At 44.8% G+C, this 230,686-nt stretch carries 232 protein-coding genes, 3 tRNA genes, 1 other RNA gene, 1 pseudogene, 2 riboswitches and 1 other annotated feature (1 of these 240 cut by a window edge); of the genes and pseudogenes, 119 read left to right on the top strand and 118 right to left on the bottom strand.

Annotated features, from left to right (window positions below; all coding sequences use genetic code 11):
- Positions 1-452, bottom strand: the 5' portion of a protein-coding gene (locus ACFOGI_RS13120; protein ID WP_390273381.1) for a GbsR/MarR family transcriptional regulator. Its footprint begins 112 nt before the window's first position; 452 of the gene's 564 nt are visible here — the first part of the coding sequence; it begins with the start codon at positions 450-452; its stop codon lies beyond the left edge, outside the window.
- A 272-nt stretch (positions 453-724) separates the two neighbouring features.
- Here ACFOGI_RS13120 and ACFOGI_RS13115 point away from each other — a divergent pair, with 272 nt between their 5' ends.
- Entirely contained in the window at positions 725-2,323 is a 1,599-nt protein-coding gene (locus ACFOGI_RS13115) for a BCCT family transporter (RefSeq protein WP_390273379.1), read from the top strand.
- Positions 2,324-2,360: 37 nt separating this feature from the next.
- Here ACFOGI_RS13115 and ACFOGI_RS13110 read toward each other — a convergent pair whose 3' ends face one another.
- From ACFOGI_RS13110 to ACFOGI_RS13090, 5 genes are all read right to left on the bottom strand, one after another.
- A complete protein-coding gene (locus ACFOGI_RS13110) occupies positions 2,361-3,206 on the bottom strand; it encodes an MBL fold metallo-hydrolase (protein ID WP_390273375.1) in 846 nt (281 codons plus the stop codon).
- A gap of 107 nt (positions 3,207-3,313) precedes the next feature.
- The gene (locus tag ACFOGI_RS13105; protein WP_390273373.1) at positions 3,314-3,925 is read right to left on the bottom strand and encodes a DUF421 domain-containing protein; all 612 of its coding nucleotides are present in this window, start codon (positions 3,923-3,925) and stop codon (positions 3,314-3,316) included.
- Between the two features lie 148 nt (positions 3,926-4,073).
- The gene (locus tag ACFOGI_RS13100; protein ID WP_390273370.1) at positions 4,074-5,549 is read right to left on the bottom strand and encodes a Mur ligase family protein; all 1,476 of its coding nucleotides are present in this window, start codon (positions 5,547-5,549) and stop codon (positions 4,074-4,076) included.
- 261 nt (positions 5,550-5,810) lie between these two features.
- Positions 5,811-6,392: a hypothetical protein gene (locus ACFOGI_RS13095; protein WP_390273367.1), complete on the bottom strand. Its 582-nt coding sequence runs from the start codon at positions 6,390-6,392 to the stop codon at positions 5,811-5,813.
- A gap of 13 nt (positions 6,393-6,405) precedes the next feature.
- Positions 6,406-7,611, bottom strand: a complete 1,206-nt coding sequence (locus ACFOGI_RS13090; protein WP_390273364.1) for an Alp7A family actin-like protein — start codon at positions 7,609-7,611, stop codon at positions 6,406-6,408.
- Positions 7,612-7,971: 360 nt separating this feature from the next.
- On the opposite strand from ACFOGI_RS13090, the gene ACFOGI_RS13085 reads away from it, so the two are divergent.
- Positions 7,972-9,366: an alanine/glycine:cation symporter family protein gene (locus ACFOGI_RS13085; RefSeq protein WP_390273362.1), complete on the top strand. Its 1,395-nt coding sequence runs from the start codon at positions 7,972-7,974 to the stop codon at positions 9,364-9,366.
- A gap of 46 nt (positions 9,367-9,412) precedes the next feature.
- Here the strand turns inward: ACFOGI_RS13085 and ACFOGI_RS13080 are convergent, their stop codons facing one another.
- Positions 9,413-11,461: a catalase gene (locus ACFOGI_RS13080; RefSeq protein ID WP_390273359.1), complete on the bottom strand. Its 2,049-nt coding sequence runs from the start codon at positions 11,459-11,461 to the stop codon at positions 9,413-9,415.
- Positions 11,462-11,587: 126 nt separating this feature from the next.
- Positions 11,588-13,639 carry a catalase gene (locus tag ACFOGI_RS13075; RefSeq protein ID WP_390273357.1) on the bottom strand — a complete coding sequence of 684 codons (2,052 nt, stop codon included), beginning with the start codon at positions 13,637-13,639 and terminating at the stop codon, positions 11,588-11,590.
- 205 nt (positions 13,640-13,844) lie between these two features.
- Here ACFOGI_RS13075 and ACFOGI_RS13070 point away from each other — a divergent pair, with 205 nt between their 5' ends.
- Positions 13,845-15,149, top strand: coding sequence for a GGDEF domain-containing protein (locus ACFOGI_RS13070; protein ID WP_390273355.1), 1,305 nt, complete (start codon positions 13,845-13,847; stop codon positions 15,147-15,149).
- A 25-nt stretch (positions 15,150-15,174) separates the two neighbouring features.
- Positions 15,175-16,068, top strand: a complete 894-nt coding sequence (locus tag ACFOGI_RS13065) for an EamA family transporter (protein ID WP_390273352.1) — start codon at positions 15,175-15,177, stop codon at positions 16,066-16,068.
- Positions 16,069-16,117: 49 nt separating this feature from the next.
- Here ACFOGI_RS13065 and rlmN read toward each other — a convergent pair whose 3' ends face one another.
- On the bottom strand, positions 16,118-17,203 hold the full coding sequence (gene rlmN, locus ACFOGI_RS13060) for a 23S rRNA (adenine(2503)-C(2))-methyltransferase RlmN (RefSeq protein ID WP_390273350.1): 1,086 nt from the start codon (positions 17,201-17,203) through the stop codon (positions 16,118-16,120).
- A gap of 237 nt (positions 17,204-17,440) precedes the next feature.
- Between rlmN and ACFOGI_RS13055 the strand changes: the two genes are divergently transcribed.
- On the top strand, positions 17,441-18,457 hold the full coding sequence (locus ACFOGI_RS13055) for an LLM class flavin-dependent oxidoreductase (protein ID WP_390273347.1): 1,017 nt from the start codon (positions 17,441-17,443) through the stop codon (positions 18,455-18,457).
- A gap of 31 nt (positions 18,458-18,488) precedes the next feature.
- On the opposite strand, the gene ACFOGI_RS13050 is transcribed toward ACFOGI_RS13055, so the two are convergent.
- The gene (locus ACFOGI_RS13050) at positions 18,489-19,283 is read right to left on the bottom strand and encodes an ion transporter (protein WP_390273344.1); all 795 of its coding nucleotides are present in this window, start codon (positions 19,281-19,283) and stop codon (positions 18,489-18,491) included.
- A 158-nt stretch (positions 19,284-19,441) separates the two neighbouring features.
- On the opposite strand from ACFOGI_RS13050, the gene ACFOGI_RS13045 reads away from it, so the two are divergent.
- Positions 19,442-20,554 (top strand): M14 family metallopeptidase, encoded by a 1,113-nt coding sequence (locus tag ACFOGI_RS13045; RefSeq protein ID WP_390273342.1) that lies wholly within the window; start codon positions 19,442-19,444, stop codon positions 20,552-20,554.
- A gap of 120 nt (positions 20,555-20,674) precedes the next feature.
- Here ACFOGI_RS13045 and wrbA read toward each other — a convergent pair whose 3' ends face one another.
- A complete protein-coding gene (gene wrbA / locus ACFOGI_RS13040; RefSeq protein ID WP_390273340.1) occupies positions 20,675-21,286 on the bottom strand; it encodes an NAD(P)H:quinone oxidoreductase type IV in 612 nt (203 codons plus the stop codon).
- 260 nt (positions 21,287-21,546) lie between these two features.
- Here wrbA and ACFOGI_RS13035 point away from each other — a divergent pair, with 260 nt between their 5' ends.
- Positions 21,547-22,608, top strand: coding sequence for an NAD(P)/FAD-dependent oxidoreductase (locus ACFOGI_RS13035; RefSeq protein ID WP_390273337.1), 1,062 nt, complete (start codon positions 21,547-21,549; stop codon positions 22,606-22,608).
- A gap of 415 nt (positions 22,609-23,023) precedes the next feature.
- Here the strand turns inward: ACFOGI_RS13035 and argF are convergent, their stop codons facing one another.
- The 5 genes from argF to ACFOGI_RS13010 form a co-directional block, all read right to left on the bottom strand.
- Positions 23,024-23,986 (bottom strand): ornithine carbamoyltransferase, encoded by a 963-nt coding sequence (argF, locus tag ACFOGI_RS13030; RefSeq protein ID WP_390273334.1) that lies wholly within the window; start codon positions 23,984-23,986, stop codon positions 23,024-23,026.
- 18 nt (positions 23,987-24,004) lie between these two features.
- Positions 24,005-25,429: an argininosuccinate lyase gene (gene argH, locus ACFOGI_RS13025; RefSeq protein WP_390273331.1), complete on the bottom strand. Its 1,425-nt coding sequence runs from the start codon at positions 25,427-25,429 to the stop codon at positions 24,005-24,007.
- Complete coding sequence (locus ACFOGI_RS13020; RefSeq protein ID WP_390273328.1) at positions 25,426-26,685, bottom strand: argininosuccinate synthase; 1,260 nt, start codon at positions 26,683-26,685, stop codon at positions 25,426-25,428. Before ACFOGI_RS13020 ends, argH begins: the two co-directional genes overlap by 4 nt.
- Before the next feature lie 168 nt (positions 26,686-26,853).
- On the bottom strand, positions 26,854-27,003 hold the full coding sequence (locus ACFOGI_RS13015; protein WP_390273326.1) for a hypothetical protein: 150 nt from the start codon (positions 27,001-27,003) through the stop codon (positions 26,854-26,856).
- 62 nt (positions 27,004-27,065) lie between these two features.
- Positions 27,066-28,208, bottom strand: coding sequence for an MFS transporter (locus ACFOGI_RS13010; RefSeq protein WP_390273324.1), 1,143 nt, complete (start codon positions 28,206-28,208; stop codon positions 27,066-27,068).
- A gap of 198 nt (positions 28,209-28,406) precedes the next feature.
- Between ACFOGI_RS13010 and ACFOGI_RS13005 the strand changes: the two genes are divergently transcribed.
- The 4 genes from ACFOGI_RS13005 to pstB all read left to right on the top strand — a co-directional run bounded on the left by ACFOGI_RS13005 (position 28,407) and on the right by pstB (position 32,231).
- Positions 28,407-29,408: a PstS family phosphate ABC transporter substrate-binding protein gene (locus ACFOGI_RS13005; RefSeq protein ID WP_390273322.1), complete on the top strand. Its 1,002-nt coding sequence runs from the start codon at positions 28,407-28,409 to the stop codon at positions 29,406-29,408.
- Between the two features lie 144 nt (positions 29,409-29,552).
- A complete protein-coding gene (gene pstC / locus ACFOGI_RS13000) occupies positions 29,553-30,434 on the top strand; it encodes a phosphate ABC transporter permease subunit PstC (protein WP_390273500.1) in 882 nt (293 codons plus the stop codon).
- 1 nt (position 30,435) lies between these two features.
- Positions 30,436-31,320 (top strand): phosphate ABC transporter permease PstA, encoded by an 885-nt coding sequence (gene pstA / locus ACFOGI_RS12995; RefSeq protein WP_390273320.1) that lies wholly within the window; start codon positions 30,436-30,438, stop codon positions 31,318-31,320.
- Positions 31,321-31,391: 71 nt separating this feature from the next.
- Complete coding sequence (gene pstB / locus ACFOGI_RS12990) at positions 31,392-32,231, top strand: phosphate ABC transporter ATP-binding protein PstB (protein ID WP_390273317.1); 840 nt, start codon at positions 31,392-31,394, stop codon at positions 32,229-32,231.
- 166 nt (positions 32,232-32,397) lie between these two features.
- On the opposite strand, the gene ACFOGI_RS12985 is transcribed toward pstB, so the two are convergent.
- From ACFOGI_RS12985 to ACFOGI_RS12925, 13 genes are all read right to left on the bottom strand, one after another.
- Entirely contained in the window at positions 32,398-33,885 is a 1,488-nt protein-coding gene (locus tag ACFOGI_RS12985) for a sodium:solute symporter family protein (RefSeq protein ID WP_390273315.1), read from the bottom strand.
- Positions 33,873-34,118, bottom strand: coding sequence for a hypothetical protein (locus ACFOGI_RS12980; RefSeq protein ID WP_390273313.1), 246 nt, complete (start codon positions 34,116-34,118; stop codon positions 33,873-33,875). The genes ACFOGI_RS12985 and ACFOGI_RS12980 overlap by 13 nt, the downstream gene beginning before the upstream one ends.
- A 186-nt stretch (positions 34,119-34,304) precedes the next feature.
- Positions 34,305-34,511, bottom strand: a complete 207-nt coding sequence (locus ACFOGI_RS12975) for a DUF378 domain-containing protein (RefSeq protein WP_390273311.1) — start codon at positions 34,509-34,511, stop codon at positions 34,305-34,307.
- Positions 34,512-35,543: 1,032 nt separating this feature from the next.
- Entirely contained in the window at positions 35,544-36,815 is a 1,272-nt protein-coding gene (locus tag ACFOGI_RS12970; protein ID WP_390273308.1) for a cytosine deaminase, read from the bottom strand.
- Positions 36,805-38,082: a cytosine permease gene (gene codB / locus ACFOGI_RS12965; RefSeq protein WP_390273305.1), complete on the bottom strand. Its 1,278-nt coding sequence runs from the start codon at positions 38,080-38,082 to the stop codon at positions 36,805-36,807. Before codB ends, ACFOGI_RS12970 begins: the two co-directional genes overlap by 11 nt.
- Before the next feature lie 298 nt (positions 38,083-38,380).
- Positions 38,381-38,713 carry an MGMT family protein gene (locus ACFOGI_RS12960; RefSeq protein WP_390273303.1) on the bottom strand — a complete coding sequence of 111 codons (333 nt, stop codon included), beginning with the start codon at positions 38,711-38,713 and terminating at the stop codon, positions 38,381-38,383.
- Positions 38,714-38,879: 166 nt separating this feature from the next.
- Positions 38,880-39,386 carry a DUF3231 family protein gene (locus ACFOGI_RS12955; protein WP_390273300.1) on the bottom strand — a complete coding sequence of 169 codons (507 nt, stop codon included), beginning with the start codon at positions 39,384-39,386 and terminating at the stop codon, positions 38,880-38,882.
- A 108-nt stretch (positions 39,387-39,494) separates the two neighbouring features.
- Positions 39,495-40,094, bottom strand: a complete 600-nt coding sequence (locus ACFOGI_RS12950) for a response regulator (RefSeq protein ID WP_390273297.1) — start codon at positions 40,092-40,094, stop codon at positions 39,495-39,497.
- 13 nt (positions 40,095-40,107) lie between these two features.
- Positions 40,108-41,229 (bottom strand): sensor histidine kinase, encoded by a 1,122-nt coding sequence (locus ACFOGI_RS12945; RefSeq protein ID WP_390273294.1) that lies wholly within the window; start codon positions 41,227-41,229, stop codon positions 40,108-40,110.
- An 84-nt stretch (positions 41,230-41,313) separates the two neighbouring features.
- Positions 41,314-42,366: a fatty acid desaturase gene (locus ACFOGI_RS12940; RefSeq protein ID WP_390273292.1), complete on the bottom strand. Its 1,053-nt coding sequence runs from the start codon at positions 42,364-42,366 to the stop codon at positions 41,314-41,316.
- Between the two features lie 168 nt (positions 42,367-42,534).
- Entirely contained in the window at positions 42,535-44,469 is a 1,935-nt protein-coding gene (locus tag ACFOGI_RS12935) for an ATP-dependent DNA helicase (RefSeq protein WP_390273289.1), read from the bottom strand.
- A 182-nt stretch (positions 44,470-44,651) separates the two neighbouring features.
- Positions 44,652-46,169 carry an acetyl-CoA hydrolase/transferase family protein gene (locus tag ACFOGI_RS12930; protein ID WP_390273287.1) on the bottom strand — a complete coding sequence of 506 codons (1,518 nt, stop codon included), beginning with the start codon at positions 46,167-46,169 and terminating at the stop codon, positions 44,652-44,654.
- 130 nt (positions 46,170-46,299) lie between these two features.
- The gene (locus ACFOGI_RS12925) at positions 46,300-46,944 is read right to left on the bottom strand and encodes a LytTR family DNA-binding domain-containing protein (protein ID WP_390273284.1); all 645 of its coding nucleotides are present in this window, start codon (positions 46,942-46,944) and stop codon (positions 46,300-46,302) included.
- 176 nt (positions 46,945-47,120) lie between these two features.
- On the opposite strand from ACFOGI_RS12925, the gene ACFOGI_RS12920 reads away from it, so the two are divergent.
- Positions 47,121-48,659, top strand: coding sequence for a potassium/proton antiporter (locus ACFOGI_RS12920; protein WP_390273497.1), 1,539 nt, complete (start codon positions 47,121-47,123; stop codon positions 48,657-48,659).
- Between the two features lie 22 nt (positions 48,660-48,681).
- Positions 48,682-49,692, top strand: coding sequence for an LLM class flavin-dependent oxidoreductase (locus tag ACFOGI_RS12915; protein ID WP_390273281.1), 1,011 nt, complete (start codon positions 48,682-48,684; stop codon positions 49,690-49,692).
- 46 nt (positions 49,693-49,738) lie between these two features.
- On the opposite strand, the gene ACFOGI_RS12910 is transcribed toward ACFOGI_RS12915, so the two are convergent.
- Positions 49,739-50,587, bottom strand: coding sequence for a DUF1028 domain-containing protein (locus ACFOGI_RS12910; protein WP_390273278.1), 849 nt, complete (start codon positions 50,585-50,587; stop codon positions 49,739-49,741).
- Positions 50,588-50,720: 133 nt separating this feature from the next.
- Between ACFOGI_RS12910 and ACFOGI_RS12905 the strand changes: the two genes are divergently transcribed.
- Positions 50,721-51,515: an N-acetylmuramoyl-L-alanine amidase gene (locus tag ACFOGI_RS12905; RefSeq protein WP_390273275.1), complete on the top strand. Its 795-nt coding sequence runs from the start codon at positions 50,721-50,723 to the stop codon at positions 51,513-51,515.
- A gap of 55 nt (positions 51,516-51,570) precedes the next feature.
- Here ACFOGI_RS12905 and ACFOGI_RS12900 read toward each other — a convergent pair whose 3' ends face one another.
- From ACFOGI_RS12900 to ACFOGI_RS12865, 8 genes are all read right to left on the bottom strand, one after another.
- Entirely contained in the window at positions 51,571-52,260 is a 690-nt protein-coding gene (locus ACFOGI_RS12900) for an LrgB family protein (RefSeq protein ID WP_390273272.1), read from the bottom strand.
- A complete protein-coding gene (locus ACFOGI_RS12895) occupies positions 52,253-52,660 on the bottom strand; it encodes a CidA/LrgA family protein (RefSeq protein WP_390273270.1) in 408 nt (135 codons plus the stop codon). The genes ACFOGI_RS12900 and ACFOGI_RS12895 overlap by 8 nt, the downstream gene beginning before the upstream one ends.
- Positions 52,661-52,910: 250 nt before the next feature.
- Positions 52,911-54,020 (bottom strand): 5-methyltetrahydropteroyltriglutamate--homocysteine S-methyltransferase, encoded by a 1,110-nt coding sequence (locus ACFOGI_RS12890; RefSeq protein WP_390273267.1) that lies wholly within the window; start codon positions 54,018-54,020, stop codon positions 52,911-52,913.
- A gap of 81 nt (positions 54,021-54,101) precedes the next feature.
- Positions 54,102-54,205, bottom strand: a riboswitch (SAM riboswitch).
- A gap of 73 nt (positions 54,206-54,278) precedes the next feature.
- Positions 54,279-55,187, bottom strand: a complete 909-nt coding sequence (metA, locus tag ACFOGI_RS12885) for a homoserine O-acetyltransferase MetA (RefSeq protein ID WP_390273265.1) — start codon at positions 55,185-55,187, stop codon at positions 54,279-54,281.
- A 112-nt stretch (positions 55,188-55,299) separates the two neighbouring features.
- Positions 55,300-55,824 carry a D-glycero-alpha-D-manno-heptose-1,7-bisphosphate 7-phosphatase gene (locus tag ACFOGI_RS12880; RefSeq protein WP_390273262.1) on the bottom strand — a complete coding sequence of 175 codons (525 nt, stop codon included), beginning with the start codon at positions 55,822-55,824 and terminating at the stop codon, positions 55,300-55,302.
- Between the two features lie 65 nt (positions 55,825-55,889).
- Complete coding sequence (locus tag ACFOGI_RS12875; protein WP_390273260.1) at positions 55,890-56,312, bottom strand: pyridoxamine 5'-phosphate oxidase family protein; 423 nt, start codon at positions 56,310-56,312, stop codon at positions 55,890-55,892.
- A gap of 235 nt (positions 56,313-56,547) precedes the next feature.
- Positions 56,548-56,886, bottom strand: coding sequence for a hypothetical protein (locus ACFOGI_RS12870; protein ID WP_390273258.1), 339 nt, complete (start codon positions 56,884-56,886; stop codon positions 56,548-56,550).
- Between the two features lie 175 nt (positions 56,887-57,061).
- Complete coding sequence (locus tag ACFOGI_RS12865) at positions 57,062-57,622, bottom strand: O-acetyl-ADP-ribose deacetylase (protein ID WP_390273255.1); 561 nt, start codon at positions 57,620-57,622, stop codon at positions 57,062-57,064.
- 191 nt (positions 57,623-57,813) lie between these two features.
- Between ACFOGI_RS12865 and ACFOGI_RS12860 the strand changes: the two genes are divergently transcribed.
- Positions 57,814-58,257: an Hsp20/alpha crystallin family protein gene (locus ACFOGI_RS12860; RefSeq protein WP_390273252.1), complete on the top strand. Its 444-nt coding sequence runs from the start codon at positions 57,814-57,816 to the stop codon at positions 58,255-58,257.
- A 103-nt stretch (positions 58,258-58,360) separates the two neighbouring features.
- Here the strand turns inward: ACFOGI_RS12860 and ACFOGI_RS12855 are convergent, their stop codons facing one another.
- The 4 genes from ACFOGI_RS12855 to ACFOGI_RS12840 all read right to left on the bottom strand — a co-directional run bounded on the left by ACFOGI_RS12855 (position 58,361) and on the right by ACFOGI_RS12840 (position 61,779).
- Positions 58,361-58,849, bottom strand: a complete 489-nt coding sequence (locus ACFOGI_RS12855) for a DinB family protein (RefSeq protein WP_390273250.1) — start codon at positions 58,847-58,849, stop codon at positions 58,361-58,363.
- A 173-nt stretch (positions 58,850-59,022) separates the two neighbouring features.
- A complete protein-coding gene (locus ACFOGI_RS12850; protein WP_390273249.1) occupies positions 59,023-60,156 on the bottom strand; it encodes a bifunctional cystathionine gamma-lyase/homocysteine desulfhydrase in 1,134 nt (377 codons plus the stop codon).
- The gene (locus tag ACFOGI_RS12845) at positions 60,153-61,091 is read right to left on the bottom strand and encodes a PLP-dependent cysteine synthase family protein (protein ID WP_390273246.1); all 939 of its coding nucleotides are present in this window, start codon (positions 61,089-61,091) and stop codon (positions 60,153-60,155) included. Before ACFOGI_RS12845 ends, ACFOGI_RS12850 begins: the two co-directional genes overlap by 4 nt.
- Positions 61,092-61,143: 52 nt before the next feature.
- Positions 61,144-61,779: a class I SAM-dependent methyltransferase gene (locus tag ACFOGI_RS12840; RefSeq protein WP_390273243.1), complete on the bottom strand. Its 636-nt coding sequence runs from the start codon at positions 61,777-61,779 to the stop codon at positions 61,144-61,146.
- A 175-nt stretch (positions 61,780-61,954) separates the two neighbouring features.
- Between ACFOGI_RS12840 and trpB the strand changes: the two genes are divergently transcribed.
- Positions 61,955-63,124, top strand: coding sequence for a tryptophan synthase subunit beta (trpB, locus tag ACFOGI_RS12835; protein WP_390273240.1), 1,170 nt, complete (start codon positions 61,955-61,957; stop codon positions 63,122-63,124).
- 109 nt (positions 63,125-63,233) lie between these two features.
- Here trpB and ACFOGI_RS12830 read toward each other — a convergent pair whose 3' ends face one another.
- Together ACFOGI_RS12830 and cudC are read right to left on the bottom strand one after the other, a co-directional pair.
- Positions 63,234-64,124, bottom strand: a complete 891-nt coding sequence (locus ACFOGI_RS12830; RefSeq protein WP_390273236.1) for a glycine betaine ABC transporter substrate-binding protein — start codon at positions 64,122-64,124, stop codon at positions 63,234-63,236.
- Between the two features lie 54 nt (positions 64,125-64,178).
- Positions 64,179-64,700: a choline uptake/conversion transcriptional regulator CudC gene (gene cudC / locus ACFOGI_RS12825; protein WP_390273494.1), complete on the bottom strand. Its 522-nt coding sequence runs from the start codon at positions 64,698-64,700 to the stop codon at positions 64,179-64,181.
- Positions 64,701-64,986: 286 nt separating this feature from the next.
- Here cudC and betB point away from each other — a divergent pair, with 286 nt between their 5' ends.
- From betB to ACFOGI_RS12805, 4 genes are all read left to right on the top strand, one after another.
- Positions 64,987-66,456: a betaine-aldehyde dehydrogenase gene (gene betB / locus ACFOGI_RS12820; RefSeq protein WP_390273233.1), complete on the top strand. Its 1,470-nt coding sequence runs from the start codon at positions 64,987-64,989 to the stop codon at positions 66,454-66,456.
- Positions 66,457-66,601: 145 nt separating this feature from the next.
- Positions 66,602-67,621 carry a DUF3231 family protein gene (locus ACFOGI_RS12815; protein ID WP_390273231.1) on the top strand — a complete coding sequence of 340 codons (1,020 nt, stop codon included), beginning with the start codon at positions 66,602-66,604 and terminating at the stop codon, positions 67,619-67,621.
- Between the two features lie 155 nt (positions 67,622-67,776).
- Positions 67,777-67,923 carry a hypothetical protein gene (locus tag ACFOGI_RS12810; RefSeq protein ID WP_390273229.1) on the top strand — a complete coding sequence of 49 codons (147 nt, stop codon included), beginning with the start codon at positions 67,777-67,779 and terminating at the stop codon, positions 67,921-67,923.
- A 173-nt stretch (positions 67,924-68,096) separates the two neighbouring features.
- On the top strand, positions 68,097-68,852 hold the full coding sequence (locus ACFOGI_RS12805; protein WP_390273227.1) for a MerR family transcriptional regulator: 756 nt from the start codon (positions 68,097-68,099) through the stop codon (positions 68,850-68,852).
- 51 nt (positions 68,853-68,903) lie between these two features.
- Here ACFOGI_RS12805 and ACFOGI_RS12800 read toward each other — a convergent pair whose 3' ends face one another.
- The 6 genes from ACFOGI_RS12800 to ACFOGI_RS12775 all read right to left on the bottom strand — a co-directional run bounded on the left by ACFOGI_RS12800 (position 68,904) and on the right by ACFOGI_RS12775 (position 72,704).
- On the bottom strand, positions 68,904-69,548 hold the full coding sequence (locus ACFOGI_RS12800) for an endonuclease III domain-containing protein (protein ID WP_390273224.1): 645 nt from the start codon (positions 69,546-69,548) through the stop codon (positions 68,904-68,906).
- Positions 69,545-70,054, bottom strand: a complete 510-nt coding sequence (locus ACFOGI_RS12795; protein WP_390273221.1) for a methylated-DNA--[protein]-cysteine S-methyltransferase — start codon at positions 70,052-70,054, stop codon at positions 69,545-69,547. The genes ACFOGI_RS12800 and ACFOGI_RS12795 overlap by 4 nt, the downstream gene beginning before the upstream one ends.
- A 25-nt stretch (positions 70,055-70,079) precedes the next feature.
- Positions 70,080-70,592, bottom strand: coding sequence for a DUF421 domain-containing protein (locus ACFOGI_RS12790; protein WP_390273218.1), 513 nt, complete (start codon positions 70,590-70,592; stop codon positions 70,080-70,082).
- Positions 70,593-70,695: 103 nt separating this feature from the next.
- Positions 70,696-71,574 (bottom strand): Cof-type HAD-IIB family hydrolase, encoded by an 879-nt coding sequence (locus ACFOGI_RS12785; RefSeq protein ID WP_390273215.1) that lies wholly within the window; start codon positions 71,572-71,574, stop codon positions 70,696-70,698.
- Between the two features lie 33 nt (positions 71,575-71,607).
- Positions 71,608-72,153: an NADPH-dependent FMN reductase gene (locus ACFOGI_RS12780; RefSeq protein WP_390273213.1), complete on the bottom strand. Its 546-nt coding sequence runs from the start codon at positions 72,151-72,153 to the stop codon at positions 71,608-71,610.
- 170 nt (positions 72,154-72,323) lie between these two features.
- Positions 72,324-72,704 (bottom strand): OsmC family protein, encoded by a 381-nt coding sequence (locus ACFOGI_RS12775; RefSeq protein WP_390273210.1) that lies wholly within the window; start codon positions 72,702-72,704, stop codon positions 72,324-72,326.
- 242 nt (positions 72,705-72,946) lie between these two features.
- On the opposite strand from ACFOGI_RS12775, the gene ACFOGI_RS12770 reads away from it, so the two are divergent.
- Both ACFOGI_RS12770 and ACFOGI_RS12765 read left to right on the top strand, forming a co-directional pair.
- On the top strand, positions 72,947-73,159 hold the full coding sequence (locus ACFOGI_RS12770) for an H-type small acid-soluble spore protein (RefSeq protein ID WP_390273208.1): 213 nt from the start codon (positions 72,947-72,949) through the stop codon (positions 73,157-73,159).
- A 128-nt stretch (positions 73,160-73,287) separates the two neighbouring features.
- Entirely contained in the window at positions 73,288-73,905 is a 618-nt protein-coding gene (locus ACFOGI_RS12765; protein ID WP_390273205.1) for an NUDIX hydrolase, read from the top strand.
- A gap of 42 nt (positions 73,906-73,947) precedes the next feature.
- Here the strand turns inward: ACFOGI_RS12765 and ACFOGI_RS12760 are convergent, their stop codons facing one another.
- Entirely contained in the window at positions 73,948-75,207 is a 1,260-nt protein-coding gene (locus tag ACFOGI_RS12760) for a YeeE/YedE family protein (RefSeq protein ID WP_390273202.1), read from the bottom strand.
- A gap of 222 nt (positions 75,208-75,429) precedes the next feature.
- Here ACFOGI_RS12760 and ACFOGI_RS12755 point away from each other — a divergent pair, with 222 nt between their 5' ends.
- The gene (locus ACFOGI_RS12755) at positions 75,430-76,662 is read left to right on the top strand and encodes a dicarboxylate/amino acid:cation symporter (protein WP_390273200.1); all 1,233 of its coding nucleotides are present in this window, start codon (positions 75,430-75,432) and stop codon (positions 76,660-76,662) included.
- Between the two features lie 80 nt (positions 76,663-76,742).
- On the opposite strand, the gene ACFOGI_RS12750 is transcribed toward ACFOGI_RS12755, so the two are convergent.
- The 3 genes from ACFOGI_RS12750 to ACFOGI_RS12740 are packed head-to-tail and all read right to left on the bottom strand — an operon-like array spanning position 76,743 to position 78,150.
- Positions 76,743-77,027 carry a hypothetical protein gene (locus ACFOGI_RS12750; protein WP_390273197.1) on the bottom strand — a complete coding sequence of 95 codons (285 nt, stop codon included), beginning with the start codon at positions 77,025-77,027 and terminating at the stop codon, positions 76,743-76,745.
- A gap of 29 nt (positions 77,028-77,056) precedes the next feature.
- Positions 77,057-77,467 carry a Spx/MgsR family RNA polymerase-binding regulatory protein gene (locus ACFOGI_RS12745; protein WP_390273195.1) on the bottom strand — a complete coding sequence of 137 codons (411 nt, stop codon included), beginning with the start codon at positions 77,465-77,467 and terminating at the stop codon, positions 77,057-77,059.
- Between the two features lie 56 nt (positions 77,468-77,523).
- Positions 77,524-78,150 (bottom strand): TetR/AcrR family transcriptional regulator, encoded by a 627-nt coding sequence (locus ACFOGI_RS12740; protein ID WP_390273192.1) that lies wholly within the window; start codon positions 78,148-78,150, stop codon positions 77,524-77,526.
- A 177-nt stretch (positions 78,151-78,327) separates the two neighbouring features.
- On the opposite strand from ACFOGI_RS12740, the gene ACFOGI_RS12735 reads away from it, so the two are divergent.
- Entirely contained in the window at positions 78,328-79,032 is a 705-nt protein-coding gene (locus tag ACFOGI_RS12735; RefSeq protein ID WP_390273189.1) for an NAD-dependent protein deacylase, read from the top strand.
- 50 nt (positions 79,033-79,082) lie between these two features.
- Here ACFOGI_RS12735 and ACFOGI_RS12730 read toward each other — a convergent pair whose 3' ends face one another.
- Positions 79,083-79,682, bottom strand: coding sequence for a YpjP family protein (locus tag ACFOGI_RS12730; protein ID WP_390273187.1), 600 nt, complete (start codon positions 79,680-79,682; stop codon positions 79,083-79,085).
- Positions 79,683-79,906: 224 nt separating this feature from the next.
- Entirely contained in the window at positions 79,907-81,313 is a 1,407-nt protein-coding gene (locus ACFOGI_RS12725) for a SpoVR family protein (RefSeq protein ID WP_390273184.1), read from the bottom strand.
- Between the two features lie 122 nt (positions 81,314-81,435).
- Between ACFOGI_RS12725 and ACFOGI_RS12720 the strand changes: the two genes are divergently transcribed.
- Positions 81,436-81,783 (top strand): hypothetical protein, encoded by a 348-nt coding sequence (locus tag ACFOGI_RS12720; RefSeq protein WP_390273181.1) that lies wholly within the window; start codon positions 81,436-81,438, stop codon positions 81,781-81,783.
- A 45-nt stretch (positions 81,784-81,828) separates the two neighbouring features.
- On the opposite strand, the gene yhbH is transcribed toward ACFOGI_RS12720, so the two are convergent.
- The 3 genes from yhbH to ACFOGI_RS12705 all read right to left on the bottom strand — a co-directional run bounded on the left by yhbH (position 81,829) and on the right by ACFOGI_RS12705 (position 87,041).
- Positions 81,829-82,998: a sporulation protein YhbH gene (gene yhbH, locus ACFOGI_RS12715; protein WP_390273179.1), complete on the bottom strand. Its 1,170-nt coding sequence runs from the start codon at positions 82,996-82,998 to the stop codon at positions 81,829-81,831.
- Positions 82,999-83,238: 240 nt separating this feature from the next.
- Positions 83,239-85,134 carry a PrkA family serine protein kinase gene (locus ACFOGI_RS12710; protein WP_390273177.1) on the bottom strand — a complete coding sequence of 632 codons (1,896 nt, stop codon included), beginning with the start codon at positions 85,132-85,134 and terminating at the stop codon, positions 83,239-83,241.
- Positions 85,135-85,802: 668 nt separating this feature from the next.
- Complete coding sequence (locus tag ACFOGI_RS12705; protein WP_390273175.1) at positions 85,803-87,041, bottom strand: hemolysin family protein; 1,239 nt, start codon at positions 87,039-87,041, stop codon at positions 85,803-85,805.
- A 158-nt stretch (positions 87,042-87,199) separates the two neighbouring features.
- Between ACFOGI_RS12705 and ACFOGI_RS12700 the strand changes: the two genes are divergently transcribed.
- The 4 genes from ACFOGI_RS12700 to ACFOGI_RS12685 all read left to right on the top strand — a co-directional run bounded on the left by ACFOGI_RS12700 (position 87,200) and on the right by ACFOGI_RS12685 (position 92,248).
- On the top strand, positions 87,200-88,069 hold the full coding sequence (locus ACFOGI_RS12700) for an SDR family oxidoreductase (RefSeq protein WP_390273173.1): 870 nt from the start codon (positions 87,200-87,202) through the stop codon (positions 88,067-88,069).
- A gap of 227 nt (positions 88,070-88,296) precedes the next feature.
- Complete coding sequence (locus tag ACFOGI_RS12695) at positions 88,297-89,358, top strand: M42 family metallopeptidase (RefSeq protein WP_390273170.1); 1,062 nt, start codon at positions 88,297-88,299, stop codon at positions 89,356-89,358.
- Positions 89,359-89,389: 31 nt separating this feature from the next.
- Positions 89,390-90,985, top strand: coding sequence for a glutathione ABC transporter substrate-binding protein (locus tag ACFOGI_RS12690; RefSeq protein WP_390273167.1), 1,596 nt, complete (start codon positions 89,390-89,392; stop codon positions 90,983-90,985).
- A gap of 162 nt (positions 90,986-91,147) precedes the next feature.
- On the top strand, positions 91,148-92,248 hold the full coding sequence (locus ACFOGI_RS12685; protein WP_390273164.1) for a hypothetical protein: 1,101 nt from the start codon (positions 91,148-91,150) through the stop codon (positions 92,246-92,248).
- A gap of 92 nt (positions 92,249-92,340) precedes the next feature.
- On the opposite strand, the gene ACFOGI_RS12680 is transcribed toward ACFOGI_RS12685, so the two are convergent.
- The 4 genes from ACFOGI_RS12680 to serC all read right to left on the bottom strand — a co-directional run bounded on the left by ACFOGI_RS12680 (position 92,341) and on the right by serC (position 95,724).
- Complete coding sequence (locus ACFOGI_RS12680; RefSeq protein ID WP_390273161.1) at positions 92,341-93,102, bottom strand: SDR family oxidoreductase; 762 nt, start codon at positions 93,100-93,102, stop codon at positions 92,341-92,343.
- A gap of 33 nt (positions 93,103-93,135) precedes the next feature.
- Positions 93,136-93,780, bottom strand: a complete 645-nt coding sequence (gene folE / locus ACFOGI_RS12675; RefSeq protein ID WP_390273158.1) for a GTP cyclohydrolase I FolE — start codon at positions 93,778-93,780, stop codon at positions 93,136-93,138.
- A 422-nt stretch (positions 93,781-94,202) separates the two neighbouring features.
- Positions 94,203-94,487, bottom strand: a complete 285-nt coding sequence (locus ACFOGI_RS12670) for a hypothetical protein (protein ID WP_390273155.1) — start codon at positions 94,485-94,487, stop codon at positions 94,203-94,205.
- A gap of 154 nt (positions 94,488-94,641) precedes the next feature.
- Complete coding sequence (gene serC, locus ACFOGI_RS12665; protein ID WP_390273153.1) at positions 94,642-95,724, bottom strand: 3-phosphoserine/phosphohydroxythreonine transaminase; 1,083 nt, start codon at positions 95,722-95,724, stop codon at positions 94,642-94,644.
- Between the two features lie 62 nt (positions 95,725-95,786).
- Positions 95,787-95,868, bottom strand: a riboswitch (ZMP/ZTP riboswitch).
- A 132-nt stretch (positions 95,869-96,000) separates the two neighbouring features.
- Here serC and ACFOGI_RS12660 point away from each other — a divergent pair.
- The gene (locus ACFOGI_RS12660) at positions 96,001-96,723 is read left to right on the top strand and encodes a DUF421 domain-containing protein (RefSeq protein ID WP_390273149.1); all 723 of its coding nucleotides are present in this window, start codon (positions 96,001-96,003) and stop codon (positions 96,721-96,723) included.
- Between the two features lie 32 nt (positions 96,724-96,755).
- Here the strand turns inward: ACFOGI_RS12660 and ubiB are convergent, their stop codons facing one another.
- Positions 96,756-98,411, bottom strand: a complete 1,656-nt coding sequence (gene ubiB, locus ACFOGI_RS12655) for a 2-polyprenylphenol 6-hydroxylase (RefSeq protein WP_390273146.1) — start codon at positions 98,409-98,411, stop codon at positions 96,756-96,758.
- 281 nt (positions 98,412-98,692) lie between these two features.
- Between ubiB and ACFOGI_RS12650 the strand changes: the two genes are divergently transcribed.
- Entirely contained in the window at positions 98,693-99,649 is a 957-nt protein-coding gene (locus tag ACFOGI_RS12650) for an SMP-30/gluconolactonase/LRE family protein (protein WP_390273143.1), read from the top strand.
- 112 nt (positions 99,650-99,761) lie between these two features.
- Here ACFOGI_RS12650 and ACFOGI_RS12645 read toward each other — a convergent pair whose 3' ends face one another.
- From ACFOGI_RS12645 to ACFOGI_RS12635, 3 genes are read right to left on the bottom strand one after another with little or no spacing between them, the layout of a single operon-like run.
- Entirely contained in the window at positions 99,762-100,472 is a 711-nt protein-coding gene (locus ACFOGI_RS12645) for an exonuclease domain-containing protein (protein WP_390273140.1), read from the bottom strand.
- 8 nt (positions 100,473-100,480) lie between these two features.
- Positions 100,481-101,449: a DUF294 nucleotidyltransferase-like domain-containing protein gene (locus tag ACFOGI_RS12640; RefSeq protein ID WP_390273137.1), complete on the bottom strand. Its 969-nt coding sequence runs from the start codon at positions 101,447-101,449 to the stop codon at positions 100,481-100,483.
- A 28-nt stretch (positions 101,450-101,477) separates the two neighbouring features.
- Positions 101,478-102,746, bottom strand: coding sequence for an ammonium transporter (locus tag ACFOGI_RS12635; RefSeq protein WP_390273134.1), 1,269 nt, complete (start codon positions 102,744-102,746; stop codon positions 101,478-101,480).
- Between the two features lie 366 nt (positions 102,747-103,112).
- On the opposite strand from ACFOGI_RS12635, the gene ACFOGI_RS12630 reads away from it, so the two are divergent.
- A complete protein-coding gene (locus ACFOGI_RS12630; protein ID WP_390273131.1) occupies positions 103,113-104,003 on the top strand; it encodes a fructose bisphosphate aldolase in 891 nt (296 codons plus the stop codon).
- A 145-nt stretch (positions 104,004-104,148) separates the two neighbouring features.
- Here the strand turns inward: ACFOGI_RS12630 and ACFOGI_RS12625 are convergent, their stop codons facing one another.
- Positions 104,149-105,294 carry an alpha-hydroxy-acid oxidizing protein gene (locus ACFOGI_RS12625; protein WP_390273129.1) on the bottom strand — a complete coding sequence of 382 codons (1,146 nt, stop codon included), beginning with the start codon at positions 105,292-105,294 and terminating at the stop codon, positions 104,149-104,151.
- A 35-nt stretch (positions 105,295-105,329) separates the two neighbouring features.
- Positions 105,330-105,809, bottom strand: coding sequence for a 23S rRNA (pseudouridine(1915)-N(3))-methyltransferase RlmH (gene rlmH / locus ACFOGI_RS12620; RefSeq protein WP_390273126.1), 480 nt, complete (start codon positions 105,807-105,809; stop codon positions 105,330-105,332).
- Positions 105,810-105,965: 156 nt separating this feature from the next.
- Between rlmH and ACFOGI_RS12615 the strand changes: the two genes are divergently transcribed.
- Positions 105,966-106,121 (top strand): aspartyl-phosphate phosphatase Spo0E family protein, encoded by a 156-nt coding sequence (locus ACFOGI_RS12615; protein WP_390273123.1) that lies wholly within the window; start codon positions 105,966-105,968, stop codon positions 106,119-106,121.
- Positions 106,122-106,201: 80 nt separating this feature from the next.
- On the opposite strand, the gene dacB is transcribed toward ACFOGI_RS12615, so the two are convergent.
- Positions 106,202-107,719: a D-alanyl-D-alanine carboxypeptidase/D-alanyl-D-alanine endopeptidase gene (dacB, locus tag ACFOGI_RS12610; RefSeq protein WP_390273119.1), complete on the bottom strand. Its 1,518-nt coding sequence runs from the start codon at positions 107,717-107,719 to the stop codon at positions 106,202-106,204.
- Positions 107,720-107,915: 196 nt separating this feature from the next.
- On the opposite strand from dacB, the gene ACFOGI_RS12605 reads away from it, so the two are divergent.
- Positions 107,916-108,275: a Lin0512 family protein gene (locus ACFOGI_RS12605; RefSeq protein WP_390273116.1), complete on the top strand. Its 360-nt coding sequence runs from the start codon at positions 107,916-107,918 to the stop codon at positions 108,273-108,275.
- A 145-nt stretch (positions 108,276-108,420) separates the two neighbouring features.
- On the opposite strand, the gene ACFOGI_RS12600 is transcribed toward ACFOGI_RS12605, so the two are convergent.
- Together ACFOGI_RS12600 and ACFOGI_RS12595 are read right to left on the bottom strand one after the other, a co-directional pair.
- A complete protein-coding gene (locus tag ACFOGI_RS12600) occupies positions 108,421-109,587 on the bottom strand; it encodes a TraB/GumN family protein (protein ID WP_390273113.1) in 1,167 nt (388 codons plus the stop codon).
- Between the two features lie 118 nt (positions 109,588-109,705).
- Complete coding sequence (locus ACFOGI_RS12595) at positions 109,706-110,326, bottom strand: HD-GYP domain-containing protein (protein WP_390273110.1); 621 nt, start codon at positions 110,324-110,326, stop codon at positions 109,706-109,708.
- A 163-nt stretch (positions 110,327-110,489) separates the two neighbouring features.
- Here ACFOGI_RS12595 and ACFOGI_RS12590 point away from each other — a divergent pair, with 163 nt between their 5' ends.
- On the top strand, positions 110,490-111,293 hold the full coding sequence (locus ACFOGI_RS12590; RefSeq protein ID WP_390273106.1) for a DUF2935 domain-containing protein: 804 nt from the start codon (positions 110,490-110,492) through the stop codon (positions 111,291-111,293).
- Between the two features lie 90 nt (positions 111,294-111,383).
- Positions 111,384-111,938, top strand: coding sequence for a GNAT family N-acetyltransferase (locus ACFOGI_RS12585; protein ID WP_390273103.1), 555 nt, complete (start codon positions 111,384-111,386; stop codon positions 111,936-111,938).
- 6 nt (positions 111,939-111,944) lie between these two features.
- Here the strand turns inward: ACFOGI_RS12585 and ACFOGI_RS12580 are convergent, their stop codons facing one another.
- Both ACFOGI_RS12580 and ACFOGI_RS12575 read right to left on the bottom strand, forming a co-directional pair.
- Positions 111,945-112,283: a YqzG/YhdC family protein gene (locus ACFOGI_RS12580; protein WP_390273100.1), complete on the bottom strand. Its 339-nt coding sequence runs from the start codon at positions 112,281-112,283 to the stop codon at positions 111,945-111,947.
- Positions 112,284-112,423: 140 nt separating this feature from the next.
- On the bottom strand, positions 112,424-112,852 hold the full coding sequence (locus ACFOGI_RS12575; RefSeq protein ID WP_390273097.1) for a 4a-hydroxytetrahydrobiopterin dehydratase: 429 nt from the start codon (positions 112,850-112,852) through the stop codon (positions 112,424-112,426).
- Positions 112,853-112,990: 138 nt separating this feature from the next.
- Between ACFOGI_RS12575 and ACFOGI_RS12570 the strand changes: the two genes are divergently transcribed.
- Positions 112,991-113,374: a DoxX family protein gene (locus ACFOGI_RS12570; RefSeq protein WP_390273094.1), complete on the top strand. Its 384-nt coding sequence runs from the start codon at positions 112,991-112,993 to the stop codon at positions 113,372-113,374.
- Between the two features lie 268 nt (positions 113,375-113,642).
- On the opposite strand, the gene ACFOGI_RS12565 is transcribed toward ACFOGI_RS12570, so the two are convergent.
- The 7 genes from ACFOGI_RS12565 to ACFOGI_RS12535 all read right to left on the bottom strand — a co-directional run bounded on the left by ACFOGI_RS12565 (position 113,643) and on the right by ACFOGI_RS12535 (position 122,003).
- A complete protein-coding gene (locus ACFOGI_RS12565) occupies positions 113,643-114,860 on the bottom strand; it encodes a S1C family serine protease (RefSeq protein ID WP_390273090.1) in 1,218 nt (405 codons plus the stop codon).
- Between the two features lie 97 nt (positions 114,861-114,957).
- A complete protein-coding gene (locus ACFOGI_RS12560; protein ID WP_390273087.1) occupies positions 114,958-115,743 on the bottom strand; it encodes an MBL fold metallo-hydrolase in 786 nt (261 codons plus the stop codon).
- Positions 115,740-116,672 (bottom strand): two-component system regulatory protein YycI, encoded by a 933-nt coding sequence (locus tag ACFOGI_RS12555; RefSeq protein WP_390273084.1) that lies wholly within the window; start codon positions 116,670-116,672, stop codon positions 115,740-115,742. The genes ACFOGI_RS12560 and ACFOGI_RS12555 overlap by 4 nt, the downstream gene beginning before the upstream one ends.
- A gap of 1 nt (position 116,673) precedes the next feature.
- Positions 116,674-117,972 carry a YycH family regulatory protein gene (locus ACFOGI_RS12550; protein ID WP_390273081.1) on the bottom strand — a complete coding sequence of 433 codons (1,299 nt, stop codon included), beginning with the start codon at positions 117,970-117,972 and terminating at the stop codon, positions 116,674-116,676.
- A complete protein-coding gene (gene walK, locus ACFOGI_RS12545) occupies positions 117,972-119,798 on the bottom strand; it encodes a cell wall metabolism sensor histidine kinase WalK (RefSeq protein WP_390273078.1) in 1,827 nt (608 codons plus the stop codon). Before walK ends, ACFOGI_RS12550 begins: the two co-directional genes overlap by 1 nt.
- A 5-nt stretch (positions 119,799-119,803) precedes the next feature.
- Positions 119,804-120,505 carry a response regulator YycF gene (gene yycF / locus ACFOGI_RS12540; RefSeq protein ID WP_390273075.1) on the bottom strand — a complete coding sequence of 234 codons (702 nt, stop codon included), beginning with the start codon at positions 120,503-120,505 and terminating at the stop codon, positions 119,804-119,806.
- Between the two features lie 208 nt (positions 120,506-120,713).
- Positions 120,714-122,003, bottom strand: coding sequence for an adenylosuccinate synthase (locus tag ACFOGI_RS12535; RefSeq protein ID WP_390273072.1), 1,290 nt, complete (start codon positions 122,001-122,003; stop codon positions 120,714-120,716).
- 228 nt (positions 122,004-122,231) lie between these two features.
- On the opposite strand from ACFOGI_RS12535, the gene cdaS reads away from it, so the two are divergent.
- Positions 122,232-122,861 (top strand): sporulation-specific diadenylate cyclase CdaS, encoded by a 630-nt coding sequence (gene cdaS, locus ACFOGI_RS12530; protein ID WP_390273069.1) that lies wholly within the window; start codon positions 122,232-122,234, stop codon positions 122,859-122,861.
- Positions 122,862-122,930: 69 nt separating this feature from the next.
- Here cdaS and dnaB read toward each other — a convergent pair whose 3' ends face one another.
- The 4 genes from dnaB to ACFOGI_RS12510 all read right to left on the bottom strand — a co-directional run bounded on the left by dnaB (position 122,931) and on the right by ACFOGI_RS12510 (position 127,782).
- Entirely contained in the window at positions 122,931-124,304 is a 1,374-nt protein-coding gene (gene dnaB / locus ACFOGI_RS12525) for a replicative DNA helicase (RefSeq protein ID WP_390273064.1), read from the bottom strand.
- A gap of 71 nt (positions 124,305-124,375) precedes the next feature.
- Positions 124,376-124,822, bottom strand: coding sequence for a 50S ribosomal protein L9 (gene rplI, locus ACFOGI_RS12520; protein ID WP_390273060.1), 447 nt, complete (start codon positions 124,820-124,822; stop codon positions 124,376-124,378).
- Entirely contained in the window at positions 124,819-126,795 is a 1,977-nt protein-coding gene (locus ACFOGI_RS12515; RefSeq protein ID WP_390273057.1) for a DHH family phosphoesterase, read from the bottom strand. The genes rplI and ACFOGI_RS12515 overlap by 4 nt, the downstream gene beginning before the upstream one ends.
- 42 nt (positions 126,796-126,837) lie before the next feature.
- On the bottom strand, positions 126,838-127,782 hold the full coding sequence (locus tag ACFOGI_RS12510; RefSeq protein ID WP_390273054.1) for a YybS family protein: 945 nt from the start codon (positions 127,780-127,782) through the stop codon (positions 126,838-126,840).
- Between the two features lie 249 nt (positions 127,783-128,031).
- On the opposite strand from ACFOGI_RS12510, the gene ACFOGI_RS12505 reads away from it, so the two are divergent.
- Positions 128,032-128,520, top strand: a complete 489-nt coding sequence (locus tag ACFOGI_RS12505) for a DUF1189 family protein (protein WP_390273051.1) — start codon at positions 128,032-128,034, stop codon at positions 128,518-128,520.
- A gap of 59 nt (positions 128,521-128,579) precedes the next feature.
- Here the strand turns inward: ACFOGI_RS12505 and rpsR are convergent, their stop codons facing one another.
- From rpsR to ACFOGI_RS12470, 7 genes are all read right to left on the bottom strand, one after another.
- Positions 128,580-128,813 carry a 30S ribosomal protein S18 gene (gene rpsR, locus ACFOGI_RS12500; protein ID WP_390273048.1) on the bottom strand — a complete coding sequence of 78 codons (234 nt, stop codon included), beginning with the start codon at positions 128,811-128,813 and terminating at the stop codon, positions 128,580-128,582.
- A 64-nt stretch (positions 128,814-128,877) separates the two neighbouring features.
- Positions 128,878-129,363, bottom strand: a complete 486-nt coding sequence (gene ssb / locus ACFOGI_RS12495; protein WP_390273045.1) for a single-stranded DNA-binding protein — start codon at positions 129,361-129,363, stop codon at positions 128,878-128,880.
- 15 nt (positions 129,364-129,378) lie between these two features.
- Positions 129,379-129,666, bottom strand: a complete 288-nt coding sequence (gene rpsF, locus ACFOGI_RS12490) for a 30S ribosomal protein S6 (RefSeq protein WP_390273042.1) — start codon at positions 129,664-129,666, stop codon at positions 129,379-129,381.
- Positions 129,667-129,858: 192 nt separating this feature from the next.
- Positions 129,859-130,959, bottom strand: a complete 1,101-nt coding sequence (ychF, locus tag ACFOGI_RS12485) for a redox-regulated ATPase YchF (RefSeq protein ID WP_390273038.1) — start codon at positions 130,957-130,959, stop codon at positions 129,859-129,861.
- Positions 130,960-131,149: 190 nt separating this feature from the next.
- A complete protein-coding gene (locus tag ACFOGI_RS12480) occupies positions 131,150-131,350 on the bottom strand; it encodes a DUF951 domain-containing protein (RefSeq protein WP_390273034.1) in 201 nt (66 codons plus the stop codon).
- A gap of 36 nt (positions 131,351-131,386) precedes the next feature.
- Positions 131,387-132,283 carry a mechanosensitive ion channel family protein gene (locus ACFOGI_RS12475; protein ID WP_390273031.1) on the bottom strand — a complete coding sequence of 299 codons (897 nt, stop codon included), beginning with the start codon at positions 132,281-132,283 and terminating at the stop codon, positions 131,387-131,389.
- A gap of 20 nt (positions 132,284-132,303) precedes the next feature.
- On the bottom strand, positions 132,304-133,329 hold the full coding sequence (locus ACFOGI_RS12470; protein ID WP_390273028.1) for a YkvI family membrane protein: 1,026 nt from the start codon (positions 133,327-133,329) through the stop codon (positions 132,304-132,306).
- Positions 133,330-133,417: 88 nt separating this feature from the next.
- Between ACFOGI_RS12470 and yyaC the strand changes: the two genes are divergently transcribed.
- A complete protein-coding gene (gene yyaC / locus ACFOGI_RS12465; protein WP_390273025.1) occupies positions 133,418-134,044 on the top strand; it encodes a spore protease YyaC in 627 nt (208 codons plus the stop codon).
- A gap of 68 nt (positions 134,045-134,112) precedes the next feature.
- On the opposite strand, the gene ACFOGI_RS12460 is transcribed toward yyaC, so the two are convergent.
- From ACFOGI_RS12460 to rpmH, 15 genes are all read right to left on the bottom strand, one after another.
- The gene (locus tag ACFOGI_RS12460) at positions 134,113-134,391 is read right to left on the bottom strand and encodes a hypothetical protein (RefSeq protein ID WP_390273022.1); all 279 of its coding nucleotides are present in this window, start codon (positions 134,389-134,391) and stop codon (positions 134,113-134,115) included.
- 104 nt (positions 134,392-134,495) lie between these two features.
- Positions 134,496-134,654, bottom strand: a complete 159-nt coding sequence (locus ACFOGI_RS12455) for a hypothetical protein (RefSeq protein ID WP_390273019.1) — start codon at positions 134,652-134,654, stop codon at positions 134,496-134,498.
- 27 nt (positions 134,655-134,681) lie between these two features.
- Positions 134,682-135,386 (bottom strand): DUF554 domain-containing protein, encoded by a 705-nt coding sequence (locus ACFOGI_RS12450; RefSeq protein WP_390273016.1) that lies wholly within the window; start codon positions 135,384-135,386, stop codon positions 134,682-134,684.
- A gap of 160 nt (positions 135,387-135,546) precedes the next feature.
- Positions 135,547-136,383 carry a ParB/RepB/Spo0J family partition protein gene (locus ACFOGI_RS12445; protein WP_390273013.1) on the bottom strand — a complete coding sequence of 279 codons (837 nt, stop codon included), beginning with the start codon at positions 136,381-136,383 and terminating at the stop codon, positions 135,547-135,549.
- Entirely contained in the window at positions 136,364-137,137 is a 774-nt protein-coding gene (locus ACFOGI_RS12440) for a ParA family protein (protein ID WP_390273010.1), read from the bottom strand. Before ACFOGI_RS12440 ends, ACFOGI_RS12445 begins: the two co-directional genes overlap by 20 nt.
- A 254-nt stretch (positions 137,138-137,391) precedes the next feature.
- Positions 137,392-138,252 carry a nucleoid occlusion protein gene (noc, locus tag ACFOGI_RS12435; RefSeq protein WP_390273007.1) on the bottom strand — a complete coding sequence of 287 codons (861 nt, stop codon included), beginning with the start codon at positions 138,250-138,252 and terminating at the stop codon, positions 137,392-137,394.
- Positions 138,253-138,481: 229 nt separating this feature from the next.
- A complete protein-coding gene (rsmG, locus tag ACFOGI_RS12430) occupies positions 138,482-139,198 on the bottom strand; it encodes a 16S rRNA (guanine(527)-N(7))-methyltransferase RsmG (RefSeq protein WP_390273002.1) in 717 nt (238 codons plus the stop codon).
- Positions 139,199-139,276: 78 nt separating this feature from the next.
- The gene (gene mnmG / locus ACFOGI_RS12425) at positions 139,277-141,166 is read right to left on the bottom strand and encodes a tRNA uridine-5-carboxymethylaminomethyl(34) synthesis enzyme MnmG (protein WP_390272999.1); all 1,890 of its coding nucleotides are present in this window, start codon (positions 141,164-141,166) and stop codon (positions 139,277-139,279) included.
- 37 nt (positions 141,167-141,203) lie between these two features.
- Positions 141,204-142,580 (bottom strand): tRNA uridine-5-carboxymethylaminomethyl(34) synthesis GTPase MnmE, encoded by a 1,377-nt coding sequence (gene mnmE, locus ACFOGI_RS12420; protein ID WP_390272996.1) that lies wholly within the window; start codon positions 142,578-142,580, stop codon positions 141,204-141,206.
- A gap of 197 nt (positions 142,581-142,777) precedes the next feature.
- The gene (locus ACFOGI_RS12415; RefSeq protein WP_390272989.1) at positions 142,778-143,014 is read right to left on the bottom strand and encodes a YozQ family protein; all 237 of its coding nucleotides are present in this window, start codon (positions 143,012-143,014) and stop codon (positions 142,778-142,780) included.
- A gap of 61 nt (positions 143,015-143,075) precedes the next feature.
- The gene (locus ACFOGI_RS12410) at positions 143,076-143,333 is read right to left on the bottom strand and encodes a hypothetical protein (protein WP_390272986.1); all 258 of its coding nucleotides are present in this window, start codon (positions 143,331-143,333) and stop codon (positions 143,076-143,078) included.
- A gap of 104 nt (positions 143,334-143,437) precedes the next feature.
- Positions 143,438-144,049 carry an RNA-binding cell elongation regulator Jag/EloR gene (gene jag, locus ACFOGI_RS12405; protein WP_390272983.1) on the bottom strand — a complete coding sequence of 204 codons (612 nt, stop codon included), beginning with the start codon at positions 144,047-144,049 and terminating at the stop codon, positions 143,438-143,440.
- The gene (spoIIIJ, locus tag ACFOGI_RS12400) at positions 144,049-144,810 is read right to left on the bottom strand and encodes a YidC family membrane integrase SpoIIIJ (RefSeq protein WP_390273492.1); all 762 of its coding nucleotides are present in this window, start codon (positions 144,808-144,810) and stop codon (positions 144,049-144,051) included. Before spoIIIJ ends, jag begins: the two co-directional genes overlap by 1 nt.
- A gap of 185 nt (positions 144,811-144,995) precedes the next feature.
- Positions 144,996-145,352 carry a ribonuclease P protein component gene (gene rnpA, locus ACFOGI_RS12395; RefSeq protein WP_390272980.1) on the bottom strand — a complete coding sequence of 119 codons (357 nt, stop codon included), beginning with the start codon at positions 145,350-145,352 and terminating at the stop codon, positions 144,996-144,998.
- A gap of 117 nt (positions 145,353-145,469) precedes the next feature.
- Positions 145,470-145,604: a 50S ribosomal protein L34 gene (gene rpmH / locus ACFOGI_RS12390; RefSeq protein ID WP_205091424.1), complete on the bottom strand. Its 135-nt coding sequence runs from the start codon at positions 145,602-145,604 to the stop codon at positions 145,470-145,472.
- Between the two features lie 664 nt (positions 145,605-146,268).
- On the opposite strand from rpmH, the gene dnaA reads away from it, so the two are divergent.
- From dnaA to ACFOGI_RS12350, 8 genes are all read left to right on the top strand, one after another.
- Positions 146,269-147,615, top strand: coding sequence for a chromosomal replication initiator protein DnaA (gene dnaA / locus ACFOGI_RS12385; RefSeq protein WP_390272976.1), 1,347 nt, complete (start codon positions 146,269-146,271; stop codon positions 147,613-147,615).
- A gap of 197 nt (positions 147,616-147,812) precedes the next feature.
- A complete protein-coding gene (dnaN, locus tag ACFOGI_RS12380; protein WP_390272972.1) occupies positions 147,813-148,949 on the top strand; it encodes a DNA polymerase III subunit beta in 1,137 nt (378 codons plus the stop codon).
- Between the two features lie 252 nt (positions 148,950-149,201).
- Positions 149,202-149,423: a S4 domain-containing protein YaaA gene (gene yaaA, locus ACFOGI_RS12375; protein WP_390273489.1), complete on the top strand. Its 222-nt coding sequence runs from the start codon at positions 149,202-149,204 to the stop codon at positions 149,421-149,423.
- A 3-nt stretch (positions 149,424-149,426) separates the two neighbouring features.
- Positions 149,427-150,539, top strand: a complete 1,113-nt coding sequence (recF, locus tag ACFOGI_RS12370; RefSeq protein WP_390272968.1) for a DNA replication/repair protein RecF — start codon at positions 149,427-149,429, stop codon at positions 150,537-150,539.
- A 19-nt stretch (positions 150,540-150,558) separates the two neighbouring features.
- On the top strand, positions 150,559-150,858 hold the full coding sequence (remB, locus tag ACFOGI_RS12365) for an extracellular matrix regulator RemB (protein WP_390272965.1): 300 nt from the start codon (positions 150,559-150,561) through the stop codon (positions 150,856-150,858).
- Positions 150,859-150,915: 57 nt separating this feature from the next.
- Positions 150,916-152,835, top strand: a complete 1,920-nt coding sequence (gene gyrB, locus ACFOGI_RS12360; RefSeq protein ID WP_390272962.1) for a DNA topoisomerase (ATP-hydrolyzing) subunit B — start codon at positions 150,916-150,918, stop codon at positions 152,833-152,835.
- Between the two features lie 91 nt (positions 152,836-152,926).
- Entirely contained in the window at positions 152,927-155,434 is a 2,508-nt protein-coding gene (gene gyrA / locus ACFOGI_RS12355) for a DNA gyrase subunit A (RefSeq protein ID WP_390272959.1), read from the top strand.
- A gap of 340 nt (positions 155,435-155,774) precedes the next feature.
- Positions 155,775-156,989 (top strand): carboxylate--amine ligase, encoded by a 1,215-nt coding sequence (locus ACFOGI_RS12350; protein WP_390272957.1) that lies wholly within the window; start codon positions 155,775-155,777, stop codon positions 156,987-156,989.
- A 37-nt stretch (positions 156,990-157,026) separates the two neighbouring features.
- On the opposite strand, the gene ACFOGI_RS12345 is transcribed toward ACFOGI_RS12350, so the two are convergent.
- Positions 157,027-157,983, bottom strand: a complete 957-nt coding sequence (locus ACFOGI_RS12345) for a YaaC family protein (protein WP_390272954.1) — start codon at positions 157,981-157,983, stop codon at positions 157,027-157,029.
- Between the two features lie 159 nt (positions 157,984-158,142).
- On the opposite strand from ACFOGI_RS12345, the gene guaB reads away from it, so the two are divergent.
- From guaB to ACFOGI_RS12305, 8 genes are all read left to right on the top strand, one after another.
- The gene (gene guaB / locus ACFOGI_RS12340) at positions 158,143-159,615 is read left to right on the top strand and encodes an IMP dehydrogenase (protein WP_390272951.1); all 1,473 of its coding nucleotides are present in this window, start codon (positions 158,143-158,145) and stop codon (positions 159,613-159,615) included.
- A gap of 201 nt (positions 159,616-159,816) precedes the next feature.
- Positions 159,817-161,100 (top strand): serine hydrolase, encoded by a 1,284-nt coding sequence (locus ACFOGI_RS12335; RefSeq protein WP_390273486.1) that lies wholly within the window; start codon positions 159,817-159,819, stop codon positions 161,098-161,100.
- Positions 161,101-161,158: 58 nt separating this feature from the next.
- On the top strand, positions 161,159-162,043 hold the full coding sequence (pdxS, locus tag ACFOGI_RS12330; RefSeq protein ID WP_390272948.1) for a pyridoxal 5'-phosphate synthase lyase subunit PdxS: 885 nt from the start codon (positions 161,159-161,161) through the stop codon (positions 162,041-162,043).
- 15 nt (positions 162,044-162,058) lie between these two features.
- Positions 162,059-162,652 (top strand): pyridoxal 5'-phosphate synthase glutaminase subunit PdxT, encoded by a 594-nt coding sequence (gene pdxT / locus ACFOGI_RS12325; RefSeq protein WP_390272945.1) that lies wholly within the window; start codon positions 162,059-162,061, stop codon positions 162,650-162,652.
- Between the two features lie 33 nt (positions 162,653-162,685).
- Positions 162,686-162,908: a binding site (T-box leader), on the top strand.
- A gap of 64 nt (positions 162,909-162,972) precedes the next feature.
- A complete protein-coding gene (gene serS, locus ACFOGI_RS12320) occupies positions 162,973-164,250 on the top strand; it encodes a serine--tRNA ligase (protein WP_390272942.1) in 1,278 nt (425 codons plus the stop codon).
- Positions 164,251-164,344: 94 nt separating this feature from the next.
- Positions 164,345-164,437 (top strand) — tRNA-Ser (locus ACFOGI_RS12315).
- A 407-nt stretch (positions 164,438-164,844) separates the two neighbouring features.
- On the top strand, positions 164,845-165,663 hold the full coding sequence (gene proC / locus ACFOGI_RS12310; RefSeq protein WP_390272939.1) for a pyrroline-5-carboxylate reductase: 819 nt from the start codon (positions 164,845-164,847) through the stop codon (positions 165,661-165,663).
- Between the two features lie 11 nt (positions 165,664-165,674).
- Positions 165,675-165,971 (top strand): TIGR04104 family putative zinc finger protein, encoded by a 297-nt coding sequence (locus tag ACFOGI_RS12305; RefSeq protein WP_390272935.1) that lies wholly within the window; start codon positions 165,675-165,677, stop codon positions 165,969-165,971.
- Between the two features lie 58 nt (positions 165,972-166,029).
- Here ACFOGI_RS12305 and ACFOGI_RS12300 read toward each other — a convergent pair whose 3' ends face one another.
- Complete coding sequence (locus ACFOGI_RS12300) at positions 166,030-166,713, bottom strand: deoxynucleoside kinase (RefSeq protein ID WP_390272933.1); 684 nt, start codon at positions 166,711-166,713, stop codon at positions 166,030-166,032.
- 16 nt (positions 166,714-166,729) lie between these two features.
- A complete protein-coding gene (locus ACFOGI_RS12295) occupies positions 166,730-167,368 on the bottom strand; it encodes a deoxynucleoside kinase (RefSeq protein WP_390272930.1) in 639 nt (212 codons plus the stop codon).
- Positions 167,369-167,497: 129 nt separating this feature from the next.
- On the opposite strand from ACFOGI_RS12295, the gene ACFOGI_RS12290 reads away from it, so the two are divergent.
- The 5 genes from ACFOGI_RS12290 (at position 167,498) to ACFOGI_RS12270 (ending at position 171,928) form a co-directional block, all read left to right on the top strand.
- A tRNA-Arg gene (locus tag ACFOGI_RS12290) sits at positions 167,498-167,570 on the top strand.
- Positions 167,571-167,688: 118 nt separating this feature from the next.
- Complete coding sequence (locus ACFOGI_RS12285; protein ID WP_390272928.1) at positions 167,689-167,955, top strand: holin; 267 nt, start codon at positions 167,689-167,691, stop codon at positions 167,953-167,955.
- 231 nt (positions 167,956-168,186) lie between these two features.
- On the top strand, positions 168,187-169,410 hold the full coding sequence (locus ACFOGI_RS12280; protein ID WP_390272926.1) for a dicarboxylate/amino acid:cation symporter: 1,224 nt from the start codon (positions 168,187-168,189) through the stop codon (positions 169,408-169,410).
- Between the two features lie 191 nt (positions 169,411-169,601).
- Entirely contained in the window at positions 169,602-171,317 is a 1,716-nt protein-coding gene (gene acsA / locus ACFOGI_RS12275) for an acetate--CoA ligase (RefSeq protein WP_390272923.1), read from the top strand.
- Positions 171,318-171,406: 89 nt separating this feature from the next.
- Positions 171,407-171,928: a hypothetical protein gene (locus ACFOGI_RS12270; RefSeq protein ID WP_390272921.1), complete on the top strand. Its 522-nt coding sequence runs from the start codon at positions 171,407-171,409 to the stop codon at positions 171,926-171,928.
- Positions 171,929-172,053: 125 nt separating this feature from the next.
- Here ACFOGI_RS12270 and hmpA read toward each other — a convergent pair whose 3' ends face one another.
- On the bottom strand, positions 172,054-173,286 hold the full coding sequence (hmpA, locus tag ACFOGI_RS12265; protein ID WP_390272918.1) for an NO-inducible flavohemoprotein: 1,233 nt from the start codon (positions 173,284-173,286) through the stop codon (positions 172,054-172,056).
- 135 nt (positions 173,287-173,421) lie between these two features.
- On the opposite strand from hmpA, the gene ACFOGI_RS12260 reads away from it, so the two are divergent.
- Together ACFOGI_RS12260 and ACFOGI_RS12255 are read left to right on the top strand one after the other, a co-directional pair.
- Positions 173,422-173,859, top strand: a complete 438-nt coding sequence (locus ACFOGI_RS12260; protein ID WP_390272916.1) for an RrF2 family transcriptional regulator — start codon at positions 173,422-173,424, stop codon at positions 173,857-173,859.
- A gap of 68 nt (positions 173,860-173,927) precedes the next feature.
- On the top strand, positions 173,928-174,443 hold the full coding sequence (locus ACFOGI_RS12255; protein WP_390272914.1) for a type 1 glutamine amidotransferase domain-containing protein: 516 nt from the start codon (positions 173,928-173,930) through the stop codon (positions 174,441-174,443).
- Positions 174,444-174,502: 59 nt separating this feature from the next.
- On the opposite strand, the gene ACFOGI_RS12250 is transcribed toward ACFOGI_RS12255, so the two are convergent.
- Positions 174,503-175,789: a LysM peptidoglycan-binding domain-containing protein gene (locus ACFOGI_RS12250; RefSeq protein WP_390272911.1), complete on the bottom strand. Its 1,287-nt coding sequence runs from the start codon at positions 175,787-175,789 to the stop codon at positions 174,503-174,505.
- 54 nt (positions 175,790-175,843) lie between these two features.
- Positions 175,844-176,386 (bottom strand): isochorismatase family cysteine hydrolase, encoded by a 543-nt coding sequence (locus ACFOGI_RS12245; RefSeq protein ID WP_390272909.1) that lies wholly within the window; start codon positions 176,384-176,386, stop codon positions 175,844-175,846.
- An 87-nt stretch (positions 176,387-176,473) separates the two neighbouring features.
- On the opposite strand from ACFOGI_RS12245, the gene tadA reads away from it, so the two are divergent.
- The 17 genes and pseudogenes from tadA to rsmI all read left to right on the top strand — a co-directional run bounded on the left by tadA (position 176,474) and on the right by rsmI (position 188,040).
- Complete coding sequence (tadA, locus tag ACFOGI_RS12240; RefSeq protein WP_390272906.1) at positions 176,474-176,938, top strand: tRNA adenosine(34) deaminase TadA; 465 nt, start codon at positions 176,474-176,476, stop codon at positions 176,936-176,938.
- A 70-nt stretch (positions 176,939-177,008) separates the two neighbouring features.
- Positions 177,009-177,274, top strand: an RNA gene (gene ffs, locus ACFOGI_RS12235) — signal recognition particle sRNA large type.
- 209 nt (positions 177,275-177,483) lie between these two features.
- Positions 177,484-179,169, top strand: a complete 1,686-nt coding sequence (gene dnaX, locus ACFOGI_RS12230; RefSeq protein WP_390272904.1) for a DNA polymerase III subunit gamma/tau — start codon at positions 177,484-177,486, stop codon at positions 179,167-179,169.
- Positions 179,170-179,243: 74 nt separating this feature from the next.
- Complete coding sequence (locus tag ACFOGI_RS12225) at positions 179,244-179,558, top strand: YbaB/EbfC family nucleoid-associated protein (protein ID WP_390272901.1); 315 nt, start codon at positions 179,244-179,246, stop codon at positions 179,556-179,558.
- Between the two features lie 18 nt (positions 179,559-179,576).
- Positions 179,577-180,173, top strand: a complete 597-nt coding sequence (gene recR, locus ACFOGI_RS12220) for a recombination mediator RecR (protein ID WP_390272898.1) — start codon at positions 179,577-179,579, stop codon at positions 180,171-180,173.
- A gap of 16 nt (positions 180,174-180,189) precedes the next feature.
- Positions 180,190-180,402, top strand: coding sequence for a DUF2508 family protein (locus tag ACFOGI_RS12215; RefSeq protein ID WP_390272896.1), 213 nt, complete (start codon positions 180,190-180,192; stop codon positions 180,400-180,402).
- Between the two features lie 135 nt (positions 180,403-180,537).
- Positions 180,538-180,804: a pro-sigmaK processing inhibitor BofA family protein gene (locus ACFOGI_RS12210; protein WP_390272894.1), complete on the top strand. Its 267-nt coding sequence runs from the start codon at positions 180,538-180,540 to the stop codon at positions 180,802-180,804.
- A 312-nt stretch (positions 180,805-181,116) separates the two neighbouring features.
- Entirely contained in the window at positions 181,117-181,308 is a 192-nt protein-coding gene (locus ACFOGI_RS12205) for a sigma factor G inhibitor Gin (protein WP_390272891.1), read from the top strand.
- A gap of 73 nt (positions 181,309-181,381) precedes the next feature.
- On the top strand, positions 181,382-182,806 hold the full coding sequence (locus ACFOGI_RS12200; RefSeq protein WP_390272889.1) for an aminotransferase class I/II-fold pyridoxal phosphate-dependent enzyme: 1,425 nt from the start codon (positions 181,382-181,384) through the stop codon (positions 182,804-182,806).
- Positions 182,807-182,820: 14 nt separating this feature from the next.
- Positions 182,821-183,499, top strand: a pseudogene (gene tmk, locus ACFOGI_RS12195) (dTMP kinase).
- Complete coding sequence (locus ACFOGI_RS12190; RefSeq protein ID WP_390272886.1) at positions 183,468-183,797, top strand: cyclic-di-AMP receptor; 330 nt, start codon at positions 183,468-183,470, stop codon at positions 183,795-183,797. The pseudogene tmk and the gene ACFOGI_RS12190 overlap by 32 nt, the downstream one beginning before the upstream one ends.
- A 74-nt stretch (positions 183,798-183,871) precedes the next feature.
- Positions 183,872-184,861, top strand: coding sequence for a DNA polymerase III subunit delta' (gene holB, locus ACFOGI_RS12185; RefSeq protein ID WP_390272883.1), 990 nt, complete (start codon positions 183,872-183,874; stop codon positions 184,859-184,861).
- A 5-nt stretch (positions 184,862-184,866) separates the two neighbouring features.
- Positions 184,867-185,691 carry a PSP1 domain-containing protein gene (locus ACFOGI_RS12180; RefSeq protein WP_390272882.1) on the top strand — a complete coding sequence of 275 codons (825 nt, stop codon included), beginning with the start codon at positions 184,867-184,869 and terminating at the stop codon, positions 185,689-185,691.
- A 14-nt stretch (positions 185,692-185,705) separates the two neighbouring features.
- Complete coding sequence (gene yabA / locus ACFOGI_RS12175; protein ID WP_390272879.1) at positions 185,706-186,056, top strand: DNA replication initiation control protein YabA; 351 nt, start codon at positions 185,706-185,708, stop codon at positions 186,054-186,056.
- A gap of 110 nt (positions 186,057-186,166) precedes the next feature.
- Positions 186,167-186,904, top strand: a complete 738-nt coding sequence (locus ACFOGI_RS12170) for a tRNA1(Val) (adenine(37)-N6)-methyltransferase (protein WP_390273483.1) — start codon at positions 186,167-186,169, stop codon at positions 186,902-186,904.
- Positions 186,897-187,187, top strand: coding sequence for a GIY-YIG nuclease family protein (locus ACFOGI_RS12165; RefSeq protein WP_390272877.1), 291 nt, complete (start codon positions 186,897-186,899; stop codon positions 187,185-187,187). The genes ACFOGI_RS12170 and ACFOGI_RS12165 overlap by 8 nt, the downstream gene beginning before the upstream one ends.
- Complete coding sequence (gene rsmI / locus ACFOGI_RS12160) at positions 187,162-188,040, top strand: 16S rRNA (cytidine(1402)-2'-O)-methyltransferase (RefSeq protein WP_390272875.1); 879 nt, start codon at positions 187,162-187,164, stop codon at positions 188,038-188,040. Before ACFOGI_RS12165 ends, rsmI begins: the two co-directional genes overlap by 26 nt.
- A 72-nt stretch (positions 188,041-188,112) precedes the next feature.
- Here rsmI and ACFOGI_RS12155 read toward each other — a convergent pair whose 3' ends face one another.
- Positions 188,113-188,394 carry an AbrB/MazE/SpoVT family DNA-binding domain-containing protein gene (locus ACFOGI_RS12155; RefSeq protein WP_390273481.1) on the bottom strand — a complete coding sequence of 94 codons (282 nt, stop codon included), beginning with the start codon at positions 188,392-188,394 and terminating at the stop codon, positions 188,113-188,115.
- 290 nt (positions 188,395-188,684) lie between these two features.
- On the opposite strand from ACFOGI_RS12155, the gene metG reads away from it, so the two are divergent.
- The 25 genes from metG to ACFOGI_RS12030 all read left to right on the top strand — a co-directional run bounded on the left by metG (position 188,685) and on the right by ACFOGI_RS12030 (position 212,507).
- The gene (metG, locus tag ACFOGI_RS12150; RefSeq protein ID WP_390272874.1) at positions 188,685-190,646 is read left to right on the top strand and encodes a methionine--tRNA ligase; all 1,962 of its coding nucleotides are present in this window, start codon (positions 188,685-188,687) and stop codon (positions 190,644-190,646) included.
- 56 nt (positions 190,647-190,702) lie between these two features.
- A complete protein-coding gene (locus tag ACFOGI_RS12145) occupies positions 190,703-191,473 on the top strand; it encodes a TatD family hydrolase (protein WP_390272872.1) in 771 nt (256 codons plus the stop codon).
- Positions 191,474-191,721: 248 nt separating this feature from the next.
- A complete protein-coding gene (locus ACFOGI_RS12140) occupies positions 191,722-193,011 on the top strand; it encodes a ubiquitin-like domain-containing protein (RefSeq protein ID WP_390272869.1) in 1,290 nt (429 codons plus the stop codon).
- Between the two features lie 84 nt (positions 193,012-193,095).
- Complete coding sequence (rnmV, locus tag ACFOGI_RS12135; RefSeq protein ID WP_390273478.1) at positions 193,096-193,665, top strand: ribonuclease M5; 570 nt, start codon at positions 193,096-193,098, stop codon at positions 193,663-193,665.
- Positions 193,652-194,533 carry a 16S rRNA (adenine(1518)-N(6)/adenine(1519)-N(6))-dimethyltransferase RsmA gene (gene rsmA, locus ACFOGI_RS12130; protein WP_390272866.1) on the top strand — a complete coding sequence of 294 codons (882 nt, stop codon included), beginning with the start codon at positions 193,652-193,654 and terminating at the stop codon, positions 194,531-194,533. Before rnmV ends, rsmA begins: the two co-directional genes overlap by 14 nt.
- A gap of 107 nt (positions 194,534-194,640) precedes the next feature.
- Positions 194,641-195,510 carry a sporulation peptidase YabG gene (gene yabG, locus ACFOGI_RS12125; RefSeq protein ID WP_390272864.1) on the top strand — a complete coding sequence of 290 codons (870 nt, stop codon included), beginning with the start codon at positions 194,641-194,643 and terminating at the stop codon, positions 195,508-195,510.
- Between the two features lie 220 nt (positions 195,511-195,730).
- Positions 195,731-195,976, top strand: coding sequence for a biofilm formation stimulator Veg (gene veg / locus ACFOGI_RS12120; protein WP_390272861.1), 246 nt, complete (start codon positions 195,731-195,733; stop codon positions 195,974-195,976).
- A 178-nt stretch (positions 195,977-196,154) separates the two neighbouring features.
- Positions 196,155-196,337, top strand: a complete 183-nt coding sequence (locus tag ACFOGI_RS12115; RefSeq protein WP_390272859.1) for a small, acid-soluble spore protein, alpha/beta type — start codon at positions 196,155-196,157, stop codon at positions 196,335-196,337.
- Positions 196,338-196,446: 109 nt separating this feature from the next.
- Entirely contained in the window at positions 196,447-197,298 is an 852-nt protein-coding gene (gene ispE, locus ACFOGI_RS12110) for a 4-(cytidine 5'-diphospho)-2-C-methyl-D-erythritol kinase (protein ID WP_390272856.1), read from the top strand.
- 65 nt (positions 197,299-197,363) lie between these two features.
- Positions 197,364-198,185: a pur operon repressor gene (gene purR / locus ACFOGI_RS12105; protein WP_390272854.1), complete on the top strand. Its 822-nt coding sequence runs from the start codon at positions 197,364-197,366 to the stop codon at positions 198,183-198,185.
- Between the two features lie 176 nt (positions 198,186-198,361).
- Positions 198,362-198,649 (top strand): septation regulator SpoVG, encoded by a 288-nt coding sequence (gene spoVG / locus ACFOGI_RS12100; RefSeq protein ID WP_390272851.1) that lies wholly within the window; start codon positions 198,362-198,364, stop codon positions 198,647-198,649.
- Between the two features lie 196 nt (positions 198,650-198,845).
- The gene (gene glmU / locus ACFOGI_RS12095) at positions 198,846-200,225 is read left to right on the top strand and encodes a bifunctional UDP-N-acetylglucosamine diphosphorylase/glucosamine-1-phosphate N-acetyltransferase GlmU (RefSeq protein WP_390272849.1); all 1,380 of its coding nucleotides are present in this window, start codon (positions 198,846-198,848) and stop codon (positions 200,223-200,225) included.
- A 15-nt stretch (positions 200,226-200,240) separates the two neighbouring features.
- A complete protein-coding gene (locus ACFOGI_RS12090; RefSeq protein WP_390272847.1) occupies positions 200,241-201,194 on the top strand; it encodes a ribose-phosphate diphosphokinase in 954 nt (317 codons plus the stop codon).
- 124 nt (positions 201,195-201,318) lie between these two features.
- Complete coding sequence (locus tag ACFOGI_RS12085) at positions 201,319-201,972, top strand: 50S ribosomal protein L25/general stress protein Ctc (RefSeq protein ID WP_390272845.1); 654 nt, start codon at positions 201,319-201,321, stop codon at positions 201,970-201,972.
- Positions 201,973-202,138: 166 nt separating this feature from the next.
- Positions 202,139-202,699, top strand: coding sequence for an aminoacyl-tRNA hydrolase (pth, locus tag ACFOGI_RS12080; RefSeq protein ID WP_390272843.1), 561 nt, complete (start codon positions 202,139-202,141; stop codon positions 202,697-202,699).
- Between the two features lie 82 nt (positions 202,700-202,781).
- On the top strand, positions 202,782-203,012 hold the full coding sequence (locus ACFOGI_RS12075) for an anti-sigma-F factor Fin (RefSeq protein WP_390272841.1): 231 nt from the start codon (positions 202,782-202,784) through the stop codon (positions 203,010-203,012).
- A 75-nt stretch (positions 203,013-203,087) separates the two neighbouring features.
- On the top strand, positions 203,088-206,618 hold the full coding sequence (gene mfd, locus ACFOGI_RS12070; protein ID WP_390272838.1) for a transcription-repair coupling factor: 3,531 nt from the start codon (positions 203,088-203,090) through the stop codon (positions 206,616-206,618).
- A 130-nt stretch (positions 206,619-206,748) separates the two neighbouring features.
- Positions 206,749-207,285, top strand: coding sequence for a stage V sporulation protein T (gene spoVT / locus ACFOGI_RS12065; RefSeq protein ID WP_390272835.1), 537 nt, complete (start codon positions 206,749-206,751; stop codon positions 207,283-207,285).
- A gap of 75 nt (positions 207,286-207,360) precedes the next feature.
- The gene (locus ACFOGI_RS12060; RefSeq protein WP_390272830.1) at positions 207,361-208,998 is read left to right on the top strand and encodes a putative polysaccharide biosynthesis protein; all 1,638 of its coding nucleotides are present in this window, start codon (positions 207,361-207,363) and stop codon (positions 208,996-208,998) included.
- A complete protein-coding gene (locus tag ACFOGI_RS12055) occupies positions 208,985-210,436 on the top strand; it encodes a bifunctional methyltransferase/pyrophosphohydrolase YabN (protein WP_390272828.1) in 1,452 nt (483 codons plus the stop codon). Before ACFOGI_RS12060 ends, ACFOGI_RS12055 begins: the two co-directional genes overlap by 14 nt.
- Before the next feature lie 8 nt (positions 210,437-210,444).
- Positions 210,445-210,702 (top strand): RNA-binding S4 domain-containing protein, encoded by a 258-nt coding sequence (locus ACFOGI_RS12050; protein ID WP_390272825.1) that lies wholly within the window; start codon positions 210,445-210,447, stop codon positions 210,700-210,702.
- 55 nt (positions 210,703-210,757) lie between these two features.
- On the top strand, positions 210,758-211,060 hold the full coding sequence (yabP, locus tag ACFOGI_RS12045) for a sporulation protein YabP (protein WP_390272823.1): 303 nt from the start codon (positions 210,758-210,760) through the stop codon (positions 211,058-211,060).
- Positions 211,057-211,656: a spore cortex biosynthesis protein YabQ gene (yabQ, locus tag ACFOGI_RS12040; RefSeq protein WP_390272820.1), complete on the top strand. Its 600-nt coding sequence runs from the start codon at positions 211,057-211,059 to the stop codon at positions 211,654-211,656. Before yabP ends, yabQ begins: the two co-directional genes overlap by 4 nt.
- 5 nt (positions 211,657-211,661) lie before the next feature.
- On the top strand, positions 211,662-212,042 hold the full coding sequence (locus ACFOGI_RS12035; protein ID WP_390272818.1) for a septum formation initiator family protein: 381 nt from the start codon (positions 211,662-211,664) through the stop codon (positions 212,040-212,042).
- 78 nt (positions 212,043-212,120) lie between these two features.
- Positions 212,121-212,507, top strand: coding sequence for a S1 domain-containing RNA-binding protein (locus tag ACFOGI_RS12030; protein ID WP_390272816.1), 387 nt, complete (start codon positions 212,121-212,123; stop codon positions 212,505-212,507).
- A 203-nt stretch (positions 212,508-212,710) separates the two neighbouring features.
- On the opposite strand, the gene ACFOGI_RS12025 is transcribed toward ACFOGI_RS12030, so the two are convergent.
- The 3 genes from ACFOGI_RS12025 to ACFOGI_RS12015 form a co-directional block, all read right to left on the bottom strand.
- Positions 212,711-212,784: transfer RNA gene (locus tag ACFOGI_RS12025), tRNA-Met, on the bottom strand.
- Positions 212,785-212,874: 90 nt separating this feature from the next.
- Entirely contained in the window at positions 212,875-214,407 is a 1,533-nt protein-coding gene (locus tag ACFOGI_RS12020) for a DHA2 family efflux MFS transporter permease subunit (protein WP_390272814.1), read from the bottom strand.
- The gene (locus ACFOGI_RS12015) at positions 214,404-214,850 is read right to left on the bottom strand and encodes a MarR family winged helix-turn-helix transcriptional regulator (RefSeq protein ID WP_390272811.1); all 447 of its coding nucleotides are present in this window, start codon (positions 214,848-214,850) and stop codon (positions 214,404-214,406) included. The genes ACFOGI_RS12020 and ACFOGI_RS12015 overlap by 4 nt, the downstream gene beginning before the upstream one ends.
- 326 nt (positions 214,851-215,176) lie before the next feature.
- Here ACFOGI_RS12015 and spoIIE point away from each other — a divergent pair, with 326 nt between their 5' ends.
- From spoIIE to lysS, 14 genes are all read left to right on the top strand, one after another.
- Positions 215,177-217,630, top strand: a complete 2,454-nt coding sequence (gene spoIIE, locus ACFOGI_RS12010; RefSeq protein ID WP_390272809.1) for a stage II sporulation protein E — start codon at positions 215,177-215,179, stop codon at positions 217,628-217,630.
- A gap of 229 nt (positions 217,631-217,859) precedes the next feature.
- Positions 217,860-218,591: a VWA domain-containing protein gene (locus ACFOGI_RS12005; RefSeq protein WP_390272807.1), complete on the top strand. Its 732-nt coding sequence runs from the start codon at positions 217,860-217,862 to the stop codon at positions 218,589-218,591.
- On the top strand, positions 218,560-219,477 hold the full coding sequence (locus tag ACFOGI_RS12000; RefSeq protein WP_390272805.1) for a protein kinase domain-containing protein: 918 nt from the start codon (positions 218,560-218,562) through the stop codon (positions 219,475-219,477). The genes ACFOGI_RS12005 and ACFOGI_RS12000 overlap by 32 nt, the downstream gene beginning before the upstream one ends.
- Before the next feature lie 61 nt (positions 219,478-219,538).
- On the top strand, positions 219,539-220,927 hold the full coding sequence (tilS, locus tag ACFOGI_RS11995) for a tRNA lysidine(34) synthetase TilS (RefSeq protein WP_390272803.1): 1,389 nt from the start codon (positions 219,539-219,541) through the stop codon (positions 220,925-220,927).
- Positions 220,928-220,937: 10 nt separating this feature from the next.
- Positions 220,938-221,486 (top strand): hypoxanthine phosphoribosyltransferase, encoded by a 549-nt coding sequence (gene hpt / locus ACFOGI_RS11990; RefSeq protein WP_390272800.1) that lies wholly within the window; start codon positions 220,938-220,940, stop codon positions 221,484-221,486.
- 155 nt (positions 221,487-221,641) lie between these two features.
- Positions 221,642-223,657: an ATP-dependent zinc metalloprotease FtsH gene (gene ftsH, locus ACFOGI_RS11985; RefSeq protein WP_390272798.1), complete on the top strand. Its 2,016-nt coding sequence runs from the start codon at positions 221,642-221,644 to the stop codon at positions 223,655-223,657.
- 162 nt (positions 223,658-223,819) lie between these two features.
- Positions 223,820-224,587 carry a type III pantothenate kinase gene (locus ACFOGI_RS11980; protein ID WP_390272795.1) on the top strand — a complete coding sequence of 256 codons (768 nt, stop codon included), beginning with the start codon at positions 223,820-223,822 and terminating at the stop codon, positions 224,585-224,587.
- Between the two features lie 27 nt (positions 224,588-224,614).
- Positions 224,615-225,484 carry an Hsp33 family molecular chaperone HslO gene (gene hslO / locus ACFOGI_RS11975; protein WP_390272793.1) on the top strand — a complete coding sequence of 290 codons (870 nt, stop codon included), beginning with the start codon at positions 224,615-224,617 and terminating at the stop codon, positions 225,482-225,484.
- Positions 225,485-225,680: 196 nt separating this feature from the next.
- Positions 225,681-226,610: a cysteine synthase A gene (cysK, locus tag ACFOGI_RS11970; protein ID WP_390272791.1), complete on the top strand. Its 930-nt coding sequence runs from the start codon at positions 225,681-225,683 to the stop codon at positions 226,608-226,610.
- A gap of 154 nt (positions 226,611-226,764) precedes the next feature.
- Entirely contained in the window at positions 226,765-227,598 is an 834-nt protein-coding gene (folP, locus tag ACFOGI_RS11965; RefSeq protein ID WP_390272789.1) for a dihydropteroate synthase, read from the top strand.
- Positions 227,591-227,956 carry a dihydroneopterin aldolase gene (gene folB / locus ACFOGI_RS11960; RefSeq protein WP_390272786.1) on the top strand — a complete coding sequence of 122 codons (366 nt, stop codon included), beginning with the start codon at positions 227,591-227,593 and terminating at the stop codon, positions 227,954-227,956. Before folP ends, folB begins: the two co-directional genes overlap by 8 nt.
- On the top strand, positions 227,953-228,465 hold the full coding sequence (folK, locus tag ACFOGI_RS11955) for a 2-amino-4-hydroxy-6-hydroxymethyldihydropteridine diphosphokinase (RefSeq protein WP_390272784.1): 513 nt from the start codon (positions 227,953-227,955) through the stop codon (positions 228,463-228,465). The genes folB and folK overlap by 4 nt, the downstream gene beginning before the upstream one ends.
- On the top strand, positions 228,435-228,647 hold the full coding sequence (locus ACFOGI_RS11950; protein WP_390272782.1) for a helix-turn-helix domain-containing protein: 213 nt from the start codon (positions 228,435-228,437) through the stop codon (positions 228,645-228,647). Before folK ends, ACFOGI_RS11950 begins: the two co-directional genes overlap by 31 nt.
- Before the next feature lie 130 nt (positions 228,648-228,777).
- On the top strand, positions 228,778-230,265 hold the full coding sequence (gene lysS / locus ACFOGI_RS11945; RefSeq protein WP_390272779.1) for a lysine--tRNA ligase: 1,488 nt from the start codon (positions 228,778-228,780) through the stop codon (positions 230,263-230,265).
- 94 nt (positions 230,266-230,359) lie between these two features.
- Here the strand turns inward: lysS and ACFOGI_RS11940 are convergent.
- On the bottom strand, positions 230,360-230,686 hold a 327-nt coding region (locus ACFOGI_RS11940; RefSeq protein ID WP_390272776.1), incomplete at its 5' end, for a hypothetical protein.

Here is a 230,686-nt window from a genome sequence, read left to right as displayed (position 1 = left end):
GACATCCATTCATGCATCTCCTGAAGGATTTCATTCACAAGCTGCTCCTCTTCTTCTGGCAGGTTCTCCTTATTTTCTATAGCATCTATCTTTCCTTTTAAGCGTTGTTCAAATTGAGCATTTTTATTTATCGCCTTATTCCAAGTGGAAGTGAACAAGGAGACAAACGTCTGATAATAATCCTGTTCCACCTCGTAGAGATCTTTCCGCACTCCCTTGCGGAAAACCCGTTCCGCTATGTTCAAATCAATCATTTCACGGACCACTTGGCTCATCCGCGTTTTGCTCATACCCGTTTCTTCGGAAAGCTCATCTAGTGTCATAGGTCTTCTTTCCATATATATGATGCCCAACACTCTGCCCACTGTTGTGGAGACCCCGAAAGACTGCATATTATCAGTGATTTTTTCTATGAATTGCGTCTTCAGGTGCTCAGTTTTTCCGTTAGCCATATCTCTCACCCTTTTCTGTCACGACAAACTCTATCATGCTTCAAAAATAATTAAAAATACCAATGAACCGAGGAATTTTGAGCATACTAAAGAAAAAAGAAGGACGAACCCCATAAACTTTATAAACAAAAAAGTTTACAAAGTTTATGCCGGTTGTAGATGTAAGTTCCCTTTGATACCATTAGGCAGGCTTACTAGTGATACATGAAGACTGAACTTACTGTAATTCCAACCAATTATTCTTCATGAACACACAGAAAGGATTGGATAAAATGAATAATAAACTGATTGACTGGCCCACATTTATCGGGGCATTGGCTGTTCTATTCAGTGTCGTGCTTCCGTTAGTTTTCTTCCCGGAAGCTGGGGCAGAAGTGATCAACGCTGCCAACGAATTTATGACCGGAAATTTTGGAGTTTTATACCTTATGTTGGGTATGGGTGCGTTGATTTTCCTACTTTATGTGGCATTCAGCAAAAGCGGTCAGATAAAGCTTGGGAGTAAAGATGTAAAGAAGGAATTCGGTACATTCTCTTGGGCCGCCATGCTTTTCTCTGCAGGGATCGGTTCAAGTATCCTATATTGGGCAATGATCGAATGGGCATATTACTATCAGGGGCCGCCGTTTGGTGATCAACCGGGTTCCGAGCAAGCCATCCAATGGGCAGCCTCTTATGGCATGTACCACTGGGGGCCTGTTGCTTGGGCCATCTATACCTTGCCAGCACTGCCAATTGCATATTTTTACTATGTCCGGAAGAAGCCGGTATTGAAAATCAGTGAAGCTGTTCGGCCCGTATTAGGTAAATATGTCGATGGGCCGGTCGGGGTTATTGTGGACATCCTGTTCATATTTGGTTTACTCGGTGGTGCCGGGACCACGTTGGCACTTGGAACACCCATGATTGCAGAGGGTATCAATGATATTACCGGAATACCTGTGACGCTTGGATTGCAGGCTGCAATCATGTTGCTCTGTACCATTATTTTCGGCATTAGTGCCTATTCTGGTTTGCGGAGGGGGATTCGTGTATTAAGTGATATCAACCTGGTATTGACGATTTTCATCCTCCTTTTCATATTCATTTTCGGTCCAACGGTTTTCATCAGTGAAACAACCTTTTCAAGCTTCGGAGTGATTGGTGACAATTTCTTCTCCATGTCAACCTGGCTTGAACCGATGGCGCCACTCATCGGTGATGAAGCAACAGGGTTCCCGGAAGCATGGACTGTGTTCTATTGGGCATGGTGGGTGGTCTACGCCCCGTTTGTCGGCTTGTTCGTCGCCCGTATATCACGTGGCAGAACCATCAAGGAAATGATCCTTGGCACCATGATATATGGGACACTGGGCTGTGTGCTGTTCTTCGGAATTATGGGGAATTTCGGCCTCTACCTGCAGTTGAGCGGTGAATTCGACGTGATTTCGTTTATGAATGAAAATGGTGCACCGGCAGCAATCATAGCGATTCTTCATGAACTGCCGCTTTCTGTATTGATTGTACCGATCTTCACGATCCTGGCCATCCTGTTCCTGGCTACTACGTTTGATTCAGCTTCCTATATATTGGCCGCGGTTGCGCAAACTAGGGTGAAAGGGGGAGAACCATTAAGGTGGCATCGTATGTTCTGGGCCTTCACTCTGACGATCCTGCCACTTGCTCTGATGTTTATCGGAGGCCTTGAAACACTGCAGACCGCAAGTATTGTCGCAGGCTTTCCTGTCATGTTCATCATGGTTCTTCTTGCTTGGTCCTTCATCAAGGCTTCCAATGAAGATATTCGGGCACATAGAAACTATCAGCCCCCGACCATTTACTTGGAGCCTCGTGACATAGTGGCCCGTAAAAGAGAAAATAAAAACAGCTAATATGAAAGGATGTACGGATAAGCTCCGTACATCCTTTTTATTGACCATCTACATATTTTCCATGTTTGGGTACTGCTTTTTCTTTGAATGTCGTGGCTAGTTCGGTAAGCCCCTTCTCCAATTCTTCTCCTGTCATAGGAAGCCCATGGCCAGTTCCTGCATGGAGCGGTTGAAGATCAGCCAGCTTTTTCACGGATTTCTCTGCGTCCTCCCAGTTAGGAGTGAAATAAACTGGTGGACCATTAATTTCCTTATCCTGCTTAACGACTTCGAACATCTCATCCTGTTTTACGGTGGTGAAGGCATCCCCTGCAATCAACGTCCTGTCAGATTCCCGATAGAGTGAGACATGACCCGGCGTATGCCCTGGAGTATGAAGCCATTTCCAGTTCGGCATTTCGGGAATGCTGCCATCCTGCGGCAATTCCTTTACATACCCACTCAAATCGACGGGTTCATTTGGAAAGAAGCCAGATAGCTTTGCTACGGCGCCACCATCAACTGTCGGGTCAGGCTTATCATAGGAGGTTTCCCCTGTGAGGTAGGGAATCTCCAACGGATGGGCATAGACGTTCACCTTCCATTTCTCCGCCAAATCAGGCAAAGCACCGACATGGTCAAAATGCCCATGTGTCAAAACAATAGCTTCGGGAGTTGCTCCCTCACCGTATAAATCTTCTGCATGTTCAATGATTTTATCTGCAGACCTAGGCATGCCTGCATCTACTAAAACCCAACCCTTTCTCTGGTTTCGATTGCCGACAAAAAATACATTCACGATCTGATTGGTGTAACAATAGACATCTTCGCCGACCAAATGGGTTTTCCCGCTCTGTTTCGACGTGAGGGGCATTACCTTATCCCCATAAGGATTGTTTGTCATTTATTTCCCTCCATAATCGCTTTTGTTATTCTATTTACGTAATCCCCTAGGTTTAAACTGCACCTTCAGTTACTTTCTTACCGCAGTACCACGAAAACACCCCGCCCTTATTGCAAATGGTTGGGCGGAGTGTTGTTATGGCTCTTCCTTTTCACTTCAGCAAACAAGTCTTCCTGCTCATCTGGGGGCACGGGCTGCTGAGGGACATTGCTCTGGCCAAGCAGAAGATCGAGCCGCTGGTTAAGCTGTTGCAACTCCTTCTTGGTTGCAGGCTGTGCCTCTTCCTTCAGGATGAACCCCACCTGGCCATTAGGCTCCAATGTCGCCCACTGCACATCACTGATCCTAGTTACATTTTTTTGACGAAGGTTCATTTCCAGCTGATCAACAGTCAGCCTTACCTTCCGAAGGTTTTTCTGCTGAATTTGCCCATTTTCAATCAGTACTTTGGACTTCCCGGTAATCAAGCTTTCAAAAAAATCCCCCTTGATCTGAATGAACTCCAAAGCAATTAAGCTTAAAACTAATACCAGGCCCACCCCCAGTGTCAACCAGACACTTTCTCCCGCAATCGGTTGTATGAGCAAGGATCCGATACCGATCATGATCACCGTCTGCGCCAGGGTCATTTGGGAAATGGATTTTCTGCCGGCAAAACGCAAGAGAAAGGTTCCTCCTACAATTATGACAACAGCTTTCCAAATCAAATCAAATTCCATATACCTCCACCTCTGCTGTATAGTGGTCTCCAGCATAGTTTCCCAAAAAGTATCGGCTTTATTCCCCGGGAAATGGGACATCTCCATATAAAAAGGCCTGCCCTGTATGAGTTGGGCAGGCCAAATGGCATTGGCGCTGATTAAAGGGTTAAGAACCCAGCTTTTCTTGTACGATTCCGCACGCATCATCCATTCCCTGACAGCCTGCCAAAAGAATGACATCATCTTCTTCTGCCCGCGATATGGACTCATTGATGGAATCAGGCAGCTCATCATAAAGTCTTACATCGATGCCAGCTCTATCCATCACCTGGAGGAACGCGTCAACTTCCGCTTCCGTTACTTTATCTTTTTCCGTCGTGTTGGAGATACTTTTCGTAGCAATAATCTCAGTCAAGTTCAGCTTGGATGCCCACTCTGCAATAATCTCGGCGTTATCTCTATTGATTTCTGGTCCCCGTTGGCCTCGGATTGCGTACACGAGATGCAGGTTGGAGAACTTCATTTCAGTCAATGTCTCCAATGTCACTTGGATGTTGCCGGGGTTAGCAAAGTGGTCATCGACAATCTTAAAGCGATCCTCATGAATGAACTCAAATCTCCTTGGGACCCCTTTGAAGTCCTTCATGGCCTGTTGAATATTCGGAATGGAGACACCGCTCAGCAGACCGATGACAATGGCTACCATGGAATTATAAACCGAATGGAGTCCTGGCACGGAAAGTTCTATGTTAAACTCCCCTGGCTGATACTCTTTGCCGTTGGCTTGAAAACCTTTTTGGATGACAAAGGTAAAGCGGGCCCTACCTGTACTTAAATCAAGATCCTTGCAGTACGTATGGCCCTCTTTGTTATTGACTCCAAAACTGACAACATTAGCCTGTGTCTGGTCCGCAAGAGATGCTGAATACTCATCATCCAAGTTCAGAACAGCAAAGCTGTCTTTAGAGGCCTTTTTTATCAGACTGGACTTAGCCGCGAAATATTTTTCAAAGGACCCATGGGTATCTATATGTTCCTCACTGATATTATTCAATGTTACGATATCATAGTCCACCGCCTCCACACGTGACATTTCAAGCGCTGCAGAAGAAGCCTCCATCGTCACGTGGGATACATCATTGTCCACCATCTCCCGCAAGTAATACTGTAAATCGAGTGATTCGGGTGTGGTCAATTCTGATGGGATCGAATCTTCTCCATTCTTGATATGGACCGTTCCAATCAGCCCTGTCTTTAATCCTTCCTGCTCAAGAATCGCATTGGCCATATAGGAAGTGGTCGTTTTTCCATTGGTCGCTGTAATTCCGATCATATGCATCTTGCTGGAAGGATGGCCATAGAACGCTGCTCCCAGCTGGGCCAGAGCCTTCCTGGAGTTGGCTACCCGGAACTGCGGAATATCGATATGCTCTTGTACTTCTTCCACTACGGCCACTTCGGCTCCGCGTTCTGCCGCATCGGCTAGATACTGGTGTCCATCCGTTTTATACCCTTTTATACAGACAAAAAGATCTCCTTTGGAAACCTTTTGAGAATGGTAGGCAATCCCAGACACGTCAATGTCGTAGATGGTCGGGTTGTCCACTAAATCAATGGATTGAAATAAGTCCTGTACATTCATTTTGCTACCTCCTATTCCAGGCGCAGACTCTTATACCAACAGCGCACTGGTTTCCAGCTTTTTTATGTAACCTGAAGGGCTACTTGCACTCTTTCTATATACCTCTATTACCATCTTTATTAAACAGTCTTATCAAACTAAAATTATAGCATATCCAAGCGATTGTTTACCAACAGACATAAACCACCCCTACTCTCACCAAGAGTAGGGGTGGTTTATCGTGTATTTATCCTCACACTGCTCATCGGTACTATCGACCCTTTATTTATTCATGCTGGAGAAGAAGTCTGCCAACGGATCTTCCTCTTCTGTCTCCTTCTCTGTCTCTGTTGTAACTTCATGAATATCATCCAGGATGTCCATATCGATATTGTCCAATTTCTCTGCAGTAGCAGCCATTTCTTCCGTATCCTGAGGTTCCGGAGTTTCTGTCTGCTCTTCCCTGTGATTTTCTCCCATTGGAAAAGGATGTTCTTCCTGCAGGTAAAGCGCTTGATCGATATCCGTCGTATTGCTGTTGAGTGAAGCGAGCAGCGTGGTCGCTCGCATGGGATCGCTTAACAGCTGATAGAGGATGGTACCGATCAATGCTTCAGAGTGTTCGTGCTTCAACCAGCTTTTCTGCTCCTTTGTCAGCTGTTTTGGCAAAGGGACCGTTATCGTCTCTTTCTCTCTTGCATAGGTCTCATTCACACCCTTGAGTACAAATTGGGCAATTTGACTGGAAAAGTTCCTCCGTTCACTATCTTTCAATCTCTGTAGCTGCTTCAAAAGATAATCAGGTGTGTCAGACGGGACACGAAACGTAATCGTCTGTCCCCGTTCGATACTCTTCTTTGCCATCATCTCACCCTACTTACTTAGCCGATTTTTCTGCCGCTTTCTCAGCACCCTTATGCTCATTCTTATGTTCACTTTTACTCTCGTTTTTCGTCTTCTTCTGCACATAGTCCATAATCAGTTTATAGTATGCATTGGCCATCATCCAGATGCTTTCCTGCTCATCCTCAAAGAATTCGATATTAAAGCCGTCCATTTTATTATTTAATGCTTTAATGTAATCTTTCAGTACTGCAGAACCACCGCCCACAAAGTAGCAGATCTCCGACTGGGAATTCTTCTGCCACACATTACGCAGGAAGCGGTACTCTTTCTTCGCAAGTTCGAGTAGGATATGATCGGTTATATCATGTACATTCGTTCTGCTTCCCCTGACCATGATATGGTGGCGGTCATTCTTTCTCGTAATGATATCGACAACATCCCGGCGGCTGTCCAATTCCACACCATGTTTGGAGCGTATTTCTTCACGAATCTGTTCCAGCGACTCAGATACACCCAAATTGAACCCTTGTGCCTTATCATCATCCACGTTACGGTTGCGGATGACAGCAATATCTGTCGATAGCCCACCAATATCCTGGATGAGGATTTGCTTATCAATTAAATCTTTGTTGATCACTTTCAAATCATTATCCATGATCAGATTGACATAGGCAGCAAAGCCTTCCGGATAGACTTTCACTTCATCAAACTTGATATTTACTTTTTTGCCCTGATGTTTTGGTGTAACCAGGAACTCTACCTGATGGACAGAACCCAAAAGCTGTGAACGATACCCTACATCCTTACCTTCTTTTACTTCCCGGAGGGGCAGTCCTGTACCCAAGGAATAATTCACATCCAGAACATTCCCTTTCCCCGGCTGTGCTGTGCTATTGCCTACAGCATCCAATGCAATTGCTGTCAAGAGCATGACGAGAGTCTGATCTTCTTCCGACTTGCTGCTCCCTGGGTCCAACTCCTGTGAGTTTGTACTTTTAGTAGCCAGGTTACCTACACGATAAACAGCATTATTATCTTCCAGTGCAGGAGAGTGCAGGCGAACATGGATGTTTTCCATGACATCTTTATCGTCCAGTTCCTCAATCCCTATGACCGGGCGGTCCTCAAAATCTGGGGCAATGACATTCGGTATGTACAATTCATTCTCCATTTTACCAAAGTTTGCCTTCAACGCATCATTACCTACATCAACTGCAGCTATTCTTGAATTATTCATGAAATAAATTCCCCTTCCAAATTTAACTAGACTGTTAAGTAATAGAATACTAGTTTTGGAGGATTTTAGCAATCAGGACTTTCGTGTGTACAATTCTGTGCACTTGTAAACAACTTATGTTTACATGTTTACAAAATTGCAAACGACTGTCATATCAGCATGTACACGTTTTTGCATACATGAACACGTATGTAGAACACAAATGTTTTCTTTTTGTTTACATGTTTACATTTTATGTATACATCAAAATATCAGTCTCTCAGAACTCTCATCTCCCTCCTTTATTCCGGTAAACATGTGTAATAAAATTAAGAAAAGGGTAATAAAGGTACATACAATATTGAGGATGGGATGAGACAGATGGAATTATTTGAAGCTATTGTGGCTGGCATATCGGATTTCATGTGGACCTATGTGTTATCAGCCTTACTACTATTCACGGGAGTACTATATACATATCGATTGAAGTTCTTCCAATTGCGCCTTTTTCCGCATATCTTGAAAAAGACGATTGGCCAAGTATTCAAGAAGAACCGGCATACAGGGACAATCACTCCATTTCAGGCATTTACATCGGCACTGGCCTCTACAGCCGGAGCAACAAATATCGTCGGGGTGCCTATAGCAATTGCACTTGGAGGACCTGGGGCCTTATTCTGGATGTGGCTGGTCGCCTTAATTGGAATGGCGACAAAATACGGGGAAATTCTGCTGGGGTTAAAATATAGGCAGAAGAATGATAAAGGAATTTGGGTAGGTGGCCCACAGTATTACATAAAGAAAGCTTTAGGGTGGGACAAAGTTGCGACATTATTTGCGTTTTTCCTGATGATTGAATTGATCCCAAGTACAATGGTGCAATCCAATTCCATATCGACACAGTTAGAGGGAACGTTCGGATTCTCACAGAGTATGACAGGAATCATCCTTGCTGTGCTTATCGGTATCATGGTGTTTGGCGGCATTAAAAGAATCTCGAAGATAACCGATAAGCTGGTACCATTCATGGTCATTACCTATTTGTTGTTTGGATTCATCATAATAGGGGTGCATATCGACGAATTACCTCATGTCTTCGCATTGATTTTCACTCATGCTTTCACACCGATTTCTGCTGCCGGGGGATTTGCAGGTGCGGGAATTGCTCAAGCATTGCGTTGGGGAATGGCTAGAGGTCTTTATTCAAACGAGGCAGGGGTAGGTACTGCTCCCATTGCTCATGCTGCAGCGCAGACGGACCATCCGTCCAAACAAGCATTTTGGGGTGTTTTCAGTGTTTTTGTCGACACGATTATCATCTGTACTGTGTCGGGGCTTGTGGTCCTTGTAACAGGCGCATGGCAGGAAGTAGGGCCTGAACAGGCTTCTATCATGATCAGTGTCGCTTATGGAAGTGTATTCGGAGAAACATTCGGCAGTGCATTCATTGCCATCTTCCTCATATTCTTTGTCATTACTACCATCGGTATTCTAATATTCTATGGAGAGAAACAAGCGGAATACCTCTTTAATCCGAAAGCAGCACAAGGAATGCGGATCGTCTATCTGATAGCCATCTATATCGGTGCCATCGGTGGCCTCCAATTTGTATGGCAATTAGTGGATCTGATGCTTGCGATTGTCGTCATCCTGAATATCATACCGATGATTTTCCTGAGCAGAGAGGTAAAGAGCCTGACGGATGATTATATGTACCGCATTTATAATGGGAATGGAGGAGCCCCTAAGATCACGTTATTCAGTGATAAAGATTAAATAAGAAAGGTGCTGGAACATTTTCCAGCACCTTTCTCTTTGTCTATTAATCTACGTCTCTCCCCCAATACCTATGGGCAGCAACAGCATCTACAAACCGTGTTACAAAGCTGTCAGGTTCTTGCTCTGTAATTACTCCTTCTTGATTTTCCATCTCATTTTCTTTAACCAGCTGCTCCCCTTCATGTGTGGCCCCGATCGGCTTATAATGCTGATACATCTCTTGGAGATAGTAAGAAGCATTCTGTTGGAATTTCTTGTCCACACGAGCACCAGAAACAACGTACAAGGAATCAAACAACACAGGGTCAGCCGTATCGAAGCGCTCCGCTGCTTCCACTTCTGTACCGTCGTCAGCTTTAACCATTCCCTGTCGGCTGCTGATGACTACTGGATCTACACCGTTCTCTTCTAAACCTTGTAAAACCTTCTTAACTTCGGAACCGTTGAAACCTTCTCCTACCAGCACTGCTGTAGTGCGTGTTTCCGCTGTTTTGGTCGTATTTTCCTGACTGAGAGCCGGAGAAGCTTTAGCGACTTCCGATCCTCCTGTTTCCGGAGGTTTCACTCCGATATTTTCTGCCACTTCCTGGGCCATATCGAGATTCACATTAGCAAACATGTCCACTACTTGCTGCCGGACATCCTTGCTTTTACATTTCCCCAGTTCAAAGCTCATCGCTTCTTTGATATGTTCTTTTTCAGGCGCACTCATACTGTTATAGAACAATGCTGCTTGGGAAAAGTGGTCCTTGAAGCTGTCACTCCGTGCCTTCACTTTCCTGCCTTCCACTTTTTCCTGATAATGTTGATAGCCACCATTTTGGGGACTGACAGGTGATGGCGTATTTTTCCAAAACGAGTTGTTATGATAGCTTACCTGCCCTTTATTGATCGTCTGTCTCATATAGCCATCCCGTTGATTATTATGAAATGGGCATACTGGACGGTTGATCGGAATTTCGTGAAAGTTCGGCCCGCCTAGTCGAATCAATTGTGTGTCGGTATAGGAGAATAATCTACCTTGAAGCAACGGGTCATTGGTGAAATCAATACCAGGTACAACATGTCCTGGGTGGAAAGCTACCTGTTCCGTCTCGGCAAACACATTGTCGACATTCCGATTAAGAGTCATTTTACCGATGATTTGTACAGGCACCTCTTCTTCCGGCCATATTTTTGTCGGATCTAATATATCAAAATCAAACTGGTCTTCGTCTGCTTCATCGATGATTTGCACTCCGAATTCCCATTCTGGATAATTGCCCTTCTCAATGGCTTCATACAGGTCTCCACGATGGAAATCGGGATCCTTCCCATTAATTTTCTGTGCTTCATCCCAGACAACAGAGTGAACCCCCAGCTTTGGTTTCCAATGAAACTTCACAAAATGCCCTTTTCCTTGTTCATTCACAAAACGGAAGGTATGTACTCCGAAACCTTCCATCATTCTGAAACTGCGGGGGATGGCTCTATCTGACATATGCCACATGATCATATGGGCTGATTCCTGATTATTGGCCACAAAATCCCAAAAGGTGTCATGAGCGGAAGCTGCCTGCGGTATCTCGTTATGCGGCTCCGGCTTCACTGCATGAATAAGATCTGGAAATTTTATAGCATCCTGGATAAAGAATACGGGCATATTGTTTCCAACAAGGTCGAAGTTGCCTTCCTCCGTGTAAAACTTGGTTGCGAATCCACGAACGTCTCTTGCTAGCTCTCCGGACCCTTTAGATCCTGCCACCGTAGAAAACCGGACAAAGACAGGGGTTTTCGTACCAGGCTCCTGCAGGAATTTTGCAGCCGTATAATCTTTCATCGACTCATATAATTCAAACTCCCCATGCGCTGCATATCCTCGAGCATGGACGACTCTTTCCGGTATACGTTCATGGTCAAAATGGGTCATTTTTTCGCGGAAATGGAAATCCTCCATTAATGTCGGACCTCTTTCTCCGGCCTTTAGTGAAAATTCATCTTCAGATACTTTCAACCCTTGGTTGGTGGTCAGATCTTTATCCTTGTCCTCTGTACGGAACTGCTCCAGTTGTTCGTCCTTACTGTTGCCATCGACATTGCGTCTGTTTTTCATGGCCAACTGTCCCTCCTAGAGATTATTTAGTGGATAGCAATCCATTGAAGTTCTATTCCACCAATAAACAGTTCCTAAACAGGGAAAGCCACGAAAAAAGGAGCGCCATAACAGCACTCCTCTTGGTTAATCCATCATTTTTCTATTCCAGTGGCGGTGCATGGCAATTGCCTGAATGAACTGGTTTGCAAATGGACCAGAAGCCCCATTGACGACCCCTGGCTCACCATTGATCTTATTATCTTCCAGCCATTGGATCCCTTGTTCGGTTGCACCTATTGGTTTATAGTGTTTGAATGCCTCTTTGACAAAATACGTAGCGTCCTTATGGAAGGCAGGATTCTCCCCGCTACCTCCAACGATGTAAACAGCATCATATACAACAGGAGAAGTGGTTGTAAAGGTATGGTCCACCATTAATTCTGTACCATCTTCCCCCTTTACCATTCCCTGCCTGCTGCTGACAGTTTCATACTGCACCCCAGCAGCTTGGAGTTCATGGAGGTTGTTTTTGACTGCGGTGCCGGAATACCCTTGGTCAATCAAAACTGCAACTTTACGAGTGGCAGCGGTTTTGATTGTGTTTTCCTGGCTGAGTGCTGGGGATGACTTGGTCACATCGGAACCTGTCTTTGTTGGCGGGGTCGCCCCAATATTATTTGCAACAGCAGTTGCGAGCGAAATATCCACATTGGCAAACATCTCAACTACCTGCTGCCTGACATTCATGCTTTTTACTTTACCCACTTCAAAACTGAAGGCATCGATAATATGCTGTTTTTCTGTTGGGCTCATACTGTTCCAGAATAACTTGCTTTGGGAGAAATGATCCGCAAAGCTTGCACTTCTGGCACGTATTTTCCTGCCTTCCACTTTCTCCTCATAGTGGGTATACCCGCCTTCCGCTTCCGTTGCCGGCTTCGGATGGTTCCCCGATAGGGAGTTATTGTGGTAGGATACCTTCCCTTTATTGATTGTCTGGCGATGGAAGCCATCCCGTTGGTTGTTATGGAAAGGGCATACCGGCCGGTTGATTGGAATCTCGTGAAAGTTCGGCCCTCCTAGGCGGAGCAGTTGGGTATCGATGTAGGAGAACAAGCGCCCCTGCAGCAATGGATCATTGGTGAAATCTATCCCCGGCACAACATTCCCCGGGTGGAAGGCTACTTGCTCCGTTTCCGCAAAGAAGTAATCCGGATTCCGGTTCAGGACCAATTTGCCGATGATTTGTAGGGGAACATCCTCTTCCGGCCATATTTTTGTGGGGTCAAGAATATCAAAATCAAAAGCGAACTCGTCCTTTTCATCAATGATCTGCACACCCAGTTCATACTCGGGATAATTGCCCTGCTCGATTGCGTCAAATAAATCCTGACGGTTATAGTCCGGATTTTTCCCGGCAATCTTCTGAGCTTCATCCCAAACAAGGGAATGGACACCAAGTTTCGGCACCCAATGGAACTTCACAAAATGCCCTTTCCCCTTCTCATTGACGAAACGGAACGTATGAATGCCGAACCCCTGCATCATCCGATAACTCCGAGGTACTGCTCTATCAGACATCAGCCACATCACCTGGTGGGCTGATTCCTGATTGTTTGCAACAAAATCCCAGAATGTATCATGGGCTCCTGAGGCCTGGGGAATCTCATTATGGGGCTCAGGTTTAATCGCATGGACGATATCCGGAAACTTCACTGCATCCTGGATAAAAAATACCGGCATATTGTTAGCGACCAAGTCATAGTTGCCTTCTTCTGTATAAAATTTAGTCGCAAACCCGCGTACATCACGGACAGTATCTGCCGAGCCGCGGGATCCTACTACTGTAGAGAAACGGGTGAACACAGGCGTTTTCGTTCCCGGGGTTTGCAGGAATTTAGCTTTTGTATAGTCTTTCATCGATTCATACAGTTCAAAATAGCCATGTGCCGCACTGCCTCGTGCATGTACCACCCTTTCAGGTATCCGCTCATGGTCAAAATGGGTCATCTTCTCCCGGAAATGAAAGTCTTCCATTAAGGTGGGTCCTCTCTCACCCGCCTTGAGAGACAATTCATCGTTTGAAACTTTCAGCCCCTGATTGGTTGTCAATTTCTTATTGGAATCATCTACCTTGTATTGCTCCAACTGTTCCTGTTTACTCTTCTCTGTCACTTTATTCTCTTTCTCCTGCATACATGGGGACCCCTTTCCAATCCTTTTTATTCCTACTATCTCCTGGTATACAGCTTTCTATGTAAACAGAAACATAAAGCATTAGATTGTTCATTTCCGGGGAAATAGTAAAAGTTGAATCCCACAACTCTGTTTTATGGTAATATAGTAATGAACCTATCTGGTAAAAATTACCTAAATGAATGTATACAAGGAGATGGCTGGGGTGAGGGTATTGACTTTTTGTCTATTTGTTGGTTCCGCGATCATCGCTATACTATATGGGAAGATCAATGTCGAGCTGTCTATATTTTTACCTGCCCTCGCCCTTTTCCTGATTTTCTCTTACCTTAACTGGCGCCTGAATGCCAAAGAGAAAACGCTGAGAATTGACGGTGACCAGGGACTATCCTACGGGTTGGCTTTGGTATTGATTGTCGGTCCTGCAGGGGCCTTTCTCTTTGAGACAATCTACCGCTTCCTTTTAGTCACCCACCGGAAAATAGCATTTCCCGGAAAGAAGGCGAAGTTCCTACATGCTTTTTATACAATAGGGGCATACAGCCTGATATACTCCATGACATATTTCCTTTTCCACCTGGTATATCCCTTCCTAGAACCCCTTCCTTTCGATTTCTGGCTGCTACTCGCTATATTGGTCGTATTCACCGCCATTCTTTCCGATATCCTTTTATCACTCACCCGAATCACAGGACAAATTCACATCATGAAAGCAATAGCTGGATTTTTGCAACGGCGAAGCCCCCTGGAACTGGGAAGGACCATGTTTTCCAATGGATTGCTAACCGTCTTTTTCATGGAACAGCATTGGGAATTGGTGATCATTCTTTTTCTGCTGAATTATACGGTAACCCGTTCTTTCTTCTCCAACCCCCAGACTGTCCGACATAAAATCGAGCGGGATAAGTTCGAAGCAATGGCATACACCGACTTTTTGACACAAGTCCATAATCGCACCTACATGGACAAGGTAATGGGTGAATTGAATAAGATGGAAGAGCGTATGGCCGTGGTGGTAGCAGATATCGATGACTTCAAGCAGACCAATGACACCTTCAACCACCATGTCGGGGACCAAGTCATCCTCCATGCCGCCAATACATTTTCATCCTGCTTGACTAAAGATGATTATCTATTTCGGAGCGGCGGGGAGGAATTCACCTTCATATTCCGAGGAAAAAGCTATCACGAGTGCGTTTCCCAGATACAGGGCATCCAAACTGCCATGCAGCGGAATCCGGCAAAAGCCGATTATCATATGGAGGACCTATCCATCTACCTTACCTGTTCCTATGGCATGTTCTTTTTCGAAGCCAGTAAGCACTTGGACATAAAAGAAGCCTATATATACGCCGATGACTTGTTGCTGCATTCAAAAGATACGGGAAAGAATCGGTTGACCTCTGTGAATTCTTTGGTAGTCTCTGAGATGGATATGGAAAGCATCACCAAAAGGGATGAAATATTATCAGGAAACCTGCCAAATTCCAATGGAAATATGATAAGATAGCCTTGCATTAAAGGAGGCGATCCATTTGAATAAAAACAGAGGGGTACTTTTCGTTTTGGTCGGTGCTGCGAGTTTCGGCTTTACACCGGTATTTGTCAAGACCGCTTTTGCCAATGGCTACTCATTGGGACAGCTCAATATTGCCCAAATGGCTATTGCCTTTCTATTTTTATGGGGTATTGCGATCGTCCGCCGGTCCAGTTTCAAGGGAATAAACAGAGTCAGCATTGTTAGACTGCTGGTTACCGGTGCATTTGTCGGTCTGACCAGTGTCTTTTATTATGCTTCGATTCAATATCTTCCTGCATCATTGGCAATCATCCTGCTGTTTCAATTTGTTTGGATCGGGATGGTCTTTGAGTGGGTCTTCACGAATATAAAACCGACAATTCTTACTTTGGGCGCCATTGCTCTCATTCTTACAGGAGTATTCTTTGCTTCTGATTTCGTGGGCGGAACCATACAAGATGTCCCTGTTATCGGGGTTGTACTGGGGCTGCTTGCAGCATTCTCTTATGCAGGCTTCATCTTCTTCAGCGGCAAGGCCGCTACCACGGTCGACCCATGGGTCAGAAGTGCCACAATGGTGACAGGCTCACTTATACTGGTTACCATTCTTTTCATGGGGGACATACCTGATGTCCCTGCCGGTGGTCCGGAATTATGGCTCTTGGCTGCTGGTGTTGGACTGTTCGGGGCTGTATTGCCGCCACTGTTTTTCGCTATGGGAGCCCATCAAGTGCCAGACGGTCTTGCTAATATACTGAGTTCAGTGGAACTTCCGGTTGCTATCATCTCTGCCAGTTTGATCCTTTCCGAAGAGATCACAGTCCTGCAATGGGCGGGTATCCTCCTGATTATTGGCGCCATCGTTATGAATGAACTGGGCAGCATGAAGCTCAAGTACCGGATGAAGTAATTCCATCACAAAGAAAGGACAGTGCCCTATTACACTGTCCTTTCTCCTATTATACTGCTTTAGGCTTGTCCGCTTTCTTTTTCTTCTTGATCTGTTTACTGCGGAGCTGACCACATGCCGCATCGATATCTGCGCCATTTTCCCAGCGGACACCACAGTGGATTCCATAGCTTTTGAGTGTTTCAAAGAATGCCTGGATGGTTTCCGACTGGCTGCGCTGGTATTGGTCGTGCTCGTCGACCGTGTTATAAGGAATCAGGTTCACATACGCTAAATGCTTGTGGCTCTCCAGCAGTTTCGCCAGTTCCCTTGCTTCCTTCTCATGGTCATTGACATCCCGGAGCATGATATATTCATAGGTGATCCGCCTATTGGTCTTCTCCAGGTAATAGTCGACCGAATCCATCAGTTTCTCGATCGGGAAGGCCTTGTTGATCTTCATGATTTGTGAACGCAGCTCATTATTCGGGGCATGGATGGAAATAGCCAGATTGACCTGTGTACCTTCATCTGCAAACTCACGGATCTTATGGGCAAGTCCGCTAGTAGAAACCGTTATATGACGAGCACCGATGTTCAGTCCTCTATCATCGTTCACCACATAGATGAAGTCCATCAGGTTGTTGTAATTATCGAATGGTTCGCCAATTCCCATGACCACGATATGGCTGACCCGCTCTTCTTCCCCCTGTGCGTCCAGATGCTTCTGCACGTTCATGATTTGCTCTACAATCTCTCCACTGGAAAGATCGCGGCTTTTTCGCAACAGTCCGCTTGCGCAGAAAGAGCAGCCGATATTACACCCGACCTGTGTCGTCACACAGACACTCAGGCCATAGTTGAACCGCATCAGAACCGTCTCGATCAAATTGCCGTCTGCCAGACGGAATAGGAACTTAATCGTTCCATCCTTCGATTCCTGCTTGATTTCCTCGCCCAATGTATGCAGGACAAAGTTCTCTTCCAGCAGGGAGATGGTTTCCTTATTGACATTGTTCATTTCCGAGAACGCTGCGACCCGCTTTTTATAAAGCCAATTCCAGACCTGGTCAGCACGGAATTTCTTTTGGCCGTTTTCCATGAGCCAATCCTTGAGCTGATCATATGTCAGTCCGTAAATGGATGTTTTAGTCATCATATACCTTCTTTCAATGCTTTTAGTGCTACCTTACATATTACTTCATGTCAAGCTTCGTGGCAAATGGTTTTTAAAGGGATTTCGGATGTCCTAGTGCCACCGCTGCTTCTTGTCCAAAAGGAATGATTGGCCATGAATGGGGGAATTTAGTGATAGGTCAAGCTGAAATATGGACGATTATCTGGAAACCTCGTATCATTTCCCATAAGTACATCTTTAAAGGAGTGAGAAGCAGTGACTTCTGAACATATAAAAAAGTTTAACCAAATTCCTCTTTCCGTACTCGACTTGGCACCAATAAAAGAGGGAAGCAATCCAAGCGAGTCCTTCAAAGAAAGTGTCGCACTCGCGCAGCATGTAGAGAAACTGGGCTTCAACCGTTACTGGCTTGCCGAGCATCATAACATGCCGGGAATCGCCAGTTCCGCCACCTCTGTATTGATCGGCCATATCGCAGAGAACACGAACCGTATGCGCATCGGATCCGGTGGCATCATGCTTCCGAATCACGCAACACTGGTTATTGCCGAGCAGTTCGGTACCTTGGAATCACTCTATCCAGGCCGGATCGACCTCGGACTTGGGCGCGCTCCCGGGAGTGACCAGGCAACTGCCTATGCGCTTCGTCGCACATTGAATACAGGACCGGAAGATTTCCCGATGCAGGTGAATGAACTGCAGGACTACTTTGCTGATGAGCCTGTTTCCAGAGTGAAAGCAGTCCCTGGGCAAGGCCTTGATATTCCGATCTGGCTGCTTGGCTCTAGTGATTTCAGTGCAAGGCTCGCGGCACAGAAAGGGCTGTATTTCTCATTTGCCAGCCATTTTGCCCCGCAATATACGATTCCTGCGCTCCAATTGTACAGGAAGCATTTCCAGCCATCCGAAACATTGAAGAAACCGCATGCCATGGTGGGAGTAAACGTGATTGCAGCAGATACAGATGAAGAAGCAAGGTATCACGCTACCTCCCTCCAAATGAGTTTCTTGAACATCCGGAAAGGGAAATCAACCCAACTTCAGCCGCCGGTTGAAAATATGGATGAGGTATGGAGCCCAATGGAAAAAGCCGCCGTACAAGAGTCCTTGGACCCGAGGACCACGATTATCGGAAGCAAGGAAACCGTACGGGAAGGACTGCTCAATTTCCAGAAGGAGACAGAGGCCGACGAGATGATCGTCACATCGCAGATTTATGATATGGAAGCCCGTCTCCGTTCTTACGAAATCATCGGAGAGTTGATGGAATAGCTGAAAGGAGCACCGCATACCGCGGTGCTCCTTATGTGTTTCTATTATTTTTCTCAATGAATTCCTTCAGTTCCTTCAATTCCTCATGTACTTCTTCCAACTTGATGTCCGTTGGTGTGGGATGTTCTTCCCGAGCGGCTTCTTCTACATTATTGACAACGACACCGACGAACAGGTTGATAATCACAAAAGCGCCGATGATGATGAAAGTGACAAAATACCACCAGGATGATGGGGCCTGTGCTAGAATAGGCCGCATCACGCCACTGGCCCAAGACTCAAGGGTAATCACTTGGAACAGAGTCAGGAAGGAGTCATGCAGCGTACCGAAATATTCTGGTGCGATCGACTGAAACAGCATCGTTCCGATCACTGCATAGATATAGAAAAAGATCCCCATCAGCAACATGATCGTGCCCATCGAAGGTATCGTAAGCAACAGCGCATTCACCATGCGTCGAAGCGATGGGATAATCGAAACCGCCCGCAGGACACGGAGCACGCGGAGCACACGAAGAACCGTCACATAGTGCCCTCCAACAAAAAGATGGCCGCTTGCGACAATGACAAAATCAAATACATTCCAAGGCTCCCGGAAGAATGAACCAATTGTCCTGCTTCCGATAAGCCGAATCAATATTTCTATAGTGAATATCCATAGGAGAATACGGTCAGCTATGTAAATCAACGATCCATATCTTTCAGCAATATATGGATATGTTTCTAGTCCCACCAGCACACCATTTATTAGAATAAGTGTTACCACTGCCCGTAAGAAATACGGATGTTCCGAAAGTATTCCACATCTATCTCTCAAACTACTCATTACTCAACAGATCCTCCTCCACCCCTCTATTTTACTGGGTCTCCTGTTATTTGTCACCTTCCGTTCACCTCAACAGTCACCTATTTTCAGGACGGTTGTTTTATTTTACAGAGAAAGTGGAATGTTGATAGAAACAAGACGAGAAAGGAACTGATCCGATGGGAACCCATTATTTTTCTGACAGTTACGAAGAATCACGGGCAGTCTTCCGTGATTTTTTAGACAATGTACGAGCTAAATGGCCTCAGGCCCGTCTGACTTCCAAGATGATCGGCGAGGAAAATGATAATACCATTGATATGATTTCTGCTGAAGCGTTGGAGGAAAATGAGAAAGTCATCTTCCTTTCTTGTGGTGAACATGGCATCGAGGGTTATGCGGGGGCAGCGTCCATCCAGCTTTTTGTAGAAGAGTTCATGGACAAAATAGATCCTTCCGACACGGGTATCTGCCTGATCCATGCCATCAACCCATGGGGAATGCGGCACTTCCGCCGCGTTACCGAAAATAATATCGATCTTAACCGCAATTACATCTATAATCGTTCCTCCCTTCCAAAAGACATCAACAAGCATTATGAAAAAGCAGAAGAACTATTCAATCCCGCCGGCCGAATCAAGGATCTCAATTTAGAGAAGACAGAACTTTACAGACAACTGACAAAAGGAATTTTCAAGGAAGGTTATGGCGGACTACAGGAAGCAAAGAAAATGGGGCAGTATGAATTTAAGAAAGGTGTCTACTACGGTGGAGATGCAGCTGAAGAGAACACACTCTTCATGAAACAGATCCAACAGGACATGCTCGACAAATACCAGCGTGTCGTGCACATGGACTGGCATACCGCTCTCGGCCCTGCGAAGGAAATGACCATGGTACTGCCTGAAAAGGACGAACGGGACACCAACCAAGTAAAAGAACAGTATGATATGAAACATGTGGTACGGTCCTCCGGAGAAGATATAAAAGGTGATTCCCACCATTACTTCTATCAGATACAGGAGGATTTCCCGGATACCTATTTGTTCTCAGCGTTATTTGAGTTCGGTACCTTTGGAGAGGGGAAAAAGGCTGAACTGCGTGAGTTGATGACCATTGTGTTCGAAAACCAACTATACTGGGAAGGTGCTGTGAAAGAAGAAGACCGTCGTTATATCCTGGATGAAATGATCGCTATGTTCTATCCACAAGAGCAAGATTGGAAAGATTCAGTGATAAAAGAAGCTAGACATGGACTCCAGTCCATTCTGAACGCCGAAGGTTTCTTATGATTTCTCGGCAATGCAATGGAAAGAGCATACCATTTAAATGGTATGCTCTTTCGTTATTTTTAAGGGGCTTTCAGCCGTTCTGAAAGAAGCTGCCTTTCTTACAGAGACAGCTTCTCTCCCTTATTTTCCGGCTTTTACACTTACTGCCACATCAACGGTGCGACGTGCCTGATGTTTGACAGCATCTTCCACATCTTCCATCATCTGGCCATCTTCTCCTTGCGTCACACTGGTTCCATATGGGTTGCCGCCTGCACCGAATAGCGCCTCATTGGTATAACCTGGTGGGACGATGATGGCCCCCCAATGCATCATGGTAGTGTACAGGGATAATATGGTTGCTTCCTGCCCGCCATGGGGATTGGAGGCAGAGGACATCGCACTGACTACCTTATTGATGGTCTTTCCGGACCCCCACAAACCTCCCTGCATATCGAGAAACTGTTTCATCTGTGCAGCAGCATTGCCAAACCGTGTCGGCGAACTGAAGATAATGGCATCCGCCCACTCAATATCATCGGAGGTCGCTTCAGGCACATCGTTTGTAGCATCTATATGCTCTCTCCAGGCCGGGTTAGAATCGATTGCTTCTGCTGGCGCCAGTTCAGGAGCCTTTACAACTCTCACTTCTGCTCCTGCTTCATTGCCCGCCTCTTCGGCCCATTTAGCCAGTTGATAGTTTGTACCCGTCGAACTGTAATAGATTACCGCTAAGTTCACTGTTTCCGCCATTGAGACCACTCCTTTCCTTTTCATATGGGATCTACATTTACCCTCTTCCCTCTTTGCCAAGGATCTATTCCATTATTAATAGAAGCCATTTATCCTACCAAAGATAGTGTTATTATCCTCTTTCACATCCCATGAAGGCCTCTAACTCCCCCCATGGAAAAATTCGTCCATTTTCAGTGGTTAATAGAATAGATTTTTGTTACCCTAATAGGGGAGTAAACGCTTTTATAGTAATAGACATCCATGATGGGGGTTATTTCATGAAAAGGTTGGTTATTTTAGGAGGGGGCTACGGCGGCCTGAAGATCATCTATAGTCTGCTTGATCAACAGCTGCCGGAAGATGTTGAAATCACATTGATCGACAGGAACCCATATTTTTCTGTCAAGACGGAATTCTACACGATAGCTGCAGGTACATCGGCCGACAAAGATGTGCGGCAGAGCTTTCCGGATGATGAACGAGTACAATATGTTTACGGAGAAATAAACCGAATTGATACAGAGAATGAGCAGATCCTGCTGGATAATAGAACTGACCCTGTTTCATACGATTATCTTGTCATAGGACTTGGATGTGAAGATAATTATCATGGTATACCAGGGGCTGAAGAATTCACGGAGAGTGTCCAAACATTCCAAAAGGCCCGTCTTGCCGGTGCTGCTGTAGGCAATTGCAAAGCATATGGTAAAATAACCATTGTAGGAGCCGGACTGAGCGGGATTGAAGTGGCCTCTGAAATCCGTGAAAGCCGCAAAGATTTGAATATCCGACTGCTGGACCGGGGAAGCTCTGTTCTGAAAGCTTTTGATAAAAAGATTCAGGACCATGTTGCTGATTGGTTCAAGCGCAACGACGTAGATGTGTTCCACCACTCGAATGTCGAGTATGTGGAAGAAGATGGCGTCTGCAACAATGGGGTCTGCTACCTTAATGATGTAACCATATGGACCGCCGGGGTACAGCCGAATTATCTGGTAAGGGAACTGCCTTTTGAAAAAGACAATCAACAGAAAATCGTCCTGAACGAATATTTTCAGGTTCCAGAACAGCCCAACGTATATGTAGTGGGGGACTGTGCCTCTTCAGAATTCTCACCAAGCGGACAACTTGCCGGACAGCAGGGAGAACAGATTGCTGATGTACTACTTGCGGTCCTTCAGGGAAAACAACCGAAACAACCAAAACCGATTAAGTTGAAAGGAACATTGGGTTCCCTTGGAAAATCGGATGGTTTTGGAGATATGATGCACAAGCCAGTAACAGGACTACTGCCGAGGCTGGCAAAATCCGGTGTACTCTGGCTCAACAAACGACATTAGATCTTACAACCGCACTTCTTACGGAAATGCGGTTTTTTTGGTCTGCAGAAAGCTTTACATAAACTTCATCGGAAATACATTTTTAGTTAAAGGTGCTATTGTACAATACAATTAGAAAAGGCATATGGCAAAGCGTAGGAGGTGCACAATGAGATTTCTTGCCAAGGTAAGTGTTTGTCTTGTTGCTGTCCTTTTATATACCATATAGACTTTTCTAGTATGCCGAACGTCTCGGATGATTTCAAATTTGCCCCCCCTTTGGAGGTTGCGGTTCTGTCTGCAGCCTTCATTTTTTTTGCTTTTCTCCCACCTTTACATGTTCCAAGGACCCGAAAAGTGGGAAGGTCGAACAAAAGAAGAAGGGATACGAATCGATGGACGATTCGTACCCCTTTAGTGATGTATAGCTTCAGAGTTATCCCATAATTGCCGACATGATTGCTTTTTGTGCATGCAATCTGTTTTCTGCTTGCTGGAAGACCACTGACTGCTTGCCATCAATCACTTCTGCAGTAATTTCTTCGCCACGGTGTGCAGGAAGACAATGCATGATGATGGCATCATCCTTGGCTTGAGAACACAGACTGCTATTCACCTGGAAGCCCTGGAAGGCTTGTTCCCGAATACTCTGTTCCTCTTCCTGTCCCATGCTGGCCCACACGTCTGTGTAGATGGCATCTGCCTCAGCCACTGCTTTCTTAGGATCCGCTGTTACCTCTACCTTGCCGCCTGCCACGGAAGCCAGCTGTTTCGCCTTATCGGTAATGCCTGGATCCGGCTGATAGCCTTCCGGCGCCCCGATACTGATATCCATTCCCATGATGGCGGCGCCCAGCATCAAGGAATGTGCCATATTATTTCCATCGCCGATATAGGAAAGCTTCCTGCCTGCCAATCCACCTTTTACTTCCTGGATGGTCTGGAGGTCTGCCATCACTTGGCATGGATGATAGGTGTCCGTCAGACCATTGATGACCGGAATACTTGCATTTGCGGCAAGTTCCTCCACCAACTCTTGCGAAAAGGTTCTGATCATGATCCCATCCAGATAACCGGAAAGTACTTTTGCTGTGTCGGGGATGGGTTCGCCCCTGCCGATTTGCAGGTCATTGGAACTAAGGAAAAGACCTATGCCTCCGAGCTGATAGATTCCTGCTTCGAAAGAAACCCTCGTTCTGGTCGAAGATTTTTCAAAAATCATCCCCAGAGTCTTTCCCTCCAATGTCTGCACCTTCTGCCCCTGGCCATGTTTCTCTTTCAGCTGGCGGGCCAGGTCCAGGATATATTCCAGTTCATCCTTATCATAATCGGCAAGTGTGAGAAAATCACGTCCTTGCAGTTTTTGCTGAATGCTCTGCTCTTTCTCCAGCGTTCCCATCATCGTTCCCCCCTCAGCTTATATTGCTGTTTGACTGGTTATTTTTTCATGTTCAAGAATCCATTGATCTGTCTCACCATACAGCTGGGAGGCTTTGTTCAATTGTTCCTCCACACGGTTCTTGGCAGTCCCGCCTGCCACATTCCGGGCATTCACCACTGTTTCCGGCTTCAATACGTCAAAAATATCTTCTTCTATCAAATTGGAAAACTCCTGGAATTCATCCAAACTCATATCCAGCAGATACTTTCCCTGGTTGATGCAATGAAGGACTACTTGGCCTACTACTGCATGTGATTCTCTGAAAGGCATTCCTTTGCCGACCAGGTAGTCCGCCAAATCGGTGGCATTGGAGAAATCACTCCGTACTGCTTGATACATCTCCTGGTCTTTCACCTGCATGGTTTCAAGCATCGGAGCAAACAGGCCGAGTGCCCCTTTCAAGGTCTCCACGGTGTCGAACATGCCTTCTTTATCTTCCTGCATGTCTTTGTTGTATGCTAACGGAAGACCTTTCAAGGTTGTCAGCATTCCTGTCAAGTGCCCATATACACGTCCGGTTTTTCCACGTACCAGCTCTGCGATGTCCGGGTTCTTCTTCTGCGGCATCATACTGCTGCCGGTAGAGAACGCATCATCCAATTCAATGAAGTTGAACTCTGCACTGGACCACTGGATCAATTCTTCGCATAGTCTGGACAAATGCATGGAAATCATCGAAGCGTTTGAAAGGAACTCTACGACGAAATCACGGTCGCTCACGGAATCAAGACTGTTTTCAGTAATGCCATCAAAGCCGAGCTGCTCTGCCACATATTCACGGTCGATCGGGAAAGTCGTCCCCGCCAGAGCTCCAGCTCCGAGCGGTGACTTATTGACCCGCTTCCAACTGTCTTTAAGCCGCTCCACATCACGCTGGAACATGAACACATAGGCCATCATATGATGGGCGAACAATACGGGCTGTGCTCGCTGCAAATGGGTATATCCAGGTAGTACTGTCTCCATATTCGCTTCTGCTTGGCTGGTAAGAGACCTTTGGACATCAAGAAGCAGTCCAGTGATCTCTACCAACGCTTGCCGGAGATACAGCCGCATATCAAGTGCAACCTGGTCATTACGGCTCCTGCCCGTATGAAGCCTGCCGCCTACAGCTCCGACTTCATCGGTCAAAAGCTTTTCCACATTCATATGGATATCTTCATGCTCCTCGGAAAGCTCCGCCTCTCCCTTCTCTATCTTTTCGGCAACCTTTTTCAGGCCTTCTGTGATGGTGTCCGCATCCTCTTCCGAAATAATGGCACATTTCTTGAGCATAGAGACATGGGCGAGGCTTCCGCTGATATCATGCTTTGCAAGTTTTTTATCAAAATGAATGGAAGCATTGAATTCATCAACTAGTTGGTTTGTTGGCTTGGTAAAGCGTCCACCCCAGAGTTTCATTGGTTTACAGCATCTTTCGTATCGAAATTCACTTTTTCAAAGGTATCGGTTTTATCCTCGTTATCTTTATTGACTGAAGAATGTACCTGGGTTGGAAGTCCCCAAAGCTTGATGAATCCTAATGCTGCTTTATGATCGAAAGCATCCTCTTTTGCATAGGTTGCCAGATCAAGATCGTACAGAGAGCTTGCGGATTCACGGCCAACCACCTGTGCATGACCTTTGTACAGCTTCACTTTCACCGTACCGGACACATGCTTCTGGGTTTCCTTGATAAAGGATTTCAGAGCTTCGGTCAATGGAGAATACCATAGGCCGTCGTAGACAGTCTGGGCCAGCTTTTGCTCTACTGTCGGCTTGAACTGGGCCACTTCTCTAGGAAGTGTCAATGCTTCAAGCTCCTGATGGGCTGCAATCAAGGTAAGTGCAGCCGGCGCTTCATAAATTTCCCGGGACTTGATTCCGACCAGGCGGTTTTCCACATGATCAATCCGTCCTACGCCATGTTTTCCAGCAATTTCATTCAATTTCAGGATGAGATCTTCCATCGGAAGGGCTTCCCCATCCAGGGAGACCGGTTTACCCTGTTCAAAGGTAACCTGAATGGTTTGCGGTTCATCTGGTGCCTCTACTGGATCTGTGGTAAGCTCATATGCTTCCTTCGGTGCTTCCTGCCAAGGATCTTCCAAAATGCCGCATTCGTTGCTGCGCCCCCAGAGATTCTGGTCGATACTGAACGGATTATCGAGATCGATTGGAATCGGGATATTATGCTCTTTTGCGTAATCGATTTCCTCTTCTCTCGACATAGCCCATTCACGTACAGGGGCAACAATCTCCAGCTCTGGATTCAATGCTGTAAAGGCTACATCGAAACGCACCTGGTCATTCCCTTTTCCAGTACATCCATGTGCCACTGCTACTGCGCCCTCTTTCTCGGCAATCGCCGTCAGGATTTTTGCGATCAATGGACGGGACAAAGCAGAAATTAATGGGTATTTCTGTTCATAAAGCAGATTGGCCTGTAACGCAGGAAGTACATAGTCTTCAGCATACATGGACTTAGCATCGACCACATAGGATTTCACAGCACCTACATCGATGGCTTTATTCTTAACGAATTCCAAGTCCTTTCCTTCCCCTACATCAAGCGCCACTGCGATTACATCATAATTATATTTATCTTGAAGCCATTTAATAGCTACGGAAGTATCAAGCCCTCCGGAATATGCCAGAACGATTTTATCTTTACTCATTTAAAAGCTCCTCTCACGTGTTCTATCGATATGAATTATTATGCATTAATTTGTATAATAATTCAACCCCTAATGACGAATTTTTTTAAAATTATTTTTTGTCTGGCTGGCGTATATGCAAAACAAAACAGCAGGGCGTGTATAACCCTGCTGCTGAAATGTTTGCTGCTATTCTTCTTTTCTGCTGATGTATTGATCCATTCCTTCATCACCGTGTACACTGCTGTTCTTATAAGGACTTTTCCTTCCATTGCGATGTTCTCCATGGTGCTGTTCTTCCTTGAACTGGTTGTTCGGACCCTTTTTCTCTTGTGCCATCATTTATGCCCCTTTCCTAACGTTTATTCTATCTTAGCTTTTCTGATAGAAGGAAATTATATTCAGGCAGTGCTGTTGTACTTCCTGCCAAGACCAAAAAGAAGCAGGCAGATGAACAGCAATGTGGTACTGCTTGATGCAAATGGCAGATCGAAAAGCTCTGAGGATGCACCGGAGAACATCGACCCCGCAACAGAACCAAGGGAAAAGAAAGCATAAAAAATACCGTACGCTTTTCCTCGGTCCACCTTGGATGATACTTCAGAAACGATTTGGTTCATCGATGGGAAAACTAGGGCAAAGCCAATGCCGTATATCGTCATCAATAAGAAGCTGAACCACAGAGCCGCTGCAAAGTGGAGCAGCAGATGAACAAAACCGATGATCGCCAAACCTATGATAACCAAATAGATCGGACGTACCTTTTCAAATATGCGGTTCGCTGGAGTGACAAATATGATGATGGCCACTATTCCGAATGTACTGAGCAACATCCCTGTCGTACTGGAATCAAGTCCAAGCTGCTCCACCTTTAGTGGCAACGCAAATGCCAGCGTGCCGTTGCTTACCATCAGACCGAAGGCAGCCAGAGATGCCTGCATGAGCAGCGGTTGCTTTAACAACGGAACAAAGTGGGAGAGCGAGACTTTATTCCGGTCACCTGCTTTAAAGGATTCTTCTATAAAGAAAGCAATCAATGCAGACGAAAGCAGAAACAGGATCGCTACCATCCAGAACACATCATCCGTCTGTGCCCTGGCTGCCATTATTCCCCCAACCGCAGGTCCCGCGATAGCCGCGATACCGATACAAGCTCCAGTCCATGCCATCGTTTTGCCTCGCAACCCTTTCCTGGTCTGGTCTCCAATGTATGCAAAGGCCGCCGGAATCAACACCCCTCCAGCAATACCGTGGATAAAGCGTACGAAGAAGAGTTGTTCCGGTGTGGCAGCAAATGGGTAGAAGAACAGGATGACTGCTCCGGACAACATTCCGATCAGCAGGACTTTTTTACGTCCGAACAAATCAATCCAATGACCTCCGAAAATGTTTGCAATCAAATTGGTAAACGAATAGACTGCCACAATCGCGCCTGCCATGAAATGGCTGGCTCCTAAATTCATAGCGTAGGGTGTGATGATCGGCAGTTGAATGAATGTATCCAAAAAGGAAACGATGATGACGAAATATAAGATTTTTACCACGATGCATCCCTCTTTCTCCTTCCTATTATACTACCCGGCCAGCTAGAGCATCCTAAACATTTTTGTGACAATATTCCTAGTCGAAATTTACATAACATTTACATTGTGCTTATATCTCCTTAACAATCAACTACTATACTTGCAATTGAGGGCAAAAGGCCCAGAAAAATTCAGGAGAAGAAAAGGGGAGGACAAGACATGAAGTTCAAGAATTACTTACTGCTGATCACGGCAGTCGTTATGGCACTCGTACTGGCAGCCTGCGGAGGTTCCGGCGACAGTTCAGAAGATGCCGCAGCAGGGGAATCAGCATCAGGAGCAAGCTCAGAAGCAAGTGAAGAAGATACAGAACTCGATGGAAGTGTTGTCATTGATGGATCCGGCACGGTCTATCCATTGATGGCAAGGCTCGCTGAAGAATATATGACAAATGAACAACCCCAGGTTTCCGTAGAGGTCAGCCGGGCGGGTACAAGTGCAGGATTTGAACGCTTTCTCGCTGAGGATGGCACTGATTTCAATGACGCCTCCCGTCCAATCAAAGATGAAGAGCTGGCTAAGGCCGAAGAGCTTGGATTCGAACCGTTGGAAATGAAGATGGCCTTGGATGGATTGACCATCGTCATCAATCCTGAAAATGACTGGGCAGCCGAACTGACCGAACAAGAAGTGAAGGATATTTTCCTGGCAGACAGCGGAATCACTACTTGGTCTGATGTGAATCCTGAATGGCCGGATGAAGAAATCACCAAAGTTGGCCCTAATGAAAACCATGGAACCTATGAATTCTTCTATGAAAATATTTTGGAAGAACAGGACATCGACCCAAATGCCAATCTGCAGCAGGAATATTCTACACTCGTGAACTTGGTAGCAGAAGATAAGAATGCGATTGGATTTTTCGGGTTTGGCTATTATGACAGCAACCAGGACAAACTCGAGGCAGTAGATGTCGACTTCGGCGAAGGTCCTGTAGAACCATCCCTTGAAACAATTGCTGAAGACGGACCATATGCCAATTTCACCCGCCCGGTTTTCACTTATTTGAACCCGGACATGGCAAAGAAAAAGGCCCAAGTATATGACTACGCCGTCTATGTCATGAACCATGTAAATGAGTTCGCTGGAGAAACCGGCTTTGCACCAATCCCGGAAGAAGAAGTCCAAGCACAGCTGGAAGAGATTGAAGCATTGAATTAATGTTAAGGAGATGAGGGCATAGGCTCTCATCTCCTGTCATGAAACCATCCATAAAGGAGCATTATGATGGAAACCTCACAACAATCCGGACATTTCACAAAGCCAGGGCAAGTCAGGGACCTGATCGCCGAAAAGAAACAAGGTATGAACCTAGGCATATTCACAGAAAAACTGGTTCCGACCGGCCTCTTTCTGATTGCCTCTGTATCGGTCCTGACGACACTGGGCATCATCTATACCCTGCTTTCAGAGGCCATTGAATTCTTTAAAATCGTACCGCTTGCCGATTTTTTTACTGGAACCATACTCCGCCCGCTCAGCCAGCAGCCTGAGTTCGGTCTGCTCCCACTGCTCACCGGCACCATCATATCTTCCGTTATCGCTATGCTGGTTGCAGGGCCGATCGGCATCATGACAGCCATTTATCTCAGCGAATATGCTTCAGATAAAGCCAGAAGCGTGTTAAAACCTCTACTGGAAATTCTCGCCGGTATACCGACCATTGTCTATGGTTTTTTTGCTTTTACATTTATCACCCCGATCATCCGGTCTGTTTTCCCGGAGGTGGAAGCGACTAATATATTGAGCCCTGGTTTAATCATGGGTGTGATGATCATCCCGATGATTGCATCACTCTCAGAGGATGCCATGGGGTCTGTTCCCAACTCCATGCGGCAAGGTGCCCTTGCACTCGGCTCAACCAAGTGGGAAGTAGCTTGGAAAGTTGTCATTCCAGCATCCTTATCCGGTATCATCGCCTCCTTTGTACTGGGGATCTCCCGGGCAATTGGAGAAACGATGATTGTCACCATTGCCAGTGGAAGCTCCAAGAACTTCACCTTCGACATCACGCAGTCCATGCAGACGATGACTGCTTATATCGTCGAAGTGGCTGGTGGGGACGCACCGGCTGGCTCCACTGTCTATTACAGCCTTTATGCAGTAGCTCTTACACTATTCGCCTTCACCCTTGTCATGAACCTTTTAGCTAGATATATATCACGTAGATGGAGGGAGGAATACTAGCATGAGATATTTAGATCCAGTCAAGACCAAACAGCGGATGCAATCCCGTTTGAAAACCAATAAAGCTTTGCAGGGGACCTTTCTCATCGCTACATTATTCGGATTGTTCGTACTGGCAGTCTTGATTATCCGGGTACTGACTGAGGGTCTCTCCTGGATTAACATGGATTTCCTGACCGGAAAGCTGTCAACCAATGCTGACCGTGCCGGCATCATGGGTGCCATTCTAGGGACAGCTTGGCTGATGCTGATTGTCATCCCTGTAACAACTTTCCTAGGGATCGGTACTGCCATCTACCTCGAACTCTATGCCAAAGAAGGAACCGTCCAGTCTTTCATAGCGACCAACATTGCCAACCTTGCCGGCGTGCCTTCCATTGTCTACGGCTTGCTTGGTCTTACTGTATTTGTCCGGGCAATGGACTTCGGCAATGTCATTCTAGCAGGAGGACTGACATTATCCCTGCTTGTTCTGCCAATTGTCATCGTGGCCGCTCAAGAGGCATTGCGTGCTGTTCCAGGCCACTTAAGTGAAGCTTCCTACGGTATGGGGGCTACAAAATGGCAAACGATCAAGAAGGTGATCTTGCCGGCAGCGCTCCCTGGTATTCTGACAGGTTCCATTCTGGCTCTTTCGCGCGCCATCGGGGAAACGGCACCGTTGACAGCACTTGGCATACCGGCCTTGCTGATCCCCCTCCCAGGCAGCATGTTTGATACATTCACCGCACTGCCGATGCAAATCTATTATTGGACCTTGGATTCCTCCCTTGTAGAGGAATATGCCTACCTGGCATCGGCAACGATCATTGTCTTGTTGGTCTTATTATTCCTGTTGAACTCGATAGCCGTATACATTAGGCATCGATTCCAGCATCGTTACTGATAGTTTAAATGATGGATAAATTGCGTTTACGTATAAAAACACTTACGTAAAAAATGATGAAGGAGAGTGACATGATGATCCCTGCTGTTAACACCCAAGAATCAGTCCAAGATGCCAAAACCATCGATTTTGCTGCACGCAAACAATTGGAAAAGAAAGCTGTTGTGTACGACACGAAGGATTTCAACTTATGGTATGGAGAAACCCATGCACTGCAGAATATAAATCTATCTATCCATGAGAAAGAAGTGACGGCGATCATCGGCCCATCCGGGTGCGGGAAATCTACGTTCATCAAATCTTTGAACCGCATGGTCGAACTCACTCCAGGAGTCCGGACCAACGGTGTCATTTCCTATCAGGGGAAGAACATTCTAGACAAATCCTTTCAACCTGAAGACCTCCGTACACGTGTCGGGATGGTTTTTCAGAAGCCAAACCCTTTTCCCAAGTCCATCTATGAAAATGTTGCATATGGACCGAAAATACATGGCATTCGAAACAAAAAAGTCCTTGATGAGATTGTCGAACAAAGCCTCCGCCGTGCTTCCATCTGGGACGAAGTGAAAGACCGTCTGAAGGAAAATGCTTACGGATTATCAGGTGGACAGCAGCAACGGCTATGTATTGCCCGCTGCCTGGCTATTGAACCAGAAGTGATTTTAATGGATGAACCAACCTCTGCTCTAGATCCTAAATCCACCTTGAGAATTGAAGAGTTAGTACAAGAGCTCAAAAAAGAGTATTCGATCATTATGGTTACCCATAATATGCAGCAAGCAGCCAGGATTTCCGACCAAACCGCTTTTTTCCTTAACGGAGAAGTCGTGGAATGCGACCGGACCGATCTTGTCTTCCATAATCCTGCTGACAGCCGGACAGAAGATTACATCGCCGGAAGATTCGGCTAGACTGTATCATTTTAAAAACAAGGCCCGCATCTGTTGGATGCGGGCCTTGTTGTCAAAGCTACGAGGAAGCTGAGAGGCGACCCTAGAAGCTTCGAATCAGGCAGCTTTGGTATAGGCGTTCTCTCTCAGAATCATTCAGCAACAACTTCCTTCTTTAGGATGCATGTCAGGATATTGCCTTTTCTGCAACCCCTTTGTCTGTTTTGGATGTTTTCAACAGGAAGCTGAGGCCGACACTGAAGACCAGGTTCACCATCAGTCCCCACAACCCGCTGGCAATTCCGAAAGGTTTCAAGCCGGTAAAGGCCATGTAAGCAGCAATAACTGTCCCAATGACCATCCCTGTCATCACCGCATGCTTATTCATCCTTTTCCAATACATTCCTAAAATAAAGGCTGGGGCTATTTGGATCAGCAACTCGAATTTCAAAATAAAAATCCGATATAATGTTGCCGGTGGATACCACGCAATGATCAACAGGGCAGCAACCAGAACGACACCTGTCAGTTTTCCGACAAGAATCTGCTTCTTATCATCCGCCTTCGGGTTGATATACTTTCCGTATATATCTTTGGAGATGATGGAAGACAATGTAAGCAATACCGAATCAGCTGTTGATACGATGGCGGCAACGATTCCGCCGAATAAAATAACCATTGCCCAATAGAAAAAGGCATTCTGGCTGGCTATATGGTTCGCCATCATTCCTACTAATTGTTCTGATTCACCTTCATTCAAGCCTGGAAATGCCTGAATGCCGATAATCCCAATAAGAAAAACCAATCCAGAAGTCACGAATGGCATCCAAGCCATCCATTTCAAAGAATTCTTCAATGCTTTCTCGCTTTTTGCCGCATAAATCCGCTGAATAGCATGTGGATAGATGGCAGCCCCTATCATAACCAAAACCAGCATACTGAACCAGCTTACGATGCCATCACCTTGTGGAACACCAAGCTTTTCTGGACTGACGGTGGCGGCATAATCGGTCGCAGAAGGAACACCGCCGAAATAGATCACTGCACCCACTAATAGGATGGCAACACCGACAAGTAAAGCTATCCCCTGCATCGTATCCGTATAGGCAACCGACCGCATTCCCCCCAGCCAGCCATAGATGATCATAATTGTAACAAAAAAGATAACAGCTGCCTGATATGGGACCGTTCCCCCTGTCAAACCGCTTACTCCATGTCCGATTGCCACAATCTGTTCGAGTAGAAAGTTACACAGGCCGTATAGCATGAGAATGGCTGCAAGGATACTGATCCCCTTGGACTGGAATCGTTTTTCGATGAAATCGGTAGGTGTAATGAAGTTATATTTCCTGCTGAGCACATAGAGCCGCGGAGCGAACATCATATAGCCGATAACTATCAGAATGAAGAATGTAATGGACTGCAGCCACATGAATCCCATTCGATAGGCGGTGGGTGCATAACCTACTATGGTGTTCCCGCTATATTGCGTCGCGAAGAAAGTGAAAAACAATACGAACATTCCTATACTTCCTCCACCTAGATAGAACTCTTTGTGGGATTGATGCAATCCTTTATTACGTAGATATGTAAAAATTCCGATGCCAAGCATCAATGCGCCATAAACCAGCATAATCATGATTCCCGACGTGCCAGAGAAAGCTAGATCTTCCATTCTTCATCCTCCTCTTCTTCGTCTGTCATTTGCCAATAGCGGTCCAACACATAGGTAAGGGTAATGGAAATCAGCAAGGACACCCCCATGATAATATAAGCCCAATACGGTACCCCGAGAATCAGAGGCTCATAGGTACCTGCCGGCAAATACCACGGTACACTGAGGCTGAGTAAAATGAATAAAACCACCCAGATTTTCCAATACCTGATCGGCTCCTTTTTCCCTTTCATAATCTCCCTCCTGTTTGAAATCTTCGATAGTTAAGCAAAAACCTCCCCCCTTTTTCAAGCATGATGCACTTAACTATCTAAATTTTTTATAAATTTATAAGTAACCTTAGTACACGCTGTAGCTAAAGTCAACACAAGATTTCAAAATTGGCAAAAAATGACACGGACCAACAAGTCTGTGTCATTTTATCTCACTTCATCATTCAATTTTCCCAGTATCTTCAATGAATAGATGGCGGCGATACCAACCACGATATATATGATTTTAGCGAGTGGGCTATCCATTCCACCAAGAAGACCTCCAACTAAGTCCCATTCGAACAAGCCAACGAGCAGCCAGTTCAGGCCTCCAATGATGAGGATGGTCAATGCCGCCCGATCCAGTACCTTCATTACTCCACTCCTTATCTCCCTGCCTTTAGAATGGAGCTCCCCGGCTGTTCATTCTCGCTTGGAACAGGTATGTTGTGATGGCGGGGCATCTACAGGAAAAAATGGAGGTGAGTTGTTCCGGCAGTGAAAAGAAGCCTCAGGAACTCCATGTTACAGAAATGTTCCCTACTGCCTGGGCACTTAAACTTTATATTCCTTCAGGTTTCTAAGTAGATGGCCATAACTTCCACCGCTGCGACAAGACAATTCGCTCTCCGTGGGCACGGCTTCAGTCTCCTCAGAAGAAAAGCACTTCTTCCGGGGCCTTCAGACTCGTGCTGTTCCCACAGGAGTCTTCGTATTTTGTCTCCGCTGAGTGTGAATTTCTATTTAAGGAAAAGCAACAGGCAGGACGATCGTCAGCTTCTCTCTTGCTAACCTTTTATAAAAATGAGAAGGACTGCCACCGCTGCGACAAAACACTTCGCTTTCCGTGGGCACGGCTTCAGTCTCCTCAGAAGAAAGGCACTTCTTCCGGGGCCTTCAGACTCGTGCTGTTCCCACAGGAGTCTTCGTATTTTGTCTCCGCTGGGTGTAGATTTTTGGTTTTCGGTTGAAGGTCGGTCATGGAAGCAATTCCTAGTGAAGCTTTCTCACTAAAAATCACAATTTGTGAGTATTCCTAATTCTTCCACCCAGGGCATAGAGCAACAGGCGTCCACTGGAGGATAACCAGCCATTCCAGCGAAGGAAATCCACGGAGACTCCCACGGGAACCGTGACCGGGGTGAGACCCCGGAGAACGTAGTTCGAGGAGGCTCACGGGTCACCGTGGAAAGCGTAGTGGAATTTCCGCAGCGGTGTGAGAAGCGCTCCTTGCTGCTTACCAAACAACATGTGAAGAAGGATATTTATAAGCTGATAGAGCGCATAATCTCAAGAAGCTTCTGGGTCATCCGCGGAAAACGAAGTGGAATTTCCGCAGCGGTAGAGGTGGCACACGTACAGCTTACCAGGCATCTGAGGCATTTCCCATGGCCACAAGTGTCTCTATCAATTGCGATTGAAATTTATTTGTTCTGGCGAATGTTCGAGCAGGATGGAGGTACTGCCTGGGTCCGTCTCGGCAATTTTCTTCCCCTGGCGGAAAGAATACAACACTTTGGCTTGCTTGCGTACAGCTTCATATTCATTCTCAGCATCCAAGATGATAAAATTTGCCGGTTTTCCCTGTTCCACTCCATAGCTCTCTTCCAGATGAAGCGTCTTAGCGCTGTTGTCGGTGATGAAATTGATCGAATTGACGATATCCTCATATCCCATTAACTGGGCTGCGTGTATGCCCATATGAAGGACTTGAAGCATATTGCCTGTCCCCAATGGGTACCAAGGATCGAAAATGTCATCATGCCCGAAGCAGACATTCATGCCGGCTGCTTTCAGTTCCTTCACCCGAGTAAGTCCCCTTCTCTTCGGATAAGTATCAAACCTCCCTTGCAGATGGATATTCACTAAAGGATTGGAAACAAAATTTATTTCCGACATCTTCAACAGACGGAATAACTTCGAGGTATAGGCATCATTATAAGAACCCATTGCTGTGGTATGGCTTGCAGTCACTTTTGAGCCAAGCCCCCGCTCAAAGGCTTCCTTTGCAACCACTTCGACAAACCTGGATTGTTCATCATCTATTTCATCACAATGTATATCAACTAGGCGGTCGTATTTCTCGGCAAGGTCAAACGCCGTCTCCAGAGATTCCACTCCATACTCCCGGGTAAATTCAAAGTGGGGAATGCCTCCAACAACGTCTGCTCCCATTTTGAGCGCTTCTTCGAGTAATTCTTTTCCTTCAGGAAAGGATGGTATGCCTTCTTGCGGAAAAGCGACCAGCTGTAGATTCACATAATCTGCCATATCTCCTTTCACTTCAAGCATTGCTTTCATGGCTGTCAATTCAGGGTCCGTCACATCTACATGGGTGCGAACATGCTGGATGCCTTGTGCAATCTGCCACTTCAATGCAGTCTTTGCCCTTTCCTTCACATCCTGTGTTGTTAAGGATTTCTTTCGTTCCGACCAGCGTTGAATTCCTTCAAAAAGTGTCCCGCTCAGGTTCCATTCCGGCTCTCCCGCCGTAAGGGTGGTATCCAGATGAATATGGGGCTCAACGAATGGCGGGAGGAGGAGGGAGCCTTTTACATCCAACGTGTCCCCTTCCCAATTATCATCCGTAGCCTGCTGGATTTGGCCGAACTTCCCATTTACTATTTCTACATCCCAAAGGCCTTCCCGGCCCTTGAGACTGGCATTTTTAATAATCATTGATCAATTTCCTTTCCCCATTGAGGTGTTTATCTTGTTCTTCTGTAAAGTGTGATGATAGAGCCATGCCCGTAACATAGAAAAGGGCAGCCATCAGAATTCCATTGATCGGCGGGATCCCTGGTATGAATGTTGCCGATAGGACTCCGGCAGCCCATGCAAGCACGGCTATCCAGTTTACTTTCTTGAATGCCATAGTTTCATATGACTGATATTTTCCTTTGTTCACCAGGAAGAAATCTGCCAGTACAATTGCACCGATCGGCGGCAGGGTCGAGCCTAGAACGGTCAGAAAGCCCATAAAATTGGTATACAGCCACATAGCCAAAACTGTACCAATGATGCCGTTGAAAATGACCAGCTTCCCCTTGGATATCTTGGTAATATTGGAAAAGCCCAATCCGGAGGCGTAGAGAGCATTATCATTGGTCGTCCAGATATTCAAGCCAAGTACTAGGATGGCCGGGATCAACAGCCCTTGTACAACCATTACTTCCGATATATCCGCAAGGCCAAAGGCGAAGCTTCCGACAGCACCGAACAGAAACATCAGTGAATTTCCGATAAAGAAGGCGATGACCGTGGTACTCACCGCAGTTTTCCCAGTTTTGGAGAAGCGGGCAAAGTCAGGTGTCAATGTCCCAGCGCTGACAAATGAACCAATACAGACAGTAAGTGCAGCAGCAAGGCCCATTGCTTCTGCCGGCTGATACTCCATCAATGCCTGCAGTCCACCAGCTGTTTCTGTTGCCCTCGCCGCGGAAACACTTCCTAATACTGCAATAGAAGGAACGGCAATAATACTGAGCACTGTCAAAGCTCTCATTCCGAAGAATGCGGTCACTGTCATCACTACGCCTATCGCAGCAATCAACACATATACGTGCATTCCGGTTATTTGAGCCACAGGGACAGCAAACATGGCGACCCCTACTCCGAACCATCCTACCTGTGTTGCACCAAGCAGGAAGGAAGAGATATACGAGCCTTTCTCCCCAAAAGCATATCTTGCAAGCAGATGGGTGGATAGGCCGGTCTTGGCTGCCATATAGGCCAGCAGCCCCGTATACGCCCCCAATATCAAGTTGCCGATCAACACGATCAGCATGAAATCAGTGAAGGTCAGTCCCATGCCCAATTCTCCCCCTGAAAGCATACTTGCCGAGAAAAACGTCAACCCCATCATGACGGCAAGCATCTTCCAAAAACCACGTCGATGTGCCTGCGGGACAGGCTGTAGTGCAAAATCCTGATCTTGTTCATTCATCCTAATTCCTCCTCGTATTTACTGGTACCGAGGAAGACGTTCGGCATGAAAAAAAGGTTCCCCGCCGTCTGGCAGGAAACCCCTCGTCAAAAGCATGCGGCAGACGACACACGTCGCCCATGCTTATCACCGCTGTCCTTGCCAGCCTCTCTGGACTGATTTAAAGGTACCAGTATTCAATTGATTTAATTATTGCAAACATCCAGTTGGAAGTCAACTGGTTACATATAGGTGGTGCTCATTCTTGCCTTTCCAAGAGACACCTATTTAGTCTGACGATCCTCTGCTGGTTGAGCTTCTATCCCTCTTCATCTGGGATGCAGTTTTCGATATGAAATTGGTACTCGTCCAAATCAATCACCCCTCCTGCAGTCACTTCCACCCCTTCCTCTTCCAGAAGGAATTTCTGTTGTTCAAATGCATTCTCTTCCCGCATGGCAACCTGCCCTTTTGCATTGATGACTCGATGCCACGGCAAATCGTATTTAGCACTCATGGAATGTAAGATTCGGACTACTTGACGGGCTGCCCTTGGGCTCCCTGCCACCTTGGCTATCTGCCCGTAGCTCATCACCTTTCCTGGGGGTATCTGTTGGATGATATGGATCACCTGACTAGTAAATGGCTTCATGTACTTCTCTCCCGCGCTGTTATTGAGTTACTTACTATCCCTTCATTTTACCCGATGGGATGGTTGCAACCAAAAAAGAATACCAATTTCTGATGAATTGGTATTCTTTAAAATGGAGCGGTCCACCAACTTAAGCAGTTTGCTTAGATGGCATTTATGATGATATTTATTCTGTCCCATGCTGATGGAGGGGAGGAGGAATCAACCATCCTTTTTCCTTGTTCGTACGGAGGACCTTCCCTCCGAAAGCAGCTGTTTGGGTATGGAACTGTCCGTACATTGCAATAATGTCTTCCCGGATGCACTGCCCCATCATCTTACTGCATGCAACCAGGCTTGCAGCTGTATTGGCTGAAAGGGATGCAGCAATTTCCGGATCTTGAAAACGCGCTCCTGCCGGAATTTCATCCAGATTGGCCTCAGGTCTCTCTGGAGGAGCCGGTGGAAGTCCCACACCATTCTGCTTCAGGAATGATTCTTGCTCCTTCACTTCCTGCTGCCCCATTTGTATCGCTTCTTTTATCAATTGAATGAGATCTTCATCACCTGCATGGTTAAGCATGGTCTGATACCCTGCAATCATTTCATGGGTAGCGAGTACTGAAGACCATATACCATACACTTCGCCATAGTGCATCGGTTCGTCTTGAGGGTTACCACTCATAACTCCCATTGCCATCCTCCTAACAAATTCATGGTTTGTGCCCAATCAACTTTGTCCGCACATCTCTAGCATCTGTGTTTCCCATGAATTTATACATCATATGGAGAATAGATAATGCTACTTCAGCCAACCCTTCTCCTTATAAAGAGAAATTGCTTCTATCCGATTACCTGCACCTAACTTATCCAGGATGACAGACACATAATTGCGCACCGTACCCGTCGTCAAAAACAACTCGTTTGCAATCTCTTTTGTATTTTTTCCTTCTGCAATCAGCCGGATCACTTGTTCTTCACGCTCTGTCAGCGGGTTTTCTTCTTGGTAGACCAAATCGACCAGCTCTGGTGCATATACCTTTCTTCCCGCCATTATAGTGCGGATCGCTTCAGCCAGCTCATCGCTTGGACTGTCTTTCAGCAGATAGCCGCTGACAGAAGCCTTCCTTGCCCGGTTGAAATAGCCTGCTCGAGCGAAAGTAGTCAGGACAATAACCTTACAGGGATGATCCTTCAATTCCTCTGCTGCATCCAAACCACTTTTAACCGGCATTTCAATATCCATCAGGCATATATCCGGGTTATACTCTCTCACCAGTGAAATGGCTTCTTCTCCATTTCCCGCTTTTCCTACGACTTGAATATCCTCTTCCAAATCAAGCAGAGCACCCAAAGCCCCCAGCAGCATCCCCTGGTCCTCTGCAATTACTATCCGGATCATGCTCTGTACCTCCTTATTCTTTACCGGTCGAAATCGGCACCTGTATATCCAGCAAGGTCCCTTCCTTCTCCCTTATGCTCAGCTTTCCATTGACAAATTCCAGCCGTTCCTTCATACCCCTGATCCCATTCTTCTCTACAAACGTTGTCTCACCCATGCCTTTGCCGTCATCCCGTACGCGGAGGGAAACTTCAGCCGGGGACTCTACGACCACTATATGACAAACCGTAGCATTGCTATGTTTAGCCACATTGTTGACCGCTTCCCGCAAACACATGCTCAATACATTCTCGATGAGCAAAGAAGAGTGGTGGAGTTCCAGTTCCCCATGCAGATGGCATTCAATTCCAGCTGCCTTCAACAGCTCTTTCACCCGGAGAATTTCGTCGGTGAGTTTTGATCCCTTCATGCTGGAAACCATTTCGCGGACTTCTTTCAATGCTGTTCGTGCTGTTTGATGAATGTCTCCTATCTCCGCTTTTGCAGCCTCTGGCTTCGTGTTGATCAGCTTTGCTGCCAAATCGCTTTTCAATCCAATGAGGGACAGTTTTTGGCCCAGTGTATCGTGAAGGTCGCGTGCAATCCGTTCCCGTTCCTCGATCACCACTAGTCGGGATATCTTCTCATTGGCAGCCTCCAGCTCCTCCTCCAGTCTTTCCCGTTTATTGCGATGGTGAAGAACAGGCGGGAGCAAAATGACGCCGATTACAGCAATCCCGATAAATGGCAGCTGTGAGGTGAAAATTTCACTTTGCGTAAACACACTCACAGCCACTGAAAAGATGGTGAACACGAGATGAACAACGTATAGGGATATAAACCCACCTCTATGTTGGATGTTTCCGATATAAAAAGCCAGGAACAAAGAGAAATAAACAAAACCCCAAATAATTGTCATGACCATACTGATCAGGATATTGATGCTGACAGATAGATAAACTGTCCATTTTCGCTCCCTGGATAGGAAAGATATACGGTATGTACCGAAAAAGAGAAGAATCATAATGATTCCGAGCACGATCTCAATTGTCGATGATGAACGAAACACAAAGTAAAACGGCAGTAGACAAAAGATGATCCATGCAAATGCACTCAGCCCTGTATTTTTTGGTATGATATGATACCAGCTCTGCATGGCTGTCGTCCCCCCCTCTTATTCTTTAAAGTATAACAAAAAGAATACCCTTTCCCATATGAGAAAGGGTATCTTCATGGATTATCATTTTTCCTGCAGTGTTGAAATCTGGCTGCTCACCTGCAGGCTGATTTTTCTTTTCTTCAAGCGGTGTTTAATTTCTCTAAAACTCACGAATGTTTTATGTTCTTCGTCATATAGACGGAATCGGATGGATTGAAGGCTCGAGAGAAATGTGATAGTTGTAGCTTTCTCCAACGGTGGTGTAGATGCATGTGCTTCCTCGAGATGGTAATTCGGCACTTTCGGACTGAGATGATGAACGTGGTGGTAGCCGATACTGCCGGTGATCCACTCCAACACTTTAGGAAGCTTATAGTAAGAGCTGCCATCAACCGCTGCTTTGACGAAATTCCATTCATCCTCATTCTCGAAATAGGAGTCTTCAAATTGATGCTGTACATAGAACAGCCATATCCCTGCAGCACCTGCTACAAACAGAATTGGCATCTGTATCAGAAGGAAAGCCTGCCAGCCGACCAAGCCAATCATCAACCCATAGATGCATGCAATCGATACGTTAATAAGATACGTATTCCACCTTTCCTTCTTCTTCGGTTTTTTCCGATTAAACCGGTTTGAGATCAGGAAAAGGTACAACGGTCCCAGCCCGAACATAACCAATGGATTACGATACAACCGATATGCAAGCCTGCCGGCAAAAGAAGCATGGATATACTCATCCACTGTCATGACCCAAACGTCCCCGGTCCCACGCTTGTCAAGATTACCACTGGTCGCATGGTGTATAGCATGTTCCCTTTTCCACTTTTCAAAAGCGAAATGGGTAAGGATGCCAGTGATCGTCCCGACCACCCGGTTGGCTTTTGAACTCTTTAAAAAGGATCCATGAGTACAGTCATGGAAAATGATGAAAATACGTATGACGAACCCAGCTGCCACTACAGCCAGAGCCATGCCTAGCCATATAGATACAGAAAGGCCTTTATAGGCAAGAAACCAAAGAACCAGGAATGGCACTATGGTGTTGACCAGCTGAACAACCCCCGTCCTAGTGTCAGACTTAGCAAACGCTGCAACGCTTTTCCTCAATTGTGCTTGTTTTTGTTTACTCATAATATCCTCCGATCATCACGAAATCTCTATTAAAAGCTTACCCCGTCAAAGATTATTTATGAAGGCATACCTGTCAGGACTTGCACATGACAAATGTCATATAGAACAAGAAGACCCATTAAAAAAGCACATGGCAGTACCCCTGCCATGTGCTTTAAGCGTTCCTATTCAGCTTTGCCATTCCATTTCCACTGGCATTACTCGCTCAACTGCCTGCTGGTATGCACGCTTTTCATCCTGCTTCAACCATAGTTGGATGATGCCTTTGTCTTCGCTCGTACGGATCAGACGGCCAATTCCCTGGCGCAGTCGTAACAGCATGTATGGAAGGTCGACCTGCCTTTCCGGGTCCTCTGCATGTTTCCGTTTGGCCCGAAAGACAGGATCCCTTGGCGGAAATGGAAGAGAGGAAATGATGACCTGACTCAAAGACTCTCCAGGTACATCGAGCCCTTCCCACATATGAAAGGCACAGAGGACGGCCGATCCATCATACTGGAATTGTCTTACCATGGTGCTGATCTCCTTATCCCCTTCATACAGCACAGGGAAAGGCCAATCCATTCCCTCCGCCCATCTCCGGAAGTCTTCCATTTCTTCCTGGGAAGAGAATAATACCAAGGAACCTCCGTTATTTCCTTTCATTTGTTCCCCAATTCTATGCCACTTCTCTGTCTGGTCCGTTTCCAAGTGGCCATTCACCTTCATATTAGCCTCGTAATCAAATGGGGATTCCACCGAAAAGGTTTCTGGCTGTTTTATCCCGAGGCTGTCCGCCAAATAGGAAAAGTCACCGTCTTGTGCGAGGGTCGCAGAGGAGAAGATGAACGGAATGTCCTTGGAAAATACTTCTTTGCGCAGCACTTCTTCCACCAGACGCGGCATGATGACCAGACTGCTTTCCGTTTCATTCTCCTCCAGCCAGTAGATGCCTTCATCGTCTTTCAACAGTACCGATAATCCATAAGAGAAGAATTCCAAGTACTCCTCGATGATCTTGATGTGATAATCATCCATGGTAAATAGCTCTGCATCAAAAACAAGCTGTTCCAGCAGCTGATTCACTTTACTGTGGAGGCTGCGGGCCGTTTCCAGCATATCTGGTGTCATGCTGACATCCATACGGCTGGAACCTTCCACCCGAGCAGCTTGTCTAGCCAACCGGCCAAACCAATCTTCATGCTGTTCGAGAATATCTTCTACCAGCATCAGTGATTCCTCCCGGACATCCTGGCCCATATAGCCTGTCAGCACATTATGAAGGGCATGAAAGTTGAATCGGTAGGTCAACCCTTTTTGGGCCGCAAATTCGAGAAGATGGCCTTCATCAAAGACAACACAGCTCGCCTCCGGAAGAAGGGGCATTTGACCCTCACGTTTACGGGAATCCTTGGTCCATATATGTTCCATATAAAAATCATGGCTGCAAATAATTAGGTCCTGTGCATGGCGGTAATATTCGCGGTTTAGTGTTTGACCGCTGCGGTGGCGCCAATCACAAGTAGAACACTGTTGCAGCGGATCCCACGCAATAGCCTCCCACTTCTCATCAGGCACCCACGGATATTCCTTGCGGTCGCCATAACGCTCGAACTTTTGCATGGAGATTCCCTGATCAAATACAAAATCAGGGATTTCATCATATACCCGAAGGATATCTTCGTCCTCCGTCTCATGTGCCAATGGATCAAGTTTTTTCATACACACATAATTTTCCCGTGCTTTGGCCAAGCGTACATCCACTGATAACCCAAGCGCTTGTTCCAGCTTATCGATGTCGCCGCCTTTTTTCACCAGTTGCTCTATCAACGTTTCGTCTGCGCAGGAAATAACCGCCGGGATTCCTTTATAACGTGCATAACAAATTGCATACAATAAATAGACGAATGTCTTCCCCGTACCTACACCAGCTTCTGCAAAAACTGTTCGTTTATTTTTAAAGGCCTGTTCCAGCTGGAAGGCCATATAGATCTGTTCATCTCGCAGCTCGTAGCCTTGTTCTGGCAGAATGTCATAAAAGACATCTCCAACATAGTCACCAAGGCGGTCAAAGAAATTGTCCGTTTTTCCAACGGTAAATGGAAGTGAACCTTGTTTTGCCATTGAAAAGCTCCCTTATTATCATTGATTCGAAAGGCTATTATACATGGTTCACAGGAAACTGACCAGTGAGAACCATCCCTCAGTAGTGTACGGAACCGAAAAAGCCGGTTTTCCCTCCCCATAAGGAAAACCGGCTGCTATATAAACTAACCCCTAAGTTTATCAATTACTTTCATCAACAGCTAGTTCTGCCCAACGAGCTGTTCTTTCATGGTGCCATGCTCTGCAAAATTGACATGCCAGGAGAAGGCTTTTTCAAGCACATGAGGTGTCTGCCCTCCGCGCTCCAATGCCTCCTGGTAATAATCCCATAACTGCTTGCGGTAGGATGGGTGGGCACAATTTTCAATGATCATTGGTACCCGCTCCCTTGGTGCCAGTCCTCGGAGGTCCGCATAGCCTTGTTCAGTGACGACTACATCCACATCATGTTCTGTGTGATCGACATGAGAAACGAATGGGACGATACTTGAAATATCTCCATTTTTGGCAATGGACTTGGTAACAAAGATGGCCAGACGGGCATTTCGTGCGAAGTCACCTGACCCGCCGATGCCATTCATCATTTTTGTTCCGCTGACATGCGTAGAGTTCACATTGCCATAGATATCAAATTCCAGTGCGGTATTGATGGAAATCAAACCAAGCCGACGGATAATTTCCGGGTGGTTGGAGATTTCCTGAGGACGCATGACAAGCTTATCTCGGTAATCCTCAAAATGTTTGAACACCTGCTCCATCTTTTCTTGTGACAAGGTAATGGAGCAGCAGGAAGCGAAATCGACCTTGCCTGCATCGATCAGATCAAAGACTGCGTCCTGCAGCACTTCGGAATAAACCTGCAGATTCTTGAATTCCGAGTCCACCATCCCATGCAATACTGCGTTGGCAACGGATCCGATGCCAGACTGCAAAGGAGCCAACTGCTTTGTAAGTCTGTCCTCAGCAACTTCTCCACGCAGAAAATCAAGCAGATGGTCAGCCATGATTTTTGTTTCCTCATCCGGCTTCACAATGGTGGAAGGAGAGTCTCCCTGATGAGTGAATACAATTCCTTTCACCTTTTCCCATTCCACCGGTATCCCTTCTGTACCAATACGGTCATCAGGCTGGACCACCGGAATAGGCTGCCGTTCTCCCTGTTTGCCTGGGCTATATAAATCATGCACCCCTTCCAGTTGTTCGGACTGCGCTGTGTTGATTTCAACAATGATGGATTTGGCATTTTCTGCAAATGCCAGCGAATTTCCAATGGATGTTGTCGGGATGATCATCCCGTCTTCCTTGATTGCAATCGCTTCCACTATTGCGTAATCAACTTCCGGAAGCACTTGACCCCGGAGAAGCTCGGACGTATGGGAAAGGTGATGATCGACGAACAGATGCCCGCCTGTATTGATCTCTTTCCTCATCGATGCATCTGCTTGGAAAGGCAGACGTTTGTTGACGATTCCTGCTTCTGCAAACTGCTTATCAATATCTGATCCAAGTGATGCCCCGGTAAAGACATTCACTTTGAATGCTTCTCCCTTTTCTGCACGATCCACTAGTGCAGATGGTACAGCTTTTGCGTCCCCTGCCCGGGTAAAGCCGCTCAAGCCAAGTGTCATCCCATCCTGGATCCAGGATGCCGCTTCCTCCGCCGACACGACCCGATCCTGTAAACGAGGGTCTTTTATTCGATCATAGGTCTTCTCCATGTCTCATCCCTCTTCCATAGTGTTTGGTACTTATGTTACCGGAAACGCTTTCTTGATAGGAGATTTTTGAAGAAGTCACAAAATTATGGAATGAGCGACGGAATAAGCGGCATAAAATAGAATAGTTTTGTCAGAAATCCAACAATTTCCTGAAATAGCTGGCATACGTCTGACTGACAGGCACTTGTGCTCCGTCGTCCATTTCCAACACGAATGTGGAATGTGTGTCCGGATAGATATCCCTGATATGCTGGACATTAACGATAAAGGAACGATGACAGCGGATGAAGAAATCACGCGGCAGTATGTATTCAAACTCCTGGAGTGCATTTTTATGGGTACCGGAAACCTCCTTGGATACTACATGGGTCTTCCGCTCCCGGACCTCCAAGTATTTCACTTCTGAAAAAGGAATCGGCCGCCAGCCATCATTGGTTTTCACGGTGAGTACGGATTTACCCTCCGTGAATGCAGGATATATGGCAAGGACGCACCCCTCCAACTCTTCTCCATCATGAAAAGGCACTGCCATGCCATGATAGGGAACCCCGTACACACTACGATCTATAAATTCAGAAACCTTTTGTTCTGAAGTGAGTGCCTTATGTGCCAGTGTCCCTTCTTTGATAGGGTCTCCCGGCCTTATTTTTAAATCGACCCGCTTACTGGGCCGATAATAGACATATTTGTCCTGATTGGAGACCGCAATGGAGATCTCATCAGAGAAAAGTTCACCAATGACATCAAGCAACGACCCCAGTGTCATATTTTCCATATTACTCCCCCCTTGGCTGAAAATCATCTCCACATTATATTATACTGAACAGCAATTCTGGTAAAGTCAGGCAATGGCCTGGGTAGAATCTTTGTTTTTTTGCAAAGATAAAATTATAATTATACTATGAACCTTTTTAGATTGTCTCTTTAATGAAAGGATTGTTGCCTTTGGATATGACTACAGGTGCGATAATACTGTTATTTTCACTCATGCTGATCGTCGGCGTCTTCACCACAAAATTCTCTTCTCGTTTAGGCCTGCCTTCCCTGGTACTTTTCCTCCTTGCCGGGATGCTGGTCAATACCTACCTATCCTTTGATGATGTCAAACTTACCCAGCTGATAGGAATCATGGCATTGATTATTATCCTGTTCGATGGGGGAACCCAAACTAAATGGTCCAATATACGACCAGTACTTGGTGCTGCGGGAAGCCTTGCCACTGTCGGTGTACTGTTGACCTCGGCCATGACGGGGCTTGCTGCCATGTATGTATTCGACTTTTCGCTGTTGGAAGGTATGCTTCTCGGGGCGATTGTCGGATCTACTGACGCTGCTGCGGTGTTCGCCGTACTGGGAAGCAAGAACTTTGATAAGCGTCTGACAGCGACACTCGAAGCAGAATCAGGTTCCAATGACCCGATGGCCGTATTTTTGACGGTAGCCTTAATTGAACTTATTCAAATGCCGGATGCGTCGATTTGGATGGCTGTCGGCAGTTTCTTTCTCCAGATGGGGCTCGGCCTGCTATTCGGGCTGCTTTTTGGAAAAGTGACCGTACTTATCATCAATCATATCAAGCTGGACACTTCCGGTCTCTATCCAGTATTGGCGATGGGCTCAGCCATCTTTACTTATGCTGTTACCGACTATCTTAATGGGAGTGGGCTCCTTGCAGTTTATGTAATGGCTGTATTTATCGGGAACAATGATTTGACCCATCGTTTCACCATTCTCCGTTTCAATGAAGGATTCGCATGGATGATGCAGATTGTCATGTTTATCCTTATGGGGATGCTGGTCTTTCCCTCCCAACTGGCGGAAGTATTCTGGGAAGGAATACTGCTTGCATTAGTACTGATGGTCATTGCAAGACCCGTTGCCACCTTCGTAACCATGGCTTTCATGAAATACAATACAAAAGAAAAGGTATTCATTTCCTGGGCAGGGCTGAAGGGAGCTGTTCCAATCGTTCTTGCTACGTATCCTGTACTGGCGGGAGTGGAAAACAGCCACCTCATCTTCAATGCAGTCTTCTTCGTTGTACTGTTCTCTGCCCTCGTACAAGGAAGCACCTTATCCTGGCTGGCCACCAAGCTGGGGCTTACCATCAATGATAACCAAGCCAGCGCCAGCATTGAGTTGATCAACCTGGGAACTACCGACTCGGAAATCATGAAGGTGACGGTGACCAAAGAGACTCCAGCAGTCGGCAAGTCGCTGACTAATTTGGATTTGCCTGATGATACGCTTGTTATTGGTATAACTCGAGGGAAAAAGCTGCTTACACCAACCGGTAATACTGTCATTTTGCATGGTGACACTCTTTATGTGCTAAGTGATAAAGAGAATAGGCCGCTCGCAAAGAGAGTATTGATCGGTGATATGGATAAACCGAAGAAGAAAAAGAAGAAACCGAAAAGAGTAAAAATGGAACAAACGGAGAAAGACGAACCATACCAGAACGAAAAAATCGAAAATGAAAACAAATGAGCAGGAAAAGGAAGTTTACCAAATGAAGTTGAGCATTTTGGACCAGTCACCAGTTCAAGTAGAACAATCACAGGCAGAAGCACTTAGAAACACTGTACTGCTGGCTGAGGATGCAGAGAAATCGGGATACCACCGTTTTTGGGTGTCTGAGCATCATAACGAAGCCTTTTTTGCGGGTTCTTCCCCAGAAATGCTGGCCTCTTATTTGGCAGCCAGGACATCGACAATCCATATTGGTACAGGGGGCGTCATGTTGCCGCATTACAGTCCTTACACAGTTGCCGAGAACTTCCGTATTCTGGAAGCACTGGAGCCAGGTAGAATCGACGTGGGGATAGGAAGGGCGGCAGGTGGAAGGCCTGCATCCTCCAGGGCCATCCACTACGGCCATTCCACGGGAGGAACTGAAAGCTATCCAGATAAAGTAAAGGATCTCCATCATTTTCTATACGACGACCTGCCGGATGACCATTGGCTTTCAGGAGTATCGGCCAACCCGCTCACAGCAAGTGCACCTGAAGTTTTCCACCTTGCCACCAGTATAAATGGAGCAAAATTTGCTGCTGAAAACGGGCTGTCCTTTGTTTATGCCCACTTTATTACTCCCAAGGACGGACCTGACGCTGTCCGACATTACCGGGATCATTTCAAACCCGACAAAAAACAGCAGCAACCAAGAGTCATTGTCGCAGTGTTTGCCGCCGCTGCGGAGACAGAAGAGGAGGCAGAGAAAATAGCAAGCGTGCACGACCTTTCTCTCTTATATATGGCAAACGAGAAAAAAATTAGCGGCTTCCCTACCTTTGATATGGCCAGAAACCATCAGCCGGTAGGATTGGAAGACCAAATCATCGAGAGAAACCGCAAAAGGATGATCATCGGTACACCGGACAAGGTTGCGTTGAAACTGAAGGAACTGCAAGAAACCTACCAGGCAGACGAAATCATGCTTGTATCTCTAGAAACAGATATCGACCAAAAGAGGAAAAGCTACCGCTTGATCGCAGAGGAAATTGGATTGTCCAACCGTTGAATGACCTGAAAAGGGAAAGCCTGTTACGGCTTTCCCTTTATCTATTTTAACCTCCGCAGCTTTTCATGAAATCCAGGACTTCCTTGTCAATTTTACCTTTATCCAGTTCCCTGCCTTCAAAATTTTCGGTATGGATAAATGCTGTCAACCGTTCATGCAGGGTATCTTCATCCATCTGTGCTGTATCCGTATACTCCAACCGGTAAAGCTGGTTGGCAATTTCTTGTCGAACCTCTCCTTCGATCTTCAGTATATTTTCAGCCTCTGTAGTACCGAAGTATAGTTGATGGAGATGATAGATCCGGATCAGTTCCTTGATTGGCTCCTTATGATCGTCCACCCGCAAATCTATATAACGGTCATTTGCTCCAAGGTAACCTCCCTGTTCCTTTACCACATAAACAGCAGCAGACTGTTGCCCTCTACTATCCCCACCAGCTTGCTGACCTGCCTCCAACGCAAGCAGCAGGCGCTCTGCCAATGGTCGTGAAGTATTCTCAAATGTATCTCCCATCGCCTTTACCGTCTCTTCGTTCACAAGGATATTTCCTTGCGCAGCGTAGTGCTCACCAGTAATGCCTCCTGCCCAGTTGAAGCATTTTCCACCAGTAAATGTAGCTGCTCTTCCCAGAGCATCTACTATCCCCACCTGCCTGTCTTCTCTTCCTTCATCACGCTCTATCAGCAAATCAATCGCTTCCTGTGCAGTCTTTCCCTCTTTTAAAAGAGCGAGCCCTTCCGGTCCATAAGCCGGGTTGGCAAACGCCTGGGTCGCTATAGCACCCACACCCGCCTCTGCCCAGGGAACCACAGAACCTACCCCGATGAATTTTGATTGTACAGCAACACCCAACTCTTTTGTCTGCGGATCATAGCCGGCAATAGAAAAAGTCATATACATCCTCCTTTTACCCTCAGTGAATCTAAGTTTACCACAGCCGCTGATGCAGGAGCGGCCATTTGTATTAACGGATACCCCCCTTTCATGCCTTTCCAATCGATTATAGTTATAAAAGGAGGAATATCCTATGAAAATCTATCTGGACCCGGGACATGGTGGCAACGACCCGGGAGCTGTAGGCCATGGTTTAACAGAGAAAGAGGTAGTTTGGACGATCACCACGCATATCACATCCTTATTGCAAAACAACTATGGGGATGTAAAAGTAAAAATGAGCCGTTCGCAATATGAGGGCAGAAGTCTTGCCGCTCGTACGAAGGAAGCGAACAGTTGGAAGGCAGACCTCTTCCTTTCGATTCATTGTAACGCTTCAGGGGGTATGGGGAACGGATATGAGGATTTTATTTATCATCAATTGGCTCCCTGGTCAAGAACGGCAGGTATTCAACAAGTGATGCATAAGGAGATTTCCAAGGCAGCAGGTCTAAGGGACCGAGGCAGCAAATCGGCTGATTTCCATGTGTTAAGGGAAACAAACATGCCTGCATTACTTACAGAAAACGGGTTTATCGATCATCCGGGAGACGCCGCCAAAATGAGGACCAATGAGTGGTATAGACAGGTGGCTGAAGGGCATGTTCTAGGGTTAGAGAAGGCCTTCTCCTTAAACAAAAAAGGCTCAACCAGCAAGGATAAGTACTTGATTATCGCTGGATCATTCCATAACAAAGAGTATGCTCAGCTGCTGTCTGCAACACTTCATAAAGCAAGCATCAATGTATCCGTCAGCAAAGTGCATATCCAGGGGAGGAACTGGTATCGTGTCCAGACACCAGCATTTCCCAAAAGACTTGCTGCTGAAATGCATCTCCAAGGAATTAAAGAATGTGGTATTAAAGATGCTTATATTATCCAGGTTTAAGCAGCAGATCCATCAGTTCTCCAGCTGATATAAGAATCCTCATGCCAATCCTCAGCTACATCAACCACATGATAAACCATGGGGTGATGACTGAGACGGCAACAGCACTGACCACCATTGCAATAGTGCTCACTGAACCTTCCATTTTGCTTCGTTCCATTACAATGGCTGTACCAATTGCGTGACTAGCACTTCCGACACCGACTCCTTTCCCCGCTTCATCCGTAATACCAGAATATTTCAGGACCAACCGATGAAGCATAGCGCCGCCGATCCCGGCAATCATGACAAACACCGCGGCCAATGACCTGATCCCACCGGCAGAAGCAGCAACTTCCATAGCTACAGGGGTGGTGGAGTTTTTAGGAATGAGGGAGTAGATAATAGTTTCGTCCACGCCAGCCCACTTTGCCAGCAAGAGCCCGGTTGCAACACCTGCAACCGCTCCGGTCAATGTCCCAGTCAGGATCGGTACTGTAAGCCGCTTCAGTGTTTCACGCTGTTCATACAGAGGGTATGCCAACGCCACCACCGCTGGTCCAAGCAGCCAGTTAATCCAGCCCCCGCCAATCATATAGGTCTCATAAGGAATTTGGAATACTAATAAAAAGACCACAATGAATACGGTAGAAGGGATCACCGGAGCCAGAAAAGTATAGGTCCATCTCCAATAGATCCGGAGGGAAAGATAATAGACGGTAACGGTTGCTAGGAAGGCGATGAGACCTATGAAGATATTACCCATGGCTGCCTTCCTCCTTCGTGTAGCTAACCTCACTGTTTTCTCGATACTTCCTGCGGGCCAGCCATTGACTGACATGGCCGGATACGACCATCACTACCAGGGTACTGCCCAGTGCAATGAGTACCAGCATAAAGCCAGCCCCCTCAAATAAACCAAAATAATTCATGATACCTACTGTAGCAGGGATGAAAAACAATGCAAGATGCCTGACCACGAACTGTGCTCCCTCATCTACCCAATGGGGTTTGACAATCCCGGCCATCAACAAAGAAAACAGCAGTACCAAGCCAATGACGCTCCCAGGTATAAACAAATCAAATGCTTGTTGAATACGGGTACCTATCCAGTACATTCCGAATAGCACCGAGACATGCAGCATAACTTTCACGAACTTTTGCAAGAGCGCTCACTCCAATTTCCATTTCATACAGTCTAGTATAGCAAAAATGATAGATACCAAGAAAAAACAAAACCGGACAGCAGTCAATTGCTGTCCGGTTTTTCCTGTTAGTTGGCCAATCTTTTTCACTCAGCTGAGTTGGAGGCATGCCCACCAACTGGCGGGAACTCGTATTAGTGTAAATCCTAGGTACCAGAAGACTGCAAAGGGCAACCAGGCTCCTATGCGGTCTATCTTCTAACCTATCTTCTTATTTCCAAACTTCTCCGGAGACTTCCAGGACATGGCGGATCTTGGCCCACTGGTCCTCTTCTGAAATATCATTCCCCTCTTCTGTGGAGGCGAAGCCGCATTGTGGACTTAGAGCAAGCTGTTCATATGGCAGGTACTCGGCAGCTCTGGAAATCCGCGACTTGACTTCTTCTTTCTCTTCCATCTCCCCGACCTTGGTAGTAATCAGGCCGAGAACCACGTGGAGGTCATCTCTTTTCACATGCTTCAGAGGCTCGAATCCACCAGAACGCTCATCATCAAATTCCAGGAAGAGCCCATCCACCTGAAGCTGGCTGAAAATGATTTCGGAAACAGCCGCATATGAACCTTCACTGAAATAATGGGAGCGGTAGTTTCCGCGGCAAATGTGCATGGTGATCAGCATATCATCCGGACGCCCCTCGAGTGATTCATTGATGGCGCGTGTGAAGAGATCCCGCAGCTTCTCTGGATCATACCCCTTGTCGCGAAGGGATTGAAGACCTTTCTCCGATAAGAAAGTAGCCCAAGAAGTGTCATCCAGTTGCAGGTAGCGGCACCCAGCCTCATAAAATGCTTGGATAGCTTTCCTGTATGCATTCGTCAAGTCTGGAAGAATGGCTTCTACTCCATAGGCATCCTCATCTATCTCTCCTCGAAGCAGGAGCATATTCGGGCTCGGAATGGTCATCTTTGGTACATGTTGATCTCCTACCTGGTTATGTAGAAATTTATAGTGGTCCAGGAATGGGTGGCTTTCATCAAAATCCACTCGGTCGATTACTTTGATGGAACGGGATTTGGTTTGGATTCCGTCAAAGGTGATTCCTTTCCCTGAATCATAGCCTTTCACACCCACAAGATTTTCCAGGAAATCAAAATGCCACCAAGAACGGCGGAACTCTCCATCGGTGATGGACTGCAATCCTGCTTCCTTTTGCTTTTCCACCAGCTTGATGATTTCTTCGTCTTCCACTTTCCGCAGCTGTTCTGCAGTGATTTCTCCATTTGCTCTTTGCAATCTTGCCTGTTTCAACCTCTGCGGACGCAACAAGCTTCCCACATGGTCCCCTTTGAATGGTGCTTTTTTCTCTAATTTTACTGCCATTATGTATTCCTCTCCTTCTGAGTTGTATGTAATGAAACAGGGCCTCTCCATAAGAAGAGACCCTGTAGAAACAGTTTATCCCTCTTATCTTTCAAGCTTATACAGCTTGCTGGACGTAGCACCTTGTCGAAAGACAGGTTGCTGAGGCTTCATCGGTCCAGTCCCTCGGCCTCTCCGGATAAGAAACAATTCACTCAATTATCTGTAATTTCATATCTACTATAATAGCATTTTTCCCTTGAAAAGCAAAGTGGAGCACTAATTCCATTGGTATGGAGTCTGCTGATAGACATAGTAATTCAACCAATTGGAAAACAGCAGATGTGTATGGGATCTCCAAGTATTCAACGGATCTTGGTTCACATCATTATTTGGAAAGTAATTTTCTGGGACATCAATATCCAGTCCTTTATCAAGATCACGGGCGTATTCTTCCGCCAGCGTGTCTGCATCATATTCCAAGTGCCCAGTCACCATAATATGCTTTTCATCTTTGGATAAGATGATGAATGCACCCGCCTCTTCCGATGAAGATAGAAGCAGTAGACGAGGATCTTCCTCAATCTCTTCCATAGAAACCGCAGTATAACGAGAGTGTGGAGCATTGAATACATCTTCAAACCCTCGAACCAAATTGATGGTCTGGTCAGCAACCTGATGCTGATAAATCCCCGAGAGCTTCTTCGGCAACGGGAATTTGCCGATACCATAGTGATAATACAAGCAGGCCTGTGCCCCCCAACAGATATTCAAGACAGAGGTTACATTGTTCTTGCTCCACTCCATGATTTCCGTCAATTCTTCCCAATAGTCCACCTCTTCAAATGCAAGGTGTTCGATTGGAGCACCAGTGATGATCATTCCATCAAAGCGGCGGTCTTTAACTTCACTGAATGTTTCATAGAACGTATCCAAATGGGATTTGCTGGTAGTTTTCGCTTCATGTGTCTTCATCCGCAGAAAAGATATATTTACTTGCAACGGCGTATTTCCCAATAGGCGAAGCAGCTGCAGTTCCGTACGTTCCTTTTCCGGCATGAGATTGACGATCAGTATATTCAGTGGACGGATATCTTGAGACCTTGCACGATCTTCATCCATGACAAATATCTTTTCATGTCTCAGCTCTTCCGTAGCAGGCAGTTCTTTCGGTATATTTATTGGCAACAGCATCTCCCCCTGTGATTGCTCAGATAATGCTTACTATTATAAAGATAATGCAAAATTCCCGCAACACCTTTCAGCTAAGATTGGAGCGGACTTGGTTTAACAGCCCCCCTTAACTGGCAATCCACTTCGCAGCAGCTAGTAAATCAGGAAAAACAAAATCTGCAACAACTCCTCCAGAATCTCCATTACCAACCAGGATCGTTCTTACTCCTGCATCCCTTCCTGCAAGAATATCTGGTTCACGGTCACCTACCATATAACTTTCTTTCAGGTTTACCTGGTGCTTCTCCGCTAAATCCAGTATCATCTGAGGCTTCGGCTTACGGCACGCACAATTGGCATAGGGCTTATGAGGACAGTAAGCAATATCATCAATTAATGCGTTTTCTTTCCGCAGAACTTCCTGCATTTTCATATGTACCTCTCTCAATGCTTCTTCTGCCATGAAGCCGAGACCGACCCCTCCCTGATTCGTCACCACAAATACCTTGTAGCCGGCAGCATTCAGAAGTTGGACTGCCTCACCTGTTCCAGGCAGCAGGTGAAAATCTTCCGGGGTGTTCACAAATGTCACCCGGTCTGTCAGTACTTCATTAATGACGCCATCCCGGTCCAGAAATATTGCTTTATCCATATTTCATCCTCCTTTCACTCTAAAAAAGCATACCCAACTATTATGTGGGTATGCTTCCTCATCTCCTACAACTCCAATTCTTGTGGAGGCTGTCCTGTTTTATTCATTAGACGAACAGCAACTGGCTCAATTTCAAGAACGATGAAGTTCGGGTCATGCGGTCCTTCCAGATACATCTCCATATCGTGTGTCCACAATCGACTCCGCATTTCCTCGGAATCATTGAGGCTCACTTTGCCTTGATACTCTACATAGTCATCTCCGAATCCTTCCCCTTCATACCCAATCAGAATATGCGTGTAAGGATTGGCTTCCAATTCATCGATTTTGTCCGTATCCTTGCTTGTCGGTGTATAGAGTTTCATGCCCTCATGATAAAAAGTCATATAACGGGAATGTGGTTTATCCTCTTTGATGGTAGCCATGGTCCCTACCGAACTCTCCTGAAGAATCTTTTCCACAGTTGATTGAATATCTTTCTGATCCATGCGGAACACTCCTTTTAATATCCCTTTTGTAGTAGTCTTCCTTACTCCAGAGAAAAATAAACGCAACTTTGAATTGGCCTTTTTGAAATCAAAGCCTACAGATGATTTCGGCACCAATCTTGCGTGGGTGAGAAAAAACATGCTGAATCCTGTACTGGCCGTGCCTAAGGCTTTGCTTGCTTTCACTTTCCTGTTCCTATAAAAAAAGAGCAATCGCACCAGGATGCAATTGCTTTTATACTTTTTCTGCCAACAGTTTTTCAAACCTGGCAATCAATGCAAATATATAGGCGGTGTTCTTAGAGACATAGGACGCCTCTTTCCTCACCCCGGGTTCCCCGCTTTGCCAGCGGTGATAGAAGGCAAAAACACGTTCAAATTCCTTGTAATTGATCTTTCTTTCCTTAGATATACTCACACTTGGCTTCCGGAAGGTCGCCGGCTTTACCAGCAGACAATCCTCTGTCGGACGCACGGCAAACCAGAGGGGCGACTGATGGTTTTTTGGAACCGTGTGGATCTCAAATTCGAAATCCCGCTCATTGATCTTCTCCCATATATCAACTGCCTGCATAACAACAACCTCCACTGATAGATTGTCTCCATGATAATACACCCTGTAGGAATCTTTCAATATATTGTTTCGAGGGAAGGGAAGAAATATCCTTTCAATTCTAGCAGATTTATAATAAAGATGAATAATTTGGAAGGAAAAAGGTTCTTTGCAGCTTCCCGTTCCACGTGAAACGTCACCCCAACTCTTTCTTCATCTGATTGACAACATGTTCATAGACCTGGCAGTCCCCCTTAGAGAACAAGACCATCCTCACTTCTCCAAATGAACATTGTCCCAAATAAGCCACCAACGTGCGGATCGCGACAATGGATGCTTCTTCTACAGGATACCCATACACTCCAGTGGAAATGGATGGAAAGGATATACTGGACAAGCCTTCGTCATCAGCTAACCTCAGGGAATTGCTGTAACAGTTGGCAAGCATTTCCTCTTGGTGATCCTCACCCTTTCTCCAGATCGGACCGACCGTATGGATGACATGCCGAGCAGGCAGGTGATACCCATCCGTCATGACTGCCTCCCCGGTTGGCAGATGGTTACCATCCAACCGATCGCTGCGTATTTTCTTGCATGCCTCCAACAATCCTTTTCCGGCAGCACGGTGGATGGCCCCATCTACTCCTCCTCCACCGAGAAGAGAACCATTTGCTGCATTGACAATAGCATCCGTACTCTGTTCCGTAATATCGCCTGTCATAAGAACCAGCCTATTTTCATTGATCTTCACTTCCATAACAACCCTCCTCTATCACACTCGTCGACTGGCAGGAATTCTTCATAGCTTATATTCCTTTCCCCCTCTGAATTGAAAATAACATTCATTAAAACCCTGTTCATCCCATCTCTTAAATCATAAGGTCAAATGCCAATTCCCGCGCATAGAATAAAGATGGAGTAATCTTAATTAGGTGAAGGGGGATCCAAATGTCTGATTTCAGACCATACCGCAAAAAGGGGGAGGACCTTTTCCAGAGCCTCACCAAGTCACTGAAAGACGTATTCGAGCATGACGTTTTCTCACCATTGCACGGTAAATTCAGCTCGTTTCGGGTGGACATAAAGGAAACAAGGGCTGCCTATCATATCCAAGCGGAGCTTCCCGGCTTTTCCAAAGAGGATATAACCATTGAAGCAGGCAGTGACAACCTTACCATCAGGGCGGTAAGACAGTCAGAGAAAGAAGCATACGATGAAGGGACAAAAATTCTCCGGCAAGAAAGACAGTATGGCGAGTTTATACGGCAATTCCCCATCAGTAATATGAAGGAGGACGGCATTGCCGCCAAATTGGAAGATGGTATGCTGTATGTGGAAGTTCCGAAGAAGACACCGGGCAAACCGGCCCATAAACAAATCGACATTGAATAGATACAGGTCCCCCGGGCAATACAACGGGGGACGATTTTTGTTAAAGCGGCGGAAACAGTAAGACCCCTGACAACACGCATATAAATCCGGGGGATTATATGGCCTATTTCCTCTGTGATTGCAGCTTCCATTGCCTGTATATCTGCTTGACTGCCTCTAAATGCATCCCTTCATGGAAGGAGTTGAACATCAACGTTTCCCCTGCTGTAGAGAACGTAATCCCTGCTGAATTTGTGAATGGCTCTGGAAGTTCATCCTCCACCCGCCCATGGTGTGTACCTTTGATCCGTTCCAATTGTTCCGTAAGCACCTGTTCTATTTCTTCCAAGGACGGTGGCTTTCCTTCCCAGTCGGAAGGGCTGGTGCCAGGGGCAAAAAATCCGGCAAATCTGTCGGGTATTTTCGTTTCCTCTCCAAGCACCCCATATGCAAGCTTTTCTTGAATAAAAGCAATGTGCCCAAAATTCCAACGGATATTGTTGCGAAAACCTTCTGGAATATGATCTGCTGCCTCTTCTGGTATGCGGGATATGGATTGAAGGGTGATTTTCCGAACTTTTTCCATATGATCGAATAGCAGTTGTTCCATCATTGTTTCTCCTCCCCGATAAGTACGGCCATCCTTTGACGCCTTTATCTTGGTTCTGCTAATTTACTTCTTTACGGCTTAGCCAATTTCCTCTTTTTACAGTCAATTTTTCTACTACCTATCACCGCTATTTCTTTAAAATCAAATAGAAAAGGCAGCGGGAAACGCTGCCTTCTCTACTCCAAAGCCTGTGCAAGATCTTCAATAAGATCGTCTCCATCCTCTATGCCGACAGAGAGACGGATGAGGCCATCTGTGATGCCTAGTTCTCTCCTTCTTGCTGCAGGAATGGACGCATGGGTCATCTTTGCAGGAACCGATACCAAGCTTTCCACGGCACCGAGACTTTCTGCAAGAGTAAAGTAGTTCAACTTGGAAATCAGTCTGTCTGCCGCTTCTTCTGTACCAACATCGAATGACAGCATTCCGCCATAGCCGGAGGCCTGCCCCTTAGCCGTATTGTGCCCGGGATGGCTCTTCAATCCGGGATAATGGACAGCAGAAACCTTTGGATGTTCTTCGAGATAGTCTGCAATCCTGGTGCTGTTGTTCTCAATAGCCTCCATTCGCAAAGCCAGGGTTTTCATTCCCCGCATCAACAGCCATGCATCCTGTGGTCCAAGGATACCTCCAGTTGAATTCTGTATGAAATGGAGCTTTTCAGCGATTCCGCTGTCCTTTACGACAACAAGGCCCGCTACTACATCACTATGCCCGCCAATATATTTGGTCGCACTATGCAGCACAATATCCGCTCCCAACTCCAATGGCCTTTGCCAGTATGGACTGGCAAATGTATTATCTACAATCAACAGTAAACCATGTTTCTTGGCAATCCGGGCCATTTGTTCAATATCCGTGATCTTCAACAACGGGTTCGTTGGGGTCTCAATAAACAAGGCCTTGGTATCTTTCGTGATAGCCTTTTCCACCTCGCTCGGCATGCTCGTATCGACAAAGCTGTGATGCAGGCGGAAGCGGTTCAACACCTTGCTCATCAACCGGTAGGAGCCACCGTAAACATCATCCGTCAACAAGATATGATCTCCTGCGTCCATCAGCATCATGACGGTCGTAATAGCCGCCATCCCTGATGCGAAGGCAAACCCGTCTTCCCCACTCTCTAAATCAGCAATCAATCGTTCTAATGCATGCCTTGTCGGATTTCCGGTCCGAGAATATTCATAGCCTCTATGTTGACCAGCACTTTCCTGTTCAAAGGTGCTGACTTGATAGATGGGTATCGACACAGCACCCGTCCGTTCATCCTTACTGATCCCTCCATGAATCATTTTTGTTTTGTCCCTCACTTAGCTGTCTCCTCCCATTTATCCTGATAAATTCTCTTGCTTAAATAACGGTCACTACCATCTGGAAATATAGTTACCACAGTCGAGCCGGCTGGCGCATGCTCGGCTTCTTTGAGAGAGGCATACATGGCTGCGCCGGAAGAGCTCCCCACCAGCAGTCCTTCCTTTCGAGCAAGCTCCCTCACCATCCGAAAGGCATCTGCATCCGCGACAGTATGGACAGCATCCATCAGCTTTCTGTCCATAAAGTCAGGGAGAAACTCCATACCGATCCCCTCAGTCAGATGTGGACCGGGTTTTCCTCCGCCGATAATCGAACCCTCAGGCTCCACGATGGATGTCCGGATATTCGGATTCCTTTCTTTGAGATACCTGGCAGTACCCATAAAGGTCCCACCGGTACCCGCACCGGCAACGAAGACATCAACTGCTCCTTCCAAGTCTCCCCAAATCTCTGGACCTATTGTTTCATAGTAGGCCAAAGGGTTAGCCGTATTGGAAAACTGCCGAAAGGAGCAACTTCCGGGAATCTCTTCCAAAAGCTCTTCTGTTCGACGGATGGCACCCTTCATCCCTTCTTCCTGCGGGGTATGCACAATCTCCGCACCCAATGCCTCCATGATCGACTGTTTCTCCATGCTGAACTGCTCAGGTACACAAAAAATAATCCGAATATCCTTCTGAAGGCCAGCAAGAGCAAGGCCGATCCCCGTGTTACCGGCTGTAGGCTCAATGATTGTCCCGCCCCGCCGAAGCCTCCCTGCATTGAATGCCTCCTCCATCAATTTCCTGCCCAATCGGTCTTTCACACTACCCCCAGGGTTGAACCCTTCTAATTTTGCCAATAGCCGAACACCCTTGGGTAGTGGAAAATGGGTTATTTCCACTAAAGGCGTTTCACCTATAAGTTCATGAACAGAACGAAGTACTGCCATTTCCTCTCTCTCCCTTTGCCAGGTTATGAGTATCCGTCTGACCGGAATTCCTTCATTTTTCTGCTTCCAGTAGCCATACAAAGTCATTCATACGATGAAGGCGCACCTGCCAGCCATTTGTCGCAAATAATTCTTCCATTTGCCCTGTAAGCGGATAATATTCCCTCTCCAGATCACTCGCCAGCTCCAGAAACCCTTGTTTTCTAGCTTTTTCTATGGCCTGTTCATGTGCCCCATCTGATACAAACATGGTGTCCGCGATTACCACTTTCCCATTTGGCGCCAGTATCCTCCAGAATTGGCGGACAGCTTTCTCCTTCTCGTCCTGAGTCAAATGGTGGAAGGCATAACTGCTGGCAATGGTATCGATCTGTTCATGGATCTCCGGGAAGTGAAGAAAGTCGCCATCCAGCACCATTAGTTCCGGAAGCTTCCTCGCCGCCAGTTTCCTCATGCTGCTGGAAGGTTCGATTCCCACCACCTCATGACCAGCATCCAATATTTTTTTAGAGAGATTCCCTGTTCCTGTCCCAAACTCCAGGACATTACCTTTTACCCGATCTGCCACTTCCCTTAAAATGTATTCATATTTGTGAAAGACAGCAGCATATTGGGAATCTCCCCCATACACACTCCTATCATAGTCTTCTGCCCAATCCTCAAATATCCCGATGAATTCCCTGCCCATCGTCATCAACTCCACTTATTAAAGCATATTAAACCACTAAGGTTAATCATATTATATACAGCAAATGAGCAGATGTTCCTCGCCATATCTATTGATAATCTGAGACCACATGTTAGAATAAAACAAAATAGAATAGAGGCTAGAGTTCAATTCAAGATAGAGGAGAGAATGAGAGATGAGTATAGAAAAGAGTACAGTAGAGAATGGGATGTTCGGTGAGTTTGGCGGAAGCTATATTCCGGATGACTTAAAAAAGGTATTGGATGAAATTGCAGAAGCCTTTGAAACTTATAAGAATGACCCTGATTTTTTGAAAGACTATGATTATTACTTAAAAGAATATGTCGGAAGAGAAAATCCTTTGACATACGCCCAAAATCTGACAGAGAAAGTCGGAGGAGCGAAAATCTATCTGAAGCGTGAGGATCTCAATCATACAGGCGCCCATAAAATCAACAATGTCATTGGGCAGATTCTGCTGGCAAAACGCATGGGGGCTTCCCGCATCATTGCTGAGACCGGAGCAGGCCAGCACGGTGTGGCTACAGCTACAGCTGCTGCTATGTTCGGCCTCCCGTGCAGCATATATATGGGAAAAGTCGACACCGAAAGGCAGAAACTCAATGTCTTCCGTATGGAGCTCCTTGGAGCCGAAGTGGTCGCTGTCGACAAGGGGCAGGGAAGGCTGAAGGATGCTGTGGATGCAGCATTGGAAGATCTTGTTGCTAATTCTGAAAGCACCTTCTATTTAATTGGTTCAGCAGTTGGACCCCATCCATACCCTAGTATCGTCAAACACTTCCAGGCAGTGATCAGCCAGGAATCCAAACGTCAAATTCTTGATAAGGAAGGAAAGCTTCCTGCTGCAGTAATTGCTTGTACCGGCGGAGGGAGCAATGCCATTGGGGCATTTGCCAATTATATCGAGGAGGACCAAGTAAGGCTGATCGGAGTGGAACCGGAAGAGGCAGCAACCATTTCTAAGGGAGTGCCTGCCGTTCTGCACGGCTATAAATCTTTGACACTGCTGGATGAAAATGGTGAACCAGAACCCACCTATTCGATCGCTGCCGGGCTCGATTACCCCGGGGTTGGACCAGAGCATAGCCACTTGAAAATGAGCGGACGTGGCGAATATGTAACAGCTAGTGGGCAGGAGGCGCTCGAAGCGTTCCAGGAACTATCCAAAGTGGAGGGTATCATCCCTGCATTGGAAAGCTCGCATGCTGTAGCCCATGCCATGAAGTTGGCTAAAGAGCTGTCACAAGATGAATCAATCATTGTCAACCTCTCCGGCCGGGGAGATAAAGATGTCGACCAAGTCTTTGAAATGCTTAAAAAGTAGCTTTTTCAAAGAAAACAAGCTCTATCTTGCAACTAATTAGAGAAGCACCTGGAAGATTGGATCTTTCAGGTGCTTCTCTTTATGATATTCCATCGTTTTCAACGTTTTGTTATCCATTCAACCATTCATTGATGAGGTCCTGATTTTCCTCTACCCACTTTTCAGCGCCTATGCTCGGTTCTTCGGCCTCTGACACATAGCTCATCAATTCACTGATCTGTTCATCTTCCATTTTCCAATTTTTTATCCATTGGGAAACCTCAGGAAATTCCTCTGAAAATCCTTGCCTTGTTGCATGATGTATTTTTTCCGTTTCCCCATAAACATTTTTTGGATCTTCCAAATACTTCAGATCCATTTCAGCGAATACTCGGTGAGGGCTCCATAATGGGGCCACAATTGCCTCTTTCTCTGCAACAGCTTCTTCAATTTCCGTAATCATTGCAGGTTCAGAGCTTGGAAGCAATTCAAATTCCAACCCATATTCAGCAATCAGGTCTTCGGTGACATCCATGGTACCCGCACCTGGGTCGAATCCGGTAATTTCCCCATCGAATAATGCTCGGTTTTCATTCAGGTCTTCTATACTGTTTATGTCTTCCAGATACTCCGGTACCACTAGACCTACTTTTGCATGCTCATACCAAACTTCTTCTGAAAAGTTTACTTCATCCTGATATTGATCTAAATAAGCTGCATCCTGTACTGGAAGCCATACCTCCAGGTTTATGTCCAGCTCATTATTAGACAATGCTGCCATTTGCGTGCCCATATCAAGCAGATGGAAATTAACTTGATATCCCTCATCTTCCAAAATCACCTTCCACATATTGGTGACAGCAATGTTTTCAGCCCAGCTGATCTGGCCCATATCAATCACATTTGCTTCTTCATCCGATGCTGCCGTAGAAGCACTGTCTTTACCCGAATCTCCACATGCGGTCAGCGTCATCAATACACTTATTGTTACAATTAGAACTCCCCACTTAAAATTCCTCATAAATTCAGCTTCACCTCTCGTCGATTTTTGATTAATCCTGCTGTTCTTCGCGATTTACTCTTCTGTTGTTTCCTTTGGCAAAAACTCGAAGATTTCCTCGGAGCGGATGCTTGCCGTCAGTCTTTCCAGCCAACGGTAGTAGACCTTGGATTTATCTAGCAGGTTATAATGTTCTCTTGCTTCTTCCCGAAGTTCCTCCGAAATGGTCTCATCCTCTTGGATTTCGTTCAAATGAACTTCAGCTTCTTTGATGGCTTCCATATTCATTTTCACTTCTCTATCCCACATCTGACAATAAAAGGCCATGAAGGAATGGAAGAAGTCTTTCTCCGCCACATATGTATGCTTTCTGGAGCCGCGCATGAATTTCTTCTTCACCATTTCAATTTCCTGAAGCTTGCGGACACTTGTACTCATACTTGCCTTGGTCATACCCAGTTCTTCCCTCATTTCATCGAGGGTCAATTGTTCCTTGAAATACATGGTAGCGTATAATTTGCCAGCAGATGGTGTCACTCCATATAGATCCATTGTTTCAGAAATGGCACCAATCACCTGGTCTTTGGCATGCTCCATCTTTTCCTTCGCGTGATGATCATTTTTATTATCCAATGAGCCACCTCTCCTTTTTCTATTGTCCAATTAATTAAATTTTTTCTTAACAAACTTAATGTTAACGCGTAGAAATTAAATGTCAAATGCCCATATAATAAATAGTGCATGTAATTGCGCTTCTGGCACTGGTTCTCACATATTTTATTTTAGACTTTGACATCCATACACAGCTATGGTAGATTTAACTTTGTTCAATACGTTAAATTTTTTCTTAACAAAATTAACATTATCTGCAAGGAGGGGTTGAATGCAACAGAAACAACAATACATAGATGGTCAATGGGTCGGTGCCCTCTCTGGTGAAACGCGTGAGATCATTAATCCGTTCAACCGAGAAGTCATTGCCATTGCCGCAGAAGGCAATGCCGAAGATGCACGAAAAGCAATTACAGCTGCCAGAAAAGCCTTCGACCTGGGAGAATGGCCAGGAACCCCTGCAACGGAGCGCAGTAAAATTGTACATAAGATTGCCGACTATATTTTGCGTGATAAAGAGGAACTCGCAGAACTGGAATCACTGGATACAGGGAAAACAGTAGAAGAGAGCAGGGGAGACATGGAAGACATAGCTGGTGTCTTCCGCTATTACGCAGAACTGGCAGACAAAGACGGCGGTGAAATCATCGATTCTCCGGTTCCTGACTCTGTGAGTAAGGTGGTCAGAGAACCTGTTGGTGTCTGTGGGCAAATCACTCCATGGAACTACCCGCTTTTGCAGGCATCATGGAAGCTTGCCCCAGCGCTCGTTACTGGGAACACCTTAGTGATGAAGCCCAGTGAAATAACACCATTGACGTCCGTAAAAGTCTTTGAATTGATGGAAGAAGCGGGAGTGCCAAAAGGTGTCGTCAATCTTGTACTTGGATCAGGAAGTACAGCAGGTGCAGAGCTATCCTCCAATGAAGACGTAGACTTAATTTCCTTCACTGGCGGTATTCAAACGGGAAAGAAAATTATGCAGGCGGCAAGTAGCAATGTGAAAAAGCTTGCACTGGAGCTGGGTGGTAAAAACCCGAATGTCATCTTTGCCGATGCTGATTTTGAAACTGCCGTCGATCAGGCCTTGAATGGGGTATTCTTCCATGCTGGCCAAATCTGTTCTGCCGGTACAAGAATTCTTGTGGAGGAAAGTCTCCAAGAGAAATTCGTAAATGCCTTAGTAGACAGAGTTAAAAACATTAAATTAGGCAGCGGTTTTTCTGAAGACACACAAATGGGTCCATTAATTTCTGAGGAACATCTTCAGAAGGTTACTGATTATGTAGAGGCTGGTGTGAGGGAAGGAGCAGAGGTAGCAGTTGGCGGCAAACGACCAGAGGATCCTGAACTACAGCAAGGCTTCTTCTACTTGCCAACCGTTCTTACCAATTGTTCAACAGATATGGATGTTGTCCAGAATGAAGGCTTCGGCCCAGTTATCACGATTGAAACCTTCTCGGCAGAAGAAGAAGCCGTCAAACTGGCCAACGATTCCATCTACGGACTTGCCGGTGGGGTCTGGACAAAGGACATAGCCAAAGCAGAACGCTGTTCAGCAAAAATGCGCATGGGAACAGTATGGATCAATGATTTCAACCTATACTTCCCTCACGCACCGTGGGGAGGATTCAAACAGTCGGGAATCGGCCGTGAACTCGGAAGGCCAGGATTGGAAGAATACCAGGAAACCAAACACATTTTCCACAACCTCAACCCTGAACCGATCAACTGGTTCTAAAACCTTTTAATATAAGATGTACAAGCTGTCTTCCGTAGAGGGAGACAGTTTTTTAAATTCAAACGATGGCTATTATCCCATCCCTCATAAAATGAGCAGCCTAGAGCATACTAAAGTTATCTCACCTAATATCAGGAGGTAGCCTATGGCTGAAAACAATATTAATCTTACATCTGCCGAGATCGGCTGTCTATGGACAGCTTATATGAATAACAGCATGTCCGAAAAAGTATTGAAATTTTTACTGCAGCATATAGAGGATGACGAGATAAAACCCATCATAAGTACATCCTATGATTTGGCCTCCACCCACTTGAAGCAGCTTCAATATTTGCTGGAACAGGAAAACTATGCCCTGCCCCATGCTTTCACAGAGGAAGACGTGAATATGGCTGCTCCCTGGCTGTTTTCGGATATATTCTGTTTGACCTATGTTAATCACATGGCTAAAGTGGCGATAGTCACCTATAGCGGCTTCATTGGCATGTGCACCCGAAAGGATATCCGACAGTATTTTTCCAACTCTATGCAGGAATCCATCCAGTTTTTTAACCAGGCAACAGATATTGCACTCGAAAAAGGAATTGAAGCGAGGCATCCTTATATCGAAGTGCCGACTGAAACGGAATATATCAACAGTAAAAATTACTATAATGGATTAAACCCGTTCAGTGAGAACCGTCCGCTTAATTCCATTGAAATTTCCCACCTGTACCTCAATGTGACCACCAATATGGTGGGGGGGAAGCTGGCAACCGCTTTTGCCCAGACATCACCAACCAAAGAGGTGCAGGACTTCCTACTGCGGGCAAAAGATGTCTCTCAAAAGCACGTCAAAATATTCACATCCACATTAATGGAAGATGACATCCAAGCAGCTCAATCACCAGATGTATGTATCAGCAATTCGACCACACAGACCTTCTCTGACAAATTACTGATGTTCCATATATCGCTCATGACTGCTGCTGGCATCGGGAACTATGCAGCAGCGGCAGCTGCCAGTCAGCGAAGTGATCTAATGGTCAATTATGAACGTCTTTCCTTGGAGACGGCACGCCTTGCAAAAAGTGGTGCAGATCTGATGATAGAAAATAACTGGATGGAGCAGCCTCCAGGTGTTAAAAACCGAGAGAAGTTGGCCAGGGATAAAGGGAAAAACTGACATGGTGCCTGTTTTGTTCGTTTAAATTCTAGCCAAAGGGGAATTTTAATTATACAGATATTTCCTTCACCTGCCTTTCAGTGAATTCCCCAAATCCGTGGAGCGTTTCAAGAAAAGCTTTCAGGACAATGAAAAGGATTGGGAGGTTTTAAGCAATGACACAAGGTAATAATAAACAATCGGCAACACTGATGAATAATGAGGCATTGCGCGGTAAGCCACAGTTGGATATCGATCGTGTGATTGATAAGAAGTTGCCAGGCGGGGCAGAATATCGCAAGGAGCGGAATAGAGATAAATAAGACAGGCTGCCTGAAGGTATGACCAGCATAATGTATTTCTGCAGACATATCATGTCTGCTTTTTTTATGAAAAAAATAGGCATCAGCCGGAATTCAATAGCATTCATTCCATCATGACCTTGACCTTTACGCAACGTGAAGGTCTATGATGAAGTCAATCGGGAGGTGATACCATGGAATATACTGTGCAAGGCTTAGCAAATATGGCGGGTGTCAGCAGACGCACCCTACGTTATTATGACGAGATAGATCTGCTGAAGCCAGCAAGGATTTCCACATCAGGATATCGTATTTACGGTGAAAAAGAAGTGGATCAGCTTCAGCAGATATTGTTTTACCGCGAAATGGATGTTCCACTCGATGAGATACGCCAAATTTTAATGGATCCTAAGTTTGATGAAGGCGAGGCACTTAGCAGGCATTATAGGAAATTGAAATCTGAGCGAAACCGACTCAATAAGATGTTGGAAGTTCTGGAGGAGACCATTGCCAGTAAACAGGGGGGAAAAACAATGAGGGCCCAAAGGAAATTTGAGGCATTCAAGAAAGAAATGGTGGATGAAAATGAGCGGACATACGGGGATGAAATCCGCCAAAAATATGGGGATGAGACAATCGATAAGAGCAATGCTCAGCTGATGGGCTTATCAGAACAAGACTACAGAGAAATGGAACAGTTATCACAAGAAATTCTCACCCTTCTCCCGAAAGCCAAAGCAGCTGGAGATCCGAACTCCAAAAAAGCACAGCAGTTGGCAGCGAAGCATAAGCAGTGGCTAATGTTCTTTTGGGAAAGTTACTCGAAGGAAGCACATGCAAGCCTTGCAAAAATGTATGTAGCAGATGAGCGTTTTTCTGCTTACTACGACAGAGCAGCAATAGACGGAGCAAAATTCCTTCGGGATGCCATCCTCCATTACACAAGTTAACCTTGGTATCTACCAAGGTTAACTTATTGAATATTTATTATATGGTATTCTTCAATCCAGCCTACGGTCACAGAAGGTAAACACTGGGCAGCCTTCACATATAGGCTTAGCCTTGCAATGGACTTTTGCATGTTCTACCAGCAGGGCGTGGAATTCATTGTAGAACTGGAGATTCCCCTGTACCTCTTCCTCCACTTTTCCCCGGAATGCATCATAGGCTTTCGGCATGTTGAAACCGATACGGTAGAATATCCTTCTTGCATAAGCATCAACTACGAAGACTGGATGGTCAAAAGCATACAGCAACATGACATCCGCAGTCTCCCTGCCAATGCCATTAATGGACAAAAGCTCTTCCCTCAACTTCTTGCCATCCTGCTGTTGTACTTTCGAAACATGAAAGTCATACCGCTCGTACCATTCCAAAAACGCCTTGATCCTCTTGGCTTTCATATTGAAAAAGCCGCTGGAGCGAATCAACAAAGCCAATTCTTCCACTGGCATAGCATAGAGGGTTCGTTCTTCAAGATAGGGTCTCAGTTTCAAAAAAGCTTTCTCTACATTGCGCCAGCTAGTATTCTGAACCAATATCGAACCAATCATCATCTCAAATGGAGTGTCTGCAGGCCACCATCCCTGGGGGCCGTAGAAGTCCATCAGCTTTTCATATACCAACAGATAACCAGACCGGCTCATTTCCATTCCAGCTCCAGCAGTTTCTCTTTCATCGCCAAGCCGCCGCGAAAACCGGTCAACTTGCCATTTTTGCCGACTACCCGGTGGCATGGAACCACGATCATGACTGGATTGGCTCCAATGGCCGCACCTACTGCCCGCACTGCCTTCGGTCGACCTATTTCACCAGCAATTTCTGAGTAGGCAGCCGTAGCAGCATAGGGAATCTTTGATAATGCATTCCAAACTTCTTGTTGAAAGGGAGTGCCGACTACATCCAGTGGAATTTCGAATTCTTTACGGCCGCCATCCAGATACTCCATGATCTCTTCTATATAAGAAGCTACCCTGTCCTGGTCCTCCACAAGCAATGCTCTCGGTCGCTTCGCTGCTTTCCATTGTTCAATTTCTTCCCAGCTGCCATTTTCAGACCCGACGAAAGCCAATCCCTTCTCAGTCACCGCTACATGCAGGGAACAGAGGGGATGGGCCATGTCCCCAACATAAATCTTCTCCGTTGTGTCCATCCTGTTCTATTCCTCCATTCATTCATCATCCGCCTTCCTGAACGTTAGTCAATGTAGAGCGGCCCTGATAAGAATCATTCTTGATGATGGATATTCTCCCATCAGTCTCCAGCACTACGGCATGCACCTCGTCCATGGACCCAATGCCATCAGATCTGGCAGCCTGTAGAATTTCCACTTCCAGCACACGCGCTTTCTTCATCGCCGTCCGCAAGTATTGGCCCTGATAATAAAGCAGCTGTGGCTTTGACTTAATTAGCCGGCTCACAACCGTAGATCTTACCGATAAAGCCGCAATCATATACTGCATGCCGATCAAAACAAAAAATGCAGTCAGTCCTTGCACCAGACTTACCTTTTGATTCAGCAAGATCGTTGCGAGTGTTGAACCAAGGGCAACGGTCACCACCAGGTCGAATGCGTTCATCTTGGATAGGGTGCGCTTTCCTGAAACACGCAGAAACAGCACTAACCCGATATATGCCAGCAACCCGACCAACAGGGTCCGACCAATTGCTTCCCAACCATTAAAAAACATCTTGTCCACCTCTTTTCCGAGAACATATATTACTATAGTTTCCCCGGCAAGCAGGTGGAAAACGTCCTCTTCAACCTAGAAGGCCAAAAAGCAGGACCCCTCCTTAGTCAGAGGATTCTTGTGGAATTGATGACAGCATTTCGTCGATAGCCGCTGCTACACCATCTTCATCATTTGTTTTTGTTATATGAGAGCACATGTCCTTGATTTCTTTTTCAGCGTTCCCCATAGCCACACTGCGCCCCGCCATTTGCAGCATGCTGGCATCATTGAAGTTGTCTCCAAGTGTCATGACATCCTCCATACCGATCTCCATAGTCTCTGCAAGGAATTGTAAGGCGATTCCTTTTTGAGCGTCTGGATGGTTGAACTCCAGATTGATATCGCCTGATGAGGTGATTGCTAGATCTTCCTTTCCCTGTAAGGCCTGGCGGAGATCTGCCAGCTTTTCCTTATGCAGGGAAAAGGCAAGGATCTTATATATCTCCAAGCCCTCGATGGCGAATACTTCCTCGTTGTCTTGGATGAACTCCACTTGTTCATCCTGGAAACGCTGTTCTGCGCCTTCAATGATCTCTTCCTCGGAAAGGGATGGATTCGCAGATTTCATAATATCGATCATGACTTCCAGGAAATGTTCCCTATTGGTGGAATACACGCCATTGCTGGTAAAGAATTCAAAGTACATGCCTGCACGATCACATAGCTCTTGTATGTGTTTGGCCGTTGTTCTGCCCAATGGCGCAGAGCGCAGGACCGTTTTATCCTCTGAGTATGTCTGTGCCCCATTCAGGCAGATGACAGGAGCAGTAAGCCCTGCCTCCTTCAAGGGCTTTTCGGCCGCACCATAGGACCTGCCTGTAGCCACCACAAATTTCAGTCCCTGGTTGATCGCTCTTTCAATGGCTTCTGCATTCTTTCTGCTTACTTCCCCTTTTTCATTTAATAAGGTACCGTCTAAATCTGTCGCTATAAGTTTCATGGTTCATTTCAGTCTCCTGTTCTTCTGAGGTGGTTAGCCGTGGGTCTTTCTGATTCTCTTACCCATTTCAATTACATCCTCTGCAAGCTTTTCCAGCCGATAGAGGATCTCTCCATTTGTAATTTCTTTCTTTTCATCGAAGTATTCCTCTTCAATGAATACGTACTGTGGCAGCACCATCGCTTTCATGTAAGACAGGATTGGCTTTAGCTGATGTTCCACCACCAGATGGTGTTTGGAAGAACCGGCTGTGGCTATCATACCTGCCGTCTTATTCATCATGGTGTCCACGGGGAGCACATCGAACATATTTTTCAATGCTCCAGGGATGGAAGCCTGGAAAATAGGCGTGCCGATGATATAGGCGTCCGCTTCCATCAATTGATTGATAAGGGTTTTAGTATCTCCTTCATATTCCGTATAATGTCTTCCATCACAAAAATCGAGCTGGTAATCCTTCAAGTCCACCAGTTCCACTTCCACTTCTGGAGAGAATTTTTTCACATTATCTAACACCTTTTCAACAGTGGCTCTGGTCTTTGAGCCGACAATTGATCCAGCGATGCCGATCACTTTCATTTTCTCACCCCTATGGAGTTATTCCCGCTATATTCCCATTATTTATGGTTGCATACTCCATCATTTTACCTTATTCCGGCTATAAATTCTTTATTCCCGACTTAAGAATGGCTGAAAAACATAGGCAGAATAAAAAAACCGGAAATACATGATATTTCCGGATCCTCCCTTTATTTTAATTCAAATGTCTCCTCCACTTTGATACTATCCAGCACGGATTGGACCATGGAACAGTTTTTCCTGGTCAATTCCATTGCCTTTTCCACCTTTTTCTCCGGTATGTCCTTTCCGTAAATCGTAAAGTGGAGGTTGATTTCCTCTACACGATCGGCAATATTGGGATTACGTTTCACATCAGCCTTTATATTAATATCATCGAAATCCACCCTCATTTTTTTCAACACTTTGCGCAACACCCCGCCACTGCAGACAGCCACGGAAGAAACAAGCAGCGCATATGGACGGAACCCATGTTGGTCATCGCTGGATATATCCAGCTTTCCATAGTCAAACTCTGTCTGAAAACCGTTCTCCATCATTTTATATTCCATTATCATCATCCTTTATCAAGAGTTACTTGTAGTATATAGGATGCTGCCGAAAAATTAATGCGAAATGCTTATAAGCCCCCTAATCAATAAATCCTTGTTTCTTCACCTCAATGCCCAACGACATGGGCAGAACGCTCCTATTATTTGCTCGCGGCAGAGATATATCCAATTGATTCCTCGGATGAGTTGTTGCCAGGATGCCAAAAATAAAGGTACCTTCTAATAATAAAGGAGAGGTGAAAATGGACAGACAGCGAGCAGAAGAGATTATCGATTCGCCGCAGATGATCCAGGTGAACTATCGAGGAATTCCCGTATATCTTCAGGGTATCAACCAGGAAGAAACAGCAACCGTTTTTCCTTTGGATGAAATGCATCATGAACAGCAAGTGGACCTCCAGGGTCTGGAAGAAATAAGAATCAAGCCGATTGATGAACAGTTCCATCCCTTCTAACAATCGGGGCGTCTGAACAATACCAGGCGCCTTCTTTATTTACCGGCTGAGGCATTTCTTTTACATAAACACATAGGCTTGTATAATAGTAGATAAATCAATTGCCCATCGCCAACGGAGGTGAATCGATGGACGCATCGTCTATTATCAACAAACTCAAGGATCGAACACCAGCGATACTAGGCCAGAACAATTATTTCCGATCTGCCATTTTAATCCCTCTCGTAGAAAAGGATGGGGAGACACATCTTCTCTTTGAAGTAAGATCCATGAAGCTGCACCGGCAGCCGGGTGATACCTGCTTCCCTGGAGGGAGAATCGAGCAAGATGATCAAAGTCCATGTGCCGCTGCCATCAGGGAAACAACGGAAGAACTGACGGTTAAAAAGCAGCAAGTGGAGGAAGTTATTCCTCTCGACTATGTCGTCTCCGATTCTGGTAGGATTATCTATCCGTTCGTCGGCAGCATTAGGACAATGGAGGAGATCCAACCGAATGACGGGGAAGTAGAAGAAGTCTTTACCGTTCCCCTCTCTTTTTTTCTAGAGAATGAGCCAGATATTCATCAGGTTCGCCTGCACGTAGAACCGGGTGATGATTTCCCTTATGAATTGATTGTCGGTGGGGAAAATTACAACTGGCAGTTCCGGAAAATCGATGAACTGTTTTATCAGTATGACGGAAAAGTCATCTGGGGTCTGACCGCCAAGATCCTTCGTCATTTTGTAGACCTGCTGAAGTCATAATGCAAAAAATGGATTGCCCATAGGGCAATCCATTTTTTATCTTTAACAGAAGGAGTCTTGCTTATTCGGATTTTTCATTCCAAAGATTGGGCGGATCAACAAGGCAAGCCCGGTACCAAGCATAGCCATGACCATCCAAACCCAACCATGCAGGCTGAAGGATGCAATTCCGCCAAAGTAGGCACCGATATTACAACCGAATGCCAGGCGTGCACCATATCCCATCAATAGCCCGCCGATAATGGAAGCACCGGCAATGCCTGGTTTTAACTTCCTTGGCTTGAAATTCCCTTGAGCTGAAGCTGCTATAAAGGCTCCCAGGATAATCCCAAAGTTCATGACACTTGTAGAATCTGCCAGGACCGACTGGGTCAGTGCTTCTCCATTGGCTCCGGAGAAATACCCCCAAGATGCAACGTCAATTCCTACTGCGGAAGCAGCTTTTCCTCCCCAAAGCGCAAACGCGGAAGTAATTCCCCACGGATTTCCGCGAATTGCCAGAGTCAAAGCGTTCAGCACCGCAAGCACAATTCCTGCCACGAATAGTGGCCATGCTCCACGGAAGACCTTTTTCCAACCATTTGTAGTAGCTAAAGGCTTCATCATAGGCGGATTTTTCTTCTTGGCAATTTGAATGGTCAGCAAGTAAATGGCTGCGAAAATGACCATTTGAGTCAACCAGCCGCCAAAGTATCCAAACCCTGTTGTTTCCGCTAGTGAGATGGCAGGAAGGGAAGGTGTATCCATCCAGAAAGTAAAGTGGTAGGCACCAATCGTAGAACCGATAATGAATGAAGTAATCGTTAATACCATGGAGGATGACCCACCACCTAAATTATAAAGGGTTCCTGAAGCACAACCATTACCTAGTTGCATGCCGATCCCGAATAGAAACGCACCGACCAGTACACTCACACCCACAGGTGATACATAACCGGATGGGTCATTTCCTGTGAAACTGAACCCTGTGCCGAGGATAATGGCAAAAAGGGTGGTGGCGACTGCCAACATGATCATGTGTGCCTGAATTCCCTGTACATTCCCCACGGATACCAACCTCCGGAATGCCGAAGTGAAGCCAAAACGTGCATGCAGAAGCGTTACTCCCAATGCAATACCAATTATATATAGAACACCCTGTGTCAATGTGGTTGTGGTGAGAATTGCAATCAATAGAGCGATCGCAGCAATGATTCCTGCTGTCATATATGGTTTTTGTATCGGATTTAACTCCTTGACTACCGTTGTAGGGTTTATATTGATTTTTTTCGTTGTTGTTGAACCTAATGCGGTCTGTTCCATTCAACAAACCTCCTTATCTGATAATCTTAGTCAGATTTAAATATTACAATATTCTATGGAAATTGTAAATACTATTTTGTAGAAACTTGCATTGGAGGCAGGAAGCTTTCTTTGAAGAGCAGAAGTTTTGACATGCATGTTCATCTAGGGTAATTTAAATTGATTGACAATAGAAATTTACAACATTAGTGGGAAACCATAAATATGAAAGGAGGCGGCACCTTGAAAGCTCTTTGGAGAGGTTATATGGAAGCATCATTAATCCTGAAAATTACAGTCTCTCTTCTTTTGGGAGTGATTGTCGGTTTGGCTGCCGGCGAGTCTGCTAGTGTTCTCTCTCCTTTGGGGGACCTATTGATTCGTCTGCTCAACTTCCTGATCATCCCTCTGATTTTGTTCACCCTTATCGTAGGCATCAATCAGACAAATGCACAGAACCTGGGGAGGATGGGTGGAAAGACGCTCCTCTACTATGTCGCCAGTACCGCTTTGGCTATTATAGCGGGTCTCGTTGTTTCGCTTGTCTTCCAGCCGGGCAGCGGCATGCCACTACCAAGTGGAGAGGAGCTTGAGACCCCCGATAATCCCGGGATCAGTACAATGCTCTTGAGCATTGTACCGGAAAATATTTTCATCGCTTTCAGTGAACTCAATTTATTGGGGATCATTTTCACTGCTTTCGCCTTCGGAATCGCTATTTCGATTTTACAGTCCTCCAAGGCTTTTACAGAGCAGGGAAAGCTACTTTTCAGTGTGGCAGAAGGACTTAACGAAGCAACGCTGACGATTATGAGAGGTGTCCTGCAATACGTACCAGTGGGAATCTTTGCGATTGTAGCCAATACAGTGGGGAATCAAGGGACTAGCACCTTATTGTCCCTTGGCCATATGCTTATGGTTTTCTATATCGCCTTAATGGTCCAGCTGATATTCTATATTCTTTCTTTGTTCATCTTTAAAATCTCGCCTACAGCCTTTTTCCGACAGGCCCGTACCCCTATGTTGACTGCATTTGTCACCCAAAGCAGCTCTGGTACACTCCCTCTCACCTTGAACGCAGCAAGGAATATGGGGTTAAACAAGGGTCTCTATGGTTTCAGTCTGCCACTAGGAGCTACCATCAATATGGACGGCGCAGCAATTAGGATTGCAGTCTCGGCAGCCTTTGCCGCCAATATGATCGGAGACCCATTGAGTTTCGGCGAAATGTTCCAAGTAGTTCTCATTGGTACATTGGCATCAATTGGTACAGCCGGCGTACCAGGAGCTGGCATCATCATGATTGCCACTGTTTTCGTCCAAGTCGGACTACCGCTTGAAATTGCAGCATTGCTCACATCCGTGGACGCAATTATCGGAATGGGCGCTACAGCCCTGAACGTAACCGGAGATATGGTGGGGAGCTCGATCGTAAATAAGACGGAGACAAAGCATTACCAGCCGAAATCAACTTGATCCATACAAAAAGCACACCTGTTAGAAAATCAACAGGTGTGCTTTTTGCTGCTGCAAATGGTTGTTAACCGCCATTGCTATCAAGGTTTGAAGTGTCTCCTGTACGCCTGTACAAACGCCTCAGGAGAAGTTTTGACGTTATAGGAAAACACCCCTTTGATGGTATGAAGGTACAACAGGCCTCCACGCCCACCAATAAAGCGGTAAGACATATCGAGAACATCTTGAATGGCAAACTCCCTATGTTTGGTAACCACCTTATCCTCATAGAGATACAGGGTCCGGGGATCCTCTACATCCTTCTGTTCCAAACTCTTTACTTGCCTTTCCACCTTGAAGTAAGGCTGCTCTGCAATCAATTTCATAAGAACCCTCCAAAGGGATGGTGAATAGTTTATATCTCAGCTAAACGCAGCTGATTTCTCTTCCACTGAATCCATTGATTCTCACGAGTTTCCCGTGGAAGGAACTGCCTGATATCCTCTTCATGATACCCAACCTGCAGGCGTTTATTGTCCATAATGATCGGACTCCGGAGCAAATTCGGATGTGCTTGGATCAACTCCAATAGTTCTTTTAACGGGAGAGCCTCCAGGTCAATATCCAGTTCCTTATAAATCTTGGATCGTGTGGAAATGATCTCTTCCGTGCCATCGACGGTCAAACGCAGTACATCATAGAGCTCCTGTACCGTAAGAGGATCCCTTAATACATTCCGTTCACTGAAAGGAATCCGGTTACTCCTGAGCCATTCTTTTGCCTTTCTTGTTGATGAACATGGTACACCATAGAGCTTTACTGTCATTTATCATACCCCATCTCATAAAAGATTTTTTTATTATGTATGAACGGAGACAGATGTCATCCATTTCCATTTTGCTTATGTAAGCCTCTTTTCAGCAGGTTCATTTCCACAATGAAATTATCCATCGCCTCATCATCCGACAACTCCCTGGCGAATTTCTCCACAAAGTTGCGGAAGACCACAGCCGTAATGATCTGCACAATATAGAACAGCTCTTTTTCCTCGGATATGTTGAGTATATCCCGGTTTATCAGCCGTTTGATCTCCTCAATCTGTTCATTGCTTTGTGTTCCACTGAACATGGTAGTAAAGGCATCTTCTATCTTATGGGTGACATTCAGGAAAGCATTCTTGAGGAAGTTACGCTCCTCCTCATCAGGCAATTCATACAAAAATTTCCTGTAAATTTCAGTCACTGCTTTAAAAATGTCTCCATCATACTTCTTCAGCATGCTTATAAGTGATTCCTTCCTCTTCTCTGCCTGCTCATTCAGAAGGAAAAAAAAGATGTCCTCTTTATCTTCAAAATACTGATAAAAACTTCCACGGGGAATACCAGCCGCTTTAACAATGTTGGAAATCGATGCTTCGAATAAGGGCACACGTGAAAATTCTTCTTCAGCAGCATGAACCAATTTTTGCCGTTTTTCTTCTGGTAGATTAAAGAATGTTGGCTTCGGCAAAGCACTTCCTCCCCTTACTCGTGACACTGTGTCATTTATCATCTCCAATTATATATGACACAGTGTCACCAGTCAATTTCACTCTTGTTTTGCCAATGGATTTTTTCTTGAAATTTTACTAATTTGTGACGAAAAGGGGAAGGAAGTATAATAAAAGGTGAAAAGGAGAGAAGCATGTTGCTGGAAAAATGGATAAAGGAAGCAAAACATACAGTCGTTTTTACCGGCGCTGGGATGTCTACGGAAAGTGGACTGCCCGACTTCCGTTCCTCCTCAGGTGGAATGTGGAAGGAAAAGGATCCAAGCAGAATTGCCAGTGCCGATGCATTGAATAATAATGTCAACGAATTTATAGAGTTTTACCGTGACCGAGTCCTGGGTGTCAAAGAGTATGGTCCGCACAAGGGACATTACATCCTGGCCGAATGGGAAAAGCAAGGGAAAGTGATGTCCATCATTACACAGAATGTGGATGGTTTTCATCAAAAGGCAGGAAGCAGACAGGTTGCCGAGCTTCACGGCACGCTTCAGCATCTTCACTGTCAGTCGTGTGGAAGGAGTTATGACAGTGAAGGCTATATCCATCAGGATTACCACTGCTCCTGTGGAGGAATACTCAGACCCTCTGTGGTCCTGTTCGGTGAGACCCTACCAGAGGATGCCTTTCAGTTTGCACTATCAGAGTCCCGCAAAGCTGATTTATTTATCGTACTTGGTTCTTCATTAAGTGTCACACCGGCTAACCAATTCCCTGTCATTGCCAAAGAATGCGGAGCGAAAGTGGTCATCATCAACAAAGAGCCGACTGATATGGACTACATTGCTGATGAAGTCATACACGACAGACCAGTCGGCGAGGTACTTGCTGAAGTGGCACTATGATAAAAGGCATCGCAAACACTGGACGCGATGCCTTTAACACAACCTGCGCCTTATGCCATCCATTTGGGTGGCATATTTTTGTCCCAATAGATTTCCCCGATATCATGATGTTGTTCAAAACCGTCCTGACTCAGATGGTAGTGGAAATTGAACCAATATCCTTCCAATGGGCGATTATCCCGGCGGACATGGAATTTGGCTATATCTTTCCCCTCTCTATCATCATGGATATTGAAGATCCGCTCTCCCACACCTGGGGAAGGTTCCTCTGTTATACTGTAATACGGTACAGCAATTCCCCCTCCTTGATCTGTTACCAATCCTTCCAAGACATCTGTCATTTTCGGCAGTATGACAGAGGTGAATTCATCCTCCACCTGCGGCACGATTCTAGGACCCAATTTATGTAACGTTTTTTCTTTTGCCTTCTCTGTCAAAGTTTGCAGGTAATCTTGATCATTAAGTTCGAGCGTGACATCCAGTTCCTCCCGGGTGTCCGCCGCTGCCTGTCCTCGTTCTGCATCCTGCCTAGCGTCTGTTTCACTTCCCTCATTTTCTGCTTCTGCAGTCAAATGGACAGGTGGTGTGTACATTCCTAGCGTCATTACCGTAATCATTGCAACTAAAGCTTTTCTCACCCAAGGCTTCATGTGTATGTTCCTTTCATCTGCTTACTTACCCCAATTTTATCATGCCATCTCACAATGTCTATAATATTAACAATATTTTAATATTGATGTAATACCCAATCATAGGTGGAGACCTGCTTCCGAAAGACAGAACAATTTCGACCGGAGCAGATGCATGAGGTACAGAATAGAGTACATGAAAAAGAGCAGCCAACAGTGCTGCCCTTGTCATATCAACAGATTTATTACAATTGCCTGCGATTTACTTTCTCCCCGTCATAATAGAAAACGACTCTTTTATTCTCTACCATGGTTTCCATATGGACATTTCGTCCCCAAAGCTGATAAATATATGGGAGGACATGTTCCAGATAATGCACATCAAGCTCTGTCCCTTCAAAACTATGCGTGAGGTATAATTCTCCGTTGCGGAGATAGTCCCCATTGGTTACCGTAATATATGGGAACCCACCATTAACACGCATGGATACCAGCTGATCCCGCACATTTTGGTAATCTTTATCTGTAATTCGATAATCTCTTCCCTGCTTCTCAAACAAATACATGTCTTCCTGTTCAACCAGTTCTTTCGTAAGGTAATTGCGGATGAACGAAATATCTGACTCAATTTCCCTGACCTCGAATATTTTCTCCCTGCCTGAATCTGGCTCCACCCCCATCATTTTCATTTCATCTGTCGGGTTATTATAGCGCTCTTCAATATCTTCAAATATCTTCAGGCCAAGGTAATATGGATTGATCTGCTGTTTGGATGGCTGGACGACACTTGCGTTCAATGAAGCAAATTCCACTACTTCATCGGAGGTCAAATCCATTTCCCGCAGTATACGCTGATGCCAATAGCTGGCCCATCCTTCATTCATGATCTTTGTTTCCAGCTGAGGCCAAAAATACTGCATCTCTTCCCGCATCATCGTCAGGATATCACGCTGCCAGTCTTCCAGTTCCCTGCTATATTCCTCAATGAACAGGAGTATGTCTTTTTCGGGCTTAGGCGGGAATTGTTTCCGTTTCTTAAAGATCTTTGGTTTTTCCGCAGGCTTTTCATCTATATCCCATAAATCATCATAATCTGTCTTTACTTTCGGATCAGAAAGTTCTTCCTCTTCATCCTCATAGGCTGGAAGCTTTGGTCTGACAATGGAAGGATCAATATGCTCCTGAATGGATAATACGGCGTCGAGAAACTTTTCAACTTCGTCTTTTCCATGTACCACTTCATAATGGGCAATTCGTTCAGCTGTTGCTGTCATGGACTCCACCATATCACGGCGGGTGTTTGAAAACCTTACGTTATTCTTAAAAAAGTCACAATGGGCGAGCACGTGGGCAATGATCAATTTGTTCTGAATCAAGCTGTTGGTATCCAGCAGAAATGCATAGCATGGATCAGAATTGATCACCAGTTCATATATCTGGCTCAGACCCAGGTCATACTGCAGCTTCATCCGATGAAACTGTTTTCCGAAACTCCAGTGGGTGAATCTTGTTGGCATGCCATACGCTCCAAAGGTATAAATAATATCAGCCGGACAGATTTCATACCGCATCGGGTAGAAATCCAGACCAAAATCGGATGCAATCTCTGTAATCTCATCGATCGCATATGTCAGTTCCTTCTGTTCCGACAAAGCGGGATCCCTCCATTCTTGTTCATATCAAAAGACGAGCAGAAAGCAAGTTCCAAGAAATCAGTGCAGCCAAGTGTATATTTTTTCAATCCGGGAAAACTGAAAACAGAGGAGGGATTTTCATGCAAGAGCAATTCTTGTCAATCGAAGAATTCAATGATCTACTGCATAAATGGAACGGCCACCGTGTTAAAATCACCAAACATGAAATGGATGACATTGACGAGACATTCATGGATCTCGAAACCATCTCCTATGGTAAAGATAACCGAAGAATTGACGACTATGAACCGCTCCATGAACTTCAGCTGAATGGAGACGCCGAAATTGAAACAACAGAAAACGAATTCGAACCTCTGCCTTCCCCGACTTATGAAATCCCGCTGGAAGACGACTCTTTATATGAAAAAGACGGCTCCCAGCTGATTATCAGTACGGACCGCGCCGTCTATAAAATTGAGCAAGTATAGCGATCGTTCAGGTGCCCACCTGGACGATTGTCCTCTTTATGCTTGTTATACAGGCTGGGTTTGTTTTTTAAAAAAGCTTTTCATCGCATGATAGACGTCGCTTTTCTGCTTGAGGATGTGATGGCGGAATTTCGGGTCGTCAATGGTTTTATACGCATTCATCAAGGTGGAAGGACGATTATACCCATTTACTTCACCATATCCGAACATGCTGGAGACATCCATGATTTCCTGTACCAGCTGCAGACATTTTGGATTATCAGAGGTTATATTTTCTCCATCTGAGAAATGAAAAGGATAGATATTATAGCGGGCAGGACTGAACCTATCCTCAATCAATTCCAGTGCCTTAAAATATGCTGAAGAACAAATGGTTCCACCGCTTTCCCCTTTGGAGAAAAAGTCTTCTTCGGACACTACTTTTGCTTCCGTATGATGGGCGATAAAAGCAATTTCCACCGATTCATATTTAGAACGGAGGAATTTTGTCATCCAGAAAAAGAAACTCCTGGCCATATATTTCTCAAACGTCCCCATAGAGGCACTCGTATCCATCATGGCGAGTACGACCGCCTTCGATTCCGGCTTTCTTACTTCATTCCAAGTCTTGAACCGCAAATCGTCTTGATAAATCGGTGTGATGCCAGGCTTGCCCTCCGTGGCATTCCTTTTCAGTGCTGTAAGAATCGTACGCTTTTTATCGATATTGCCCATCAAGCCTTTTTTCCGTACGTCATTGAATTCCACTTTTTCCGTAATAATCTCTGCTTGTTCTTTCTGCTGCAAGTTCGGAAGCTCCAGTTCCCTGAACAACACTTCCTCGATTTCAGCTAAAGAAACATCTGCTTCGTAATAATCTTCCCCAGGCTGGTCGCCTGCCTTTTTCCCTTTTCCGGCACCCTGTTTCCCTTGCCCCGGTTCTCCAGGCTCCCTGGCAACTAGATCGCCGACTTCACTATCTCCGTTCCCCTGACCCACATGCTTGGATTTATTATAGTTATATCGGATTTTATACTCATCCAGTGAACGGATTGGAATCTTAATCACATCGCGGCCATTGGACATGATAATATTTTCTTCACTCACTAAATCCGGCAGATTGTTTTTAATGGCATCTTTTACTTTATCCATGTGGCGCTGCTGATCCTGATAGCCTTTGCGATGGAGGGACCAGTTTTCCTTGGAGACGACAAAATTTCCATTTTCTTCGCTCATGATCTTCCCCCTCCTGAAAAGTTCTTACCTTTCTTCGAACTACTGACACAACGATATAAGCCTTCTCTTTTCTGTAAATCTATCAACTACTTTTCATTATTTTATGCACGTACCTGCCGATTATTGACAAGTTTCTGAGTAAAAGCGCAATCAGAAGGCGTTATACAGGAAAAGAGAAACAAAAAGCAACAAGACGCCCATTATATGTCTTGTTGCTTGAATCGCTCTTCTTTCTTTTGCCTATCTGTTCAGCAGACTACCTACATAACGGAGCAGGTCGTTTGCCGAAACTGAGTTGTATCCATGTTCATCAATCAGTCTTGCAATCACTTCATTGATTTTCTTCAATTGATTCTCATCCGGTGTTTTGGAAGATGTCGTAATCTTCACGACGTCTTTTAAATCGGCAAACAGCTTTTTCTGGATAGCTTCCCGCAGCCGTTCATGAGAGTTGTAATCAAATCTTTTGCCCTTTCTTGCATATGCTGAAATTCGGATGAGGATCTCTTCCCGGAATGCCTTTTTCGCATTTTCCGAGATACCGATTTGTTCCTCAATGGACCGCATCAGCTTTTCATCCGGATTCATCTCTTCACCAGTAAGCGGATCTTTGAGCTTATTGCGGTTGCAGTATGCCTCCACATTGTCCAGGTAATTATCCATTAATGTCTTGGCGGATTCTTCATAGGAATAGACGAACGCTTTCTGTACTTCCTTCTTCGCAATCTCATCATACTCTCTTCTTGCCACCGAGATATAATTCATATACCGTTCCTTATCTTCCTTGGCAATCGATGGATGCTGATCCAGGCCTTCCTTGAGTGACCGGAGCACATCAAGTGCATTGATGGCAGGTACGTCCTTCCGGATAATCGCCGAAGAAATACGGTTGATGACATAACGCGGATCAATTCCTGTCATCCCCTCTTCAGTGAACTCATTCTTCAGTTCATCCACATCCACCTGATTGAACCCTTCTACGTTTTCACCGTCATAAAGTCTCATTTTCTTTAAGAGGTCCATTCCATTCTTCTTGGAATCTTCCAATCTGGTCAAAATGGAGAAAATGGCCGCCACTCTCAGAGCATGCGGTGCAACATGGACATGTGCCATATCACTTTCCCTGATCATTTTTCCATAAATCCGTTCTTCCTCCGTGACTCTTAAATTATAAGGAATCGGCATGACGATGATCCGTGAATGAAGAGCTTCATTCTTTTTATTTGCTATGAATGATCGGTATTCCGCTTCGTTCGTATGCGCGACAATCAACTCATCCGCACTGATTAAAGCGAATCTGCCTGCTTTGAAGTTCCCTTCCTGTGTCAGGGAGAGTAAATGCCATAGGAATTTTTCATCACTTTTCAGGATCTCCTGAAATTCCATCATGCCCCGGTTTGCTTTATTCAATTCCCCATCAAACCGGTAGGCCCTCGGGTCTGATTCCGATCCGTATTCAGCAATGGTAGAAAAGTCGATGCTGCCCGTCAGATCAGCGATATCCTGGGATTTTGGATCAGAAGGGGAGAAGGTGCCAATCCCTACACGTTTATCCTCTGAAAAGAAGATCCTTTCCACCTTAACATCCTCAATGCGCCCTCCATATTCCTTCTCCAGTCGCATGGTATTGAGTGGGGATAAATTACCCTCCACCCGGATGCCGTATTCTTCATAGAAGTCTTCCCTCAAGTGTTGTGGAATCAAGTGAAGGGGGTCCTCATGCATTGGGCAGCCCTTGATAGCATACACTGCTCCTTCCTCTGTACGTGAATATTGTTCCAACCCACGTTTCAACATGGTTACAATCGTTGATTTACCACCACTTACAGGCCCCATTAGCAGCAAGATCCGCTTACGGACATCCAGTCGCTTTGCGGCCGGATGGAAGTATTCCTCCACCAACTTCTCAATCGCCTCTTCCAGACCAAAGATCTCTTCCCCAAAAAAGTGGTACATCTTCCTGCCATCCCGCTCCGTGAGCCCTGAACTTTTAATCATATTATATACACGTGAATGAGCAGACTGGGCAACTTCCGGTCGTTCTTTCACAATTTCCAGGTAATCCGCAAAAGTTCCTTCCCACTGCAGACGCTTCTCTTCTTCCCGGTAGTTTCTCACCTTGTTTAGTATATCCATAGATTCTCCTCCATTTAGGACAGGGTTTATTAACATGTTATGCGGTGAGGGAGATGAACATGCCCACGAAGTTTCCAATCATCCATTCCCTCTCATAAAGACGTGTCCGCCTTTCTGCTGATTTATATGCAGCCACTTCCAGGAAAATTATGTAATGAGGAATTTACCATAAAGACTACTTTTTTATTCTGAAAACGAATGAACCCTTCTTTCGCTGTACAACAAGCCTTGGGGGGGGACCACCTACACCGCTACGGAAACTCCACTTCGCTTTCCGCGGGCGACCCGTGAGCTCCCTCGAACTGGCGTTCTCCGGGATCTCACTCTGGTCACGGTTCCCGCAGGAGTCTCGTGGATTTCCACCGCTGGTTGGGAGGTATAACTTGAGTAGTTGTTATGAAGTGAATAGAATTCCAAAAGTGTCATATTCACAAAATTGATTCTTAGCGAGGAAACTTCACTAGACATCCGTCCCATGATCCATCCACATTTAAAACCAGAACACTACATCTAGCGTAGGCAGAATGCGCAGACACCTGTGGGAACAGCACGAGACTGAGACCAGCCCACGGAAAGCGAAACGTTCTGCCGCAGCGAGTTAGGCAATCAATATTAAGTAAAAGAATCACAAAACACCATCCGTCTTGAACAGATGGTGTGCACGACCATTATTCTTCTGCCTGATTCTTCTTTACAATATGAACCTGGGAGATGCTCCTTTCATCCAGCTCTGTAATCGTAAAGGACAGAGGATACTTCTCCAAGGTTTCCCCTTCTTCCGGGAAATGGTCAAATTCCTTCAAGAGGTAACCGGCCAGTACATCTTCTTCCTCTGGAATATTTGTATGGAAAAGACTGTTCAAACGTCTTAGGGTGATCTTCGCGTCACAAATGATTTCTGTATCAGTTATCTTTTCGACCAAAGAGTCATTTTCAGGGTCCATCTCATCTTCAATTTCCAGCCCGATCATCGATTCAATGACATCCTCATGTGTGAGAATCCCCTCGGTTCCCCCATATTCGTCCAATACAATTGCCATATGTTTCTTATCTTTGGTCATCTTGCGGAACACCCATTCAATGGAATTGAATTCATAGACGATCAATGGATCCATATCACTGAAATCAGGCAGAGACTTATCTGCCTCGCTCTGCCATGTAAGGAGGTATTTGGAATGAAATACACCTACAATATTGTCGCTGTCTCCTTGGATTACCGGGTACCTTGTATAAGGATTCTGAACCACTACATTCCTCACTTCTTCATAGGTTGCTGTAATCGGCAAGGAAATCATATCCACTCGAGGGGTGTTCAGAACATCTTTCACATTCAGATTATAAAAGTCCAATACTCCTTTGATTCGGAAAGATTCATCTTCCTTGAATGTTCCTTCCGAACCAGCAATGTCCACCATGGCGCGCAGTTCTTCTTTAGAAATGGAGACTTTCTTGAACTCTCCATTGGAAAGCATATGTATAATCAGTCCAGTCAATTTGTTGAACATCCATGTCAGTGGTTTGAATATAATCATGACGATTCTGATGACAGGGTGTACGATGTAGGCAATCCGGTCCGGAAAAGCGGCTGCAATGGACTTGGGTATAACTTCAGCAAAGACGATAATGGTAATCGTCAGAATAGCCGATGCAATAGCCACGTTGAATCCATATTCAATCGCAAGCATGGTTACAAGTGTCGGCAGCAGGATGTTCGATATATTGTTTCCGATCAGTATAGCTGTAATGAATTCACTTGGTTTAGAAAGCAAATCCAGCAGTTTAGCAGATTTTTTATCCTGTTCGTTCGCCTTTGTGTGAAGCCGCATCTTATTAGCAGCTGTCAATGCCGTCTCACTGCCAGAAAAGAACAGGGAAACGAACAGCAGCAAGATGATCGCAATGATCACAGGCAGGTTCCTCCTTCAGATGTATATATGTATTGATGTTAATCATTATAAGCAAGTTTTATACTTATTAGACAGTATACCTCCACCTTGATAGGAACAAGTTTTTCTGCATCTGGGAAGTGGAATGGTAGAAGTAGAAAAACAATAGGAGGTATAACATGACTGACCCAAGAGAGATGCAGCAGGGAAGCACACCAAAGCAAATGCAGAAGAAACAACCTGGTATTGAATCGGAAATGGACCCACTTCCAGCCCAACCGACTGAATATGTAGGCACCGGTAAATTGAAAGGAAAGACAGCCCTCATCACTGGCGGCGATAGCGGTATTGGACGGGCCGTATCCATCCTCTATGCGAAAGAAGGAGCCAACGTTGCCATCTCCTATCTTGATGAACATAGTGATGCAGAGGAAACAAAAAAGTTGGTGGAAGCTGAAGGAGTCCAGTGCTTGCTACTTCCTGGGGATATCAAAGCTGCTGCCCACTGCGAGGAGCTGGTGGAGAAAACGGTACAAGAATTCGGCAAGCTCAACATTCTAGTGAACAACGCTGCAATCCAGTATGTCCGTGAAGACTTGCTTGATATTTCTAATGAGCAATTCGAAGAAGTCTTTCAGACGAACTTCTTTTCTCTATTCTACTTGACCAAAGCAGCTGTACGCCATATGAATTCCGGAGATGCCATCATCAGCACCTCTTCCATTAATGCCTTCCGTGGAAACCCGATTTTCATGGATTATTCCGCAACAAAGGGGGCCATCACTTCCTTTACCCGCAGTATTGCCCAGAGCCTTGCCAAAAAAGGTATCAGAGCAAACTCAGTTGCGCCTGGGCCGGTTTGGACACCATTGATTCCATCTTCCTTCGATGAAGATGGGGTGGAAGACTTCGGGCAAGACAGTTTGATGGGTCGTCCAGGCCAACCGTCAGAGCATGCCTGGGCGTACGTGATGCTGGCTGCGGATGAATCTTCCTATATGACTGGACAGACCATTCACATTAACGGCGGTGTTTGGACCTCTTCATAATTGCCGCACCATCAGATTTCCAAGGCCTCAGAGAATCTTACTCTGAGGTCTTTCTTTAATCTTTCCCATACTGATTCCTGCAATTAATGGCAGTTTTCATAAAAGTGTTGATTTTAGCAGGCTTTACACTATATAATTATTACCGTTGTTTAACACGTTGAAGTGTTAAAACCTACAAAACCAATGGGTGTTGGTGGAATAAATTGCTAGAAAAGGGAGTGACATCTATGGAGAGACTGCTAAGACAATTAAGCCAGCTGAATGGCCCTTGTGGGTATGAGCAAAATGTAGCTTATTTCATTAAGGATTATCTGCAGGATAAGGCAGATCAGGTACATATGGACCACATGGGAAACGTAACCGCCAGGAAAAAGGGCGGTAAACCTGGCCCTGTCACCTTATTGACAGCGCATATGGACGAGGTTGGTTTCATTGTGAAGAAGATAGAAGACAATGGCCTCCTTCGTTTCGAAAAACTCGGTGGACATGATGACCGAATCCTTCTTGCACAACCGGTCAGCGTTCTTGGATCCAAGGAAGAACTGGGAGGCGTGATCGGGACCCTGTCAGCCCATTATATGAAATATGATGATCCCAAGAAGGTACGCAGCCATGCGAATCTGTATATCGATATCGGAGCGGTATCCAAAGAGGATGCCATCGATATGGGAGTGGAAATAGGAACACCAATCACATGGGCTTCTGAAAATAGATGGATCGGCAATAAAGAGAATAGAATATTCACTGGGAAGGCACTGGACGATCGTGCCGGATGTACGGTCCTCCTGCAAGTCCTGAACGAACTCACAGACCAAGAGTTCCCAGGAGAGCTCGTATTGTTGTTCACCGTCCAAGAAGAAGTCGGTCTGCGGGGAGCACAAACTGCGATCAGCCGTCTGGATGATATTGATGCGGCACTTGCGATAGATACGACAGCTGTCAGTGATACACCAGAAGAGACGATGGATCAAAGCCTTTCTCTGGGCGCCGGAACAGGAATTAAAGTCATGGACTTCAGCCTGATTGTCCAAAAATCCATCAAGGAACGTTTGAAACAAGCAGCTGAAACATCCGACATCCCTTATCAGCTTGAGGTCTTTCCTGGAATAGGCACAGATGGCGGGGCCGTAGCACCTGCGAATAGTGGAATACCGACTGGTGTACTGTCCATTCCATCCCGCTATGCCCATACTCCACATGAGGCTGTCAGTCTTAAGGACTTGGAGGCGACCAAAGATTTAGCAAAAGCATTCCTGCTCCATATGGAAGATGGAGCTTTCACCTTTTAAAAATATTGACATCAGATAGGAGAATACACATATGAAGAAATCATTATCCTTAATACTTACAGCCCTTCTGCTCAGTTTCTTGCTTGCCGCTTGTGCAAGTGAGCCGGGCGATGAGGAACAATCCGACGCTTCCTCGGACAGCCAAGAGGAAGGACAGGGAGGCGACCTGGTAATTGCTACGAAGTCAGATGCAGTATCTCTTGATCCGCCTTCTTCCAATGATACACCATCAGCAGATGTATTGATCAATATTTTCGAGACACTGGTAACCCAGGATGAGAATATGGAACTTCAACCAGGCCTTGCTACCGAATGGCAACAGGTAGACGATACTACCTGGGAATTCAAGCTTCAGGAAGGAGTGACCTTCCATGATGGATCTCCTTTTAATGCAGAAGTGGTAAAAGCAAATATTGACCGAATTCTTGACCCTGAGCTCGCTTCACCGGTGGCCTTCATGTACAACATGATTACCAACGTGGAGGTAGTGAATGAGTATACGGTACAGTTTGAAACAGAGTTCCCATTCGCTCCACTGCCCGCCCATTTGGCGCACCCAGGTGGACTAATGGTTTCCAAAGAGCAGATTGAAGCAGATTATGAAGCAATGGAAAACGGAGAACAGGCTGGAAGTGTCATCAATGCCAATCCACAGGGAACCGGTCCTTTCACCTTTGAAGAATGGAAGCCGGGACAATCCATCAAGCTGGCTAAAAATGAAGATTATTGGGGAGATAATGCCCTGCTAGACACAGTAACTTTCAAAGTGGTTCCAGAAGACCTCACACGGAACTCCGAGCTGGAGACAGGCGCATCCCATATCTCCAATCCACTCAGTCCTTCTGATGTAGAACAGATGGAGAATGCAGATGGGATCTCTGTAAGCCGACAAGAAAGCACTTCCTTAGCCTATATCGGGTTCAATGCAGATAAAGAACCTTTCGATGATATCAAGGTAAGGCAGGCTATCTCCATGGCCATCGATAAAGAGCAAATCATTGAAGGGATCTACAATGGGGTAGGAATTCCAGCCAAAGGACCACTGGCACCAGGGGTATTCGGCTATGATGAAGAATTGAACGGTTTGGAATATAACCCGGAAAAAGCCAAAGAACTGCTGGCTGAAGCGGGATATGAAGATGGTTTTACTTCCACTATCTGGACAAACGATGATAGGCAACGTGTCGATACAGCGACGAATGTCCAGGCCCAGTTGGCGGAAATCGGAATTGAACTGGAAGTGGAAACCCTTGAATGGGGAGCAATGCTAGAGCAGACAGCGAATGGAAACCATGAAATGATGGTATTCGGCTGGACAAATGTAACAGGTGATGCGGACAATACGATGTACCCACTGTTCCACTCCGACAACCTTGGCACAGCAGGTAACAGGACCTTTGTTGCAGATGACGAGCTGGACGGGTATATTGACGAAGCACGCCAGAATCCCAACCAGGAAGAAAGGGCAGAATTGTACAGCAGTGCACAAGAAAGGCTGGTAGAGCTTGCACCGATGGCATACCTGCTGCACCAGGAATATCTACTTGGTGTCCGTGATGAAGTAAAAGGTCTCTCCCAGCTTCCGACACAGCTTCTGCTGCTGAAAGATGTCTATATTGAAAACTAGCATAAGAGATTCCTAAGGATAGGAATCTTTGAAGGGGCTAGGGGAAACAGCATACCTTGTTGGTATGCTGTTTTTTCCATCGATAGATTGCCAGGAAACCTGGACATAGATTCACAGCTTCTGTATAGCCCTTATGCTATAATTACAAACTAGGTGGTTCATATGACGTTTCTCGTAATGGGAATAATTTTCTTCGCTATTATTACAATAATCATCTTCACCAAACGATTAGATATTACTACGAGTGCCATGGCAGTCGTTATGTCTCTGGGAATCGTTACACAGGGGGTGCTTGCCAGGCACTTCCATCCCCAACTGCCTGCTTCTCCAGGCAAGTATCTCAGCCTGTTGGATATGGCCCTGTGGCTTGCATTCCTCATCACTTTTGCTGCAGCTTATTTCAACGGAAACTTTAAAAAACGCCATTATGATAATCCAATGAACAGATTCGGGTTCGGCACATGGGTTGCCGGCACTTCCATATGCGGCATTCTACTATACAACCAGTTTCCCCAATGGAGTGTACTTTCTGAAATAACAGCATGGCTGAACATGGGTTTATGGATGATATATATGATTATCTGTGGAAAAACGCTCCATAATGTATCTATCCATGAGTTCAGAAAGAAGGCCCATGGGATTCTGCTGCTGACGACAGTAGGCACTCAGTCCATGATCCTTCTGGTCAACACCGTCTTTACCAATGTGCCAGATATTCTGAACGCTGGATGGATGAGCATAGGTCTATGTTTCTATCTGATCTGCTCCACGCTGATCATTCAGCGGTATCTCATCTGCGGGTGGAACCTCGAACGAGACTGGAACAACACCAACTGCATCCTGCATGGAGCCCTTTCCATTACCGGAATTGCTTGGCTGAAGGCAGATATAAGGCCGGATGAGGCAGTGAATGTCATTTGGATGGCGGCTTTAGCCATTTTCATGCTGGTGGAAATGATAGAGATCCGTAGGCTCCTCAAAAGGGTAAGAAGCTTTGGAGTGAAACAAGGCATCTTTGTCTATGACGTCACCCAGTGGAGCAGAATATTTACCTTTGCCATGTTCTATACCTTCACTTCTTTCATCGACATGACCCAGCCAGTTTTCAGCCGCTTGAAGGAAGCAATAACAACAGCAGGTGTCTGGGTGATATTGTTCCTTGTTCTTCTGGAGATTATGTTAAGCCTACATCACATGTTCCTTCGAGCGGATGGCCGGGCAAAGGCATTAGGAAAAGAAGACAAAGCAATTCCACCAGTGTAGCCGTACTGACTGATCTACAAGCATGTCTTAAAAGCGGCCAGCCTCCAACAGGAAAAACCCCTCTGCCATGCAGAGGGGTTGCCATATCCTGCTCATTTTCTTCTTCGGTTCACCACATCAATCCCTCCGGAAGCAGATATTACACTCCCAGTGATCATATCGGAATCTTCTTCGCATAAGAACTTGACCAGTCTAGCAATATCCTGACCGGTTCCAGATCGTCCAATGGGGGTCTTGCCGTCATCCCTATACCTTACCTCAGCGATATCCATCTCCTTCATTTCACCTGCTATATCACCTGGGCAAATCATATTGGCAGTTATTCCGTACTCCGCCTCTTCAATGGCGATAGATTTGGTCAAGGAGACCAGCCCTACTTTGGCAGCCCCGTAAGCGGAACGGAATAGCCAGCCTGGTGTCTGTTCAGCGTCCTGGAATCCATAGGTAATGATTCTGCCGAACCTCTGCTCTCTCATTATTGGGACTACGAGTTTAACAAATTGAAATACAGAGCTAAGGTTCCCATCAATCAACTCATACCATTCACGGTCATCATAGTCGACCAATTTCTTCTTATCTGCTATGTAAGGACCAGCATTATTTATAAGATAATCGACCCGCCCAAAACGTTCTACTGCCTGATCAACCATATCTTGGATGTCTTCTTTCCTTGTTATGTCTCCCTGGACAAACTGCAGCCTTTCTTCAAAATCGGCCCATTCTCTCTTTAACTCTTCTACTCTCGCTTTGTCACTCCGATAATTGACGGTGACAGAACAGCCTGCTTGGAGGAACTGTTCTGTCACCTTTTTTCCCAGCCCTTTATATCCGGCGGTAATTATTGCATGCCTCAAATGATCCACCCGCTTTCCATGTTTTACTTGGGCTTATCTGGATGGCCGGTCAAGCAGAGACAAGAATTCCATACGATGGTCGGCTGCATCCCTGAATAGTCCTCTTACTGCCTTTGTCGTTGTAGAAGCACCAGATTTCCTGACTCCTCTTCCACACATGCACATATGTTTTGCTTCTATTACAACCATGACGCCCTGAGGGTCAAGCACCTCTTCCATGGCGTCTGCAATCTGGTTGGTCAGCCTTTCCTGCACCTGGAACCTTTTTGCATATCCATCCACCATCCGGGCAATCTTGGAAAGGCCGGTTATTTTACCATTAGGGATGTACCCTACATGGGCCACTCCGAAGAAGGGGGCGAAATGATGTTCACACATGGAATGAATTTCGATGTCCTGCACCATCACCAGTTCCTGATGGTCGACATCGAACACCTTTTCCAGATGGGATTTGGGGTCTTCCCTGTATCCTTCCGTGTACTCAAGGAAGGCTTTCAGCACTCTGTCCGGGGTTTCCTCCAATCCTTCCCGATCCGGGTCATCCCCGCATAGTTCGATCAGATTTCTCAAGCCGGCCTTTACCGCCTCTTCTTGATCGAGCTTGTTCTCCGTATCTTCTATCTCCTCGTTGGACAGTTTGCGGTATTTCTGGGACGTGAGAGAATTAGTTAAAGACATATGCTTTTACCTCGCTTTATATAAATAGCGTAATCCAGCCTGTCCTTCTCCAGGCATGACGATTACGCTTTCCCTTATTCTTTGCATATATATAGAATAATGTATTCTTTTCCGTTTGGTCAATAAAACAAATTGGAAAAGTTGGAAAGCCTTTGGACTTTACCATTGTAGAAATGAAAACCTCTGGTCCATAGGGAACAGAGGAATCTGGGATACAATTTCCTTTCATAGTATGAGATAGGAACGCCTGGTTATCATATACCATGTCGGCTCGCCCTGCTTATGACAGCAAAAAGCCGGTGTCCAGATCTACCTGTTGCCCGCTTGGCCTCAGGACCCTTCCAAATATGCCTAGCAGAACCAAGATCGAAAACATAATGAAAAAAGCAATATTCCTTCCGCTGAATCCCTCTCCGCTCACATTAGTCCCTCCCTTTGTTTGCATCCACAACTTGCTGTTTTAACGACTCGATTAGTTGGTCGATGCCCTTATTCCCATTGTTCTTCAAAAAATCATATAAATCGGTCTCCTGATGGTCACTGGACTTTCCCAATTCACCAACAACCCTTATTTCAACATCACCATCTCGATTTACCAGGACACTTCGCACAGAGAGTTGGCCGCTAAGAAGGAGAGCTGCCGAAACAAATTCTAGACCCTTATCTTCTAATAGGCTCTCAAATTTGCTGTTTTTCCGTTTTCCCACATTACCCCTCCTTCTTATAAAAGTAATTAGCCTTATCAAACAGAACCCCATAAGAGTATTCATTTTATTATAAGGAATTCTCCTTGAAATGTTATTGGTTTTTCCTGATAAATACAAAAACGGCAGAGATCATTTCGATCAACTGCCGTTCTTTCTACTTATTTTTCCCTTCAAACTCTTCCATGAACGCTACAAGTTGCTTGACACCCTGTAGTGGCATTGCATTGTAGATGCTTGCCCGCATTCCTCCTACAGAGCGATGTCCTTTCAATGTTTCAAATCCTGCCTGTTTGGCTTCATCTATGAAGACTCCATCCAATTCCTTATCCGGTATGATGAACGGAATGTTCATCATGGACCTGCTATCCTTTTTCACCGGAGAATCAAATAACTCGGACGTCTCCAAATAGTCATATAGAAGCTGTGCCTTCTCCCGATTGATCCGCTCCATTTCTGGAAGACCTCCCAATCCTTTCAGCCATTCAAACACTAGCTTTGCCATATAGATACTGAACGTAGGCGGTGTATTATACAGCGAATCGGAATCACTGAAGGTTTTATAATTCAGCATGGCAGGACAGGAATCCGGTGCTTTTCCGATCAGATCCTCTCGTATGATGACCACCGTCAGACCAGCAGGCCCGATATTCTTCTGTGCACCAGCATAAATGACTCCGAATTTGGATACATCGATTTCCTCTGAAAGGATATTCGACGACATGTCTGCAACCAGTGGCACGTCTCCTGTGTCCGGAATCTCAGAAAAGGCGGTTCCTTCAATCGTGTTATTGGTCGTAATATGTACGTAATCCGCTTCCGGATCAATCATGCTGGAGTCCACCTTGGGTATGTAGGTGAAATTTTCGTCTTCAGAGGAAGCAATGACACGGACCTCTCCAAACCTCTCCGCTTCTTTTATGGCCTTCTTGGACCACGAGCCGGTATGGACAAAGTCAGCCTTGCCGCTGTTAACCATGAGATTCATTGGTACCATGGCAAATTGCTGGGATGCCCCTCCCTGAAGAAACAGAACCTTGTAGTTATCCGGGATTTGCAATAGTTCCCGAAGCAATTGATCAGCTTCTGAAATAATGTCGCTGAACCACCCGGAACGATGACTCAACTCCATTACCGACATGCCGGAATCCTGATAATTTAGCAGTTCTTTTTGGGCCTTCTCCAGTACGGGCAACGGTAGCATGGAGGGACCGGCTGAGAAATTAAATACACGGTTCATTTTAGCCACATCCTATTCTATATAGTATTGAATATAAAAAGGCAAGGATTATTTTCCTTACCCTATTTTGCCCAGACGATCGGCTGCTTTATGTTATGTGCTCCCCTGCGGTTATCCGCTGCATCGTCAGTCACACATACTCTTTGTGTCAATTTTAACATATTTCAACCAGTTTTCAACGCCGGCTTTAAGTCTTCCGCCATCGTTTTTGAAGGTATTTATTGGTTTGGTACAGGCAAGGATGAATATGAACCTGCAGCTGGAGGAGGGAAAAGTTTGGAATTCATAAAGGATATTGTGCTAGTGATCGGGAGAATCTTAACCATTCTTCCTCTATTGCTATTCATTACCCTGTTTATGGGAAAGCGGGCAATTGGCGAACTGCCTGTATTTGATTTCTTAATCGTAGTTACGATAGGGGCTGTAGTAGGGGCCGATATCGCCGACCCTGATATCCAACATATCCCAACAGCTATTGCTATCATTGCCATCGGACTTCTGCAAAAAGTGGTGGCTAAATGGAAAATTTCTAATAGAAAAGTGGGAAAGCTCCTGACATTTGAACCGACGATTGTGGTTCAGAACGGGAAGCTGCTCAACAAAAATCTGCAAAAAGTTCATTACTCGATTGACAATATCCTGCAGATGCTTCGCGAAAAGGATGTATTTGATGTTTCCGAAGTAGAAACAGCGATCATTGAGGCAAATGGATCATTGAGTGTACTGAAGAAACCGAAAAAAAGTACAGTTACCATAGAAGACCTGAGGCTGACCAAAAACGCTTCTTCTCTATCCCTTCCCGTCATTATGGAAGGGAAAATCTACACAAATACCTTAAAGGAATTCAATCTGACGGAGGATTGGCTGGATCAGCAACTATCCAATCAGGGTATAACCCAATTGGATCATGTCTTCTTCGCATCTCTCAATCGGAATCATGAATTGTATATTTCCTTGAGAAATGGGGACCAGCCAGCCACACCGCCGATCGAACACTAAACAGAGGAAGCCGCCTTTCCTCTCTGTCTCTGTCAGAACCGCCCGGACTTGATAATCGAATAAATGAGCCAAATGAACATCAAAATGGCTACCACAAAACCTATCTCAATCACTGGCAAATTCCAAATGTAAGTCGATTGGCCACCTATAGACGAACCGATGATCAGGCCTACCATGATAATACTGAACGATAATAGCACAATACTGAAGGACAGCCGGTTACTCACTTGAATCAACCGTTTCATAAAACTGTCGACATTCGAAAAGGAAATCTCTACGGGTATCTTTCTTTTTCTAATCATTGCGTACAGCTCTTCAATATGTTCCGGGAAACCGGCAAGGATGTCTTTATAGTCATCCAGCTGATGATAGATGTCCCCTGCCACCCTTTTGGGATGCAGCCGCTCCTTCAGCAACTTGCGTCCAAAGGGCTCAGCAATCTTAACGATGCTAATTTCGGGATCCAGCCTTTCCACGGTTCCCTCCAACGTAAGGAGAGTTTTTCCGACCAAGGACAGATCAGCCGGAATTTCAATCCGATGCTTGGATGCGACGGTAAATAAATCGTTCACCGCTTCACCGATGCTTACCTGGCTGAATGGTACGTCATAGTACTTTTCCTTCAATTTGTCCACGTCCCGTTTCAACCTCCGCATATCAATATCTGAAGGTACCAATCCCATCCGATAAATCACCTTGATGATCGCATCATTGTCTTGTCTCATCATCGCTACAATCAACGCTGAGAACTGATCTTTCATTTCCGGAGTCAGTCGGCCGACCATGCCAAAATCAATAAATACAATCGTATTATTACCTTGTGCCTTGACGTTTCCAGGGTGTGGATCGGCATGGAAGAAGCCTTCCATCAATATTTGATGGAACACGGAATGGACCAACCGTTCCGCTAATAGTTTTGGAGTAAATCCATCCAGAATGAGATCTTCCACTTCATCCAGCTTCGTTCCTTCCATATATTCCATGGTCAGCACCTTCTCCGTGGTGTATTCCCAATAGACCTCAGGTATACGAACCTTTGGATCCTTTCTGAACTGGTGAACAATTTTATGAGCATTCCTTCCCTCCAGTGTGTAATCCAACTCTGCCAGCAGGGAGTCCGAAAATTCTTGGACAATTTCTGTCACATGATATCTCTCCGCCCATTTCATCCGATTTTCTGCCATCCTTGCAAGGTGTTGGAGGATCTCCAAGTCGGTATGAACATTTTGTTGAATATTGGGCCGCTGGATTTTGACTGCCACCTCTTCTCCCGAGTAGAGAACTGCACGGTGCACCTGTCCAATAGAAGCGGCAGCAAGAGGTATTTCATCGAATGCTACAAAGACGTGATCAATCGATGCACCCAGCTCTTGTTCCACAATTTCTTTCGCATCTTCATATGGAAAAGGCGGCACCTGGTCCTGGAGTTTTTCCAATTCCTTGATGATATCCTCAGGTATCAGATCACGTCTGGTACTGGCAATCTGCCCCAACTTAATGAAAGAGGGCCCCATGTCTTCCAGGAACTTCCGAAGCCTTTCTCCCAGTGTTAATGTATGTACTTCTTCCCGAGTGTTCGTTACCAACCGCTTGGGCAAGGAAACAATTTTATGCAGACCAAGCTCCTTCACAAGAAATCCGAACCCATTACGAGAAAAAGCAATGGCAATCTCCCTGTACCGCTGCAAATGTCGTATCCTTTTTTGAAAGATGGCCAGCCCTCCTCTCTTTAATAACTCTTACTCTCTATTTATACCCCGATTAACATCATAATAACTCGACAGCATGTGTCCCTTCCACCATATCAAAAACCATACGAATAGTCCTCTGATTACTATTCGTATGGTGCCTGTGAAAAGTCAAAGATAAAAATGCACGGAATCCTTCACATTTTCCCATAAAGTTTACGAGAGGTATTTCCCATACTGGCTTGAATAGGACTAGTAGCTGAATAAAAGGAGGAGTTTGTATGAAGAAGTGGATTCTGTTGGCATTTCTTATGGCATTTGGATTGGTGACCGCTGTGTCGGCATCGAGTATCCTGGAGACTCAAAAGGTGCCCAAAGGAGATAGACATGATATGAAGGAGATATTGCCACCGAGCTCGAAATGGGAGAAGATGGCTGCAGGAAACGAAGTGAAAGGAAGATTTATGGAAGGCATCAATTTTGATGACAATGGAGATATATGGATGGTCAGCCCACCTACTAAAGAAATACTCAAAGTTTCAGGGAGTGGGGTGGAAACTGAATATGAAACGTCAGTTGAACCAGTAGGGGCGAAATTCCATAAGGATGGTCGGCTCTTCACTACCAATAGATCAGGTGAATTGAAAGCATACAATCCAGCTACAGGAAAGAACACTGTCATTGTCAGTGAATTTGACAACGAACGTTTACAGCCATTGAATGACCTGGTATTTGATGAGAAAAACGGAATTTACTTTACCGAACCTGGCGGCTCCCATGCCACCAAACCAACTGGCCGGGTCTTCTATCTATCACCAGATGGGGAGTTGACATTAGCTTTGGATCATATAGCATACCCTAACGGAATTGCTATATCAGCGGATGGCCAGCGGGTTTATGTCTCCGAATTTGCGACTAACCGGATAATTTCCGTTCCTTCTGTAACAGCGAAAGATAAAAGAGAGGTTCCATTTGTCTTCGCCCATTTGGAAGGCGGTATCGGACCGGATGGATTAGCGGTCGATGAAAAAGGAAACCTCTATGTTGCACATTTCCAAGCTGGAGAGATTGTTGTATTGGATAAAGATGGTTTTGAAATTGGAACCATCAGGCTTCCAGAAAAGGCAGGAACCTTTGTCACCAACCTGACATTCAATAACGGTTATCTTTATATTACCGAGTCTTCAAGGAATGAAGTTTGGCGGCTGAAGGTAGTAAATGGCGGAAAGCAAGAATAATAGCTATAAAACATATGCACCATCTGACTGGCATTCAGTTAGAAATCCCCTGTTGCCAGGGGATTTCTTACCCACTCAATGTGTTTCGAAACTCCAGGTTTACATTCATTCCCTATTTCAACTTGGCCAGTTGCGCATATATTTCATTTAGATGAGCGTAACCCATTCCTCTGACCTGCCGGATGCTTTCCGACCAAAGCTTTGCTGCCGCAAGAGCGTCATAGAGTGCATGATGTCTTTGTTGAATGGATATCTCATAATAATCACAGTAATCGTCAAGGGTGAACAAACCTGATTCGGGGTGAGTGATACTGGTAAGAAAAGAAGTATCAAGCACGCGGTGCTGAAACACTGTCTTCAAGGCAGTCCAACTGGCATGTTTCATGAATTGCTTTTCATGATTGGAATGATGTGCGACTAGTGCATCGCTTCCTACATATCGGTAGAAATCTTTTAAAACCTCCTCTAAAGGAGGTGCCTCCATCAACTGTTCTTTCGTAATACCTGTCAGCTTTTCAATTTGTTCTGAAGGATCTCCTATACAATGAACCATTGAATAGAAAGTGTTTTCTTCTAAAATCAAATCTCCCTGCATTTTGACCGCGCCTATCGATAACAAACGATCGCCTTTAAAAGGGTGAAAACCCGTCGTTTCGATATCAAATACAACCACCTCTAATTCATCCAGCGGAATATTAAGCACATCCTGCTGTTTTATTTCCCGGTGTAAATTTCTGATATAGGCGATTTGATGAGGGTCTGATAAGGAACGATCGGTTTTGGCATAAAATTGTCCTGACATTTGACTGATGAACTGCTTCATTCGATCCATCATCTTGCAGAACACTCACCTTCTATGATTTCCTTCGTATTCGAAAAAAGCTCATATCCTTTTTTCATCAAAGTCTTCAGCTCTTTCCTATCCTCTTTCGTCAACCTATCAACCGATATAAGATGAACTTGCTCATAGCTTGTAATCTCCTGTTGGAAACGGAGTCTAAATTGAAGCAATCGAACAAAATAGACTTCATAGCTGCCAATGGCCGGATATTCCTCCTTGATTCCATTGAACCTTGATAGGGTAGAGGACTGGGGCACTCCTTGCTTAACGGCCAGTATGCGTAAGGCGTTGACATACGGAAAGATGGCTGTTTGCTTCAATTGGACCTTGCCGGATTGTTTACCAAATGAATCGGATAATAACTGGCCGAAAAAGCCTATCCCTTTTTTAATGAAGTCCACATTTTCTGCGAGGCGCAGGGACAGACGAGGGTAGCTGTTGATGATGGTTGATGCTTGTTTTTTAATTTTCATCACCAATTGCTGTTCACCTATTAATACTCTGGCATCCATAAATGTGGAAAAATGCCGCAATGATGTCCAACTCGCTTCTTTCAGCCAATCGGTTATTTGTTGTTCCCAGTCAATTACAGACTGGCACCACAACGGATTCGATGCCATCACACCTCCGTCACATAGCTGATAACCTGCTACTTCCAGACCGACCGCTATTTCACTTCCTAACCTTTGGAAATAACCCGCGTGTTCCACTTTGCCGTCAAAAACAATGCCATGGTCCTGATCACTCCAGATGGACTGCTCCATACGGCCGGCACTGCCCATTAAAAAGAAGGCAAAGGGAACTGGGGGATTTCCCTGCTCCCTTTGCACTTTTTCCATGGCTTGTAATACTGTGTACTTTATTAAGTCATCATGGAATTTATTAAGTTTAAAATGGCACGTGGACACTTCCCCTATATGCTTTTGTCGCCAGTCCCTGACCTCTCGGTAGTTTTCCAAGACAGCCCTCCTCTGTCCAACCCTGCCATTATGCACCTTTCCGATCATCCGGATGAGGGATATTTTCCGGGTATCCGTACCCTCCATGTTCGCTTAAATCAAGGCCCACAATCTCTTCTTCCTCTGTTACACGAATTCCCCCCATAACTCTATCCATCACTTTTAGCAAAATGAACGCAACAACGAATGCATACAGGCCACTGGTGATTACCCCAATGGTTTGCACACCTAACTGAGTGAAGCCACCACCGTAGAACAGACCCGGCTGCCCCCAGCCGATCCCTGCGGAAAAGGCAGGTACGGCGAACAATCCATTGGCGAGTGTACCCCATATGCCGACTGTTCCATGAACAGATAATGCAAAAATCGGGTCATCAATTCTGGCTTGATCAAACCACCTCATACTGAAGACGACAATCACTCCACCAATCAGCCCAATAATCACTGCCGCCCACGGTTCCACGAACCCTGCCGGGGCTGTAATGGCCACTAACCCCGCCAATGCTCCATTCAATGTCGTTGGAACATCTGCTTTACCAGTTAAAGCCCATGAAACAAACATTGCCGCCACTGCACCAGCACCTGCAGCTACTTGCGTATTCAGGAGAACGAATCCAAAAAAAGCATCAGCTACTTCAAACGTACTCGCCCCATTGAACCCAAACCAACCGACCCATAGAAGTAATACACCTAGAGCTGTAAATACCTGGTTATGACCTGCAAGATTATTGGAAGAACCATCTTTATTATATTTGCCGATACGAGGCTTCAATACAAGGGTGGCAGCGAGAGCAGCCATTGCACCCGTCAAATGGACGACGGTCGAACCGGCAAAGTCCTGCTTTCCGTGATCAGCTAACCAGCCGCCGCCCCAGATCCAATGTGCGACAACAGGATAGATGAGCACGGAGAATAGTACAGCAAAAATAACGTATGCCGATAATTTCGCACGTTCTGCAAAGCCTCCAAACGCAATCGTCATAGCAACCAAAGCGAACATCATCTGAAACATGAAGTCTACAGCCGGCGCTAATCCTTCCCCACTGAAAGAGGCATCTCCATAAAAGAAATCCGATAAGCCAATAAACCAATTGCCTTCTCCATAAATAAACCCCCAGCCGACTGCCCAGAAAACCAGTGATCCAATTCCTGCGGTAAATATCGTTTTGCCAGCAATGTGCCCCGCATTCTTCATTCTTGTGGACCCTGCTTCCAGTAGGATAAACCCTCCCAGCATTAGAAACACCAAAAATGTACCAATGATTACCCATAAGTTATCCATTAGGACTGACTCCATTTCAACAACTCCCTATCACGTTAGTTTTCCTAACATCATTTGTTAATTAACAATTTACTACGTTCTAAATCTTCCACCAACTATCTTGTTAGAAAATCTGACAGGGTTTTTTAACTTTCTACTCTTCACATCTTTATCGCTAATTTATATTGGAGTATGAGGATATAAAAATCTGAAAAGATTGAAATGTTGGTCATCTGTAGATAGAATAGATAGGGGAATAGGGCATGTCATGGAAAGTTGCAGTAGAAGCATTATCTTTCCGTGCAAGGCTCCTTACAACACGTACAGGCTCTTGTTACGAAGAACCTGTGATCGGGAAGGATATAATAGGGACATCCTAATACCAACGAAGGAGTGAAAAACATGAACACCAATCATTTTGAAACCATTAAAAACGGAAAAGGATTTATCGCTGCACTCGACCAAAGCGGTGGAAGTACTCCGAAGGCGCTAGCCGCCTACGGAATCCCAGAAGATTCCTATAGCGGTGAAAAGGAAATGTTCGACCTAGTCCATGAGATGAGAACACGAATCATTACGTCGCCAGCCTTCAGTTCCGACCACATACTCGGCGCCATTCTCTTCGAACAGACGATGGACCGTGAAATCGAAGGCCAGTACACAGCAGATTACCTGGCTGACAAAGGCATTGTGCCATTTTTAAAGGTCGATAAGGGACTTGCTGGGCAGGAAAACGGTGTCCAAGTTATGAAACCGATCAATGACTTGGATGAAACATTGCGTCGTGCCAATGAGCGGAATATCTTCGGTACCAAAATGCGTTCGGTCATTCATGAACCTAATCAGGAAGGGATTAAAACTGTCGTGGACCAGCAGTTTGATATCGCGAAAACCATCCTTTCGGCCGATTTGGTTCCAATCATTGAACCTGAAGTGGACATTCATAGTGAAAATAAGGAAGAATCCGAGGAAATGCTGAAAGAGGAAATCCTGCAGCACTTGAATAAGCTTTCCGAAGAGGATAACGTCATGCTGAAACTGACCATCCCAACGAAGGCTGACTTATATAAAGAGTTGATTGACCACCCTCGTGTCGTCCGAGTTGTAGCTTTATCTGGTGGCTACTCGCGTGATGAGGCCAATGAGAAATTGAAAGAGAACCATGGTCTGATCGCCAGCTTCTCCCGTGCCCTTGCTGATGATTTGAATGCCGATCAATCCGATGAAGAGTTCAACAAGAAGCTGCAGCAGGCAGTCGATACAATTTATGATGCTTCCGTGAATAAAAAATAAAGTACTTTGAAAAAGCCTGTTCCCCTCCTTATTGTTGCAAGAGTGGGGACAGGCTTTTATCCTGCCTACCCTTAGTTTCATTAACTAGAAAAAGCCCCTGCCGCCGCTTCTAGGAAGGGCAGGGGCAAATCTATGGATACTTGTTTTACATATTTACAATTTTCATTTGACGCAGTTCTTCTATATTCTTTACACCTGATAACATCATGGAAGTTTGAAAATCCTGAAGGAAATTAGCTAAAAACCGTTCTACTCCTTTTTCTCCACCTGCAGCCAAGCTATAGACGTAGGGGCGGCCTAGCAAAACAGCATCAGCACCAAAGGCCAGAACCTTTAACGCATCAATACCTCTACGGACCCCACTATCAAATAATATGGGAATCTGACCATCTACAACTTTCACAATTTCAGGAAGTGCATCGATGCTGGAAATGACACCGTCTAATTGTCTCCCACCATGGTTTGAAACAATTATTCCATCAACCCCATACCTAATAGCTCGAAGTGCATCTTCTGGGTGCAGAATTCCTTTTAAAAGGATTGGCAAAGACGTTCTCCTTTTCAACTCTTTCACATGCTCCCAATCTAGAGCTGGATAGTTTATATTATCTACAATACTCTCCACAATCGTGCGTGAATGAATCTCTTCTAACTTTGAAAGAAATACAGGATCCGATTCAAAGTTTCCTTGGCCATAACCTTGTGCTAATGGTGAAAAGCGATGGTACAAGTCTTTCTCTCTATAACCTAATGTAATGGTATCTATTGTTAATACGATTGCTTCATATCCTGCGTCTTCCGCTCGTTTCACCATGTTAAAGGAAATTTCCTCGTCTTTGGCCCAATACAATTGAAACCATTTAGAACTGCCACTTGCAGCCTGAGCTATATTCTCAATGGAATAGCTTGAAACAGTACTTTGTATGAACGGAACGTTAGAATTAGCCGCTGCCCGAGCAACAGCCAGATCACCCTGTTCATCTGCCAACTTTAACACACCAATTGGTGCGAGTAAGAATGGATTAGGGTATATACGGCCCAACATGGTTATGCTTGTATCCAAGTTAGATACATCATTCAATAGTCTTGGGATAATGGAATATTTCTTGAACGCATCCGTATTTTTCCTTGCTGTGTCCTCACCACCGGCTCCTGAAGCGATATAACTAAAAGCAGGTGCAGGCATGGCTTGCTTGGCTGCACTTTCCATATCTTCGACACTGATTGGAAAATTGCCCTCGGCATCAATAGATTGAACAGCATGATCATTACTTTTAAAAGAAGAAGACATCCTTTAATCATTCCTTTAGTATGTATTATTTGCCTCTATTTATGGTACGGTTCACCCCGGTTAATCCGAAATCCACGATATATCTGTTCCAACAAAACCAGACGCATCAATTGGTGGGGGAAGGTCATCTTAGAAAAGGACAATGCCAGGTCACTACGCTGCTGCACATCCTTACTGATACCAAGGGAACCGCCAATGATAAAGGTGAGCTTGCTTTTCCCGTAAGTAGCCAGCTCATCCATTTTAGCTGCAAGCTGCTCCGACGTGTACATCTTACCCTCAATTTCCAGTGTGACGACATAAGCATCAGGATGGACGGCTTTAAGAATTCGTTCTCCTTCCTTTCTCTTCACTTCCAGCATCTCCGCTTCACTCATCGTCTCTGGTGCTTTTTCATCAGCTACCTCTACAATCTCCATATTCGCATACGCCTGCAGCCGCTTCACATATTCCTGTATGCCCTGTTTCAAATACTTTTCTTTCAATTTCCCGACAGCGATGATTGATATTTTCATCCTATAACGTCCTTTACCTGTTTTTATCTAAGTTTACCTTATCCAATTTTGCATTCCAACCCGCAGTTATTCTTTGAAAATTAATTTTTCTAGCGTTTGAACGTTTAGCCGGACTCATGTTTGGGTAATCCCTAAGGTAGTGAAGGAGTGAGGAAATTGGCACATCGGGAGTATTTAGAAGAAAAGATCGAGTACCTCCGCACGGTTATGTATGAGGCTTCTCAAAATGAACGGTATGATAAATTGGTTAAGATTTCCCAGGAGTTGGATGATCTCCTTAATAAGCTCAGTAATCCTAGGAGTGAGGATTGAAGCAAAAATAAACGAGAGACTGTCCTCTCTGTAAAAGGACAGCCTCTTTTGACATAATACCAAGGAAGGCCTGATGACCATTACTCCTCCAATTCATGATCAGCCAGTGTATTTGCAATAGCATCTTCAATCTCTGAAGCCTTTGAGCCAAGGTAATTGTTAATCAGGACGGAAAAGACCAGTTTTTCTCCATCCTTTGTAGTGACATAGCCGGAGAGAGCCGAAACGGAAGTCAACGAACCAGTCTTGGCTTTCACCTTTCCTTCTGCCGGCTCATCCCTCATACGATATCTCAACGTTCCACCTTCGAACCGATCAGAATCTCCAGCAACCGGCAATGTAAACTGAAATGCCTCAAACCATTCCTTGCCCTGTATTGCGTACAACAGTTGTGTCAGTTCATTCGCTGGTATGTAGTTTTTATGGGACATACCAGATCCATCACGCAGCAGAATGGCTTCTTCATCCACTCCCAGACCGGTTACAACCTTCTCGATCACCTCTATTCCCTTATCCCAGCTTCCTTCTTCATGGACGACCCTTCCCATTTCTTTCGTCAGGGTCTCGCCGTGACCATTATTGCTTAACTTCATAAAGCGGAGAAAGAGATCCTCCAGAGGTATGGACTCCTTATTGGCAAGTCTGCTGGCACTCTTCGGCGTTTTTCCATACCGTATATCGGTCTGACCAATAAAATCTATCCCTTGTTCTTCTAAAGACTTCTTAAATACATCCACTGCATATCCAGTCGGCTCCCAAACAGATCTCCATACTTTGGAATCCGACCCATCCAGCGGCATTTCCCCTTCAATGATCAAATTATTGGTCCCATGCTCCCTTTCTATGGATATGTTTTTTTCTGCTCCTTTGTTGACCATCTCTGTATTATTCACCACAGTAATATAATCAGTCTCTGGGGTGATTTGGACATTGGCCTCTTCCCCTATTTTGTCGGAGGGCTTCACTTCAACAATTACCGTACCTGCGTCATAATCCTTATCTGGAGACAAGGTCAACGCAGAAACCTGGGCCCCTGTATAATATGACTCATCCGACCAATTTAAATCAAGGGATAGGCGGACATCATCATACCAGGTGTCATCCCCTACAAGATCTCCTTTTATTTTTTTGATTCCATGGTTCTTCAGTTCCTTCGCTAAGATGTCCAAGTCTTCCTTCCGCAGGGTTGGGTCTCCTTTACCTTTTAAATAGATATCCCCGTGAAGGACCTGGCCATTTATCTTCCCATCAGTCCAGACCTCTGTCATGAACTGATAATCCTCTCCTAGCACCTCCATGGCTGCTGCCCCTGATAGAAGCTTCATATTTGACGCAGGATGCAGGTGGGTATCGCCATTACGGGAGAACAGCAAATCTCCTGTATCAGCATCCCGGACACTTACGCCCGTGACCGAACCATCCAATTGTTCATCATCGAGAATAGCTGCAAGTTTTTCTTCTAGTGTCCCATTACCTTCGAGCGCCTCTGTATTTTCTTCGGATGCGTTTACAAATAGTTGCTTCTCCTGCACCACCCATGGAAGAGAGAGAATAAGAATGGCAACAAAGGAAAAGATAACTGCTCTCTTAAATGTCAATCAGCTCACACCCTTTAATTTTTTGAATAGTTCCATTATACATTCTATTTTAATAAATTTGGGCGGACAAGCCAAAAACACAACCAAATACCTATGGGAACTTTCCAGTCTTCACGCTCTGATTGTTGTTTTGAGGTCCTGAACATGGGGAAAAGTTCTATAAGACATCGGATACTCATATAAAGGAGTGTTTAACATGGAACAGATTTTATTCGTACAAACAGGAACGGGAATAGATGTGCACGGCCAGGATATTACAAAAGCAGCCAGAAGGGCGACTGAAAATGCGATATGGTATAACTCCATGCCGGGAATCGAAAAAAGTCTGCCTGGGGAAAACCTGGATAATATGAAAGTGAATGTAAGGTTAGCTGTACCTCTTGATCGGAAGAATCTGGACGAGAAACAAATAAAAGAAACCATCCCATATGGAGAAGTATCTGTAGATGTAACAGATGGGGGGATGGCTACTTCCAGTGGAATCATTCTCAAGGATAAAGAGGATGATAATGATTTGATGTATATCGTCAATGCAGCAGTAGAAGTCGGTTACTAATTTAAAATCTTTCATCGAAATATCAGACCAAATAAAAGGCTTAGAGATATAGTTCTCTAAGCCTTTATTAATATCTCAGCCCACAATAGTTTCTATGAGAAACCTTCTTACTCCATAGCTAACACTTCTTTTTTATCCTGTTCCTCTAAATATTCTCCAAAAATAACCGGATGACATCGGCTCCACCAATAAACGTGCCTAAGGAACTGCCGATATTTGCAAGCACTACTACCAAAAGCACTCTTGTGACCTTATTGTTCCAGAACCCCTTCAAATGATGTACATCATCCGTTAAATTTTCAAAATCCCCGACATTCGGGCGCTTGATATATGCCTGGACAAAACCGGCAAACCAGCCGGCAGCTATCAAGGGATTCAGGGAAGTTATCGGTGCTGCAAGGAAAGCTGCCAGGATGGTCAATGGATGGCCAAAAGCCACAGCTGCGCCAATGGCAGAGAATGAACCATTCCAAAGGACCCAGCTGATTGATTGCTGAATGCCTGCTGTAGGATTCGCAATAAAGGTATAAGCGATGATCCCTAAAATGAGGATCGGGATGGACCAGGCAATCACTTTGGGTACTTTTGATTTCTTCGGTACTTGGGAAAGCCGGTTCAAATCCTGCTCATGGTGTATTTCCTTCATAATGCCCGGAACATGGGCAGCTCCAAGAATAGCAACCACTTTATCCCCCGGCGCTTCTTTGATCTTTTGGGCCAGAAATTGATCTCTTTCATCAATCAAAGGGGTTTTAAGTCTTGGGAAACGCTCGGAAAAATCCTGGAGCATGGCATTCAGCGTATCCTTGGATTTCATCTCTTCCAGTTCCTCTTCTGAGATGGTTTCCTTGCTGAAGATACTGGCTATCACCTGCGTCAGCAGCATAGCTTTTCCTTTTAATCCGACATTTCCCCAAATCCTTGAAAAAGTTGTTTGGATATTTCTGTCCGCCAGTACCAGGCCAGCGTTGATTTCCCTCGCAGATTCAATGCCCTGGACCATCTCCTGACCTGCATTGATGCCGAACTGTTTGGCCATTCTGTTCTGAAAGGACGAGATGGCAAGATTCATCAGCAGCAATGTTGCCTTCCCTTCCTTGATGACCTTGAAAATATCCATGTCTTTCCACTTATTTCCTTCTGTCACCGACTGATAACGCTGCTCATCCAACTCTACACAGACAGAGTCCGGTTGTTCTGCTTCAATAACTTCCTTTACTTGCTGGGCACTGTTTTTGGAAACGTGGGCTGTTCCTACCAGGATCATTTCTTTTCCATTTATATGTAATCGCGTTATATTTTCTTCAGACATGCGGTACCTTCCTTTTGGTTAAGCTGGTTCTATTTTTATCCATTTGTTCCATTATACATCATAACAGTCAGTAGAAGGAATAAAAGTCCGCTGCAATAGGCAAGAGTCAACCATTCCTTCAAAACAAGTCATTCCCAAGGCTTGTTTCCATTTTTTCGTACCAGTCTTCAGCCAATCCCGCCTCTTTGACTCCCGATATGAACACTTCCACTAGATTGCCGTCAAACTGACTCCATGAGCAGTTCCTTAACTCTTCAAAGGCTTCAGCATATGACATCTTCACCATGTTATATTTCCTGACATCATAGGTCATTACATCAAAGGCATCACAGATACGAATGATCCTTCCCTGCAGAGTTATATCCTCACCAGTCAACCTCCTAGGGTATCCGGTTCCGTCCCAGTTCTCATGATGGTCACGTATGAATTCTGCTGCCCTCGGTTGTCCCAGCTCCTTGCGAACAATAAGATTCCCTATATGGCAGTGGCTTTCCACTACTGTTCTCTCAATGCTATTAAGCTTCCCAGGCTTAAGCAGGATATCCTTCGATAAGGCCATCTTTCCAATGTCATGAAGGAGGGCAGCTGTCCGAAGATCCTCTTCATAACACTCCAGCCTTTTAGAAAGCAACACAGATAGATGCATGACGCGAAGAGAATGATGTTTAAACTCTCTCAACACCTCATTGTCTTGAGAAATCTCTTCAAAAAGAGATGCCGGGGTTCGTTGGTTTTCCATGTCAGGCCCTCCAAAATCACCATAGTAAATGAATATTATCATGCTTGTGATAGAGGTACAACGAAAATTATTTAGAAAAGTTGCCGTACTGGGAATTTATCGATTCTATTTAACTGATTCTTGGAATAAAGTGAACTGATTGCTTTAGGAGGGAGAGAGGCCTTTGAAAAACTTTTTGGAAAGTGCAACGTTCGAGCACCAGTTTTGGCTGCAGGTTCTGGGGGATCATTCCCGTTTCATAAGGGATTCATTATATCCTTCCGAGAAAAATGATATCCAAACTGCCGAGGACTTCGTCTATACATTTGACTTGCAACTGAACAGAGTGAAGGTCTTGGCAGCCGACAATGTGATAGCTTTCACCAAGGAAGTGGACTACACAACAGATCAATTGAAGGAGTTTAAATTATCCCTCATACAAAGGCATTTAACCGGAAATATAGGATTACATCTTTCTCCATCGTTCATGAACCATATGGTAAATGAACTGGAAGAATATCAACTGGTAATCAACTATTTGAAACAAGGGGAAGCTCCTCCTGTTTTCCATGAACTCCACCATCATTTACTTTGGCTGCTTGATGCCTCTGGCCATGCAGGTGCCATCAACGATGAGTTGGATAAGGTGGAAGATAGACTGAAAGATAAAAGCAAGACCTTTACCGACCATTTTGACGCTTTTTATTTAAAAGCTGTGGAAATGACCGGCTTCTTACGTGCGAATGTCCAATCTTTTCCGGCACTCCAAAAATTCAATAATGATGTAGAGGTAGAGCTACAACTATTTCGCAATTTCCTTGGAGAAATAGAAGAAATGGAACTGTCCCATCAGGTGCTAAGTACCTTTTCCGTACTGATGGCCGACCATATGGCTCGAGAGGAATGCTATTATTTGATGAAATTGGCAGAATCAACAGGCACACATCCTCCTGGTTGTAATCCTGCCAAACGTCGTAGAGAGAACTGAAACCGGGGGCTGACTCCCTGGTTTCAACCAACTCTATATCCCCTTATTTATGATAAGATATGTAGTAACTATTCCAAGAGGAGGTAAGGCATGTTTCTATTGGAAGTTGATGAGCAGATTACACTGAAGATCTTACACCTATCGGACGCAGAGGAGCTGTTCCTACTGACAGATCGTTCCAGAGAATACTTGCGAGAATGGCTTCCATGGGTGGATGCTACGAAAACGGTGGATGATTCTCGCGGTTTCATTCAGCATGCACGCAAGCAATACGCAGAGCGAAAGGGACTTGCCTGTGGAATTTTCTATCAAGGGTGTTTAGCTGGTACGGTCGCCTTCAACAGCTTTGACTGGTTGAACAGGATAGGGTATATCGGCTACTGGCTGGCTCCGTACCATCAAGGGAAAGGAATCATGACGCGGGCATGCCAATCATTGATCCACCATGCATTTTACATTTTGGAATTGAATAAAATCGATATCCGCGCAGCATATGAAAACAAAAAAAGCCGTGCCATACCCGAACGTTTAGGCTTTATGAAAGAAGGGCAGATCCGGCAGGCCGAATGGTTATATGACCATTATGTGGACCATGTGGTATATGGTTTGCTTGCAAGGGAATGGAAAGAAAAACATTCTTTATAAAAGTTATTATCTATAGGTCTTTTCAAGGGTAATATCGATTATATCCTCCGTTTCTCTGTCAAAAGTAATAGTTACATAAACACCATATTCCTCTTCGCCTTCATTCAGCCATAGTTTGAATTTTTCCTTGGATGTATCTCCAGTTGATTCTCTGCCAATATGGAGATAATCCACAATCTGGGCATTTGGATAGTTCTTTTTCGTCTCCTGTACAGCTATTCGGCCCCATTTCGCATAGGGGGGAACTTCTTGTTGGATTCCCGCACTCAGCGGCAGTTCGGCAGAATAACCTGGGAGGAGACCAACTAAAAATGAACTGACTATCAGCAGCAGCATATATCTCATAGCCAATGCCTCCTTTTCCTCCTAGTTTCCGTTGCTTTGGCAACTTTTATGCTTTGAAATAACAACCTTCTAAGAAATATGAGAAAAATCCCCCTCCCAAAGGTGGGGGATTTCATCATTTCCCGGGAAATATCGACAACCTACGTTTCCGCGTTCTCGAAAGTCTCCTCAAATGTTTTTGCCATTTCAAAGTCCAAGGCAGTCAGTCCCTTTGCCTGCCAGGAAGACATTCGCAAAGTGACCACTTTATAATCTATAGATATTAAAGGGTGGTGTTTCTTTTCTTCTGCATACGCTGCAATCTGATCAACGAAACGGATGCCTGCGAGATAGTCTTTAAACCGATACTTGCGTTCTATCCATTTTTCATCGGTCCGCTTCCACGACGGCAGATCCTTCAGTTCTCTAGTGATACCTGCTTCACTCAATCTTTCCACTCTACTCCTCCTTTGGATCGATTTGTTTACCATGTTCCCCTTTAACTGCCAGTTAAATCCGAAATCAGTTGGCTCTTCATTCTCCTCGTCAGCTCCGTTATAAGCCAAAAGACCCTTCCACTTCATATCCATGTTAAAACTTCTCCCACAAGGTATACGAATTCCAGTCACTATTTAATATCCAGGAAATCATGGTTGCATAAAGATTGGCAAGGTTGTCTCCCTCACGCATATATATAAAGTATCCACTGAATATAGGAGGTCAGTATCATGCATAAGTCTCTGAATAGGATGGATTGGACTCGTATGGTTGTCGGGTATGTCTTTATCGCCTCCGCGGTTCCCAAGCTGGTGGTTCATGACTTCAAAGGAATCTTCCTCAGTTTGGGATTGCCCTTCCCAGAAACGATTTTATATCTAGTAGCCATCACGGAACTCATCTGCGGGATGCTCTTAATTGGGGGAATGTATATCAAACAGGCAATTGCACCGCTAATACTGATTATGCTTGGAGCTCTTTATCTTACCAAGATTCCCTTATTCTTAAACCAAGGATTTGTGGCATTTATTTTTGAATCCAGATTGGACATCTTCCTGCTTGTACTACTTCTTCTGTTATGGCAGCAAAATAGGGATAAGTCTGTGGATGAATAGCATAAGCTTGTGAAATGTCCGTGGATAATCGTCAAATTCCACGAAAAATCGCATAGTTATCCACAATTTTATTAACATATGCACAAGTGTTCGCAGTTATTTTGTATAGACATTATGTTCTGTACTATATATTGATTTAGAGCTTCTGACTTATTCACATTATGTGTATAACTTATGAAAATCTGTGGATTATTATTATTTATACAAAAAAAAGACTATCTCTCCACATGGGGATAGTCTTTTTTCTTACATATTCACCTGTTGATAACTATTGAGAACCCAATTCAATCGTTGTCTCGTTTTGTTCACCGTTCCGATAGTACGTAATAGTGACTTCCTCCCCAATTTCTTTTTCTTGGTAGAGTATTTTCCTTAGGTCAATCATATTATTTACCGCACTTCCGTCCAGTTCTGTGATGACATCCAAGCGTTCCAAACCTGCCTGATCAGCAGGCGAACCATTTTCCACGCTCCACACATAAACACCGTTCTGGATATCTTCCGGCAGATTCAATGTTTCTCTCCACTCAGCTTGTGGTATCTCATCCAGTGAATAGATCTCCACTCCGATATACGGCCTCACTACTTCTCCATTCGCTTCCAGTTCTTCTACGATAGGCATGGCAGTATCCACAGGAATAGCAAATCCTATCCCTTCTACAGCAGCTTCATTTACTTTCATGGAATTAATACCGATCAGCTGACCCGAAAGATTGAGAAGAGCTCCTCCGCTATTTCCAGGGTTAATAGCTGCATCAGTCTGAATGACTTCGGCCTGCCAGTCTGCACGTCCGTCCATGTTAAAATCTTGCGGAACTGTCCGTTGTGTCCCGCTGATCACTCCTTGGGTGACTGATCCAGAAAACATCATCCCAAGAGGGTTACCTATTGCGATGACAGGTTCGCCACGTTTCACATGATCCGAAGAGCCTATTTCAACAGCTTTCTCCGCTGCCGAGCCATCCATCTTTAATACTGCCAAGTCGGAAAACAGATCACCGCCCACTATTTCTGCATCAATATGTGTCTCATCGGATAGGACAACCTCTACATTGTCTGCACCTTCTACAACATGCTGATTGGTCACAACATAAGCTGTCCCGTCTTCAATTTTATAGATGACACCTGATCCGGTTCCAGCCTGGCTTTCCTCCTGTTGCTGCCAAAAATCGGCATTCTTCTGCAAATTGATGACACCAACGACTGCCGGGGTCACTTCTTCCACTACATCGGTGATTTGCGTGTTGATATCAACTGTGACAGTAGTCTGAACCGTCCCGCCGCCATCCTCTGTCTCGATGGTCGCTTCATCGGCATTTCCATTCTCCTCGGTCTCTGAAGCGGAACGGTTGGTTTCAAGCATATTAGGGACAGCAATGAAGGCTAGAAATGCAAGAACGACGAGTCCTCCAACTACCGGCAGGATCCATCCGCTTCTTTTTTTCCTGTTCCGATTGGGTGGATGATGTTGTGTATAATATCCCATATCTCTATCCCCTTATAAAAGTTTAGTTGGTATAGTATTTCCTTTCCTTTGCTCAAAATAAACTGGAAATATCCACAAGGAATAGAGAACACACGGGTCAAACCACTTCGTAGAGAGGGGTAGGCGACTTTGGATCGGTATCCTTCAGTTCCAACTGTATGCCACGCTCTTTTAATACACTATCCACCGACATGCGTGCAAGGTCTTTCATGTTATTGTCTTGGCTCAAATGTGCCAAATAAATCCTTTTGGTTCTATTGCTGATAATATCCGTCAGTGCAAGCCCACAATCTTCATTCGAGACATGGCCAGAATCGCCTAAAATACGACGTTTTACATTCCAAGGATACCTTCCCATACGAAGCATTTCTACATCATGGTTGGCTTCGAATATATAAGCATCTGCATCCTCCACCGTTTTCTTTATCCGTTCCGAGACATAGCCCAGATCTGTTACCAATGCGACCTTTTTCCCATCATGCCGGAAAGTGTAGAACATTGGCTCTGCTGCGTCATGGGATACACCGAAAGATTCTACTTCCATGTCACTGAACGTCTTCACCTGCTCCATACCAAAATGGAATTTTTGATCGATAGAGAGCTTGCCAATGGAATTTTCCATTGCCTTCCACGTATTCTCATTTGCGTATATGGGAAGGTTATACTTCCTAGCTAAAATTCCAAGCCCTTTGATATGATCACTATGCTCATGAGTCACCAAGATCCCTGATAGTTCGGATGGATCTACTTGTACTTCCGTGAAAAGCCGGTCCATCTGCTTTCCGCTGAGTCCCGCGTCCACCAATATTTTTTCTTTTTCTGATTCGATATAGAAGGCATTTCCAGTACTCCCGGAAGCCAACACACTAAATCGTAACGTCATTCTGTCTCACTCCGATTTTCCTCTTGTAGCTTTCCATTAAGCAAGTTCAACAGGGGTTCCTTCATTTCGTTATCTTCGTTCAACGTGTTGATGTTAACTAGACTATTTTGTATGAATTCCTGATAAAACTCATCATTAACCGTCGATTGTATACCTTCCAAAGCATTGACCAGGAATTTCCGCTCCCCCGATTCATTTGTAACCGTGATATTATATGTCGGAGCAAAAACCTGCACACCATCCTCCAAAGGAACCCTGGTCAAATAGCCGATGCTCATATCGGAAACTTCATCTTCCGGATACAAAGCTCCACGATTGTACAAAATCTCCACTGCCCGTCTCGGTTGGATCATTGTCTGGTTATTTTCTTGAATCTCTGCCTCTCCAAGCATTGTTTGGGTGTAGAATGTCATCTCATCCTGATCATTCAAATAGACGATAAGCAATGCTGACTGATTATAATAGATGGGTCGGTCATTTTTCTTTTGAAAGAAAATAAGCGCGTTCAGTTCTTCATCCCATTCCCAGAAGGTATATTCTCCCGGATTGAAGACATACGGACGAACCATCTCCTCTATATCTTCTTTCTCAACATTTGCCGGTAGGGGAATCGGCTCTTCAAACCGGCCGGCAATGAGGTTGTCGGACACCATTTCTGCCTGTACACCCTCTTTAGCCCCTAGTAAACCAACTTCCTCTTCCGTGAAATTTTTTGGGTGTACCGAAATATAAGGTTCCTCCGTCGTTTCAATCTCAATGTCTCCAATGGTAATGTTCTCTGCTTCCAGTTGACTCTCAATGGAAGAATTCTGTTCCTCCAAAACACTTATATCAGCCTGTTTCTGCTTCTCCATGAATTGCCAGAGCAAGAATACATCAAGAACAAGGAAACAGAGGATGAAAACGGTCTTTATATTGCCCCACTGCATCCTAACTGCCCCCTTCCTCTGATGATCTGTTTTCAAATGAAATTTCCCGCCAAATTCCGTTATATTTCATATACCATGCAGGCTGGAGATAGGCGGTGGCATTATTTTGATGCATCTCATACGTTAACCGGTAGCCCAGTTGAATGTCACCGATATTTTCCATATTGTACTCTGTATTCCTCAGATGGGAAACAACCTCGCCCCCTCCTGGGAGCTCAACCAAATCCCCCGTAAATGAATCTTCCATGGTGAACAGAGGTCGGCTGTACTGATGAAGTCCGACATCCCTCCATTCCTGTTGAATGACTGATAGGCCGGAGCTGTTAAACACAGGATACCCCGCATAGAACAACCGGTACCTTACGGTGTTGGTACCCGTATGCAGTCGTGACAGGCGATAATCATCCGTCCATCCAAAATGGCCGTTGATATTGGCAATGCTTCTATCCAAAAGCTCAACTGCTGGCAAGCTTTCCTGGTTGGTGGTATTGGGATTATAAAATTCCATATTCCTTCCATATTGGAATACGCGCATCTGGCGCTGTCCATCATTATAGTAGGATTCCCCGTTGTCATAATTTTGACGGACCACGGATGGTGTCTGGAACAAGGCATTGACAAGAGCATTGACATCCAGGTCAGTGACTGCCACAGAATGTTCAGGAGCAGACACCGGATCATCGGGGAGATAGATCACCGAATCGCCGCTTTCCAATACGAACTGCTCTTCCAACCCTTCCAACGAAGACATTCTGTTCCATAGGCTTTCATATACATTCGGGTTGTTGATCACAGCATGTGCCTCCTGCCGTCCATCAATCGACTGAATTTCCAAGTGGACGGAAGCTGTATCCTGTTCCAATGTGAGGTATATACGCTTGAATGACCAACTCGGGAGCTGTATGTCAGGGTTATCAAATTGGTAGAAGTTCCTCAATAATTCCATCGGCAGTTCTTCTGGAAAGATGATCTCTATCTCAAATGCCTGTGATTCCCTTCCATCTGAATCACCTGCATAAAATTCATCTAATTCCCATGACTTCATGCGCTCATATAGCTCCTCTTGGGCTTTTGGGTCACTAGGAGCGTAAGGTCGATCATTGACATGGAAGACGAAAGACTTGGGAACGATTAGGCTGCCCTTTGTCTCTTCCACCCCTCCGATATCCATTTCATCAATATAGGAGGAATTATTCAAGTTGTCCAGGCTCGGCTGATACCGCCACAGCCCAAAACTGAGCAGCAGACTGAAACCGATCAGGACAATCAGTATTAACGACTTTACTGCCTCTAATTTCATCATACACCCCTCCGCTTCTGATTCATAAGCGGAAGTGTAAAGAGAACGGTTGTCCCTTTACCCTCTTTGCTTGTTGCCCAGATTTTACCATGATGGGCTTCTACAAGTTCTTTGGATATGGCCAGTCCCAGTCCAGTTCCTCCAAGCTTCCTTGTTCTTGCCTTATCTGCCCGGTAAAAACGCTCAAATATTTTATCAAGCTTGTCATAACTGATCCCCATTCCCTGATCACTGATACTCACCAGCAGATAATGCCTCTTGTTTTCCGCCTTCATGGTTATAATACCGCCTTCAGGTGAGTATTTAATCGCATTGGAAATCACATTATCAAGAACCTGGGTCATTTTGTCCTTATCCATCCAGACAGGGAATTGCCCTTCCGGCAACTGCCTTTTCAAATGGATGTGTCCCGGAAGATTCAATTCAAACCGGTCGATGACACCGTGAAAATATTGGATGAAATCCACCCGTTCTTTTTCAAGCGGGTATTCCTCTGCATCCATCTTGGAAAGTTGGAGAAGATCGTTCACCATACGGATCATTCTGTCTGTCTCCGTTTGAGCTACACCAAGAAAGCGCGGGGCTATTTCTTTATCTTCCCATGCCCCGTCATTCAGTGCTTCTATATAGCTTTTCATCGTTGTCAATGGAGTCCTAAGCTCATGGGATACATTGGAAACAAATTCTCTGCGTTCCTGCTCAGCCTTCTCTTGCTCCGTTACATCGCTGATTACGGAGATAAACCCGGTAACCTCTTCTTCTTCATCGAGGATGGTAGAGAAATTGGCACGGATCAAGAAAAATTCTTCCTCATCACTGAAGTCAATGATCATCGATCCGCTTTCCGGCAGCTCCGTCATATCCACGACTCTATCTTCCAGTTGCATGACATCGATCAACAACTCACCACTCACCTCATCGGGATCACGGCCAATCATTCTGCCAGCAGCTTCGTTCATCAAAGTCACTGCGCCTGTACGATTGGTGGCAATCACTCCATCAGACATATTGGATAAGACAGACCTCAATTTGAACTGTTCCTCCTCGATTGTTGCGTAAGAATGTTTGAGGCGGGAATTCAAATCATTGAATGTGTCGGCAAGCAGACCTATTTCATCCTTACTGTACACTTTCACCTTTTGACTGAAGTCCCCTTTAGCCATGGTTTGTGCCTGTCTTCTCATTTCGGAAATCGGTTTGGTTATGGTCCTTGCCACCAGTATCCCTACCACTGCTGACACTGCAATGGCCAACAATGAGCCTTGCAGGAAAATATCATTGATTTCCTGCATTTGATTAAAAACACCTTCCAGGGATGCTTCCACGTAGATGACTCCCATGACATTTTCCTGAGAATCGAAGATAGGAACGGCCTGGACATGCACAGGATTTCCTGTTTCCTGGTTGTATTTGGTTGTGTCCTGACGCTTATCAAAGAAAAGAGCGTCCTGGACGGTATCCCTTGTTGTCTTTTTGCCGATCCTGTCCCTCTCCAATACATTAGTGGTTCCAAGGACCCGGCTTTGGTTATTGATGACTTCCAGTGTAGTGATGTCTCCTGTTTCCACATCATGTACAATACTCTGGACCTCCTCCTGAAGGCTTGGCCCTTCTTCCTCATTCCTCTCTCTTTCGAATGCCTGCTCCAAGTTATAATTCAACAGTTCTACCCTGTCATTGATCGAGCTTTCAAAGCTCTCCATCAATTCCGTCTCCAGTTCATTGGTAAAAAAAGCTCCGATCACCTGTACAGCCACCAAAAGCAATAGAATATAGATAATCGTGAATTTGGATTGGATGGATCGGAAAAAACCGACTTTATTCATAGGTACTACTCCTGTTCAGGGTTTCGCAAATAATAACCTACTCCTCTACGGGTCACAATCCATGTCGGATTACTTGGATTCTCCTCTATTTTTTCCCGCAGTCTTCGCACGGTTACGTCTACAGTCCTGACGTCACCGAAATAGTCATAGCCCCAGACAGTTTCCAACAAATGTTCCCGCGTCATCACCTGGCCCATGTGGCGGGCCAAATAGTGAAGGAGCTCAAATTCACGATGAGTAAGCTCAATCTGCTTGCCATCCCTTGATACCACATAGGCATCAGGGTGGATGGTGAGGGAACCGATCACGATATCCTTTGTCTGCTTCGCCGTATCTTCCGGCACCTGCTGCCTGCGGAGATTTGCTTTTACCCTGGCAATGAGTTCTCTATTGCTGAATGGTTTGGTGACATAATCATCAGCTCCAAGCTCCAGACCGAGCACCTTATCGATTTCAGCATCTTTCGCCGTCAGCATGATGATCGGCATGGAATGATTCTTGCGGACTTCCCGACAGACTTCGTTTCCATCACGTCCGGGCAGCATGATATCCAACAAAATGAGGTCTGGGACTTCCGCTTCGGCAAGTTCCACCGCTGCATCTCCATCATTTGCTACGACTACCTCATATCCTTCTTTCTCTAAGTTGAACTTCAATATATCTGCAATTGGCTGTTCATCATCGACAACTAATATTTTCTGACTCATCATTGCACATCCTTTGTCCGCATAGGTTAAATTAATTTATAGTTTCAGAGGATAATTTTTCTAGTTTTTATTGGTATTTGCGCATGAGTGTCTACTTACAACAATACACTCTTCTCCCTATTTTATCGCATTTCGAGGGAAATGTCTTCCCTCTCAACAATAAGAAAGAGGCTGCCATCAAAGGCAGCCTCTTCCAATTATATTCAACTTAACTGCTATAAACACTTCGCACTACATTTGTCTGGGACCTGTCCGGGCCCACAGAGAAGATGGATAATGGAATTTCCGTCAATTGGGAAATCCTCTCCAAATAATGGCGGGCATTTTCAGGGAGTTCACTTAGATCTTTCACTCCTGTAATGTCTTCTTCCCACCCAGGCATTTCTTCATAGACCGGCTCACACTCTGCTAAGACGGAAAGACTGGCAGGAAATTCCTTCATGATTTCGCCTTTATAGCGATAGGCGGTACAAATCTTCAATGTCTCGATTCCTGTCAATACATCAAGGGAATTGAGAGACAGGTCAGTGATTCCGCTGACACGGCGGGCATGTCTGACAACAACACTGTCAAACCATCCGACCCGGCGGGCCCTGCCTGTAGTTGTTCCATATTCACGACCTACTTCGCGTATCTGATCACCAGTCTCATCATGCAGTTCCGTTGGAAAAGGCCCATCTCCCACTCTGGTTGTATAAGCTTTAGAAACGCCGACAACATGATTGATTTTCGTTGGCCCAACACCAGAACCTATGGTCACTCCTCCAGCAATCGGATTGGAGGAAGTCACAAACGGGTATGTCCCTTGATCAAGGTCTAGCATGACGCCCTGTGCCCCCTCAAAAAGAACACGGCGCCCCTCGTCAAGAGCATCATTCAGAACAACAGAGGTATCACAGACATATTCCGCCATTTGGCGCCCGTACTCATAATACTCTTCCAAGATGCTTTCTACCTGTATCGGTTCTACTTCATATACTTTTTCAAACAAGCGGTTTTTCTCTTTCAGATTCTGCTCCAGCTTACTCCGGAAGACATCTTTATCCATCAAGTCTGCTATACGGATTCCGCTTCGTGCAGCTTTGTCCATATATGCTGGCCCGATCCCTTTTTTTGTTGTACCAATTTTATTGGCACCTTTCTCTTCTTCCTGCAGAATATCCAGTTGAAGATGATATGGAAGGATGACATGTGCCCGGTTACTGATTCGGAGATTATCCGTAGAAACATTGCGTTCATGCAGATAGGCAATTTCCTCCATAAATGCTTTCGGGTCGATGACCATTCCATTTCCCAATACACAGATTTTATCATCAAAGAAGATACCGGATGGGATTAAATGCAGTTTATATGTGATATTATCAAATTTGATGGTATGGCCGGCATTGTTTCCACCTTGATAACGGGCGACAACCTCGGCATTCTGCGACAGATAATCAGTGATTTTCCCTTTTCCTTCATCGCCCCATTGTGTTCCGACTACTACTACTGAGGACATAGGTGCACCTCCATTAGGTTATGTAACATTTGATTTTCATTATTTACAAAAGTAATTCTATCAGTATCCTATGGGCAAGTCAATTTAATTCACGAACGATCAATATTTAATTTAATAGCATTGTTCGCTAATATATATCCAGAATGACAACTTAAAACGAATAAAAAACCATCCTGTACAAAAGCTATCATCAGATTGATTATACATCAGCTTAAGCGGGGTGGAAATATGGCTTCGATGGAACCTGGTATATCCAGCAGCAGGGTGGGAGACCATCTGAGAAGTGAACTGCTCAGACTTTCGCATGACATTCATCAACTCATTCAAACATTGGAGACGAGCGAATGCAGTGTCCTGCATGAATTGGAACATATCCATCAATCCTTCCATGATATTCAGACAGCCACCGCTTCCTATTACTTAAGGAGTTACTTAGCTGCTTTCACCAACCATTTTGAAGTGCTCTCTGTTGCTATTCAGCATCTTTCCGAGCGTAACCATGGTGCGTTGATTGCCATTCAGCGGGAAGACAAGCTGGAGGAACATCTGCATGCAGGCATCCCCTTGCATGCAGAGCTATCCCATCCATTGCTGGAATCGATCTTTTATACAGGAAATCCATTACACGATGGGGGCGTACTCATCCACCAAGATACGATTGTTTCTGCTGCAAATGTACTTCCTCTTTCGGAAAATATGACCATCAGGGGAAAGGTGGGAACCAGACACCGAGCTGCATTGGGGCTCTCCGAGCAGACGGATGCCTTAGTTCTCACAGTATCTGAGGAGACTGGAAGAGCGACCTTCGCCTTCGGAGGAAACCTGTATCCCATCCGGACAAGCAGTGGATTGGTTTAAATAATGCAAATGCAATTTTATGAAGAACAGTGTAAATAAAAAAATAGCAGTCCAATGGGGACTGCTTCCTTAGGCTTGCACCGGGGCAGGAGGTACATCACTCTCTGAATACCGGTGGTCAAGATCCACAAATTTATTGTATTCCTTCACAAACGCAAGTTCCACCGTACCAACCGGACCATTACGTTGTTTGGAAATAATGATTTCAATAATATTTTGTTTCTCTGTCTCTTGATCGTAGTAGTCATCCCTGTACAAGAAACCTACAATATCGGCATCCTGCTCAATACTACCCGATTCACGAAGGTCAGACATCATTGGACGTTTATCTTGGCGGGATTCCACTCCACGTGAGAGCTGGGACAGAGCAATTAAAGGAACATTCAATTCCCTTGCCAATCCCTTCAAGGAACGAGAAATCTCGGAGACTTCCTGCTGCCTGTTTTCTCCTCTGGAACTTCCGCTGCCCTGGATCAACTGCAGATAATCAATCAAGATCATGCCAAGCCCATGTTCCTGCTTGAGACGCCTGCATTTGGAACGGATTTCGCTCACACGGATCCCTGGTGAATCATCGATAAATATGCCTGCATTGGATAAGGAACCCATAGCCATTGTCAATTTACTCCAGTCATCCGCCTGCAGTTGGCCATTACGAAGACGGGTAGCATCTATATTTCCTTCTGCACATAGCATCCGCTGAACCAACTGGTCTGCTCCCATCTCCAAACTGAAAATGGCTACATTCTCCCCGCTGTTTACAGCCACATTCTGTGCGACATTAAGTGCAAATGCAGTCTTACCAACAGAAGGACGTGCTGCAACAATAATCAAATCATTGGGCTGAAAACCAGAAGTAATACGGTCTAAATCGCGGAAGCCGGTAGGCACTCCAGTTAGATCGGCATCAGATTGATGGAGTTGTTCAATATTATCATACACATCAATCAATACATCTTTGATCGCCTTGAAAGAACCGGAATTTTTACGTCCGGAAACTTCCAGAATGTTTTTTTCCGCATCGTTTAAAACATCTTCGACCTCATCTTCTTTTTCATAGCCGGATGTGACAATATCAGTAGCAGTGCGAATCAGCCTGCGAAGGATGGCCTTTTCTTCCACGATCCTGCTGTAGTATTCGATATTGGCTGCGGTCGGGACACTGCCTGCAACTTCAGACAGATAGGTTACCCCTCCTGCTTCATCCAACTGCTTTGCATTCTGCAGATAGGTTGTCACAGTCACCACATCAATCGGCTCACCTTTATCGGCCAATTTCATCATCGCTGCAAAAACCCGTTGGTGACCCGCTCGATAAAAATCCTCGGCAACCAATATTTCCGAAGCGGTTGAAAAAGCTTGCGGCTCTAAGAAGATGGCGCCAATCACCGACTGCTCCGCTTCAATATTATGTGGGGGAGTTCGGTCATTCCAATCATTCATCGTCCCGGGCCCTCCTTTCATGGAAAATCTTGTTGTCGGAAACCGGCCGTTCTATAGTCAATTTTAATTTATTACTTTTCAGAGACATGCACCTTGATGGAACCAGACACTTCCGGATGGAGTTTCACTGGGACAGTAGTATAACCAAGTGCACGGATTGGCTGGTCCAGTTCAATCTTCCGCTTATCAATTTTATAACCATGGTCTTTCTTCAATTGCTCGGCAATCTGCTTACTGGTAATGGACCCGAAGAGACGGCCGCCATCACCGGATTTAGCCTTCAATTCCACTGTCAGTTCTGCCAATTTATCTTTCAAATCCATTGCTTCTTCTTTTTCTTCCTGCTCCTCTTGTTCCATCTTGCGCTTTTGGGCCTCAAGTGCCTTCAGGTTGCCCGGAGTAGCTTCCTGTGCAACATTATTCTTCAAAAGATAGTTGCGGGCATACCCATCTGAAACATTTTTAACTTCACCTTTTTTGCCCTTGCCTTTTACATCTTTCAGGAAAATAACTTTCATTCTGTATCGCTCCCCTCAAAATATTCATCAATTATATCTTTTAATAACCCCTCTGCATCGTCCAGGGTGGTATCTTCAATCTGAGTGGCCGCATTCGTCAGATGACCGCCGCCATTCATCCGTTCCATAATAATTTGGACATTCACTTCCCCAAGCGACCTTGCACTGATGCCGATCCTTCCATCATCTCTCTCTGAGATGACAAAGGAGGCGGAAATACCGCTCATGGTAAGAAGAGTGTCTGCTGCCTGGGCAATCAGCACTGGACCATACTTGTCATTTGGCTCCGCCTTGGCAATCGCAATTACATCTCTGAATACCTCTGCCCGTTCAATCAGCTTGGCTCTTCGAATGAACAGGTCGAGATCCTCTTTCATAAACTGTTGGACCAGAATCGTATCTGCCCCTTTTGAACGAAGATAGGAAGCAGCATCAAACGTCCTGGACCCAGTCCGAAGGGAAAAGCTTTTGGTATCCACGATGATTCCAGCCAACAGAGCAGTCGCTTCGACCATCTTCAATTTCAATGACTTTGGCTGGTACTCGAGTAATTCTGTTACCAGTTCAGCTGTGGAAGATGCATAAGGCTCCATATAGACAAGTGTTGCATTTTGAATAAATTCTTCGCCCCTGCGATGGTGGTCTATGACCACCTTATACTCCGTCTTATCCAACAGGCTGGCTTCTGCAACCATGGATGGCCGGTGGGTATCCACGACCACCACAAGGCTGCGGTTTCCGGTGATTTCCTCCGCATCGTCCGGGTCAATGAAGTGCTCCCATAGATCATTATCCTCTTTCAAGGCGTTCACAAGGCGATAGACGCCTGTATCCACATCGTCGCGGTCAAAAACGATATGGCCTTCTACTCCATTCGCTTTGGCGATGTTCAAGATACCGATCGCTGCACCAAGTGAATCCATATCAGGGGACTTATGTCCCATAATGATAACATTATCACTCGCTTTCACCAATTCCTTCAGGGCATGGGAAATGACCCGAGCCCTGACTCTTGTCCGTTTTTCCATCGGATTCGTCTTGCCGCCATAGAAACGGACCTTCCCGGATTCATCTTTGATGGCTACCTGGTCCCCTCCCCGGCCCAAGGCCAGGTCAAGACTGGACTGCGCCAATTCTCCCAAGGTAGGAAGCGGCACATCTCCGGAACCTACACCAATACTCAGTGTCACTGGATTATTCTGCTCTCCACTTAGTTCACGGACTTCATCCAATATATCGAACTTCACCTTTTCCATCTGCTGAAGGATCTCTTTTGAACCTACCGCCAGGAATCTTTCCTGGGACGTCCGTTTCAGATAGAGGCCATATTGTCCTGCCCAGTTATTCAACACAGATGTAACCTGGGAGTTGAGCTGGCTTTTCAGCGTATCGTCCATATTCTGGGTGATTTCCTCATAATTATCTAAGAAGACGATGGCTAGGACAGTTTGCTCATTATCATACATGGTTTGAAGACGTGACTGCTGGGTCCGATCGAACAAATAGAGCAGCCTTTCTTCCCTTTTAGCAGTGGTCTGGAACTCATATCCTCCAAGCTCCAACCAGATTTCTTCTTTGTTTTCTCTTATCTTAGGGATTAACTCCTCACTGAGGACATTGAGAGATTCACCAACAAGTGTATCTTCTTCTTGGGCAAATTTATTCATATAAGGATTCGCCCACTCAATGGTAAAATTATCATTATATAAAATGATGCCGATCGGCATTTCCAGTAAGGCTTCTTCCCCAACCTTCTTCACCCGGTGGGAGAGGGTGGAAATATATTCCTCCGTCTCGTTCAAAAGCACCCTTTCCGTACGGATACTATAATAGATGGACGCAGCCAGCAACAAGGTCATGATTACTCCCAGCATCCATTGAAAATACCAAATCACTGCCAGTAAAATGATGGATAGCAGGTAAATGATCCATAAATGGCTGCTTAACGTTGGTTTCTTTTGTAAATCCGGCATAGCATTCAGCTCCTACTTGGGTAACACTTATCGGTTTCGATCTTATGAGTCTTTTGTCATTCGCTCTCTCAGCTTAAATCCTATGTCAATTATACCTAAAATGCGCATGAAATACAGTAGCATTAAAGGAAAAAGGATGACCAGAACTACCACCAGCACAGGGACAGCCTTGGACAGCTTTTTTTGATGGGAATAGAAGAAAACAAAGGAAATCCCCTGAACGGCCATGATAAGACCTGTCAGTACCAGCAGATTCTGCACTGCCATAAAGTAGATGCTTCCAGGATCTAATTCTATCATGGATAATAGAATGGCAACCAGGTAGACCCAAATAAGTGAACGTGGGAATTGCAGATGCCGGAACGGCGGAAACCGCAACTCTTTATTCTCTATTCGATTAATCATCTTGTATCCAGCCCACTGGCTGAGGAAGGCCAGTAATACAGCTGATAGTACCAGTACTACTGGAAACAGATCGATAAAGTAGCTGATTTGAGCTTCCAGCATTCCCTGAATCTCTTCCGTCTGTTCATCTGAGCCGAATTGACCAAGCAGATCTGTACTCATCTGCAAGGATTCCATATACATCGTTTCCAGTTCTGCCAGCCAATTCACCTGAAAAACATACTGGGTGAATACAAAGGCAAACAATAATCCTGCTAGAAAACCCAATGTCCCTCGGGCCAGCGTCTCATAGGCCGAAACGCCCTGATAGATGGCACAGCCGATCATAAGTCCGCCAATCGCCATCAACACAGTGACAGGCAATGAAAAAACGGTTGCGAGCAGCAGGGAAAGAATGACGGCTGCCAGGAACATCAACATCCCGGGTTTCCAGCTATACCTGGCAGCATAAACGATAAACGGGACCGGCAACAGGAATATACTTAAAATATTTAGTACGGGTACAAAAGCTGTAATAATCAACAGCAAGACGAAAATGCCTGTAAGCATTGCCCCGTCCGTAATTTTCTTCGATTGGTTCATCCATTGCACCTCTTTTAAACAACTAACAGTGTACCTTTACAATTTCTCTATTAGTATATAATAACATGATTTACAGCCGAATGGTTGGCGGAAATTGTTGGGTCCAACCCCCCTACTGCAGCTGTGCCAGTTGACTCCCAACAGACTTACTCCAAGCCAAAAGTCACCTATTTTTCAAGTTATACTGCCATTTTCCCGCTTCCTTCCTTTATAATAGGGGAGATAGACTAAATTAGAAGGATGGAAAAGATGGTTTTTCTACAAGCATTCATAAACAGCATCAAATTACCGAATAAAAAAGCAATTTTTCAACTGAACAGGATTGGCATGGATATAACGGTTGTCTATATGTTTCTTTTTCTATTCCTCGCTTCCCTGCCTTCTCTGGTAGACCAGATTACTTCGACAGGCGGTTTGGGTGATGAGATGAATTTAGTGTTAAAATTCATCTACTTCTTCATTTTCTACTATCTGCCGCTCGTCATCATTTTCTTTATGCTGCTTTCCGTTATGGCATACCTGGGAACTCTTATAGCAAAAATGCTCGGAAGAAAGCTTCGTTTTTCCATTCTGTGGAAAATGAGTGCTTACACCACCACTCTTCCCCTGCTTCTATATACAGCCCTTGCATTTTTCGTACCAATCCATGATTTATACTTAGTACTGGCTGCTTTGTTTACAATCGGGTTGTTAGGAAGAGTCATCACTGTATATCCCAAGAGAAGAAAACGGCGGTGACCTCTTAGAAAGCTGAAAGCCCCCAATCCTAATTGGATTGGGGGCTTTCTATCATGCCATTATTCACCTGCTACATATGGCAATAATGCCATTTGACGAGCACGTTTAATAGCAATAGTCAATTTACGCTGGTATTTTGCAGAAGTTCCAGTTACACGACGTGGAAGAATCTTTCCACGTTCGGAAATGAAACGTCTCAGCAAATCTACATCTTTATAGTCGATGTGTGTGATTCCGTTTGCTGTGAAATAACACACTTTACGACGCTTTGCGCGTCCGCGACGAGCTGCCATGTGAATACCCTCCTTTTATATATGGTAAGGCGACGATCAGAAAGTCAACTTCCAAACATCCCCTTTAAAACGGTAGATCATCATCCGATATATCGATAGGCTCTCCATTATTTTTAAATGGGTCCTCGTGGTTCTGATTCTGATTTGGTTGAAATTGGTTTTGGTTTTGAAATTGGTTCTGATTTCGGTTTTGCTGGAACCCTGCATCCTGCCCTCTATCTGGGGAGGAGTTTTTTGATTCCAAGAATTGGACACTGTCTGCCACAATTTCCGTCACAAAGACCGTCTTACCATCCTGGCCTTCAAATGTCCGCGTTTGCACGCGTCCATCAACACCGATCATGCTGCCTTTTTTCATATAGTTCGCCAGATTTTCAGCTGGTCTGCGCCAAACTACACAATTGATGAAATCCGCCTCGCGGTTCCCTTGTTGATTGGAAAACGGCCGGTTGACAGCAACAGTGAAATTGGCGACAGCAACGCCGCTTGGTGTATAACGCAAGTCAGGATCCTTCGTTAACCTGCCAACTAGCACGACACGATTTAACATCAGAACCACTCCTTATTATTGTTCATCTCGAATAGCGATATGACGAATAATATCATCAGAGAACTTCGCAAGTCGGTCGAATTCATTTACAGCTTCTTCTCCGCTTCTGAAGTTGATGATAACATAGTATCCATCACGGTAGTCTTGGATTTCATAAGCAAGACGCTTCTTGCCTTTTTCATCCACTTTATCAATCTCCGCGCCGTTATCTGTCAGGATTTTGTTGAAACGCTCGATCAAGCTTGTCTGCGCTTCTTCCTCAATGTCCGGGCGGATGATATACATGATTTCGTATTTTCTCATCCGTTACACCTCCTTTTGGTCTTAGCGGCTCCTGTTTATTGAAATCGGATCTCAACAAGAGCAAGGAGTAATCGACAATAATTACTCACAATGATGAATTATACCAAACCTTTTATTAAAATACAAGCCTTCGAGAGATCCTACCTGCGTTATAACTACTCTGGTTCTTACCTTACAGTATTCATTATGAACCTACACATTAAATCGGAAATGGATGACGTCGCCATCTTGGACAACATAGTCCTTGCCCTCCAGGCGAACGTTGCCATTCTCGCGAGCCTTACCCATTGATCCCGCTTCGACAAGATCATCATAGGATACGGTTTCTGCCCGGATAAACCCACGTTCAAAATCGGTATGGATAATGCCCGCCGCTTGTGGTGCTTTAATTCCTTTGCGGAAGGTCCATGCACGGACCTCTTGTTCCCCGGCGGTGAAATAGGTAGCCAGACCAAGCAGGTCATAGGATGCTTTGATCAGCTTGTCCAGACCAGACTCAGATATGCCGAGGTCTTCCAGGAACATCTCCTTTTCATCGTGATCCAGCTCAGAGATTTCTTCCTCAATTTTCGCACATACCACAATTACCTCTGCATTCTCTTTGGCAGCATACTCCCTCACCTTTTGGACATTCTGGTTGGCATCGGGATCTGCCACCTCTTCTTCACTGACATTGGCTACATATAGAGTGGGCTTGCTAGTAAGTAAATGAAGTCCTTTGACAATTTTCCACTGCTCATCGGAAAACTCCAATGCTCTTACAGGCCTTTCTTCCTCCAGCCCTTCCTTCAATTTACCCAGCACTTCTTGTTCGGCAACTGCTGCCTTATCTTTTTGTCTTGCAAGCTTTTCCACCCGCTGAAACCGTTTATTGACAGTCTCAAGATCTGCCAGAATCAGTTCCAAATTGATAATCTCGATATCATCAATCGGATCAATCTTCCCGGAAACATGGGTGATGTTGTCATCGGAAAAACAACGGACCACCTGGCAGATGGCATCGACCTGACGGATATGGGAGAGGAATTGGTTCCCCAAACCTTCCCCTTTGCTTGCTCCTTTTACGATCCCCGCAATATCTGTGAACTCAAAAGCTGTTGGGACAGTCTTTTTCGGTTTTACCATTTCTGTTAATGTATCTAAGCGGTTGTCAGGCACTTCCACAATACCCACATTGGGATCGATCGTAGCAAACGGATAATTGGCCGCTTCAGCTCCCGCTTGTGTAATGGCATTGAATAGCGTAGATTTCCCTACGTTTGGAAGACCCACAATTCCTGCTGTCAAAGACATAAAACTTTTCAACTCCTTAAGGATTCCATTCATATGAACGCGTAGTCTCATTATAGATAGGTTCCAGCTAAATGACAAGCTGGCGAAAAGCAAAAATAGGCATCCGGGGAATGCCTATTTTTGCTCTTTCACCTATGATTTTATATATTTCTATGAGCATAATGCCTTTTTTTACAGCTAAATCTCCATTTTAGCTGTTTTCTGCAGATTCTAGAACCTTTTTCATTTTCTTGGTGAATTCTCGTCGAGGGATCATCACACTATGTCCGCATCCTTGACATTTGATACGGATATCCATCCCCATCCGAATAATTTTCCATCGGTTCTCCCCGCACGGGTGAGGTTTTTTCATCTGTACCACATCATTAAGTTCGAACTCTTTTTCTTGCATATGGCCTTCTCCTTTTTCCCCTATTATAACGGAATTTTATTGGCCTTGTCCGCGGTTTTGACGGAATTCTTCTTGCTGTTCTCGAGAATACATCACTAGACGTGGAGACGGGATTTCGATGCCGGATTTATATAGTTTGTCCTGCATGTCCCGCCTGATATTACGCTCTCCCGCCCATTGGAAGCCAGGAAGCGTGTCGGCAATAACCCTGATCGTAAAATGCGAAGCTTCAAGATTCTGGACCCCGATGATTTCAGGGATTCCTACGATAAAATCATATTTTTCCGGTAACCCTGCAGCTGCTTCGTTAATCAGGTTCTCTGCCTCCTCCACTTCACTTTCATAAGGGACATGAATGTCGACGATCGCCAGGCCGTTATGAACCGAATAATTGGTCACCTGGGTGACATTTCCATTGGGGAGAATATGCATTTCTCCTGTCCAGCTGAGGACCTTGGTCACTCGGAGGCCAATTTCTTCCACCGTTCCTTCAATTCCTGCTACTGCTACGTAATCGCCCACTGAAAATTGATCTTCAAATATGATGAAGAATCCGGATATGATATCACGCACCAAGTTCTGGGCACCGAAACCAATAGCAAGCCCTACCACACCAGCCCCTGCCAGGAGAGGCCCTACCTGTATATTGAACACACTAAGTATCATGACAATCGCTACAAAATATACAAAGTAAGAAACGACACTTTTGATCAGCTTGGTTAGTGTCTTCTCTCTGCGTTCGCTGATTTTGAACCGGCCTTTTTGTCTATTAGAGAAAAGCCTGTCCACCAGCTTTTTTGCAACCCTGACCAATATGCCCGCAAACAAGATGATGAATAGAATCTGCAATGCGCCCTGGGCAATAGTAGTCCAAAGATCAGGACCTGTCAGGTAATCCCAAAATGTTTCTATTTCTTCATTCACTGAATCCAATCCATGTACCTCCTAAACTGCTATGTCTCTTTTTTCTCCATTCTGCTCCACAAGGGATATAATAACAGGCGAGTCAGCACATAGAGATTCAAAATGCCATAAACTGGATAAATATAGTTTATGAGCGTGGAGAATCCGAATGTACTTAATGGAATCATTGTAGCTAAGGTGACTGCCACTAGCAAGCTTAATGGCTGATCAAAATAATCCCTTATTCTCGTGACAATTCCCAAAACCCCTGAAGCTGCTGTAGTAAAGATCGCAAACCATAGTAGAATCCCTATGAAAACAAACATGGGAAAAGGATAACCTTTCAATATGGCAAACAGAGGGATTTCATACAGTAACAGCTCATCAGCAATTTGAATCAAGCTATTATTATATACATATGAAATGACCCCTAAAACCAGGCCGCTTCCACAACATGCAATCCAAATCTCCTGGCTTCCTTTCACTTTATTCCCGATTGCACCTAAAACGGCTATCAATGGAAGGATGTTCAAAGCAGTGAACGGAAAGGCAGCGGCCCAATTTCGCTGTTCATCCCAATGAGAAAACAATTCCAATTCCTGATCAATCGTAAAACTGAGAAGGATGAAGAGAAGGCCTCCGAGAAGAAGGGGGAGAATAAATTGATTGATGGTAAGCAAGCCGTTTATATCCTTTAGAAAAAGCAATAGCAATGCTATAACCATTATTCCTATACCCCACCAGTAACTGAAGTTAAACGCCTGTCCAGTCGCTCCGCTGCCAGCAATCATCACAACAGTAGTAGTAAACAGGTAGAGAAATATCATCAAATCATAGATGCCCGTCAATTTGCCGCCCACGATATCACGCAGCACTGGCAAGTAATGAGTCGATTCCTTCTGCCTGCTGATCTTCATAATCACCCCACATGAACTGGAAAAAAAGATGACAAACAAGAGAATAGCCAGTCCGCTTTCATGCCCGAAAAACTGCCATAATTCCCGCCCTGAAGCATACCCTGCCCCAATCGTCGTCCCAATAATCAAAAACATCCATTTAAGACCAGCTTTCCACATGTTTTTTCCTCCATTATTTTAAAGTTTTAACGTATAGACGCTGAGAAAAATCCGTATACTATACCAATATGTTTATGGAGGATAAGCTATGAATCTGAAGAAGCGTTTTGGCCTGCAACAGGAAAACTTTCGCATGCTTCATACCAATCCCGATCTTCAGGACGAAATGCTTGCAAAAATTTTCTCCTGGATTCCGAAGCAGCCAAAAGAATGTGTCGTCGTATGTATCGGCACCGACCGTTCCACCGGTGATGCATTAGGCCCTTTAACAGGCACTTATTTGACTGAAATGCAGCCGAAAAACCTTACCATTTATGGCACATTAAAATATCCGGTACATGCGACCAACCTTTCCGATTACATACAGCTGATTGGAGAGGCGCATCAGCAATCATTTATCATTGCCATTGATGCTGGTCTCGGTAAAAGTGGATCCGTCGGGTATTTAATTGCCGGAAAGGGATCAATCAAACCAGGCGCTGCATTGAATAAACCCCTTCCCCCTGTTGGAGATGTGCATATCACTGGTGTAGTGAACGTCGGAGGTTTCATGGAAGCTTCCGTTCTGCAGAATACGAGGCTATCCATCGTCTCTGATATGGCACACAAAACAGCTGATCTCCTTTCTGGCTTTGACCGACAATTGAGCCGGGAAAAATTTTCCCCTTCTTTAGGTTTAAAAAGTAACAAAAAGGGTACACTGCATTATATGTAACCCCCCCTTTTCTATTTAGAACTAAAGCCCCTCCGCAAAATGGCGGAGGGGCTTTAGTTCTGGCTATATTAGAGATTTTCCTTGTTGGCCTCTGGTTTCATCTTTCTATTCTTCCATTTCTTATACCTGTTCTCCGCTGTGGAGAACCCCCATTGTAATGCAACTCCCTGTATGACTACCCCCATTATGGAGGTTCCTGTCAATAGAAGTACAGAAAGTTTATGTTCTATGGTAGGCATTTCACGCCCAAACAAGATGATCCGGCTTCCAGTAATGTATAAAGCTTCCCAATACGTCTGTATTCCCTCTTCAAGTTGCCAAATGACCATTGATTCCACGATAAGCAAAGAAAGAACAGCTCCCGTAAATCCCAGCAATGATAAATATGTCACTCTCTCTATGACTGGTGAAATATAGTATTTAGTAATTGTCTTAATACGAAAGAAATAGATCACCGGTACCATCGAGTGAAGAAATCCACTACGAATATCCCCCATACATACCAATGGATGGGGGAATTATATGCATGATCCATCCAGATGCCAGCAAGTGTAAGCATAACCAGTAGAAGCATGAAACTTTCATATATGGTTTTCGTTACCCGCTGCATATTGACCGCTCCCGCTCCACTCCTATATTAAAACAACTGATAGATATAATAGATGAATGCGACCGTAACAATAGAGGGAAGAAGATTGCCAATACGTATTTGAGTGATCTTCAGGACATTCAAACCTATTGCCATAATCAAAAGCCCTCCAACTGCTGTCAATTCGACAATCAATCCGTTCAAGAAGGCTTCAGGCAGCCAGCTCTCTATTTGAGTAGCCAACAAAGCTATCGTTCCCTGATAAACAACTACCGGAACAACAGATAAAGCAACACCAAACCCGAATGTGGTGGTCAACACAAGAGCCATAAACCCATCAAGAATGCCCTTGGTTATCAATACTTCGTGGTCACCACGTATTCCGCCGTCCAATGCTCCGATGATAGCCATCGCACCTACCACAAAAATCAGCGACGCAGTGACAAATCCCTGAGAAACGCTGAATTCTCCCTGCCGGACAATGAACTTGCTTCCGATCCATTCACCAAAGCGGTTCAGTCCCTCTTCCAAGTGGAGAAGTTCTCCGATAACTGCTCCGGACAGTAGGCTTAGCAATACAACAATAATCATTTCTGTTGATAGGGCCATCTGCAATCCTATTAATAGAACTGCCAAACCGATTCCATGCATCACGGTCTCTTTATATCGTTCTGGTATTTTAGTGAAAAATAAACCCAGAGTACTTCCAATCAGTACTAAGATCCCGTTGACAATTGTTCCATATAACGCCATTTCCTTCATCCCCGTATTAATTAATATATGTAAGCACGAATGCAGGTTGTTCCACGTGGAACAGTCTCATTTCGCTTAGGTCTCCCACTCCTTTAGGAGCTTTCAACATATTAAAAGAAAGACTGACGTACTAAGTAACGTCAGCCTTCTGCCATACCAACTACTTTTCCAATACCTCCATAATTCTTTCCAGATCATCATTCGAATGGAATTCTATTTCGATTTTCCCTTTTCTTTTTCCTTGACGAATATTGACGGAGGTACCAAGACGTTCACGCAGGACAGACTCCCGCTCCTGGATGAATATATCCTTTTTTTCTTTTACTTTTTTGGGAGCAGGCTGCTCATTCAACTGGTTGATCAGCTTCTCTACTTGTCGTACATTAAGCTTTTCATGCCTGATTTTATTCACCAGAGGAATCAACTTGTTTTTATCTTTCAAGCCAAGGAGTGCACGGCCGTGTCCCATGGAAAGCTCTCCATTATTGATAGAAGCAATCACCTGCTCTGGAAGAGACAGAAGACGGACGATATTGGCGATATGTGATCTGCTCTTCCCTAACCGTTTGGATAGTTCTTCTTGAGTTATTTTCAACTCATTCATCAGGTTGGCATATGCATGGGCTTCTTCTATTGGTGATAAATCCTCTCTTTGAAGGTTCTCCAGAAGTGCAAGCTCCATCATTCTGGCGTCAGATAAATCCTTAACGATTACAGGAATTGTCTGCAGTTCTGCTTGCTTAGCTGCACGGTAACGCCTTTCTCCCACAACGATTTCATACCCTTTGATGCTTTTCCTTACAATCAACGGTTGAATGATACCATACTGGAGAATAGACTCCTTAAGTTCTTCAATCGCATCAGCATGAAAGGTCTTACGCGGCTGATATGGATTTGGTCTACAATCCTTGAGAGGGACTTCCTGAATGGAATCTTCCTCCTTCTCCTCGATATCCTGGAAAAAGGCATTCAACCCCCTACCTAACCCTTTCGCCATTGGCCATCACCTCCTTTGCTAATTCAAGATACACTTCTGCTCCCCTCGATTTTGGATCATAGGCAATAATTGGCTGACCATGGCTCGGTGCTTCCCCTAACCGTATATTTCGAGGGATGATTGATTGATAGACTTTGTCTTGGAAATATTTTTTGACCTCTTCGATCACCTGTATTCCCAAATTTGTCCGAGCGTCAAGCATGGTAAGCAGAACCCCTTCAATCATTAGTTCCTTATTCAAATGTTTTTGTACGAGACGTATCGTATTAAGCAATTGACTCAAACCTTCTAGCGCATAGTACTCGCACTGAACTGGTATCATGACAGTATCCGAAGCAGTCAATGCATTGATTGTCAAAAGCCCAAGTGAAGGAGGACAATCGATGATGATGTAATCATACTGTTCTTTCAAACTTTCCAACGCTTTTTTTAAGCGGATTTCCCTGGAAATGGTCGGAACTAATTCAATTTCAGCCCCGGCAAGCTGTATTGTAGCAGGAATGATGTCCAGGTTGTTTACATTGGAGGTCACGCAGACCTCTTCAGCTGGCAAGTCTTCCACTAGAACATTATAGATACATCGGTCCATATCCGCTTTATTTACTCCAACTCCGCTAGTGGCATTTCCTTGTGGGTCTGTGTCCACGAGCAGCACTTTGTTCCCCAATTCGGCTAGGCAAGCACTTAAATTAACGGACGAAGTCGTTTTTCCAACGCCGCCTTTTTGATTTGCGATGGACAATATTTTTCCCATGTTGACACCTACCTATTTTAGTAAGAACTTAGAATCCGGATGTGAATATCATTTATTCTCATTATTCTATTCTATCACTATTATATAGAAAACTACTAGGCTTTTTCACCGGTTTTAAGGAACCACTCAACACATATAGTAGAAATGAATGATCATTTTGGGTGAGCGACTTCATGTGAATCTAAAAATGCCCATCCTTATAGCAAGGGTGGGCATTCCTGAGATACTTTATTTTTATAAAAAGCAATGGATCTTCATTTCTTTTTGGGTATTTTAATGGTGATTTGATAATAATCATCCAATTCTTCTTCAGCAGATTCTACATCCACACCAGTATCAGAAACCATATTCAATGATTGACGAATCGTGTTCATAGCAATGCGGACATCTTTGTTGAATCCTTTGAGCTTCGTTTTTTTCGGCTTTTTCTCTTCTTTGGGCTGGCTCATTTTCGAAATTCTTTCTTCTGTCTGTTTTACATTCAGTTCGTGATCGATGATTTCTTGGAGGAGTATTAACTGTTTCTCCTGATCTCCCAGTTTAATCAATGCACGTGCATGCCTTTCCGTGATGGCCTTGTTCATTAATGCCTGCTGTACTTCTTCAGGCAGCTTTAATAACCTAAGTTTGTTGGCAACAGTGGACTGGTTTTTCCCTAATCTCTGTGCCAAAGCTTCCTGTGTCAATGAGTGTAGTTCAAGGAGTTTAGCATAGGCCATCGCTTCTTCTATAACCGTCAATTCCTCACGCTGCAGATTCTCAATCAGCGCAACAGAGGCAGTCTCTGCGTCAGTCATATCTCGGATGATGGCAGATATATGTTCCCACTCCAAAGTCTGAACTGCACGCCAACGCCGCTCCCCGGCTATCAATTCATACCTGTCTTGCTCGCCTTCCAATTTTCGGACGACGATTGGTTGAATCATGCCATGTGTATTTATTGTTTGAGCAAGTTCTTTTATCTTTTCCTCACTAAAAATAGAGCGGGGCTGAAATCTATTAGGTTCAATATTCTTTATCGGAAGTTGGACCACTTCATCTGGATTGTAGCTTTCCTGTGGCTCAGAATCTGATTTATCTCCCAAACCAAAGATTCGATTAAAAGGACTGACCACACAGACACCACCTTTATCAAAACTGCTTGCTTTACCGTCTATATTAAACTGTTTCACGTGAAACATTGGGTATGTAATGCCTTGCCATAAGAAAAAACGCTGCAGTTTAAACTGCTGCGCAGGATCGTATATGCCGTCTCAGTTACTGATTCTATTTTACCATAGGTATGTAAGGAAAAGAAATAAAGGCTGTAATTTATTATATAGCAAAGGAGCCAGGTACGCCAACTCATTCTATTGGTTCTTTGTTTGGCGTACCAGCTTTCCTTGGATATTTTTTTGGAGTCTTTCGCCGTTTCTCAATAGAAATAATAGATCGTTCACTATCTTCCTCTGGCAGCTCAAATGTGTTTATTTCGTTCAGTTCGCCACCAAGGACCTCAATAGCAGGACGAGCAGCCTTTAACTCATCATCCGCTTGTGACCCTTTCATTGCAATGAAGACTCCATTTTTACGGACTAGCGGAAGGCACAATTCACTAAGGACGGACATACGGGCAACCGCCCTGGCAGTCACAACGTCAAAAGACTCCCGAAATGTTCCATTTTTACCGAAGTTTTCTGCTCGATCATGATAAAAGGCTACATCCTGAAGCTCCAGGTCTGTTGCCAACTGGTTCAAAAAACCGATTCGTTTTTTTAACGAGTCGACAATAGTTACTTTTAGCTGTGGGAAACATATCTTCAATGGGATACTTGGAAATCCTGCACCAGCACCTACATCACAAATAGTAAGTTCACGGTTGAAATCATAATAGAAGGCAGCAGTAATGGAGTCATAGAAATGCTTTAAATAAACATCTTCTTCTGCTGTCAGTGCAGTAAGGTTAATCTTTTCATTCCATTCGACCAATGTGTAGAAATAAATGGAGAATTGCTTCTGCTGCCATTCATTTAATTTGATCCCTTTCTCTTCTAATGCCTTTACAAATTGCTCTGGGTTCATCAGTGGATTTCTCCTTATGTAAGACATCTCCTCCCCACAGAGGGAGGAGCCATCTGTAATTAAATCATACATCCTACCTTACTGATTCGCCACACGGGCGATGTTCCCCTGCTCAATATACACAAGCAGGATGGAAACGTCCGCAGGATTCACCCCGGAGATACGGGAAGCCTGCCCGACAGAAAGCGGGCGGACCTTTTTCAGTTTTTCAATCGCTTCAGTGGCAATACCGTTGATATCATCATAATCGATGTCTTCCGGAATTTTCTTATCTTCCATCTTCAACATACGAGCCACTTGTTCATGTGCCTTCTTAATATAACCTTCATACTTGATTTGGATTCCTACCTGCTCAGTCACTTCATCAGGAAGTTCCGGATTGGAATCAATCATACGGGTTACCAGCTCATAGGAAAGTTCCGGCCGTTTCATCAAATCATAGGCGCGTACTGCTTCCTTCAATGGAGATCCGCCAGCCTCTTCCATGATCGCCTGTACAGCAGCAGTTGGTTTAATAATGATTTTACCCAATCGCTTCTTCTCTTCTTCCACCAGCTGCTTTTTCTCGGTAAAACGGGAAAAACGATCATCCGAGATCAATCCAAGCTTATAACCGAGTTCTGTCAGTCTCAAATCTGCATTGTCATGACGAAGAAGCAGGCGGTATTCTGCACGGGAGGTGAGCAGACGATATGGTTCATTGGTTCCTTTCGTTACCAGATCATCTATCAATACACCTATATATGCTTGGGAGCGATCAAGAATGACTGGGTCCTTACCAAGCACTTTTGCTGCTGCGTTAATGCCCGCCATGATGCCTTGTGCGGCTGCTTCTTCATAACCGGATGTACCATTAATTTGCCCAGCTGTGTAAAGGCCGGAAATTTTCTTCGTTTCCAATGTTGGCCACAGCTGTGTCGGGACAATGGCATCATACTCAATGGCATAGCCGGCACGCATGATCTCAGCATTTTCCAGTCCTTCTACACTTCGCACCATCTCATGTTGCACAGATTCCGGAAGGGAAGTGGACAATCCTTGTACATAGACCTCTTCCGTATCCCTACCTTCCGGTTCAAGGAAAATTTGATGACGTGGCTTGTCATTGAAGCGGACAATTTTATCTTCAATGGACGGACAATAACGAGGACCTGTTCCCCGCTTCATTCCCGAGTACATGGCTGATAGGCTTAAGTTTTCATTAATCACTTCATGCGTGAATTCATTGGTATAGGTCAGCCAGCACGGAATCTGGTCCGTAATGAATTCCGTCGTTTCATAGGAAAATCCTTGAGGTTTATCGTCACCTGGCTGAATTTCTGTCTTGGAATAATCGATGGTATGGCTGTTCACACGCGGAGGTGTACCCGTTTTGAACCTTGTCAGTTCAAACCCGAGCTCCTCCAGATGCTCAGAAAGCTTTACAGAGACACGTTGGTTATTCGGACCACTCTCGTATTCCAGGTCCCCCATCAGGACTTTCCCTCGATTGAACGTACCTGTAGTGATGATGACGGTCTCAGCCGTATAAGCAGCATTTGTTTCTGTAATTACTCCTTTGCAGACCCCGTCTTCCACAATCAGCTTATTTACCATCCCTTGTCTCAGGGTGAGGTTCTCTTGGTTTTCTATTAAGTTCTTCATTTCTTTAATATATTCCGGTTTATCCGCTTGAGCTCGCAATGCCTGTACCGCCGGTCCTTTTCCGGTGTTGAGCATCCTCATTTGGATATACGTTTTATCAATTACTTTAGCCATCAGCCCGCCAAGGGCGTCTACTTCACGTACTACAATCCCTTTGGCAGGTCCACCGACGGATGGATTACACGGCATAAAGGCGATCATATCAAGATTCAATGTCAGCATCAATGTCTTTGCGCCCATCCGTGCCGCCGCATAACCGGCTTCCACTCCGGCATGGCCACCACCAATGACGATCACATCATAATGGCCTGCATTATATGTCATTGTTTCTCATCCTTTCCATTTATCATACGTTTCCTTGCTATTTCCCTAGGCAAAATTGTGAGAACAATTGGTCAATCAGACTATCGCTGGCCGTATCGCCAATGATTTCTCCTAAATACTCCCATGTCCTTGTCACATCGATTTGCACGATATCCATCGGCATGCCGAGTTCAATGCCTTGCATTGCTTCTTCCAGTGCATTTTTAGCTTGCTTCAACAATTGAATGTGTCTGACATTGGAGACGTACGTCAAATCGCCGGTATCAATTTCTCCGGAAAAGAAGGTTTTGGCAATCGCGCTCTCCAATTCATCTACACCTTCTTCTTTCAAAAGGGAGGTCGTCACCACGGAGTTGCCTTCCGTCAGCCGGTGAACTTCCTCCAAATCCAATTTCCGTTCCAAATCAGTCTTATTGATAATGACTATATATTCAAGGCCTCTTACTGCTTCAAAAAGCTTCTTATCTTCTTCCGTAAGTTCCTCATTATTATTCAGCACAAACAAAATCAGGTCTGACTCCTTCAGTACTTGACGAGAACGTTCCACCCCGATTTTTTCCACGATATCTTCTGTTTCTCGGATTCCGGCTGTGTCGACCAGTCGCAATGGGACGCCACGAACATTGACATACTCTTCGATTACATCTCTCGTCGTACCAGGCACTTCTGTCACTATCGCTTTATTCTCCTGCACAAGCGTGTTCATCAAGGAAGACTTCCCAACATTCGGGCGTCCTATGATTGCAGTTGCCAGTCCTTCCCGAAGGATCTTTCCCTGCTTAGCCACCTGTAGCAATTCTTCAATTTCTGCATGGACTTCCCTCGTCTTCTCGCGCATCATGCCATGGCTCATTTCTTCCACGTCATCATATTCTGGGTAGTCGATATTCACCTCGACATGAGCGACTGTTTCCAACAAGGTCTGCCTGTACTTCTGAATCAATCCGGAGAGTCTTCCATCCATTTGTTTCAATGCCACCGACATTGCTTTATCCGTTTTCGCCCGGATCAAATCCATGACAGCTTCTGCCTGGGACAGGTCAATCCGGCCATTGAGAAATGCCCTTTTGGTGAACTCTCCCGGTTCAGCCAGCCTTGCTCCCTTTTGAAGGATGATTTCCAATACCCTGTTGACGGCAACCATTCCTCCATGACAATTGATCTCAACGACATCTTCACGGGTGAATGTTTTCGGCGCACGCATGACGGAAACCATTACTTCCTCGGCAACTTCCCCAGTCTCCGGTTCAATAACTTTTCCATAATGAATGGTGTGGGACTCCACCTCTTTTAAATCTTTGCCCTTAAATACATCTGATGCAACAGAAATAGCTTCGGGGCCGCTCAACCTGACAATTGCAATTGCCCCTTCTCCCGTGGGCGTAGATATTGCAGTAATTGTATCTGTTTCCATCACGATCACCTCCAACATTCTTATCTATATATTTCAAGTGGTTTTTTTGGTGTTTTTTAGCGACAACCATTTTCAGTCGTCACTAACTTAATAGAATATCACAAAGGCAAGTAAAAATAAAGTTATCCACAAAAATATTTTACGATGCAAAAAAGGTTGTTTATCCACATGTGGATAAACAACCTTTGAAAGAACTTTTATTTATACCCATTCCTTTGTATTCCTTTGCCATCCTTACTGGTAAGTTCTCCTTGTTCATCTAACTGATCGATCTTCCCATCGATGGTACCTTCCATATAATCATCCGAAACCTGTTCATGGGTCACGGCCATCCCTTTCGACAAGTCGTCCGCACTATGATAATCATCTGGTGCGTATATCTTTTCTGCTACTTTCCCGGCATCTTTATTATTTACTTTTTCCTTATTACCCATTCTATTTACCTCCTTCCAATTCACTCTTATATTCTGCAGAAATGCAACAAATATGAGATGCTCATTGGAAACTGCTCAAAATTCTGCTGATTTCTTGTTGCAGCATTTCAATCTCATCTTCTTTCAGCAGGATGGGCAATTGATCATTGACCGTAATGGTACATGTGTCTGATTGTTTCTCCAGATAACGGGATAATTGCACAAGTTGCTTTTCGCTCAAGGTAGACTGAGTGGATAGGCTTTTTACTTGGGTGAGATAAAAGGTTTCTTCAGCTATATCCAATTCACCACGGAAGACAGCTCCATTAAAACGATTCATCAGCAGTTCTCCTTTCTCCCATAGTATCCACCTAATACCCATCAAATATTTAACCCACCACTTTCCATAAAAAAGTCCCTGGCTAGGATTCCAGGGACTTTCGATTAATCAGGTTTTATTACAATATGTCGGTGAGGTTCTGCACCGTCCGAATAGGTAGTCACTTTTCTATTCTGCAATATCTGATGGACGATTTTCCTTTCAAAGGAAGGCATCGGCTCAAGAGCAACTTTCTTATTCAATTGTTCTGCCTTCTCCGCCATCTTTATAGCTAAAGCTTCCAAGGATTCTCTCCTCTTGGTCCGGTAACCTTCCGCATCCACCGTCACGGAATAGTATCGATCACTATTTCGATTGATTGCAAGTTGCGCTAAATACTGGAGGGCGTTCAAGGTCTGCCCTCGTTTACCGATCAAGAGGGCTAGTTCGTCGCCTACCAGCTCATACATGACATGCTTCCCCTCAACTGCCGTATGAACCTGGACGTCCAGGTCCATATCTTGCACAATTTCCTTGAGATATGCTTCGGTTTCTTCTGCCGGGTTCCTGCGCTGTGTGACTTTCACTATGGCACGCTTCGCCCCGAAACCGAATATTCCTTTTTTTCCCTGATCAATCACTTCGATATCCACTTGGTCCTTCGTGATGTTTAACTGCTCTAAAGCTGAATGAACCGCTTCATCAACTGTTCGACCGCTGGCAGTTAATTCTTTCACTATTTTTCTCCTCCATTATTGCTCATCATCGGCTTATTGATAAGAAGAACTTGAATGACCATGAATATATTACCTGTTACCCAGTATAGTGCCAAGGCTGCCGGGAAGAACACTGCAAATATCCCGATCATCAACGGCATCACATAAAGCATGATCTGCATCTGAACAGCCATTTGCGGATTGGTTTTTGCCGTATTATTGGTAGACATCATCAATTTTTGTTGTAAATACGTAAACCCTGCTGTCAGAATCGGAAGGATGAAGTATGGATCTGGTGACCCTAATTCAAACCATAGGAATGAATGGGTACTGACTTCCCCCGTTCGCATGATTGCATGATACATGGCAATTAAGATCGGCATTTGTACAAGGATAGGAAGACATCCTGCAAGCGGATTGACACCATGCTTTTGGAACAATGCCATTGTCTCTTGCTGCAGTTTCTGCTGTGTCTGCTGATCTTTAGAACTGTATTTTTTCTGTAATTCTTGCAGTTCCGGCTGTACAGCTTGCATTGCTTTCGTACTCTTCAACTGCTTTACGTTCAACGGAAGCAGGATCAGACGGATAAAGATGGTAAGAACGATGATGGAAATACCATAACTTTCATTAAACAACTCCGCTAGATTTATGATAGCCCAAGATAAGGGATATACGAAGATGCTGTTCCAAATACCCTCACTCTCCGAGGTGATCGGTTGGTCTACTTCCATACACCCTGTCAGTAGTGCCGTCGCCCCAATGAGCATGAACAGCAGCATATATTTTTTCTGCACTTTCTTTTTCCTCCTAACTTCTTCAAAGCCGGCATGTCCAACTGGACACTCCAAGCGGTCAAGGCCAAATTCCTACCAGCTATTCTAACGTATTTCTGCGGGTGATTCTACAGAAATGTCGCTTTCAAACCCATGTATTAGTAATAGGGAAACTCCTCTGCTTTAAGCGCTCAGGACTTTCCTCTGCCGCTTTTCAACAAACGTTCCTTATATAGTAAATGGTTCAAACTCTTCCTTATTTGACCATAGTCCATTTCCTTTGTCGGTTTTCTCGCAATTATCACGATGTCATATTCATCAGGCAAGCGATCCTCCATATCCTGAAATGCCTGGCGAAGATAACGCTTGATCCTATTTCTCGTCACGGCGTTTCCAATTTTCTTTCCAACCGATAGACCGATCCGGAAGTGCTTTTGTTCCGGCTTCCTTACATAGTATATAACAAGCTGACGGTTGGCAAAAGACTTTCCACGCCTGAAAGCAAACTGGAATTCTTCATTTTTTTTAATCCTGAATTCTTTTTTCATTACTGATCACCTTTGCTGCAGCAACCCAATTGGCAGAGGTTAATGCGTTTATGTAAATGAACAAAGTTCTTTAATTTTTCTCCAGATGAAGAAAAAGACCACTGAAATCTCAGTGGCCTATGCAGATAATACTTTTCTTCCTTTACGGCGACGACGAGCTAGAACCTTACGTCCGTTTTTTGAGCTCATACGTGTACGGAAGCCGTGAACTTTTTTACGCTTACGGTTATTTGGTTGGAATGTTCTTTTCATTATTTCTGCACCTCCTAAAGGGACTTTACTACCCTGTATATCAAATTTTCATTTCATCCATCCATAGACAGTCCTTGTAATTATAAATTCTAATACGATCTCCTGTCAACTACCTTTTGTCGATGACGATATCCACTGACCCGGAACCCACCTGTACTATTACAGCTGTTCTACGACAGATTTCCTTTTATCCACATCGCCTGTCAGTTGTTATTTTGAGTGATTTCAGCTATCCACAGCATCTATCGACAGGAAACTCACAAAATATAGGGTTGTGGATGGAAATTATGTACACGTGTTGGGATTTGTGGATAAGTGTCGGAAATCCATTGCACTACCCGTATTTATTTGGTATTATATTTGTGTTTAACTCTTGTGGATGAACTATGCCATTAGAAACTTACCCACAGTTTGTGGATAGTATGTGGACAATTATCAACAGTATCGTTGACACACTTATCAACAATAATGTGGATGAGGTTCATAAGCGTTTGGAATCCCTGCCTGTCAGTTTTTTTCTATCCACAGGCTGGGATGGATTCTTATGCCCTATCCCGCATTTGCTTCAACTGAAGTTAGATCCATTATATAGAGCCTTATCCTTTTCCAAGACCGGAAAGATAGGCTTTTTCTGTCATTTATCCGAGAAAGGAGTGAAATCAGGTTGGAAAACATCGATGATTTGTGGGTAGCAACCCTGGAGAAAATTGAAGAAAAAATTAGTAAGCCTAGCTTCGATACCTGGCTGAAGAATACAAATGCTGAAAAAATCGAAGATAATACCTTGATCGTATCTGCACCAAATGAATTTGCAAGGGATTGGCTAGAGAACCAATACACCAATCTTATTTCTAATATATTGGAAGAAATTACTGGGACCAGGCTTACTACCAAATTTATTATTCCTGAATCCATTTCACCTGAGGAAGAAGCGGACGCTGAACCTAAGCCAAAACCCGATGCAGCAAACAATGGGGATGTTCCCAAATCGATGCTTAATTCCAAGTATACATTTGACACCTTTGTAATCGGAGCCGGCAACCGTTTTGCACACGCAGCTTCCCTTGCCGTTGCCGAGGCACCGGCCAAGGCCTATAATCCGCTGTTCATCTATGGTGGAGTGGGACTCGGTAAGACCCACCTGATGAATGCGATTGGTCACTATGTCCGGGAACATGATCCTGACGCCAAAGTCGTCTATCTATCATCTGAAAAGTTCACGAATGAATTCATCAATGCCATTATGGATAACAAAACGATTAATTTCCGCAACAAATACCGGAATGTCGATGTCCTTTTAATTGATGATATTCAATTCATAGCGGGAAAAGAATCGACACAGGAAGAATTTTTCCATACATTCAATACACTGCATGAAGAGAGCAAGCAGATTATCATTTCAAGTGATCGGCCTCCCAAAGAAATTCCAACATTGGAAGACCGCCTGCGTTCTCGTTTTGAATGGGGCTTGATCACAGATATTACACCACCGGATCTAGAAACAAGGATTGCCATCCTCACAAAAAAGGCAAAAGCGGAAGGATTGGATATCCCTAATGAGGTAATGCTGTATATTGCCAATCAAATCGATACGAATATCCGAGAACTGGAAGGGGCCCTCATCCGTGTGGTAGCTTATTCCTCTCTTGTCAATCAGGATATAGATGCCTCTCTTGCTGCGGATGCGTTGAAGGACATTATTCCAAGCAGTAAACCGAAAGTGATCACAATAAACAGCATCATGGAAACCGTCGGCGAAAAATACAACGTCCGGTTAGAGGATTTTCTTGCTAAAAAACGCACGAAGTCCATTGCATTTCCAAGGCAAATAGCCATGTATCTTTCCAGGGAAATGACAGACTATTCCCTTCCAAAAATAGGAGAGGAATTTGGCGGGCGGGACCACACGACTGTTATCCATGCTCATGAAAAGATTGCTAAGATCCTTGAAAATGATACAGCCATGAATCGTGAAATTGAAGAACTGAAAGAACAGCTCAAAACCTTTTGATGACTTCCAAAAAATATCCCCATGTGGATACTGTGGAGTCACGCCCATATCTGTCAACAAGTTGTCCACAGTGGATAACTCCAACAGACAACCATTTTTCTTGACTTATCCACATAAACACAGCCCTTATTACTATTATTACGGTATTTTATAAATAAAAATATATATACAGAACTTCCATTAGGAGGATTTATTTCATGAAATTCGTTATCCAACGTGATCAATTGATAGCAAGTGTCCAAGATGTGATGAAGGCAATTTCGCCCAGAACAGTAATTCCTATCCTGACCGGGATGAAAGTCGAAGCAAAACATCATGGAATAACACTTACCGGAAGTGATTCCGACATATCCATTGAATCCTATATCCCTGCCGAGGAAGATGGGAATGTCAATGTGGAGCAGATTGAAGAAGGCAGCATCGTCCTTCAGGCGAAATATTTTCCTGATATCGTAAAAAAACTACCGGAAAAAACGGTGGAGATCACAGCCGATGAAAATTTAAAAGTCACGATTAAATCAGGAAAAGCAGAGTTTAATCTGAACGGCCAAGATGCAGCAGAATATCCACAACTGCCAAAACTTCAAACAGATGACAGTTTTGAAATGCCGACAGACTTATTGAAAAGCATGATCAAACAAACGGTCTTTGCTGTTTCCACAATGGAAACCCGTCCAATTTTGACAGGTGTCAATATGAAACTTGCAGAAAACAAGTTATCTTTTACCGCTACTGACAGCCATCGTCTGGCCTCTAGGGAAATCCCCATTCCAAATGCAAATACGGAATTTCCAAGCATCGTCGTTCCTGGCAAAAGCCTGAATGAGCTGAATAAAATCTTGGATGATACAGAAGAAAAAGTGGAAATCAGTGTCACTAATAATCAAATCCTATTCCGTACGGAGCATCTGAATTTCCTATCTCGTCTACTTGATGGAAATTATCCGGAAACTTCCAGGTTGATTCCAGACCAAAGCAAAACAGTCATCTATGCCAAAACAAAGGAATTGCTGGGTTCCATTGACCGTGCTTCACTACTTGCAAAAGAAGAGCGTAATAATGTGGTGCGTCTTTCCACCGGAGAAGGCTCCCTTGTCGAAATAACAAGCAACTCTCCAGAAGTAGGTACTGTTGCTGAAGAAATCACCGTTTCAGGCATTGAAGGAGAAGAACTGAAAATTTCATTCAGTTCCAAATACATGATGGAAGCATTGCGAGCCATTGATTACGAAGAAGTTAAAATTGAATTCACTGGTGCTATGCGCCCTTTCATTATCCATCCAGCAAATGACGACCCTATTCTTCAACTGATTCTGCCTGTGCGTACTTATTGATAAGGAACGCTGAAAACACACTTGCTTGAATAAAAGTATGGTTTGAAGGACATAATATTATGTAAATCACAGCTCTTATCGTACACCGATGGGAGCTTTTCTTTTCCATAGAAGCAAAATAAAGGCTATATAAGCGCTTTTTTTATGAATCCGAGGGTAAACCTTTCTTTATATCGAAAACTTTAGTAAAATAGGTTATAGGACGTTTTAGAATATAACTATTAAATATCCAATGAAATTTGGTGAATGGAATTGCAGGAAAAGATTGAAATAAATACAGAATATATCCAGCTTGGACAATTCATAAAGCTTGCAAACATTCTGGAATCCGGCGGGATGGTAAAAGCTTTTCTGCAGGACGAAGGGGTATTGGTCAACGGGGAACGCGAGCATCGCCGCGGCAGGAAGTTATACCCTGACGATGTCATCGAAGTGGAAGGCATTGGAGTCTACCTCGTAACTAAAGAGGGTTAGTACATGCATATCGAGCATCTGCAATTAAAAAATTACCGGAATTACGAAAAGCTGGATATCTCTTTTGATGACAAAGTGAACCTGATCATCGGTGAAAATGCCCAGGGCAAGACGAATTTGATGGAAGCTATTTATGTCTTGGCTTTGACCAAGTCGCATCGGACTTCCAAAGAAAAAGAACTGATCCAGTGGGATAAGGATTTTTCGAGGGTCGAAGGTCGTGTGTTCAAGCAGAACCGGTCGTTTCCACTTGAGATCATCTTATCCAATAAAGGCAAAAAAGCTAAATTGAACAGAATTGAACAACAGCGTCTGAGTGATTATATCGGGGCGATGAATATTGTCATGTTTGCCCCTGAGGATCTTACCCTGGTGAAAGGTCCTCCCCATACACGCAGACGTTTTATTGATATGGAGCTTGGACAGATACAACCTCGCTATATTTATCATCTCGGGCAATATCAAAAAATTCTCAAACAGCGAAACCACTTGTTGAAGCAGCTGCAGCGTAGAGAAACGAAAGATCCAACCATGCTCCGTGTGCTGTCGGAACAACTAGTGGAACATGCCTCGTCCTTATTGGAGAGGCGGTTTGTTTTTTTAGATCTCCTGAGAAAGTGGGCAGGTCCGATTCATCATGGGATCAGCAGAAGCCTTGAAAAGCTGGAAATTCAATATAATCCCACTATTGAAGTATCAGAAGAAGAAAATAAGGAAAAAATAGAAACTATCTATCTCCAAAGATTCCAGGAAATTGAGGAGAAAGAAATAGATCGGGGCACGACACTTATCGGTCCTCACCGTGATGATCTGACATTCCGGGTCAACGGCAAGGATGTCCAGGTCTATGGATCACAGGGGCAGCAGCGTACTGCTGCTTTATCTGTGAAATTAGCAGAAATTGAACTGATCCATAAAGAAATCGGCGAATATCCAATCCTTCTCCTTGATGATGTGCTGAGTGAACTGGATGACTATCGTCAATCCCATTTATTGCACACCATTCAAGGCAAGGTCCAAACCTTTGTATCTACTACAAGCGTGGATGGGATTAATCACGAAACACTAAGGAAAGCGGAACAGTTCCATGTGGATAATGGAACTGTCGATACCTAATCCAAGGGGAGCCATGCTTATGTTTATTCATATAGGAAATGATCATGTTATCCAATCCAACGATGTGATTGCAATTCTTGACTTTCATTTGATTTCCTCATCTTCCATTATGGAGGAAATGGTAACCGAATGGGCAGTCCAGAAGAAAGTGCTCGGTCCTATGGAGGATGCGAAATCTGTCATGATCACCAAGGACATCATCTACTATAGCCAACTATCTGTCAGTACATTGAAGAAAAGGGCGAGCATGATTTCGACAATAAGCAAACTAGATGACTATTCAGAAGAAATAAAAGATGAAGAGTCGGATCAAGAATAACCTATTGGCTGCGATTATATCAGCCTATTATGAAGAATTGAAGGTGGAATGATGGCAATGGAAGATAAGAATCTGAACGAACAGGCTTATGGAGCAGACCAGATCCAGGTGTTAGAAGGCCTTGAAGCCGTGCGTAAAAGGCCGGGGATGTATATTGGCTCTACCAGTGGAAAAGGGCTTCACCATCTAGTCTGGGAAATCGTCGATAATAGTATAGATGAGGCCCTGGCAGGCTATTGTGATCATATTCAAGTGATCATTGAAGAGGATAACAGTATCACGGTAAAGGACAATGGACGGGGAATTCCGGTCGATGTTCAGAAAAAAACTGGCCGTCCTGCCCTGGAAGTAATTATGACAGTCCTTCATGCCGGCGGTAAATTCGGTGGAGGAGGGTATAAGGTTTCAGGCGGTTTGCATGGTGTTGGTGCTTCCGTTGTAAATGCACTTTCCAGCAGTTTGGAAGTGTATGTGCACCGGGATAATAAGATATACTTCCTTGCATTCGAGAAGGGTGTACCACAAGGGGAAATCGAAGTAATCGGTGAGACTGATATTACCGGTACAGTCATCCATTTCACCCCTGACCGCGAGATATTTACAGAAACAACAGAATATGAATATGACATATTGACCCAACGTCTGCGAGAAATGGCTTTTCTTAACAGAGGGCTGACCATGACAGTTGAGGATAAACGTACAGGTGAGGAGCCCGTAAGCTATTATTATGAAGGCGGCATAAATTCCTACGTCGAATTTTTGAACAGGACGAAAGACACCCTGCATGAGCCGTTTTATGCAGAAGGAGAAGATCAGGGCATTACTGTAGAAATTTCCATCCAGTACAACGATGGCTTTGCCAGTAATCTTTATTCTTATGCAAATAATATTCACACGCATGAGGGAGGAACCCATGAATCAGGGTTCCGTACCGGTCTGACGAGGGTGATCAATGATTATGCCCGCAAAAATAACATGTTTAAAGAAAACGACCCCAACCTCTCCGGTGATGACGTACGAGAAGGCATGACAGCCATTGTTTCCGTCAAGCATCCGGATCCACAATTCGAAGGCCAGACAAAAACAAAACTGGGCAACAGTGAAGTTCGTCAAGTCGTCGATGCTGTATTCAGTGAGAATCTATCCAAATTCCTCTTTGAGAACCCATCCATCGGTAAAACCATCGTGGAAAAAGGATTGATGGCCTCACGGGCTAGGCTTGCTGCCAAAAAAGCAAGAGAGTTGACCAGAAGGAAGAGTGCCTTGGAAGTGTCCAATCTGCCAGGAAAGTTGGCTGACTGTTCTTCCCGCAATGCGGAGATCAGTGAACTTTATATTGTGGAGGGAGACTCTGCAGGCGGTTCGGCAAAAGCAGGAAGGGATCGTCATTTCCAGGCTATCCTTCCTTTACGGGGAAAGATATTGAATGTGGAGAAGGCACGTCTGGATAAAATCCTTTCCAATAATGAAGTCCGTGCGATGATAACAGCCCTTGGAACTGGGATTGGTGAGGACTTTGATATCAGCAAAGCCCGTTATCATAAAGTAGTCATTATGACAGATGCCGATGTGGACGGCGCCCATATCCGCACCTTATTATTAACCTTTTTCTACAGGTATATGCGTCCATTGATCGAGCATGGATATATTTATATTGCACAACCGCCGCTTTATAAGGTGCAACAAGGAAAAAATGTCCATTATGCATACAATGATGCAGAACTGGATCGGATCATGGCGGAGATACCTAAAACACCGAAACCTGGATTGCAGCGGTATAAGGGGCTAGGTGAAATGAATGCTACCCAGTTATGGGAGACGACAATGGATCCGGATACCCGGACACTTCTCCAGGTGGATCTTGCGGATGCCATGGATGCTGATCAGGTTTTTGACATGTTGATGGGAGACAAAGTAGAGCCACGGCGACTCTTCATTGAAGAAAATGCACAATATGTGCAGAATCTTGATGTCTGAACCGGTTAATGAACAGTCATAACAGCTGTTTCAAATAGATTGTAATTCAGGAAGAGATCACTATTGAAAAATAGTGATAGGAGGTAATCAAATGTCAGAGGAACAACGTTCGAACGTTCAAGAAATAAATATCAGCAAGGAGATGCGCACCTCCTTCCTTGACTATGCGATGAGTGTTATTGTCGCTCGTGCGCTTCCCGATGTACGCGATGGCATGAAGCCTGTACACCGCCGAATCCTCTATGCAATGAACGATCTCGGTATGCATTCAGATAAGGCACATAAGAAATCGGCTCGTATTGTGGGGGAAGTTATTGGTAAATACCACCCGCACGGGGATTCCGCTGTATACGAAACCATGGTACGGATGGCGCAGGATTTCAGCTATCGGAACATGCTTGTGGATGGCCATGGAAACTTCGGTTCTGTCGATGGGGATTCCGCAGCGGCCATGCGGTATACCGAAGCCAGAATGTCCAAGATTTCCATGGAACTTATGCGGGATATCAACAAAGATACGATTGACTACCAGGAAAACTATGATGGAACCGAACGAGAGCCGGTAGTTCTTCCGGCAAGATTCCCCAATCTGCTAGTCAATGGTGCTGCTGGAATAGCTGTCGGGATGGCTACGAATATACCTCCACATAATCTGGGGGAAACAATTGATGCCGTACTGGCTGTCAGTAAGGACCCGGACATCACTATCAATGAATTGATGGAAGATCACCTGCCGGGGCCAGACTTCCCAACCGCCGGCCAAATACTGGGCAGGAGCGGTATCCGTAAGGCTTATGAAACTGGAAAGGGATCTATTACCCTTAGGGCCAAGGTAGAAATTGAAGAACAGCCGAATGGAAAGGAAAAAATTCTGGTCACGGAATTGCCTTATCAGGTCAACAAGGCAAGACTCGTAGAAAAGATTGCGGAGCATGTCCGGGAAAAAAGGATTGAAGGAATAACGGACCTGCGGGACGAGTCCGACCGTAATGGTATGCGTGTGGTAATAGAAGTTCGTAAAGACGCCAATGCCAACGTAGTATTGAACAACCTTTACAAGCATACTGCCCTTCAGACAACGTTCGGCATAAATATGCTTTCTTTAGTTGATGGCCAGCCTAAGGTGTTGAATATTAAACAGTGCCTGGTGTATTACCTGGAACATCAGAAGGTCATCATTAAGCGACGTACTGCATTTGAACTGCGCAAAGCAGAGGCAAGAGCACACATCCTTGAAGGACTGCGTGTCGCTTTGGACCATTTGGATGAAGTAATCTCTCTTATCCGTAATTCCAAAACTACTGATATCGCCAGAGAGGGACTGATTGAAAGGTTTGAGCTGTCGGAAAAACAAGCCCAGGCCATTCTGGACATGCGTTTGCAGCGTCTGACAGGACTGGAAAGAGAAAAAATTGAGGATGAATATGCGGAACTTCAGAAACTGATTGCTGAATTGAAAGCCATTTTGGCGGATGAAGAAAAAGTCCTCGAAATCATTCGGAAAGAGCTTTTAGATATAAAAGAGCGATTCAATGATGATCGCCGTACTGAAATCGTTGCAGGGGGAGCTGGGTTCCTTGAGGATGAAGATCTAATTCCAGAGGAAAACGTTGTGATCACCCTTACACATCAGGGGTATATCAAACGCCTTCCCGCTTCCACTTATCGCACCCAGAAACGTGGCGGAAGAGGGATTCAGGGAATGGGAACCAATGAAGACGATTTTGTGGAGCATCTGGTGTCCACTTCAACCCATGATACCCTGCTCTTCTTTACGAACAAGGGGAAAGTGTATAAGACAAAAGGTTATGAGGTACCTGAATTCAGCCGTACCGCGAAAGGCATACCGATCATAAACCTTCTGCAGGTGGAAAAAGGCGAATGGGTAAATGCTGTCATCTCTGTCAGCGAATATGCGGAGGATAAATACTTATTCTTCACTACCCGACATGGGATTTCCAAACGTACCTCCCTCGCAAGATTTGCCAATATCCGAAAAGGCGGTTTGATTGCTGTAAGCCTTCGGGATGAAGATGAACTTATTTCTGTAAGATTGACGGATGGCAGTAAGGATATGATGCTTGCTACCAAGCACGGATACCTCATCCGCTTTGAAGAAACACAAATCCGTACAATGGGCCGAACAGCTGCAGGTGTAAAAGGAATCTCCCTCAGAGAAAACGATGAAGTCGTATCTATGGAAATATTGGAGAAAGATTCGAACATCCTGCATGTGACAAGCAAAGGGTTTGGGAAGCAGACACCTGAAGTAGAATACCGCCGGACCAACCGGGGTGGAAAAGGAATCTTCACTTGTAAACTCGCCGATAAAACGGGTGATGTCGCTGCGGTAAAAGCTGTTTCCGGTAATGAGGATTTGATGCTTATCACCGTAGCAGGTGTATTGATTCGCATTCCTGTTGCCGATATCTCTCGGACAGGAAGAAACACAATGGGAGTCAGGCTAATACGCCTGGAAGAAGAAGAAGAAGTAGCAACCGTTGCGAGAATAGGCAATGAAGAAGAAGAGGAAAAAATAGAAGAGGCTGCAGAGCACACAGAAGAAGATACAGAAAGCACATCAACAGACGAAGAGTGATAATATCAAAGGTCAGTTCCTTTTATGGGGCTGTCCTTTTTAACGTCATCTCGATGAAACTATTGGAAGACAACTGAAGGACTAACGGGATAGGCAGCAAATATATACATGGACCATGCAATCCTTTCTCCAGCCCAAAAAAGAGAGTAGGAAGGACAATTAGCCCTTCCTCGATGAAATAGGAATAGGCAAACATGAATGGTCCCTATTTTGAAGCAGGTGTTGAGACAGTGTCCGTTTACTCCTAATGCTCCATTCACTTCCTGCTTCCGGTTACAACCCCATAAATGATATAGTAAGTATAGTATACTCATTTTTACAAGCATTACAGGAGGACCAGATGAAGAATTCACCCTTTGTACCAGTAATTGTAGGAACAGATATAAATGCATATAATATGGCTGTTTCTTTCCATGAGAAATACGGCATTAAACCGATTCTTGTGGGCAGACAGCAAATGGCTTTCACCAATCTCAGTTCCATTATGGACAGAATTGAAATCCATCCTGATTTGGCCCAGGAGGGAAGATTCGCTGATATCCTTAATAAGCTGGCAAGTAAATTGAAAAAAGAAGGGCAAAGGCTCTTGTTGGTTGGCACCAATGATGTCTATGTCCGTCTGATCATCGAAAACAGGCAAGAACTAGAGGGCAACTACGAATTCAGCTACATATCTGAACAGTTGTTGGACCAGCTGCAGAACAAATCAAATTTCTATAAACTGTGCGATCAGCATGGAATTGATACACCTACCACCCATTTCTACGACTGTGCTGCAGATGGGCAGTTCGATAAAGAGATGATGTACCCGGTCATTATCAAACCTAGTAATGGAATTGAATACTACAATCACAGTTTTGAAGGGCAAAAGAAAGTATACCGGGTAGACAGCCGGGAAGAAGTCCAGCAGGTTATCGATAAAATCAAGAGAAGTGGCTACCGGGAGGAATTGATTATACAGGATTATATACCTGGGGATGATACATTCATGTGGGATTCCGTGGTATATTTGAATTCCAGGGGAGAAACGCAATTGGTTTCCTTCGGTCAGGTAGTCCTACAAGAACACACTCCTACAGCGATCGGGAATTATACTGCTGTCATTTCCCGCTATAACAAGGATATGATGGAAAAATTGCGCACTTTCCTGGAAGAGGTCGGATACGTAGGGTTTGCAAACTTTGATATGAAATATGACGAACGGGACGGAAAATTCAAGGTGTTTGAAGTGAACATCCGCCAAGGAAGGTCTAGTTATTATGTGAATGCTCTTGGCCATAATATGGCGGAGTATATTGCCGATGATGTCATCCATGATAAGGCTAAGCCACTGACTTTCCTGAATAAAGAAGTACTGTTTACAGTCGTGCCCAGAGCGGTATTGAGGAAGTTTGTTGCCAATCAGGAGGTCAAGAAAGATATCAAACGCCTGTTGAAGCAAGGAAAATGGGTGAACCCCCTGTTTTATAAGAAAGATAAGAACTTTAAGCGAAAACTGTATTTATTGATTCGGCAGGTAAATTATTACCGGAAATACAAGAATAATAAGTGGTGATCAAAAAGCTGCATTCCTTGCACAGGGATGCAGCTTTTTACTGTTCAGGCTTAAGCATCAAATAAGTGCCACAAAGGTACAGTACTTTTTCTGAAGCAAAGGACAGATAATGCCTGATGATGGAGTAGTCCTCGCCATATTTCGTGGAAAACAGTTCTCCCCAATATTCTGTTTCATACCGGCTGATCATACTGAGGTTATACAATAGCAAGTAGTGGATGAGTATTTCCGGCAATGGAATATAATCCTCTCTGTTACATGGAAAGTATATTTTTTCATGTCCCAAGTGGAAATAAAAGGGTCCGACGGAGTGCCGTATGGGCTCTTCCAATTTTATTACCATGTGTTTCTTTGTCTTCCCGGTCGTACGGATAGGCAATCCGTTCGTTTTCAGTCGATGGAGAAAGGATTTCTCCGTCAAATGATAGCTATCGAGCAATTCATGAGGGAACTGCAAGGATGTTGAATGAAGATCTGCAACCTCAATACATTTATCAGCAGAGTTCCACTGCAGAAAATCATTCATCTCCGGCACGAGTCCAAACAGGGTTTTCATCTTTATCCTGTCTAAAGGCTGTCTCTGTAAAGGGAATAAATGTTCAAGCGCATATCGAAATAGGCCATTCTGCTGTATCTTCACTTCATCTTCATAAAAGGTATACTGTTTCTTCTTCCTCTTTCTGGAAGTAACTCCATGTGCAAGAATAGATGTTGATTCAGGATATTCGGGACGAATGGTCAGAAGGCAGGCTTTTAAAAGATGTGTCAGTCCATAGAAACACAGTAGCGGCTTAAGCCGGGCATCCACCCTCTTCGATTCCTCCAGAAAAAGCTGGCCTTGATCAAGATAATACAAAAATCCCGCGCTGTTCTCGAAACTCTTCCCCTCCCCCTTAACATCCGGCATCTTGCTATAGCAATCCCTTAAATACACTTGGCTTGTCTGGAGGTTTTTCAGGTGGGTTAAATAGGTTTCTATGTATCCGTTGTCCATGAAGGTCCCCCCGCTGAGACGTTGTAAAATTTTGAATCTATTTATTTTTGCCATGTGGTTGAAAATGAAAAGTCGATAACGTAAAGTATATAAAAATAAGTAGTATTCACGTAGCATTTCCATTGTGGATGAAAACCATACATAATAAGGAGGATGAACATGCGGGAGGATAAATTTGCAAAAGAAGGATTGACATTCGACGATGTATTACTAATGCCGGCAGAGTCGGAGATACTGCCGAAAGATGTACAGTTAGGTACAGACTTGTCGGAGAATTTGAAGCTTAAGGCTCCATTCATCAGTGCAGGGATGGACACGGTCACAGAGGCAGAGCTTGCAATAGCTATGGCACGCCAAGGCGGTTTAGGGATCATCCATAAGAACATGTCCATCGAAGAGCAAGCGGATCAGGTAGACAAGGTGAAACGCTCAGAGAGTGGGGTCATTACGGATCCATTTTTCCTCACACCGGAACATCAAGTATACGATGCTGAACATCTCATGGGGAAATTTCGTATTTCCGGTGTCCCAATTGTCAACTCCATTGAGGAACAGCAGCTTGTTGGTATTTTGACCAACCGCGACCTTCGTTTTATCCAGGATTATTCTATCCGAATCTCTGAGGTAATGACAAGTACAAACCTCGTCACCGCTCCGGTAGGGACTACACTGGAAGAAGCGGAGAAACTGTTGCATCAACATAAGATTGAAAAGCTTCCGTTGACAGATGAAAGTGGTATTCTTAAGGGATTGATTACCATTAAGGACATTGAAAAGGTCATTGAGTTTCCAAATGCAGCAAAGGATTCCAAAGGAAGATTGGTAGCCGGCGCAGCTGTAGGAGTGACAGGTGACGCAATGAAGAGAATTGATAAGTTGGTGGAAGCCGGTGTGGATGTCGTTGTCATTGATACAGCACATGGGCATTCAAAGGGCGTCATTGAACAAGTAAGGAACGTGCGAGAAGCATATCCCGACTTGGACATCATTGCGGGTAACGTGGCTACGGCAGAAGGAACTAGGGCATTGATTGAAGCAGGAGCATCCATTGTCAAAGTCGGTATTGGACCTGGATCGATTTGTACCACTCGCGTAGTAGCCGGTGTGGGCGTTCCACAAATTACGGCAGTTTATGATTGTGCTTCAGAGGCATCTAAATTCGATGTCCCTGTGATAGCTGATGGCGGCATCAAATATTCCGGAGATATTGTCAAAGCATTGGCAGCCGGTGCACATGCTGTGATGCTCGGGAGCATGTTTGCTGGGGTAGCTGAAAGTCCTGGTGAAACAGAAATCTATCAAGGGCGCCAGTTTAAAGTCTATCGAGGCATGGGATCTGTAGGAGCAATGAAATCGGGGTCTAAAGACCGTTATTTCCAAGAGGAATCCGATAATAAGAAACTAGTGCCTGAGGGCATTGAAGGTAGAGTAGCTTATAAAGGCCCTCTTGCTGATACGGTGCATCAACTTATTGGAGGCTTGCGTTCTGGCATGGGATATTGCGGGACATCGACAATCACTGACTTGCGAAGGGATGCGAGATTCATCCGCATCACTAATGCCGGTCTGAGGGAGAGCCACCCGCATGATGTACAGATAACCAAAGAAGCACCCAATTATTCTTTGAACTAGTATCATCTGTAATAGGGGGGCGGTACTGCCAGCTCCCCCTTTCTATCAATCCCCGTCATTCTGCTGTCAACCACATTTCCTAATCTTTTTTTCTATGATAGAATAAGGAAAGGCATAGAGATGCTTTAAACTACAGTGGAGGTACAGAAGTTGAGGTATAAAAGTATAAAAAGTCTTACGTTTTTACTGGCCATTATAGTTATGGTTTTTACAGCTGTTGGTCAGCCGCTCACAGCTCATGCACAGGTTGAGCTTGATCTTGATGCGGAATCGGCAATACTGGTAGATGCTGAAACAGGAAAAATATTATATGCTAAATCGCCTGATCAGGCCCTCCCGCCTGCCAGCATGACCAAAATGATGACAGAATATTTGGTGTTGGAAGCGATTGATGAGGGGCATATCAGTTGGGATACTACGACACAAATAAGTGATTACCCTTACAGTATTTCTGCAAACACCTTATTTTCCGGTGTCGGACTTACTCAAGGAAAAGACTACACGGTTCGAAAGTTGTATGAAGCAATGGCTGTTAATTCGGATAATGCCACAACCATTGCACTGGCCGAGCTTATTGCCGGTTCTGAAACGGAATTTGTTGAAATGATGAATGCCAAAGCAGAAGAGATGGGACTATCGGAATATAAGTTCGTCAACTCTACCGGTTTGGATAATGAATCGCTAGGTGAAAACCGTCCAGAGGGGACCGAACCAAATGCGACAAACCTCCTTTCCGCACGCTCTTCAGCCTATTTGGCATATCACCTGATCAATGATTACCCACAGGCGTTGGAATTTTCCAGCATGCCACAGATAGAGTTTGAAGGTTATACGATCGATAATTGGAATTGGATGCTTGAACATGAGGGCATTTCTCTTCAGCAATTCTATTATGAAGGTGTCGACGGGCTTAAAACGGGAAATACAGAGCTTGCCGGCTACACGTTTACAGGTACAGCTGAAAGAAACGGCAGACGTCTTATATCCGTTGTTATGAAGACGGACAGCAGAGAAGAGAGATTTGAAGAAACAGAGGTACTGCTTGACTACGGTTTTGAAAATTTCCAGCACCATGAGTTGGCTCCTGCAGGCTATCAGAAGGAAGACCAACCAACCCTACCAGTTGATAAAGGGAAAGAGAATGAAGTAAATATCTCTACCGCCGAAGCGATCAACCTCCCTATTAAAGAGGGGGAAGAAGACCTTTATCAGATCACGTATCAGTTGGACGAAAAAAAACTGAATGAAGATGGTGAATTGACTGCTCCGATTGGAGAGGGAGAAGTCATTGGGAAGGCAGAAGTAGTCTACCAAGGAGAAAATGATTATGGATATATTTTTTCGGATGGTACTGGATCTGTGGATTTAGTAACTGAATCAGCAGTCGAAAAGGATAACTGGTTCATGCTGACACTGGGAGCTGTCGGCGACTTCTTCAGCAGCCTATTCGGTTCAGCAGTTGATTGGATCAAGGGGCTGTTCTAGCAGGATTCATAGATATAATGAAAGTCTTATATATTAAAAACATACAGGGGGAAAAAGCATGACGAATACAGGTACAGAACGAGTGAAGCGCGGAATGGCTGAAATGCAGAAAGGCGGCGTCATCATGGATGTCGTCAATGCCGAGCAGGCTAAAATTGCCGAGGAGGCTGGAGCAGTAGCCGTAATGGCGTTGGAAAGAGTTCCTTCTGATATCCGTGCTGCCGGCGGTGTTGCCAGAATGGCAGACCCGACAGTCACAGAAGAAGTCTTGAATGCCGTTTCCATTCCGGTCATGGCCAAGGCCCGAATCGGCCATATTGTAGAAGCGAGAGTACTGGAAGCAATGGGTGTAGACTATATTGATGAGAGTGAAGTATTGACACCTGCCGACGAAGTATTCCACTTGAGCAAGTCGGATTACACCGTTCCCTTCGTCTGTGGCTGCCGTAATTTGGGAGAGGCTGCCCGCCGTATTGGTGAAGGTGCTTCCATGCTGAGGACTAAAGGAGAACCAGGAACAGGGAACATTGTGGAAGCTGTCCGTCATATGCGCCAGGTTCAGTCGGAAATCCGCAAAGTGTCCTCCATGTCCAAGGACGAAGTGATGACCTATGCCAAAGAAATTGGTGCACCGTTCGAACTACTGCTGCAAATCCGTGAAGAAGGACGTCTTCCGGTCGTTAACTTTGCAGCTGGAGGAATTGCTACCCCTGCAGACGCAGCTCTAATGATGGAACTGGGAGCAGACGGTGTATTTGTCGGATCAGGAATCTTCAAATCCGCCAATCCTGCGAAATTTGCCAAGGCTATTGTGGAAGCAACCACCCATTACCAAGACTATTCATTAATCGCCGAGCTCTCCAAGGATCTTGGTACAGCGATGAAAGGTCTGGAGATGAGTACAATTTCAGCCGATGAACGCATGCAAGACCGCAGCGAATAGAAAGAAGGTGTTCAGATGACTGCTACAATTGGTGTGCTGGCCCTGCAAGGGGCTGTGAGGGAACATATACGATCTGTGAAGGAATCAGGAGCATATGCCATTGAGGTAAAGAGAAAAGAACAATTGGATGAGATTGATGGCTTGATTCTCCCAGGTGGAGAAAGCACCACCATGCGCCGCTTGATCGACAGTTATGGTTTTTTTGAAGCCATCCAGAAATTCGGAGAACAGGGAAAGCCTGTTTTCGGAACCTGTGCCGGTCTTATTTTGATGGCCTCATCCATTGAAGGACAAAAGGATGCACATCTGGGTCTGATGGACATGAAAGTTGCTAGAAATGCATTCGGCCGTCAGGTTGCAAGTTTTGAAGCGGAATTGGATATCGGGCGTATAGGGGAACCGTTTAATGCTGTGTTCATCCGTGCCCCTTATATTACGGAAACCGGGGTTGAAGTGGAAGTCCTGGCAACTTATGAAGAACGGATTGTAGCTGCAAGACAGGGGCAATATCTATGTACAGCTTTTCATCCGGAACTGACCGATGATAATAGAATTATCGCCTATTTCGTCTCCATGGTCGAAGGGACTTTGCAGACAGTTGCATCCTGAAAAAAATTCAGCTATGATATAGAATAATAAATCGAAACAGTAATGACAGGAAGCAGTAGCAGTATATTCATCCCGAAGAGAGTCGATGGTTGGTGAAAATCGATGGTGAAATGCTGTGAATCCATCCTTGAACTGGTTTACGGAAGGCTTTGTGCAGGAAGTAGACCCGGTTATGCACCGTTAACAGCGTAGAGCCGGAAGAGTACCAACTCTTCAACAAGGGTGGCAACGCGGGAATCAACCTCTCGTCCCTACATTTAGGGACAGGGGTTTTTTTCATGTGAATGGACACTATGAGTATATTTTAAGGAGGAATAATTATGCTGGATATGAAGTATCTTCGAAATAACTTTGCAGAGGTGAAAGAGAAATTATCTCATCGCGGGGAGGATTTATCCGAACTTGATAAATTTGAAGAGCTGGATGAAAAGCGAAGGAATTTGATTAGTGACAGTGAGAAGTTGAAAGCGGAAAGAAACGAAGCTTCCAAGCAGATTTCCGTACTGAAGAAAGAGAAGAAGGATGCAGAGCCGGCAATTAAAGAGATGCGAGAAGTAGGCCAACGGATCTCGGCATTGGATAAAGAGTTGAAAGAAACGGAGGAGCAGCTCGACCGTATTATGCTCTCTATTCCGAATATCCCTCATGAGAGCGTCCCTGTCGGAGAAGATGAAGAGGATAATTTAGAGGCAAGAAAATGGGGGAAACTTCCTGAATTTGAATATGAAGCCCAAGCACATTGGGATATTGCAACCAATCTGGATATCCTGGACTTTGAAAGGGCGGCAAAAGTGACGGGTAGTCGATTTGTTTTCTACAAAGGAATGGGGGCTAGGCTGGAACGTGCTCTTCTGAATTTCATGATGGATCTACATGCGGATGAACATGGTTATCAGGAAATGCTGCCTCCTCAGATGGTGAACCGGACGAGTATGACTGGCACCGGGCAGCTTCCAAAGTTTGAAGAAGATGCATTCAAAGTGGAGGATTGGGACTACTTCATGATCCCGACCGCCGAGGTACCGGTAACCAATTATCATCGCGATGAAATCTTGTCAGCTGAAGAACTGCCGAAAAAATATGTCGCATACAGTGCCAACTTCCGTTCAGAAGCGGGTTCTGCAGGACGTGATACCAGGGGGCTGATCCGTCAGCATCAATTTAACAAAGTAGAGCTGGTTCATTTGGCGAAGCCGGAAGAATCGTATGAAACATTGGAAACGCTGACCGGCAATGCAGAAAGAGTCCTGCAACTGCTTAAGTTGCCGTATCGGGTAATGAGCATGTGTACAGGTGACCTAGGCTTTACTGCCGCCAAGAAATATGATATTGAGGTATGGATTCCTAGTCAGGATACGTATCGGGAAATCTCCTCTTGTTCCAACTTTGAGGATTTCCAGGCCAGACGTGCAGGGATCCGTTACCGGAAGGAAGCAAACGGGAAACCGGAGTTCGTCCATACGCTGAATGGCTCAGGGCTCGCCATTGGAAGGACAGTTGCAGCTATCTTGGAAAATTACCAGCAAGAGGATAGTTCCGTGATCATCCCGGAAATCCTTCGTCCGTATATGGGCGGAAAAGAAAAGCTGGAGAAATAGGAGAGAGGGATGTCCTCTCTCTTTTCTTAAAAAAAATATTATTAAGGATTGACAGGTTATTTTCTGCATGGTATAGTAGTTCTTGTCTTATTACGGAGGTATACCCAAGTCTGGCTGAAGGGATCGGTCTTGAAAACCGACAGGCGGGTCAAACCGCGCGGGGGTTCGAATCCCTCTACCTCCTCCATTATTAAAACAGCGCATAAAAATTGGAGATATTGAAACCGTTGCGAAGAATGCAACGGTTTTTTAATGACCGCATGGTTTTTGTGATTTATGGTACAATTGACATTGGATAATAAACTACATATAGTACAACATAAACGTAGATAAATGACAGACAATGACCAGGTCACTAGTCCATAAAACCTTCCGAAAGAGATTGGAATCCTTCGGCTGTAAGATTCCAACGGACAGGAGTGGATGAACCTGCCTGGGAGTCGTTAGTGAAGACTGACCGCAGGCAACTGTGTTATCAATAAAGTTGGGCACCTATTACGACTGCAGGGTGCCAATAAAGGTGGTACCGCGGAAGCCCATTCCGTCCTTTCCCAGGACGAAATGGGCTTTTTCATTGAAAAAGGAGGACAGTACATGGATAAAAAAATCGGATTCATCGGAGCGGGTTCCATGGCGGAATCAGTAATAAGTGGGATTGTAAACGCAGAAATACTGCCGTCGGAGCATATCATGGCGACAAATAAAAGCAATCAAGAGAGGCTGGATAAATTAGAAAGTGATTATCGGATCCGCACGGTTAACGATACAAAACAAATGGTCGCTGAGAGTGATATTATCATCCTCGCAACCAAACCTCATGACGTAGAAGCAACCATCGATTCCATAAAAGAAGTTATCAAAGACGGGCATATGCTGATCTCCGTCAGTGCAGGAATCCCCACGGATTATATTTCTTCATTAATCGGCAACCAGGACATTCCTATCATCCGTGCGATGCCAAATACTTCTGCTGCTGTCAGGCAATCCGCCACAGCCATTGCTGCAGGAAAGTATGCAGATGAAGCTCATGTGAAAGAAACCGAGAATCTATTCAATACGATAGGATCCACAACCATCGTCAAAGAGGAAGACATGCATACGGTGACGGGGGTATCTGGGAGTGGTCCTGCATACTTCTACTATATGGTTGAAGCAATGGAGAAGGCAGCTGTCGAAAGCGGCCTAGCAGAAGAAACAGCAAGAGAGTTGATTACCCAAACAGTTGTTGGAGTCGGTGCGATGCTCCAATATTCAGAGGAACCTGCAAGTGAGCTGAGAAAAAAAATTATGAGTCCAAATGGCACCACGCAAGCTGGTATTGAAGCGTTGCAACATCATAATTTTGAAGACCTCATCATAGAATGTGTGAAAACCGCCAGTCAAAGATCCAGGGAACTTGGCGACGGAAAATGAGGTGAATAGGAATGCCGGTGTGCGCGCATTGCGGTTCGGTATGGAAGTATAAGGAAGCTGTTAAGCATGCTTTTCGTACAAAGATGATCTGTCCCTCGTGTTATGCAGATAATTACCATACCTTGAGCGGATGCGGCAAGGCAGCAATTTTTCCGCTATCCATGATCCTGTACAATTATTTGATCTATATGAGTCCAGACACTTCTCTTCCAAGAATGATGGCTGGAACAGCTGGAATCGGAGCGGCTGCTTTTTTTCTGCTCCCCTTCACTGTGGAACTGACTAAAAAGCAGGGGCATATCTGGTGAACCAATCAGAAATTCTCCAGCAAAAAAGGGTGCTCCCTTATTAGGAACACCCTCTATCTTATTTCAGTAATTGGCCTGTTTTCCTCTTTCGTGCATGCTGGATGAACTGGCCGACCTTCTCCAGAATAGGTTCGATCGAAGCATCTTCATTCATTAAATCATAATCGGCAATATTGATCCGTAAAATTGGGCATGCATTGAAGTTATTGATCCAATCCTCATACCGCTGATACATTTCCTCCCAATAAGAGACAGGTGTGCTTTTCTCCATTTCCCTTCCGCGATGTTGTATTCGCTCAACTACTTCATCAAATGACCCTTCCAGATAAATAAGCAGGTCAGGATGTGGGAAATAAGGAGTCATCACCATTGCATCAAATAGATTGGAATAGGTTTCATAGTCTGTTTTGGACATGGTTCCATTGTCATAATGCATCTTGGCAAAAATTCCAGTATCTTCATAAATAGAACGGTCTTGGACAAAACCCCCGCCATATTCGAAGATTTTCTTCTGCTCTTTGAAACGTTCGGCGAGAAAGTAAACCTGCAGATGGAAACTCCAGCGCTCAAAATCCGCATAAAAGTTTTCCAAATATGGGTTGGCATCCACCTTCTCAAGTGAAGTTTTAAATTGGAGGGCATCGGCCAATGCCTTGGTCATGGTTGATTTTCCCACACCGACAGTTCCAGCAACCGTAATCACACTGTCATGTGGAATATTATATTTATTTCGTGCGTTCATGTTTTGTTCTCCTTTATTATAATGCTGCTGTTTTTCTCAACTGTTGTTCCACTTCTGCTAGAATCCATTCAAGATCATTCTGATGCTGCACGAAATTACACTCATCCCCATTAATCCGGATGACAGGTATATCCGGATGCAGGGATTCAAATTGATCCATATACTGCTCATAATCCTCTGCAAGCTGAGCCAGATAACCTGGTTGGATATTTTGCTCGATGTCTCTCCCCCGTTTTCTGATCCGCTCAAGGATGGTATCGAGCCCTCCATACAAATAGATCATCATATTCGGTACAGGCATATCTTTTGTGAGTATATGATAAATTTGTTGATACTTTCCGAGTTTTTCTTCCGGCAGTGTACGTCTTGCAAATATCATATTCTTGGATATATGGTAATCAGCTATGACTGGTTTTTGTTGGTTCAGGTATTTTTTTTCAATATCCTCTAATTGCTTGAACCGATTGCAAAGAAAAAACATTTCCGTTTGAAAACTCCACTCTTCGATATCATCATAGAATTTGCCGAGAAATGGATTTTCTTCGACAATCTCCTTTAATAGGTGAAAGTCGAAATGTGACGCCAGTTTTTTCGCCAAGGATGTCTTTCCAATGCCGATCGGCCCCTCTATCGCAACGAATGGGGCGTCTGTCATAATTCCTCCTCCAATCTCAAAGACAGATGTATTTCATTTTATCACAGAACAGAAACCGATTCTATGTCGAAAATTATCACTTTGCAAGAAGGGTTTTTTTTTGTATAATAATAGTTGTGACTTACAAATGGCCCCGTAGCTCAGGGGATAGAGCATTGGTTTCCTAAACCATGTGCCGCAGGTTCGAATCCTGCCGGGGCCGTATTTATTCGAGGATAAGCTGCTTACTATTGGTAGGCAGCTTTTTTTGCCTTTTTATGGGAGAGTATCCCTTACCGTCTCCATCGTTCATTCATATATTGAATGAAGGGGGTGGTTGAATGGTAGAGATATTGGCTATCGCCACCATAATAGCTCCGGTGACAAGTGGCTTGGTACAGGCGTTGAAAGGAGCAGTGAAGCTTAACAAACGCTACATTCCTTTAATGGCTGTTATTGTAGGAACAGCCATCGGTGCTGCCGCCTTTTTTATCGAGGCCAGCTTGGGTGAAAGGCTATGGGCCGGCGGGATATCCGGTTTGGCATCGGTTGGGTTATTTGAGCTTGGAAAAATAAGGAGGGAGGAAAAGGAGGATCACATCAAGTGATAGCCATTTCCCTCCTCTTTTTTGTGCGTGCGCTGATTGTTTAGATTTTTGGGCAAATGGCTGTAGATATTCCACTCAAGTCTAAATTATGATAAACTCTGCTTTGTTGGTTCCTCTCTATTCCACTATCCTTGAATTCCCTCTTCATCGAACGAAATTTCAGTATTTTACCCTTTATGAACAGAATATAATGCAAGTAATCTTTATGGGAAAGAAAGGAGGCTATTGGCAATGAGTCTTACAAAGAAGATTATTATTGCGCTTATCCTCGGGGTTATTACAGGTATTGCACTAACCTTTGCACCCACAGATGTATTTTCGCCGGTTGACACATATATACTTTCACCGATTGGGCAAATATTCCTCAACCTGATCATGATGGTGGTCATCCCGATTGTATTCGTTTCCATCGTCCTTGGTACTGCCGGTCTGGGCGACCCTTCAAAGCTCGGAAAAATTGGTGTGCAGACCATTGCTTTTTATCTGATCACCACAGCAGTAGCTTTAAGTATTGGTATGGGAGTAGCCTACCTTCTGCAGCCAGGCGCAGAAGGTACTTTCAATGTGGAAACGGCTGATTATGAAGCAGAAACTGCACCACCAATCATGGACACACTTATCAATATTATTCCTGGAAACCCGATCGAGGCCCTTGCTTCTGGAGAAATGCTGCAAATTATTGCGTTTGCTATTTTTATTGGCATAGCTCTGGCCAATTTGGGAGAAAAAACGGCGGGTGTATTCCATCTGTTCGAGCAGGCTAATGATATTTTGATTTGGATCGTCAATGTGGTCATGAAGACAGCACCTTATGGAGCATTTGCGTTGATTGCTTCGGCTATTGGCGGAGCAGGATTGGATGCGGTCGGATCGATGGCTATGTATATGGTAGCTGTTATACTTGCATTGGTGCTCCATGCTGCTATCACTTATAGTTTGGCTATTTCGATCGTCGGCAGGGGCAACCCACTTACCTTCTACAAGGGATTTCTGCCTGCCATGTCAGTCGCCTTCAGTACATCCAGTTCGAGTGCAACCCTTCCGGTCTCAATGAAAACAGCCCAGGAAAACCTAGGAGTGCGAAAGTCGATCAGCAGCTTTGTCCAGCCCTTGGGAGCCACCATTAATATGGATGGCACCGGCATCATGCAAGCTGTTGCGACTGTCTTTATTGCCCAGGTATATGCTATACCACTTGATTTCACCGATCTTTTGATGGTTGTATTGACAGCTACACTGGCCAGTATCGGTACTGCAGGGGTGCCTAGTGTAGGTTTAATCATGCTTGCAATGGTATTGAACCAAATTGGCCTCCCTGTAGAAGGAATCGCATTGATTGTGGGTGTAGACCGATTGCTTGATATGCTTCGTACTTCCCTGAATATTACAGGTGACGCAACATGTGCTTATATTATTTCAGAAAATGAAAAGAGAAAAGAAATGAACGTTCAGTAGTCAATGTGAAAAGTCGCTCCTAGGAGCGGCTTTTTTGAAAGAAAAAATAATAGGTTTTATCGAAGTTTTATCGAAATGCTTTAAAAAGTTCACAAAATGTTCTAATATAGAAGTAGTTAGCAAAATCTTTGAACAATTTTATGTAATTAAAATTGTAATCGGTTGCAAAAAATTTAAAATGAGGTGATGAAATGGCAGTAAAGAATATCCCTGTACGGGAAGGTCAACCAAATCTGAAGGATTATGAAAAGGCTAGGGAAAACTTTTCCTGGGAAGAGATGAAGCAGCATTTCAGCTGGCATAAAACAGGCAAAGTAAACATGGCATATGAGGCCATCGACCGCCATGCCGAAGATCCTAAGAAGAAAAACAAAACAGCATTGCTCTATTCTTCCCCTGGCCGTGAGGAGAAAGTGACTTTCCATGATTTAAGCCGGTCGAGCAACCAATTTGCAAATGTGTTGAAGAACTATAATGTCAATAAAGGGGACCGGGTATTCCTATTCATGCCGAGAAGTCCTGAATTCTACACATCCTTCTTCGGAATTTTAAAAATAGGTGCCATAGCAGGGCCACTGTTTGAAGCATTTATGGAGCAGGCTGTCCGTGACCGGCTGCAGGATAGTGAAGCTAAAATCCTGATTACAACACCAGAACTTTTAGAGCGGGTACCTCAGCAAGATCTCCCCCATCTGGAGAAAATTGTTCTTGTAGGAGATCATGAGAAGAAGGGAGAACAATACATCGACTACAAACAAGAGATGGAAACAGCTTCAGAGGATTTTGACCTGGAATGGGTGGATTTGGAAGATGGAATGCTCCTCCACTATACATCGGGCTCTACCGGGAAGCCAAAAGGTGTTTATCATGTCCATAATGCCATGATTCAGCACTATGCTACAGCAGAGTGGGTACTTGACTTGAAAGAAGACGATGTCTACTGGTGTACAGCGGACCCGGGTTGGGTGACTGGAACGAGCTATGGGATTTTTGCTCCATGGCTGCATGGTGTCACAAATGTAGTCCGAGGTGGTCGTTTTACCCCGGAAGACTGGTATGGGACATTGGAAAAATACGAAGTGACCGTCTGGTATACGGCACCAACCGCATTGAGAAAATTGATGAGTGCGGGGGAAGAGGCTGTGAAGAAACATGCGCTCTCTCCATTGCGTCACATCTTAAGCGTAGGAGAACCATTGAATCCAGAAGTGATATCTTGGGGTCTCGATGCATTTGATCTCCGTATCCATGATACCTGGTGGATGACGGAAACGGGAGCACAACTTATCGTCAACTTCCCTTCGATGGAAATTCGTCCAGGTTCGATGGGTAAACCGATTCCAGGAGTGGAAGCGTCGATTGTCGATAATGAGGGGAATGAATTGCCGCCAAACCAGATGGGAAACCTGGCAATCAAAGAAGGTTGGCCTTCTATGATGCGTACGATATGGAATAGGCCGGAAAAGTATGAGAGCTATTTTATCAATGGTTGGTATGTATCCGGGGACAGTGCCTATAAGGATGAAGATGGTTATTTCTGGTTCCAAGGACGCCTGGATGATGTCATCAACACTTCCGGGGAAAGGGTCGGACCATTTGAAGTGGAAAGTAAACTGATTGAACATCCAGCTGTATCGGAAGCAGGTGTCATCGGGAAACCCGACCCTGAACGAGGAGAAATTATCAAAGCTTTCATTACCTTGAACGATGGCTATGAAGACTCTGATGAACTGCGTGAAGATATACGCAAGTTTGTCAAGACAGGGTTGAGCGCCCATGCTGCTCCAAGGGAATTGGAGGTAAAAGACTCCATTCCTAAAACGAGAAGCGGCAAGATCATGAGAAGGCTTCTCAAGTCCTGGGAGCTTGGCCTTCCTACGGGAGACACCTCAACATTAGAGGAGTAAGGAAAAGCTCCGGCATGCCTGCTGTTGGCAATCGCCGGAGCTTTTTACTATGCTGGAAAAAGAATATGAGGCAGAAAGGAATCAAACGAATGAAAGACCATTCTCTCCCTTCCGTAAAAAAATCAAGCAAGAGGGTCTACCCAGGCACCTCCTATGAAGTCCTTCCAGGGGATATTCTCTATTCCCATAAAATAGCACGTTCATCCTTTCTCGTCGGGCATGAAGGGATTGTCGGGCAAGATTACCGAATCTACCATGTTAATACAAGGGGGGACTACGGCCATGCAGATTCTCTTCCTGCTTACTTGAGCAGGCATCGACGTGGAGAGAGGCTGACTATACTAAGGTTTGAGAATAAAGAGTCAGCTCTGCATGCAGCCAGTTGGGCGGCAGGCAATATTGGAAGGGTAAAGCGCTACCGGTACACCCTTTCTTTAAAAGATATAACAAAAAACTACTGTTCGAAGTTTATTTGGCAGTCTTTCTATTATGGGACGGAAGAAAGCGTCGACCTTACTAGAAGCGGATTAAGCTGGCGAAGAAAGACCTTCCTAACCCCTGCACGCATTTATCGGTCTTTAGAGATAATTGGCCACTTCTTCAATGACTGAATCGACCTAGACCCTCATTCCATTGCAAAAAAACAGGCATACCAACCCTCCTAGGATTGGTATGCTGTTTACCATTAATTTCTCCTGTTACTCTCTCGCTTCCTTACAAGACTAATCCTTCCTGACTAGGATGCAGTAATATCCTCAGATGGCCCAAATACTTCATAGTGGATATCATTATCGGCTACATTCAATTGTTTTAGATACTGGTAGCAGGCCCGCATAAACCCTTTGGGACCACAGAAATAGAAAGCAGCCTGATTGGTCGGGAGGACTTCCTCCAGCCAAGCGCGATCCAGATGGCCGGTCTTATCACATGCTATTGGGTCGGCTGGCTCATCATACACGGTATAGGCGGTGACATTTGCATGTTCTTCTGTTATTTCTTGTACTCTTGCCTTCATTGCATGGACACGCTCATTACGGGAAGCGTGGATATAGATGACTTCCCGTTCCGGCTGCTTATCTATGACCGTTTCCAACATGCTCATCATTGGAGTCAGTCCCACTCCCCCACTGATCAATACAAGTGGCCGTTCGTCCAGCTGATCCAAAACAAAATCCCCTGCTGGAGCACTAATGGGCAGAATACTACCTTCTTCCACTTTTTCATGCAGGTAAGTGGAGACTTTACCGGCAGGGAATTCTCCCATTGGATCTTCCCTTTTTACGCTGATCCGGTACATATCGTTTCCAGGTGCCCAGGAGAGACTGTATTGACGCAATTGATTATAAGGTTCGTTTTCCATTTCAGCTTTAACGGTAATGTACTGTCCAGGCTGATAGGATGCCACTTCTCCCCCATCGGCAGGACGTAGGTAGAAAGAAGTGATCACATCACTTTCCTTTTCTTTCCTGACCACTTCAAAGTCACGGAAATCCACCCAACCTCCGGGCTTATTTTCGACTTCTTCATACATCTCCTTCTCGACCGATATAAATACATCGGCAATCACTCCATACGCCCGTTCCCAGGCTTGGAGAATCTCATCGGTTGCTGCATCTCCTAGAACCTCTTTCATGGCCAGAAGGAGGTTTTCTCCGACAATGGGATAGTGTTCTGCCTTGATATTCAAGCTGCGGTGTTTCTCTGCTATTTGTTTGACGACCGGTAGAATTTCTTCCAGCTGATCAATATGCAGTGCTGCTGCATAGACAGTGTTTGCAAGTGCTTTTGGCTGGTCCCCTTTCCTTTGATTCGTTTGGTTAAAAACATTTTTCAATTCCGGGTGGGTTTCAAAGAGTCTTTCATAAAACCGCTTGGTTATGTCTGTTCCGTGCTCCCTCAACACAGGGACCGTTGACTTGATGATATCTTTTGTTACTTGGTCAAGACCTGTCTTTGTTTCTGTTGCCAATTTGCAACACTCCTTAAATGTTAAAAGATGTATTTTCTATACATGTTTAATTGTATCCCTTTTCACAGATCCCTTTCAAGGGGATTTAGGATAAGTATGTTACAATATTTTGAAGAAACCATGAGGAGAATTAGAATGCAATTAAAAAAGTACACAGATTATGCACTTCGTGTTCTGATTTTTACCGGCTTGAAATCAGAACACGAGCTTGCAAATATTAAGGAAATCGGGGCAGTATTTGATATTTCTCCGCATCATTTGGGGAAAGTTGTCCATGAGCTGACCAAGCTGGACTTGCTGGAGTCTGTTAGAGGAAGAAATGGCGGGATCCGCCTGGCTCATCCCCCCGAAGAGATCAATGTAGGGATGGTAGTCAGACAGATGGAGGGTGACTTCCACCTCCTCGAATGTTTTGAAAGTGGCACAGATCATTGCGTGATTTCCCCTGCCTGCACATTGAAATATACGGTGAACAAAGCACTGCATGCCTTTTTTAAAGTGTTGGAGCAGTACACGTTGAAGGATTTGATTGAGAATGAAGCGGAACTGCGCCAACTTATGGATAAAAAATAGCTATGTTTCGAACCTGTATTCTTTGGGAAAATATTTTACGTAACACTTTTGAAAGGAGCGGATGAAACATGGGTAAAAAGATAGCAACGGTAATTACGGATATGTTCGAAGACGTAGAATACACCGATCCGGCCAATGCATTCAAGGAAGCAGGCCATGAAGTGATCACCATTGAAAAGGAAAAAGGCAAGGAAGTTACCGGAAAAAATAAAGAAGAGACGTTAACCATTGATCAAGGAATCGATGACGTTGATCCTAGCGACTTTGACGCGTTATTCATCCCGGGAGGTTTCTCTCCGGATCAATTACGTGCAGATGGACGATTCGTCAAGTTTGCCAAGCACTTCATGGATGAAAAGAAACCGGTGTTGGCTATCTGCCATGGTCCACAGCTTCTCATCACTGCCAAGGCCTTGGAAGGGCGTAAGGCAACAGGATTTAAATCCATCCAGGTAGACATGGAATATGCAGGAGCCAATCTGGTCGATGAAGAGGTAGCCGTTTGTCAGAACCAGCTGGTTACCAGCCGTCAGCCGGATGACATTCCGGCATTCAATCGCGAATCATTGAATGTACTGAAGTAAATAGAAAAAAGTCTGCCACGTCCTATCGGTGGCAGACTTTTTATTTTAGACAGTTTTTATCATACTTTCGTGATGGTGAAGTTATCATCAAGAAGTGCCCAGTTCTGTGGAAAGGCCAATCCCAATTTCCAATAAGCAATTCCCAATAAATTCAACTCTTTAATCAAATCAAACTTAGCCTGGATGGACCTAGCATCTTCAAACCAGACCTCATGCCTGTTCCCTTCGTCATCTGTGTAGAAAAAGAAAGGGGCTTGCGCTGTTTGGTCATATTGTATAGCAACCTGCCTTTCTCTAGCCAAAGCAACTGCCTGCTGAGGGCTTAATGCCTCTGCTGCCTCTCCCCCCTCTACAAATGGAAGAGTCCAATCATAGCCGTACAAATTCTGGCCGAGCAGAATTTTTTCTGCAGGCATTTCTGTCAGAGCATATTCCACTACCCTCCGGACTTCATTGATTGGAGAGACCGCCATGGCCGGTCCGTAACTGTACCCCCATTCATACGTCATCAGTACGACAAAATCGGCGATTTCCCCATGAGCGGCATAATCATGTGCTTCATAGGGTGCCCCCTCTTGTTCGGCACTGATTTTCGGTGCAAGGGCTGTAGACATCAGGAGGCCTGCATCAGATAAGCGCTGTTTAGCATTCCGGAGAAAATTGTTGTATGCTTCCCTGTCCTCGGGAGGCAGGAATTCCAAATCGAAATGGACATCTGTATATCCGCCGGAGACTGCAGTATTGACGATCTCATCCAATAGAGTATTTTGAACAGCCTGGACCGTCACGATGATGTGGCCCAGTTCTGGACTGAAAGACCCTTCCTCCAAATTAGTGATGACCATTGTCAAGGCTGTGTCATTTTCCTCTGCTATTTGTGGGATATTACCTGCTGGAGGTGCGGAGAGTGTTCCATCCCTATTCACGTTAAAACTGAAATGAGCCAGGTACGTCAGATATGGAGAGTGTTTCCTTGCTGCGTTCTCCAGCGTTTGGGAGACCTCGTCCCCCATTGGTTCAATATAAGCTTTAGAGGTAACCTCTCTTTTCGGTTGGGATGGAATATACAAGCGAAGACCTACAGGAAGTACATTCTCGGGCTGGATATTATTATAGCGAGCTAATTCTTGATAGGAGATGCCAAATCGTTGGGAAATAGAATAAAGACTCTCTCCAGGCTGAACCGTATGAAAGCCGCCAATAATCGGAACGACGAGAGCCTGGCCGACGACCAGCTGGTCGGGTGCATCCAATTCATTGATATCAATGAGGTTTTGTGGGGCTGTGTTGTATGTATTGGCAATCTGAAAGACCGTATCCCCCGGCTGTACCACGTGGATCTGCATAGAATCTCCCTCCTTTACATGTACTATTTACACGTTATGAAGGGAGTCCATCTGTTATGCTTTCTTAAAGGGAGTAATATCCGTTTTCATAACCGTACGCATGAGGTAAAGCGCATAATCATTGCCTTCTTTTTTCTCTGAAGCCATACAATTCTCTGGAACGCGCATATCAAACCCGTACATATATGCATCTTTTGCCGTAAACAGAATACATATGTCCCCGGCTATACCCGAAACGATAAGCCGATTGCATTCCAACTCGCTCAACAATGATTGCAAAGGTGTCTGGAAAAAGGCGGAATGCTGGGGCTTGATCAGAAAATAGTCGTTATGGTCGGGTTTCATCGTGTCAATAATATGCTTATTCCCCTGGTGCTTGCAAAAATCAATGATTTTATTGAAATCAGCTTGCCACAAGCCATAATGGTCATTAACATAGATGGTAGGAAGTTTCTCTTTCTTAGCGAAATCCCGCAAATTTTTCATATGTGGCAGAATTTCATTGGTATGGGCTAACAAGTCTTCTCCCCCATCAAAGTCGAAATTGTTGATGACGTCCACAAATAAAACGGCAGTATTCGATAAGGATTGGTCCATCTTTTCGGCTCCTTTATAATAGTAGCTTATAAGTGAATTATATCCTGTTTAAGATATTTAAAACCTTTTAGAAATGTAGGGATTTGCATGTGTGATGAAAAATATATGAAACTTGCTCTCGCAGAAGCAGAGAAAGCCGGAGCAATTGAGGAAGTGCCTATCGGTGCAGTGGTGATTCACAAAGGTGAAGTGGTTGGCAGTGGCTACAATATCCGCGAAACATCCCAACAGACTTTGTCCCACGCTGAATTGATTGCTATCCAAGCGGCAAATGAGCGTTTGGGCAGCTGGAGACTGGAAGATTGCACGCTCTATGTGACGCTGGAACCCTGTCCTATGTGCGCGGGGGCCATTGTCCAATCAAGAATGAAGCGGGTAGTGTATGGAGCTCCTGATCCGAAAGCTGGATGTGGCGGGACTCTGATGGACCTGTTTCAGGAAGAGAGGTTCAATCACCAAGTGGAAGTGGTAAGCGGGATCATGGAGGAAACCTGCGGAGACCTGCTGCGCACCTTTTTTCGCAATTTAAGGAGGAGAAAGAAAGATTCTTAAGCATGGATTGCATAATTTACCAATTGGGAAGTGTTGCATTCAGGTACATAACTATGTATAATGAGTAATACCGTGCTAAGCGGGGAGGTAGCGGTGCCCTGTACTCGCAATCCGCTATAGCGAGGCCGAATTCCCATCCGAGGTGCGCCGGTTTTATGGCCTGCCTTAAGGGAGTGGTGTTGACGTTCAGGTCCTGCGCAATGGGAACCCATGAATCCTGTCAGGTCCGGAAGGAAGCAGCAGTAAGTGGTCATTCCCGTGTGCCGCGGGGAAGCCTGGGCTGAGCCATGAACTTAAGTAACGCATAGGGCCGGTGCATCAAAGATGGGTGCACGGTATACATATTAGGAACCCCCTGCCAAGTTAGTTGGCAGGGGGTTTTTGTGTAAAAGCGGGGGATGGTAGAGGTTCTATGACTCTTTTGTCTTGACGGTCAATCAGATTGCGCGTTAGAGAACTTTCCTCAATGTTTCACTCTCCAAGGTTCACACCGACCATGTAAATCGGGTATAATTAGAAGGAGATTATAGAGGGGATATTTGACTATGAGCTATCAGGCACTATACCGTGTATGGCGTCCCAGGAATTTCCAGGACGTTGTCGGCCAAACCCATATAACGCGAACGCTCCAGAATGCGATTGTGCAGGAGAAGTTTTCACATGCCTATCTGTTCTCCGGACCGAGAGGAACCGGGAAAACCAGTGCTGCGAAAATTTTTGCGAAAACCATCAACTGTCAGCAAGGACCTGTGAAGGAACCATGTAATGAATGTCCTGCCTGCCGTGGAATCCAGGATGGTTCAATATCTGATGTTATTGAAATCGACGCGGCTTCCAACACCAGTGTTGATGATATACGGGAAATTCGAGATAAAGTGAAGTATGCCTCCAGTTCTGTGCCTTACAAAGTCTATATCATTGATGAAGTGCACATGATCTCTGTGAATGCCTTCAATGCCCTACTCAAGACGTTGGAGGAACCACCTGCACATGTCGTGTTCATCTTGGCTACAACAGAGCCGCATAAAATACCGCTAACAATCCTTTCCAGATGCCAGCGCTTTGACTTCAAGCCGATTTCCAATCAGGCAATAGTGGAACGAATGAAAACCATTCTTGCCGCTGAAGATATCACTGTTTCCGATGAAGCTTTGGAGACTGTGGCATTAGCAGCAGAAGGCGGAATGCGGGATGCTTTGAGCATACTAGACCAGGCTATATCCTACAGTGAAGATACGGTCGGGTTGGAAGATGTTTTGGCAGTCACCGGGGGAGTATCCCAGGCAATCCTTACTGATATTGTACAGGCAATGCAGGGAAAGGATGTACAGAAGGCCCTTACACTGCTGGATGATTTGATTCAGCGAGGGAAGGATCCCGCCAGGTTTGTATATGATCTGATATATTTCATGAGGGATTTACTGCTATATAAAAGTGCCCCATCACTTGGAAGTCTGTTGGAAAGAGCCAGGGTCGATGAAAGTTTCCAATCCCTTTCCTCTGCAGTCACCGCCGAGTGGGTTCAGGAAGCAATCATGCAACTGAATCAATGCCAGCAGGAAATAAAGTGGACCAACAGCCCCAAAGTCTTCATTGAAATTGCAATCCTGACGATTACCAACCGCTATCAGAAAAGCCAAACCGATGGAGTGGAAGACGCAGAGGCTGTCAGCAGATTGACGAATAAGATGGCACAATTGGAAAAAGAATTAAATATGCTGAAAGAAAACCCAGTGGTCAGTACACAGCCAGCCCCCCAAAGAGAACAGCGCAGGCAACCTTCCAGGTCGATGAAGACCACCTATAAGATTCCATATGAAAGAATCAGGGATGTGTTGAAGGAAGCGCAGAAGCAAGAATTGAAGAACATACAAAGCCAGTGGGCGAATTTCCTGAATCGGTTGAAGACGACCAATGCTCCGGCACACGCAACCATACAGGACAGCAAACCTGCTGCCGCGTCTGAAAAAGCAGTCGTGGTGGCATTCAAATATGAGATTCACTGTTCCCTGTTCCTAGATAACAGGGAAACCATAGAGTCTGTGCTAGCTGCTGTCATGAGCAAGGAGATCACCATCATACCGATCCCGGAAAATGATTGGAAAGAGGTCCGCTCAGAATATATCAACAACCAGGAAAAAACAGAGCCTGACCAGGCAGATAAACCTGATCCTTTTGTGGAGGAAGCGAGGAAACTGGTCGGTGATGATTTGCTGGAGGTTCATGACTAAGAACAGTTCCCCGGTAGTAAATGCCGGAGGGGTTCATATACCATCAATACCATTATATCCAAGGAGGTATTTCCATGAAGGGAAATATGAATAACATGATGAAACAAATGCAGAAGATGCAGAAGAAAATGATGAAAGCGCAGGACGAGTTGCATGAAATGAGTTTTGAAGCAAGTGCTGGCGGTGGAATGGTTACCGTGACTGCCAATGGGAAAAAGGAAATAACAGATGTTCAAATCAAAGAGGAAGTTGTAGACCCGGATGATATTGATATGCTGCAAGATCTTATCCTTGCTGCAACCAATGATGTAATCAGCCAAATCGATGAGAAAACAAACGAAACAATGGGAGAATTCACCAAAGGGATGAACATGCCTGGAATGTTCTAATACCTGGGAGGCATGCATATGTATTATCCAGAACCGATATCTAAACTGATTGACAGTTTTACAAAATTGCCGGGGATAGGGCCGAAAACCGCGGTCCGTCTGGCTTTTTTTGTGTTGAATATGAAGGAAGATGAAGTGATGGACTTTGCAAATGCTTTGGTAAACGCCAAGCGTGAGCTGACACACTGTTCCATTTGCGGCCATATTACCGATCAGGACCCATGCTCTATCTGTTCTGATACTTCCAGGGATAGTTCCATCATCTGTGTGGTACAAGATCCCAAAGATGTCATCGCCATGGAAAAAATGAAGGAATATCATGGGAAATATCATGTCCTTCATGGTGCGATTTCACCGATGGATGGTATTGGGCCGGAGGACATCAATGTGCCTGACTTGATCCATCGCCTGAAGGAGGAAGAAGTAGAAGAAATCATTCTGGCTACTAATCCTAATATCGAAGGAGAGGCGACGGCCATGTATATTTCCCGGCTGGTGAAACCTTCTGGAATTAAGACCTCAAGAATTGCACATGGCCTGCCTGTAGGCGGAGACCTGGAGTATGCCGATGAAGTGACGCTGTCCAAAGCCTTGGAAGGCAGAAGAGATTTATAGAAACCGGGTGAAGCGTATGGGGAAGAAAGTAAAGAAAAAGGATGTGGACGGGCAGCTGCTTGATGCCATTTTTGCTGTGGAAAGGGAATGGAAAGAAATAGAGTCCATGGTAGAAAGAAGTATGGAATCTTCCTGCAACAGTCAGCAGCTGGCTGTTCTTGCACGGGCAAGATACATGTTCTTGCTTCGCGAGGCCAGGCACCGTAAGATGAGTGCGATGAAATTATGATAAGCTGAATGAGCAGGCATATGAAAGGCAAGGGAATCCTAAGGATCTCTTGTCTTTTTGACTTCATTCCGGTTCTTTTTCTTCCCAGCCGTTCATATGTAATATAAAGGGTGATGAAGGAAAGGACTGATCAGTATGAGTTCTACCATGGTAATTACGATAATGATTGGATTGATTGTTCTGCTTTTGGTAGTAGGAGCACCAGCAAAACCTATGCGTTTTATCGGACAAGCTACAGTGAAGCTTGGAATCGGCATCTTATTTCTTTTTTTCTTTAATGTGTTCGGAGGGGCTATCGGACTGCATATACCTATTAATGTCTTTACAGTAGCAGTTTCTGGGATTCTTGGAGTATTTGGCCTTGCCTCCCTTGCTGCCATGCAGATTTTTTTGATTCCATAGGAAGGACGCTTGATAGGGAATCCGTTCAATGGCCATGCGGGTTCCCTCAGATCAATCTATCGACTGTAGTCACCACAGGGCTCCCTATGAACACCGCTGGACCCACCTCCTATAGACAGTATCTGTATATTTTCCGGGAAATAAATGTGTATCCTTGTATATTCCTTTCTCCTCTTCCTGCGATTCTATATTTCCACACCAAACTTCAACTCTGGTAGTTTTGCTAAAACAGAGTACAGATATAAAGTTTCATAGTTTCCTTGTATAAGAATAAGGAAATTTGGAGAGGATATAGATAATGGAGGTGGGGAAATGGAACAATCTAAACAATACGAACGGTGTGGAATTTGTGAGGAAGAAAAGGAAATGGGCATTCACTTGTACACGATGTTCATCTGTAGGGAGTGCGAAAAGAACATTATACACACCGAGCCAAGAGAAGAAAAGTATAACTATTACTTACGGAAACTGAAAAATATCAGTAAACCCAAACTATATTCCTGAAAAGTCTTTGCTTGCAAAGGCTTTTTTTACTGATCTACGATAGTATTAATATTTATAGAATCGGAGAGTACGTATGTATATGGATCAGAAACTTACCCCTTTATTTGATAGATTGGTGGAATTTCAGCAAGAACAGCCTGTTTCCTTCCATGTTCCAGGCCATAAGAATGGCAGATTGCTATCTCCCTCCGCCATTCCCTATTATGATTCTATTCTTCGACTGGATCTGACGGAACTGCCTGGGCTTGACGATCTTCACGCGCCAGAAGGGGTGATCGCTGAGGCGGAGCGATTGGCTGCTGAATACTTTCAAGCGGATCATACCTATTTCTTGGTAGGTGGCAGTACTTCCGGCAACCTGGCGATGATCTTGGCTGCTTGTTCAGCCGGAGATGAAGTGCTAGTGCAGCGAAACAGTCACAAGTCGATTATGAATGGACTGGAATTGAGTGGAGCACAACCGGTATTTTTGTCCCCGGATTTCGATGAAGAGGTGGATCGGTATACGAGTCCTTCTCCTTCCACTCTTGTGGCAGCTTTAAAAGAACACCCGCAGGCAAAAGCTCTTGTACTGACATACCCTGATTACTTTGGCAGAACCTACAACATTAAAGAAATGATTGATTTGGCACACTCCTACCATATCCCGGTATTGGTGGATGAAGCACATGGGGTCCATTTCTCGAAAGGGCATCCTTTCCCTTGCTCATCCCTTCATTATGGAGCAGATGCAGTTGTACATTCTGCCCATAAGATGGCGCCTGCAATGACGATGGCTTCCTACCTTCACGTGCGATCCTCACGCTTGAGAAGGGATAGAGTTGAATATTATCTGCAAATGATCCAGTCAAGCAGTCCTTCCTACCCATTGATGGCTTCCCTTGATTTGGCCAGGGCATATTTAGCTTCTATAAAATTCCAGGATATACAGACTATTATGGAAAGCATAGGGAAAGTAAGAGGTCTTCTTGCATCTTCGGACGCTTGGGTCGTCCTTCCGGATACTGACTATGAAGACCCGTTAAAGATAACGTTACACGTGAAACATTCATCTACTACAAAGGAAATAATGGGCTTACTGGAGAAGGAAGGCATCTATCCAGAGATGGCCACCCATAATCAAATCTTGTTCATACATGGCTTGGCCCCATTCAGTAGATGGGATGAACTGGGAAAAGCAGTGAAAAGCGTCAACGAACGATTAAAAAATAAGTCAGGACATGCTACAATAGATACAGCAAAGTTTTTTTCTGAACCTATTCAGGAACTGGCTTTGTCCTATCAAGAAATGACACAATTGACCCATATAGATGTATCTTTGCGGGAAGCAGAAGGGAGAATAGCTGCTGAGGCAGTGATACCCTACCCTCCCGGTGTTCCACTTATCATGAAAGGGGAACGGATAACACCACGCCAAATGGATACGCTTGCTAGCCTGCTTGAAAAGGGAGTTAGGCTTCAACAGCGAAATACAGGCATAAGGGTATTCAGGGAATGAAGGAGCAGGTTGCAGTGAACGGTTATTTTATTACGTTTGAGGGCGGAGAGGGTGCTGGCAAGTCAACAATACTCCAAGCCGTGTCGAAAAAGCTTCAAGGAGAAGGATATGAAGTCTTAGCAACACGGGAACCAGGTGGTATCGATATTGCAGAACAGATCAGGAAGGTGATCCTTGATCCGACAAACAATCAAATGGAGAAAAGAACAGAAGCCTTGTTATATGCGGCAGCAAGGAGACAACATCTGGTAGAAAAGGTACTACCAGCACTTCAAGCCGGGAAAGTCGTGCTTTGCGACCGGTTTATAGACAGTAGTCTTGCCTATCAGGGCCATGCTCGCGGCCTTGGAATGGATGAGGTGCTTTCCATCAATCAATTTGCCATCGATGGATGTATGCCTGACTTGACTCTGTTCTTTGATATCGAACCCGCCAAAGGACTCGAACGAATAAGCGTAAATAAAAATAGAGAAAGAAATCGCCTGGATCTGGAGGAAGTACAGTTCCATGAACGAGTATATGAAGCCTATCATATACTGTTGAAGAGATTTCCGGAACGAATGCGGGCGGTGAATGCCGAAAAATCACTGGAAGCGGTGGAGGAACAGGCCGTCGCCCATATTGTTTCCTATCTTAACGAATAAGGGAGGTACAGGATTGAATGAAGCTGATTATTGCGGTAGTCCAAGATAAGGATACCAACCGACTAATGGACGCCCTTGGTGAGGAGAACTTTAAAATAACCAAACTTGCCACGACTGGGGGGTTTCTAAAAGAGGGAAATACGACACTCATGATCGGCTGTGAGGACCAGTATGTGGATGAAGCCTTGGAAATCATCAAGAAGAACTGTTCCCATCGTGAACAAATGGTTGCTCCTATTTCCCCGATGGGCGGTAATGCCGATTCCTATATTCCGAAACCTGTTAAGGTAGAGGTAGGCGGGGCAACGGTATTTATCTTGCCGATTGAATCGTTTTATCAATTCTAAAAGATGGCATAGACAATAGCCTCAGCTGCAAGGGGCAACTATTGAACATATATGTATAGAAAGTTGGAGGCCGGATGAAAACGTGGTCGGAAGTCGCGGAAATCCAACCGCTGGCAGGGAAAATCATCACAAACAGCATACAAAAAGGCCGTGTATCCCATGCATATCTCCTGCAAGGGGCGCGTGGCACGGGGAAAGAAGACATAGCCCTGCTTATAGCAAAGGTATTGTTCTGCGAGCAGCGCAGCGGTGTAGATCCCTGCCTTCAATGCAATGCATGCCGAAGAATAGCTTCCGGAAATCATCCGGATGTCCATTGGATAGAGCCGGAAGGGCAATCCATAAAAATAGAGCAGATAAGGAATCTGCAGAAGGAATTCAATTATTCAGGGTTGGAATCCAATCAGAAAGTATACATCATTAAAGGTGCCGATACATTAACACCGAACGCAGCCAATCGTATTTTAAAGTTCTTGGAGGAGCCAAGCAGGCAGACGACAGCTATCATGATGACGGAAAATAGCCAATCGATCATTGCGACAATCCGGTCGCGCTGTCAGATTATCGATTTGCAGCCTCTGAATCCAGCTCATTTCCAGCGCCATTTAATGGACGAAGGAATGGGAAGAGATAGTGCCGTATTAATGAGTGCTTTGACGAATAATGTTGAAGAAGCCCTTGCATTGAATGATGATGAGTGGTTTGCAGATGCAAGAAAACTAGTGGTACAATTGACTGAAATGTTCGTGTCGCAGCCGGATGATGTATATCTTTTTATTCATAACCATTGGGTACAGCATTTTAAAGAGAGAAGCGGGCAAGAACAGGGATTGGATCTGCTGCTTCTTGCTTTTAAAGATATACTTTATTATCATATTGGCAATGAAAAAGCATTGGTTTTTTTCACCCAGCATGATGCATTGCTTGAAAAAGCGGCAATGGCATTCAGCCAAGAACAACTAATCAACGTGTTAAACGCTGTTTTGCAGGCAAAGAGAAAATTGAAGCAAAATATTCATCCCACATTGGTGATGGAGCAATTGACACTTCAAATACAGGGGTGAGAAGAGTGATCGAAGTTATTGGTGTCCGCTTTAAAAAAGCGGGTAAAATATATTATTTCGATCCGGCCGATTATGTCATTTCCGTAGGTGATTATGTCATCGTGGAAACTGTACGGGGGATCGAATTCGGTAAAGTGGTAATCACGGAGAAAAAAGTAGATGAGGAGGATGTCGTACTTCCTCTGAAAAAAGTAATCCGTGTTGCTGATGAGAAGGACAAGCTTACAGTAGTTGAAAATCAGGAACATGCAGAGAAGGCATTCCAGGTATGTACAGAGAAAATCAAGAAACATAAACTGGATATGAATCTCGTGGATGTTGAATATACATTCGACCGAAACAAAATTATTTTTTATTTTACGGCAGACGGACGAGTTGATTTCCGGAATTTGGTGAAGGATTTGGCATCCCAGTTTCGAACCCGGATAGAGCTTCGGCAAATCGGGGTGCGCGATGAGGCAAAAATGCTAGGCGGGATAGGGCCATGCGGGAGAATGCTTTGCTGTTCCACTTTTTTGGGGGATTTCGAACCAGTCTCCATCAAGATGGCCAAAGATCAAAACCTCTCGCTTAATCCTGCGAAGATCTCTGGATTGTGCGGGCGTCTGATGTGCTGCTTGAAATATGAGAATGATGACTATGAGACAGCCAAGCGGGAACTCCCGGATATCGGGCAATCCATAAAGACTCCTTACGGTAAAGGGAAAGTTGTAGGGTTGAATATTCTTGAGCGGTTGGTTCAAGTAGAATTGCCGGAAAACGGGAGAATTATCGAGTATACACTGGATGAGTTAATTGATGAAGGAATATTAGCGCAAGCCACAGAATGATGAGGTGAGTGGGCGTGAAAAACAGGGAAATTTTTGACCAGGTTTCTGATATGGAACAGCGAATCGGGGAATTATATGAACAGCTTGGTGATTTGAAAAACCAGTTGAGCCAGGTATTGGAGGAAAACCATCGGCTTGCAATGGAAAATCATAACCTGCGAAAGCACCTGGATACTAATAAAGAGAAAGAAGAAGGAGCCAGGGAGACGCCCGCTTCCAAACGAGTGAGCTTTCCCGGAGAAGGGTATGACAACCTTGCAAGGCTATACGAGGAAGGCTTCCATATCTGTAACCTGGAGTTCGGCAGTCCCAGGCAAAATGAAGACTGTATCTTCTGCTTGGACTTCTTGAATAAAACTAAATGAACAACCAATCAGCTGCCTCAATATGGGGGCAGCTTTTATTTAGAATGAAAGAGACTTACCGTTTTGAAGAGCTGATGGAAGATAATAGTAGTGGGAAGGATTCAGACATAATGAAACTGCATGATGATGAACGACTCGATTATTTACTGGCAGATGAAAGCATGAAAATCATCCAAAGCACGACAGCATTTTCCTTTTCACTGGATGCTGTATTGCTGGCTCATTTTGCTTATGTCCCGATAAAACGGGGAAATATTTTGGACTTATGTACGGGGAATGGAGTAATTCCGCTGCTTTTGTCCAGGCGTACCAGAGCTACAATAACCGGGGTGGAAATCCAGGATCGTATTTTTGGAATGGCCAAAAGAAGCGTGGAAATGAACCACTTGGACGAGCAGATTTCCATCATCCATGGAGACTTGAAAGAAATGCAGCCAATCCTCGGCCAGAGCAGTTTTGATGTGGTGACATGTAATCCGCCATATTTCCCGACACCCTCAAAAAGTGAACATAATCACAATGAATATTTAACGATTGCCAGGCATGAAGTTTGTTGCACCCTAGAGGATGTGGTGAAAGCTTGCAAATTGCATGTAAGGCCTGGTGGAAAGGTATCCATGGTTCATCGGCCGGGAAGGCTGGCTGATATTATTTCCTTGTTCCGGAAGTACAAACTGGAACCGAAACGCCTGCAATTTGTCTACCCAAAGAAGGGAAGAGAAGCAAACATGCTGCTTATAGAGGGTACAAGAGACGGAAAGGCTGACATGAAAATCCTGCCTCCTCTCTATATCTACGAAGAGGACGGCACCTACACGGAAGAAGCAGAGGAAATCATTTATGGCTGAACACACGGTTTACATGCTTAAGTGTGGAGATGGTTCGTTATACACCGGATATACCAATCAGTTGAAAAACCGGTTAAAGATGCATCAGGAAGGAAAGGGTGCTAAATATACAAGGGGACGCGGCCCCTTTCAGGTGGTATACACAGATACCTTTCCCTCGAAACAGGATGCACTTCGCGAAGAATATCGGATCAAGCAGCTATCCCGACAAGAGAAACTCAAAATGATCCGGAATAGCAGCAAAGGAGGGATGCAATATGAAGATACAGAAGAGCTTTCATGATGAAACGGTAGGAGCTGTCTATGTGGTCCCTACACCGATAGGAAACCTGGAAGATATTACGTTTCGGGCATTGAAGGTATTGGAAACTGCTTCACTGATCGCTGCCGAGGATACCAGAAATACGAGGAAACTGCTGAATCACTTTGAACTGGGGACTCCGATGATCAGTTACCATGAACATAATAAGCTGGACAGAGAAGACCAATTGCTGCAGCGGGTGGAACGCGGAGAGACGATCGCTATCGTCAGTGACGCAGGAATGCCGGCAATTTCCGATCCGGGAATGGAATTGGTCGTAGCTGCAATTGAGAAGGACCTGCCTGTTGTTGTACTGCCCGGTGCCAATGCAGCTCTATGTGCATTGGTCGGTTCGGGCCTCCCATCAGACGAATTTCATTTCTATGGATTTCTTCCCCGCAAAAAGAAAGAAAAAGCATCCGAACTGGAGCGTCTGAAAAATATCCAAGCAACCATTTTGCTATATGAATCACCCTATCGGCTGAAGGATACACTGAAGGCGCTACAGGAGTTTCTGGGCAACCGCAGGATCACGGTGGCTCGTGAACTGACCAAACGGTTTGAAGAATATGTCCGTGGTTCGATGGAAGAAATCCTTTCCTGGGCAGAGGATCATCCACCTAAAGGAGAATTCTGTCTAGTGGTGGAAGGGGCAGATGAAGCGGTGGAGCAGGATGATAACTTATGGTGGAGCCACCTATCCATCCCTGCTCATGTGAATTACTATATCGAAGAAAAAAGCATGACCAATAAAGAGGCAGTGAAGCTCGCTGCAAAGGATCGGGCCATGCCGAAGAGGGAAGTATACCAGGCTTATCATATTGATGATGTCTGAACAGGCCTGCATAAAAAAGCTGACGTGCATTTCTGCATCGGTCAGCTTTTTTGCGAATAGCCGTTTTTCTAACTATTTTACAGACAAATATGATTGGATTTCTTCCAACAACTGCTGTGCCCCAGCTTTACTGAGCACCACTTTACCGTCCGCCAAGGACAAATTCTCCTCGGAGGTCTCCCCTGTCAGGAAGCAAGTCAAACTAGGCTGGTATTTCTTTAAAACTATCCGATTATCTTCTACAAAGATTTCCATGTAGTCCTTTTCATGAATATCCAAGTTTCGCCGCAACTCACTTGGAATGACTACCCGTCCCAATTCATCAACTTTCCGTATAATGCCAGTAGACTTCATCATTTCCTCCCCTTTTGACATGGAAATTGCAGGACCTGGCTTCTGCCAGCTGATTCCTGGTTTCATTCTAAAAAACCCCGTCACACTTCGACAAATACCTATCCATAGGTTACCATAAACCCTAACCCTGGCAAAGTTATTTTTTAAAAAGTTAGAAAATTAGTTTTGCCAAACAGAAATTGGCAATAATAGTGCTATCGTGTTCGGGCATTTGGCAATTTGCCTGAACTTCCGATACAATAGGACTATCTTTTAAAATTGAGTCAGTGGGCACTAGGAGGTAAAAAGAGATGCCAACCAATGATCAGACATTTTATATAACAACACCTATTTATTACCCTAGCGGGAACTTGCATATCGGCCACGCGTATTCCACGGTTGCCGGAGATGCGGTTGCAAGGTATAAGCGTATGCGCGGATATGATGTCATGTACCTGACAGGTACGGACGAACACGGCCAAAAAATTCAAAAGAAAGCGGAAGAAAATGGGGTATCCCCACAGGAGTACGTGGATGAAATTGTCGGAGGTATTCAGGAACTGTGGAAAAAGCTGAAAATCTCAAATGATGATTTTATCCGTACAACACAGGAACGCCATAAGAAAGTGGCTGCACAGATATTCGACCGTCTGGTAAAACAGGGAGATATCTACCTGGACCAATATGAAGGATGGTATTGTACTTCCTGTGAGTCTTTCTTCACGGAAAGGCAGCTCGAAGATGGGCACTGCCCGGATTGCGGGGGCCCTGTTGATAAAGTGAAGGAAGAGTCCTACTTCTTTAAAATGAGCAAGTATGTGGATCGTCTTGTCCAGTATTATGAAGAGAATCCGGAGTTCATTCAGCCGGAAAGCCGCAAAAATGAGATGTTGAATAACTTCATTAAACCCGGTCTTGAGGATTTGGCCGTTTCCCGGACAACCTTTGACTGGGGAATTAGAGTTCCTGGAGATCCAAAGCATGTAATTTATGTTTGGGTGGATGCGCTGACCAACTATATTACTGCCTTAGGATACGGCACAGATAATGAGGAAAAGTTCCATAAGTACTGGCCTGCCGATGTTCACTTAATGAGTAAGGAAATTGTCAGGTTCCATACGATCTACTGGCCGATCATCCTGATGGCTCTGGATCTCCCGCTGCCGAAAAAGGTATTCGCCCATGGGTGGATATTGATGAAAGATGGCAAAATGTCCAAGTCCAAAGGGAATGTAGTCGATCCTATAAGCCTTACAGACCGTTATGGCTTGGATGCATTGCGTTACTACCTGTTGCGAGAAGTACCCTTCGGTTCAGATGGTGTCTTTACACCAGAAGGGTTTGTCGAACGTACGAACTATGACCTGGCTAATGATTTGGGGAACTTATTGAACCGGACAGTCGCTATGATTCAGAAGTACTTCAATGGGGAGATGCCTGCTTACCGAGCTTCTGAGACAGAAGTTGAAGAGTCACTGGAGAAGTTCGCAGAAGAAACGGTCAATAAAGTAGAAGAGGCAATGGAAAACATGCAGTTTTCTGTGGCACTTTCCTCCTTATGGCAGTATATCAGCCGTACCAATAAATACATTGATGAAACAACGCCATGGGTATTGGCGAAAGATGAGGCCAAACGTGAAAGGCTTGGAAATGTAATGGCTCATTTGGCTGAGTCATTACGGAAAACTGCGGTCATGCTGCAACCTTTCCTTACCGAGGCACCAACAGAAATATTCCGTCAGTTGAACGTGACGGATGAGTTCCATAAACAATGGGATAGTGTCTATGAGGATGGATTGATTAAAGAAGGCACTCTGGTACAAAAAGGGGAGCCGATCTTCCCGCGTTTGGATGTCGATCAGGAAGTAGCAGCCATTAAGGATATGATGCAAAAGCCGGTGCAAACAGAAAAGGAACCAACCGCTGAAAAGGAAACAGAGCAAAAAGAACCAATTGCTTTTGATGATTTTATGAAAATTGATATGCGGGTGGCTGAAGTAATCAAGGCAGATAAAGTGAAGAAGGCCGATAAACTATTGAAGTTGCAACTGGACCTTGGAACAGAAAAGCGGCAGGTGATCTCCGGTATTGCCAAGTATTATGAACCGGAAGAAATGGTTGGCAAAAAGGTGATTTGTGTGACCAACCTGAAACCAGTCAAATTGCGCGGCGAAATGTCAGAGGGCATGATCCTATGCGGGGAAGACGAGGATGGCAAGCTGGTACTTGCCTCTGTGGAGCAATCCCTGCCAAACGGTTCGGTAGTAAAATAAAAGGAGGAAGGCCAGCATAATCTGCTGGTCTTTTCCTATCAAAGGAGGTAACCATAATGCTATTCGACACACATGTTCATTTAAATGCGAGGCAGTTTTTCGAAGACAGGGAAGAGACCATTCAACGGGCGAAGGAGGCTGGGGTGGAATACATGACCGTGGTTGGCTTTGACCATGAAACGATCCCATTGGCCATTGAGATTGCAGAGCAGAATGATACTATTTATGCAGCAGTGGGCTGGCACCCGGTAGATGCCATTGATATGAAAGAAGAGGATCTTGCTTGGATAGAAGAGCTTTCCTCCCATCCTAAAGTTGTCGCCATTGGAGAAATGGGGTTGGATTATCATTGGGATAAATCACCCAAGGACGTGCAGAAGGAGGCCTTTCGCCAGCAGATCCGCCTAGCGAAAAAGGTGGAGATGCCTATCATTATCCATAATCGAGAGGCAACAGAAGATATCATTGACATACTAAAAGAAGAAGATGCGCGGCAAGTGGGCGGTATTATGCACTGCTATAATGACTCCGCTGACTATGTACAGGACTGCCTGGATATGAATTTCTATATTTCCCTCGGTGGGCCAGTTACATTCAAGAACGCCCACTTGCCAAAAGAAGTTGCCAAACAGGTGCCGCTTGACCGCTTACTGATAGAGACAGATGCTCCATTTCTTGCCCCCCACCCAAACAGGGGGAAGAGGAATGAACCAGCCTATGTAAAACTGGTGGCAGAGAAAATTGCAGAACTTAGAGAAATGCCTTTTGAGGATATCAGCCGTATTACGACAGAAAATGCATGCACATTTTTTGGAATAAAACCATAATGTTTGTCAACCACCCTCATAGTTTTGTAATGAAAATGGAAAACCGTGTCGACTGGCTGTAAAAAGCCAGTCTTTTTTTTGTCGCTTTCCATTTTTGTCCCTTCCTGATTTGAGTGCATTTGAAGAGCGTCCAAAAAATGGGTAGGTATTGACTGTAATGTGACTGTAATAGAAACGTAATGGAAATATCCTTGTCTCTCCGTGCAACCCTTCTATATAATCGGGTACATTAAGAGGGAGGCAGAAGCATGAGACTAGTTCAAAAGCTAATGCCGGCATCTAAATGGAAGCTGGTGATCTCGAGTATTGGTGTCATAGCACTGATGGTATTTGCAGGAATGGTCCTCTATGAAGCGACGAAGGCAGAGGTGACCATCACAGATAACGGCAGACAGCAGACAGTGAGTACACATCAAGATACTGTGGAAGAACTTCTAAAAGAAGTTGGAATTGAAGTGGGAGAATATGATGAGGTATCCCACCAATTAGAGGCTTCCATCGAAAACGGAATGAAAATCAGCTACATAACAGCAAAGAATATAACGGTTACGATTGATGGCAATAAAGAGCAATTTTATACAACAGCGAGTACAGTAGAGAAATTTTTTGCAGATAACGGATTGGAATTCGGAAAATGGGATGAAGTATCCCACAATGGCCAGGATCTGACGGAAGATGGCTTGAATATAGAAGTGACGCAGGCCTATCCAGTCACCTTGGAGGATGGAGGAAAAGAAACGGAGATCTGGACAACGGGCGGATCTGTAAAAGATTTTCTGAATGAGCATCAGGTAAAAATCAATAAGCATGATAGGGTGACACCTTCCACCGACGAGAGAGTCACTAAAGGAACTACCGTGTCGATCGTTCGGGTCAAGAAGGAGACTACTGAGATAAATGAGCCTATCTCCTTTGAGACGGAAACAAAATATGATGACTCGTTGGCAAAAGGCAAGGAAAAAGTCCTTACCGAGGGAAGAAAAGGGGAAATCCTCAAAAAATTCGAAGTTACGTATGAGAATGGAGAAGAAGTTAGTCGGGAACTGATTGACAAAGAAGTGATAGATGAGAGTGTCGATCGTCTAGTGGCGGTCGGAACAAAAGAGCCTCAGACGGAGACAGGGGGAGGCCTTGTTACATTAGCAGATGAAAAAAGCAATACAACGGCGAATCGGTCTTCTTCCAATGCAGGAGCCGATAAGCAGAATAAAGAATCAAGCCCTGCCACGTCAAAAAATCAGACATCGGGTAAAACATATACGATGACGGCCAGTGCCTATACAGCAGCTTGTGATGGCTGTTCGGGATATACGGCTACAGGAATCGATTTGAAATCGAATCCTAATAAGAAGGTGGTGGCTGTCGATCCAAGTGTCATACCTCTGGGAACAAAAGTCTGGGTGGAAGGATATGGAGAAGCCATAGCCAGCGATACAGGTGGTCATATTGTTGGAAATCGTATTGACATTCATATGTCGGACAAGTCTAAAGCTTACGGTTGGGGAAAACGGACCGTCCAAGTTAAAGTGTTGAATTAGTTTTCCGTTATGGAATAATAGGATTCATGCTCCTGCCATGGTATTATGGTAGGAGCATTATTTATAATGGAAAGAGGAAATACATTGAAAATAAAAGAAGTCATTGTCGTTGAAGGCCGGGACGACACAGCAAAAATAAACCAGGCCGTAGATGCGGATACCATTGAAACGAATGGGTCTGCAATAAATGAGGATATTTTGGTGCAAATTAAACATGCAAAAGAAAAACGCGGGGTTATCATATTTACTGATCCGGATTATCCAGGAGAGCGGATTCGCCATATCATTGATCAGGCAATACCGGGATGCAAGCATGCCTTTCTTACAAAAGAGAAGGCAAGGGCAAAACACCCAGATAATAGAAGCTTGGGGATTGAACATGCATCCAGGGAATCAATCCGCCAAGCGTTGAGAGATGTCTACGAGTTGACGGATATAGCAGAAAGCGATATTAGAAAAGAGGATCTTCTGAAGCATGGGCTTCTGGGCGGCAGGAGAGCAGCTTCCCGCCGGGAACGGCTTGGTGAATTGTTGCAGATAGGTCATACAAATGGTAAGCAGTTATTGAAACGGTTGACTGTTTTTCAGATAAGCAAGTCACAATTTGAACAGGCGGTCAGACAGTTGGACCAGGAGGAAAATGATCATGCCTAAATATATAGCTACACCAACCAGGACAAAGGAAATACTGGCAAAGTACAATTTTGCCTTTAAAAAAAGCCTCGGGCAGAACTTTTTGGTGGATGTCAATGTTTTGGAGAATATCATTGGCCATGCTGGAATTCATAAACAATCAGGCACCATTGAAATAGGGCCTGGGATCGGTGCGTTGACGGAACAATTAGCCATACATTCTGACAAGGTTGTCGCTTTTGAGATTGACCAGCGACTTCTGCCGATCTTGGAAGATACTTTACAGGACTATTCCAATATTACCATTGCACATCAAGATATCTTGCAGGCGGACGTTCATACAGTGATCACTCAGAACTTTGCACCCGATCAGCCAATACACATTGTGGCAAACCTCCCATATTATATAACTACACCTATTCTGATGAAACTCCTACGGGAAAATCTGCCGGTAGACAGTTTGACCGTCATGATTCAAAAGGAAGTGGCAGAACGGATGGCAGCTTCTCCGAATAGTAAAAGCTATGGCTCATTGACCATTGCTGTCCAATACTATACCCATGCTGAAATTGTAATGAATGTACCGAAAAGTGTATTCATGCCTCAGCCGAATGTCGACTCGAGTATCTTGAAGCTGGTGAGAAGGGAAAGCCCTCCAGTACATGTAAATGATGAAGATTACTTTTTCCGCATGGTACAGGCCTCTTTTGCGCAACGGAGAAAAACATTGAAGAACAACCTGACAAGTCACTTCAAAGAAACGTATGGCAAGGAAACCATTGGTCAAATTCTTGAGGAGACAGGAATAGACGGGTCCAGACGAGGGGAGTCGTTAAGCATGGAGGAATTCGCCCTCATAGCCAATACTTTTTATAAAAAAGAAAGTTAAAGGAAGAGCTGTTGCAAAAAAGCAATGGCTCTTTTTTTCTGAGGGCGGCACGGTTCTTCTGTCGGCTTCATAGTCTATTGGAGGGAGTGAGGCGCGGAGGTGAAGGAATGGAAGTGAAAACAGGCCAATTGGTTACAAGAAAGTCGCATCAGCATGACTTGTTGTTCCGTGTGGCGGAGGTCAAGAATGATACGGCCATTCTGCATGGCGAAGATATCCGGCTGGAAGCAGATGCTCCTGTCGACGACTTGGAAAAGGTGGACATAAGGGAGCTGGAGAAAAGAAGAAAGAAGGGTAGGGAACAGGAGGAGACTTCGTACCGCTTGTTCCGTCAGGATTATCAGCTGATGAAAGAGAAGAGGGAATACCAGTCTACCGATGGATACCATTATACGGCAAAGTATTTTCAACTGCCTGCGAAGGTGCTTCACCTTGATGGGGATGCAAGCTATTTGAAAAAGTGTATCGATTTATATCAAAGAGTAGGGTTGCAGGTGCATGGTGTACATTTGCATGAGAAAGAGATGCCATCAGAGATCGGCGGGCTGGTCAGAAAAATTCAACCCGATATTATTGTTATTACCGGCCATGATTCCTTTTCTAAAAATAAAGGAGAAAAAAGTGATCTGCGTGCATACAGACATTCCAGGTATTTTGCGGAAACTGTACGGGAAGCAAGGAGCATTGTTCCCCAATTAGATCAATTAGTCATCTTTGCCGGGGCATGCCAGTCACACTTCGAATCGCTTATCAGGGCAGGTGCCAATTTTGCCAGTTCTCCTTTCCGTATCAACATACATGCACTCGACCCTGTATATATTGCCGCAAAGATTGCTTACACCCCTTTTATGGAGAAGGTGGGTGTATGGGATGCACTAAGGAATACATTGACGGGCGATAGAGGGATGGGAGGCGTGGAAACTCGAGGCCTTCTTCGCACAGGCCTTCCATATCTAGAGGAAGACCGGATGGAATGAATCCTGCTGCCATAAAGGAGCAGGATTCATTTTTACTATATACACTGATTTTGGCAGAATGCAGCGTAATTCATGCATAAAATGTAAAAAATTACACATCATATGGAAAATGCCTGGATTTTATTGTTGACATAAAAAATAGTATACTGATATAATATACTGTTTTATTTGACTAACAATGAAATTTGTGGTATGCTGAAAAGCAGTGAGGTGGAGTATAGTGGCTAAAACATTAATCGAAATTAAGCAAGGTCTTGAAGGTCATGTTGGACAACGGTTAACACTGAAGGCCAATGGAGGCAGAAGGAAGACGATAGAGCGTACAGGCGTATTGGCAGAGATGTACCCTTCTGTTTTTATTGTCGAGCTTGATCAGGAGGAGAATGCATTCGAACGTGTTTCTTACAGCTATGCAGACGTTTTGACGGAAACGGTGGAATTGAACTTCCCGAGGGTGGAAAGTTAATACTTAAAAGATGGCAGTAGACAAGCTATTTGTTTACTGCTTTTAATTTTAGATAGTCGGTAACCGATTAATTAAATATTTCCTTTTCTGCCTATTTATAACGGGGGTTTTTGCTGGGAAGAGAAGCAAACTAGGACTGTCGTAAGATAAGGCTCAGCAGGAAAGGGGATGTTCTTTCATGGGTAGACGCAGAGGAATCATGTCCGACCATTTGAAAGAAGAAATTGCTAAGGAGTTGGGATTTTACGACACGGTACAGCAGGAAGGCTGGGGAGGCATAAAAGCCCGCGATGCCGGGAACATCGTCAAACGGGCAATTGAAATGGCCGAGCAGAATATGCAAGATCAAGGCAGATCCTAAACAGGATCTGCTTTTTGTTGCGAACGTGGTGCGGGCTTTGGTTAAGCAGTCGCTATCCCGAATTGTATATGTTACAATTTCTTTATCTATTTACAAGAGGATGACGGTGATGACACTTTTTGAAAAGGCGCCGGCCAAAATTAACTTGTCTCTGGATGTGCTGGATAAACGGGATGATGGTTACCATAATGTTGAAATGATCATGACGACCGTGGATCTGGCAGATCGGGTTGAGCTGAGACCAATGGAGATGGACCGGGTGAAAGTGGCTTTGGAAAGCAGATATGTCCCTAGTGATGAGAGAAACCTGGCATATAGAGCAGCTGCTCTTTTCAAAAAAGAGTATGGGATCAAGAAAGGTGTCCATATCCAAGTGGAAAAATGCATACCTGTTGCAGCAGGGCTTGGTGGAGGAAGTACAGATGCTGCAGCTGTGCTGCGCGGGTTGAACAGGATGTGGAAGCTGGGTATCCCGATTGGTGAGTTGTCTGATTTAGGGGCAGAACTTGGTTCCGATGTACCTTTTTGTGTCCATGGACACACGGCATTGGCCAAAGGCAAAGGGGAAATTATTGAGAGGTTGAATCCTCCGCCTTCCTGTTGGGTTGTATTGGCAAAACCGAATATTGGTGTTTCGACCAAAACCATTTTTCAGCGGGTGAAGCCTGGCAAGCTCCCGCATCCGGAAACGGCCCTTCTGTTATCTGCATTAGAGGATGGGAACTTCAATGACATGTGCTCCCATTTGGGCAATTCGCTGGAAGATATCACTTTTAGTGTTTATCCGGAAGTGGAAAGAATTAAAGAAAAGATGAAGCAGGCAGGTGCAGAGGGTGTGCTGATGAGCGGAAGTGGTCCTACCGTGTACGGTCTCGTTCAGCAGGAGAGCAAGGCCCAGCGCATATACAACAGTATGCAGGGATTCTGCCATGAGGTGCACTTAGTCAGATTGCTTGGTTAACTATTGCTAAAATACGTATGAAAATGGTATATTTGTATGTAAATATTCGGTTTTGAGGTGTGTACATGAAAAGGAGCCATCGACTTGTTGCATTGACCAACTTCTTTTTGGAAAATCCACGGGAACATCGCCAACTTCCTTACTTTGCTGAGATATATGGGTCATCAAAGTCTTCGTTAAGTGAAGACCTTGATATTATCAACAGTGTCTTTCAACAGGAGGGACTAGGTTATCTTGCCCGCACGTCAGGTGCTGCTGGTGGAGTGAGGTATATTCCGGAATTTTCCAAGGAAAAGAGCATTCCATATATAAATGAATTGTGCCGAAAACTGGAAGACCCGGCAAGAATTCTCCCAGGTGGTTATCTATATATGAGCGATATTCTGGGAGACCCGAGGGAAATCAGGGAAATCGGCCGTGTCTTTGCTTCGAGGTTTTCTAATATGAATATCGATGTAGTGGTCACCGTTGCCACCAAAGGTATCCCTTTAGCCTATGCTGTCGCTTCATTCCTAGGCGTACCGGTTGTAATCGTGCGAAGGGATCCAAAGGTGACGGAGGGATCATCAGTCAGTATCAATTATGTGTCTGGTTCATCAAGAAAGATACAGACAATGGTTCTTCCAAAACGCAGTCTTCCAGATGGGGCGAATGTCTGTATCATCGATGACTTCATGAAAGCAGGAGGCACAGTGACCGGAATGGTCAGTCTACTGGAGGAGTTCCATGCACATGTCAAGGCAATCGGAGTTCTAGCAGAAGCAGATGATGAAGAAGACGACAGGATGGTAGAACATTATACCTCTCTCGTTAAAATAAGCAATGTGGACATCAAACAGAATTATATAGAGGTTCATCCGGGTAATATCACGGATCAAAGGTCATAATTTCTCACTGTCCGCTCTCTGCATATGGCAAAAACCGCCATCGAGAATATACTGGCTGGAAGATTTATACGATTTTTTAGAGAAATATTTAAATTCTTTTCTCATTCAGGCAGGAATTCTTATCCAGAGCGTTGAACTATTTATGTAGTTCAAAAGGGAAAAGGTGGTGAAACATCATGGAAGTAACAGATGTAAGATTACGCCGCGTCAACACAGAGGGCAGAATGCGGGCAATTGCTTCAATTACCTTGGATGAGGAGTTTGTTGTCCACGATATCCGTGTTATCGATGGGAATAACGGATTGTTTGTGGCAATGCCATCCAAGCGTACCCCTGATGGAGAATTCAGGGATATCGCACATCCGATCAACTCCGGCACCCGTGGGAAAATCCAGGATGCTGTTCTGGAGGAGTATCATCGTGCGGGAGCGGATGTAGAATACGAGGAAGCCGGAGCTTCCTAATATCATGATCAACAAAGGAGTCTAATCTATAATAGGTTAGTCTTCTTTTTTGTTTGGAGGAAAGCGTTGCCGGACGGTAGGATCAATGTTTGTTAATGGTTTGGAATACGGCTCTCTACGGCCTGCTTCCTGTTGAAATAAGACAGGTTTTACGATATATTACTAATGGATAAATAGAAATGATGGAGGTTTCCCTATGGCTAAGCGGTATGCTGTCATTTTGGCGGCAGGGCAAGGAACGAGAATGAAATCTAAATTATATAAAGTGCTTCATCCTGTAGCTGGCCGTCCAATGGTACAGCATGTACTGGATCAGGTAAAAGCTGTAAATCTTGATAAAACGGTGACAGTCGTCGGGTTTGGCGCTGAGAAAGTCACTGAATATATAGGGAACGACAGTGAAATAGCTGTACAGGAGGAGCAGCTTGGGACAGGACATGCAGTCATGCAAGCTGCAGATCTCTTGGAAGGTAAAGAAGGGACTACGATTGTCGTATGCGGGGACACTCCGTTAATTACGAAGGAAACATATCAGGCATTGTTCGATCATCATGAAAAAGAGAATGCCAGTGCAACCATACTCACTGCCAGAGCAGAAGATCCTTCAGGTTATGGCAGAGTCATCCGCGATACTTCGAATGAAGTAGAGAGGATTGTGGAACATAAGGATGCCAGTGAGGAAGAAAGACAGGTTGAAGAAATCAATACGGGTACATACTGCTTTGATAATCAAGCGTTGTTCCAGGCCTTGAAGGAAGTTTCAAATGATAATGTACAGGGTGAGTACTACCTTCCAGATGTCATTGAAATCCTTCGCGGCAAGGGAGAAAAGGTTTCAGCTTCACTTACGCCGGATTTTGAGGAGACATTGGGGGTCAATGACCGTGTTGCACTTGCACAGGCTGAAAAGCTGATGAAAAAGAGGATTAATGAGATGCATTTGAGGAACGGTGTGGCTATCATTGACCCGGATCATACATACATTGAGCCGAATGTCGTCATTGAAGCGGATGCAGTAATTGAACCGGGCAGCTCCATTAAAGGGAACACGACAATAAAGACCGATGCAGTCATCGGGCCGAACAGTGAAATCGCCAATTGCTATATCGGGGAAGGAACTGTCGTCAAGCAGAGTGTGGCTGCTGACAGTCGTCTTGGAGATCGTGTGAATGTCGGGCCCTTTGCCCATATCCGTCCCGATTCTACTATTGGAAATGATGCAAAGCTGGGCAATTTCGTGGAGATCAAGAAAGCAGGATTAGGAGATCACAGCAAAGTATCCCATTTAAGCTACATTGGAGACGCCGCAGTAGGAAATAATGTGAATATCGGTTGTGGTACCATTACCGTAAATTATGATGGTGCCAATAAATACCTCACGACTATTGAAGATGATGCATTCATCGGATGCAACTCCAATCTTATTGCTCCGGTCACTGTTGGAAAAGGTTCTTATGTTGCTGCAGGTTCTACTATTACGGATGATGTTCCGGAAGATGCATTATCAGTTGCCAGAGCAAGGCAATCAAATAAAGAGGGCTATGCTGCTAAATTAAAAAACAGACAAAATAAGTAACGGAGGGTTTATTCCATGGCGTCCAGCTATAAAGATCAATCTCTAAAAGTGTTTACATTGAATTCAAATCCCAAGCTTGCCGAAGAAATTGCTGAGCATATTGGGACTACGCTTGGTAAGTGCACCGTTTCCCGCTTCAGTGATGGAGAGATCCAAATAAATATCGAAGAAAGCATCCGTGGCTGTGATGTATATGTCGTGCAATCCACCAGTTCTCCAGTCAATGAGCATCTGATGGAACTTCTCATCATGATTGACGCTTTGAAGCGGGCATCCGCCAAGTCGATCAATATTGTGATGCCTTATTACGGATATGCCAGGCAGGACAGAAAAGCGCGCTCACGTGAGCCGATAGCCGCAAAGCTGGTGGCAGATCTCCTTGAGACAGCCGGTGCAGGTCGTGTGATTACCTTGGATCTTCATGCTCCACAAATCCAGGGATTCTTCGGTATTCCGATTGATCATCTGCAGGGCGTTCCCATCCTTTCCGATTATTTTGAAAAGAAGAATCTGGATGACATAGTTATAGTTTCCCCTGATCATGGGGGGGTAACCAGAGCCCGGAAAATGGCAGACCGCTTGAAAGCTCCAATTGGAATCATCGATAAAAGAAGACCGCGTCCGAATGTGTCGGAAGTCATGAACATTATTGGCAATATCGAAGGAAAGACAGCAATTCTGGTAGATGATATCATAGATACTGCGGGCACCATAACATTGGCGGCAGATGCACTGATTGAGCAGGGCGCCACAGAAGTGTATGCAGCGTGCACCCATCCGGTTCTTTCGGGGCCGGCAGTGGAACGCATCAAACATTCCCAGATCAAAGAACTGATTGTCACTAATTCCATCCCACTAAGTGAAGAAAAAAGGATAGAAAAAGTGAGAGAACTTTCTGTTGCATCCCTCATAGGAGAGGCAATCATTCGAGTACATGAACTGCAATCTGTAAGCATCTTGTTTGATTGATGTTTAATACTGGCAAATAAAGGGTATTCTCTATACGTAACGTTTTAATAGGACACCATGGACACGTAATCTAAAAGTAGAAGCAAGTAATATGTTTTTATAAATATTTTGGAGGATGATAGACATGGCAGCAACATTAAAAGCTACGAAAAGAGAAAACTTGACGAAGTCAGCAACAAAGCAAATCCGCGAGACAGGCGGTGTACCGGCTGTACTATACGGTAAGGAACAGGAACCCACTTCAATCTCGGTCGAAAGCATCGACTTGGTCAAGACCGTCCGCGATGAAGGAAGAAATGCTGTTATTTCCCTTGATGTGCAGGGAGGAGAGTCTGTGGATGTCATGCTGCATGATTATCAGATGGACCCATTGAAGGATGAATTGATCCATGCTGATTTTTATGCGGTGAATATGTCTCAGGAAATGGATGTATCTGTACCGCTTCGACTAGAAGGGGAGGCCATTGGATCAAGAGATGGCGGAGTATTGCAACAGCCACTTTATGAACTTCAGGTACGCGCTAAACCGGGCAGCATCCCTGAAGAAATTGTGGTGGATGTAACCTCTCTTGAAGTGGGAGACAGCTTGGCCGTTTCTGATTTGCCGAAAGCCGACAGTTATGAAATCACAGAAGAACCGGATACAACGATTGTCACCATAACCGCGCCTGATACGGTTGAAGATGCGGAAGAAGCCCCTGATGAAAATGCAGAACCTGACTTGGTCGACGCAGAATCAGACGAGGATAGTGGAGAGGAATCCAACCAAGATAATTAAGTTTCATATATACCCTCCTCTAAGAATAGTGTTTCGGCTATACTTGGAGGAGGGATTATTGTATGATGAAATGGACATACAGCCTGAATTTTGAAGTGGATAGTTGCTGGGGTATAGGCATCCGTATCGGGCATTACCGGAAAAATGTAAAAAAGGAAGAAGCAGAATGAAGTGTATTGTTGGATTAGGCAACCCAGGGAAAAAATATGAAAGCACTCGTCATAATGCAGGGTTCATGGTTATTGACGAATTGCTGAAAAGGCATGGCTGGGAACTGAACAAGAAAAAATTCAATGGCTACTATGCCATGGAACATCTTGATGCTGAAAAGGTGATTTTGCTCAAACCGCAGACGTATATGAATCTCTCCGGTCAGTCCATCCGCCCTTTGATTGACTACTATGGAATAGAACCGGAAGATGTTTTAGTCATTTATGACGATTTGGATTTACCGACGGGTAGGATCAGGCTTCGGCAAAAAGGGGGCCATGGCGGACATAATGGAATCCGTTCAACGATTGATCATCTTGGTACAAAGGAATTCAAACGTATCCGGATTGGTGTAGGGAGACCGGATGATTCCACGTCTGTCATTGATTATGTACTAGGTTCCTTTCCAAAAGCAGAGCTAGAGGAAGTGGATAGCAGCATTCAAAAGGCGGCAGATGCTTGTGAAGCTTGGATTGGTGACTCCTTTCCAGTGGTGATGAATAAATTCAACAGTTGAGGGCCTGTTGTACTTCGCTATGTATAAAACCAAACTTTTCGGAGAAACTTGTAGAAGAGGTTATACCGAGGAGGTTTGTAACATGGCGATCACCTATAACTGCAGGCATTGCGGTAACATAATTGGAAAAATTGATGAACCGGTTGTAGACTCATCTATGCTGGGACTGGATCATCTGACGAGCAAAGAAAAAGAAGAAATGGTACATTATAATGAGAATGGGGATGTAAGCATCCAGGCAATCTGCGAAGACTGTGAAGAAGCACTAGACAATCATCCTCATTATCATGAGCTCGATTATTTTTTACAATAAAATAGGCAACAAAGGCTTTGGCTGACCGGCCAAGGCATTTTTGCGCTTATGCAGGGGTTATGTGGGGGTTTGACTATGAAAGCGATTAATAAATACTTAGAATCGAAAGAAGATATACAATCCATTCTGGACGGCATTACCGATGGCATGAATGAGCAGTTGGTTGCGGGCTTATCCGGATCTGCCAGAAGCCTGCTGGTTTCTCTGATCAATGAATCACTGAATAAGCCTATTTTGTTAGTGACCCATCAATTAGCACAGGCACAACAGTTATATGATGATTTATCTGAACTGGCGGTTGACAGTGGCGTCCACTTATATCCTGTCAATGAACTGATCGCTTCGGAAATAGCTATAGCCAGTCCAGAGTTGAAGAGTCAGAGGATTGATTCGTTGACAGCTTGGTCCAGGAAGCAATCAGGCATATTGATCGCTCCTGTGGCAGCATTGAAGAGGATTCTTCCTCCAAAGGATTATTGGTCCAAATATCAGCTTACTTTCACTTTTGGTGCTGAGATAGATATAGATCATTATCTGTCTGCCTTGGTGGATATGGGGTACGAACGCACAGAGATGGTAGCTTCTCCAGGTGAATTCTCTAAGAGGGGCGGCATTATTGATATATACCCAATTACAGAGAGTAATCCGATACGTATAGAATTATTCGATGAAGAAATCGATTCTATACGCTATTTTGATGCAGAAACACAACGTTCTCTTGATAAATTGGAGGGTGTATCAGTCGGGCCGGCTACCGAACTTCTATTGAATGATTCTGATATCCATATGGCAGCAGATAGAGTTGAGGAAGCATTGGCTTACTCTTTGAAAAAGATGAAAGATAATGAAGCAAAAGAAGCTTTAATTGAATCGATTGAACATGATATAGGTCGTATGAGAGACGGTGAGCACTTTCAGGAGATGTACAAGTATATTGGCTATCTTTATCAGGAACCGGCCAGTTTACTAGATTATCTATCTGATGATGGGCTAGTTGTATTTGATGAGATGAGTAGAATTCAAGAGACAGCGGCAAATCTGGATACGGAGGAAGCGGAGTGGTACAGCAGTCTTTTAGAAGCCAATAAAATGGTACGGAATAGTACCTTTTCGTTTGACTGGCAGAAGGTCTGGGGCTCCATCACCCACCAGCGGCTGTATATGTCGGTTTTCCTCCGGCATATACCCAACACTCAGCCCCAGAATATCATTGATCTCTCTACACGGGCCATGCAGGAATTCCATGGGCAGATGAATCTGCTCAAAAGTGAATTGGATCGATGGGAAAAGGCAGATGCCTCTGTCGTTGTATTGGCACCTAATGAAAGAAGGGCTGAAAAGATCCATTCCATTTTCACCGATTATGATATAGAAGCAGGTATAGCGACTCAGGTGGAACTACCAATAAATAAACCTGTCATTATGACAGGCAATATCACCAGTGGTATTGAGATGCCATTGCACAAGCTTGTTATCATCACAGAAAATGAATTGTTCAAAAAGCGTACGAAACGTAAGCGAAGACAGCAGAAAGTTTCCAATGCCGAACGGATAAAAAGCTACCAGGAACTTAAAGTCGGAGATTATGTGGTCCATGCAAATCATGGTGTCGGCAAGTATCTGGGAATTGAAACCTTGGAACTGAAAGACAAGCATAAAGATTATATGCTGATCAAGTACTCCGGTGACGATAAGCTATTCGTTCCGATTGAACAAATTGACCTGGTACAGAAATTTGTCGGTTCGGAAGGAAAAGAGCCGAAGCTTTATAAGCTCGGTGGCAGTGAATGGAACAAAGTGAAACGAAGGGTCCAATCCTCGGTTGAAGACATCGCTGACGATTTGATCAAACTCTATGCGGAGAGAGAAGCCAAGAAAGGGTATGCTTTCTCGGAAGATACAGAAATGCAGCGGGAGTTTGAGGCGGCATTCCCATATCAGGAGACCGATGATCAACTTCGCTGTATCTATGAGATAAAACAAGATATGGAGAGGGAGCGGCCAATGGATCGACTGTTGTGCGGTGATGTCGGCTATGGAAAGACGGAAGTGGCCATCCGAGCAGCATTCAAAGCTATTGCTGATGGAAAGCAGGTTGCTTTTTTAGTGCCGACTACCATTTTGGCTCAGCAGCATTATGACACGATCAGGGAGCGGTTTCAGGATTACCCGATCAATATCGGTCTGATGAGCAGGTTCCAGACGGCTAAACAGCAAAAGAAAACAGTCGAAGGTTTGAGGAAAGGAACAGTAGATGTGGTGGTGGGCACCCATAGACTATTGTCCAAAGATGTTGTCTATAAAGATCTAGGTTTGTTGATTGTCGATGAAGAGCAGCGTTTCGGAGTGAAACATAAGGAAAAGATCAAGCAGCTGAAAACGAATGTTGATGTACTGACACTTACGGCTACCCCGATACCGCGTACCCTACATATGTCCATGCTCGGTGTAAGAGATCTCTCCGTTATCGAAACACCACCGGAGAACCGCTTTCCCATTCAAACATATGTTATGGAATACAATCCTGTATTCATCCGTGAAGCAATAGATAGGGAAATGGCAAGAGGTGGGCAGGTGTTCTTCCTGTATAACCGGGTGGAAAACATCGATAAGGTTGCCCGGGATCTAGGAATGCTGGTGGATAATGCCCGTATTGCTGTAGCACATGGGCAGATGAATGAGACGGAACTGGAGAATGTCATTTTCGGATTCCTTGGAGGGGAGTACGATGTCCTGGTAAGTACGACCATCATCGAAACGGGTGTCGACATACCCAATGTGAATACCTTGATTGTCAATGATGCAGACCATATGGGACTCAGCCAGCTATACCAGCTGCGTGGTCGTGTGGGACGTTCGAATCGAGTGGCCTATGCTTATTTCACCTATAAAAAAGATAAAGTCCTCACAGAAGTAGCAGAAAAGCGTCTCCAGGCTATTAAAGAGTTCACCGAGCTGGGATCCGGGTTTAAAATTGCCATGCGGGATTTGTCTATCCGAGGAACAGGAAACCTTTTGGGATCACAACAGCATGGCTTCATCGATACAGTTGGTTTTGATATGTATTCTCAGATGCTGAAGGATGCTATTGAGGCCCGCAAAGCAGGAAAGGATATAGAGGAAATCACTCCATTCGAACCTGAGCTCACCCTATCAATTGATGCTTATATCCCGGATGCCTATATTGATGACGAGAAACAGAAAATTGATGTATATAAGCGATTCCAGACATTCGAATCTCCTGAAGATATCGAGGATCTGAAAGATGAACTGATTGACCGTTTTGGTGACTACCCGATGGAGGTGGATCATTTATTCACTGTTTCCATTCTCAAAATGTATGCAAAACGGGAACGGGTGGAAAACATTACGGAACAGCCGAAGAAAATTGAAATGCTTATGGAAGAAAGCCGCAGTAAGATGATTGACGGCGCGAAGCTCTTTGAGTTGGCGAACAGTTTCGGACGGGGAGTGCAACTTGGCACGGAAAACAATAAACTCAAGATAACTTTCAAATGGAATCGGGATACAAAACATGAACGATACGAGACCATAGCAGATTTCATTGATAAACTTTCCAACGTGGACAGGGACGAGGAAAAATAAGGCGGAATGTATAGTTTTTTTGGGATGATTCATACTAACACCAAAGCTGGCGATTATTACACATGGAGACAGTTATTAGCAAGGCGGCATGCACAAAAAATCTCAGCATTAGAAAGTGAGGATTTTACTCATGAAAGCAACAGGAATTGTACGTCGCATTGATGATTTAGGCAGGGTGGTCATCCCAAAAGAAATACGAAGGACCCTGCGTATTCGTGAAGGAGACCCTTTGGAGATATTTGTTGACCGTGAAGGTGAAGTCATTCTGAAAAAATATTCGCCTATCAGTGAGCTTGGGCACTTTGCAAAGGAATATGCAGAGGCATTGTTTGATTCCTTGCAATACCCTGTACTGATTTGTGATCGTGATGAAATAATCGCTGTCGCTGGAGACTCCAAAAAGGATTATCTCAATAAAAATATCGGCTCGCAAATAGCGAAGATGATTGAAAACCGCTCGCAGACATTCGAAACCGAGAAAAGTACAGTTGAAGTCATTGATGGCAAGGAACAGGAGTGGGATTCTTATTGTTTGAGCCCAGTCATTGCAAACGGCGATCCAATCGGATGTGTGGTCATATTTTCTGCGGAAGATGGGAAGCTCAGTAATGTGGAACAGAAGGCTGCTGAAACTGCTGGAGGGTTCCTGGCCAGACAAATGGAATAATACTTACCGTAAAAAGGCGAAGACCATTTGGTTTTTGCCTTTTTTGGTGAAGGAAAATCCAGGCAGTATGCTATAATGGGAGAAAGTTTTCGGAAGGTTAAGGGACAGTTATTCATGAATGGAAGGGAATCGCAACGGCTGTTGAGAGGGGCACTCCTGCTCACTTTGGCCGGTATCATAAGTAAAATTCTAAGTGCAGGTTACCGCATTCCCCTGCAAAATCTCACTGGGGACATCGGATTCTATGTTTATCAACAGGTATACCCTGTTTTAGGAATGGCTGCTGTACTGGGGCTATACGGCTTTCCAACTGCAGTTTCCAGACTTGCGGTGGACGTGAAAGAAAGAGGTTATACGATCTCTCTAAGAGGGTTTTATGTACCTGTATTTATACTTCTCACAGGGTTTTCCAGTATTGCATTCCTTCTGCTTTATATAAATGCTGGGAATCTTGCTGCACTAGTAGGGGATCCAGAACTAAGCAAAGTGTATCGGTGGAGCGCATTCCTGTTTTTGCTTCTTCCTATCACTTCGGTACTTCGCGGAACCTTACAGGCGAATTCACAAATGGAACCGACAGCTTTCTCGCAGGTTGGAGAACAGCTTGTTCGTGTAAGTCTTATCATCATTGCGGCCGTACTAGTATCTCTTCATGGTCTGTCAGTTTATACAATCGGCTCGGCTGCCGTTTTTGCTTCGGCGGTAGGAGCCGGAGCGGCAATAATCATCTTGGCTTTTTTTTTGGCGAAGCAGAAACCACAAGCGAAGGGAGAGGCAGTTGTACCGTGGCTATATATGGGGAAAACCCTTTTGATGGTGGGAGTAGTGGCTGCTCTAAATCATATGGTCCTTTTGACCTTACAATTAGCAGATACACTTACCCTTATCCCAGCCCTCAGGGAATACGGCCTTTCTTTAACGGAAGCAATGGAAGCGAAAGGCGTTTTTGACCGGGGACAGCCTCTCATTCAGCTCGGTACTGTGCTTGGTTCATCTTTTGCCCTTGCTCTGATTCCCGAGATCTCCCAAAAAAGGGTAAGAAAGCAGTGGGAAGCTGTTCAATATGAAATACAGGGAGCGCTACTAGTCAGTTTTTATTTGGCTTCAGGAGCTGCCGTCGGATTGATCACTATTTTTCCGGAAGCCAATATTCTTCTATATCAAAATGACAATGGTAGCACTACCCTTCAAATACTGGCTCTTTCTATCCTCCTGTGTTCTCTATCAGTAATCGGTACAGCCCTCCTGCAAGGAGCAGGAGCGATCAAGAGAACGGCAAGTTTTATAGCTATAGCACTACTTGCCAAATGGGCGGGTAATCTCGTTTTTGTACCTTGGTGGGGGATTGCCGGCAGTGCCTGGGCGACAGTAATCAGCCTGCTATTGCTCTGCCTGATGGTATATAGCAGCCTGACAAGGGAATTCCCTGGTTTGAAATTCTTTGAGAAAATCCGATGGAGAACCTTACTCGCTGCATTAACCATTATGGTTATATATTTGATTATAATGGAGATGCTTCTCCCGGCTCGCTGGCTCGACTCACGTGTATCCCTACTGTTCTACATCATGTTTGTATCATGCAGCGGGGGCGCATTTTATTTATATATCCTTGTAAGAGGACATGCTTTTACAGAGGAGCAGCTGCACATGCTGCCATTATCTAAACTATTCATTCATATACATAGAGGGAGGAAAATTGATGGCCAAAAATAGTATAGAAGTCATCGGACTTGGAGCGGGTGATATAAACCAGCTTCCCTTGGGAATTTTCAAAAAGCTGAGGGATACTGAAGCACTGATTTACACGAGGACAGAAGACCATCCAGTTATTAAGGATCTGAAAAAGGAAGGGGCCACTTTCCAGTCATTTGACAACATTTATGAAACCTCTGATCAATTTGCGGATGTATATGAACGTATTACTGCTTCTTTGATAGAGGCAGCAGAAGACCATCCGGTGATCTATACAGTGCCTGGGCATCCAATGCTTGCAGAGAAAACCGTCCAGCTCTTGCTTTCTCAAAAGAAAGCAGAGGTAAGAATTGCTGGAGGGCAAAGTTATTTGGATGATTTGTTTTCTGCATTGAGAATCGACCCAATTGAAGGATTCCAATTTATCGACGCTACATCTTTTGAGCGAAGTGAGCTGGAGTACCGTCAACATATCGTTTTCTGCCAGGTGTATGATCGCTTTGTCGCTTCAGAAGTCAAACTCGTTTTACTGGAGGATCTCCCTCATGATTACCCGGTTACTGTAGTGGAAGCGGCAGGTACCGAGCAGGAAAAAATCGCCACCCTGCCACTGGAAGAACTGGACCATACGTTAGAGATCAGCAATTTAACCAGTGTATACGTACCACCTGCTAAGCCAGAACTGTTAAATCATACATTCAACCGTCTCAAGGAAGTGATCAGAGCACTGCGGGCGCCGGATGGCTGCCCATGGGACCGGGCACAAACGCATGAATCTCTTCGTGAATATGCAATTGAAGAGGTATATGAGCTGATTGATGCTATTGATCAGAAAGATGATGAAAACCTCGTTGAAGAACTTGGGGACGTCCTTCTGCAAGTCATGTTGCACAGCCAAATCGGTGAAGATGATGGCTACTTTATGGTAGATGATGTAATTCGCACGGTAACCGATAAAATGATCCATCGCCACCCACATGTATTTGGAGAAACGACAGCTGAATCAGTGGAGGATGTCTATAAAAACTGGGATCAATTGAAGGAGGAAGAGAAGGGAGATGCTCGTACATCCATATTGGATGGGATACCGGCACACCTACCATCATTGTCAAAAGCGTTGAAACTTCAGAAGAAAGCGGCTAAAGTAGGATTCGGATGGGAAGAGGCCAAGGATATCTGGCTCAAGTTTGAGGAGGAGCTGGAGGAGATGCGGGAAGCCATCGACTCAACGGAACCTGACGAAATAGAGAAAGAACTGGGAGATGTCTTGTTTGTCTTGGCAAACCTGGCAAGGCATTATAAAGTCAATCCGGAAATTGCACTGAACCGGACGAACCGAAAATTCACTGTCCGCTTCGGTTATGTTGAAAACCAACTGAAGGAACAAGGAAGGACCTTGAAAGAATCCTCCTTGGAAGAAATGGACGAATTATGGGAAAGAGCAAAGAAGGGAGAGTAAATGAATAGATGAGATTGGATAAGTTTTTAAAACTATCAAGGTTGATCAAACGCAGAACATTGGCCAAAGAAGTTGCAGACCAAGGAAGGATCACCATAAATGGCAATAAGGCTAAGGCTGCTTCAGATGTAGCTGTAGGAGATGAGCTGGTTATCAAATTCGGCCAAAAGTTGGTCACCATCCAGGTGACAGACCTCCGCGAGAATGTAAAAAAAGACGAAGCTGAAACATTGTATAAGGTACTCAAAGAAGAAAAGCCAGAATAAGTTCTAGACTTGTCCCTCCTTTCATAAAGTAAGAATGATAAGGAGGGCTTTTTATATGGATAATTACTATGAACCAAAGGAAAAATTGAATCGTACTCCCGCCGACCACTCTGTAAAACTCAATCATCGAAAAAATTTAGAAATCACCGGCGTCAAAGAGGTGGACAGCTTTGATAATGAAGAATTCCTATTGGAAACCGTAATGGGCTATCTTATTGTCCGTGGCCAAAACCTTCAGTTGAAGAACTTGGATGTAGGGGATGGTGTAGTCTCAATCAAGGGGAAAATTTATGAGCTTTCTTATGTCGATGAACAGCAGGAGAAAGCTAAAGGAATCTTTAGCAAGCTGTTCCGATGACACTCAGTGTTCAATTTATAACAATGATAGCGATGGTTTTAAGTGGCTTTTATCTGGGTATAATACAAGATACCTTCCGACGGTTTGCTATGTATTGGAAAGACCGAGTGTTATTGGCATATGTCCTGGAGGTCTGCTTTTGGCTGGCACAGACCGGTATCATCTTTTATATTCTATTCCGTGCCAATGGCGGAGAGCTTCGGCTTTATATATTTCTCGCCTGTTTCCTGGGTTTTGCCGCTTACCAGGCGCTTGCAGCGGCTGCATACAAGCGGATGCTGGAACACATTATCCGGATAGGTGCCGCCATATGGCGCTTCTGCAAACGGGTGTTCCAATTGCTTGTATTCACTCCTGTAAAGTGGATGTTTTTATTACTCGTAGCTGCCGCACTAGGGGCATGGAAGCTGATCTTCGCTATCCTGCTATTTTTGTGGAAAGTGGCCACAGCCCCGGTTTTTTGGCTATTCCGTATGATTTTTTCTCTGTTGCCGGAAAGCTGGCAAAAAAACTTACACAAATTGGCAGGAGTTTATAGTACAATGAAGAATATATATAAAAAGTGCAAGGAGTACATCATCAAAAAGAGGAGGTAGAAGCGTTGGCTTCGGAGGAAAAAACAGTTACAAGATTAGATTCGAACTATATGCAGAAATACGATGCCCAGCAGGAGAGGCAGAAAAGGAAAAAGCAGCGATTAATCCGGCGTCTTGTGCTATTTTCTCTCATAACAATGCTCGCTGTGGGAAGCATGGCAGTCTACCATATACAGCAAAGAGTACTTCATGCCGAGAAGCTGGAGGAATATCAACAGCTGGAAGAAGAATTGGCTCAACTGGAACAACAAGAAGCTGACCTGAAGGAAGAGATTGAACTGCTCAATAATGAAGAGTACGTGTTGGATGTCGCCCGCACGAATTATTTCTTTTCAAAAGAGGGCGAGCTGATATTTAATATACCTGCGGAGGACCCCTCATATTGACACCTTTTCATAAGGTTGGCTATAATATAAAAGAACTATATATTTTATTTTAATCTTTTAAGGAGGAGCATTTTTTTTATGTCAATCGAAGTAGGCAGCAAGCTGCAGGGAAAGGTAACTGGTATCACTAATTTCGGGGCTTTTGTAGAGCTTGAGGAAGGTAAGACCGGCCTCGTTCATATTAGTGAAGTTGCCGACAACTATGTCAAGGACATTAATGATCACTTGACTGTTGGCGATACAGTGACAGTCAAAGTTATTAATGTTGAAAAGGATGGCAAAATCGGCCTTTCCATCAAAAAGGCGAAGGATCGGCCAAAACGTCCGCAACGAGATAATCGGGAGCGCACGGAAACATTCGAATCCAAAATGAACCGTTTCCTCAAGGACTCAGAAGACCGATTGGCCTCTTTGAAGAAGCACACCGAATCCAAGCGCGGGGGAAGAGGTGCTAAAAGAGGATAGCAGTTGCTGTCTATAATAATGCTCTGTCATAGATGAAAAGCAGGTATCTGCAGTATAGCAGATACCTGCTTTTTTGATGGGCAACTATTACTGTAATATTCATTTTATCAACAGAATAATTGTTGCTCATTCGAAAAAAACCTGCTAACCGTATGGGTTAGCAGGTTTTTTCATTTGTTGCCGGAGAATCCGGTATTTTTTAATGGCGGTGGAGGGGATCGAACCCCCGACCTCACGGGTATGAACCGTACGCTCTCGCCAGCTGAGCTACACCGCCGAATTTGTCAACAGAAATTATGATACAACAGACGTAGACATCTGTCAACAATAAAAATAGAGATGGCCCAATTTTCGGGGCCATCTTTACCTACCTATTTTCCACGCTGACCTTCCCGCCTACTGGCAGTTGGCTTTCTGTCTCGTATTTGGTTAGATCTCCTTCTTCTTCATCAGCCGGTCTAACTCTTTTGATGAAGAAGGAAAGGACAAACCCCAGGATGGAGCAAAGCGTTGCCACCATAAAGGAGTCATTGATTCCATCAATGGTTGCCAAGTTTTCCAAGTGAAGAAACTGCTGATCTGTCAATTGCTCTCCAGATGGCATGCGGTCCGCAAGATGCTTAGCCGTCTGGGCAGTCATCACAGTTACCAGGAAGGCTGTGCCGATAGATCCGGCCATCTGTCTCAAGGTATTGGACATGGCAGTTCCGTGGGCATAGAGCCTTCGGGGTAGCTGGTTGAGGCCAGCTGTCATGATAGGCATCATGATCAAGGAAATCCCTATCATCCTTGTACTGTAGGCAAACATCATCGGATAATATCCCGTTTCATCGGTCAGGTTAGAGAACATATAGGTAGTGACTGCGATAATGCCAAGGCCTACCAAGGCAAGCGGACGAGCACCAATCCGGTCAAAAAGCCTGCCAGTCAAAGGGGACATGAACGCTGATATCAGGGCACCTGGCAGCAGGAGAAGCCCCGATTCCAAGGGAGTAAACCCCCGGATATTCTGTAAATATATCGGAATTAAAATCATTGCTGCAAACATTGACATTGTGACCACAACATTGATGATCGTTGTGAGGGTAAACATATTGTATCTGAATACACGGAACTCAAGCATAGGTGTTTTCATATGCAGCTGCCTTGTAATAAAGAAGAACATTATAAAAGCACCCACACCCAACGGCAGAAGGACATCTGGACTTGTCCATCCTTTCTCTCCTGCACTGGAGAACCCATATAGCAGTCCTCCGAATGCTAGCGTTGATAAAACGATGGAGGGGACATCCACTTTTGGATTGGACAGTTTTGTTACATTTCTCAACAGGAAGAAAGCCAAAATGACATCAATAACCGCTATCGGCAATACAATGTAGAATAGCACCCTCCATGAGAAAGATTGGACGATAATGCCAGAGAGAGTCGGCCCAATTGCAGGGGCAAACATCATGGCCAGTCCGATCATCCCCATAGCAGAGCCTCGTTTTTCTACAGGAAATAAACTGAGGATGACATTCATCAAAAGGGGCATCATGATACCAGCACCAGCTGCTTGGACGATGCGTCCGATAAGCAGGGATGGATAGGAGAAAGAGATGGCACATATCAGTGTACCCAAAGCAAACAGGGACATCGCTGTAAGAAATAACTGTCTGGTTGAGAATTTCTCCATTAAAAAAGCGGTAATCGGAATTAAAATACCGTTCACCAGCATGAAAATCGTCGTAAGTGACTGTGCGGCGTTCGCGGACATACCAAGGTCCACAATCATTACCGGCAGTGCTACATTCAACAATGTTTGATTTAATATGGCTACAAAAGCGCCCAGCACCATCACAAAAATAATGGGGCCTTTTGGCACCTCTGCTGTATCTATAAAAGCTGATCTATCTTTCAATTTTCTTCATCTCCATTTAATTTTATCTTTTCTTGTACCATCTGGTGAAGGCGGAGCAATGTTTTTGCATCTTCATCCGTGATGTCTCCAAGTTTCTGCAGGCGTATATGGTATTTTTCTATCCCTTCTTTCTGTTTCTCCCTGCCTACTTCAGTAAGGTTGAGGATAACCACTCTTCTGTCCTCTGTAGATTGTTCCCTCTTCAGATAACCGGCTTTAACCAGGCGTTCTACCGTACTGCTAACTGTACTTTTGCCAAGATTCATTTTTTGCGTAAGCTCTCCCAGGCTCATATTAGGCTCCTCGGAAATAAGCTTCATGATTTGCAACTGTACTAGGGTAACACCCATCTCATCTGCATGATGCCACATCTGCCGATAGAAATATTTATTTACTTCCCGAAATGAATATAGAATCTCTGTTACTTTCTCATGCCTTTCCATTTTTAAACTCCTTCGTCTACGGAAATGTTCTTGTGCGAACTATTTGCTCTAGAACTATTATAGGTAAACAAACATTGCTTTGCAATAGACAAGTTAAATGAACTTATTTTCTGTTTTTCGCCACAAGAATGTACTTTTCTACAGAATAAAAAAGGGGAGGATATCCAGATTGCTTGTGTATTGCTAATAGAGAAGGGAGAGCTATGTTGAACCATGCTCAATATTCAGAATATAGTCGAACGATTTTTAGGATGAGCTCTGACCGTTTGACAAAAAAAGAAGTCATACTATGGTTCAATAACAGAAAGAAGGGGAGGGGCTTTATTATGATGGATTCGCTTCCACGGGCAGAAACGAAAACATTTGGGATGGAAAAATCTAATAGGTTTGGGAAACTCCGAGGAAAGGCGGCCCAAAAACTAAAGGCTGTCCTTCTTAATAAGGGATGGCTTTATATTCTTGTCGGTTTTCTATTAGGCCGTGCGGTCATTTTATCAGTGGTTTCACCTTTTGCTGTAGCTTTTATTGCAACTTTGTGGATCGTACATAAGGAAAAAGCAGCAAAATCTATGTTGGCAGTACTGGCAGGTGCCCTGAGTTTCTCGGTGATGCACAGTGTGTTCTTAGGGATGGCCATGCTTGTATTTCTGCTTCTTGCTGGCATTTTCAAGCATGCTCGGAAACAGCAGCTCATCATACCGTTGTTCGTCTTCCTATCCACAGTGGCACCCAGGTTGTTTTTATATTCAGTTAATGGACAACTGTCTTCGTATGAATGGCTGCTTCTTTTGGTGGAGGGTGTATTGGGAACGGTGCTTGTATTGATTTTTATGCAAAGCGTTCCATTGATATCACCAAAAAGATTTAAGCCTGCGTTGAAAAATGAAGAAATTGTCTGCATGATCATCCTACTTGCTTCAATATTAACAGGGACAATTGGTTGGGAAGTGTATGATGCTTCACTGGAACAAGTTTTCTCCAGGTATTTTGTGCTGCTGCTCGCATTTGTCGGTGGAGCCTCCATCGGTTCGACTGTTGGTGTGGTTGCCGGTTTGATTTTATCATTGGCGAATGTAGCGAACTTGTACCAGATGAGCCTGCTGGCATTTTCCGGATTATTGGGCGGATTGCTGAAGGAAGGAAGAAAACCTGGTGTTGCGGCAGGTCTATTGGTAGGTACATTTTTAATAGGGATCTATGGTAATGCAACGGAAGTAGTACCCTCGCTGATTGAGTCATCCTTCGCAATTCTGTTGTTCTTTCTGACTCCTGCCAGTTGGATCAAAACGTTGTCTCGCTATATTCCAGGAACAGAGGAATACACGAATGAACAGGATCAGTACCTCCAAAAGGTACGTAACGTAACTGCCAGGCGGGTGGAACAGTTTTCCGATGTCTTTCAGGCATTGGCCAAGAGCTTTAACAACACGGAGCACGACGTAGAAGATGATATGGAGACAAGGCGTGAGACGGATTACTATTTGAGCCAGGTGACAGAAAAGACATGTCAGACATGTTTTATGAAAGAGCGTTGCTGGCAGAAGCAATTTGATTATACGTATTCACTTATGGAGGATATGAAGGAGGATGTAGTGGATGGAAAGACACCGAACAGAAAAGCTGTAAGAGAGTTCGAGAGCTATTGTGTCAAGCCGCAAAAAGTATTGGAGGCAATGAGGCAGGAGGCTTCCTTTTTTGAGGCGAACCGGAAGTTGAAACAACAGGTGTTGGAAAGCAAAAGGCTTGTAGCGGATCAGCTGCAGGGAGTTTCCGAAGTAATGGAGGATTTTGCCAAAGAAATTGTGAAAGAGAGGCAGCATCATGATCAGCAGGAGGCTCAGATTCTCCATGCTCTTAAATACATGGGTATTGAACTCGAAAAGCTGGACATTTATTCATTGGAAAAAGGAAATATCGATATAGAGATGACAGCAGCTTTCTATGAATATCATGGCGAAGGGGCTAAACTGATTGCACCACTCCTATCCGATATTTTGAAAGAAGTGGTGATTGTAAAACAGGAGGAGATTTCTCCGTTTGCCCACGGGTATAGTTTCTTGGCTTTCGGTTCAGCAAAAGAATTTGTCGTGGAGACGGGTGCCGCTAGTGCAGCGAAAGGGGGAGGACTAATCTCCGGGGACAGCTATACCACTATCGAGCTTGGAGCAGGAAAATATGCAATGGCTATTAGTGATGGGATGGGGAACGGTGAGAGAGCTCAAGAAGAAAGTGTAGAAACGCTACGATTGCTGCAGCAGATTCTACAGACAGGAATACCGGAAAAAGTAGCCATCAAGTCCATTAATTCTATTTTGGCCTTACGGACCACCGATGAAATATTTGCTACATTGGACCTGGCTGTCATTGATCTCCACAATGCTTTCGTCCAATTCTTGAAAATAGGTTCGACTCCCAGTTTCATTAAACGGGGGGATAAGATGCTGAAAGTAGAGGCCAGCAATCTGCCCATGGGTATTGTCCAGGATTTCGATGTAGATATAGTGAGTGAGCAGCTGGTGGATGGCGACATACTGATCATGATGAGCGACGGCATATTTGATGGACCTAAACATGTTGAAAATACGGATCTATGGATTAAACGGAAAGTGAGGGAAATGCGGACCGAGGAGCCTCAGGAAATTGCTGACCTTTTGTTGGAAGAAGTCATTCGTACCAGGGCAGGAGCAATAGTAGACGATATGACAGTGCTGGTAGTCAAGATTGAGAAGAATATGCCCAAATGGGCGACGATTCCGGCCTTTAAAACAAAGGCCCAATGAGGAACGGTTTGATGGTAGATTCGACAATTGACAGTTGCATTTGTCCATGCTGGCTAGCTCTTCCTTCCAGAAGCTTTTTGTTATAGGCAGGGAACACTTTGAGCACGGAAACCACGAGCTCTTTGGTTCCCTGCCTATGTTCGCCTCTAATTAGTCGGGTTCGTTTTTTATGTTTATTTCGTTTGGTTTTTGCCCATGCTTTTAGAGAAAAAGATGGGAGGTATGGGCTGTGCGAAAAGGAACACTGAAACAGATTCTGTTAATAACGGATGGCTGCTCCAATAAGGGGGAAGACCCATCTGCAGCAGCTGCGATAGCATATGAGCAAGGGATTACGGTAAACGTGATCGGTATTCTGGAAGATGGTACAGAGCAGTCGGAGGGGTTGGAAGAAGTAGAGGAAATTGCCCAATCCGGTGGCGGGGTAAGCCAGTTGGTATATCAACAAGCATTGTCCCAGACAGTCCAGATGGTGACAAAGCAGGCAATGACCCAAACACTTCAGGGGTTTGTCAATAAGGAACTGCAGCAGATTCTGGGGCCGAATCAATCCATGGATGATCTTGCACCCGAAAAGCGCGGAGAGATAATGGAAGTGGTGGAAGACATGGGGGAAACCTGTGACTTGGAAGTGCTTGTGCTTGTTGATACCAGTGCGAGCATGTATGATAAACTGCCAACCGTAAAGGAGGCGCTAGCAGACCTCTCCATCAGTCTGAATGCACGGATTGGAAGGAATCGTTACAGTATCTTCCAATTTCCGGGAAAACGTAAAGATATTCAAAGTATCATGGGATGGTCCTCCGAATTATCATCCGTGGAAAGGCTTTTCCCGAAGCTTTCCAGTGGAGGGATTACTCCGACGGGACCGGCCATACGGGAAGCCATGTACCAGTTCGGCAAAAAGAACCTCAGGAGGAGTCTAAGGGATGAACGAGGCATGGAAGAGACAGGCTATTGACTTATCCCCGGGAATGAAGATTCGAGGCAAATGGCACGGAAGAACCTATATGATCAAACAAAGACTTGGTGCAGGAGCAATTGGAACGGTATACTTATGCGACTCAGAGGGAGAATCGGTTGCAATGAAGGTCAGTCGAAAAGGTACATCATTAGCTATGGAGGTCAATGTATTGAAATCTCTGAACAAGGTCCAAGGAAACCCTCTTGGGCCTTATTTAATGGACGTTGATGATTGGCACCCCCCTGGAGGCGACACCTACACCTTTTATGTAATGGAATATCTGCAGGGGAAATCCTTATCCGAGTTCGTCGCCCGTAACGGAAGCAGCTGGATTGGTGTGTTGATGCTCCAGCTTCTCGATGATCTGCACCGATTGCATCAATCCGGCTGGGTTTATGGTGATTTGAAGCCAGAAAATCTCCTAGTATTGGATAAGCCGAGGCGTGTCCGCTGGGTGGATGTCGGAGGGACGACCAAGGTGGGGAGGGCAATCAAGGAGTATACAGAGTTTTACGACCGGGGTTATTGGGGACTCGGGTCAAGGAAGGCTGAACCGGGGTACGATCTCTTTGCCTTGGCCATGGTGTTTTTGAATATATATTATCCCAAGAAATTCGAAAAGGGATCTGATTCGGCGAAGACGTTGTTGAGAAAGATAAATAATATCCCTGACTTGCAGCCCTACCGGCAGCCGCTGAGGAAAGCCGTGCTAGGCCAATACATATCCAGTGCAACGATGATGAAGGATGTAGCTTCGATAGTAAAGGGACAGCAGCCTAATAGAAGAAGGCCGGCAAGGAAAGAGCATTCCTCTCCCTTGGCGGAGAATAGTCTGATTGGGCTGATAGCTGTCATCTATTACTTTTTTTCTCTCCTCTTGTAGGAGAAAAAGATATATTGGTATAGTTAAATTACTATTTGCTACATATGGGAGATGCTGGATATTGAAACAGGAAGTCATGACATTCATTAAAAAGCACCAGCTGCTAAAGGAAAACAGTACAGTATTAGTAGGGGTTTCAGGCGGACCGGATTCCATGGCCCTGTTGCACTACCTGTCCACTTTGAAGCGGAATTGGGGAATTGAAGTTATTGCTGTCTGTGTGGACCACCAATTGCGAGGAGATGAGTCTTTAGGAGACTTGGAATACGTGAGGGAGACATGCCAGAAATGGGAAATTCCCTTTAAGGGAGTTTCTCTGGACGTGCCTTCGTATAAACGGGAAGAACGGGTAGGCACACAGGCTGCTGCCCGTGTGCTGCGTTATCGTTTTTTTGCTGAGCAAATGAAGGCCCACCGTGCTGACTTCCTCGCGCTAGGACATCATGGTGATGACCAGGTGGAAACGATGGTGATGAATCTGGTGCGTGCAGGCAGTTCCCGTTCTTTTTCTGGTATTCCTGTGAAGAGGGAGTTTGCTGGCGGAAGCATTGTACGTCCTTTCCTGACAGTCACAAAGGAGGATATAACAGCATATTGTGAGAAACACTCCATCTATCCTCGTCTGGATCCTTCCAATGAGGAGACCAACTACACAAGGAACTTTTATCGAAAAAAGGTCGTTCCTCTTCTGAAACAAAAAAACAGCAATATACATACAACCGTACAGCATTTAAGCGATACATTGCGTGAAGATGAAGAGTACCTTTGGGAGGAAGCGGAGAAAGTGCTGAAGGAGACAGTCCAGCTGTGGAAAACAGAAAGGAAAGCAACCCTGACAATCCCTGTGTTCAGTAAGCATCCTCCTGCTTTACAAAGGAGGGTCTTTCACTTAATATTAAACTATCTATATGATAAATTGCCTAAGGATTTATCCTACATTCATGAAGAACATTTTTTTGGCTTGTTGGAGAAGGATAAGGGCAATGTTCGAATAGATTTTCCTGGAAAGCTTAAGGTTGAAAAGTCATATGGGAAGGTTGTCCTTTATTTTCCGGAAGACAGCCAAAGCCTTCCTTATCATTTTACTCTTCCTGTCCCTGGCAGGATCACCTTGCCGGATGGTTCGGTACTCCGCAGTTATTTCGGGGAGTGGGATGAAGAGGAGGGCAGTTGTCATTATTGTTGCACGGGGCAAATTGCTCTGCCATTACATATTCGGACCCGTCAGCCTGGAGATCGTATGGCCGTGAGGGGGATGAAGGGCTCCAAAAAGGTGAAAGATATCTTTATTGATGAGAAGATCCCTAAAAGTGCACGGGATCAATGGCCTGTTGTAATGGATGATGCCGAGAATATCCTTTGGCTGCCGAGGGTGAGAAAAGGAGAGGTCTCCCATCAGTCGGCAGAAACCTCAGCTATCCATATTAAATATGAAAAAAGAGACGTGTAGGAGGACAATCATGCATAATGATATTAAAGAAGTATTAATTTCCGAAGAAGAAATAGCACAAAAGTGCAAAGAACTAGGAAAGCAGTTGGCAGAAGAATATGATGGCAGGTTCCCGTTGGCCATAGGAGTCCTAAAAGGAGCAATGCCATTCATGTCCGATATTCTTCGCCGTATTGAGATCCCGTTGGAAATGGACTTTATGGATGTATCAAGTTATGGAGGAGGAACCACTTCCAGTGGGGAAGTCAAAATTGTCAAGGACTTGGACACAAAAGTGGAAGGTCGTGATCTGCTGATCATTGAAGATATCATTGACAGTGGGCTGACACTAAGCTATTTGATTGATCTGTTCAAGTATCGGAAGGCCAATTCCATCAAGATTGTCACCCTTCTGGATAAACCGGCTGGAAGGACAGCGGCAATCAAGGCAGACATGGTCGGTTTTGAAGTGCCGAATGAATTTGTGGTCGGATATGGGTTGGATTACGATGAAATATATCGGAATCTGCCGTATATCGGTGTGTTAAAACCAGAGGTTTACAGTGAGAAGCTAAAGTAAATAGTTAAGTATATACATACGGAAACCATGGATGCTCCCGAATGGCTTTTCGCCCTTGATAAAGGTGGGTTCCCTAAGGTTATATTAGTTGTATATAGACTTTTCTGTATGGTACGATGTTATATAGTTTTTCCCCGTTTGGGAGGAGGTTGGCAATGAACCGGATATTTCGGAATGTATTCTTTTGGATACTCATTTTCCTTGTTGTAGTAGGAATTATCGGTGTATTCCAAGGACAAAATGAAGAGACGCAACAACTGAATGTACAGGAATTTTACGATGCGTTGAACAATGGTGAAGTCGAAGAAATGCAGATGAAGCCAGTAAACGGCGTTTATCGTATAACAGGAACATTGACAGGAGACAGTGAACAATTTGTTACACAGGTTCCTGATAATACAGATATTATATCTTCTATAACGAACCAGGCGACGGAGCAGAGCATTCTGCATGTTGAGCAGGAGGACCAGCCAAGTCCATTCATGAGCTTCCTGACCATGATGCTCCCGTTCCTCATCATCGGTTTGCTATTTTTCTTTATACTGAGCCGAGCGCAAGGTGGCGGCGGCGGTGGCGGCCGCGTCATGAACTTTGGGAAAAGTAAGGCTAAGATGTATACGGAAGACAAGAAAAAGGTCCGCTTCAAAGACGTTGCTGGAGCGGATGAAGAGAAACAAGAGCTCGTTGAAGTTGTCGAATTTCTGAAAGACCCGCGCAAGTTCTCCGCAGTCGGTGCACGGATCCCTAAGGGTGTCCTTCTTGTCGGGCCTCCGGGAACAGGTAAAACCCTGCTTGCCCGAGCAGTAGCCGGTGAGGCAGGAACTCCGTTCTTCTCCATCAGTGGTTCCGACTTTGTTGAGATGTTTGTAGGTGTCGGGGCTTCCCGTGTACGTGACTTGTTTGAAAATGCTAAGAAAAACGCCCCATGTATCATTTTCATTGATGAGATTGATGCAGTCGGAAGACAGAGGGGTGCCGGTCTTGGCGGCGGTCATGATGAGCGCGAACAGACCTTGAACCAATTGCTCGTTGAAATGGACGGTTTCGGAGCAAATGAAGGTATTATCATGATAGCAGCCACCAACCGTGCAGATATTTTAGACCCGGCACTTCTGCGTCCGGGACGTTTTGACCGCCAGATCATGGTGGACCGTCCAGATGTGAAAGGACGACAAGATGTGTTGAAGGTCCATGCGAGAAATAAACCGCTGGATGAAACGGTTGATCTTAAGACAATTGCCATGCGGACTCCAGGTTTTTCGGGGGCAGACCTTGAAAATCTGTTGAACGAAGCAGCACTCGTTGCAGCCAGAGATGACAGGAAGCGCATCAACCAGTTGGATGTAGACGAAGCAATCGATCGTGTTATTGCCGGTCCTGCCAAGAAAAGCAGGGTGATATCCGAAAAAGAACGGAATATTGTTGCATATCACGAGAGTGGCCATACCATCATCGGAATGGTTCTGGACGATGCAGACTTTGTTCATAAAGTTACCATTGTTCCAAGGGGGCAGGCGGGTGGCTATGCCGTTATGCTTCCTAGGGAAGACAGGTACTTCATGACCAAACCAGAACTTTTCGATAAGATAACCGGGCTGCTTGGCGGTCGGGTAGCAGAAGAGATCATCTTTGGAGAAGTCAGTACAGGTGCCTCCAATGACTTCCAGCGGGCAACCAACATTGCGCGTAAGATGATCACAGAGTATGGTATGAGTGACAAAATCGGCCCACTCCAGTTCACAAGCGGTGGAGGCGGAGACGTCTTCTTGGGCAGGGACATTAACAATGACCAGAACTACAGTGATACGATCGCACATGAGATAGACCAGGAGATGCAAAACTTCATCAACTACTGTTATGACCGTGCAAAAGCGATTCTTACAGAGCATAAGGATAAGCTCGAGATTGTAGCCAAGACACTGCTGGACGTTGAAACGTTGGATGCCAAGCAGATTCGCTCCCTATTCGACCACGGAATTCTTCCTGAACCGGAAGAAGGTGAGGATGTCAAAGTGAATATCCAATCGAAAGAAGAAACGGGAAACGAACCAGCTGGCTCAGAAACGAATGAAAGCGACCTTCCATTGACGGAAGAAGATAAGAATAACCAAATAACGACAGATAATAAGCCTTCCTCGGATGATGATGAAGAAGAGAGAAGGAACGATTAAAGAATTGATAACGGCAGCCGACCAGAATGGCTGCCGTTTTTATGTTTGGATGCGCCAAGTTTCCTGGATATTAAGCCGACGGGAAGTGTGGTATATTAATAAAGAAAAGCAAAGAAAAAGAAACTATTCTGTTACGGATGTATAGGAAGGTATGATAAGGAAATGTTATTCGTACTTGATGTGGGGAATACAAATACTGTCCTGGGTGTTTTTGAACAAGAGGAGCTCAAATATCATTGGAGAATCAAGACGGATCGATATAAAACGGAGGATGAATTCGGCATATTGATGGAGTCTCTGTTTGACCATAAAGGGGTTGATTTCAAGGATATCCACGGAGTTGTCATTTCCTCTGTGGTTCCGCCGATCATGTTTTCCCTGGAAAAGATGTCACGGGACTATTTTGGGTTGGATCCACTTGTTATCGGCAAGGACCATGTGCAGTCTCCTTTGAAGATGTCCTACCCTAACCCAAAGGAGATAGGGGCAGACAGAGTGGTGAACGCCGTTGCCGGTATATCGGAATATGACTCACCACTCATCATTATCGACTTTGGAACGGCAACCACGTTCTGTTATATAGATGAGAATCAGGCCTATCATGGGGGCGTCATTGCTCCAGGAATAAATATCTCGATGGAGGCACTTTATAGCAAAGCCTCCAAACTGCCGAAGATAGAAATTCAAGCACCGGAAAACGTAGTAGGTTCCTCTACTGTGGAAGCGATGCAGTCCGGTGTATTTTATGGTTATGTGGGACAAGTGGACAGTATTGTCGAGCGAATAAAGAGGGAAATGGATACGAACCCGAAGGTGATTGCTACCGGAGGGCTGGCCCCCTTGATTTCGGACAAATCCACGACGATAGATGTAGTTGATCCATATTTAACTTTGAAAGGGTTATACTTGATTTATCATTATAACCATTAATAAAACTGCTTAAAAAGGAGTATCAATATGAAAGATTATTTAATTAAAGCAACAGCTCATCGTGGGATGGTACGTGCCTACGCGGCTGCGACAACAAATACGGTGGAAGAAGCGCGGAGGAGGCAGGATACATGGGCTACTGCCTCCGCGGCGTTAGGAAGGACATTGACAATCACTGCCATGATGGGAGCCATGCATAAAGGGGAGGATTCCATCACGGTAAAAGTGGAAGGTGATGGGCCGTTGAAAGCAATCATCACAGATGGAGATGCCCATGGCCATGTACGTGGATATGTAGGAAACGGACATGTCGACTTTGATTTGAATGAGAAGGGGAAATTGGATGTGGCCCGTGCGGTCGGTACGGAAGGAAGCATCAGCGTTACAAAGGATTTAGGACTGAAAGACTTCTTTACTGGAGAAGTGCCGATTGTTTCTGGTGAAATCAGTGAAGATTTTACTTATTACTTTGCCAACTCGGAGCAGGTGCCTTCTGCAGTTGGAGCGGGCGTACTGGTTAATCCGGATCATACGATTCTTGCCGCCGGAGGTTTTATTGTACAGGTGATGCCTGGAGTGGAAGAGGATGTCATCACCCGCTTGGAAGAGCAAATCAAATTTCTCCCTCCAATATCGACATTGATCAGGGAAGGAAAGAGCCCGGAAGAAATTCTACAGCAGCTTTTTGGAGAGGATGATTTGAAAATCCACGAAAATATGCCTGTAGAATTCCGCTGTCGCTGCTCAAAAGAAAGAGTGGAACAGGCAATTATCGGTCTCGGCAATGAAGAAATACAAGCAATGATAGATGAGGATCATGGGGCAGAAGCGAATTGCCACTTCTGTAACGAGACGTATCATTTTTCCGAAGAGGATTTAAGGGGATTGTTGAAGTAGCATCGATAGGACATGTCGATCATCTTTCGAAGTATTAGCCATTCGCCCTAGTGTTCTGCAAAAAAAGGGTGAATGGCTGTTATCTTTTATTTCCGGAAGTTGTGTTATTTTTCTTCCTTTTTTATTGACATAATTTAAAGAAAGCAGTAAATTTAAATTAAACATATAACTTAACTAGGAATTAGGAGGAGTCGTAATGAGAGTAGCGAATAATATAGCGGGCTTGATTGGGCAGACACCGATTGTCAAATTGAATGGTGTAACGGATGAAAATAGTGCGGATATCTATTTAAAACTGGAATTCTACAACCCGGGAAGCTCGGTCAAAGACCGGATCGCCTTGGCCATGATCGAAGCGGCTGAAAGAGATGGGAAGTTGAAAGAGGGAGACACCATCATCGAACCGACAAGCGGCAATACTGGTATCGGTTTGGCTATGGTTGCCGCTGCTAAAGGCTATAAAGCTGTGCTGGTTATGCCCGACACAATGAGTCAGGAGCGTCGCAACCTGCTGCGTGCATATGGTGCTGAGCTTGTGTTGACTCCTGGTGCAGAAGCTATGAAAGGTGCGATAAAAAAGGCAGAAGAATTAAAGGAAGAACACGGATACTTCATGCCTCAGCAATTCAATAACGAAGCCAATCCTGAGATTCATGCTAAGACAACAGGGAAAGAGATCGCTGAGCAAATGAGCGATGGTCTGGACGCATTTGTTTCCGGTATTGGAACCGGGGGCACGATTACCGGCGCCGGGAAAGTATTAAAAGAAACATTCGACGGAGTCAAACTCTATGCAGTAGAACCGACCGATTCTCCTGTGCTATCTGGTGGGTCCCCAGGGCCACATAAAATTCAGGGTATTGGTGCAGGTTTTGTACCAAAAGTATTGGATACCGACCTTTATGACGAAGTAGTGCAGGTTTCCAATGAAGAAGCGTATGCTGCTGCCCGTGAAACGGCTACTACTAATGGTATTTTGGGCGGTGTCTCTTCTGGGGCTGCAGTCCACGCCGCTAAAAAAGTGGCAAAAGAATTGGGTGCAGGCAAGAAGGTTCTGGCTGTGCTCCCGGATAATGGAGAACGCTATTTATCCACTCCTCTTTACCAATTCGAAGATGATAAGTAAATTAAACAGAGAAGCTGGTACCCTTCTAAAAGGGGCCGGCTTTTTTTATGAATAATCTACACTTCACTGCCTAGCTTATTGAACGATATAGCCAACATTTCCAAAAGTGTGGTAAGCTATTGGATAAACATTAACGGAAGCGAGTTGTCTGTAAATGAGGCTTAAGTTGAAAGGAAAAGAATTGAATCTTTCTGAACGTACGCATATTATGGGGATTCTGAACGTTACCCCAGACTCTTTTTCTGATGGAGGTAGATACAATACAGTTGAGAAAGCAGTACAACAGGCGGAACAGCTAGTAGAACAGGGGGCTGATATTATCGATATCGGTGGTGAATCCACCAGGCCCGGTCATACACCTGTATCTGCTGTCCAAGAAATTGACAGGGTTGTCCCAATCATTCAGGCCGTAAAAGAGGCCTTGGACATACCGATTTCCATTGATACATATAAGGCGGCTACAGCAAAAGCGGCAGTGAAAGCTGGAGCCGATATCATAAATGATGTATGGGGAGCCAAAAGGGAACCAGAAATAGCTGAAGTGGCTGCAGCATATAAGGTTCCTATTATTCTTATGCATAATAGGGAAAATATGAATTACACATCCCTGCTGGATGATATGGAAAAAGACTTGCAGGAGAGTATTGAGATAGCAAGGCGTGCAGGAGTGAGGGATGAAAATATCATCTTGGATCCTGGTGTGGGTTTTGCCAAATCGGCTCAGGACAACCTTACCGTCATGCATCATCTTGAAGTGTTTGCTGGAATGGGTTATCCACTGCTGCTTGCCACTTCAAGAAAAAGGTTCATTGGGACTGTCCTGGATAAACCTGCTGAAGAGAGGGACATTGGTACAGGGGCAACAACTTGTTTAGGGATCGTAAAGGGGGCGCACATGGTACGAGTACATAACGTGAAAGTTACCGCTGATTTGGTCAAAATGACGGATGCTATGCTCCAGGAGAACGGAGGGATCACGCATGGATAAAATCATACTGAATGGAGCAAAATTCTATGGCTATCATGGACTGTTCCCAGAAGAGAATAGGCTGGGACAGCGGTTTGAAGTAAATGCCGTATTATACCTAGATTTGAAACAAGCTGCAAAGACGGATGATATGAATGCTTCCATAAACTATGGAGATGTCTATCAGAGAATAGGGTCAATAGTAGAAGGGGAAGCTGTTAACCTGGTGGAGACCCTTGCTGATAAAATTGCTGATGAGTTATTGGGGCAATATGGCCGATTGGAAGCTTGCCTGGTGAAAGTGGTTAAGCCGGATCCCCCCATTCCGGGACATTATGAGTCGGTAGCTGTTGAAATATACAGGGAGAGAGAAAAATGAACAAAGCCTTTATCGCACTTGGTACAAATATCGAACCTCGAGATGAGCACTTATATAGGGCATTGACGTTGCTGGACAAAAGTACGATGGTGTCTGTGGAGATCAAGTCCTCGGTCTATGAAACTCTTCCAGTCGGTTATACAGACCAGAGTGATTTCCTGAATATGGTCGTAGAAGTTTCCACTCCATCTTCCCCTGTAGAGCTTCTGGAAATATGCCAGAGTATTGAGCAGGAGCTAGGGAGGAAAAGGAATATCCGATGGGGACCGCGCACGATAGACCTTGACATATTGCTCTATAATCAAGAAAATAGTAAAATGGAACGGTTAGTCATACCACATCCAAGAATGCATGAGCGAGCATTCGTACTCGTCCCATTGAACGAGATTGCCCCTGATCTGGTAATCCCAGGCTTTGACGAGCGTGTTGAAGATTTAATAGATAGACTTCCAGAAACAGACATAAGGGATGTTAAGAAATGGATAAAAGGAGAATCGGCAGAAGGGTAAGGGGTTTCCGAAAACTGAAAGGTTATACCCAGCAGGAGTTTGCAGAGGAATTGGATGTATCCATCGCTGTACTGGGATCGCTAGAACGCGGGACAAGGAAACCTACGAAAGAATTGATGGAGCAGATCGCACATACCCTGGCCATAACTACTGACGAACTTCAGGAGAGTGACAATCAGTAGGGGCCTCGCACAAATAGGTGGTATTGCGATTGTCTGATCTTGTTGCATAGCCTTTTGAAGAAACGTGAAATAATCACTTATTTTCTATATACTAACAGATACATATCAAATATGACTGGAGTGATGACAGGTGTCAGATGAACTGAATGAACAGATGCAGGTGCGGCGGGACAAATTGGAAGACTACCGAGAACAAGGTCTGAATCCTTTTGGAGGGAAATTCACACGCACCCATACTGCATCTGAATTGACCGAGTTATACGATGAATTCACGAAAGAACAACTGCAGGAAAAAGAATCAGAAACACAAGTAACTATAGCAGGCCGTGTGATGACTAAGCGAGGGAAAGGAAAGGCCGGCTTTGCCCATCTTCAGGACTTAAGCGGCCAGATTCAAATTTACGTGCGTAAAGATGCAATAGGAGAGCAGGCATACGAAACCTTCCAATCCGTGGATATGGGGGACATTGTCGGGGTAACCGGCGTCATGTTCAAGACAAAGGTGGGGGAATTATCTGTGAAAGCAAGTGAATTCCACTTACTCACAAAGTCTCTGCGTCCTTTACCGGAAAAATATCATGGACTGAAGGATGTGGAACAGAGGTACCGTCAGCGCTATCTTGATTTGATTACCAATATGGATAGCAAAGAAACGTTTGTACTCAGGAGTAAAATTATCCAGTCTATGAGGCGTTACTTGGATGATCAAGGTTTCTTGGAGGTAGAAACTCCAATGATGCACGGCATTCCTGGCGGGGCATCTGCACGTCCTTTCGTAACCCATCACAATGCTCTTGATATCCCGCTGTATATGCGTATCGCTATTGAACTACATCTAAAACGGCTGATTGTCGGTGGCATGGAGAAAGTCTATGAAATCGGACGTGTCTTCAGAAACGAAGGGGTTTCGACTAGGCATAATCCGGAATTCACCATGATCGAACTATATGAGGCATATGCAGATTACCATGATATCATGGATTTAACAGAGAACCTTGTAGCACATATCGCGAAAGAAGTTCTTGGCAGCACTGTCGTGACCTATGGAGAAGATGAGGTTGATCTGGAACCAAAGTGGACGAGACTCCATATGGTTGATGCAGTCAAAGAAGCAACTGGTGTAGATTTTTGGGAGAATATGAGTGATGAAAAAGCGCGGGAACTGGCTAAAGAACATGGTGTTGACATTACGGCAACGTCCACATTCGGCCATGTGCTAAATGAGTTTTTCGAGCAGAAAGTAGAACACACACTGATCCAGCCGACGTTCATTTATGGACACCCGGTCGAGATATCTCCTCTTGCGAAGAAAAACGAAGTCGATGGGCGTTTTACAGATCGGTTCGAACTATTTATCGTCGGCCGGGAACATGCGAATGCATTTAGTGAGTTAAATGACCCAATCGATCAAAGAGAGAGATTTGAGGAGCAGGTTAAAGAAAGAGAAGCAGGAAATGACGAAGCTCATTTGATGGATGATGACTTCCTTGAGGCGTTGGAATATGGAATGCCGCCAACAGGGGGGTTGGGCATAGGAATTGATCGCCTTGTCATGCTGCTTACAAACTCTCCGTCCATACGGGATGTACTTCTGTTCCCTCAAATGAGAAATAAATAAAAACGTAGCGTCCCGGCAACCTTTGTCTCTGTCGGGGCGCTACGTTTTTTGTATTAGTGATCGGCAATGAGCAAAGGGATTGTTTGAATTTCTTCTAAAAAAGACTTGCTTTATCGAAAGAAACGTGATAAATTAAATATCGTTGCTCAGACAGAAATCGACAAAACGCATTATCAGCAACAAAAAATAAAATTAATTGTTGACTTTTGGATGAGAAACATGATATATTATTTAAGTCGCCGTTAAGAGGCGCAACAACTTCTGCTTTCGAAATAAAATAACTTAAAAAAGTTGTTGACAACGAAATGCCGAGTTGATATAATATAAAGGTCGCTTCAAAAACGACCGAAACAATTTGCTCTTTGAAAACTGAACAAAACAACCAGTATGTCAAGAAGAAACAACTCGTTTTTTCTAATAA

Origin of the sequence: Virgibacillus xinjiangensis (assembly GCF_042643145.1) — a bacterium.
GTDB lineage: Bacteria > Bacillota > Bacilli > Bacillales > Amphibacillaceae > Virgibacillus_O > Virgibacillus_O xinjiangensis.
Note: the sequence above shows the minus strand (reverse complement) of the source record. Positions and strands in the feature narration are given on the sequence as shown.

Excerpts from the sequence above, each read along its gene's own strand:
- ACFOGI_RS13115 (WP_390273379.1), top strand. The coding sequence starts at position 725 with ATGAATAATAAACTGATTGACTGGCCCACATTTATCGGGGCATTGGCT.
- ACFOGI_RS13110 (WP_390273375.1), bottom strand. The coding sequence starts at position 3,206 with ATGACAAACAATCCTTATGGGGATAAGGTAATGCCCCTCACGTCGAAA.
- ACFOGI_RS13105 (WP_390273373.1), bottom strand. The coding sequence starts at position 3,925 with ATGGAATTTGATTTGATTTGGAAAGCTGTTGTCATAATTGTAGGAGGA.
- ACFOGI_RS13100 (WP_390273370.1), bottom strand. The coding sequence starts at position 5,549 with ATGAATGTACAGGACTTATTTCAATCCATTGATTTAGTGGACAACCCG.
- ACFOGI_RS13095 (WP_390273367.1), bottom strand. The coding sequence starts at position 6,392 with ATGGCAAAGAAGAGTATCGAACGGGGACAGACGATTACGTTTCGTGTC.
- ACFOGI_RS13090 (WP_390273364.1), bottom strand. The coding sequence starts at position 7,611 with ATGAATAATTCAAGAATAGCTGCAGTTGATGTAGGTAATGATGCGTTG.
- ACFOGI_RS13085 (WP_390273362.1), top strand. The coding sequence starts at position 7,972 with ATGGAATTATTTGAAGCTATTGTGGCTGGCATATCGGATTTCATGTGG.
- ACFOGI_RS13080 (WP_390273359.1), bottom strand. The coding sequence starts at position 11,461 with ATGAAAAACAGACGCAATGTCGATGGCAACAGTAAGGACGAACAACTG.
- ACFOGI_RS13075 (WP_390273357.1), bottom strand. The coding sequence starts at position 13,639 with ATGCAGGAGAAAGAGAATAAAGTGACAGAGAAGAGTAAACAGGAACAG.
- rlmN (WP_390273350.1), bottom strand. The coding sequence starts at position 17,203 with ATGACTAAAACATCCATTTACGGACTGACATATGATCAGCTCAAGGAT.
- ACFOGI_RS13050 (WP_390273344.1), bottom strand. The coding sequence starts at position 19,283 with ATGAGTAGTTTGAGAGATAGATGTGGAATACTTTCGGAACATCCGTAT.
- ACFOGI_RS13045 (WP_390273342.1), top strand. The coding sequence starts at position 19,442 with ATGGGAACCCATTATTTTTCTGACAGTTACGAAGAATCACGGGCAGTC.
- wrbA (WP_390273340.1), bottom strand. The coding sequence starts at position 21,286 with ATGGCGGAAACAGTGAACTTAGCGGTAATCTATTACAGTTCGACGGGT.
- ACFOGI_RS13035 (WP_390273337.1), top strand. The coding sequence starts at position 21,547 with ATGAAAAGGTTGGTTATTTTAGGAGGGGGCTACGGCGGCCTGAAGATC.
- argF (WP_390273334.1), bottom strand. The coding sequence starts at position 23,986 with ATGGGAACGCTGGAGAAAGAGCAGAGCATTCAGCAAAAACTGCAAGGA.
- argH (WP_390273331.1), bottom strand. The coding sequence starts at position 25,429 with ATGAAACTCTGGGGTGGACGCTTTACCAAGCCAACAAACCAACTAGTT.
- ACFOGI_RS13020 (WP_390273328.1), bottom strand. The coding sequence starts at position 26,685 with ATGAGTAAAGATAAAATCGTTCTGGCATATTCCGGAGGGCTTGATACT.
- ACFOGI_RS13015 (WP_390273326.1), bottom strand. The coding sequence starts at position 27,003 with ATGGCACAAGAGAAAAAGGGTCCGAACAACCAGTTCAAGGAAGAACAG.
- ACFOGI_RS13005 (WP_390273322.1), top strand. The coding sequence starts at position 28,407 with ATGAAGTTCAAGAATTACTTACTGCTGATCACGGCAGTCGTTATGGCA.
- pstC (WP_390273500.1), top strand. The coding sequence starts at position 29,553 with ATGAACCTAGGCATATTCACAGAAAAACTGGTTCCGACCGGCCTCTTT.
- pstA (WP_390273320.1), top strand. The coding sequence starts at position 30,436 with ATGAGATATTTAGATCCAGTCAAGACCAAACAGCGGATGCAATCCCGT.
- pstB (WP_390273317.1), top strand. The coding sequence starts at position 31,392 with ATGATGATCCCTGCTGTTAACACCCAAGAATCAGTCCAAGATGCCAAA.
- ACFOGI_RS12985 (WP_390273315.1), bottom strand. The coding sequence starts at position 33,885 with ATGGAAGATCTAGCTTTCTCTGGCACGTCGGGAATCATGATTATGCTG.
- ACFOGI_RS12980 (WP_390273313.1), bottom strand. The coding sequence starts at position 34,118 with ATGAAAGGGAAAAAGGAGCCGATCAGGTATTGGAAAATCTGGGTGGTT.
- ACFOGI_RS12975 (WP_390273311.1), bottom strand. The coding sequence starts at position 34,511 with ATGAAGGTACTGGATCGGGCGGCATTGACCATCCTCATCATTGGAGGC.
- ACFOGI_RS12970 (WP_390273308.1), bottom strand. The coding sequence starts at position 36,815 with ATGATTATTAAAAATGCCAGTCTCAAGGGCCGGGAAGGCCTTTGGGAT.
- codB (WP_390273305.1), bottom strand. The coding sequence starts at position 38,082 with ATGAATGAACAAGATCAGGATTTTGCACTACAGCCTGTCCCGCAGGCA.
- ACFOGI_RS12960 (WP_390273303.1), bottom strand. The coding sequence starts at position 38,713 with ATGAAGCCATTTACTAGTCAGGTGATCCATATCATCCAACAGATACCC.
- ACFOGI_RS12955 (WP_390273300.1), bottom strand. The coding sequence starts at position 39,386 with ATGGGAGTTATGAGTGGTAACCCTCAAGACGAACCGATGCACTATGGC.
- ACFOGI_RS12950 (WP_390273297.1), bottom strand. The coding sequence starts at position 40,094 with ATGATCCGGATAGTAATTGCAGAGGACCAGGGGATGCTGCTGGGGGCT.
- ACFOGI_RS12945 (WP_390273294.1), bottom strand. The coding sequence starts at position 41,229 with ATGCAGAGCTGGTATCATATCATACCAAAAAATACAGGGCTGAGTGCA.
- ACFOGI_RS12940 (WP_390273292.1), bottom strand. The coding sequence starts at position 42,366 with ATGAGTAAACAAAAACAAGCACAATTGAGGAAAAGCGTTGCAGCGTTT.
- ACFOGI_RS12935 (WP_390273289.1), bottom strand. The coding sequence starts at position 44,469 with ATGGCAAAACAAGGTTCACTTCCATTTACCGTTGGAAAAACGGACAAT.
- ACFOGI_RS12930 (WP_390273287.1), bottom strand. The coding sequence starts at position 46,169 with ATGGAGAAGACCTATGATCGAATAAAAGACCCTCGTTTACAGGATCGG.
- ACFOGI_RS12925 (WP_390273284.1), bottom strand. The coding sequence starts at position 46,944 with ATGGAAAATATGACACTGGGGTCGTTGCTTGATGTCATTGGTGAACTT.
- ACFOGI_RS12920 (WP_390273497.1), top strand. The coding sequence starts at position 47,121 with ATGACTACAGGTGCGATAATACTGTTATTTTCACTCATGCTGATCGTC.
- ACFOGI_RS12915 (WP_390273281.1), top strand. The coding sequence starts at position 48,682 with ATGAAGTTGAGCATTTTGGACCAGTCACCAGTTCAAGTAGAACAATCA.
- ACFOGI_RS12910 (WP_390273278.1), bottom strand. The coding sequence starts at position 50,587 with ATGACTTTTTCTATTGCCGGCTATGATCCGCAGACAAAAGAGTTGGGT.
- ACFOGI_RS12905 (WP_390273275.1), top strand. The coding sequence starts at position 50,721 with ATGAAAATCTATCTGGACCCGGGACATGGTGGCAACGACCCGGGAGCT.
- ACFOGI_RS12900 (WP_390273272.1), bottom strand. The coding sequence starts at position 52,260 with ATGGGTAATATCTTCATAGGTCTCATCGCCTTCCTAGCAACCGTTACC.
- ACFOGI_RS12890 (WP_390273267.1), bottom strand. The coding sequence starts at position 54,020 with ATGGCAGTAAAATTAGAGAAAAAAGCACCATTCAAAGGGGACCATGTG.
- ACFOGI_RS12880 (WP_390273262.1), bottom strand. The coding sequence starts at position 55,824 with ATGGATAAAGCAATATTTCTGGACCGGGATGGCGTCATTAATGAAGTA.
- ACFOGI_RS12875 (WP_390273260.1), bottom strand. The coding sequence starts at position 56,312 with ATGGATCAGAAAGATATTCAATCAACTGTGGAAAAGATTCTTCAGGAG.
- ACFOGI_RS12870 (WP_390273258.1), bottom strand. The coding sequence starts at position 56,886 with ATGCAGGCAGTTGATATATGGGAGAAGATCAATGAGCGGGATTTCGAA.
- ACFOGI_RS12865 (WP_390273255.1), bottom strand. The coding sequence starts at position 57,622 with ATGGAAGTGAAGATCAATGAAAATAGGCTGGTTCTTATGACAGGCGAT.
- ACFOGI_RS12860 (WP_390273252.1), top strand. The coding sequence starts at position 57,814 with ATGTCTGATTTCAGACCATACCGCAAAAAGGGGGAGGACCTTTTCCAG.
- ACFOGI_RS12855 (WP_390273250.1), bottom strand. The coding sequence starts at position 58,849 with ATGATGGAACAACTGCTATTCGATCATATGGAAAAAGTTCGGAAAATC.
- ACFOGI_RS12845 (WP_390273246.1), bottom strand. The coding sequence starts at position 61,091 with ATGGCAGTACTTCGTTCTGTTCATGAACTTATAGGTGAAACGCCTTTA.
- ACFOGI_RS12840 (WP_390273243.1), bottom strand. The coding sequence starts at position 61,779 with ATGGGCAGGGAATTCATCGGGATATTTGAGGATTGGGCAGAAGACTAT.
- trpB (WP_390273240.1), top strand. The coding sequence starts at position 61,955 with ATGAGTATAGAAAAGAGTACAGTAGAGAATGGGATGTTCGGTGAGTTT.
- ACFOGI_RS12830 (WP_390273236.1), bottom strand. The coding sequence starts at position 64,124 with ATGAGGAATTTTAAGTGGGGAGTTCTAATTGTAACAATAAGTGTATTG.
- cudC (WP_390273494.1), bottom strand. The coding sequence starts at position 64,700 with ATGGAGCATGCCAAAGACCAGGTGATTGGTGCCATTTCTGAAACAATG.
- betB (WP_390273233.1), top strand. The coding sequence starts at position 64,987 with ATGCAACAGAAACAACAATACATAGATGGTCAATGGGTCGGTGCCCTC.
- ACFOGI_RS12815 (WP_390273231.1), top strand. The coding sequence starts at position 66,602 with ATGGCTGAAAACAATATTAATCTTACATCTGCCGAGATCGGCTGTCTA.
- ACFOGI_RS12810 (WP_390273229.1), top strand. The coding sequence starts at position 67,777 with ATGACACAAGGTAATAATAAACAATCGGCAACACTGATGAATAATGAG.
- ACFOGI_RS12805 (WP_390273227.1), top strand. The coding sequence starts at position 68,097 with ATGGAATATACTGTGCAAGGCTTAGCAAATATGGCGGGTGTCAGCAGA.
- ACFOGI_RS12800 (WP_390273224.1), bottom strand. The coding sequence starts at position 69,548 with ATGAGCCGGTCTGGTTATCTGTTGGTATATGAAAAGCTGATGGACTTC.
- ACFOGI_RS12795 (WP_390273221.1), bottom strand. The coding sequence starts at position 70,054 with ATGGACACAACGGAGAAGATTTATGTTGGGGACATGGCCCATCCCCTC.
- ACFOGI_RS12790 (WP_390273218.1), bottom strand. The coding sequence starts at position 70,592 with ATGTTTTTTAATGGTTGGGAAGCAATTGGTCGGACCCTGTTGGTCGGG.
- ACFOGI_RS12785 (WP_390273215.1), bottom strand. The coding sequence starts at position 71,574 with ATGAAACTTATAGCGACAGATTTAGACGGTACCTTATTAAATGAAAAA.
- ACFOGI_RS12780 (WP_390273213.1), bottom strand. The coding sequence starts at position 72,153 with ATGAAAGTGATCGGCATCGCTGGATCAATTGTCGGCTCAAAGACCAGA.
- ACFOGI_RS12775 (WP_390273210.1), bottom strand. The coding sequence starts at position 72,704 with ATGGAATATAAAATGATGGAGAACGGTTTTCAGACAGAGTTTGACTAT.
- ACFOGI_RS12770 (WP_390273208.1), top strand. The coding sequence starts at position 72,947 with ATGGACAGACAGCGAGCAGAAGAGATTATCGATTCGCCGCAGATGATC.
- ACFOGI_RS12765 (WP_390273205.1), top strand. The coding sequence starts at position 73,288 with ATGGACGCATCGTCTATTATCAACAAACTCAAGGATCGAACACCAGCG.
- ACFOGI_RS12760 (WP_390273202.1), bottom strand. The coding sequence starts at position 75,207 with ATGGAACAGACCGCATTAGGTTCAACAACAACGAAAAAAATCAATATA.
- ACFOGI_RS12750 (WP_390273197.1), bottom strand. The coding sequence starts at position 77,027 with ATGAAATTGATTGCAGAGCAGCCTTACTTCAAGGTGGAAAGGCAAGTA.
- ACFOGI_RS12745 (WP_390273195.1), bottom strand. The coding sequence starts at position 77,467 with ATGACAGTAAAGCTCTATGGTGTACCATGTTCATCAACAAGAAAGGCA.
- ACFOGI_RS12730 (WP_390273187.1), bottom strand. The coding sequence starts at position 79,682 with ATGAAGCCTTGGGTGAGAAAAGCTTTAGTTGCAATGATTACGGTAATG.
- ACFOGI_RS12720 (WP_390273181.1), top strand. The coding sequence starts at position 81,436 with ATGCAAGAGCAATTCTTGTCAATCGAAGAATTCAATGATCTACTGCAT.
- yhbH (WP_390273179.1), bottom strand. The coding sequence starts at position 82,998 with ATGAGCGAAGAAAATGGAAATTTTGTCGTCTCCAAGGAAAACTGGTCC.
- ACFOGI_RS12710 (WP_390273177.1), bottom strand. The coding sequence starts at position 85,134 with ATGGATATACTAAACAAGGTGAGAAACTACCGGGAAGAAGAGAAGCGT.
- ACFOGI_RS12700 (WP_390273173.1), top strand. The coding sequence starts at position 87,200 with ATGACTGACCCAAGAGAGATGCAGCAGGGAAGCACACCAAAGCAAATG.
- ACFOGI_RS12695 (WP_390273170.1), top strand. The coding sequence starts at position 88,297 with ATGGAGAGACTGCTAAGACAATTAAGCCAGCTGAATGGCCCTTGTGGG.
- ACFOGI_RS12690 (WP_390273167.1), top strand. The coding sequence starts at position 89,390 with ATGAAGAAATCATTATCCTTAATACTTACAGCCCTTCTGCTCAGTTTC.
- ACFOGI_RS12685 (WP_390273164.1), top strand. The coding sequence starts at position 91,148 with ATGACGTTTCTCGTAATGGGAATAATTTTCTTCGCTATTATTACAATA.
- folE (WP_390273158.1), bottom strand. The coding sequence starts at position 93,780 with ATGTCTTTAACTAATTCTCTCACGTCCCAGAAATACCGCAAACTGTCC.
- serC (WP_390273153.1), bottom strand. The coding sequence starts at position 95,724 with ATGAACCGTGTATTTAATTTCTCAGCCGGTCCCTCCATGCTACCGTTG.
- ACFOGI_RS12650 (WP_390273143.1), top strand. The coding sequence starts at position 98,693 with ATGAAGAAGTGGATTCTGTTGGCATTTCTTATGGCATTTGGATTGGTG.
- ACFOGI_RS12645 (WP_390273140.1), bottom strand. The coding sequence starts at position 100,472 with ATGAAGCAGTTCATCAGTCAAATGTCAGGACAATTTTATGCCAAAACC.
- ACFOGI_RS12635 (WP_390273134.1), bottom strand. The coding sequence starts at position 102,746 with ATGGAGTCAGTCCTAATGGATAACTTATGGGTAATCATTGGTACATTT.
- ACFOGI_RS12630 (WP_390273131.1), top strand. The coding sequence starts at position 103,113 with ATGAACACCAATCATTTTGAAACCATTAAAAACGGAAAAGGATTTATC.
- ACFOGI_RS12625 (WP_390273129.1), bottom strand. The coding sequence starts at position 105,294 with ATGTCTTCTTCTTTTAAAAGTAATGATCATGCTGTTCAATCTATTGAT.
- rlmH (WP_390273126.1), bottom strand. The coding sequence starts at position 105,809 with ATGAAAATATCAATCATCGCTGTCGGGAAATTGAAAGAAAAGTATTTG.
- ACFOGI_RS12605 (WP_390273116.1), top strand. The coding sequence starts at position 107,916 with ATGGAACAGATTTTATTCGTACAAACAGGAACGGGAATAGATGTGCAC.
- ACFOGI_RS12600 (WP_390273113.1), bottom strand. The coding sequence starts at position 109,587 with ATGTCTGAAGAAAATATAACGCGATTACATATAAATGGAAAAGAAATG.
- ACFOGI_RS12595 (WP_390273110.1), bottom strand. The coding sequence starts at position 110,326 with ATGGAAAACCAACGAACCCCGGCATCTCTTTTTGAAGAGATTTCTCAA.
- ACFOGI_RS12585 (WP_390273103.1), top strand. The coding sequence starts at position 111,384 with ATGTTTCTATTGGAAGTTGATGAGCAGATTACACTGAAGATCTTACAC.
- ACFOGI_RS12580 (WP_390273100.1), bottom strand. The coding sequence starts at position 112,283 with ATGAGATATATGCTGCTGCTGATAGTCAGTTCATTTTTAGTTGGTCTC.
- ACFOGI_RS12575 (WP_390273097.1), bottom strand. The coding sequence starts at position 112,852 with ATGGATATGAAGTGGAAGGGTCTTTTGGCTTATAACGGAGCTGACGAG.
- ACFOGI_RS12570 (WP_390273094.1), top strand. The coding sequence starts at position 112,991 with ATGCATAAGTCTCTGAATAGGATGGATTGGACTCGTATGGTTGTCGGG.
- ACFOGI_RS12565 (WP_390273090.1), bottom strand. The coding sequence starts at position 114,860 with ATGGGATATTATACACAACATCATCCACCCAATCGGAACAGGAAAAAA.
- ACFOGI_RS12560 (WP_390273087.1), bottom strand. The coding sequence starts at position 115,743 with ATGACGTTACGATTTAGTGTGTTGGCTTCCGGGAGTACTGGAAATGCC.
- ACFOGI_RS12555 (WP_390273084.1), bottom strand. The coding sequence starts at position 116,672 with ATGCAGTGGGGCAATATAAAGACCGTTTTCATCCTCTGTTTCCTTGTT.
- ACFOGI_RS12550 (WP_390273081.1), bottom strand. The coding sequence starts at position 117,972 with ATGAAATTAGAGGCAGTAAAGTCGTTAATACTGATTGTCCTGATCGGT.
- walK (WP_390273078.1), bottom strand. The coding sequence starts at position 119,798 with ATGAATAAAGTCGGTTTTTTCCGATCCATCCAATCCAAATTCACGATT.
- yycF (WP_390273075.1), bottom strand. The coding sequence starts at position 120,505 with ATGAGTCAGAAAATATTAGTTGTCGATGATGAACAGCCAATTGCAGAT.
- ACFOGI_RS12535 (WP_390273072.1), bottom strand. The coding sequence starts at position 122,003 with ATGTCCTCAGTAGTAGTAGTCGGAACACAATGGGGCGATGAAGGAAAA.
- cdaS (WP_390273069.1), top strand. The coding sequence starts at position 122,232 with ATGGCTTCGATGGAACCTGGTATATCCAGCAGCAGGGTGGGAGACCAT.
- dnaB (WP_390273064.1), bottom strand. The coding sequence starts at position 124,304 with ATGAATGATTGGAATGACCGAACTCCCCCACATAATATTGAAGCGGAG.
- rplI (WP_390273060.1), bottom strand. The coding sequence starts at position 124,822 with ATGAAAGTTATTTTCCTGAAAGATGTAAAAGGCAAGGGCAAAAAAGGT.
- ACFOGI_RS12515 (WP_390273057.1), bottom strand. The coding sequence starts at position 126,795 with ATGCCGGATTTACAAAAGAAACCAACGTTAAGCAGCCATTTATGGATC.
- ACFOGI_RS12510 (WP_390273054.1), bottom strand. The coding sequence starts at position 127,782 with ATGAACCAATCGAAGAAAATTACGGACGGGGCAATGCTTACAGGCATT.
- ACFOGI_RS12505 (WP_390273051.1), top strand. The coding sequence starts at position 128,032 with ATGGTTTTTCTACAAGCATTCATAAACAGCATCAAATTACCGAATAAA.
- rpsR (WP_390273048.1), bottom strand. The coding sequence starts at position 128,813 with ATGGCAGCTCGTCGCGGACGCGCAAAGCGTCGTAAAGTGTGTTATTTC.
- ssb (WP_390273045.1), bottom strand. The coding sequence starts at position 129,363 with ATGTTAAATCGTGTCGTGCTAGTTGGCAGGTTAACGAAGGATCCTGAC.
- rpsF (WP_390273042.1), bottom strand. The coding sequence starts at position 129,666 with ATGAGAAAATACGAAATCATGTATATCATCCGCCCGGACATTGAGGAA.
- ychF (WP_390273038.1), bottom strand. The coding sequence starts at position 130,959 with ATGTCTTTGACAGCAGGAATTGTGGGTCTTCCAAACGTAGGGAAATCT.
- ACFOGI_RS12480 (WP_390273034.1), bottom strand. The coding sequence starts at position 131,350 with ATGCAAGAAAAAGAGTTCGAACTTAATGATGTGGTACAGATGAAAAAA.
- ACFOGI_RS12470 (WP_390273028.1), bottom strand. The coding sequence starts at position 133,329 with ATGTGGAAAGCTGGTCTTAAATGGATGTTTTTGATTATTGGGACGACG.
- yyaC (WP_390273025.1), top strand. The coding sequence starts at position 133,418 with ATGAATCTGAAGAAGCGTTTTGGCCTGCAACAGGAAAACTTTCGCATG.
- ACFOGI_RS12455 (WP_390273019.1), bottom strand. The coding sequence starts at position 134,654 with ATGCAGCGGGTAACGAAAACCATATATGAAAGTTTCATGCTTCTACTG.
- ACFOGI_RS12450 (WP_390273016.1), bottom strand. The coding sequence starts at position 135,386 with ATGGCGTTATATGGAACAATTGTCAACGGGATCTTAGTACTGATTGGA.
- ACFOGI_RS12445 (WP_390273013.1), bottom strand. The coding sequence starts at position 136,383 with ATGGCGAAAGGGTTAGGTAGGGGGTTGAATGCCTTTTTCCAGGATATC.
- ACFOGI_RS12440 (WP_390273010.1), bottom strand. The coding sequence starts at position 137,137 with ATGGGAAAAATATTGTCCATCGCAAATCAAAAAGGCGGCGTTGGAAAA.
- rsmG (WP_390273002.1), bottom strand. The coding sequence starts at position 139,198 with ATGAACCCAGAGCAATTTGTAAAGGCATTAGAAGAGAAAGGGATCAAA.
- mnmG (WP_390272999.1), bottom strand. The coding sequence starts at position 141,166 with ATGACATATAATGCAGGCCATTATGATGTGATCGTCATTGGTGGTGGC.
- mnmE (WP_390272996.1), bottom strand. The coding sequence starts at position 142,580 with ATGGAAACAGATACAATTACTGCAATATCTACGCCCACGGGAGAAGGG.
- ACFOGI_RS12415 (WP_390272989.1), bottom strand. The coding sequence starts at position 143,014 with ATGGGTAATAAGGAAAAAGTAAATAATAAAGATGCCGGGAAAGTAGCA.
- ACFOGI_RS12410 (WP_390272986.1), bottom strand. The coding sequence starts at position 143,333 with ATGAATCGTTTTAATGGAGCTGTCTTCCGTGGTGAATTGGATATAGCT.
- spoIIIJ (WP_390273492.1), bottom strand. The coding sequence starts at position 144,810 with ATGCTGCTGTTCATGCTCATTGGGGCGACGGCACTACTGACAGGGTGT.
- rnpA (WP_390272980.1), bottom strand. The coding sequence starts at position 145,352 with ATGAAAAAAGAATTCAGGATTAAAAAAAATGAAGAATTCCAGTTTGCT.
- rpmH (WP_205091424.1), bottom strand. The coding sequence starts at position 145,604 with ATGAAAAGAACATTCCAACCAAATAACCGTAAGCGTAAAAAAGTTCAC.
- dnaN (WP_390272972.1), top strand. The coding sequence starts at position 147,813 with ATGAAATTCGTTATCCAACGTGATCAATTGATAGCAAGTGTCCAAGAT.
- recF (WP_390272968.1), top strand. The coding sequence starts at position 149,427 with ATGCATATCGAGCATCTGCAATTAAAAAATTACCGGAATTACGAAAAG.
- remB (WP_390272965.1), top strand. The coding sequence starts at position 150,559 with ATGTTTATTCATATAGGAAATGATCATGTTATCCAATCCAACGATGTG.
- gyrB (WP_390272962.1), top strand. The coding sequence starts at position 150,916 with ATGGAAGATAAGAATCTGAACGAACAGGCTTATGGAGCAGACCAGATC.
- gyrA (WP_390272959.1), top strand. The coding sequence starts at position 152,927 with ATGTCAGAGGAACAACGTTCGAACGTTCAAGAAATAAATATCAGCAAG.
- ACFOGI_RS12350 (WP_390272957.1), top strand. The coding sequence starts at position 155,775 with ATGAAGAATTCACCCTTTGTACCAGTAATTGTAGGAACAGATATAAAT.
- ACFOGI_RS12345 (WP_390272954.1), bottom strand. The coding sequence starts at position 157,983 with ATGGACAACGGATACATAGAAACCTATTTAACCCACCTGAAAAACCTC.
- guaB (WP_390272951.1), top strand. The coding sequence starts at position 158,143 with ATGCGGGAGGATAAATTTGCAAAAGAAGGATTGACATTCGACGATGTA.
- ACFOGI_RS12335 (WP_390273486.1), top strand. The coding sequence starts at position 159,817 with ATGGTTTTTACAGCTGTTGGTCAGCCGCTCACAGCTCATGCACAGGTT.
- pdxS (WP_390272948.1), top strand. The coding sequence starts at position 161,159 with ATGACGAATACAGGTACAGAACGAGTGAAGCGCGGAATGGCTGAAATG.
- pdxT (WP_390272945.1), top strand. The coding sequence starts at position 162,059 with ATGACTGCTACAATTGGTGTGCTGGCCCTGCAAGGGGCTGTGAGGGAA.
- serS (WP_390272942.1), top strand. The coding sequence starts at position 162,973 with ATGCTGGATATGAAGTATCTTCGAAATAACTTTGCAGAGGTGAAAGAG.
- proC (WP_390272939.1), top strand. The coding sequence starts at position 164,845 with ATGGATAAAAAAATCGGATTCATCGGAGCGGGTTCCATGGCGGAATCA.
- ACFOGI_RS12305 (WP_390272935.1), top strand. The coding sequence starts at position 165,675 with ATGCCGGTGTGCGCGCATTGCGGTTCGGTATGGAAGTATAAGGAAGCT.
- ACFOGI_RS12300 (WP_390272933.1), bottom strand. The coding sequence starts at position 166,713 with ATGAACGCACGAAATAAATATAATATTCCACATGACAGTGTGATTACG.
- ACFOGI_RS12295 (WP_390272930.1), bottom strand. The coding sequence starts at position 167,368 with ATGACAGACGCCCCATTCGTTGCGATAGAGGGGCCGATCGGCATTGGA.
- ACFOGI_RS12285 (WP_390272928.1), top strand. The coding sequence starts at position 167,689 with ATGGTAGAGATATTGGCTATCGCCACCATAATAGCTCCGGTGACAAGT.
- ACFOGI_RS12280 (WP_390272926.1), top strand. The coding sequence starts at position 168,187 with ATGAGTCTTACAAAGAAGATTATTATTGCGCTTATCCTCGGGGTTATT.
- acsA (WP_390272923.1), top strand. The coding sequence starts at position 169,602 with ATGGCAGTAAAGAATATCCCTGTACGGGAAGGTCAACCAAATCTGAAG.
- ACFOGI_RS12270 (WP_390272921.1), top strand. The coding sequence starts at position 171,407 with ATGAAAGACCATTCTCTCCCTTCCGTAAAAAAATCAAGCAAGAGGGTC.
- ACFOGI_RS12260 (WP_390272916.1), top strand. The coding sequence starts at position 173,422 with ATGCAATTAAAAAAGTACACAGATTATGCACTTCGTGTTCTGATTTTT.
- ACFOGI_RS12255 (WP_390272914.1), top strand. The coding sequence starts at position 173,928 with ATGGGTAAAAAGATAGCAACGGTAATTACGGATATGTTCGAAGACGTA.
- ACFOGI_RS12250 (WP_390272911.1), bottom strand. The coding sequence starts at position 175,789 with ATGCAGATCCACGTGGTACAGCCGGGGGATACGGTCTTTCAGATTGCC.
- ACFOGI_RS12245 (WP_390272909.1), bottom strand. The coding sequence starts at position 176,386 with ATGGACCAATCCTTATCGAATACTGCCGTTTTATTTGTGGACGTCATC.
- tadA (WP_390272906.1), top strand. The coding sequence starts at position 176,474 with ATGTGTGATGAAAAATATATGAAACTTGCTCTCGCAGAAGCAGAGAAA.
- dnaX (WP_390272904.1), top strand. The coding sequence starts at position 177,484 with ATGAGCTATCAGGCACTATACCGTGTATGGCGTCCCAGGAATTTCCAG.
- ACFOGI_RS12225 (WP_390272901.1), top strand. The coding sequence starts at position 179,244 with ATGAAGGGAAATATGAATAACATGATGAAACAAATGCAGAAGATGCAG.
- recR (WP_390272898.1), top strand. The coding sequence starts at position 179,577 with ATGTATTATCCAGAACCGATATCTAAACTGATTGACAGTTTTACAAAA.
- ACFOGI_RS12215 (WP_390272896.1), top strand. The coding sequence starts at position 180,190 with ATGGGGAAGAAAGTAAAGAAAAAGGATGTGGACGGGCAGCTGCTTGAT.
- ACFOGI_RS12210 (WP_390272894.1), top strand. The coding sequence starts at position 180,538 with ATGAGTTCTACCATGGTAATTACGATAATGATTGGATTGATTGTTCTG.
- ACFOGI_RS12205 (WP_390272891.1), top strand. The coding sequence starts at position 181,117 with ATGGAACAATCTAAACAATACGAACGGTGTGGAATTTGTGAGGAAGAA.
- ACFOGI_RS12200 (WP_390272889.1), top strand. The coding sequence starts at position 181,382 with ATGTATATGGATCAGAAACTTACCCCTTTATTTGATAGATTGGTGGAA.
- ACFOGI_RS12190 (WP_390272886.1), top strand. The coding sequence starts at position 183,468 with ATGAAGCTGATTATTGCGGTAGTCCAAGATAAGGATACCAACCGACTA.
- holB (WP_390272883.1), top strand. The coding sequence starts at position 183,872 with ATGAAAACGTGGTCGGAAGTCGCGGAAATCCAACCGCTGGCAGGGAAA.
- ACFOGI_RS12170 (WP_390273483.1), top strand. The coding sequence starts at position 186,167 with ATGAAACTGCATGATGATGAACGACTCGATTATTTACTGGCAGATGAA.
- ACFOGI_RS12165 (WP_390272877.1), top strand. The coding sequence starts at position 186,897 with ATGGCTGAACACACGGTTTACATGCTTAAGTGTGGAGATGGTTCGTTA.
- rsmI (WP_390272875.1), top strand. The coding sequence starts at position 187,162 with ATGAAGATACAGAAGAGCTTTCATGATGAAACGGTAGGAGCTGTCTAT.
- ACFOGI_RS12155 (WP_390273481.1), bottom strand. The coding sequence starts at position 188,394 with ATGAAGTCTACTGGCATTATACGGAAAGTTGATGAATTGGGACGGGTA.
- metG (WP_390272874.1), top strand. The coding sequence starts at position 188,685 with ATGCCAACCAATGATCAGACATTTTATATAACAACACCTATTTATTAC.
- ACFOGI_RS12145 (WP_390272872.1), top strand. The coding sequence starts at position 190,703 with ATGCTATTCGACACACATGTTCATTTAAATGCGAGGCAGTTTTTCGAA.
- ACFOGI_RS12140 (WP_390272869.1), top strand. The coding sequence starts at position 191,722 with ATGAGACTAGTTCAAAAGCTAATGCCGGCATCTAAATGGAAGCTGGTG.
- rsmA (WP_390272866.1), top strand. The coding sequence starts at position 193,652 with ATGATCATGCCTAAATATATAGCTACACCAACCAGGACAAAGGAAATA.
- yabG (WP_390272864.1), top strand. The coding sequence starts at position 194,641 with ATGGAAGTGAAAACAGGCCAATTGGTTACAAGAAAGTCGCATCAGCAT.
- ACFOGI_RS12115 (WP_390272859.1), top strand. The coding sequence starts at position 196,155 with ATGGGTAGACGCAGAGGAATCATGTCCGACCATTTGAAAGAAGAAATT.
- ispE (WP_390272856.1), top strand. The coding sequence starts at position 196,447 with ATGACACTTTTTGAAAAGGCGCCGGCCAAAATTAACTTGTCTCTGGAT.
- purR (WP_390272854.1), top strand. The coding sequence starts at position 197,364 with ATGAAAAGGAGCCATCGACTTGTTGCATTGACCAACTTCTTTTTGGAA.
- spoVG (WP_390272851.1), top strand. The coding sequence starts at position 198,362 with ATGGAAGTAACAGATGTAAGATTACGCCGCGTCAACACAGAGGGCAGA.
- glmU (WP_390272849.1), top strand. The coding sequence starts at position 198,846 with ATGGCTAAGCGGTATGCTGTCATTTTGGCGGCAGGGCAAGGAACGAGA.
- ACFOGI_RS12090 (WP_390272847.1), top strand. The coding sequence starts at position 200,241 with ATGGCGTCCAGCTATAAAGATCAATCTCTAAAAGTGTTTACATTGAAT.
- ACFOGI_RS12085 (WP_390272845.1), top strand. The coding sequence starts at position 201,319 with ATGGCAGCAACATTAAAAGCTACGAAAAGAGAAAACTTGACGAAGTCA.
- pth (WP_390272843.1), top strand. The coding sequence starts at position 202,139 with ATGAAGTGTATTGTTGGATTAGGCAACCCAGGGAAAAAATATGAAAGC.
- ACFOGI_RS12075 (WP_390272841.1), top strand. The coding sequence starts at position 202,782 with ATGGCGATCACCTATAACTGCAGGCATTGCGGTAACATAATTGGAAAA.
- mfd (WP_390272838.1), top strand. The coding sequence starts at position 203,088 with ATGAAAGCGATTAATAAATACTTAGAATCGAAAGAAGATATACAATCC.
- spoVT (WP_390272835.1), top strand. The coding sequence starts at position 206,749 with ATGAAAGCAACAGGAATTGTACGTCGCATTGATGATTTAGGCAGGGTG.
- ACFOGI_RS12060 (WP_390272830.1), top strand. The coding sequence starts at position 207,361 with ATGGGAGAAAGTTTTCGGAAGGTTAAGGGACAGTTATTCATGAATGGA.
- ACFOGI_RS12055 (WP_390272828.1), top strand. The coding sequence starts at position 208,985 with ATGGCCAAAAATAGTATAGAAGTCATCGGACTTGGAGCGGGTGATATA.
- ACFOGI_RS12050 (WP_390272825.1), top strand. The coding sequence starts at position 210,445 with ATGAGATTGGATAAGTTTTTAAAACTATCAAGGTTGATCAAACGCAGA.
- yabP (WP_390272823.1), top strand. The coding sequence starts at position 210,758 with ATGGATAATTACTATGAACCAAAGGAAAAATTGAATCGTACTCCCGCC.
- yabQ (WP_390272820.1), top strand. The coding sequence starts at position 211,057 with ATGACACTCAGTGTTCAATTTATAACAATGATAGCGATGGTTTTAAGT.
- ACFOGI_RS12030 (WP_390272816.1), top strand. The coding sequence starts at position 212,121 with ATGTCAATCGAAGTAGGCAGCAAGCTGCAGGGAAAGGTAACTGGTATC.
- ACFOGI_RS12015 (WP_390272811.1), bottom strand. The coding sequence starts at position 214,850 with ATGGAAAGGCATGAGAAAGTAACAGAGATTCTATATTCATTTCGGGAA.
- spoIIE (WP_390272809.1), top strand. The coding sequence starts at position 215,177 with ATGATGGATTCGCTTCCACGGGCAGAAACGAAAACATTTGGGATGGAA.
- ACFOGI_RS12000 (WP_390272805.1), top strand. The coding sequence starts at position 218,560 with ATGAACGAGGCATGGAAGAGACAGGCTATTGACTTATCCCCGGGAATG.
- hpt (WP_390272800.1), top strand. The coding sequence starts at position 220,938 with ATGCATAATGATATTAAAGAAGTATTAATTTCCGAAGAAGAAATAGCA.
- ftsH (WP_390272798.1), top strand. The coding sequence starts at position 221,642 with ATGAACCGGATATTTCGGAATGTATTCTTTTGGATACTCATTTTCCTT.
- ACFOGI_RS11980 (WP_390272795.1), top strand. The coding sequence starts at position 223,820 with ATGTTATTCGTACTTGATGTGGGGAATACAAATACTGTCCTGGGTGTT.
- hslO (WP_390272793.1), top strand. The coding sequence starts at position 224,615 with ATGAAAGATTATTTAATTAAAGCAACAGCTCATCGTGGGATGGTACGT.
- cysK (WP_390272791.1), top strand. The coding sequence starts at position 225,681 with ATGAGAGTAGCGAATAATATAGCGGGCTTGATTGGGCAGACACCGATT.
- folP (WP_390272789.1), top strand. The coding sequence starts at position 226,765 with ATGAGGCTTAAGTTGAAAGGAAAAGAATTGAATCTTTCTGAACGTACG.
- folB (WP_390272786.1), top strand. The coding sequence starts at position 227,591 with ATGGATAAAATCATACTGAATGGAGCAAAATTCTATGGCTATCATGGA.
- folK (WP_390272784.1), top strand. The coding sequence starts at position 227,953 with ATGAACAAAGCCTTTATCGCACTTGGTACAAATATCGAACCTCGAGAT.
- ACFOGI_RS11950 (WP_390272782.1), top strand. The coding sequence starts at position 228,435 with ATGGATAAAAGGAGAATCGGCAGAAGGGTAAGGGGTTTCCGAAAACTG.